General features: G+C 73.4%; 153 protein-coding genes, 1 tRNA gene, 1 rRNA gene and 3 riboswitches (1 of these 158 only partly in view). Of the genes, 87 read left to right on the plus strand and 68 right to left on the minus strand.

From position 1 onward, the window contains the following. From ACIOGZ_RS01660 to ACIOGZ_RS01675, 4 genes are all read right to left on the minus strand, one after another. A protein-coding gene (locus ACIOGZ_RS01660) for an NCS2 family permease (RefSeq protein WP_363579227.1) crosses the window boundary here: on the minus strand, window positions 1–760 show its 5' portion. The gene continues 743 nt to the left of window position 1, outside the view; only the first 760 of its 1,503 coding nucleotides appear in the window; it begins with the start codon at window positions 758–760; its stop codon lies beyond the left edge, outside the window. Between the two features lie 352 nt (window positions 761–1,112). Next, a complete protein-coding gene (gene pucD, locus ACIOGZ_RS01665; RefSeq protein WP_400805030.1) occupies window positions 1,113–3,482 on the minus strand; it encodes a xanthine dehydrogenase subunit D in 2,370 nt (789 codons plus the stop codon). After that, the gene (locus ACIOGZ_RS01670; protein ID WP_350875362.1) at window positions 3,479–3,967 is read right to left on the minus strand and encodes a (2Fe-2S)-binding protein; all 489 of its coding nucleotides are present in this window, start codon (window positions 3,965–3,967) and stop codon (window positions 3,479–3,481) included. The genes pucD and ACIOGZ_RS01670 overlap by 4 nt, the downstream gene beginning before the upstream one ends. Then, window positions 3,964–4,851, minus strand: coding sequence for a xanthine dehydrogenase family protein subunit M (locus ACIOGZ_RS01675; RefSeq protein ID WP_371520765.1), 888 nt, complete (start codon window positions 4,849–4,851; stop codon window positions 3,964–3,966). Before ACIOGZ_RS01675 ends, ACIOGZ_RS01670 begins: the two co-directional genes overlap by 4 nt. Window positions 4,852–5,301: 450 nt before the next feature. On the opposite strand from ACIOGZ_RS01675, the gene ACIOGZ_RS01680 reads away from it, so the two are divergent. Further along, complete coding sequence (locus ACIOGZ_RS01680; RefSeq protein ID WP_363579221.1) at window positions 5,302–6,894, plus strand: PucR family transcriptional regulator; 1,593 nt, start codon at window positions 5,302–5,304, stop codon at window positions 6,892–6,894. A 104-nt stretch (window positions 6,895–6,998) separates the two neighbouring features. Here the strand turns inward: ACIOGZ_RS01680 and ACIOGZ_RS01685 are convergent, their stop codons facing one another. Beyond that, a complete protein-coding gene (locus tag ACIOGZ_RS01685; protein ID WP_363579219.1) occupies window positions 6,999–8,144 on the minus strand; it encodes an alpha/beta hydrolase-fold protein in 1,146 nt (381 codons plus the stop codon). A 312-nt stretch (window positions 8,145–8,456) separates the two neighbouring features. Here ACIOGZ_RS01685 and ACIOGZ_RS01690 point away from each other — a divergent pair, with 312 nt between their 5' ends. The 7 genes from ACIOGZ_RS01690 (at window position 8,457) to ACIOGZ_RS01720 (ending at window position 16,132) form a co-directional block, all read left to right on the plus strand. Beyond that, window positions 8,457–9,476 carry a sugar ABC transporter substrate-binding protein gene (locus ACIOGZ_RS01690; RefSeq protein WP_400805033.1) on the plus strand — a complete coding sequence of 340 codons (1,020 nt, stop codon included), beginning with the start codon at window positions 8,457–8,459 and terminating at the stop codon, window positions 9,474–9,476. Further along, entirely contained in the window at window positions 9,473–10,504 is a 1,032-nt protein-coding gene (locus ACIOGZ_RS01695) for an ABC transporter permease (RefSeq protein ID WP_363579215.1), read from the plus strand. The genes ACIOGZ_RS01690 and ACIOGZ_RS01695 overlap by 4 nt, the downstream gene beginning before the upstream one ends. Continuing rightward, window positions 10,501–11,367, plus strand: coding sequence for an ATP-binding cassette domain-containing protein (locus ACIOGZ_RS01700; RefSeq protein ID WP_400805035.1), 867 nt, complete (start codon window positions 10,501–10,503; stop codon window positions 11,365–11,367). The genes ACIOGZ_RS01695 and ACIOGZ_RS01700 overlap by 4 nt, the downstream gene beginning before the upstream one ends. After that, window positions 11,364–12,470 (plus strand): ROK family glucokinase, encoded by a 1,107-nt coding sequence (locus tag ACIOGZ_RS01705; protein WP_400805037.1) that lies wholly within the window; start codon window positions 11,364–11,366, stop codon window positions 12,468–12,470. Before ACIOGZ_RS01700 ends, ACIOGZ_RS01705 begins: the two co-directional genes overlap by 4 nt. A gap of 114 nt (window positions 12,471–12,584) precedes the next feature. Then, window positions 12,585–14,378, plus strand: a complete 1,794-nt coding sequence (gene ggt, locus ACIOGZ_RS01710) for a gamma-glutamyltransferase (protein WP_400805039.1) — start codon at window positions 12,585–12,587, stop codon at window positions 14,376–14,378. 136 nt (window positions 14,379–14,514) lie between these two features. Next, the gene (locus tag ACIOGZ_RS01715) at window positions 14,515–15,318 is read left to right on the plus strand and encodes an exodeoxyribonuclease III (RefSeq protein ID WP_363579210.1); all 804 of its coding nucleotides are present in this window, start codon (window positions 14,515–14,517) and stop codon (window positions 15,316–15,318) included. A 154-nt stretch (window positions 15,319–15,472) separates the two neighbouring features. Then, a complete protein-coding gene (locus tag ACIOGZ_RS01720; protein WP_400843589.1) occupies window positions 15,473–16,132 on the plus strand; it encodes a hypothetical protein in 660 nt (219 codons plus the stop codon). A gap of 71 nt (window positions 16,133–16,203) precedes the next feature. Here the strand turns inward: ACIOGZ_RS01720 and ACIOGZ_RS01725 are convergent, their stop codons facing one another. Beyond that, window positions 16,204–17,001 (minus strand): lysoplasmalogenase, encoded by a 798-nt coding sequence (locus tag ACIOGZ_RS01725; protein ID WP_400984391.1) that lies wholly within the window; start codon window positions 16,999–17,001, stop codon window positions 16,204–16,206. A gap of 235 nt (window positions 17,002–17,236) precedes the next feature. Here ACIOGZ_RS01725 and ACIOGZ_RS01730 point away from each other — a divergent pair, with 235 nt between their 5' ends. After that, window positions 17,237–19,057, plus strand: a complete 1,821-nt coding sequence (locus ACIOGZ_RS01730; RefSeq protein WP_400805045.1) for a DUF2398 family protein — start codon at window positions 17,237–17,239, stop codon at window positions 19,055–19,057. 164 nt (window positions 19,058–19,221) lie between these two features. Here the strand turns inward: ACIOGZ_RS01730 and ACIOGZ_RS01735 are convergent, their stop codons facing one another. The 4 genes from ACIOGZ_RS01735 to ACIOGZ_RS01750 form a co-directional block, all read right to left on the minus strand. Further along, a complete protein-coding gene (locus ACIOGZ_RS01735; RefSeq protein ID WP_350875387.1) occupies window positions 19,222–19,407 on the minus strand; it encodes a hypothetical protein in 186 nt (61 codons plus the stop codon). Between the two features lie 118 nt (window positions 19,408–19,525). Further along, window positions 19,526–21,169 carry a BCCT family transporter gene (locus ACIOGZ_RS01740; protein WP_363579201.1) on the minus strand — a complete coding sequence of 548 codons (1,644 nt, stop codon included), beginning with the start codon at window positions 21,167–21,169 and terminating at the stop codon, window positions 19,526–19,528. 244 nt (window positions 21,170–21,413) lie between these two features. Beyond that, window positions 21,414–22,073, minus strand: a complete 660-nt coding sequence (locus ACIOGZ_RS01745; RefSeq protein WP_363630658.1) for a TetR/AcrR family transcriptional regulator — start codon at window positions 22,071–22,073, stop codon at window positions 21,414–21,416. A 150-nt stretch (window positions 22,074–22,223) separates the two neighbouring features. After that, complete coding sequence (locus ACIOGZ_RS01750) at window positions 22,224–23,123, minus strand: acyl-CoA thioesterase II (protein ID WP_363616798.1); 900 nt, start codon at window positions 23,121–23,123, stop codon at window positions 22,224–22,226. Between the two features lie 136 nt (window positions 23,124–23,259). Here ACIOGZ_RS01750 and ACIOGZ_RS01755 point away from each other — a divergent pair, with 136 nt between their 5' ends. The 3 genes from ACIOGZ_RS01755 (at window position 23,260) to ACIOGZ_RS01765 (ending at window position 28,520) form a co-directional block, all read left to right on the plus strand. After that, window positions 23,260–24,690, plus strand: a complete 1,431-nt coding sequence (locus tag ACIOGZ_RS01755) for an SWIM zinc finger family protein (RefSeq protein ID WP_400805048.1) — start codon at window positions 23,260–23,262, stop codon at window positions 24,688–24,690. Next, window positions 24,687–27,458: a DUF6493 family protein gene (locus ACIOGZ_RS01760; RefSeq protein WP_400805050.1), complete on the plus strand. Its 2,772-nt coding sequence runs from the start codon at window positions 24,687–24,689 to the stop codon at window positions 27,456–27,458. The genes ACIOGZ_RS01755 and ACIOGZ_RS01760 overlap by 4 nt, the downstream gene beginning before the upstream one ends. 117 nt (window positions 27,459–27,575) lie before the next feature. After that, on the plus strand, window positions 27,576–28,520 hold the full coding sequence (locus tag ACIOGZ_RS01765; protein WP_363579193.1) for a DUF389 domain-containing protein: 945 nt from the start codon (window positions 27,576–27,578) through the stop codon (window positions 28,518–28,520). A gap of 34 nt (window positions 28,521–28,554) precedes the next feature. Here the strand turns inward: ACIOGZ_RS01765 and ACIOGZ_RS01770 are convergent, their stop codons facing one another. The 3 genes from ACIOGZ_RS01770 to ACIOGZ_RS01780 all read right to left on the minus strand — a co-directional run bounded on the left by ACIOGZ_RS01770 (window position 28,555) and on the right by ACIOGZ_RS01780 (window position 31,115). Continuing rightward, a complete protein-coding gene (locus ACIOGZ_RS01770) occupies window positions 28,555–29,739 on the minus strand; it encodes an MBL fold metallo-hydrolase (protein WP_363579651.1) in 1,185 nt (394 codons plus the stop codon). A 347-nt stretch (window positions 29,740–30,086) separates the two neighbouring features. After that, on the minus strand, window positions 30,087–30,539 hold the full coding sequence (locus ACIOGZ_RS01775; protein WP_363579191.1) for a MaoC family dehydratase: 453 nt from the start codon (window positions 30,537–30,539) through the stop codon (window positions 30,087–30,089). A gap of 132 nt (window positions 30,540–30,671) precedes the next feature. After that, on the minus strand, window positions 30,672–31,115 hold the full coding sequence (locus tag ACIOGZ_RS01780) for a pyridoxamine 5'-phosphate oxidase family protein (RefSeq protein WP_063350036.1): 444 nt from the start codon (window positions 31,113–31,115) through the stop codon (window positions 30,672–30,674). A 202-nt stretch (window positions 31,116–31,317) separates the two neighbouring features. Between ACIOGZ_RS01780 and ACIOGZ_RS01785 the strand changes: the two genes are divergently transcribed. The 13 genes from ACIOGZ_RS01785 (at window position 31,318) to ACIOGZ_RS01845 (ending at window position 45,605) form a co-directional block, all read left to right on the plus strand. After that, a complete protein-coding gene (locus ACIOGZ_RS01785; protein WP_363579189.1) occupies window positions 31,318–32,172 on the plus strand; it encodes a hypothetical protein in 855 nt (284 codons plus the stop codon). Window positions 32,173–32,359: 187 nt separating this feature from the next. Beyond that, window positions 32,360–32,932, plus strand: a complete 573-nt coding sequence (locus ACIOGZ_RS01790; protein ID WP_400984393.1) for a hypothetical protein — start codon at window positions 32,360–32,362, stop codon at window positions 32,930–32,932. After that, on the plus strand, window positions 32,926–33,876 hold the full coding sequence (locus ACIOGZ_RS01795; RefSeq protein WP_363579185.1) for a hypothetical protein: 951 nt from the start codon (window positions 32,926–32,928) through the stop codon (window positions 33,874–33,876). The genes ACIOGZ_RS01790 and ACIOGZ_RS01795 overlap by 7 nt, the downstream gene beginning before the upstream one ends. Before the next feature lie 242 nt (window positions 33,877–34,118). Further along, a complete protein-coding gene (locus ACIOGZ_RS01800) occupies window positions 34,119–34,934 on the plus strand; it encodes an SAF domain-containing protein (RefSeq protein WP_363579183.1) in 816 nt (271 codons plus the stop codon). After that, window positions 34,934–36,226 carry a hypothetical protein gene (locus tag ACIOGZ_RS01805; protein ID WP_363579181.1) on the plus strand — a complete coding sequence of 431 codons (1,293 nt, stop codon included), beginning with the start codon at window positions 34,934–34,936 and terminating at the stop codon, window positions 36,224–36,226. The genes ACIOGZ_RS01800 and ACIOGZ_RS01805 overlap by 1 nt, the downstream gene beginning before the upstream one ends. Continuing rightward, the gene (locus tag ACIOGZ_RS01810) at window positions 36,216–37,856 is read left to right on the plus strand and encodes a CpaF/VirB11 family protein (protein WP_363579179.1); all 1,641 of its coding nucleotides are present in this window, start codon (window positions 36,216–36,218) and stop codon (window positions 37,854–37,856) included. The genes ACIOGZ_RS01805 and ACIOGZ_RS01810 overlap by 11 nt, the downstream gene beginning before the upstream one ends. Then, complete coding sequence (locus tag ACIOGZ_RS01815; protein WP_363579177.1) at window positions 37,853–38,815, plus strand: type II secretion system F family protein; 963 nt, start codon at window positions 37,853–37,855, stop codon at window positions 38,813–38,815. Before ACIOGZ_RS01810 ends, ACIOGZ_RS01815 begins: the two co-directional genes overlap by 4 nt. Beyond that, window positions 38,812–39,690, plus strand: coding sequence for a hypothetical protein (locus ACIOGZ_RS01820; protein WP_363579175.1), 879 nt, complete (start codon window positions 38,812–38,814; stop codon window positions 39,688–39,690). Before ACIOGZ_RS01815 ends, ACIOGZ_RS01820 begins: the two co-directional genes overlap by 4 nt. 54 nt (window positions 39,691–39,744) lie before the next feature. After that, on the plus strand, window positions 39,745–40,032 hold the full coding sequence (locus ACIOGZ_RS01825) for a hypothetical protein (RefSeq protein ID WP_363579173.1): 288 nt from the start codon (window positions 39,745–39,747) through the stop codon (window positions 40,030–40,032). A gap of 35 nt (window positions 40,033–40,067) precedes the next feature. Next, window positions 40,068–40,445 (plus strand): TadE/TadG family type IV pilus assembly protein, encoded by a 378-nt coding sequence (locus tag ACIOGZ_RS01830; RefSeq protein ID WP_063350046.1) that lies wholly within the window; start codon window positions 40,068–40,070, stop codon window positions 40,443–40,445. After that, a complete protein-coding gene (locus ACIOGZ_RS01835) occupies window positions 40,442–40,972 on the plus strand; it encodes a TadE/TadG family type IV pilus assembly protein (RefSeq protein WP_363579171.1) in 531 nt (176 codons plus the stop codon). The genes ACIOGZ_RS01830 and ACIOGZ_RS01835 overlap by 4 nt, the downstream gene beginning before the upstream one ends. Window positions 40,973–41,136: 164 nt before the next feature. Next, window positions 41,137–41,583 carry a hypothetical protein gene (locus tag ACIOGZ_RS01840; protein ID WP_363579169.1) on the plus strand — a complete coding sequence of 149 codons (447 nt, stop codon included), beginning with the start codon at window positions 41,137–41,139 and terminating at the stop codon, window positions 41,581–41,583. Then, window positions 41,583–45,605, plus strand: coding sequence for a LysM peptidoglycan-binding domain-containing protein (locus ACIOGZ_RS01845; RefSeq protein WP_400984398.1), 4,023 nt, complete (start codon window positions 41,583–41,585; stop codon window positions 45,603–45,605). Before ACIOGZ_RS01840 ends, ACIOGZ_RS01845 begins: the two co-directional genes overlap by 1 nt. A 78-nt stretch (window positions 45,606–45,683) precedes the next feature. Here the strand turns inward: ACIOGZ_RS01845 and ACIOGZ_RS01850 are convergent, their stop codons facing one another. Together ACIOGZ_RS01850 and ACIOGZ_RS01855 are read right to left on the minus strand one after the other, a co-directional pair. Continuing rightward, window positions 45,684–45,971 (minus strand): hypothetical protein, encoded by a 288-nt coding sequence (locus tag ACIOGZ_RS01850; RefSeq protein ID WP_363579166.1) that lies wholly within the window; start codon window positions 45,969–45,971, stop codon window positions 45,684–45,686. A gap of 11 nt (window positions 45,972–45,982) precedes the next feature. Beyond that, window positions 45,983–46,525 carry an HAD domain-containing protein gene (locus tag ACIOGZ_RS01855; RefSeq protein WP_400984400.1) on the minus strand — a complete coding sequence of 181 codons (543 nt, stop codon included), beginning with the start codon at window positions 46,523–46,525 and terminating at the stop codon, window positions 45,983–45,985. A gap of 158 nt (window positions 46,526–46,683) precedes the next feature. Here ACIOGZ_RS01855 and ACIOGZ_RS01860 point away from each other — a divergent pair, with 158 nt between their 5' ends. Next, window positions 46,684–48,867: a hypothetical protein gene (locus ACIOGZ_RS01860; protein WP_363579162.1), complete on the plus strand. Its 2,184-nt coding sequence runs from the start codon at window positions 46,684–46,686 to the stop codon at window positions 48,865–48,867. Window positions 48,868–49,006: 139 nt separating this feature from the next. Here the strand turns inward: ACIOGZ_RS01860 and ACIOGZ_RS01865 are convergent, their stop codons facing one another. The 4 genes from ACIOGZ_RS01865 to ACIOGZ_RS01880 form a co-directional block, all read right to left on the minus strand. Beyond that, window positions 49,007–50,377 carry a S53 family peptidase gene (locus tag ACIOGZ_RS01865; protein ID WP_363579160.1) on the minus strand — a complete coding sequence of 457 codons (1,371 nt, stop codon included), beginning with the start codon at window positions 50,375–50,377 and terminating at the stop codon, window positions 49,007–49,009. Window positions 50,378–50,630: 253 nt separating this feature from the next. Beyond that, window positions 50,631–51,428 carry a 3-oxoacyl-ACP reductase FabG gene (gene fabG, locus ACIOGZ_RS01870; protein WP_363579158.1) on the minus strand — a complete coding sequence of 266 codons (798 nt, stop codon included), beginning with the start codon at window positions 51,426–51,428 and terminating at the stop codon, window positions 50,631–50,633. 121 nt (window positions 51,429–51,549) lie between these two features. Beyond that, window positions 51,550–52,752 carry an acetyl-CoA C-acyltransferase gene (locus ACIOGZ_RS01875; protein WP_363579157.1) on the minus strand — a complete coding sequence of 401 codons (1,203 nt, stop codon included), beginning with the start codon at window positions 52,750–52,752 and terminating at the stop codon, window positions 51,550–51,552. A 160-nt stretch (window positions 52,753–52,912) separates the two neighbouring features. Next, the gene (locus tag ACIOGZ_RS01880; RefSeq protein ID WP_363579155.1) at window positions 52,913–54,076 is read right to left on the minus strand and encodes an acyl-CoA dehydrogenase family protein; all 1,164 of its coding nucleotides are present in this window, start codon (window positions 54,074–54,076) and stop codon (window positions 52,913–52,915) included. 138 nt (window positions 54,077–54,214) lie between these two features. On the opposite strand from ACIOGZ_RS01880, the gene ACIOGZ_RS01885 reads away from it, so the two are divergent. Then, entirely contained in the window at window positions 54,215–54,892 is a 678-nt protein-coding gene (locus ACIOGZ_RS01885; RefSeq protein WP_363579153.1) for a TetR/AcrR family transcriptional regulator, read from the plus strand. 59 nt (window positions 54,893–54,951) lie between these two features. Here the strand turns inward: ACIOGZ_RS01885 and ACIOGZ_RS01890 are convergent, their stop codons facing one another. The 8 genes from ACIOGZ_RS01890 to ACIOGZ_RS01925 form a co-directional block, all read right to left on the minus strand. Then, complete coding sequence (locus tag ACIOGZ_RS01890; protein ID WP_400984405.1) at window positions 54,952–56,175, minus strand: nitric oxide synthase oxygenase; 1,224 nt, start codon at window positions 56,173–56,175, stop codon at window positions 54,952–54,954. 120 nt (window positions 56,176–56,295) lie between these two features. After that, window positions 56,296–57,723, minus strand: coding sequence for a sugar porter family MFS transporter (locus ACIOGZ_RS01895; RefSeq protein WP_400984494.1), 1,428 nt, complete (start codon window positions 57,721–57,723; stop codon window positions 56,296–56,298). Window positions 57,724–57,863: 140 nt separating this feature from the next. Further along, window positions 57,864–58,835, minus strand: coding sequence for an L-histidine N(alpha)-methyltransferase (gene egtD / locus ACIOGZ_RS01900; RefSeq protein ID WP_363579148.1), 972 nt, complete (start codon window positions 58,833–58,835; stop codon window positions 57,864–57,866). 45 nt (window positions 58,836–58,880) lie between these two features. Next, window positions 58,881–59,630, minus strand: coding sequence for an ergothioneine biosynthesis protein EgtC (gene egtC, locus ACIOGZ_RS01905; RefSeq protein ID WP_363630631.1), 750 nt, complete (start codon window positions 59,628–59,630; stop codon window positions 58,881–58,883). Next, window positions 59,630–60,973: an ergothioneine biosynthesis protein EgtB gene (gene egtB, locus ACIOGZ_RS01910; protein ID WP_400984409.1), complete on the minus strand. Its 1,344-nt coding sequence runs from the start codon at window positions 60,971–60,973 to the stop codon at window positions 59,630–59,632. The genes egtC and egtB overlap by 1 nt, the downstream gene beginning before the upstream one ends. Further along, on the minus strand, window positions 60,970–62,259 hold the full coding sequence (gene egtA, locus ACIOGZ_RS01915; RefSeq protein ID WP_400984412.1) for an ergothioneine biosynthesis glutamate--cysteine ligase EgtA: 1,290 nt from the start codon (window positions 62,257–62,259) through the stop codon (window positions 60,970–60,972). The genes egtB and egtA overlap by 4 nt, the downstream gene beginning before the upstream one ends. A 288-nt stretch (window positions 62,260–62,547) precedes the next feature. Beyond that, complete coding sequence (locus tag ACIOGZ_RS01920) at window positions 62,548–63,693, minus strand: aminotransferase class I/II-fold pyridoxal phosphate-dependent enzyme (RefSeq protein WP_363630630.1); 1,146 nt, start codon at window positions 63,691–63,693, stop codon at window positions 62,548–62,550. Window positions 63,694–63,766: 73 nt separating this feature from the next. Continuing rightward, window positions 63,767–64,231, minus strand: a complete 465-nt coding sequence (locus ACIOGZ_RS01925) for an SRPBCC family protein (protein WP_363579139.1) — start codon at window positions 64,229–64,231, stop codon at window positions 63,767–63,769. A 276-nt stretch (window positions 64,232–64,507) separates the two neighbouring features. Between ACIOGZ_RS01925 and ACIOGZ_RS01930 the strand changes: the two genes are divergently transcribed. The 3 genes from ACIOGZ_RS01930 to ACIOGZ_RS01940 all read left to right on the plus strand — a co-directional run bounded on the left by ACIOGZ_RS01930 (window position 64,508) and on the right by ACIOGZ_RS01940 (window position 71,301). Then, window positions 64,508–65,314 carry an SAM-dependent methyltransferase gene (locus tag ACIOGZ_RS01930; protein WP_363579137.1) on the plus strand — a complete coding sequence of 269 codons (807 nt, stop codon included), beginning with the start codon at window positions 64,508–64,510 and terminating at the stop codon, window positions 65,312–65,314. Between the two features lie 223 nt (window positions 65,315–65,537). Next, the gene (locus tag ACIOGZ_RS01935; protein ID WP_363579135.1) at window positions 65,538–67,652 is read left to right on the plus strand and encodes an EAL domain-containing protein; all 2,115 of its coding nucleotides are present in this window, start codon (window positions 65,538–65,540) and stop codon (window positions 67,650–67,652) included. A 232-nt stretch (window positions 67,653–67,884) separates the two neighbouring features. After that, a complete protein-coding gene (locus ACIOGZ_RS01940; protein ID WP_400984415.1) occupies window positions 67,885–71,301 on the plus strand; it encodes a hypothetical protein in 3,417 nt (1,138 codons plus the stop codon). A gap of 43 nt (window positions 71,302–71,344) precedes the next feature. Here ACIOGZ_RS01940 and ribA read toward each other — a convergent pair whose 3' ends face one another. Next, window positions 71,345–71,974, minus strand: coding sequence for a GTP cyclohydrolase II (ribA, locus tag ACIOGZ_RS01945; protein ID WP_363579131.1), 630 nt, complete (start codon window positions 71,972–71,974; stop codon window positions 71,345–71,347). A 349-nt stretch (window positions 71,975–72,323) separates the two neighbouring features. On the opposite strand from ribA, the gene gdhA reads away from it, so the two are divergent. The 4 genes from gdhA to ACIOGZ_RS01965 all read left to right on the plus strand — a co-directional run bounded on the left by gdhA (window position 72,324) and on the right by ACIOGZ_RS01965 (window position 76,691). Beyond that, window positions 72,324–73,712, plus strand: a complete 1,389-nt coding sequence (gene gdhA / locus ACIOGZ_RS01950; RefSeq protein ID WP_363579129.1) for an NADP-specific glutamate dehydrogenase — start codon at window positions 72,324–72,326, stop codon at window positions 73,710–73,712. 116 nt (window positions 73,713–73,828) lie between these two features. Next, window positions 73,829–74,698 carry an AraC family transcriptional regulator gene (locus ACIOGZ_RS01955; RefSeq protein WP_363616867.1) on the plus strand — a complete coding sequence of 290 codons (870 nt, stop codon included), beginning with the start codon at window positions 73,829–73,831 and terminating at the stop codon, window positions 74,696–74,698. 243 nt (window positions 74,699–74,941) lie between these two features. After that, window positions 74,942–75,850, plus strand: coding sequence for an NADP-dependent oxidoreductase (locus ACIOGZ_RS01960; protein WP_400984417.1), 909 nt, complete (start codon window positions 74,942–74,944; stop codon window positions 75,848–75,850). A gap of 76 nt (window positions 75,851–75,926) precedes the next feature. Continuing rightward, a complete protein-coding gene (locus tag ACIOGZ_RS01965; RefSeq protein ID WP_363630627.1) occupies window positions 75,927–76,691 on the plus strand; it encodes a VOC family protein in 765 nt (254 codons plus the stop codon). An 88-nt stretch (window positions 76,692–76,779) separates the two neighbouring features. On the opposite strand, the gene lnt is transcribed toward ACIOGZ_RS01965, so the two are convergent. Both lnt and cobN read right to left on the minus strand, forming a co-directional pair. Then, window positions 76,780–78,450 carry an apolipoprotein N-acyltransferase gene (gene lnt, locus ACIOGZ_RS01970; RefSeq protein ID WP_400984420.1) on the minus strand — a complete coding sequence of 557 codons (1,671 nt, stop codon included), beginning with the start codon at window positions 78,448–78,450 and terminating at the stop codon, window positions 76,780–76,782. Window positions 78,451–78,539: 89 nt separating this feature from the next. Next, window positions 78,540–82,238 (minus strand): cobaltochelatase subunit CobN, encoded by a 3,699-nt coding sequence (gene cobN, locus ACIOGZ_RS01975; RefSeq protein ID WP_363630624.1) that lies wholly within the window; start codon window positions 82,236–82,238, stop codon window positions 78,540–78,542. A 301-nt stretch (window positions 82,239–82,539) separates the two neighbouring features. After that, window positions 82,540–82,625, minus strand: a riboswitch (cobalamin riboswitch). 167 nt (window positions 82,626–82,792) lie between these two features. Between cobN and ACIOGZ_RS01980 the strand changes: the two genes are divergently transcribed. Genes ACIOGZ_RS01980 through ACIOGZ_RS01990 form a run of 3 tightly spaced genes read left to right on the plus strand, consistent with a single transcriptional unit; the run spans window position 82,793 to window position 86,246 of the window. Then, window positions 82,793–84,106, plus strand: coding sequence for a hypothetical protein (locus tag ACIOGZ_RS01980; protein WP_400843578.1), 1,314 nt, complete (start codon window positions 82,793–82,795; stop codon window positions 84,104–84,106). After that, window positions 84,103–84,729, plus strand: coding sequence for a precorrin-8X methylmutase (locus ACIOGZ_RS01985; RefSeq protein ID WP_063350072.1), 627 nt, complete (start codon window positions 84,103–84,105; stop codon window positions 84,727–84,729). Before ACIOGZ_RS01980 ends, ACIOGZ_RS01985 begins: the two co-directional genes overlap by 4 nt. Continuing rightward, complete coding sequence (locus ACIOGZ_RS01990) at window positions 84,726–86,246, plus strand: precorrin-2 C(20)-methyltransferase (protein WP_400984423.1); 1,521 nt, start codon at window positions 84,726–84,728, stop codon at window positions 86,244–86,246. Before ACIOGZ_RS01985 ends, ACIOGZ_RS01990 begins: the two co-directional genes overlap by 4 nt. Window positions 86,247–86,334: 88 nt before the next feature. Here ACIOGZ_RS01990 and ACIOGZ_RS01995 read toward each other — a convergent pair whose 3' ends face one another. After that, complete coding sequence (locus tag ACIOGZ_RS01995) at window positions 86,335–88,074, minus strand: TIGR03767 family metallophosphoesterase (protein ID WP_363630620.1); 1,740 nt, start codon at window positions 88,072–88,074, stop codon at window positions 86,335–86,337. A gap of 296 nt (window positions 88,075–88,370) precedes the next feature. Here ACIOGZ_RS01995 and ACIOGZ_RS02000 point away from each other — a divergent pair, with 296 nt between their 5' ends. After that, window positions 88,371–89,618, plus strand: coding sequence for a cobalt-precorrin-5B (C(1))-methyltransferase (locus ACIOGZ_RS02000; RefSeq protein ID WP_363630618.1), 1,248 nt, complete (start codon window positions 88,371–88,373; stop codon window positions 89,616–89,618). Between the two features lie 137 nt (window positions 89,619–89,755). After that, a complete protein-coding gene (locus tag ACIOGZ_RS02005) occupies window positions 89,756–91,285 on the plus strand; it encodes a UDP-N-acetylglucosamine 1-carboxyvinyltransferase (protein WP_363579107.1) in 1,530 nt (509 codons plus the stop codon). 71 nt (window positions 91,286–91,356) lie between these two features. Here the strand turns inward: ACIOGZ_RS02005 and ACIOGZ_RS02010 are convergent, their stop codons facing one another. From ACIOGZ_RS02010 to ACIOGZ_RS02035, 6 genes are all read right to left on the minus strand, one after another. Next, window positions 91,357–91,860, minus strand: coding sequence for a DinB family protein (locus tag ACIOGZ_RS02010; protein ID WP_363579105.1), 504 nt, complete (start codon window positions 91,858–91,860; stop codon window positions 91,357–91,359). 138 nt (window positions 91,861–91,998) lie between these two features. Further along, complete coding sequence (locus ACIOGZ_RS02015) at window positions 91,999–92,742, minus strand: cobalt-precorrin-6A reductase (protein ID WP_400984427.1); 744 nt, start codon at window positions 92,740–92,742, stop codon at window positions 91,999–92,001. Between the two features lie 5 nt (window positions 92,743–92,747). Further along, complete coding sequence (cobM, locus tag ACIOGZ_RS02020; RefSeq protein WP_387814506.1) at window positions 92,748–93,509, minus strand: precorrin-4 C(11)-methyltransferase; 762 nt, start codon at window positions 93,507–93,509, stop codon at window positions 92,748–92,750. After that, window positions 93,506–94,744, minus strand: a complete 1,239-nt coding sequence (cbiE, locus tag ACIOGZ_RS02025; RefSeq protein ID WP_400984429.1) for a precorrin-6y C5,15-methyltransferase (decarboxylating) subunit CbiE — start codon at window positions 94,742–94,744, stop codon at window positions 93,506–93,508. The genes cobM and cbiE overlap by 4 nt, the downstream gene beginning before the upstream one ends. A 103-nt stretch (window positions 94,745–94,847) precedes the next feature. Beyond that, a complete protein-coding gene (locus ACIOGZ_RS02030; protein WP_063350078.1) occupies window positions 94,848–95,267 on the minus strand; it encodes a gamma-glutamylcyclotransferase family protein in 420 nt (139 codons plus the stop codon). 121 nt (window positions 95,268–95,388) lie between these two features. Beyond that, window positions 95,389–95,982 carry a dihydrofolate reductase family protein gene (locus ACIOGZ_RS02035; RefSeq protein WP_363585851.1) on the minus strand — a complete coding sequence of 198 codons (594 nt, stop codon included), beginning with the start codon at window positions 95,980–95,982 and terminating at the stop codon, window positions 95,389–95,391. Window positions 95,983–96,131: 149 nt separating this feature from the next. On the opposite strand from ACIOGZ_RS02035, the gene ACIOGZ_RS02040 reads away from it, so the two are divergent. Next, entirely contained in the window at window positions 96,132–96,707 is a 576-nt protein-coding gene (locus ACIOGZ_RS02040) for a TetR family transcriptional regulator (protein ID WP_363585852.1), read from the plus strand. Between the two features lie 83 nt (window positions 96,708–96,790). Here the strand turns inward: ACIOGZ_RS02040 and ACIOGZ_RS02045 are convergent, their stop codons facing one another. Next, complete coding sequence (locus tag ACIOGZ_RS02045; RefSeq protein WP_400984432.1) at window positions 96,791–97,354, minus strand: EF-hand domain-containing protein; 564 nt, start codon at window positions 97,352–97,354, stop codon at window positions 96,791–96,793. Window positions 97,355–97,472: 118 nt separating this feature from the next. Beyond that, complete coding sequence (locus tag ACIOGZ_RS02050; protein ID WP_400805106.1) at window positions 97,473–97,904, minus strand: cytidine deaminase family protein; 432 nt, start codon at window positions 97,902–97,904, stop codon at window positions 97,473–97,475. A gap of 41 nt (window positions 97,905–97,945) precedes the next feature. Between ACIOGZ_RS02050 and ACIOGZ_RS02055 the strand changes: the two genes are divergently transcribed. Next, window positions 97,946–98,212: a hypothetical protein gene (locus ACIOGZ_RS02055; protein WP_363585855.1), complete on the plus strand. Its 267-nt coding sequence runs from the start codon at window positions 97,946–97,948 to the stop codon at window positions 98,210–98,212. Here the strand turns inward: ACIOGZ_RS02055 and ACIOGZ_RS02060 are convergent. From ACIOGZ_RS02060 to ACIOGZ_RS02075, 4 genes are all read right to left on the minus strand, one after another. Continuing rightward, the gene (locus ACIOGZ_RS02060; RefSeq protein WP_400984435.1) at window positions 98,209–99,849 is read right to left on the minus strand and encodes a dipeptide ABC transporter ATP-binding protein; all 1,641 of its coding nucleotides are present in this window, start codon (window positions 99,847–99,849) and stop codon (window positions 98,209–98,211) included. The two genes, ACIOGZ_RS02055 and ACIOGZ_RS02060, sit on opposite strands and share 4 nt — an antisense overlap. 106 nt (window positions 99,850–99,955) lie before the next feature. Next, window positions 99,956–100,948 carry an ABC transporter permease gene (locus tag ACIOGZ_RS02065; protein ID WP_063350084.1) on the minus strand — a complete coding sequence of 331 codons (993 nt, stop codon included), beginning with the start codon at window positions 100,946–100,948 and terminating at the stop codon, window positions 99,956–99,958. A 123-nt stretch (window positions 100,949–101,071) separates the two neighbouring features. Beyond that, complete coding sequence (locus ACIOGZ_RS02070) at window positions 101,072–102,823, minus strand: ABC transporter substrate-binding protein (RefSeq protein ID WP_400984437.1); 1,752 nt, start codon at window positions 102,821–102,823, stop codon at window positions 101,072–101,074. A 75-nt stretch (window positions 102,824–102,898) separates the two neighbouring features. Then, the gene (locus tag ACIOGZ_RS02075; protein WP_363585858.1) at window positions 102,899–103,864 is read right to left on the minus strand and encodes an ABC transporter permease; all 966 of its coding nucleotides are present in this window, start codon (window positions 103,862–103,864) and stop codon (window positions 102,899–102,901) included. A 305-nt stretch (window positions 103,865–104,169) separates the two neighbouring features. Then, a riboswitch (ZMP/ZTP riboswitch) is annotated at window positions 104,170–104,265 on the plus strand. A 29-nt stretch (window positions 104,266–104,294) separates the two neighbouring features. Here ACIOGZ_RS02075 and ACIOGZ_RS02080 point away from each other — a divergent pair. Beyond that, the gene (locus ACIOGZ_RS02080; RefSeq protein ID WP_363585859.1) at window positions 104,295–105,785 is read left to right on the plus strand and encodes a glycine hydroxymethyltransferase; all 1,491 of its coding nucleotides are present in this window, start codon (window positions 104,295–104,297) and stop codon (window positions 105,783–105,785) included. Window positions 105,786–105,891: 106 nt separating this feature from the next. Here ACIOGZ_RS02080 and ACIOGZ_RS02085 read toward each other — a convergent pair whose 3' ends face one another. Next, window positions 105,892–107,322 (minus strand): aldehyde dehydrogenase family protein, encoded by a 1,431-nt coding sequence (locus ACIOGZ_RS02085; protein ID WP_363585860.1) that lies wholly within the window; start codon window positions 107,320–107,322, stop codon window positions 105,892–105,894. A 591-nt stretch (window positions 107,323–107,913) separates the two neighbouring features. Here ACIOGZ_RS02085 and ACIOGZ_RS02090 point away from each other — a divergent pair. Continuing rightward, window positions 107,914–108,903 carry a class I SAM-dependent methyltransferase gene (locus tag ACIOGZ_RS02090; protein WP_363585861.1) on the plus strand — a complete coding sequence of 330 codons (990 nt, stop codon included), beginning with the start codon at window positions 107,914–107,916 and terminating at the stop codon, window positions 108,901–108,903. A gap of 130 nt (window positions 108,904–109,033) precedes the next feature. Here ACIOGZ_RS02090 and ACIOGZ_RS02095 read toward each other — a convergent pair whose 3' ends face one another. Together ACIOGZ_RS02095 and ACIOGZ_RS02100 are read right to left on the minus strand one after the other, a co-directional pair. Next, the gene (locus ACIOGZ_RS02095; RefSeq protein WP_363585862.1) at window positions 109,034–110,707 is read right to left on the minus strand and encodes an APC family permease; all 1,674 of its coding nucleotides are present in this window, start codon (window positions 110,705–110,707) and stop codon (window positions 109,034–109,036) included. 339 nt (window positions 110,708–111,046) lie between these two features. Beyond that, a tRNA-Leu gene (locus tag ACIOGZ_RS02100) sits at window positions 111,047–111,131 on the minus strand. Between the two features lie 384 nt (window positions 111,132–111,515). On the opposite strand from ACIOGZ_RS02100, the gene ACIOGZ_RS02105 reads away from it, so the two are divergent. Next, window positions 111,516–112,079 (plus strand): ATP-binding protein, encoded by a 564-nt coding sequence (locus tag ACIOGZ_RS02105; protein ID WP_400984497.1) that lies wholly within the window; start codon window positions 111,516–111,518, stop codon window positions 112,077–112,079. A gap of 32 nt (window positions 112,080–112,111) precedes the next feature. Here the strand turns inward: ACIOGZ_RS02105 and idi are convergent, their stop codons facing one another. Beyond that, the gene (gene idi / locus ACIOGZ_RS02110) at window positions 112,112–112,768 is read right to left on the minus strand and encodes an isopentenyl-diphosphate Delta-isomerase (RefSeq protein ID WP_350875539.1); all 657 of its coding nucleotides are present in this window, start codon (window positions 112,766–112,768) and stop codon (window positions 112,112–112,114) included. A 493-nt stretch (window positions 112,769–113,261) separates the two neighbouring features. Between idi and ACIOGZ_RS02115 the strand changes: the two genes are divergently transcribed. The 15 genes from ACIOGZ_RS02115 (at window position 113,262) to ACIOGZ_RS02185 (ending at window position 130,943) form a co-directional block, all read left to right on the plus strand. Next, the gene (locus tag ACIOGZ_RS02115) at window positions 113,262–114,017 is read left to right on the plus strand and encodes a phosphocholine cytidylyltransferase family protein (protein ID WP_363367292.1); all 756 of its coding nucleotides are present in this window, start codon (window positions 113,262–113,264) and stop codon (window positions 114,015–114,017) included. After that, window positions 114,005–115,066 (plus strand): iron-containing alcohol dehydrogenase family protein, encoded by a 1,062-nt coding sequence (locus tag ACIOGZ_RS02120; protein ID WP_063350092.1) that lies wholly within the window; start codon window positions 114,005–114,007, stop codon window positions 115,064–115,066. Before ACIOGZ_RS02115 ends, ACIOGZ_RS02120 begins: the two co-directional genes overlap by 13 nt. Window positions 115,067–115,157: 91 nt before the next feature. Then, window positions 115,158–115,895, plus strand: a complete 738-nt coding sequence (locus tag ACIOGZ_RS02125) for a CDP-alcohol phosphatidyltransferase family protein (protein WP_363585903.1) — start codon at window positions 115,158–115,160, stop codon at window positions 115,893–115,895. Further along, complete coding sequence (locus ACIOGZ_RS02130) at window positions 115,892–116,791, plus strand: glycosyltransferase (RefSeq protein WP_363585863.1); 900 nt, start codon at window positions 115,892–115,894, stop codon at window positions 116,789–116,791. The genes ACIOGZ_RS02125 and ACIOGZ_RS02130 overlap by 4 nt, the downstream gene beginning before the upstream one ends. A 136-nt stretch (window positions 116,792–116,927) precedes the next feature. Continuing rightward, complete coding sequence (locus ACIOGZ_RS02135) at window positions 116,928–117,869, plus strand: ABC transporter permease (protein WP_363585864.1); 942 nt, start codon at window positions 116,928–116,930, stop codon at window positions 117,867–117,869. Continuing rightward, complete coding sequence (locus ACIOGZ_RS02140) at window positions 117,862–118,671, plus strand: ABC transporter ATP-binding protein (protein ID WP_350875547.1); 810 nt, start codon at window positions 117,862–117,864, stop codon at window positions 118,669–118,671. The genes ACIOGZ_RS02135 and ACIOGZ_RS02140 overlap by 8 nt, the downstream gene beginning before the upstream one ends. Window positions 118,672–118,929: 258 nt before the next feature. Beyond that, a complete protein-coding gene (gene hpnC, locus ACIOGZ_RS02145; RefSeq protein ID WP_400984499.1) occupies window positions 118,930–119,910 on the plus strand; it encodes a squalene synthase HpnC in 981 nt (326 codons plus the stop codon). Window positions 119,911–119,951: 41 nt separating this feature from the next. Beyond that, entirely contained in the window at window positions 119,952–120,809 is an 858-nt protein-coding gene (gene hpnD, locus ACIOGZ_RS02150; RefSeq protein ID WP_350875695.1) for a presqualene diphosphate synthase HpnD, read from the plus strand. A gap of 142 nt (window positions 120,810–120,951) precedes the next feature. Further along, window positions 120,952–122,388 (plus strand): hydroxysqualene dehydroxylase HpnE, encoded by a 1,437-nt coding sequence (gene hpnE / locus ACIOGZ_RS02155; RefSeq protein ID WP_400805235.1) that lies wholly within the window; start codon window positions 120,952–120,954, stop codon window positions 122,386–122,388. 230 nt (window positions 122,389–122,618) lie between these two features. Beyond that, window positions 122,619–123,707 carry a polyprenyl synthetase family protein gene (locus ACIOGZ_RS02160; RefSeq protein ID WP_400805306.1) on the plus strand — a complete coding sequence of 363 codons (1,089 nt, stop codon included), beginning with the start codon at window positions 122,619–122,621 and terminating at the stop codon, window positions 123,705–123,707. Window positions 123,708–123,714: 7 nt separating this feature from the next. Beyond that, a complete protein-coding gene (gene shc / locus ACIOGZ_RS02165) occupies window positions 123,715–125,799 on the plus strand; it encodes a squalene--hopene cyclase (protein WP_400984439.1) in 2,085 nt (694 codons plus the stop codon). Further along, complete coding sequence (locus ACIOGZ_RS02170; protein ID WP_400984442.1) at window positions 125,796–126,476, plus strand: 1-hydroxy-2-methyl-2-butenyl 4-diphosphate reductase; 681 nt, start codon at window positions 125,796–125,798, stop codon at window positions 126,474–126,476. Before shc ends, ACIOGZ_RS02170 begins: the two co-directional genes overlap by 4 nt. Before the next feature lie 2 nt (window positions 126,477–126,478). Further along, entirely contained in the window at window positions 126,479–127,507 is a 1,029-nt protein-coding gene (gene hpnH / locus ACIOGZ_RS02175) for an adenosyl-hopene transferase HpnH (protein WP_063350100.1), read from the plus strand. A 126-nt stretch (window positions 127,508–127,633) separates the two neighbouring features. Further along, window positions 127,634–129,544 carry a 1-deoxy-D-xylulose-5-phosphate synthase gene (dxs, locus tag ACIOGZ_RS02180; RefSeq protein WP_363585868.1) on the plus strand — a complete coding sequence of 637 codons (1,911 nt, stop codon included), beginning with the start codon at window positions 127,634–127,636 and terminating at the stop codon, window positions 129,542–129,544. Then, window positions 129,534–130,943, plus strand: coding sequence for an aspartate aminotransferase family protein (locus ACIOGZ_RS02185; RefSeq protein WP_363631516.1), 1,410 nt, complete (start codon window positions 129,534–129,536; stop codon window positions 130,941–130,943). Before dxs ends, ACIOGZ_RS02185 begins: the two co-directional genes overlap by 11 nt. A gap of 116 nt (window positions 130,944–131,059) precedes the next feature. Here ACIOGZ_RS02185 and ACIOGZ_RS02190 read toward each other — a convergent pair whose 3' ends face one another. Next, window positions 131,060–131,335 (minus strand): DUF6343 family protein, encoded by a 276-nt coding sequence (locus tag ACIOGZ_RS02190; protein WP_363585870.1) that lies wholly within the window; start codon window positions 131,333–131,335, stop codon window positions 131,060–131,062. 77 nt (window positions 131,336–131,412) lie between these two features. On the opposite strand from ACIOGZ_RS02190, the gene ACIOGZ_RS02195 reads away from it, so the two are divergent. Then, window positions 131,413–131,613 carry an I78 family peptidase inhibitor gene (locus ACIOGZ_RS02195; RefSeq protein WP_063350104.1) on the plus strand — a complete coding sequence of 67 codons (201 nt, stop codon included), beginning with the start codon at window positions 131,413–131,415 and terminating at the stop codon, window positions 131,611–131,613. A 32-nt stretch (window positions 131,614–131,645) separates the two neighbouring features. Here ACIOGZ_RS02195 and ACIOGZ_RS02200 read toward each other — a convergent pair whose 3' ends face one another. Together ACIOGZ_RS02200 and fabG (ACIOGZ_RS02205) are read right to left on the minus strand one after the other, a co-directional pair. Continuing rightward, entirely contained in the window at window positions 131,646–132,413 is a 768-nt protein-coding gene (locus ACIOGZ_RS02200) for a phosphatase PAP2 family protein (RefSeq protein ID WP_363585871.1), read from the minus strand. A gap of 231 nt (window positions 132,414–132,644) precedes the next feature. Beyond that, the gene (gene fabG, locus ACIOGZ_RS02205; RefSeq protein ID WP_350875567.1) at window positions 132,645–133,412 is read right to left on the minus strand and encodes a 3-oxoacyl-ACP reductase FabG; all 768 of its coding nucleotides are present in this window, start codon (window positions 133,410–133,412) and stop codon (window positions 132,645–132,647) included. A 375-nt stretch (window positions 133,413–133,787) separates the two neighbouring features. Between fabG (ACIOGZ_RS02205) and ACIOGZ_RS02210 the strand changes: the two genes are divergently transcribed. Next, a complete protein-coding gene (locus ACIOGZ_RS02210; RefSeq protein WP_363585873.1) occupies window positions 133,788–134,684 on the plus strand; it encodes a MarR family winged helix-turn-helix transcriptional regulator in 897 nt (298 codons plus the stop codon). 242 nt (window positions 134,685–134,926) lie between these two features. On the opposite strand, the gene ACIOGZ_RS02215 is transcribed toward ACIOGZ_RS02210, so the two are convergent. After that, window positions 134,927–135,790, minus strand: coding sequence for an aldo/keto reductase (locus ACIOGZ_RS02215; RefSeq protein ID WP_400984445.1), 864 nt, complete (start codon window positions 135,788–135,790; stop codon window positions 134,927–134,929). Window positions 135,791–136,247: 457 nt separating this feature from the next. On the opposite strand from ACIOGZ_RS02215, the gene ACIOGZ_RS02220 reads away from it, so the two are divergent. The 11 genes from ACIOGZ_RS02220 to ACIOGZ_RS02270 all read left to right on the plus strand — a co-directional run bounded on the left by ACIOGZ_RS02220 (window position 136,248) and on the right by ACIOGZ_RS02270 (window position 147,092). After that, window positions 136,248–138,020 (plus strand): ABC transporter transmembrane domain-containing protein, encoded by a 1,773-nt coding sequence (locus ACIOGZ_RS02220; protein ID WP_400805240.1) that lies wholly within the window; start codon window positions 136,248–136,250, stop codon window positions 138,018–138,020. Window positions 138,021–138,084: 64 nt separating this feature from the next. Beyond that, complete coding sequence (locus tag ACIOGZ_RS02225; RefSeq protein WP_363585875.1) at window positions 138,085–139,857, plus strand: ABC transporter ATP-binding protein; 1,773 nt, start codon at window positions 138,085–138,087, stop codon at window positions 139,855–139,857. A 149-nt stretch (window positions 139,858–140,006) separates the two neighbouring features. Then, a complete protein-coding gene (locus tag ACIOGZ_RS02230) occupies window positions 140,007–140,252 on the plus strand; it encodes a LapA family protein (protein ID WP_363616943.1) in 246 nt (81 codons plus the stop codon). A 47-nt stretch (window positions 140,253–140,299) separates the two neighbouring features. Then, on the plus strand, window positions 140,300–141,028 hold the full coding sequence (locus ACIOGZ_RS02235) for an amino acid ABC transporter ATP-binding protein (protein WP_363585905.1): 729 nt from the start codon (window positions 140,300–140,302) through the stop codon (window positions 141,026–141,028). 10 nt (window positions 141,029–141,038) lie between these two features. Further along, window positions 141,039–141,959: a glutamate ABC transporter substrate-binding protein gene (locus ACIOGZ_RS02240; RefSeq protein ID WP_363585877.1), complete on the plus strand. Its 921-nt coding sequence runs from the start codon at window positions 141,039–141,041 to the stop codon at window positions 141,957–141,959. A 12-nt stretch (window positions 141,960–141,971) separates the two neighbouring features. Beyond that, a complete protein-coding gene (locus ACIOGZ_RS02245; RefSeq protein ID WP_363585878.1) occupies window positions 141,972–142,616 on the plus strand; it encodes an amino acid ABC transporter permease in 645 nt (214 codons plus the stop codon). Continuing rightward, window positions 142,613–143,482: an amino acid ABC transporter permease gene (locus ACIOGZ_RS02250; protein WP_063350111.1), complete on the plus strand. Its 870-nt coding sequence runs from the start codon at window positions 142,613–142,615 to the stop codon at window positions 143,480–143,482. Before ACIOGZ_RS02245 ends, ACIOGZ_RS02250 begins: the two co-directional genes overlap by 4 nt. A gap of 107 nt (window positions 143,483–143,589) precedes the next feature. After that, entirely contained in the window at window positions 143,590–144,504 is a 915-nt protein-coding gene (locus ACIOGZ_RS02255) for a LysR family transcriptional regulator (protein ID WP_363585879.1), read from the plus strand. Between the two features lie 108 nt (window positions 144,505–144,612). Beyond that, window positions 144,613–145,194 carry a cysteine dioxygenase gene (locus tag ACIOGZ_RS02260; RefSeq protein WP_400984448.1) on the plus strand — a complete coding sequence of 194 codons (582 nt, stop codon included), beginning with the start codon at window positions 144,613–144,615 and terminating at the stop codon, window positions 145,192–145,194. 13 nt (window positions 145,195–145,207) lie between these two features. Further along, window positions 145,208–146,299: a putative sulfate exporter family transporter gene (locus ACIOGZ_RS02265; protein ID WP_363585906.1), complete on the plus strand. Its 1,092-nt coding sequence runs from the start codon at window positions 145,208–145,210 to the stop codon at window positions 146,297–146,299. Between the two features lie 85 nt (window positions 146,300–146,384). Beyond that, on the plus strand, window positions 146,385–147,092 hold the full coding sequence (locus ACIOGZ_RS02270; protein WP_363585881.1) for a spermidine synthase: 708 nt from the start codon (window positions 146,385–146,387) through the stop codon (window positions 147,090–147,092). 140 nt (window positions 147,093–147,232) lie between these two features. On the opposite strand, the gene ACIOGZ_RS02275 is transcribed toward ACIOGZ_RS02270, so the two are convergent. The 3 genes from ACIOGZ_RS02275 to ACIOGZ_RS02285 form a co-directional block, all read right to left on the minus strand. Further along, the gene (locus ACIOGZ_RS02275; protein ID WP_400805244.1) at window positions 147,233–148,951 is read right to left on the minus strand and encodes a hypothetical protein; all 1,719 of its coding nucleotides are present in this window, start codon (window positions 148,949–148,951) and stop codon (window positions 147,233–147,235) included. A 129-nt stretch (window positions 148,952–149,080) separates the two neighbouring features. Further along, window positions 149,081–149,986 (minus strand): TetR/AcrR family transcriptional regulator, encoded by a 906-nt coding sequence (locus ACIOGZ_RS02280; protein WP_363585883.1) that lies wholly within the window; start codon window positions 149,984–149,986, stop codon window positions 149,081–149,083. A gap of 33 nt (window positions 149,987–150,019) precedes the next feature. Further along, window positions 150,020–150,529, minus strand: a complete 510-nt coding sequence (locus ACIOGZ_RS02285) for an NUDIX domain-containing protein (RefSeq protein WP_363585884.1) — start codon at window positions 150,527–150,529, stop codon at window positions 150,020–150,022. Between the two features lie 157 nt (window positions 150,530–150,686). On the opposite strand from ACIOGZ_RS02285, the gene ACIOGZ_RS02290 reads away from it, so the two are divergent. Further along, a complete protein-coding gene (locus ACIOGZ_RS02290; RefSeq protein ID WP_363585885.1) occupies window positions 150,687–151,910 on the plus strand; it encodes a serine hydrolase domain-containing protein in 1,224 nt (407 codons plus the stop codon). Window positions 151,911–151,932: 22 nt separating this feature from the next. Here the strand turns inward: ACIOGZ_RS02290 and ACIOGZ_RS02295 are convergent, their stop codons facing one another. The 3 genes from ACIOGZ_RS02295 to ACIOGZ_RS02305 all read right to left on the minus strand — a co-directional run bounded on the left by ACIOGZ_RS02295 (window position 151,933) and on the right by ACIOGZ_RS02305 (window position 155,246). Continuing rightward, window positions 151,933–152,256: a nuclear transport factor 2 family protein gene (locus ACIOGZ_RS02295; protein ID WP_363377241.1), complete on the minus strand. Its 324-nt coding sequence runs from the start codon at window positions 152,254–152,256 to the stop codon at window positions 151,933–151,935. A gap of 248 nt (window positions 152,257–152,504) precedes the next feature. Next, window positions 152,505–154,028 carry an aldehyde dehydrogenase family protein gene (locus ACIOGZ_RS02300; protein ID WP_400984452.1) on the minus strand — a complete coding sequence of 508 codons (1,524 nt, stop codon included), beginning with the start codon at window positions 154,026–154,028 and terminating at the stop codon, window positions 152,505–152,507. A gap of 270 nt (window positions 154,029–154,298) precedes the next feature. Continuing rightward, entirely contained in the window at window positions 154,299–155,246 is a 948-nt protein-coding gene (locus ACIOGZ_RS02305) for a terpene cyclase (protein WP_350875605.1), read from the minus strand. Between the two features lie 323 nt (window positions 155,247–155,569). Here ACIOGZ_RS02305 and ACIOGZ_RS02310 point away from each other — a divergent pair, with 323 nt between their 5' ends. Both ACIOGZ_RS02310 and ACIOGZ_RS02315 read left to right on the plus strand, forming a co-directional pair. Beyond that, entirely contained in the window at window positions 155,570–158,581 is a 3,012-nt protein-coding gene (locus tag ACIOGZ_RS02310) for an AAA family ATPase (protein ID WP_363585887.1), read from the plus strand. A 181-nt stretch (window positions 158,582–158,762) separates the two neighbouring features. Continuing rightward, window positions 158,763–159,827: an aldose epimerase family protein gene (locus tag ACIOGZ_RS02315; RefSeq protein ID WP_363631500.1), complete on the plus strand. Its 1,065-nt coding sequence runs from the start codon at window positions 158,763–158,765 to the stop codon at window positions 159,825–159,827. On the opposite strand, the gene ACIOGZ_RS02320 is transcribed toward ACIOGZ_RS02315, so the two are convergent. Further along, the gene (locus ACIOGZ_RS02320) at window positions 159,820–160,461 is read right to left on the minus strand and encodes a GNAT family N-acetyltransferase (protein WP_363585889.1); all 642 of its coding nucleotides are present in this window, start codon (window positions 160,459–160,461) and stop codon (window positions 159,820–159,822) included. The genes ACIOGZ_RS02315 and ACIOGZ_RS02320 overlap by 8 nt on opposite strands. A gap of 309 nt (window positions 160,462–160,770) precedes the next feature. On the opposite strand from ACIOGZ_RS02320, the gene ACIOGZ_RS02325 reads away from it, so the two are divergent. The 5 genes from ACIOGZ_RS02325 (at window position 160,771) to ACIOGZ_RS02345 (ending at window position 166,906) form a co-directional block, all read left to right on the plus strand. Further along, the gene (locus ACIOGZ_RS02325) at window positions 160,771–162,048 is read left to right on the plus strand and encodes an extracellular solute-binding protein (protein ID WP_063350123.1); all 1,278 of its coding nucleotides are present in this window, start codon (window positions 160,771–160,773) and stop codon (window positions 162,046–162,048) included. Between the two features lie 109 nt (window positions 162,049–162,157). Beyond that, complete coding sequence (locus tag ACIOGZ_RS02330; protein WP_363585890.1) at window positions 162,158–163,159, plus strand: sugar ABC transporter permease; 1,002 nt, start codon at window positions 162,158–162,160, stop codon at window positions 163,157–163,159. Window positions 163,160–163,199: 40 nt separating this feature from the next. After that, window positions 163,200–164,105, plus strand: a complete 906-nt coding sequence (locus tag ACIOGZ_RS02335) for a carbohydrate ABC transporter permease (protein WP_363585891.1) — start codon at window positions 163,200–163,202, stop codon at window positions 164,103–164,105. Window positions 164,106–164,142: 37 nt separating this feature from the next. Further along, window positions 164,143–165,861: a glycoside hydrolase family 13 protein gene (locus tag ACIOGZ_RS02340; RefSeq protein WP_400805257.1), complete on the plus strand. Its 1,719-nt coding sequence runs from the start codon at window positions 164,143–164,145 to the stop codon at window positions 165,859–165,861. Between the two features lie 25 nt (window positions 165,862–165,886). Then, window positions 165,887–166,906 (plus strand): LacI family DNA-binding transcriptional regulator, encoded by a 1,020-nt coding sequence (locus tag ACIOGZ_RS02345; protein WP_400984456.1) that lies wholly within the window; start codon window positions 165,887–165,889, stop codon window positions 166,904–166,906. Window positions 166,907–167,015: 109 nt separating this feature from the next. Here ACIOGZ_RS02345 and ACIOGZ_RS02350 read toward each other — a convergent pair whose 3' ends face one another. Both ACIOGZ_RS02350 and ACIOGZ_RS02355 read right to left on the minus strand, forming a co-directional pair. Beyond that, window positions 167,016–168,422 carry a transglycosylase family protein gene (locus ACIOGZ_RS02350; protein WP_400984459.1) on the minus strand — a complete coding sequence of 469 codons (1,407 nt, stop codon included), beginning with the start codon at window positions 168,420–168,422 and terminating at the stop codon, window positions 167,016–167,018. Next, window positions 168,409–168,569, minus strand: a riboswitch (cyclic di-AMP (ydaO/yuaA leader). (Overlaps the previous gene by 14 nt.) Window positions 168,570–169,003: 434 nt before the next feature. Then, window positions 169,004–169,981 carry a hypothetical protein gene (locus ACIOGZ_RS02355; protein ID WP_400984462.1) on the minus strand — a complete coding sequence of 326 codons (978 nt, stop codon included), beginning with the start codon at window positions 169,979–169,981 and terminating at the stop codon, window positions 169,004–169,006. 559 nt (window positions 169,982–170,540) lie between these two features. Here ACIOGZ_RS02355 and ACIOGZ_RS02360 point away from each other — a divergent pair. Further along, complete coding sequence (locus tag ACIOGZ_RS02360; protein WP_363585895.1) at window positions 170,541–170,804, plus strand: DUF397 domain-containing protein; 264 nt, start codon at window positions 170,541–170,543, stop codon at window positions 170,802–170,804. 394 nt (window positions 170,805–171,198) lie between these two features. Here ACIOGZ_RS02360 and ACIOGZ_RS02365 read toward each other — a convergent pair whose 3' ends face one another. Further along, window positions 171,199–171,720, minus strand: a complete 522-nt coding sequence (locus ACIOGZ_RS02365) for an ATP-binding protein (RefSeq protein ID WP_363585896.1) — start codon at window positions 171,718–171,720, stop codon at window positions 171,199–171,201. Between the two features lie 418 nt (window positions 171,721–172,138). On the opposite strand from ACIOGZ_RS02365, the gene ACIOGZ_RS02370 reads away from it, so the two are divergent. Then, entirely contained in the window at window positions 172,139–173,005 is an 867-nt protein-coding gene (locus ACIOGZ_RS02370; RefSeq protein ID WP_063350131.1) for a helix-turn-helix transcriptional regulator, read from the plus strand. A 77-nt stretch (window positions 173,006–173,082) separates the two neighbouring features. On the opposite strand, the gene ACIOGZ_RS02375 is transcribed toward ACIOGZ_RS02370, so the two are convergent. Both ACIOGZ_RS02375 and ACIOGZ_RS02380 read right to left on the minus strand, forming a co-directional pair. Next, on the minus strand, window positions 173,083–173,661 hold the full coding sequence (locus tag ACIOGZ_RS02375; protein ID WP_244293512.1) for a TetR/AcrR family transcriptional regulator: 579 nt from the start codon (window positions 173,659–173,661) through the stop codon (window positions 173,083–173,085). A 265-nt stretch (window positions 173,662–173,926) separates the two neighbouring features. Beyond that, window positions 173,927–175,441: an MFS transporter gene (locus ACIOGZ_RS02380; RefSeq protein ID WP_363585897.1), complete on the minus strand. Its 1,515-nt coding sequence runs from the start codon at window positions 175,439–175,441 to the stop codon at window positions 173,927–173,929. A gap of 87 nt (window positions 175,442–175,528) precedes the next feature. Here ACIOGZ_RS02380 and ACIOGZ_RS02385 point away from each other — a divergent pair, with 87 nt between their 5' ends. Then, window positions 175,529–175,960 carry a MarR family transcriptional regulator gene (locus ACIOGZ_RS02385; RefSeq protein WP_363585898.1) on the plus strand — a complete coding sequence of 144 codons (432 nt, stop codon included), beginning with the start codon at window positions 175,529–175,531 and terminating at the stop codon, window positions 175,958–175,960. A gap of 62 nt (window positions 175,961–176,022) precedes the next feature. On the opposite strand, the gene ACIOGZ_RS02390 is transcribed toward ACIOGZ_RS02385, so the two are convergent. From ACIOGZ_RS02390 to ACIOGZ_RS02410, 5 genes are all read right to left on the minus strand, one after another. Further along, on the minus strand, window positions 176,023–176,970 hold the full coding sequence (locus ACIOGZ_RS02390; RefSeq protein ID WP_363585899.1) for a M56 family metallopeptidase: 948 nt from the start codon (window positions 176,968–176,970) through the stop codon (window positions 176,023–176,025). 140 nt (window positions 176,971–177,110) lie between these two features. After that, the gene (locus tag ACIOGZ_RS02395; RefSeq protein WP_400984465.1) at window positions 177,111–177,677 is read right to left on the minus strand and encodes a DUF5134 domain-containing protein; all 567 of its coding nucleotides are present in this window, start codon (window positions 177,675–177,677) and stop codon (window positions 177,111–177,113) included. A 207-nt stretch (window positions 177,678–177,884) separates the two neighbouring features. Next, a complete protein-coding gene (locus ACIOGZ_RS02400) occupies window positions 177,885–178,640 on the minus strand; it encodes an amino acid ABC transporter ATP-binding protein (RefSeq protein ID WP_400984467.1) in 756 nt (251 codons plus the stop codon). Then, a complete protein-coding gene (locus ACIOGZ_RS02405; RefSeq protein WP_350875703.1) occupies window positions 178,637–179,458 on the minus strand; it encodes an amino acid ABC transporter permease in 822 nt (273 codons plus the stop codon). The genes ACIOGZ_RS02400 and ACIOGZ_RS02405 overlap by 4 nt, the downstream gene beginning before the upstream one ends. 161 nt (window positions 179,459–179,619) lie before the next feature. Then, complete coding sequence (locus ACIOGZ_RS02410) at window positions 179,620–180,513, minus strand: ABC transporter substrate-binding protein (RefSeq protein WP_363585901.1); 894 nt, start codon at window positions 180,511–180,513, stop codon at window positions 179,620–179,622. A gap of 516 nt (window positions 180,514–181,029) precedes the next feature. On the opposite strand from ACIOGZ_RS02410, the gene ACIOGZ_RS02415 reads away from it, so the two are divergent. The 4 genes from ACIOGZ_RS02415 to ACIOGZ_RS02430 all read left to right on the plus strand — a co-directional run. Further along, window positions 181,030–182,430, plus strand: coding sequence for a DUF6421 family protein (locus tag ACIOGZ_RS02415; RefSeq protein WP_363585902.1), 1,401 nt, complete (start codon window positions 181,030–181,032; stop codon window positions 182,428–182,430). Beyond that, window positions 182,427–183,185 (plus strand): SDR family NAD(P)-dependent oxidoreductase, encoded by a 759-nt coding sequence (locus tag ACIOGZ_RS02420; protein ID WP_350875646.1) that lies wholly within the window; start codon window positions 182,427–182,429, stop codon window positions 183,183–183,185. Before ACIOGZ_RS02415 ends, ACIOGZ_RS02420 begins: the two co-directional genes overlap by 4 nt. Beyond that, entirely contained in the window at window positions 183,182–184,258 is a 1,077-nt protein-coding gene (locus ACIOGZ_RS02425; protein ID WP_363585907.1) for a low specificity L-threonine aldolase, read from the plus strand. Before ACIOGZ_RS02420 ends, ACIOGZ_RS02425 begins: the two co-directional genes overlap by 4 nt. A 442-nt stretch (window positions 184,259–184,700) precedes the next feature. After that, window positions 184,701–184,979 (plus strand): 16S ribosomal RNA (locus ACIOGZ_RS02430); the annotation flags it as partial.

The raw sequence follows: 184,979 nt of genomic DNA on the forward strand, positions 1-184,979 counted from the left end.
CGTTGATGACGAAGGCCACCACGGTGCCGCCGGCGATGCCGATCAGGATCGCGCCGCGGACGTTGCGGGCCAGCAGCACGAAGATCGTCAGCACGGTGAGGCAGAAGACCAGGACGGGCCAGCCGGCCAGCTCGCCGAAGGGGCCGAGCGCGAGCGGCGTGGGGCCGCCGGTGTGCACGAAGCCGGCCTTGACCAGGCCGATCAGCGAGACGAAGAGGCCGATGCCGATGGTGATGGCGTGCTTGAGCGGCAGCGGGATGCCGTTCATGATCTTCTCGCGGAGCCCGGACACGACCAGCAGGACGATCAGCAGGCCGTAGATCACGCACAGGCCCATGGCCTGGGGCCAGGTGGTGTGCGGCACCACCAGCGCGGAGATCACGCCGGAGACGGAGAGCCCGGCGGCGACCGCCAGGGGGACGTTGCCGACCACGCCCATCAGGATCGTGGTGACGGCGGCGGCGAGCGCGGTCGCGGTGGTGAGCTGCGCGTGGTCCAGCTTGAGGCCGTTGACGTCGGCGCCGCTCAGGATGATCGGGTTGAGCAGCACGATGTAGGCCATCGCCATGAAGGTGGTGAGGCCGCCGCGGATCTCATTGCCGAAGGTCGATCCCCGGGCCGTGATCTTGAAGTACGCGTCCAGTGCGTTCTTCGGTGCGGGGGCCGGGGCCGGGGCCGGCGTGGCGGTGTCGTCCTCGGCGGGTCTTTCTTCCGTGGGGCCGGGTTCCGTGGGGCTGTGTTCCGTGGGGATCCGGGTCATGTCCACTCCCAAGTGTCAAAGGGGGTTGGGGTGGGCGAGCCGACCTGACTGCCAGTCAACGAGGTTGGCGCAGGGGGACTGCTCGACTCACTGGGCGCACTGTGGCGGTGCCTGCGGTGCGTGGGTGGTGCGCACCGCTGCAGAACCCCGGCGTGGGAGAGGCAGCGGGATGGTGCGGTCGCGTGCCGTTGGGCGGTGCACGCGAGTGGGGGCGCGGTGGAGCGGCCCCGGGGCGGCGGGGAAGACGGTCGCCGCCCCGGGGAGGTTCTCCTGCTCCCCGTCGCTGGAGCCCGGGGAGGTTCTCCTGCTCCCCGGGGCCTGAAGCCCGGGGAGCTCGCGGGCTCCGGGGGCGTCAGGCCCCGGGGGCCTCCGTGGTGAGGTGCTCGGGCCGGACCGGGATCCGGTTGAGGGCCAGGCCGGTGGCGTTGCGGATGGCGGCCACGATCGACGGCGTCGCCGAGACGGTCGGGGCTTCGCCGACGCCGCGCAGCCCGTACGGGGCGTGCGGGTCGGGCAGTTCGAGGATCTCCACCGGGATCGGCGGGGTGTCGAGGATGGTGGGGATCAGGTAGTCGGTGAAGGAGGCGTTGCGCACCTTCCCGTCCCGCACGATGATCTCCTCCATCACGGCGAGGCCGAGCGCCTGGGTGCAGCCGCCCTGGATCTGGCCGACGACGGAGAGCGGGTTGAGCGCCTTGCCGACGTCCTGGACGGCGGTGAGCTCGACGACCTTGACCAGGCCCAGTTCGACGTCCACGTCGACCACCGCGCGGTTGGCGCAGAAGGTGTACTGGACGTGGCCGAAGCCCTGCCCGGTCTCCTTGTCGAAGGGGACGGTCGGGCGGTGGTGGTGTTCGCGGGTGAGGTCGATGGCCTCGTCACCGAGCAGGTCGACCATGGGGACCAGCACGCCGGCGCTCTCCGAGACGACCTTCCCGGCGATCAGCGTGATGTCGCCGTGGGTCCAGCCGTAGCGGCGGCGGCCCTTCTCGATCAGCGCCCGCCTGACCGCCTCGGCGGCCAGCTTCACGGCGCCGCCGGTCATGTACGTCTGGCGCGAGGCGGAGGTCGAACCGGCCGATCCGACCTCGGTGTTGGCCGGGTGGATGGTGACCAGCTCGACGCCCAGCTCGGTGCGGGCGATCTGGGCGTGCACGGTGACGCCGCCCTGGCCGACCTCCGCCATTGCGGTGTGGACTATGGCGACGGGCTCGCCGCCGATCACCTCCAGGCGCACCCGGGCGGTGGAGTAGTCGTCGAAGCCCTCGGAGAAGCCGACGTTCTTGATGCCGACCGAGTAGCCGACGCCGCGCACGATGCCCTCGCCGTGCGAGGTGTTGGACAGCGCCCCGGGGAGCTGGCGCACGTCCGGGTGTTCGGTGTCCAGCGGCGGCGGCAGCGGCATCTCCTTGGCGCGCCGCAGCAGTTCGGCGACCGGGGCGGGCGAGTCGATCTGCTGGCCGGTGGGCATGCGGTCGCCCTCCGACATGGCGTTGAGCTGCCTCAACTCGACCGGGTCCATGCCGAGTTCGGCGGCCAGCTTGTCCATCTGCGACTCGTAGCCGAACGCGGCCTGGACGGCGCCGAAGCCGCGCATGGCGCCGCAGGAGGGGTTGTTGCTGTAGAGCGCGATGGCGTGCATCCGCACGTTGGGGATCACGTACGGGCCGTGCCCGAGCGAGGCCGCGTTGCCGACCACGGCGGGCGAGGCGGAGGCGTACGCGCCGCCGTCGAGCACGATCCGGCAGTCGGCGAAGACGAGTTTGCCGTCGCGGGTGGCGCCGTGCTCGTAGTGCATCCTGGCGGGGTGGCGGTGCACGTGGCCGAAGAAGGACTCGTCGCGGGCGTAGACGATCTTGACCGGCTTGCCGGTGTGCTGGGCCAGCAGGCAGGCGTGGATCTGCATCGACAGGTCCTCGCGGCCGCCGAAGGCGCCGCCGACGCCGGCCAGGGTGAGCCGGACCTTCTCCTCGGGCAGGTCGAGGACCGGGGCCATCTGCTGGCGGTCGACGTGCAGCCACTGGGTGGCGATGTAGAGGTCGATGCCGCCGTCCTCGGCGGGCACCGCGAGGCCGGACTCGGGGCCGAGGAAGGCCTGGTCCTGCATGCCGACCTCGTAGTCGCCGCTGACGATGACGTCCGCGAGCGCGCGGACCTCGTCGGTGACGCCGAGGCCGGAGACCAGCCGCTGCTCGTGGCAGATGTTGCCGTACCCGTGCGACTTGTACTCGTGCGGCTCGTGCACGTAGCCGTGGGTGGCGGGGTCGAGGCACTGCTCCTCGGTGACGATCGGGGTGAGCACCTCGTACTCGACCTTGATCCTCTTCACCGCGCGGCGGGCGGTCTCCGGGTGGTCGGCCGCGACCAGGGCGATCGCCTCGCCGTGGTAGCGGACCTTGTCGATGGCCAGGGCCGGCTGGTCCTGGATCTCCAGCCCGTAGTACTTCGCGCCGGGGATGTCCTGGTGGGTGAGGACGGCGTAGACGCCGGGCACCTTGAGCGCCTCGGAGATGTCCACCGACAGGATGGTGGCGCGCGGGTGCGGCGAGCGCAGCGCCATGCCCCAGAGCATGTCCTCGTGCCACATGTCGGAGGAGTACGCGAACTCGCCCTTGACCTTGAGGTGGCCGTCCGGGCGCAGCGGCGAGCCGCCGATGCCGTCCTTGCTGGCCTGCCGGATGTCCTGGAGGTTCTTCTGACCCTGGATGGTGCGGGTGGTCATTGCGACACGGCCTTTCCGGCGCACGTGCGGGCGGACGCCAGCCGCACCGCGTCCATGATCTTCTCGTAGCCGGTGCAGCGGCAGAGGTTGCCCGACAGCGCCTCGCGGATGTCGTTGTCGCTCGGCTGGGCGTCCCGCTCCAGCAGCGCGTCGGTCTGCACCAGCAGGCCGGGGGTGCAGAAGCCGCACTGGACGGCGCCGGCATCGATGAACGCCTGCTGGACGAGGCCCAGTTCGCCGTTCTCCCCGGTCAGGCCCTCGACCGTGCGCACCTCGCGGTCCTGCACCTGGCCGGCCGCGACCAGACAGCTGCAGACCGGCACGCCGTCCAGGTAGACCGTGCAGGAGCCGCACTCGCCCTGTTCGCAGGCGTTCTTCGAGCCCGGCAGGCCGACCCGCTCGCGCAGCACGTACAGGAGGCTCTCGCCCTCCCAGACGTCGTCCGCCTCGACCGGCTTGCCGTTGGCGGTGAAAGTCACCCTCATGCCGCGCTCCTGATCTGCTTGCTGTAGTCGTTCCAGGTCCAGGTGAGGGTGCGGCGGGCCATCACGGCCAGCGCGTGCCGGCGGTAGTCGGCGGTGCCCCGGACGTCGTCGATCGGCGAGGCGGCGGCCTTGACCAGCTCGCCGAAGCGCTGGACCACCTCGGCGCCCAGCAGGTCGCCGGACTCCCAGAGGCCGCGCTCGGCGAGCACGCCCGCCAGGTACTCCTCGGCCTCGACGGCGCGGCGCGGCGTGGGGGCGGCCGAGCCGATGCCGGTGCCGACGGTGCCGTTCTTCGGGTGGAGGGCGAAACCGAAGGCGCAGACCGCGATCACCATGGCGTTGCGGGTGCCGATCTTCGAGAACTGCTGCGGGCCGTCCGCCACCGGGATGTGCACGGCCCGGATCAGCTCGTCGGCCTCCAGGCTGTTGCGCTTCACGCCGACGTAGAAGTCGTCGATCGGGATCAGCCGGGTGCCGCGCACGGAGGCGGCCTCGACCAGGACGTCCCGGCCGGCCGCCAGCAGCGCCGGGTGGGAGTCGCCGGCCGGGGAGGCCGCGCCGAGGTTGCCGCCGACGCCGCCGCGGTTGCGGATCTGCGGGGAGCCGACGGTGTGGGCCGCCAGCGCGAGCCCGGGCAGCGGCCCGGACAGCTCGTCGATGATCCGGGAGTAGGGGACGGAGGCGCCGAGCCTGACGACGCCGTCGTCGTTCGACCACTGGGTGAGCTCGGTGATGCGGTTCAGATCGAGAATCGCGGATGGCCGGTGCACGTCGAAGTTCAGCTCGACCATGACGTCCGTACCGCCCGCGATGGGCAGCGCGGTCGGGTACTCGGCCTTCGCCGCGAGTGCCTCGTCCCAGGTAGCGGGCCGAAGGAACTCCATGCGGGTGTCTCCTCAAGTCGTCGCCTGCCGGACGGGTGGGCACAGTGCCCGGAACTCGGTGTTCGGACCTCTCAACCAACCGCTTCGTCGCCTCCGCGTCGGGCCCCGGTCACCGGGCTGCGTCCGGCGGCGTGTCGCCCAGTGAACCGCCGGGACGGGGCCCACTGGCAGTCACCGATGGCATGAAGCCCCGGCTGTGCTCCCGCCCGGCATCCTGTACGTTCCTCTAAGGAGAGGAATGCGCAGCCCAGGTGTTCACCAGGTGCTACCTACGACCGTAATCCGGCCGTGATTCGCAAGCGACGGGCCCGTGATCCGGTCGCCCGCCCGGACGTGACGACAAGTACGGATGTTCGGGCACACTGTGACCCCCGACCGAACGCCCGGGCCTCCCCCGTTCGGCCCACCCCCAGCCCCGTCCCACCCTCAGCCCCCGTTAGGAGTCCGCGGATGCGTGTCCGTGACCTGCTCGCCCCCGGCGCCCCGCGACTGCGCCTGCTCGCGGCCGAGGACGAGCTGGACCGGCAGGTCAGCGGTGTCATGACCACGGACCTGCACGACCCCGGCCGCTACCTGCACGGCGGCGAGCTGGTGCTCACCGGCATGCTGTGGCGCACCGCCCCGGCCGACTCCGAGCGGTTCGTGCGGACCATCGTGGCCGGCGGCGCGGTCGCCCTGGCGGCCGGCGAGGCCGAGGTCGGTCCGGTGCCCGAGGACCTGGTGGAGGCCTGCCGACGGCACCGGATGCCGCTGCTGGCCGTCCCCGACGACATCGCCTTCGGCACCGTCACCGAGTTCATCGGCCGCCAGGTCTCCGCCGACCGCGCCGCCGACCTCGCCGCCCTCGTCGACCGGCACCGCCTGCTGGTCTCGGCGGCCGGCGGCGGCGGCCTGGACGCGGTGCTGGACCTGCTCGGCGGCGACCTCGACCTCGACTGCTGGGTGCTCACCCCCACCGGCGCGGTGATCGCCGGCCCCGCCGACCGCCTCCCGGCCGAGGACCGCGACCAGCTGGTCCGCGCCCACCTCGGCGCCCAGCGCCAGCGCCGCCGCCCCCCGCACCGGGCCCGCCTGGCCGGCGGCTCCTACTCGCTGCTGCCCGCCCCGGCCTCGGCCGACCACCAGGCGCCGCTGGCCGACTGGGTGCTCGCGGTGGCCGGCGACGTCACCGAGTGGACCACCAAGCGCCAGCAGCTCGCCGAGAACCTGGCCCGGCTGGTCGCCGCCGAGCGCCACCGCCGCGACGAGGGCCGCCGGCTGCGCCGTCGCCTCGCCGACGAGGTGCTGGCCCTGCTCCAGCGCGACGCCGATCCGGCCGAGATCAGCCGCACCCTGTACGCCTCCTCGGCGATGGCCGCCCGCTACGAGAGCGTCGAGCCCAAACCCCAGGCCCAGGACGGGTCCTGGCTGGTGCTCAGCGCCGAGGGCACCGGCCTGCCCGAGGGTGTGGTGCGCGCCGTCCTGGAGGAGGCGCTGGGCGGCACCACCGACCGCGCGCTGGTCGCCGGGGCCGGCGCCGGCGCCGTCGTGGTGCTGCCCGCCCTGGACGGCCCGGTGCCCGCCGAGACCCTGCGCGACCTGCTCGCCCCGCTGGAGGCGGGCCTCGGCTCGGAGGGCCGGATCACCCTCGGCGTCTCCGCCCCCGCCTCCGAGGCCGGCGGCCTGCGCGGCGCCCTGGAGGAGGCCCGGCACGCCCGCCGGATCGCCGCCGCCCGGGTCGGCCGGGTCTGCGTGGCGGGCCCCGAGGAGCTGGCCTCGCACGTGCTGCTGCTGGCGGCCGTCCCGGACGAGGTCCGCCGCGCCTTCCGCGGCCGGCTGCTGGACAAGGTGATCGCGTACGACATCGAGCACCAGGCGGACCTGGTCCGCACCCTGGAGGCGTTCCTGCGCTCGGACGGCTCCTGGACGCGCTGCGCCGCGCAGCTGCACGTCCACGTCAACACCCTGCGCTACCGGATCGGCCGGATCGAGGAGCTGACCGGCCGTGACCTCTCCCGGCTGGAGGACCGGGTGGACTTCTACCTGGCGCTCGAACTGGCCTGACGGCCGGGCCTGAGAGCCGTGCCCCACGCAGGAGGGGCCCGCCGCGAGCACTCGCGGCGGGCCCCTCCTGCATGATCGTTACTGCTTGGGACTACTGCGTGGGACTACTGCGGCGGGATGACCGAGGTCATCCACTCGAAGATGCTCGGCACCATGGTCTTCCACAGCTCGGTGGTGTGCGGGCCGTTGCTCTCCTGGACCTGGACCTTGGTCGGCTCCTTGGCTGCCGCCGCGATCGCCTGGCCGTCCTCCAGGCCGTCGCCCTTCTTGCCGCTGATGTAGAGGCTGACCTTCGGCGGCTGCTGGGCGCTCTTGAGGATGTTGACCGGGTTGTTGGCCTCGCGCAGCTTCGGGTCCTTGCCGACCAGGGAGTCGCTCTCGGACGCCGGGTCGTTGTAGCCGGACATCGAGATCGCGGCCCGGTACCGGTTGGGGTGCGCCAGGGACAGCTTGGCCGCGCAGTGGGCGCCGGCCGAGTAGCCGGCGATGCCCCAGCGGTCCGGGGACGGGTCGGCGCGGAAGTTGTCCATGATCATCTGCGGGACGTCCCGGGTGAGCCAGGCGTCGGCGTTGATCTTGCCGGGGATGTCGGTGCAGCCGGCGTCCTGGTGGTTGCCGAGGAGCAGGGTGCGCGGCGAGACCAGGATGAACGGGGAGACCTTGCCCTGCTGCATCAGCGGCTTGAGCTGCTCGGAGACCTTGAGGGTGCCGTACCAGGTGGAGGAGGAGCCCGGGTAGCCCGGGATCAGCTCGACCACCGGGAACTTCTTGTCCTTGAACGCCGGGTCGTTGTACTGCGGCGGCAGCCAGACCAGCACCTCGCCGTCGACCCCGGACACCTGGCCCTTGAGCTCGGTCTTCTGGACGTCGCCGGGCACCGCCGGGTCGCCCACGCCGGCGAACTTCTGGAGCGCCTTCGGCGGCTGCTTGGCCGCGTCGCCGCCGCCCTGGCCGGCGCCCTCCTTGCCCGAAGCGCCCTGGTCGGCCGGCGCCACCTGCGGCACGGCCCGGACGTGGTCACCGGTGCCGAGCAGGTCGTCCCAGTTGCCGTAGATCAGGTTGGCGTTGTTGACCATCACGAAGACCATCAGCACGGCCGTGATCTGGCAGAACATGATCATGACGAGCCTGGACAGGATCCGCACCGGGTTCGGCCCGCGGACCTTGCTCCAGTACAGGAGCGCCACCGCGATGGACACCGGCACCAGGATGACGGTGAGGATGAAGAATGGCGTACCTGTCAGTTGCATCGAGTTCTCGTATCCGGGTTGCTGGCCGCCCGGGCCCCACTCGCCCGAACGCACTCCAATGGCATTGGACGGCGCGGAACCGATGATCGGTTGCCATCCGAATCTGTGCGGAACCTGAGAGGAACATCACGTTTCCTGTGATGTTCCTGTTTCGGGTCGGCGCTAAGTCTGCCACCCGGACGGCCGTCGTCCGGACGAGATGTCCAGCGAACTTCCAGGAAGGTCCCCCGGGGCACCTTACCTCCCGCGTCGCGGGCGCCGCCGGGCGAGGCGGTGTCATCCACGTGCCGCCCGGCCAGAGAGACTATGGGGATGAGCACAACCCGCTTTCGCCCGTCCCGCCGTTTCTGGCCCGTCTGCGCCCTCCTGGCACTCGCGGTCACCGCGGCCGGTTGCAGCAGTACCGGAGGCCGCCGCGCCGAGGAGGCCCGCGCCAAGGCGTCGGCCGCCGGCGGCAGCGCCGTCACCACCCCGCGCTGGAAGGTCGCCATGGTGACCCACGCCGGGGCCGGCGACGCCTTCTGGGACAGCGTGCGCAAGGGTGCCGAGCAGGCCGCCGCCAAGGACAACATCACCTTCCTGTACTCCAACGACGCGCAGACCCAGAACCAGGTCCAGCTCGTCCAGGCCGCCATCGACCAGAAGGTCGACGGCCTGCTGGTCACCCTCGCCAAGGGCGACGCCATGGCCGACGTCCTCGGCAAGGCCAAGGCCGCCGGCATCCCCGTGATCACCGTCAACTCCGGCCAGGAGTACTCCGCCAAGTTCGGCGCGCTCACCCACATCGGCCAGGACGAGTCCACCGCCGGCCAGGCGGCCGGCGCCGAGCTGGCCGGCCGCGGCCGCAAGAACGTGCTCTGCGTCATCCACGAGCAGGGCAACATCGGCCAGGAGCAGCGCTGCTCCGGCGCCCAGTCCAAGGCCGGCGGCGCCTTCCAGGTGCTGTACGTGGACGGCGTCAACATGCCCGACGCCCGCGCCGCGATCTCCGCCAAGCTCCAGGCCGACCCGGCCATCGACACCGTGCTCACCCTCTCCGGCCCGGTGGCCGCCACCGGCCTCCAGGCCGTCCAGGACGTCCACCGCGCCGTCGAGCTCGACACCTTCGACCTGGGGCCGCAGGTGGTGGCCGGACTCAAGTCCGGCTCCGTGGGCTTCGCCGTCGACCAGCAGCCCTACCTCCAGGGCTACGAGGGCGTCGACCTGCTCTGGCTGTACAAGTCCAACCTGGACATGCTCGGCGGCGGCAAGCCCGTCGCGACCGGCCCGCAGATCCTGACCAAGGACGACGCCGACGCGCTCGCCGAGTACGTCGCGAGGGGGACCAGGTGAGCACCACCGACGTCCTCGCCCAGGACCGCCCGGCCGCGCTGCGCCGCCTCCTCGCCCGCCCCGAGCTCGGCTCGCTGATCGCCGCCGTCGCGGTGTTCACCGTCTTCGCGGTGGCCGCCGAACCCTTCCTGCGGGTCTCCTCGCTGGGCACCGTGCTCTACGCGGCGTCCACCATCGGGATCATGGCCGTCCCGGTCTCGCTGCTGATGATCGGCGGCGAGTTCGACCTGTCGGCGGGCGTGCTGGTCACCACCGCCGCGCTGACCTCCTCGATGGTCTCCTACCAGTTCACCGCGGTGACCTGGGTCGGCGTGCTGGTCTCGCTCGCCGTCACCCTGGCCGTCGGCGCCTTCAACGGCTGGATGCTCGGCCGCACCCGGCTGCCCAGCTTCATCGTCACCCTCGGCACCTTCCTGATGCTGACCGGTGCCAACCTCGGCGTCACCAAGCTGGTCTCCGGCACCGTCTCCACCAGGCCGATCTCCGACATGGAGGGCTTCGCCTCCTGCCGCTGGCTGTTCGCCTCCGAGGTCACCGTCGGCGGACTGACGATCAAGGCCACCGTCTGGTGGTGGCTCGGCCTGCTCGCGGTCGGCAGCTGGGTGCTGCTGCGCACCCGCTTCGGCAACTGGATCTTCGCCGTCGGCGGCGACGCGGACGCCGCCCGCGCGGTCGGCGTGCCGGTCGCCCGCACCAAGACCCTGCTCTACCTCGGTGTCGGCTTCGGCGCCTGGGTGCTCGGCCAGCACCTGCTGTTCTCCTTCGACACCGTGCAGTCCGGCGAGGGCGTCGGCAACGAGCTGATCTACATCGTCGCGGCCGTCATCGGCGGCTGCCTGATCACCGGCGGCTACGGCTCGGTGGTCGGCTCCGCGCTCGGCGCGCTGATCTTCGGCATGGCCAGCAAGGGGATCATCTACGCCCAGTGGAACCCGGACTGGTTCAAGTTCTTCCTCGGCGCGATGCTGCTGCTCGCCGCCCTGCTGAACGCGTACGTCAAGCGCCAGGCCGAACGGGGGCCCCGATGAAGACCGAACTGCTCGCCCTGGAGGGCGTCGGCAAGAGCTACGGCACCGTCCGCGCCCTCCAGGACGTCTCGCTCACCCTGCACGCCGGCGAGATCAGCTGCGTGCTCGGCGACAACGGCGCCGGCAAGTCCACCCTGATCAAGATCATCTCCGGGCTGCACCAGCACGACGAGGGCACCTACACCGTCGGCGGCGAGGAGGTCCGGCTCGACTCCCCGCGCCAGGCCCTGGACCGCGGCATCGCCACCGTCTACCAGGACCTCGCCGTCGTCCCGCTGATGCCGGTCTGGCGCAACTTCTTCCTCGGCTCCGAGCAGGGCCACCGCCGCTGGGGCGGCCTGCGCCTGGACGCCGAGGCGATGCGCGCCACCACCCGCGAGGCGCTCGCCCGGATGGGCATCGACCTGCACGACGTGGACCGCCCGATCGGCACCCTCTCCGGCGGCCAGCGCCAGTGCGTGGCGATCGCCCGGGCCGTGCACTTCGGCGCCAAGGTGCTCATCCTGGACGAGCCGACCGCGGCGCTCGGCGTCAAGCAGTCCGGAGTGGTGCTCAAGTACGTCACCGCCGCCCGCGACGCCGGGCTCGGGGTCGTCCTGATCACCCACAACCCGCACCACGCGTACCTGGTCGGCGACCACTTCACCCTGCTCAAGCGGGGCCGGATGGCCGGCAGCCACCCGCGCGCCGAGATCGGCCTCGAACAGCTCACCACCGAGATGGCCGGTGGCTCCGACCTCGCCGAGCTCTCGCACGAGCTGGCCCGGCCCACCGAACCCCAGCCCCGCACCGAACCCCAGCCCCGCACCGACCCCCAGCCCCGTCCTGACCCCGAGCCCCGTGAGGAGCGTCCGCAGCCGTGACCAGCCCCCAAGGCAGCACCCGGCCGGCCGTCCTGCCCACCCTGCTCGGCCTCGGCCCCCGTGCCGAGCGCCGCCGCCGCGCCCTGCCCGCCGGGATACTGCGACTGCCCACCATCGGCGTCGACATCGGCGGCACCAAGGTGGTCGCCGGAGTGGTGGACGGCGAGGGCAAGGTGCTGGAGAAGCTGCGCACCGACACCCCCGACAAGAGCAAGAGCGCCAAGGTCGTCGAGAACGTCATCGTCGACCTGGTGCTGGAGCTCGCCGACCGGCACGACGTCCACGCCGTCGGCATCGGCGCGGCCGGCTGGGTCGACGCCGACCGCTCCACGGTGCTGTTCGCCCCGCACCTGAACTGGCGCGGCGAGCCGCTCCAGCAGGCGCTCAGCGAGCGGCTGCGCTTCCCGGTGATCGTCGAGAACGACGCCAACGCCGCCGCCTGGGCCGAATGGCGCTTCGGCGCCGGGCGCGGCGAGGACCACATGGTGATGCTCACCCTGGGCACCGGCATCGGCGGCGCCGTCGTCCGCGACGGCTACGTCGACCGCGGCAAGTACGGCCTGGCGGGCGAGTTCGGCCACATGCAGGTGCTGCCCGGCGGCCACCGCTGCCCGTGCGGCAACCGCGGCTGCTGGGAGCAGTACTCCTCCGGCAACGCGCTGGTGCGCGACGCCCGCGAACTCGTCGCCGAGGAGTCCCCGGTGGTGCAGACGCTGCTCGCCCGGGCCGGCGGCACCGTCGAGGGCATCACCGGACCGCTGGTCACCGAGGCCGCCCGGGCCGGCGACCCGACCGCCACCGAACTGCTCTACGAGGTCGGCACCTGGCTCGGCGTCGGCATCGCCAACCTGGCCGCCGCGCTCGACCCGGGCCGCTTCGTCATCGGCGGCGGCGTCTCCGAGGCCGGCGACCTGCTGCTCGGCCCGGCCCGGGACACCTTCCGTCGTACCCTCACCGGGCGCGGCTTCCGGCCCGAGGCCAGCATCGTGCACGCCGCACTCGGCAACGAGGCCGGCCTGGTCGGCGCCGCCGACCTCGCCCGGCAGGTCGCCCGCCGGTTCCGCACCATCAAGCGGCGCCGGGTCGAGCGCAGCGGCGTCTGAGCCCTTTCGCCTGATTCGGTTCCGTCAACTACCGGTTGGTAGCGGTGCGGTGTGATTGTCGGGATCATGCCTCCTGTGAGACAACGGAGTTGACGTCGACTCAGGAGGACTCGGATGAGGGCTCTGGCCCGTATCGCACCACCGCTGCTGCTCGCCACCGCCCTGGTCTGGTCCTGCGCCGGGCCGGCCGGGGCGGCGGGGGCGGCCCCGCCGCCGAAGGCCCCCGAGGCGGTGGGCCGGGGCGGAGCGGTGGCCAGCGTCGACGCCGACGCCACCGCGGCCGGCATCGAGGTGCTGCGCAAGGGCGGCAACGCGGTCGACGCGGCGGTCGCGACCGCGGCCGCCCTCGGCGTCACCGAGCCCTACTCCTCCGGCATCGGCGGCGGCGGGTACTTCGTCTACTACGACCACGCCAGCGGCCGGGTGCACACCATCGACGGCCGCGAGGTGGCCGGCCGCACCGCCGACAGCGGGCTGTTCCTGGAGGACGGCAAGCCGCTGGCCTTCGCCGACGCCGTCACCAGCGGCCTGTCCGTCGGCGTCCCCGGCACCGCCGCCACCTGGGACACCGCCCTGCGCCAGTGGGGCACCCGCACGCTCGCCGACGCCCTCGAACCCGCCGAGCGGATCGCCGACAACGGCTTCGTCGTCGACCAGACCTTCCGCGGCCAGACCGCCGACAACTACGACCGGTTCAAGGACTTCCCGGACACCGCCAAGCTCTACCTGCCCGGCGGCAAGCCCCCCGAGGTCGGCACCGTCCTGCGCAACCCCGACCTCGCCGCCACCTACCGGCTGCTCGCCGAGGACGGCGTCAAGGCCTTCTACCAGGGCGACCTCGGCAAGGACGTGGCCAACACCGTCCAGCACCCGCCGGTCGACCCGGCCTCCGGCCGCAAGGCCCGCCCCGGCAAGATCGACACCGCCGACCTCGCCGCCTACCAGGTCCGCCGCCAGGCGCCCACCCACGTCCCGTACCGCGACTACGACGTCTACTCCATCGCCCCCTCCAGCTCCGGCGGCACCACCGTCGGCGAGGCGCTCGGCATCCTGGAGGACGGCGACCTCGGCGCGTACAGCGACACGCAGTACTACCACCACTTCCTGGACGCCTCCCGGATCGCCTTCGCCGACCGCAACCGCTGGGTCGGCGACCCGGCCTTCGGCGACGTCCCCACCAAGGAACTGCTCTCCGCGCGCTACGCCGCCTCCCGGGCCTGCCTGATCAGCCCCGACCGCGCCCTCACCAGCCCGCTCGCCCCAGGCGACCCGCGCCACCCCGCCGACTGCGCCGAGGCCGGCCCCGCCGTCGCCGAGCCCTACGAGGGCCCCAACACCACCCACCTCAGCGTGGCCGACCGCTGGGGCAACGTCGTCTCCTACACCCTCACCATCGAGCAGACCGGCGGCAGCGGCATCACCGTCCCCGGCCGTGGCTTCCTGCTCAACAACGAGCTCACCGACTTCGACTTCTCCCCGCTCACCCCGGGCGTCCCCGACCCCAACCTGCCTGGCCCGGGCAAGCGGCCGCGCTCCTCGATCTCCCCGACCATCGTGCTGCGCGACGGCGAACCGCTGCTCGCCACCGGCAGCCCCGGCGGCGCGACCATCATCACCACCACCCTCCAGGTGCTGCTCGGGCGGCTCGACCGGGGCCTGAGCCTGGAACAGGCCATCGCCGCACCGCGCGCCAGCCAGCGCAACACCGTCGCCACCCAGGCCGAGCCCGGCTTCCTGGCGCTGCCCGAACGGGCCGCCCTGGAGGCGCTCGGGCACAGCTTCACGTCCGTCGCCGAGATCGGCGCCGCCACCGGCGTCGAACGGCTGCCGGACGGGCGGTGGGTGGCCGCGGCCGAACCGGTCCGGCGCGGGGGCGGCTCCGCGGCGGTGGTCCGGCCCACGGGCTGACCGGGCCGCAGGCCGGCCGGGCCGTACTGTCGGTGCCGGGCGGTATGTTCGGGGTGGGCGTCCCCTCGGGGGGTGCCCACCCCTCGTCTCGACCGAAGCACCCGTCCGTACCGAACCACCGGGAAGGCCGCCCGCCGTGACCGTCCGCATCGCCACCTGGAACATCAACTCCGTCACCGCGCGGCTGCCCAAGCTCCTGGAGTGGCTGGAGAGCGCCAAGCCCGACGTGCTCTGCCTCCAGGAGCTCAAGTGCGCGGCCGACGCCTTCCCGTACGAGGCGGTGCGCGCCCTCGGGTACGAGACCGCGGCCCACGGCACCGGCCGGTGGAACGGCGTCGCGATCGTCTCCCGGATCGGCCTGGACGACGTCGTGCGCGACCTGCCCGGCCAGCCCGGCTACCTCGCCGACGGCGCCCTGCTGCCCGACGTCGAGCCGCGCGCCGTCGCCGCCACCTGCGGCCCGGTCCGGGTCTGGTCGGTCTACGTGCCCAACGGCCGCGAGGTCGACCACGCCCACTACCGCTACAAGCTGGAGTGGCTACAGGCGCTGCGCACGGCCGCCACCGAGGACGCCGCCGGGCCCCGCCCGTTCGCCGTCCTCGGGGACTTCAACATCGCTCCCGCCGACGAGGACGTCTACGACGTCGCCGCCTTCGAGGGCCTCACCCACGTCACCCCCGCCGAGCGGGCCGCGCTGGAGGCCCTCGGCGAGGTGGGCCTGCACGACGTGGTGCCGCGCCCGCTCAAGTACGACCGCCCCTACACCTACTGGGACTACCGCCAGCTGGCCTTCCCCAAGAACCGGGGCATGCGGATCGACCTCACCTACGCCAACAAGCCGTTCGTGGACGCCGTCACCGACAGCTACGTGGACCGCGAGGCCCGCAAGGGCAAGGGCACCTCGGACCACGCGCCGGTCGTGGTGGACCTCGACCTGTGAATCACCCTGGGTGAGGGGCGGTAACCCGAACGGTCCCGACCGGTGGCCGGGGCCGGGCGGGCTGCCTACTGTCGGGCATAACCGGGTGCAGTTGTTCGACCACGTGGACATCGGAGTCCCCCCGGCTGCGCCCGAGAATCCCGGAGGTTCCGGCATGCGCCCCATGCGTACGGCCGCCGCCGCCCTGATCGGCGCGACGGTGCTGACCGGCCTGACGGCCCCCCTCGCATCCGCCAGGGACGGCTCGGCCTCGGTCAGCCCGCCCCAGGCCGCACCGGGCCAGACCGTGAAGCTCACGGTCTCCTGTGAGAAGTCGGACAAGCCCGACGCCAAGACCATCACCGCCCACTCCGCCGCGTTCGAGGGCGGTCCGGCCACTCTCACCCTGGGCTCCGACGGCAAGCACAGCGGCTCGGCCCGGCTGGCCGGCCAGCACTCCGGGGACAACAAGATCGACGGCACCTGCCCGGACGGCGGGGCGTTCTCCACCAAGGTCGCGGTCGCCGGCGTCCCGGTCGCCGGCTCCGACAGGGACTCCGACAAGGGCTCCGAGAAAGGGCCTGAGAAAGGCGCCGAGAAGGGTCCCGAGAAGGGTCCCGAGAAAGGCCTCGGCGACTGGGGCAAGGCGGCCGGCGAGTGGGCGGGCTCGCTCGGCCAGTCCGGCGCCGGCGGCCAGCAGGTCGCCCCGCACGGCGCCGTGAACACCGGCCTCGGCGGTTCGGTCGCGGCCGATCCGGCGGAGCTGGCCGGGGGCCTGGCCCTGGTGGCGGGCGGCGTCGGAGGCTTCTGGCTGCTGCGGCGGCGCGGTGCCTGATGGGCACCGCCGCCGTTTTGTTTTCCCCGCGCGCCGTCGGACCCTGACCGGGCCGACGGCGCACAGGCGTGTCAGCCGGCCTGCGGCGCGGGCTTCCGCTGCTGCTGAGGCCCGTGCCCGGTTTCCTGCCCGTGCTTGTTCTCGTGCCCGAGTTCGAGCTCACGGTGCCCGTGCCCGTGCTCGTGCTCGTGCTCGTGCCGGAGGGTGCCGCTGGCCAGCAGGTACTGGGCCAGGACGTACGTCGCCATGATCCAGAACTGGTGCCCCGGCAGCTCCCGCCACTTCGCCAGCTGGGTGGCGATCAGTGTGTCGGACAGCAGGAACAGCGCCCCGCCCAGCCCGATCCGCCAGCCCAGCCCGGCCGAGGTGACGGCCGTGGAGGCGAGCAGCAGGCTGTAGCCGGCCACCGGGATCCGCAGGTCCCCGAGGTCCGGCCAGAGCTGCCCGACCATGGCCACCCAGGCGGTCGCGTACGCGGCCGCCACCACCAGGGCCCGCCGACGGTCGGTCAGCGCCCCGCGCCGGACGAACATCGTCACGTAGCAGACGTGCGCCGCCGCGAACGAGCCCATCCCGGCCAGGAACGCGGTGTCGTTCTTCAGCTGGAGCAGCACGTCCCCGCCCGCGCTCAGCAGCAGTGCCGGGGCCAGCGGCTTCGGCGCCCGCCGCCCGGCGGTGGCGGCCGCGGCGACGCTGTGCGCGGCCAGCAGCGGCATCAGGGCCGGCTTGGTGGCGTTCTGCAGCACGGACGCGCCGGAGGCGATCGCGCCTAGGTGCGTCGCCGAGGCGGCCGCGAAGCCGCCGAGCAGGCCGGCGGCCGAGCGCAGGCGGCCGCCGAGGACGGCACGGGTGGTCGTACGGATGCTCATGCGGCTGCTGACCTCCGGGGTCGGGCGGTGGGGGGAGTGGGACGAACCCTAGGCGACCCGCCGGTGCGGCGGAAGAGCGGGTTACCGGCGCGTAACCCGGGTGGTGCGGGGCGGGTGACGGCGCGGCGGCGGGTGCGGGCCGGCGGGTGGCGTAGCGGAGGGCGGCCGGTCACTTCGGCGCACGGCCGGTTGCTGCCGCCGGGTGACCCGGCCACCGTCTAGTCTGGTCCCCGACATGGAGCAGCAGGAGTACGCGGTCGGCGCCACCCGGGTGGCCACCGGCAGGCCGGACGGGCGCACGGGCGGGACGGGGCGGAGGACCACCGACGCCCTCCTCGCCGTACGCGAACCCGCGGCCGGGCCGGCGCCCGAAGCCGTGTCCGGCCCCCGTGCTGACGCCGCGCCGACCAGGCCCGCGCCGGAGCCGGGCGCCGCCTCCGCGCTCTCGCCCGACCCGGGCCTGCTCCGGCTCGCCCACTGGTTCGCCGCCGCCACCCCCGGCACCGCCGACGACCTGTGCGCCGCCTCCTTCGGCCTCTACCCGGCCCGCCATCTCGGCGCCCCCGCCGAAGCGGCGCCCGACGCCGACGTCAGCTGGTGGCACGGCCCCACCGCGCACGCCACCGCCGCCCTGCGCTCCCGGGGGCCCCGCCCCGTCGGCGGTCTGCGCCGCGCCCGGCGGGACGCCTCCGCGCTGCCCGTCGTCCGGTCAGGTGCCAAGCCGGGCAGGCCCGGCAGGCACCGCAAGCCCGAGCGCACCCGCCCGGTGCCGGGCGCGCAGGATCGTTCCGGCCAGGACCTTCCGATACCGGCCCCGGCCCTGCCCGTCGCGGACGTTTGCGCCCCGGCCCTTCCCGCCGTCGACCTGCCCGCCGCCGAACGCCGGATCGCCGCCCGGCTGCTGCTCGCCCACCCGCTGGTCACCGCCTCCGGCCCGCACGCCGACGGCTTCCCGCTGATTCGCCGTCACCGCGACTGGCTCGTCGAACGCTTCGACGCCCTGCTCGGCTACCGGCTCGTCGTCGGCCCCTGGCACGCCCGGCTCTGCAAGGCCGGCCTCGGCCCCGGCGCCGCCCGCCGCCTCGAACACCCCGCGACCGGCGCCCCGTTCACCCCCGCCGGTTACGCCCAACTCGCTCTCGCCCTGGCCCTGTTGGTCGACGCCCCCGAGCAACTGCCGTACGGGCGGCTGCTCGACGCCATGCGCGCCGCGGCGCCGGGCCTCGCCGCCGGCCCGGCCGACCGCGCGATGGCCCTCGCCGCGCTCGCCGACTGGCAGGTCCTCGGCGACCTGCCGGCCGACCCGGCCGACCCGGCCGACCCGGCCGACCCGGCCGTCCGGGCCGCCGTACTGACCGTCGACCGCGAACTCGCCCGCTCCGTCCCGGCCGGCCCGCCCGCCCTCGCCGACGACGCCGCCGACCTGATCCGCCGCGCCGCCGACGCCGAACCCGCCACCGCCGTGCGCCGTCTGCTCGCCGAGACCCCCGCCGTCCTCGACGCCGACCTCCCCGAGGACCGGAGCGCCTGGCTGCACGAGCACCGGCTGAGCGGCCCGGCCGCGCTAGCCGACTTCCTCGGCCTGGAGACCGAGCTGCGGACCGAGGGCGTCGCCCTGCTCGACCCGGCCGACGAGCTCACCGACCTCGTCTTCCCCGGCGCCGGCCCCCTGCCGCAGGCCGCCCTGCTGCTGCTCGAACGCCTGGTGGAGGAAGTCCGCCCGCTGCCCGGCGAGACCACCACCGGCGGCGACGTCCCGATCCCCGACGCGCTGATAGACGGCCTCCTCGGCGACATCGCCGACGAGTACGGCCTCCCGGCCCGCTGGCGCCGCGACTACCTCGCCGACCGTACCGCGCTGCGCCGCGACGCCCTCGACCTGCTCCACAACCTCGGCCTGATCACCCCCACCCCCCGCGGCAGCCGCTCCCCGGGCTGGCTCCTGCGCCCGCCCGCCGCCCGCTACGCCCCCGCCCCGGACTTCCACCCCGTCCCCGGCACCGGCCGCCACTCCCGCCCCGCGCCGGCCGGGGCCCGGGAGCAGCGGCGCGCCTGAGGCCGGTTCGCCGCCCAGCTCCGCTGTCTCGCCTCGCTGTCGCGCCTCGCCGCTCCGCCGTCGCCGGAAAGGCGGAAGCACCGCGTCCGGGGGCGGACGGCGGTGCTGAAGGGGTGGATCGGACGGTCAGTCGGTCTCTTTCTCTCCGGTTGCTTTCTCGCGGGTCACTTTCTCGCGGTGGCCGTGGTGGCGGCGAGGGTGCCGTGCTGGACGGTCTCGACGGTGGCGCCGACGCCGAAGGTGCCGAGGGCGATGGAGGCGAGGACGGCGGTGGCGGCGAGGAGTCGGCGGTGGCGCCGGGGGAGCGGGAAGCGCGGTTCCTGGTAGGGCGCCTGAGGGCTGGCGTTCATGACAGGGAGGGTTCCAGGGTGGTGTGAACGGTCGGTACGCGCGGGTGAAGTCCGGGCGGGGGTTGGGCGTCGGTTGGCCGCGTACGCCCCACCCGCGCGGGTGAGGCGTACGCGCTGGTCAGCGGCGTGGTGTGCGTTCGGCGAGGGCCTCGCCGACGGCGACCCGGACGGCGTCGCGCAGGCCGTGCACGGGGTGCAGGCGGGACGGGCCGGCGGCCGGGTCCTCGCGGAGCTCCTTCACCAGGGACACGCAGAGCAGCAGCATCACGACCACGAACGGCAGCGCGACCAGGATCGTCGCGTTCTGCAGCGCGGTGAGCCCGCCGGCCAGCAGCAGGGCGGCGGCGACCCCGCCCATCAGCACGCCCCAGACGACCACGAGCCAGGTGCGCGGGTGCAGCGAGCCGCGGCTGGAGAGCGAGCCGAGGACGAGGGAGGCGGAGTCGGCGCTGGTGATGAAGAAGGTCATCACCAGCAGCACGGCGACGACGCTGGTGGCGGAGCCGAGCGGCAGCGAGCGCAGCATCTCGAACAGCGAGGCCTCCGCGCCCTTCGGGATGGTCGCGACCAGGTCGGCCGTGCCTGTGGTGACCAGCCGGATCGCGGTGCCGCCCATCACGCAGAACCAGATCACGGTGGCCCCGCTGGGCACCAGCAGGACGCCGAGCAGGAACTGCCGGATGGTGCGGCCGCGGGAGATGCGGGCGATGAAGGTGCCGACGAAGGGGGCCCAGGAGAGCCACCAGGCCCAGTAGAAGATCGTCCAGGAGCCGAGCCAGCTCTCGTCGGTGAAGGCCCCGGTCTGGGTGGACATGCCGAGCAGGTCGGAGAGGTAGCCGCCGACGGTGGAGGGGATCGCGTCCAGCGTGAACACCGTCGGGCCGAACACGAAGACGAAGAGCATGATCAGCGAGGCCAGGACGACGTTCGCGGTGGAGAGCCACTTGACGCCCTTGTGGACGCCGGAGAAGGCGGAGAGCACGAAGGCGGCGGTCAGCGAGCCGATGATGATCAGCTGGGCGTTCTGGGTGTTGCGCACGGAGGTGATGTAGCCGAGGCCGTCGGCGACCTGGAGCGCGCCGAGGCCGAGGCTGGTGGCGGAGCCGAAGACGGTGGCGAAGACGGCCAGCAGGTCGATCGCGCGCCCGGCCCAGCCGTCGGCGCCGCGCTGGCCGATGAGCGGGACGAAGGCGGCGGAGATGCGGTTGCCGCGGCCCTTGCGGAAGGTGGTGTAGGCGAGGGCGAGGCCGCCGACGGCGTAGATCGCCCACGGGTGCAGCGTCCAGTGGAACAGCGAGAACTCCAGGGCCTGCTGGGCGGCGGCCGCGCTCTGCGGTTCCAGGCCGGAGCCGGGCTGCGGGGTGGCGAACAGCTGGAGCGGCTCGCCGACGCCGTAGAACATCAGGCCGATGCCCATGCCGGCGCTGAACATCATGGCGACCCAGGCGAGGGTGGAGAACTCGGGTTCGTCGTCGTCGCGGCCGAGCCGGATGCGGCCGAAGCGGCTGAAGGCGAGCAGCACGGTGAGGACGAGGAAGACGTCGGCGGCCACCACGAACAGCCAGCCGAAGTTGTGCAGGACCCAGCCGAGCGCGCTGCTGGAGGTCCGGCCGAGCGAGTCCTCGGCGAAGACTCCCCAGGCGACCACGGCCAGCACCAGGGCGGCGCTGATCCCGAACACCGCCCGGTCGGCGGGCAGGGTCGCGGCGGGTTCGTCGGGTTCCTCCGCGCGTTGGTCGGGCTGCGGCGGCTGGCTGCTCATCGGGTGGACTCTCCTGCCTCGGGGCGGACGTGGGCTTCGGCGACATCGGCGGATTAAAGCTGCATGTCGCACTATGTCCAGTTCGTGCCGCGAGGGGCGGGAGGGCGCGCCGGGGAGGCGGAGGGTGGGGACTTACGTCCCGTCAGGCCGGGTGCTCATGGGCCGGGGCGCGCGCGGCGAGCCGGAACCACGGGCGGAAGCCGTCCGGCACCGGGGAGTTGAGCCGGCTGTCGCGTCGGACGGGTCAGGGCCGGTGGGCGCCGGACGGGACCTCGTACGGCGCCGGGTACGGCGTCTCGTACGGGTTCAGCACCAGCCGCACCACGTCCTCCAGCCGCCGCCGGGCGTCGCCGAGGGTGGTGCGCCCGGTCACCCAGGCGGTCAGCTCGCCCTGCCAGGCGTGGGCGACGATGTGCCGCACCAGGTCGCTGGCGGCGGCCGGCACCTCGGTCGTCACCGCCTGGAGGGCGGTGCTGTCGGCCCGGGCCATGCCCTGCAAGGTCTCGCTGGCGAACGGATCGGTGGAGGCGGCGACGGCCACCCGCAGCCGGGCCAGCTCGGGCTGGCGCTGGTAGGCCCGCATCCCGCCGCGGACGAAGCGGACCGCCCGGTCGGTGGCCCCCCGCCCGGCGCGCGGGCCGCGCAGCTCCGCCACCAGGTCGGCCAGCAGCAGGCGGTGCCACTCGGCGATCGCCGCGGCCAGGAGGTGGTCCTTGGAGGAGAAGTAGCGGTACGCCGTCCCCAGGGCGACTCCGGACCGCTCGCAGACCTGTTTCATCTGCAGCCGTTCGACGCCGATCTCGTTCACCAGGGCGAGCGCGGCCGCGATCAGGCTTCCGCGGCGTTCGAGCTGGCGCGGAGACATCGCCTCCACCGGCCGTGGTGACAGGTCAACCTTGGTCACCCGCACCATGATACGGGCCGGGGCCGCTCAGGAGTATGACGCCGACCGGCCCCCTTGCGTTCGCCGTGCGGTCACCGTCGCCGGGGTCCGGGCCGCCGGCCCGTTCCGCCCCGGCCCGTTCCGCCCCGCGCCGTCCCGTCCCGCGCCGGATCAGCGCAGCCGGCGGATCAGCGACTCCTGCACGGCGGAGGCGACCAGCCGCCCGTCCCGGTCGTAGAACTCGCCGAGCGACAGCCCCCGGCCGTCCGAGGAGGACGGGCTGCGCTGGGCGAACAGCAGCCACTCGTCGGCCCGGAACGGGCGGTGGAACCACATCGCGTGGTCGAGCGAGGCGATCAGCAGCCGGGGCGGCTCGGTGCGCTGGAAGAAGTTCGGCTGCTCGTGCAGCCCGGCGGTGGAGGCCAGCGTGAGGTCGGAGAGGTAGGTGAGCGCGCAGACGTGCAGAAGCGGGTCGCCCTCGGGCAGCGGGGAGGCGATGCGCAGCCAGACGAACTGCTGCGGCATCCCCGGCACGGACGCCGGCACGCCCGGCGCGTCCGGCGGGACGAAGCGCAGTTCGAGGTCGCGGAAGCCGCCGGTGCCGGTGATCGCCGCGCGCAGGGCCGGGTCCCAGAGCGAGAAGGCGTCCGGCAGGGTCTCCGGCCCGGGCAGCGGCGGCATCGTGCGGTGGCGGTCGGTCGCGGTCTCGGGGCGTTTGAAGGAGGCGGAGAGGGTGAAGATCGCGTTCTGGTTCTGCACCGCCGTCACCCGGCGGGTGGTGTAGGAGACGCCCTCGCGGACCCGTTCGACCTCGTAGCGGATCGGCTGGGACGGGTCGCCGGGCAGCAGGAAGTAGCCGTGCAGCGAGTGCACCGCACGCGGGCCCTCGCAGGTGCGGCCGGCGGCGGTGAGCGCCTGCGCGGCGACCTGTCCGCCGAAGGCGCGCATCGGCGCCCCGGCGTGGCAGCGGCCCCGGAACGTGTTCTCGTCCAGTCGTTCCAGCTCCAGCAGTCCGGCGAACGAGCCGGCCGGGCGGTCGGCCCGGATTTCCTGTTCTGTCAGGTCGGTCACGGGCCCATAGTGGCAGAATCCCGCCGCGCCGCGGTGTGACCTGGGTAACGCCCCGGGGCTCCGGCGCCTGGTAGAACCTGTTCCAGTGCGGTCGCGGCCCGACGGATTGTCAGTGCCCTCACCTAGCGTGTTCGACATGACGCAATCCGCACACGCGTACGCCTATCTGCGCCCGTCCGCCGTCCTCGACGGCGCCGACGGCCGGCACCTCGACCTGGCCACCTCCGGCGGCGCCACCCCGCTCGGGGAAACGGCCAACCCGCGCTTCTTCGCGGGCTTCCTGGCCGACCCGGCGCCGGCCGCCGCCGCGCTGCTCGCCGTCGCGGACGTCGCCGCCGCGCGGTACTACCAGCCGCAGCTGCGCTCCTCGCTCGACCCGGTGGTCACCGCCAACGGGGACCGGCTGCGCTTCGAGTCGTTCTCCGGCTGCTGCGGCGTCTACGCCCGGCTCGACGTGCTCCAGGCCGGCCTCGACGGCGACGAGATCGGCCACGGCACCACCAACGTGGACGTCAACAACCCGCTGCGGGAGGCCCTGACCAGGATCGGCCCGAGCGACCCGCTGCACCTCGCGGTCGGGCCGGACGCGCTGGAGGTCACCAGCTTCGACGGGCCGCTGGTCGAGAAGAAGGTGCCGCTGCCGCAGCGCTGGCTGCGCGGCTTCGCCGAGACCCAGGTCGTCGCCGCCGGCTTCGACCTGCGCGCCGAACTGCCCGCCGCCGAGGCGGTCCGCTTCCTGCGCTCGCTGCCGCGCGGCGGCCGCTCCAGCACCGCCTGGGTCGTCCCGGCCGGGCGGACGCTGCGGCCCACCACCCGGCCGGTGCCCGGCGCCGTCTGCCTGCCCGGGCCCGACCGGCTGGTGGCGCTCCAGCGGGTGCTGCGGCACGCGCTCGCCCTGCGGGTGTACGGCCCGGTCGCCGCCACCGGCCCGGCCGCCTCGGCGTGGGAAGTGGTCCTGCCCGGCATGCGGCTCACCCTGACCCTCTCGCCCGACGCCTCCCGGGGCTTCTCCGGCGAGGGCGGAATGCTCGGCGCGCTCGCCACCGGCACCGCCGAGCAGGACGCCGACCTCGTCGCGGTACTGCTCGCCTGGGAGCCGCGGATCGAGGTCGCCGACCTCGCCGAGCAGTCCGGGCTCAGCCACGAGCGGGTCCGCGCCGCGCTCACCCGGCTCGGCACCGCCGGGCAGATCGGCTACGACACCGCCGAGGCCGCCTACTTCCACCGCCAGCTCCCGTACGACGCCGGGCGGGCCGAGGCCGCCAACCCGCGGCTGCGTGCCGCCCAGGCCTTGGTCGCGGCGGGCGCGGTGCGGCTGGAGCCGGGCGGCACGACGGCCGTCGTCATGGTGGACGACCACATCCAGCGGGTGCGTACGGACGAGGCGGGGCGCCTCGGCTGCACCTGCCTCTGGTGGGCCAAGTACCGTGGCGGGCGCGGTCCGTGCAAGCACGCGCTGGCGGTCGCGATGGTGCGGGAGGCGGCCCAACGGGCGGCCGGGGAACAGGTTCCGGCGGTCCCGGCGGTCCCGGCGGTTCCGACGACGGATAAGGGGGTCCAGGCATGAGCGCGGCGGCAGGGGGGTCGGAGGCGGTGCGGGGCGCGACGGCGGTGGCGCCGATGCCGGAGGCGGTGCGGGGCGAGGCGGCGGTCGAGGACCTGCTCGCCGCCGTCCGGGGCGGACGGATGCCGCAGATACCGGCGCTGGTCGCCGCGCTGGACCAGGCGCAGCGCCGGGACTGCCTGCTCGCATTGAAGGCGCTGCGCAAGGAACTGCGTGACGAGTGGTCGAAGGAGGCGCTCGCCACCAGGGGCGCCCTGCTGCTGGCCGGCGCCGGCTGCCACCCCGGCCCGGCCGGGGCCGCCACCTGGCTCGGCGCCCGCGACTTCACCTCGCTCGGCTGGGCCCGCCACCCGGCGGTGGGCCAACTCGTCGCGGCGCAGCCGGTGGAGTGGCAGATCGAGGTGGCCACCCGGCTCGCCGCCCGGCCGGCGCCGAGCTGGGGCTGGGCGCTGTACCCGGTGATCGAGGCCGTGGTGCGCCGCACCGGCTGCGCGGTGCCGCAGAGCGAGCCCTTCGTCCGCGAGTGGATGGAACGCCAGCGCCGGGGCAGCGGCGCACGGCCCACCCTGGTCGAGCTGCTGCGGGCCGACGCGTTCACCCCGCTGCTGCTGCCCCGGGTGTTCGAACTCGCCGACATCGGTGGCGCGGTGTCCTTGCGGTTCAGCCCCCGCCCCGGGGACGCCTTTACGGAGGCGATCGCCGAACTCGCCGCCGCCGGCGACCTCGACCGGGCCGACCTGATCGACCGCTGCCTGGCCCGGCTGCTGCGCGGCGGCAAGCCGGCCGACCAGCGCTTCTTCCTCGACGTGCTGAGGGCCCTCGCCCCGACCCCGCAGGAGTACGCCGCCCGGGTACGGGACGTGCTGCCGCTGCTGGACGGGCTGTCGGTGGTCGCCGGGCACGCCCAGGAGGTGCTCGCCGGGCTGGACGAGGCCGGGCTGATCGAACCCGAGGTGCTGGTCGAGTCCTCCGCGGTGGTGCTGTTCCGGGCCGAGAAGAAGCTCGTCCGCGCCCAACTCGGCTGGCTGGAGCGGGCGGCCCGGCGCGAGCCCGGGCGGTCCGGGCCGGTAGTGCTCGCGGCCGCCGAGGCGTTCGGGCACCCGGACCAGGCCGTCCAGGAGCGGGCGCTGAACGTGGTGGCCCGCCACCTGCGCGTGGCCGGGGAGGCCGTCCTGCCCGAACTGCGGCTCGCCGCCGAGGCGCTGAACCCCGCCCACCACCGGCGCGCCGGTGAACTGTTCGGCGCACCGGTCGGTGGCGACGGCGACGACGACCCGGACACCGGGTGGAACGAACTCCTCCCGCCCGCCCCCCAGCCCCTCCCGATCGGCCCGCCGATCGCCTCGGCGGCCGAACTCGCGCAGGAGCTGTCCGCCCTGCTCGCCGCCGACGAGCCGGAGCCGGCGGTCTTCGAGCGCGTGCTGGACGGCCTGGTCCGCCAGGCCTACCAGGACCGGGCGGCGCTCGCCGAGGCGCTGGAGCCGGTCCGGCGGGTCCACCCGTGGAGCGGCGTCGGCCGCTGGCACGACTGCTCGCCCCGGGACGTCCTCTACGTCGCGGCCGCGGTGGCCGGCGAGACGCCGCCGCACCGGGTCTGGGACTTCCTCGGCGGCAAGAAGAAGCGCTCCCCGCTGCGCGGCCAGAACGACACCGCGCAGGGCACCGCCCTCGCCGCCCGGCTGGAGGAGGCCGCCTGGCAGGTGACCGCCGACCGGCCGCCCTACCTGCTGGCCATCCCGACCGACACCACCGGGGCGCTCGACCCCGGCACGCTGGTCGAACGCCTCGCCGGGTACCAGGCGGCGGGCATCACCCCCGGCCGGGCCGACCTGTGCGCGGCCCTGCTGCGGGTCGGCCCCCGCGCCGACGCCGGGGTGTTGCGTGCCGCCGAGGCGCTCACCTCGCCGTCCGGGCGGTGGGTCGCCCAGTGGCTGCGCACCGGCGGCCTGCCCGACCAGCCGTCCGAGCGGGTGCTGTTCGCCCCCGGCCGGGGCTCGAAGCACGGCCACCAGTACGCGGACCGCTGGTGGGAGGACGTCCGGCGGGTGGCCGTCGCCCAGCCCGGCATCGGGGCCGGCCCGAAGGGCCCGGACGGCGAGCGGCTCGCCCCCGAGTTCAGGGCGCTGCTGGAGGGCACCGAGCCGAGCGTGGCCCGGGCCCGCAAGGTGGGCGGCTGGACGTGGCGGCCCACGGCGCACTGGGCCGCGATGCTCCCCTGGCACCGGGAGGAACTGGCGGCCCGGTGGCTCGACCACTTCGCCGCGGGCGCCGACCGGGACGAGCGCGACACGGGCCGGCTGCTGCCCGCTCTCGCCGAGGCCGGCGGCCCGGCCGGGCTCGCCCTGCACCTGGCGCTGGCCTACGGCCTGGGCGCCCGGCACACCGAGGACCGGACGGCGGCCGTCGACGCCCTGCTGGTGCTCGCCGCCCGCGGCGACCTGGACGGCGCGCAGCTCGGCCGCGAACTCGGCGCGCTGGTCGACTGCGGCGCGGTGAAGCTCAACCGGCTCGCGGCGGCGCTCGCCCTGGCCGCCGGGACGGGCGCCTACGGCACGGTCTGGTCGGTGCTCGAGCCCGCGCTGCCGGCCCTGCTGGGCGGCGAGGGCACGCCCGCCCGGGGCCTCGGCGACCTGCTCGCCCTCGCGGCGGACTGCGCCCGGCGCACCCGCACCCGGGGACCGGTGGCCGAGGTGACGGCGACGGCGGAGCAGGGCGGATCGAGCCGCCTGGTCAAGGAGGCCCGCGCCCTGCGGGACGTCCTGGCGGGGTGACACCGCGGCCGCCAGCAGGGCGAGGAGCACCACCGGGTGACGGCGGGTCGCTGGCGGCGTCGGGTCACGGCCTAGGGTGGGCGGGACTTTCGCCCGCCCCGTCCCACCGGAGTGCTCGTGTTGCACCTGCGCCTGATCGTCCCGCCCGACCTGCGGGAGCCCGTGCTCAGCAGCCTGGACGCCGCGGTCGGGGTGACGCACGTCGTGGTGCTGCCGGGTGCGGCCGTACGGCCTGCCGGGGACGTGGTGCTCTGCGACGTCGCCCGCGAGTCGGCGGACGAGATCCTGGGGGTGCTGCGCGGGACCGGCCTGCCCGAGCGCGGGGCGATCGACGTCTCCGGCATCGAGCTGACCCTCTCGGCGGCCGCCGACGAGGCCGAGCGGCTGGCCCCGGGGGAGGGGGCCGACGCGCTGGTCTGGGAGTCGGTCTCCGAGATCACGCACGAGGAGTCCACCCTCACCTGGGTGTTCCTGGCCTTCCTCACCGTGGCGACCATGCTGGCCGCGTGCGGCGCGGTGCTGGACAGCGCGATCCTGGTCGTCGGGGCGATGGCGGTCGGGCCGGAGTTCGGGCCGTTGGCCGGGCTGTGCGTGGCGCTGGTCCAGCGGCGGCTGCGCCCGGCGCTGCGGTCGCTGAACGCGCTGGTCACCGGCTTCGCGGTGGCGATGGCGCTGACCGTCGGGTTCTCTCTGCTGATGGACGGGCTCGGGCTGTTCAGCGAGGCCAAGTTCGCCGCCGCGCGGCCGAACACCTCGTTCATCTGGCAGCCCGACGCGACGTCCTTCGTGGTCGCCTTCCTGGCGGGCATCGCGGGCGTGCTCTCGCTGACCTCCTCGAAGGCCGGGATGCTGGTCGGAGTGGCGATCTCGGTGACCACGGTGCCCGCCGCCGCCAACGCCACCGTCGCGCTCGGGTACGGGGAATTCCGCCAGTTCTCGGGCTCCAGCGTGCAGTTGCTGCTGAACCTGCTGGGGATCGTACTGGCCGGGGTGCTGACCCTGCTGGTGCAGCAGCGGGCCTGGGCGCTGATCCGCCGCCGGCGGCCGGAGGCGGACAAGTGACGGCGGGCAGGTAACAGCGAGCAGATGACGGATTTCAGCGAGCAGATCTTGAGATCTGCTCGCTGAAATCCGTCGCCCGTTCCCGGTCCGGCACCGCGCTGCGGTCCCGGACCAGCGGCTCGATGCCGCGAGGCGTGGCCGCGACCGCGCGCCACCACAGCCGCAGCGCGGGCGGGTCGACCGGTTCGAAGGGCTTGCCGGGCCGGGGCACCGCCAGCCGGGCGCCGAGCGCCTGGGCAGCCGTGACCACCCGTTCGGCGGGCTCCTCCCAGGGGTGCGTCGCCAGGTTGAAGGTGCACCAGTGGATCGGCAGCAGCAGATCGCCGCCGAGGTCCAGGTGCGCCCGGACGCCCTCCTCGGGCGTCATGTGCACCTCGGGCCAGAAGTCGCTGTACGCGCCGACCTGCATCAGCGTCGCGTCGAACGGCCCGAGCCGGCGGCCGATCTCGGCGAAGCCCGGGAAGTAGCCGGTGTCCCCGCTGTGGAAGATCCGGTGCCCGCCGCCGGCCACCACCCAGGACGCCCAGAGGAACAGCGCGCTGGTGCGCGGGCCGCGGCTGCAGTAGTGCCGGGCCGGGGTGGCGGTGAGGGTGAGCCCGGCGACCTCGACCGACTCCCACCAGTCGAGTTCGGCGATCCGCCGGGCCGGTACTCCCCAGTGCTCCAGGTGCGCGCCGACGCCGAGCGGGACGGCGAACACCGCGTCCGTTCCGATCAGCTCGCGGATGGTGGCCATGTCGAGGTGGTCGTAGTGGTCGTGGGAGATCACCACCACGTCCACCGGCCCGAGTTCGGACAGCGGCAGCGGCATCGGGTGCAGCCGTTTGGGCCCCGTCCAGGCGAACGGGGAGCAGCGCTCGCCCCACACCGGGTCGATCAGGACCCGCCGCCCGCCGATCTCGGCGAGCACGGTGGCGTGGCCGAGCCAGGTGAGCCGCAGTCCGGAATCCGGCGGCAGGGCGAGGTCGACCGGGAGCAGCCGGTGCACGGGTACGGCGGCGGTCGGCGCCCGGCGGGTCTTGTCCCCGGTCAGCTGGGCGCGGGTGATCTCCAGCGGGCTGCGCTCGTAGACCAGGCGGCGGGTGGGCAGCGGGTTGCGGAAGGCGCCGTCGGCGAACTGCGGGGAGCGGTGGATCCGGGCCAGCCGTTCGCCCCGGGGCTCGGCCCCGAAGGCCTCGGCCCGGACCCGGTGCCAGGCCGCGCGGGGCAGTCGGGCCAGGTCCGACCCGGTGCGGTTCGCCGTCGGGCCGAGGGCCGGGCTGGTGGTCGGGCTGCTGGTCGGCGGGGTGGTGAACTGCGAGGACAGACCGGCGAGGCGGGAGAACCAGGGGGCGGGGCGGGGCAAGGCTCCTCCAAGGACGGTCACGGCTACCGGGCGTGCCGGGGCGCGTATCCGGGCGGCTGGTGAGGCCGCTGCGATACGACAACCATCTCGTCGGAGATTACTCGTTATGGGCCGTCCGGACCTGGTGAGCGGCCCCGCGCGGGCCAATCGGCGTACCCCGCCCCGGCCGCGCGCCCAGGGCCACCGCCCGGTGCCGCTACGCGGAGAACCGTCCGGTACCGCTACGCGTAGAAGCGGGTGATCGTCTCCGCGACGCAGTGCGGCTTGGCGCTCTCCGCGCTGGTGATCGTGAACCGCACCACCGCCTGGACCCCGCCCGGCACCTCGGTGGCCGAGAGCAGTTCGGCGGTGGCCCGGATCGCGGTGCCCACCGGCACCGGCGCCGGGAAGCGCACCTTCTCCGAGCCGTAGTTCAGCGCCATGCGCACGCCCTCGACGCCGTAGCACTCCTTCGCCAGCACCGGGATCATCGACTGGGTCAGGTAGCCGTGCGCGATGGTCGAGCCGAACTGGCTCTCCTTGGCCCGCTCCGGGTCCACGTGGATCCACTGGTGGTCGCCGGTCGCCTCGGCGAACAGGTCGATCTGCCGCTGTCCGATGGTGTGCCACTCGCTGGTGCCCAGTTCGGTGCCGACGGCGGCGGTCAGATCGGCGAGGGAGGCGAAGCTCGTCACGGTGCGCTCCTGGGGGAGGGGTCAGGACGCCGGAAGCGTATGCGTACCCGCCGGTATCTGTCAGCGGTGCGGAACGCGGGAACCCGGGAACACAGGAACGCGGGAACCCGGGCGCGGCGGCCTGCGGGTGTTTCAGGACCGCAGCGCCCCGCGCCCCAGCGCGTCCTGCCCGGTCGGGAACAGCCGCCGGCCGCTGACCAGTTCCGGCACCAGCGCGACGAACAGCGGCTCCGGGTCCCCCACCCACGGCCGCAGGCCGGACCGCAGCACCCGCCGCACCTGCTCGGGCTCGCGCACCACGTCCGCCCGGCCGTGGACCAGCACGCTCCAGCCCGTCCGGGTGACCGGGTCCAGCAGGTCCGCCTGGAAGGCCACCACCGTGCCGTCAAGCCCGCGCGCGGTGGCACTTCCCCGGCGCACGGCGAGCACCAACCGCCCGTCCAGGACCTCGAAGGAGACCGGTAGCACGGCCGGCAGCGCGTGCTCGGTGTACACCACGCGCCCGACGGGCACGGTGCTGAGCAGTCGCAGGCACTCGGCCTCGCTCAGGGTCTCCACACGGTCCTCACGCTCCATGCGTCCGATCGTCCTCCGGTCGGCGCGCGTGCCGATAGGGCCCATGGTCCCTGAGCGGACGGGCCGGGAGCCCCGTCGGTGGCCGCCCGGAGCGGTAGCCTGCCCGGCGGCGGTACGGTACGCGCCCCTGCTCACCACGGCAGCGGCGGGCGCGGCGGGCGGCCCCGGGTGCGCCGGGGCCGGCATGGGAGGGGGCGTGCGGATGGCGGGCGGGGTCGACCTGGTGGTGATCGGGGCGAACGGCGGGCCCGATCGGGGCTTCGGGGGCTCGGCGCTGGCGCCGGACGGAGCCCGGCTGCTCGCGCGGGTGCTGCCCGGGATGTGCTTCGACGTCGGCGCGGCCGGCTGCCGGGTCACCGAGGTGGCGCCGGACGCGGACGCCAACGCGATGCTCACCGCCGTCCGGGAGGCCGCCCAGCACCCGGGCCGGTGGCTGGTGGTCTGCCTGGTCGGCCAGTTGGCGGTCGATCCGCGCGGGCGCCGGCTCGCCCTGGTGACCGGCGGCAGCACCGCCGACAACGCCTACCGGCGCGGCCTGGCCTGGGACTGGGTGGTCAGTGCGATGGTGCACGGCGACCACGAGGAGGCCCTGCTGCTGGTCGACGCGGTGGCCGACCGGGACACCTGGGCGGCGCTGGAGCGCGGCGGCGGCGAGGACGGTGCGGGGGAACTGCTGGCCTACCCGCGCGTCCCGCTGTGGGGCCGGGTCGGCCGGTACACCCCGGGCAGACGCGGCCGGGACGCCGTACTGCCAGGTGGTGAGGGCTCGTTCAGCCACGCCCTGACCACCGTGCTGCGGCAGGGCGTCCCGGGTGCCCCGGCCGCCGTCGCCCCGCTGGACCTCCAGCCGTCCGTCGCCGCGCTGCTCGACGGGGGCGAAGCGCCGGGTAGTTCGGGTGCGCCGGGCGCGCGCCTGCTCGTTCCGCCGCAGGGCGGGCGCCTGTTGATGCGCAATCGGGCCGCGGTTCGGGGCGCATTGGCCGGATTGTCGCTTTCCGAAGAACTGTTGGCCGTTCTGTGGCGGGAAAGTGCCCCGACGGAACCGCCTTCCGCGTAAGGTCAGGTGGCCTGAGGTGTTGCCGTGATGGGGTGGGTTGGCGAAGAATCGATCCCCAGCGGAAACACCTGCGGGACGACGGAATTCTTCCGGCGGCCACGGATCATGAATCGGTCGGTCGCGACGAGGTGGGGCGATGCGGCAGCGCGGAAATGTGTTGCGCCCTGGGGCGGTTGGGGTCGGTGGGGTGGTTCTGGTGTTGCTCCTCGGTGCCTGTGCGAGCGGCGGTGCCGATGGTTCCGTCGATCGGCTCGGAACGGCTGCGCCCAGTGTCGCGGGAGTGGATCCGGTACCTCCTTCGGGTGGTTCGGTAAACACCTCGATCGCGCCGACGGACGGGCCGGAAGGTGCCATGGGGCGACTCGCCCTGAAGACGTATCAGGACTGGTGGCAGGCCCAGGCCGAGGCATTCGGGCGGTCGGATTCGGACGGATTCGCTCTGGAGACGTACTCTTCCGGGCGGGCCCTTACCGACACCCTGGTCAGTCTCCGCCAACTTCGCGACGCCAAACTGGTGATGACCGGAACGCCGCGCAATTCGGCGGTGGTCAAGGCCATTGACCTGAAAGCCGATCCGCAGACCGCCGTGATCGAGGACTGCGTCGACGTATCGGGATGGCACCGCGTCGACGCCGTCACCCAGGTGGCAAAGGATCCGGGCGACCGACTGAACCGCTACGTCGCGACCGCGTCCCTGCGCTGGTTCCAAGCACGTTGGCTGATCTACGACTTCAAGCGGGAGGTGGACCGGGCATGCTGAACACGCGTAAACCGGCCCGGCGATTCGCGATCCTCGCGCCGTTGTCCGCCGGGTTGCTGTTGGCCTCGGCGGTGTCGGCGGCGGCGGACGAACCGCCGGGCGGAGGTGCCGAACAGTGCTACCCGGACGTGATCTGCTCCGGGGTCAACTCCGGGGGCACGAAACCGAAGCCCGGACCGTCGCAGCCCGGCGGTGGCGGTGGCGGTGGCGGAAGTACGGGCGACGGGCCGCTGCTGTGCAGCTACCACGACCAGCAGTGGCCCTGCCACGACCCGGAGCGCGGCTGGTTCAACAGCGGCGTCGGGTGCTACTTCCGCCCGCTGGACAACCCGCCCCCCGAGGGCGACCCGGAGTGGCAGGGCCACAAGCCGTCCGAGGGCGCGCTCTACTCGAAGGTCTGCCCGCAGACGGGCGGCGGCCAGGACGGCGCCGAGATCGTGTTCGAGGCCACCTCGCCGGCCGGGCCGCCGGCGCTGAACCTGGTGGACGTCGGCTTCGGCTTCGCCCACGAGATGCGCTTCCCGAAGCCGACGGCGGGCGTCGCGCCCAAGGGCACGGCGGTGGTGAAGGCGCCGGTCTGGCTCTGGCTGGACGGCGTGGCGGCGCCCGCGCCCAAGACGCTGTCCGTCCCGGGGGCCTCCGTCACCGTCACACCGGTGCTGAGGGGCGTGACCTGGGTCTTCGACAGCGGCGTCTCCGTGACCTGCGACAAGGCCGGGACGCCGTACGACCCCAAGTACGGCGCCGCCAAGTCGCCGGACTGCGGCTACGAGTTCGCCGTGGGCTCGGGCACCAGGAAGAGCGGCGTCTTCAACGGCACGGTGACGGCGAACTGGGTGGGTGAGGTCGTGGTCACGGGGCCGAACGCGAAGACCTTCGACGTCAAGATGCCGCAGTCCTCGAACTTCACGCTCAAGGTCGCCGAGGTGCAGGTCCTCAACTGACCTGGCGGCGGCGGACGTCCGATGCCCCGCGGCCCGGCTGCGGGGCGCCGGCGGCCCGGCCGCACGCGACCACGGCGCCGAAGTCCATGTGTCGAAGCCCGGCACCGGCGGCCTGAGCAGCGGTGACCCGAGCACCGAGAAACCAGTACTGACGATCCGGAACGAGCACGAGGGAAGGGCGGAACCCGGTGGAGAACCGTACATTCGCGACGCCGGGATCCGGCACACCCGCAGGGGCCGCGGTGTCCGTGGCGGTCCCGGACCAGGGGCAGGGGCCGGGCGAGGCCCCGGGCGGCGGCGCGGGCAAGGGCAAGGGGCGCGCCGCCCCGCACGTCCCCGGCCGGACGCTGCGGGCCCGGCGACGGCGCCCGGCGGTGCTGGCGATGGCCGTCGCGCTGATCGCCGCCGGCGGCCTGGGCGGTGCGGTGCTCTACAACAGCACCGGCCAGCGGGTCGCCGTGCTGGCGCTGGCCCGGGACATCCCGTGGGGGCAGGTGATCACCGACGACGACCTGGTGGTGGCCCGGATCGCCGGGGATCCGGCGCTGCGGCCGCTGTCCGCCACCGAACGGGACAAGGCGGTCGGCATGCGGGCCGCCACCGACCTCAAGCGCGGCGCGATGCTCACCAGGGGCGACGTCGCGCAGACCCTGGCGGTGCAGCCCGGCCAGATCGTGGTCGGCGTCTCGGCCAAGCGCAGCCAGCTGCCCGCCAGCCGGCTCCAGCCGGGGCTGCAGATCGTCGTGGTCTACACCCCGGACAACACCAAGGCCGACTCGATGCCCGCGACGGTCATCACGGTCGGCCGGGTGGACACCGACGGCAGCCAGGTGATCGACGTGGCCGTCGGCGCGGCGGACGGCCCCCGGCTGGCGCAGTGGGTGGCCGGCGGCCGGATCCAGGTCCTGCTGGCCCCGCGCGCCGCCGCGGCCGGCAGCGCGACCGGGACCGCCGGTGCGGGCACCGGCGGCAGTACCGTGCCGACGGCCCCGGCGACCGGGACCACCCCCGGCGCTGCCACGGCCCCCGTGCCCCCGACCGGGGCGGGTGGCGCCTGATGGCGGTGATCGCGGTGGCCGGCGGCCCGGGCGCGCCCGGCGCGACCACGGCGGCCCTGGCCCTGCTGCTGGCCTGGCCGCTGGAGTCCGGACGGCGGGTCCTGCTGGTGGAGGCCGACCCGGACGGCGGCGCGGTGCTCGCGGGCGCCCTGGAGGGCCGGGTCGACGCGGTGTACGGGCTGCGCAACCTGGCCGTCGCGGACCGGCGCGGACTGCTCGCCGAGACCATCTGGGAGCAGCTGATCGACCTCTCGCCCGAGGGCACCGCCGAGCGGCTGCTGCTGCCCGGGCTGACCGACCCCACCCAGGCCCCGGGCCTCGCCTACACCTGGGAGCCGCTCGTCGACCTGCTGCACGGCCTCGAACCGCAGGGCTACGACGTCATCGTGGACCTCGGCCGCTCCGGCGCCACCGGCGTGAGCGCCGTGCTGGCCCGCCGGGCGGACGTGGTCGCGGTGACCGTCCGCACCACGCTGCGCGGCCTGAGCTCGGCCCGGCCCCGACTGGCCGCGCTCGCCGAGGACCTCGCCACGGCCGGCACCGGGGTGGACGCGCTCGGACTGCTGCTGGTCGCCGAGGGGCCGTACTCGGGGCCGGAGGTGGCGCGCGAGTTCGGCCTGCCGGTGCTGGGGCTGCTGCCGCACGCCACCCGCACCGCCCGGGTGCTCTCCGACGGCGGTGACATCACCGACCGGCGGTTCATCCGCTCGGAGCTGATGCGGACGGCGCGTTCGGCGGCGGACGAGGTGCAGCTGCTGGTCCGCCGCCGTCGCCAGCGGCTCGCGCCGACCGCCGCGCCGGTCCCGGCCCAGCTCACCGCCGCGGCCCGGACCGGGACCCCGGCCCAGCCCCCGACCGCGGTTCACGCCCAGCCCCCGGTGCCGACCCCGCAGGCGGCTGCGCCGACGGCGTACCGGCCGGTGGAGGGGGAGCAGCCCTCGTACACCCCGCCGCAGCCGGTCGGGCCGGTGATCACCACCGGCCCGGTGGCGCCGCTGGCCGGGCTGGCCCCCCAGCCGGCCGCTCCGGCCCCGTTCCCGGGGCACGTCCAGCCGCAGCCGCAGCCGCCGTACGGGCCGCAGGCCGGCTACGTCGCGTACGACCAGCAGGGCGGGTCCACCCCGTACGACCAGCAGGTGGGGGCCCCGTACGGCCAGCAGCCCGGGTACGTCCGCCCGGAGCCCGAGGACGACGGCCGCTACCCGCTCCAGCAGCCCGCCGTGACACCTGATCAGGCACACCCGAACGGTCCGCAGCCGTACAACCCCGGGGAGGTGCTCCGTGCGCGGTAGCCCCCTGCACCAGCACCCCGCGGCCGACCCGGCCGCGCTGCCCTGGGCCACCCAGGCCCAGGCCCAGGCCCCGACACAGGCCCAGACGCAGGCGCCGGCGGCCGCCCCGCCCCAGGCCTACCGGCCGGGCCCCGTCGCCCCGCAGCCCGCGCCGCCGCCGTACGTCCAGGCGGGCGGCGCGGCCACGCCCACCGCCGTGCCCTCCCAGCTGCCCTCGCTCGACCTGCGCGGCGCCGCCACCCGGCCGGCCGTCGACCCGCAGGTGGCCCGCGAGCTGAAGCGCCAGGTCGCGGCCGAACTGCACCAGCAGATCACCCGGTTGACCGCCACCTCGGGCGCCGAACCGGACCGCGCCACCCGCCGCCAGCGCGGCCGCGCGCTGATCGAGGAGGCAGTCGCCCGCTGGTCCGACGCCTACGCGCAGACCCACGGCATCCCGCCCACCCGGGAGCAGGACCGCGCGCTCGCCGAGGCCGTCTTCGACCTGCTGTTCCGGGCCGGGCGACTCCAGCCCTATCTGGACGACCCGGAGATCGAGAACATCCTGATCAACGGCTGTGACGACGTCTGGGTCTCCCGGGTGCACCAACCCCTGCGCCAGGTACCGCCGGTGGCCGAGAGCGACGCCGAACTCGTCGAACTGCTCCAGGACCTGGCCCGTCAGCACGGCGGCGGCGAGCGCAGCCTGTCCACCGCCAGCCCGACCCTCGCACTGCGCCTGGAGGGCGGCATGCGCCTCCAGGCGCTCACCGAGGTGACGCCCCGCCCGTACGTGGCGATCCGGCGCCACCGGGTGGCCTCGGCGACCCTGCCGGAGATGGTCGAACTCGGCACCCTGGACAGCACCTTGGCCGCGTTCCTGGCCGCCGCGATCCGGGCCCGGAAGAACGTGATGATCACCGGCACCCAGGGCGTCGGCAAGACCAGCCTGCTGCGCGCGATGGCCGCAGAGATCCCGCCGGACGAGCGGATCGGCACCCTGGAGTCGGAGTTCGAGCTGTGGCTGCACACTCTCGGCCACCTGCGCCAGGTCGTCCCGATGGAGGCCCGCGAGGGCAACGGCGAACGCGTCGAAGGCCGCCTGGCGGGCGAGTTGACGATCGGCGACCTCATCCCGGCGGCGCTGCGGATGACGCTGTCCCGGATCATCGTCGGCGAGGTCCGATCCGGCGAGGTCGTCCCGATGCTGCGGGTCATGACCAACGGAGAGGGCGGCTCGATGTGCACCTTGCACGCCCGCGGCCCGCACATGGTCGTCGACCGCATCGCCGAACTCTGCCTGGAGTACGGCTCGCACATGACCGACTCGCTCGCCTACCGGCTCACCGCCAACGCCCTGGACCTCATCGTGCACGTCACCATGGTCGACGAGACCGCCGTCGGCGGACGCCGGCACCGCTTCGTCTCCCACGTCCTGGAGGTCGCCGGCCTCGGCGAGAGCGGCCGGCCCGCGCTGAACACCGTGTTCGGCCCCCGGGTGGACCTCGGTGAGCCGCGGGCGGTCCCGCACACCCCGCCGCAGTGCCTGGACGACCTGCGCAGGGCCGGCTTCGACGCCGCCCTGCTCGGCTCCCGCTACGGCGGCTGGGCCACCCCGCTGCAACTGCGGATCGGCGGTGGCGCGCGATGATGCTGCTGTTCGCCCTGTGCGGGCTGGCCGTCGCGGGCGGGTTGGTCGCCCTGGTGGCCTGGGCCCGCGGCAGCGACCCGGCGGACGAGGACGAGACCCCGGAGCGGAGCAACCCGCTGGCCGGCCGCGCCCACGTCTTCTGGTACGGCGCCCCCGGCGCCGCCTCGGCCCGGGTCGCCCGGCTGCGCCGGATCCAGCTGCCGCTCGCGCTCGCCGGCGCCCCGCTCGCCTGGCTGTTCACCGGCATCCCGCTGGCCGCCCTGCTGGTGCCGCTGGCCGTGTTCGGCCTGCCCTGGCTGTTCGACACCACCCGCCCGGACACCCGCCGGATCGAACGCCTGGAGGCGCTGTCCGAGTGGACCCAGCGCATCGCCGACGTGCTGCTGCTCGGCGTCGGCCTCAACCAGGCCATCGTCACCAGCCGCCGCACCGCCCCCGCCGCCCTGGAGGAGGAGATCGGTGAGCTGGCCGCCCGGCTCCAGGCCCGCTGGCGGCCCGAGGAGGCGCTCCAGGCCTTCGCCGACAGCGTCGCCGACGCCACCGCCGACAAGGTGCTCGCCGCGCTCGTGCTGCGGTCCGGCGACAGCGGCCCCGGCCTGGCCCGGGCACTGGCCGACATGGCCGACTCGGTGCGCGAGGAGGTCCGCCAGCGCCGCGCCATCGAGGCCGACCGGGCCAAGCACCGCACCACCATCCGCTGGCTGGTCGGCATCATCGTGCTGGTCGTCACGGTCGGCTCCTTCAACACCGAGTACACCCGGCCGTACGGCACGCTGCTCGGCCAGATCGTGCTCGCCGTCGTCGCCGCCCTGTTCGTCGCGATCATCGCCTGGATGCGCGCCCTCGCCTCGCACCCGCCGGTGCCCCGGCTGCTGGCGTCCGACCGGCGCGGCAAGGCCGGGCGCCGCGCCCCGGCGCGCGAGGACGAGGCGCTCCAGCAGCTCGGGGAGGTCCGGTGATCTCCCCCTGGTCCGTGCTGGCCGGGGCCGTCGCCGCCGGCGGCGTCGCCCTGCTGATCGCCGAACTGCGGCCCGCGCCGCCCGACCTGCGCCAGGCCCTGGACCGGCTGCACCGCACCCCCGCCGAACGGGCCGCGGACCCGGACGAGCGGCCGCGCTGGTACGACCGGATCGGCGAGCGCTCGATCGGCCTGCGCGGAGTGTCCCTGCCGCACCGCGAACTCGCCCTGATCGGCCGCGCCCCGGCCCGGTTCATGGTGCACAAGCTGCTGTTCGCCGCGATCGGCCTGCTGCTGCCCGCCTACCTGGGCGCGATGGCCGCGCTGATGGACATCGGCCTGCCCTTCGCCCTGCCGCTGCTGGCCGGGCCGCTGCTGGCCGGCCTGCTCTGGTTCGTCCCCGACGCCATCGTGCGCGGCGAGGCCAAGGAGGCGCGCACCGAGTACCTGCACGGCATCGCCGCCTACCTCGAACTCGTCGCCCTGGAACGGGCCGCCGACTGCGGGCCCGCCGAGGCGCTGCGCCGCGCCGCCGCGGTCGGGCGCGGCACCGTGTTCCGGCGCATCCGCGACGCCCTCGACCGCGCCGCCACCGACCGGCTCCCGCCCTGGGCCGGACTCGACGCGCTGGCCGAGGAGTTGGGGCTCAGCCCGCTGCAGGACGTGGCGGACATCATGCGGCTGTCCGGCACCGACGGCGCCGCCGTGTACGACACCCTGCGGGCGCGCGCCAAGGGCCTGCGCGGCGAACTGCTCGCCGAGGACCTCGCCCGCGCCAACGCCGACAGCGAGCGGATGGTCGCACCCGGAGCCGCCCTCACCCTGCTGATGACCGTCCTGATCGTCTTCCCCGCACTCCACCAGATGCTCAACTGACCATCCTCGCAGGGCATCTGGCACCACACCGCACTCCACCCCCGGGAGACCCGAATGACCGTCCGACTCGTCCACCTGGCAGGCCGGCTGATCCGGCCCGTCCTGCTGCCCGTGCAGTTCGCCCTGCTGCTGTTCACCCTGCGGCTCGGCCGGCTGCGGGCCGCCCGCGCGCGCGGCGACCGCGGCGCGATCAGCATCGAACTCGCCCTCGCCATCATCGCGTTGGTCTTCGTCGCGGGCGCCGTCGCGACCGCGCTGTACCTGCTGAAGGACAAGGTCGTGCAGAAGGTCGAGCAGGACCCGAACATGCCGGGTGCGGGCGCGGGAGGCGCCACCAAGTGACGTACCGACCTCGCCGCCGCGGCGACCGGGGGTCGATGAGCGTGAGCCTCGCCATCGTCTTCCCGGTCGTCCTGGTGCTCCTGATGCTCGTCGTCCAGGCCGCGCTGCTGTGGTACGACCGCCAGCTCGCGCTCACCGCCGCCCGCGAGGGCGTGGACGCCGGCCGGATCCAGGGCAACGCGACGGACGAGGTGAAGAACGAGGCGGCGCGCCGACAGGCCAGGGACTTCCTCGACCGGCAGGGCGTGCACTCGTACACGGTGACGACCGACGGCAGCACGCCCGAAGTGGTCCGGGTCACGGTGGCGGTGCGCCCGCCGCTGCTGATACCCGGGCTGTCGGCGCCCGCCCTCACGCAGTTCGCCGAGGCGCCGCGCGAGCACTTCGTCCCGCCGGTGGCGGTGGCGCCGTGAGACCGCGGACCCGGGCCGGTCGGTGGCCGGCGCTCCGCGCCGAGCGCCGTTCCGAGGGCCGTTCCGAGCCCTGCGCCGCGCGCCGACCCCGGTGGTGGCCGGTCCGGCGCAGCGACGGCGGCGCGGTCGCCATCGAGGCGGCGATCGTCGTGCCCCCGGTGGTCGGACTGGTCCTGGTGGCCATCGCCGCCGGGCGGGTGCAGACCACGGCCGGTACGGTCGAGGCCGCCGCCCGGGCCGGCGCCCGCACCGCCTCCCTGCAGCGCAGCGTCGACGGGATGACGCAGCCGGGCCGGGACTCGGCCCTCGCGACGCTGCGCCAGCAGGGCGTCTCCTGCCGCAACGGGGACGTCCAGGTCGTGCCCGGCCAACTGGACCTGCCCGGCGGCGCCGTCACGACCGTCAAGGTCACCGTGGTGTGCGACGTCGAACTGGCGGACCTGCTCGGCGGACCGTCCGGCGTACCCGTGACGAAGCACCTCGTCGGCGAGTTCACCTCCGTGGTGGACCGCTACCGGGGCACATGACGACCCGGGGCGGCACCCGGCGGGACACGGGCCACGACGGGGGATTGGGGACGGCCCGCGCGGGGGAGACGCAAGCGGAGAGCGCACGGGGGATGACACGACGGGACCGGCCGGCGCCCGGTGGGGGCCGGTGGGGAGGACGAGGGGCGGGAGGGGCAGGGGGGATGGGAGTGCCTGTCAGGGCGCGGCGCCGGCGCCGCTCCGACCGGGGCGCGGTCGCCCTCTTCGTGGCGATCTGCGCGGCCTACGTCGTGCTCGTCATCGCCCTGGTGATCGACGCCGGCGGCCGGTTGCGGGTCGCCGAACGCACCGACGCCTACGCCCAGGAGGCCGCGCGGGTCGGCGGACAGCAGCTCGACCAGGCCGCCGTCCTCCAGGGGAAGGGCTTCAAGGTCCAGCAGGACTACGTTCGGCAGGCCGCCGACGCCTACCTGGCCCTGTACGGCCTTCAGGCGGGCGAGGTCGAGTTCTCCGGCGACGGCAAGGTCGTCACCGTCACCGTGCGGGCCGACTACCGGCCCGTCCTGCTGGGCGCGCTCGGGGAGCGGAAGGTAACGGGCAAGGGCAGTGCGACCCTCGTCCACGGAGTCGAGAAAGCGGAGACCGACTGATGGCCGCGCCACGTGCCAAGGACCAGGCCCGAACCGCCCCGGGCCGGGCTCGAACCGCCAAGGGCCGGAGCCCCGGCGCCAAGGACCAGGCCCGGGGCGCCGACGGCCGGGCCCACACCGGCCACCGGGCCGCGGGCCGCCCCGCCGCCCCGGCGCCCCGCCCACCGCGTGGGCGAGGCCGCGGCGCAGCCCTGATCACCGCGCTCGCCGCGCTGGTCACCCTGCTCGCCCTGCTGCTCGGTGTCCCCGCGCTGCTGCTCTACGGCACCCGTGCGGTCGCCGCGATGGGCGACGTCGCGCCGGAGGGCGTCGGCCAGGCGCTCACCGGCCCGGACGACGGACGGCTGTTCCTCTGGCTGCTGGTCGTGGTCGGCTGGTTCGCCTGGGCCTGCTTCGCGCTCTCCGTCCTGCTGGAGATCCCCGCGCAGCTGCGCGGCCGGATCGCCCGCCGCATCCCCGCCTTCGGCTGGAGCCAGCGGATGGCGGCCGGCCTGGTCGGCTCGGTGTTCGCGCTGATGCCGGTCGCCGGCTCGGCCTTCGCCGCCACCCCGGCCCACACCGCCACCGCCCCCGCGCAGTTGGCGGCCGGCGTGCAGCGCGCCGCCCTGCCCGCCGCCCAGGCCGCGCCCGCCCTGGCGCCCGCCGCCGAGCAGAACCCCACGTACACCGTGCGGGACAGTCGGCCCGCCGACAGCCTGTGGTCCATCGCCGAACGCCAACTGGGCTCCGGTGAACGGTGGGTGGATATCGCCAAGCTCAACGACGGCCGGGTGATGGACGATTCCGGCATCCGCTTCGACGCCGACCGGCCGATCCAGCCGGGGTGGGCGCTGCTGATGCCGGGGGACGCGAAGGCGGACGGGTCGGCGCCCGCGCCCGCTCCTGCGCCCGCTCCTTCGTCCGAGCCTGCCCCTGCCCCCGCTCCCGGTGCCGGGTCGGCCCAGGTGCCGCAGGCCGGGACGGAGCCGGGTGCGGGCGGGCATGCGACGGTGACCGTCCAGGGCGGGGACAGCCTGTCCGCCATCGCCCAAAGGGAGTTGGGGGACGCCGAGGCGTGGCCGAAGCTGTTCGAGGCGAACAAGGGCGCCCAGGCGCCGGACGGGGAACGGCTGACCGATCCGGACGTGCTGGTGCCCGGGATGGTGCTCACGGTGCCGGGGGCGGCCGCTCCCGCTCCCGCGCCTGCGCCTGCTCCTTCGTCCGAGCCCGCTCCCGCTCCGGCGCCGCAGCCGGCGCCGTCGACCGGCCAGCCGCCGGCCGATCAGGCGCCCGCCACCCCCGCCCCCGCGCCGACCCCGGCCGCGTCCCAGCCCGTCACCCCGGCGCCCACCCACGCGCCTGCCCCCGCCGCGCACGCCGAACCGGCCGCCGGCGACGACTACTCCATCGCCCTCACCGCCTCCACCGTCGGTGTCCTGCTCGCCGCCGTCATGGTCGGCACCGTCGCGCACAAGCGCGGCACCCAGCTGCGCGCCCGCCGCCCCCGGCACCGCATCACCATGCCCGACGCCGAGGCCGCCGCCTTCGAGAACGAGCTCAGGGCCCGTCAGGACGACGCGGGCCTCGACCTGCTCGACCGCGCCCTGCGCACCATGGCCCGCAACACCGTGCGCGGCGGCAAGCGCCTGCCCGCCATCGTCGCCGCCCGGATCACCCCCGGCCACACCATCGAACTGCACCTCTCCGGCCCGGCCACCCCGATCGCGCCGTTCCGTGCCGCGCACGCCGCCAACGTCTGGTGGTGCAGCCTCGACTCCGGCGACCTGCTCAGCGCCGCCCAGGCCCGCAAGACCGCCGCGCCCTACCCCGCCCTGGTCACCCTCGGCACCTCGCCCGACGGCTCGGTCGTCCTCGCCGATCTGGAGGCCGTCCGGCTGCTCCACCTCTCCGGCCACCCCGACGACGCCCGCGACATCCTGCGCACCCTCGCCATCGAACTCGCGCACAGCCCGCTCGCCGACCGGCTCCACCTGCACCTGGTCGACCTCGCCGAGGAGGTGCCGATCAGCGGCCCGGCCGCCGAACGCATCCACCGCCACCCCACCCTGGAGGCCGCGCTCGCCGCCCTCGGCCCGCGCACCGCCAAGGCCCGCGCCACGCTGGTCGCCGCCGAGGCCGCCAGCCCGCGCGACGCCCGCAGCCGGGGCCAGGCCGACGAGTCCTGGACCCCCGAGATCGTGCTCTGCGCCCAGCAGCCCGGCGGCGAGGTCCCCGCCGAACTCGGCCGCCTGCTCGATGCCCGGCCGCGCACCTGCGTCGCCGTCATCACCCGTGCCCCCGAACGCGGTACCGGCCCGGTCGCCCGCTGGACCCTCCCGGCCACCGGCCAGGCGGCCATCCCCGGCCTGCACCTCACCGTCGAACTCCAGCGGCTCAGCGACCAGCAGTACGACCAGGTCGCCGAACTGCTCCGCGCCGCCGACGACCTCACCCAGCACCCGGCCCCCGCCTGGACCCTGGACGGTCCCGGCCTCGACCCCGACGCGGACGACGACGCCGACACGGCCGAACTGCCCGCCGCCGTACCCGTACTGGCCGCCGTCGGGGCCCCCGCGGCCGGCGTGCAGGGCGGTACGGACACGGCCGCCGGGCCCCGGCTGCTCGCCCGGGTCATCGGCACCGGCGCCAGCCCGTTCGCGGGCACCGACCCGGCGACGCCGGTGCCGGCCCCTCCGGCCGGGCCGGGGCGGTACGCGGTCAACGGACAGGGGCGGCAGGCCGCCTCCGCCGAGACCGAGACCGAGGTCGAGACCGAGGTCGAGGTCGGGAGCGGAGCCGGTACCGGGAGCGGGATCGGGACCGAGGAAGAGCTCGTGGTCGGTCAGGTCGTTGACGAGGCCGCGGACGAGGCAGCGGACGAGGCCACCCGGGACCTGCGCCGCCCGGACGCGGCGGAGGCACCGCAGCAAGCCCCCGCGGCCGTCCTCGCCGTGCCGTCCGTGCCAGCCGTCCAGTCCGTCCAGCCGGTCGTGCCGCCGCCGCCCGTCGAGCCGGCCCCGGTCCACCAGCCCGCGCCCGCGCCCTCCGGCGTCGACCCGCGCGTCCCGTCCCGGCCGGAGCCCTCGCCCGACCTCGTGCCCGGCACCGAAGCCGGGGCCCCGGCCGAAGCCGGCTCCCAGGCCGATTCCTACGCCGAGCCCGGGCTCGAACCCGGATCCGAGCCCGGCCCCGCCGCCGCCCCGGTCGCCCAGACCACCCCCGGGCGCAGCGACAGCGACGACCTGCTCGCCATCCTGCGCTCCCCGGAGGCGCACGCCGCCCGCAACGCCCCCCGGATCCGCCTGCTCGGCCCGGTCGACGTCGCCGGAGCCCTCGGTGCCGCCGAACCCGGCGCGCTGTCCCGGCTCACCGAACTCGCCGTCTACCTCGCGCTGCGGCCCGGCGCCGACCACCACGCCCTCGACCACGACCTCCACCCCGGCGCCGCCCACCTCGACCCGCACCCCACCGCGGCCGACGCCAAGAGCCCGCTCCCCGGCAAACTCGCCGACCTGGCCGCCTGGTTCGGCACCTCGCCCGAGGGCCGCGCCTTCCTGCCGACCGACACCACCGACGGCTACTCCTTCACCCCGGTCGTCACCTGCGACTGGGACGAGTTCCGCAGCCTCTACCGGCGCGGCATGCGCAGCACCAGCGCCACCGCCGACGCCGCCCTCGCCCACGCCCTGGCCCTGGTGCGCGGCGCCCCGTTCGCCGAGGCCCCGCCCGCCTCCTACGGCTGGGCCGAGGCCGAACGCCAGGACATGATCGCGGCGATCGTCGACACCGCCCACGAACTGGCCGCCCGCCGCCTGCAGTACGGCGACCACCGTAGCGCCGAGGCCGCCGTCTTCCGCGGCCTCGCCGTCGCCCCGGACGTCGAACTCCTGCACCGGGACCTCTTCTACGCCTACGCCTCGGCCGGCGCCCGCGACCAACTCCTGCGCGCCGTCAACCGTCTCGACGCGCTCAGCCGCCGCACCGGCCGTGACCTGGACGCCGACACCGTCGCCCTGCTCCGCGATCTGCTGGCCGGTTCCTGACGTCCCCTGCATGCCGCTGCCCGGCCGCCCCTCGGGGTGACCGGGCAGCGGCATGCAGGGCAGGGCCGGTGGGGTCGGTCAGGTCGGGCAGACGCACCGGCCGTCGACGGTGCGTTCGGTGGCGGTGTGGACGTCCCAGACGGCGGCGACCGGGACGCGGGCCACCGTCACACCCACCCGGGTCGGGTCCGCCGGCGTCCGGGCGACGACGTCGACCTGCCCCTGCTCCGCCACGGTGGCCCGGGCGAGCACGCTGAAGACGTACGCCCCGCCCTCGACGCCGTACCCGTCCGCCCACAGCTCGACCACCGCCCCGCCGTCCAGCGTCAGGTGCCAGGGCAGGGGCGGTCCGGCGGCGTAGTCCACGGTCCGGGAGTCTAGATGGTCGGGGAGTCCAGGGCGCGTCGAGTCGGTAGCGCGCGCAACCAGGCGTCCAGGGTGGCGAAGTCGGCTGCGGTGAGGCCGCGTTGGGGGTCGACGCGGTGGAGGAGTGCGGGGGCGGGCGAGTGGGCCGCGATCCAGCGGCGGTCGGTGGCGGTGATCTCGTCGTCCACCCAGACGAACGGGCGGCCGGCAGCTCGGGCGACCAGCGCGCGGGTCTTCCCGTGCAGGCCGGCCGGTTCGTCGCCTTCCGCCACCGGCCAGTCCACGATGGGTAGTTGCGGCAGTCCGAGCCGGGGGGAGAGGCACTCGTTCGCATCGGACATCCACGTCGTCGCCCACACCAGTTCGCACGGCAGGCTCAGCAGGCACCCGCCGAGTGCCGGATCGACGCGGGCCAGCAGGGGGTTGACGCCCGGACCGGGTGCGGCGGCGGAGTCGCCGCGGAAGACGGGGTAGCCGCCAGGGGGCGGCGCGCCGAAGGGGATGAGTGGTCCGTCGACGTCGAGGAACAGGAGAGGTGTACCGGGGCCTGCCATGACGGCACGATAGCGGGCCGCGTGGCGCGCCGATCGGAGACCCGGCCTGGATCGGGTGTGCCGGGATCTCGTAGGGTGGCGCGACGGGAGTGGTGGTAGGCACCACCCGGCAAGGGCATCAGACGCCGCGAAGCGGCGGGGTGGGCGGTGACCAGAAGATGGCGGAGACGACAGCTGTCCCCGGAGGCCCCGAACCGGCAGCGGACTCGGGCCCCTGGGACGCCGTACCGCCGCCGCGCACCCCGGCTGAGGAGCACCCGCCCGGGCCCGCCGCGCTCTACGAGCCGCCGCCCGTGCCCCCGCTCCCGCCGTCCGCTCCGGCAGCCCCGCCGACGGCTCCGGCCGCGGTGCCGGGCCCGCCGCCGACCGCGCCCACCGGATGGACCGTCACCGGCATGCCCGCCGTGGGCGCGCTGCCGTCCACGGCCACGCCGCTGTCCTTCCCGGCCCCGGGCGTGAGCGCTCCCGGTACGGGCGGACTGGGGGCGGCGCCGCGCGGACGGATCCTGGTCGTCGAGGGCGGGTACGGCAACTCCGGGCGCCGCACCTGGGGTCGGGGCGGTCCCGCCCAGGCGTCGGTGCTGTCCGCGATGCTCGCGGCCGTCTCACCGCAGGTGCTGCTCGCCGCGGACGCGGTGGACGCCGTCCACCTCCCCGGCGCCAGTGACCCGCACACCGTCCTCGCCCACCTGCGCGCCGCGTCCCGCCATCCGGGGCCGCTGCTCGTCCACTTGGGCGGTCACGTGGTCGCCGACAAGCGCGGCGGACAGCTCCAGCTCACCCTGCGCGACTCCAAGCAGGACGGCCTGCCCTGGCAGGCCGTCGCCGCCGAGCTGAGCCACCGCCCGGCCGAGTGGCAGACCCTCGTCGTCGCCGACCTCAGTGCCGACCAGAACGCCTGGCCGTACCTCCAGGGCGCCGCCTCGCCGCTCAGCGAGGGCATCCCGCTCTGGGCGGTCGTCAGCCCGGACCCGGAGCAGATCGGCACCTTCACCCGCGCCCTGATCGAGGCGCTGCACGGCGGCCGCCCCGGCGCGGGCGACGTGCTCGCGCCCGAGCAACTGCGGCAGCAGGTGTACTCGGTGCTGCGGCCGGACGTCGTCATCCTGGCCACGCACGCCCCGGACCGCCCGGTCTTCCGCAACACCGCCCGCCGTGGCGACGGTCCGCCGGCCGACGTGTCGGCGTCGGCCGACGCGGTGCCGCCGGTCGATGCGGTGCCGGTCGATGCCGTGCGCGCCGATGTGGTGTCGTCCGGGCCGCCCGCGCTGTCGGTGCCGCCGGTGCCGGGCCGGGCGGAGTCACAGGACGCCGTCGTCGAACCGCCCGTGGCGCCCACGGCTCCGCCGCCGTCGGCCTCCCCCGCTCCCACGGCCGAGGCCGGTCCGGTGAGCCTGGTCAAGCCCGGCGTGCCGCCCACCCCGCCGAGGCCGGCCCGCCCGGTCAGCCTGCTGAAGGGGCAGCCGGCCGGTCCGGCCGGCGTGACCCTGCACAAGCCCGCTCCGGCGGACGCGACGCCCGAGGTTGTCGAGCCGTCCGCAGGCGTGACGCTGGCCAAGCCCCAGCAGCCGGAGATGGAGCCGGAGTCGGAGTGGGAGCCGGAGCAGGCACCGGCGGACGCCGCCACGCTGACGGCGGAACCGCAGGACGCCGTCCCGGCGCAGGCCCCTCCGGTGGACGAGGCCCCCGCCGACGCGGTGCCGACGGCGGAAGCGCCGGACGGCACGGCCCCGACCGACGACGAGGCCCCCGTGGGCGAGGCCCCCGTGGACGCGGTCCCGGTGGCGGAGGCCCCGGCGGACCCCGTCCCGGCAGACGAGGTACCTGCCGATGCGGTGCCCGTCGACGCTCCGGTGTCCGGTCAGCCGCGTGCCGACTACCGGGAGGCCATCGGCCGGATCGTCCGCAGCGCGGACGCCGGAGAGCACGGCGCCGCCACCGAACTCGCCTTCGCCCTCGAACTGGAGGCGATCGCCGAGCACGGCGCCGTCTCCGAACCGGTCCTCCAGGTGCGCCAGGTCCGGGCGCACGTGTGCCGTCTCGCGGGCCGGTCGGCCGAGGCCGCGGACATCTACCGCGAGGTGGCCCTGGCGCTGCTCCGTTCGCAGGGACCGGACCACCCGGAGACCCAACAGGCGGCCACCAACGCCGAGGCCTGCTGGCGCTCTGTCCCCGATCGTGCGGCGGCCCTTCGGATCGCCCCGGAGATCATCGAGCTCCGCGCCTACCTCCCGGGCCCCGACGGCCGCAAGCTCCGCGCCGCCGAGCGCTACCTCGCCCAACTGGCCGCCGCCCCGGAGCCCGCCGCGACGCCTGCTTCCGCCCCGGCGGACCGCGTCTGACCCTTCGCGCCGCGCGCGGCTGGGCCGGACGACCGGTACCTGGCCGCGAACAGATGACAGAGAACAGCGAACAGATAACAGATTTCGAAATCTGTTATCTGTTCGCTGTTAGTTGTTACCTGCTACTCACTGCGGCCCGTCAGCGACCGGCGATGGCGTGGACGAACTTCGCGCCGTCGATGGTGCCGAGGCCGCTGGAGAGGTCGTAGCCCTCGGTGGCGGTGTAGCCGGTGACGCTGCCCCAGGAGTTGTCGCCCTCCTTCACGTCCGTGATGCCGCTCCACGCGCTCGGGAGCAGGTTGAGCCCGTACAGGCGCCAGTTGAGCTGGCCGAGGCGGTGGCCGGCGAGCTGGTCGGCGAGGGCGACGACGCCGGAGAACAGCGGGGTGGCCTCGCTGGTGCCGCCGGTGAGGTGCCAGCCGACGGAGGTCGGGTCGTAGGACTCGTAGGTCCAGGCACCGCCGTCGACGGCCGCGCTCATGCTGATGTCGGGCGTGCCGCGGTGGTTGCCGGTGACGTTGGCGACGCCGGCCTGGTACCACGGGCGCTCGAAGATGCCGGAGACGCCACCGCCGCCGGCGCCGGACTTGTCGTGCCACACCTTGTCGGGCGCGGTGCGCGCGCCGTTGTCGTCCAGGGTGAGCTGGGTGCCGCCGATGGAGGTGACCAGCGGGTCGGAGGACGGCCAGGAGTTGACCTTGTACGGGTACAGGTCGGTGCCGTTGGCCTGCGAGTCGGTGGCGCCGTTGTCGCCGGAGGCGGCGAGCACGGTGACGTTGTGGTCGGCGGCGGCCTGGAAGGCGTAGCGCAGGTCGGTGAGCGACTTGAAGTCGCCCTTGTCGTAGCCCGGGAAGGTGTTCTCGGTGGCGCCGAAGCTCTGCGAGATGACGTCGCCGCGACCGGCCTTGATGAGGGCCTTCTCGGCGTCCATCATCTCGGGCAGGCCGGTGGTGCCCTCGGTCTCGGCGACACCGGTCTCGACCAGGACGATGTGCGCGTCGGGGGCGATGGCGTGGGCGTACTCGACGTCCAGCGTGGTCTCGCCGGCCCAGCCGGTGTGGTCGGGGTTCTTGGGGTCGAAGGCGGGGACGTTGCCCCACTTGACCACCTCGACGTTGGTGTCCTGGATGCCCCACTGCTTGTCGAAGACCTCCAGGTCGTGCTGGATGGTCGGCGAGCCGAAGGAGTCGACGATGACGATCGTGCGGCCCTTGCCGGTGATGCCCTCCTGGTACAACGGGTTCAGGTTGTAGGCGTTCCGGTACTGCAGCGGCGAGTAGCAGTGGATGCCGATCTGGCTGACGCACTGGGTGGTGGTCAGCGGGGCGGTGCGGCCCTGGGCGTTGTGGTGCCCGAAGGAGGCGGGGCGGACGTGGACGCCCGTGAGGTCGTGCGCGGGGGCGGCGGTCGCGGCGCCGACCGCCGGGACGGCGATGGTGCCGGCCGTGAGGGCGGTGGCCCCGACGGCGAGCAGAGCCAGGGCACGGCGAAGGGGGGCGGGGCTGCCCATGGGACTCCTTGGGGCGCAGGGCCCGACCTGGTCCGGTCGGGTCGGTCCGGCCATCCCATCGACTGCCGCATGATCATGCCATAGTCATTTGGTGGGGTCGCCTGATCAGAGGCATGGTCATGCTCGGCCACGCGAAAAGGTAAAGGCCGTCCCAGGTGAAGGTAACCCCACGCCCGGGACGGTCATGTGACGCTACGTCAGTATTATCGTACTAATGCTGAAGAGTCCTTGAAGGTCCCCGCCCGGGCTAGACCTACCGCGCCCCGCCGTTGACGTACAGCGTCTGCCCGCTGACGTACGAGGCGTCCTCGCTGGCCAGGAAGGCGACCACGGACGCGATCTCCTCCGGCTGTCCCACCCGGCGCAGCGGGGTCCGGGCGGAGACCTCCGCCTGCTGGTCCTCGGCCGTGCTGCCGACCCGCTCGGCGGTGGCCGCGGTCATCGCGGTGGCGACGTACCCGGGGGCGACGGCGTTGACGTTGATGTTGAACGGCCCCAGCTCGATCGCGAGGGTCGCGGTGAGCCCCTGGATGCCGGCCTTGGCGGCCGCGTAGTTGGCCTGTCCCCGGTTGCCGAGGGCGGAGCGCGAGCTGAGCGAGACGATCTTCCCGTACTTCTGCGCCACCATGTACTTCTGCGCGACGTGGCTGCAGTTGTACGCGCTGGTCAGATTGACGGTCAGGACCGCGTCCCAGTCGGCCTTCGGCATCTTGAAGAACAGGTTGTCCCGGGTGATCCCGGCGTTGTTCACCAGGATGTGCACCCCACCGAGGTCCGCCGCGACCTGCGCGAACACCGCCTCGACGGCGTCGTAGTCGGCCACGTCGCAGCCGTACGCCCGTGCGGTGCCGCCCTTGGCGGTGATCGCCGCGACCGTCCCGGCGGCCCGTTCGGCGGTGAGGTCGACGACGGCGACGGCCGCGCCCTCCTCGGCGAGCCGGTGGGCGGTGGCCGCGCCGATGCCCTGCGCGGCGCCGGTCACGACGGCGACCCTCCCCGCGAACCTGCCCGCCAGGCCCGTCACTTCGGCCACTGCGGCTACTTCAGTCATTCCCGGTGCTCCCTTGAACTCGGACGTGAACTCAGACGTGAACTCGAACTCGGACGTGAACTCGAACTCGGACGTGAACGCGAACCCGGACGTGAACGCGAGCGCGAACGCGGGCGCGCACTCAGTCAACGTTCTCGACGAGGACGGCGGTGCCCTGACCGACCCCCACACACATGGTGGCGAGGCCGCGCCGGGCGTCGGTGCGGCGCATCCGGTGCAGCAGGGTGGTGAGGATGCGCGCGCCGGAGCCGCCCAGCGGGTGGCCGAGCGCGATCGCCCCGCCGCTCGGGTTGACCAGTTCGTCGGCCTGTTCGGGGGTGAATCCGATGCCGTCAGCGGAGGCCAGGGCCTGGGCGGCGAAGGCCTCGTTGAGCTCGGCGGTGTCGAGGTCGGCCAGCGACCAGCCGGCCCGGCCGAGCACCTTGCGGGTGGCCGGCACCGGGCCGATGCCCATCACGTCGGGGTGCACCCCGACGGAGGCGCCGGCGACGTACCGGCCGAGCGGGCGCAACCCGAGGTCGCGCAGCGCCTCCTCGCCGACCAGGAGCAGCCCGGCCGCGCCGTCGTTCATCGGCGAGGCGTTGCCGGCCGTGACGGTGCCGCCGGGGCGAAAGGCGGGCTTGAGGCGGGTGAGCTTCTCCAGGCTGGTGTCCTCGCGGATGCCCTCGTCCTGGCTGACCATCACGCCGTCGGGCCGTTCGACCGGGATCAGCTCGGCGTCGAAGTGGCCGTCCTTGCGGGCGGCGGCGGCCCGTTGGTGGCTGCGCAGCGCGAAGGCGTCCTGGCGTTCCCGCCCGATGCCGTACCGGCCGGCCACCTCCTCGGCGGTCTCGCCCATGCTGAGCACGCCGTGCAGTTCGGCCATCCGGGGGTTGGTGAGCCGCCAGCCGAGCCGGGTGTCGTAGGTCTCGATCCGGTGCGGGAGGGCCTCGTCGGGGCGGGGGAGGACGAAGGGGGCGCGGGTCATCGACTCGCAGCCGCCGGCCAGGACGACGTCGGCCTCGCCGGAGCCGATGGCCCGGGCGGCGAGGGTGACGGCCTCCAGCCCGGAGGCGCAGAGCCGGTTGACGGTGGCGCCGGGGACGGTCTCCGGCAGGCCGGCCAGCAGGACGGCCATCCTGGCGGCGTTGCGGTTGTCCTCGCCGGCCTGGTTGGCGGCGCCCCAGTAGACGTCGTCGATGCGGGCGGGGTCGAGGGCGGGGACGTCGGCGAGCAGGGCGCGCAGCACGGTGGCCGAGAGGTCGTCCGGGCGGACCGTGGCGAGCGCTCCGCGCAGCCGGCCAATGGGTGTGCGGCGGGCTGCGGCGAAGTAGACGGGACGCACGTCGTCGGGCTCCTATCCGGTTGAATCCGAGTGATCTCAGTGATCCGAGTGATCTGAGCAGTCGGGGTGATCCGAGCAGTCAGGACGGTCCGGGTGGTCAGGACGGTCCGGGTGGTCCGATTGACCCGTCCTGGCTGATCGGATGGGATGAACGGGCTGGTCAGAAGGCGTTGACCCCAGTGAGGGCGCGGCCGATGAGCAACTGGTGGATCTGGCTGGTGCCCTCGTAGAGGGTCATGACCCGCGCGTCGCGCAGGTACTTGCCGACCGGGTACTCGTCGATGAAGCCGTAGCCGCCGAACACCTGGAGCGCGTTGTTGGCGGCCCGGACGGCGGCCTCGCTCGCGTAGAGCTTGGCGACGGAGGATTCGGTGGCGAACGGCAGGCCGCGTTCGATGTGGTCGGCGACCTTCCAGGTGAGCAGCCGGGCGGCCTCGACGTCGACGGCGATGCCGGCCAGCAGTTCCTGGACGAGCTGGTGCGAGGCGATCGGGCGGCCGAACTGCTCGCGCTCGCCGGCGTAGCGGACGGCGGCCTCCAGGCAGGCACGGGCGATGCCGACGCAGCCCGCCGCGACCGACATCCGGCCCTTGGCGAGCGCGGACATCGCCACCCGGAACCCCTTGTCGACTTCGCCGAGCCGTGCGCTGTCGGGCACCCGGACCCGGTCGAGGGCGAGTTCGGCGGTGGCCTGGCCGCGCAGGCCGAGCTTGCCGTGGATCTCGGTGCGGGTGAAGCCGGGCAGGTCGGTGGGCACCAGGAAAGCGGTGATGCCCTTGTGGCCCTGCCGGTCGGGGTCGTCGCCGCCGGTGCGGGCGAAGACCAGGGCGACGTCGGCCCAGGTGCCGTTGGTGATGAACATCTTGGCGCCGCTGATCAGCCAGTCGTCGCCGTCCCGGACGGCACGGGTGCTGAGGTTGGCCGCGTCGGAGCCGGTGCCGGGTTCGGTGAGCGCGAAGCAGCCGAGCGACTCGCCCGAGGTGAGCCGGGGGAGCCAGTGCCGCTTCTGCTCCTGAGTCCCGTAGCCGTTGACGGACTTGGCGACCAGGCCGAGCGTGACCGAGACGATGCCGCGGACGGCCGAGTCGCCGCGGCCGAGCTCCTCCAGGACCAGGCAGTACGCGAGGTGGTCGCCACCGCTGCCGCCGTACTCCTCGGGGATGGTGAGGCCGAGGAAGCCGAGCCCGGCCAGTTTGCCGATGATCGCGCGGTCGACGGACTCGGCGCGGTCCCACGCGGCGGCGTGCGGAGCGATCTCGCGATCGGTGAAGGAGGCGGCGAGGTCCCGGACGGCGCTCTGCTCCTCGGACAGCTCCAGGTTCACGGCGGCTCCAGATCCATTAAACTAGCGCTGCAAGTTTTATGGAGGGACTGTAGCCCCGGCCGGCCCGCGCTGGGAAGGGGCGCCTGCCAGAATCGGTCCCCGCCCCACCCGACCGGAGGAACCGGAGGCAGCACCCCGATGGCCCGCCCGCGCACCCCGCTGCTCAGCCGCGAGCGCATCGTCGCCGCTGCTCTGCGGCTGATCGACGCCGAGGGCCTGGCGGCCCTCTCCACCCGCCGCCTCGCCACCGAACTGTCGGTCAGCGGTCCCTCGCTCTACAACCACGTCGCGACCAAGGACGAACTGCTGGACGCGGTGGTGGACAGCGTGATCGGCGAGGTCGACTTGTCGATGTTCGGCACTCCCGACGGCGCGCCCGACCGCTCGCCCGGCGGTAGGCCGACGCCCTGGCCGGACGCGCTGCGCGACTGGGCCCGCTCCTACCGCGCCGCCCTCGCCGCCCACCCCAACATCGTGCCGGTGCTCGCCCAGGGCCCGGGCCGCCGGCCGAACGCGCTGCGCCTGGCCGACGCGGTCTTCGGCCACCTGGTCGAGGCCGGCTGGCCGCGCGGCCAGGCCACCCGGATCGGCGCGCTGATGCGCTACTTCGTCACCGGCTCGGCGCTGGCCTCCTTCGCGGCCGGCTTCCCCGCGGACGCCGAGGTGTACGACGCGGCCGACTACCCGCACCTCGGCGAGGCGCACCGGCTGGCCGGGCATCGTGGGACGGTGGACGAGGGCGCCTTCGAGACCGGCCTGGAAGCGCTGCTCGACGGGCTCGTCCTGCGGTTCGACCGCCTCACCGAACGCTCCTAGACTCCGCCGCCGGCCTCCCCCCCCGTTCCGCCGTTTCCGCCGTTTCCTTCCCCGCCGCCTCACCAGGGCTCGCGCGGCAGGAAGGCCGGCCGCAGCGACGGGTCCACCGGGTCGTAGTACCGGTGGTAGACGGGCGTGAGCCCGCCGGAGACCGGGGGCACGATCCAGCTCCAGTCCGCCGGGGTCGGCCGGCCGAGCCGCTTCTCCTGGGCGACGTGCCGGAGGAAGCGTTCGGACTCGGTGTGGTGGTCGGCGATCGTCACTCCGGCCTCCTGGAAGGAGTGCAGCACCGCGATGTTGAGTTCGATCAGCGCGCGGTCGCGCCAGAGCGTGCGCGCGCTGGAGGTGTCCAGGCCCAGGCGCTCGGCGACGGTGCCGAGCAGGTCGTAGCGGTCGGCGTCGGCGAGGTTGCGGGCGCCGATCTCGGTGCCCATGTACCAGCCGTTGAAGGGCGCGGCCGGGTAGCGGACGCCGCCGATCTCCAGCGTCATGTCGCTGATCGCGGGCACCGCGTACCAGCGCAGGCCCAGGCCGGCGAACCACTCGTACGCGGGGTGGGTGAGCGGTACCTCCAGAGTGGTGTCGTCCGGCAGCTCGTACCAGTGCGGGCGCTCGCCGGGGTGTTCCTGGACGAGCAGCGGCAGCACCTCGAAGCGGTCCTCGGCACACTTCCAGCCGAGGTCGCGGGCGCGGGCGGCGAGTTCGGTGCCGGCCGGGTCGCCGACGACGGCGTCGCCGACCCGGTGGCCGGCGTAGCGGACCAGCTGCTGGTTGACGATGCGGGCGGCCGGGCGGCCCGGGCGGTCGGGGGCGAACACCGAGACCACCGGGCGGATCCGTCCGCCGTTGCCGGCCAGCCGCAGGTGCTCGAAGCACTCGGCGGCGATGTCGTCGGCCGAGCCGAGGTGGCGCAGGTCGCGCACCACCAGACTGCGCCAGTACAGCCGGCCGATGCAGCGGGCGGCGTTGCGCCAGGCGAGCTTGGCGCCGTAGGCGAGTTCGGCGGGGGTGTGCTCGTAGCTGCCGGTGCGCTCGATCTCGTCGAGGACGGCCCGTATCCGGGTGTCCGGGGCCCCGGTGGCGGGCTGCTCGTGATGGAAGCGGCGGATGAACTCGGCGGCCTGCTCCGGGTCGGTGAACGGTGGTGGGGACGGCGGCGGGGATGACGGCGTGGGCGACGGCCGGGCCGCGGCCGGGGAGTGGGTGTGGGCGTACGGGCAGCCGGCGGTGGCGGTGACGGCGGCTGGTCTGCGGGCGCGGAGCCGGTTGAAGATCAAGGACACATCCCTCCTGGCGAACAGGAGTACCGGAGGTGTCCGGGCCGCCGCAGGGAGTGAACGATTCGGCCCCCGCACCCGCGATGATCGCGCTAGGGTGCGGGGGCCGATGGTCGGACTGTCGGATCAGCCCATGTCCTCCAGCCGGACGCCCTTGGTCTCCTTCATGAACTTCGCCACGAAGACGATCGACAGCGCCGCGAACGCCGCGTACACCAGGTAGGTCGCCGAAAGGTTCCAGCGCGACATCGACGGGAACGACACGGTGATCGCCCAGTTGGCGATCCACTGCGCGGAGGCGGCGACGGACAGCGCGGCGGCCCGGATGCGGTTCGGGAACATCTCGCCGAGCATCACCCAGACGACCACGCCCCAGGACATCGCGAAGAACAGCACGAAGGCGTTGGCGGCGACCAGCGCGACGGTGCCCTGGAGGTCGGGCAGCGTGACGTTGTCGCCGCTGCCGGTGGCGGAGGAGAACGCCCAGCCGGCCGCGCCGAGTGCGACGGCCATGCCGGCCGAGCCGATCAGGGCGAGCGGCTTGCGGCCGATCCGGTCCACCAGCAGGATCGCGACCACGGTGCCGAGGATGTTGATGACCGAGCCGACGAAGCTGATCAGCAGCGAGTTGCTCTGGTCGATGCCGACCGACTGCCACAGGATCGACGAGTAGTAGAAGATCACGTTGATGCCGACCAGCTGCTGGAAGACCGACAGGCCGATGCCGACCCAGACGATCGGCAGCAGGCCGAAGCGCCCGCTGAGCAGGTCGCCGAAGCGCGGGCGGTGGTCGGAGGCGATCAGCCCCTGGACCTCGGCGATCCGGGCGTCGGTGTCGACGTCCTGGCCCTCGACCTGGGCGAGCACGGCGCGGGCGTCGTCCAGCCGGCCGGCCTGGATCAGGTAGCGCGGGGACTCGGGGATCACCGAGGCGAGGGTGAAGTAGACCGCGGCCGGGACGACGCAGATGCCGAGCATCCACTGCCAGGCCTCCAGGCCGAGCAGCTGGCCGCGGGTGTCGCCGCCGGCCGCGTTCGCCAGCAGCCAGTTGACCAGCTGGGAGATCGCGATGCCGAGCACGATCGCGGCCTGCTGGAAGGAGGCCAGCCTGCCCCGGTACTTGGTGGGCGCGACCTCGGCGATGTAGGTCGGGGCGATCACCGAGGCGATGCCGATGGCCGCGCCGCCGAGCACGCGCCAGAAGGCGAGGTCCCAGGCGGCGAAGGGGAGCATCGAGCCGATCGCGCTGACCGCGAACAGCAGCGCGCCCGCCTTCATGACCTTGATGCGGCCGTAGCGGTCGGCGAACCGGCCGGCCAGTGCGGCGCCGATCGCCGAGCCCAGCAGGGCGGAGGAGACGATCAGACCGGTCACGCCGTCGCCGACGCCGAACTTCTCCTGGATCCCGGAGACGGCGCCGTTGATCACGGAACTGTCGTAGCCGAACAGGAACCCGCCGAGGGCTGCGGCGGCGGTGATGAAGACGACGAAGCCGAGGCGGCCGGGCGCGGAGGCCTCGACCGCCCCGGAGGGCTGCTTGGTGACGCTCACGATCTTGACTCCTGGTACTCAACGCTGAGCTCGGTAGCCGAGATCGTAACCCTTATTCGTTTAAGTCTTGTACACCGGAAACCTCAATTTTTGCTCTGAGGATTCGTAAGGTGAACAAGCAAATTCAGCTGCGCCGACCGTGCCTACGCCGGGGCGGACAGTGACAGCCCGAACCGGCCCTCCTCGTCCGTCCACCAGTGGCTCAGCCGCAGCCCGGCCGCCGCCAGCTCGGCGGACACCCGCTCCCGGCGGAACTTGGCGGACACCTCGGTGCGCAGCTCCTCGCCCCGGTCGAAGTGCACCGGCAGGTTCAGCGCCGGGATCTTCACGGTCTGCGCGCGCAGCGAGCGCAGCCGCATCTCGATCCACTCCCGATCCGGGTCCCACCGCGCGACGTGCGCGAACGCGGTCGGGTCGAAGTCGGCGCCCAGCTCGCGGTTGAGCACGTTGAGCACGTTGAGGTTGAACTCGGCGGTCACCCCGGCCGCGTCGTCGTAGGCGGCGACCAGCACCGACGGGTCCTTGACCAGGTCGGTGCCGAGCAGCAGGAAGTCGCCCGGGTCGAGGGAGGCGCGCAGCCCGCGCAGGAAGGCCGCCCGCTCCTCGGGCAGCAGGTTGCCCAGGGTGCCGCCGAGGAAGGCGACCAGTCGGGGGCCGCCCTCCGGGGGCAGGCCGAGCCGGGCGGTGAAGTCGGCCAGCACGCCGTGCACGGCGAGCCCGGGGTACTCGGCGGCGAGCGCGACGCCGGCGGCGGTCAGCGCGCTCTCGCTGACGTCCACCGGGACGTACGTCTCCAGGGTGCCGAGCGCGCGCAGCGCGTCCAGCAGCAGCCGGGTCTTCTCGGAGGAGCCGGAGCCCAGCTCGACCAGCGTGCGGGCCCCGGTGGCGGCGGCGATCTCGCCGGCCCGGGCGGTCAGGATGGCCCGCTCGGCGCGGGTCGGGTAGTACTCCGGCAGCCGGGTGATCTCCTCGAACAGCTCGCTGCCCCGCGCGTCGTAGAACCACTTCGGCGGCAGCCACTTGGGTTCGGAGGTCAGGCCGTGCTGCACGTCGTGGCGCAGCGCGCTGCTGAAGTGGTCGGCGGGCAGCAGCCGGGTGAGATCAAATGTGTCCATGACAGGGTGGGTCCTCTGTTCAGAAGATGAAGGGGCGGTGGAGGATCAGTAGCGGCCGAGGAGCTGACGGACGGTGACGCCGCGCTCGTCGACCACCACCAGCGAGCCGTCCGGGACGGCCGTCCAGCCGGGAGCGTCGTCGTACGGCTCGGAGGCCACCACCGTGCCGAGCCCGGGCAGGTCGCGGTGGTGCAGGGTGTCGCCCCAGGCGGTCGCGGCGAGTGTGCGGCCGTCGGTGAGCAGCAGGTTGAGCCGGCCGGTGGTGTGCGCGGTGACGTCCGCGACGGTGCCCGCCAGCGCCTCGCCGAGCCCGGCCCCCGCCCGCAGCCGGTGCAGGACCAGGGCCCACAGCAGCGCCGAGTCGGAGCGTGCCTCCAGCTCCAGCAGCTCGGCCGGCGGGAGCAGGGCGGCCAGCGCGTCCAGCTTGCCCGGCCAGCCCGCCACCGCGCCGTTGTGGCTGAACAGCCAGCGCCCGGCCGCGAACGGCGCCGCCGCGCTCTCGCCCGCCGCGCAGCCCTCGGTGGCGGAGCGGACCGCCGCCAGCAGCGCCCGGGTGCGGATCACCCGGGCGAGGTCGGCGAACGCGGCGTCCGCCCAGATCGGCCCGTCCCGGCGGTAGCGGGCCGGCACCTCGTCGCCGTCCGCGTACCAGCCGAGGCCGAAGCCGTCCGCGTTGACCGTGCCGTACTGCTGCGCCCGGGGCGCCCAGGACTGCCGGTACAGGCCGTGCGGCGGGTGCACCAGCAGCTCCCGTGGCGCCACCGGCCCACCCAGGTAGGCGAGGTGGCGGCACATCAGGCCACCTCCAGGTCGCGGGCGGTGCGGAACCCGGCGAAGATCTGCCGCCGGACGGGGTAGTCCCAGTTGCGGAAGGTGCCCCGGCAGGCGACCGGCGCCACCGCGAAGCAGCCGCCGCGCAGCACCTTGTACTCCGGTCCGAAGAAGACCTCCGAGTACTCCTGGTAGGGCCAGGCCCGGAACCCGGGGTAGGGGCGGAGGTCGCTGGCCGTCCACTCCCACACGTCGCCGATCAACTGCCGTACGCCGTACGGGGACTCGCCCGCCGGGTAGCCGCCGGCCGGGGCCGGGCGCAGGTGTCGCTGCCCGAGGTTGGCGTGCTCGGCTCCGGGGGCCTGGTCGCCCCACGGGTAGCGGCGGGAGCGGCCGCTCGCCGGGTCGTGCCGGGCCGCCTTCTCCCACTCCGCCTCGGTCGGCAGCCGCCGTCCGGCCCACCGGGCGTAGGCGTCCGCCTCGTACCAGCTGACGTGCAGGACGGGTTCGTCCGCCGGGACGGGCTCCACCGTGCCGAACCGGCGCCGCAGCCACTGGCCGCCGTCCAGGCGCCAGAACAGCGGGGCGGTCAGGTCGGCCCGCCGCCGGTGCTCCCAGCCCTCGGGCGTCCACCAGCGCGGCTCGTCGTAGCCGCCGTCCGCGATGAACCGCTGGTACGCGGCGTTGGTGACCGGCGTGGTGTCCAGCAGGAAGGCGGGCAGCTCGACCACGTGCGCGGGGCGCTCGTTGTCCAGTGCCCATGGCTCGGTGTCGGTGCCCATCGTGAACGGTCCTGCGGGGACGAGCACTTCGGCGGGCAGCGCGGCCGCGTCCGCCGGGGCGGGCGGCGGCGGGGGAGCGGCCAGCGCAGGCTCCCCCGGGCGGAGCTGGTGGGTGATCAGCATCGTCTCGTCGTGCTGCTGCTCGTGCTGGGCGATCATCCCGAACGCGAACCCGGCGTCCAGCAGCGGCGCCCCCTCCAGCGGACTGGCCGCCAGCAGGTCCAGCACCCGGCCGCGCACCTCGTGCGCGTACGCCCGGGCCTCGGCGGGTGCCAGCAGCGGCAGGCTCGGCCGCTCGGCCCGGGGGTGCTGGAAGGCGTCGTACAGCGGGTCGATCTCCGGGTGCATCGGGTCGCGGCCGCCGACGTTGCGCAGCAGCCAGAGTTCCTCCTGGTTGCCGATGTGCGCCAGGTCCCAGACCAGCGGGGACATCAACGGCGAGTGCTGGGCGGTGAGGTCGCCGTCCTCGACGCAGTCGGTGAGCGCGGCGGTGCGGGCGCGGGCGGCCAGCAGCTCGGCCGCGATGGTCTCGCGCAACTCCTCGGTGCGCGCCGCCGGGGCGGCAGGGGGGCGGACGTCGGTCATGGTGCGGCCTCCTCCGGAGGAGTGCGTCGGGTGCCGGAGCGCAGGGCGTCCAGCTGGTCGTCGGCCGGGCAGCGGCCGCGCGCGGGGTAGCGCTCGGCGAACTCGGCGACGGCGGCGCGCAGCCGACCGGCGCCGGGCAGGCGGCCCAGCGCGGCGTCGGCGGCGGCGAAGCAGGTCAGGGCGGCGCGGCGCAGCTCGGGATCGGCGACGGCCAGCGTCGCGGCCCGGCGCCAGACGTCGCTGCGCGGCGGGCGCGGACCGTCCGGGCGGCCCAGCGGCTCCAGCGCGGCGAGCGCGGCCTCGGCGGCCGGCACGTCGTCCAGCAGCGCGGTCACCAGGGCGGTGGGCACCACCCAGCCGTCCCCGGGCTGGGCGTCGATCATGCGCAGCTCCAGGTGGCCGTGCGGGCGCACCGGCGGGAACAGGGTGGTCCGGTGGTAGTCCAAGTCGCCCAGCGTGGGCGGGCGTTCGCCGCCGCCGCGGACCCAGTCGCGGAAGGTCAGGCCGGGTGGGGCCGTCCACGGCAGCCCCTCGGGGCGGCGCACGCACAGCACCTCGGCGTCCAGCACGTACTGCGCCCAGGCCTCGCGGGGGTCGCCGTGGTCCGGCTCCGGGGCGAGCGTGCGGGTCGGGTCCATCCGGGACCAGACGGTCTGCCGGGTGGAGCGGTGACCGGTCGGCCTGCCGTCCAGCAGTGGGGAGTTGGCGAAGGCGGCGACCAGGACCGGGCCGAGCAGGTGGGTCAGTCGCCAGCGGCGCTCCACCGCGTGCGGGCCGTCCGCGTCGCCGGCGTCCAGGCACACCTGCACCGAGGCCGTGCCGGTCATCATGATCCGGCCCCAGGGGCCGGCGGAGTCGAAGAACCGCTCCATCGCGAGGTAGCGGGGGTGGTCCAGGACCATCAGGCGGGGGCGGGCCAGCGGGTCCGTCCCGGTGCCGGTGAGGCGCAGGCCCTGCGCCGCGAAGGCGGCCCGCAGGGCGGTCAGATCGCGTCGGGTGTCCTCGACGCAGGCCAGGAGGCCGGTGGCGGGCGGGGAGCTGAGCTCGACCTGCCCGCCGGGTTCGAGCGTGAGCCGCGAGCCGGAGGGGAGCGAGGCTCCGTCCGGGCCGCCGAGTGGCAGCGACTCCAGTGCGGCGTGGACCAGTTCCGGTCGGACGGGCTTGCCGGGACATCGGTCGTCGTGGACGAACCACTCGACCTCGACGCCCACCAGCCGGGGCGGTCCGATCTTGAAGCAGACGCCCGACACGTGGCTGAGCGCCCCCGACTCGGTCAGCGGGGTCACCCCCGGCGGGGGCGCTGGGGGGCTCTGCCGGTCGGGCGGAGTGGTGCGGGATGTCGGTATCACCGGACTTACCATCCTCGGGGTCAGGATTGCGGCCCGAACTACCCTGCCCAGTCTGCTACGGAGCATGCGGGGGCGCTTCGCAAATATCGTGTGAACGTTCGTTTCTGCAGGTCAGGGGTGGCGCGATCGGGTGAATCCGGGGATCCGGGCGGCTTTCCGGGCGTGCGCGGGGGCGCCGGGCGGGACGTGCGCGGGGCTGCCGGGCGGGGTGGCCCGGTGGTTCGGTCACCGCCGGTCGAGGCGCTCCAGGACGGCGTCCAGCACCGGGCCCGGCAGGGCGTAGTTCAGCCGCAGCGCGCCCCGGCCGCCGGGGCCGAACTCGGCGCCGTCCGAGGCCTCCAGGCCGTAGCGCTCCAGCAGCGCCCGGCGGGCCCCGTCCGGTGGCAGCCCCAGGGCGGCGGCGTCCAGCCAGAGCAGGTAGGAGGACTGCGGCGCGGAGCGGACGGCGGGCCCCAGCCGGCCGGTGAGCCGGGCGCGGGCGGCGGCGAGGTGGGCGAGCAGCGCGTCCAGCCACGGCCCGCCCTCGGCCAGCGCCGCCCGCTGGACGGTCTGCTCCAGCAGACCGCCCTCCCAGAGGCCGAAGCCGGCCAGCACCTCGGTGAACCGGGCGCGCAGGCCCGGATCGGGGACGAGCGCGAAACTGCTCGGCAGGCCGGAGCAGTTGAAGGTCTTGCCGACCGAGTTCAGCGTGACCACCCGGGGCCGGAGCGCCGCGTCGACGGTGGCCACCGCCACCGGGTGGACGTACCCGGGGTGGGTGAGATCGCCGTGCACCTCGTCCGAGACCAGCAGCGCGCCGGCCTCCGCCGCCCGCTCGGCGAGGGCCCGCAGGTCGGCGGCCGGCCAGACCCGGGCGGAGGGGTTGTGCGGGCTGCTCAGCAGGACGGCTCCGGCCGGGTGGGGGAGCGGACCGTCCGGGAGCCGGTAGCCGTCCGGGCCGGCGGTCAGGGGCAGTTCCCGGTACGGGAGGCCGGCCGCCCGGCACAGCTGGGCGAAGCCGCCCCACTCCGGCGTCGGGAACAGCACCGGCGCCTGCGGGCGCACGGTCTCCAGCAGCAGGCGTAGGGCGGTGCGCGGGCCGCAGGGCAGCAGCAGCACCCAGTCCGGATCCACCTCGACGCCGTGCCGCGAGCGGTACCAGCGGGCCACCAGCGCCCGCCCGGCCGGGTCGCACACCGTGTACCCGTACGCGCGGTGGCGGGCCCGGTGCTCCAGCGCGGCGGCCACGGCCGGCGGTCCGGGCAGGTCCATGTCCGCCAGGCCCATCGCGATCACCCCGGGCGCCCCCGCGCGGGCCCACTTGCTGCTGCCCGTCCCGGTCCGGTCGAAGGGGGCCGCGAAGCCGAACGCGTCCGGTGCGGTGGTGGGCATCACGGCCTCCGGTGGTCGGGGGTGCGCCGCCACGCTAGAGCCGGACGGGTGCCGGCCGCCACCGGCCGCGTGGTCACCCGTTCGCCGGCCCGCTCCCGCTGCCCAGGTGTGCCGCCAGCCCCCGCCGCCCCCGGCGCATCATCACCGCGTGGTTGGCCCGGAAGAGCGGGTGCAGGGGCAGGGCGAGGCGGCGCAGCAGGGGTTTGCCGGGGCGGGTGTCCTCCTCGAAGAGCACGCGGCTGCCCGGCCCGTCCGAGGTGACGGTGAACCGTGACCACCCGGTGAGATCGCCCCGCATGACCGCCTCCAGCACTCCGGCGGCCCGGTCGCGCCGTCGCGCCTCCAGGCGGATCACCAGCCGGTACGGCAGCAGCGCGCGCACCACGAGGTCCCCGGACTCCTCGCCGGTCTGCCGGACTTCGAGGACCTCGGGCCACCACAGCGGGTAACTCCGCACGTCCTCCAGCGCCGCGTACACGTCGGGGGCCGGCGCCGCGAGTCGCCACATGCCCCGGAAGCGGTAGTGGTTGGGGTCCACGCGCCCCACCCTAGAGCGCCCCGGCCCGGGGCCGGCCCGTTTCGGTCGGGTTCCCCCGTCGACAGCCGGGCCCTACGGTGGCCCGGCCGTCGGCGGGACCGGTGCCGGTGAGACGGGAGGGGAACGCTCCGTAAACGTCGCATGCCAGGAGGGAGGTGTTCCGCTTGCAGCCGTTCGGGGTGCAGGGGAGGATCTTGTGTGCTTGTAGTCTCGTCTGTCACAGCAGTTGTCGCGAGGCACTGCATCCCCGGAAAACGGAGTGAAGGAGTCACAGGCATGCGGCGACCGAGCTGGGTACCGGAGGGCACGGACCTGGACAAACCGAACGCCGCGCGGGTCTACGACTACTACCTGGGGGGCTCGCACAACTTCGAGGTCGACCGGGAGATGGCGCGCAAGGCGATGGCCCTGTGGCCGGAGCTGCCGCAGATCATGCGCTCCAACCGGGCCTTCCTGCGGCGGGCCGTGTCCTACCTGGCCGAGCGCGGCGTCACCCGCTTCCTGGACATCGGCTCCGGCATCCCGACCTTCGGCGCGGTGCACGAGATCGCCCGCGCGATCCGCCCCGAGGCGACGGTCCTCTACGTGGACCGGGACCCGGTCGCCGTCGCGCACAGCCGCCTGCTGCTGGAGGACGACCCCGGCAGCGAGGTCGTCCAGGCCGACCTGCGCGACGTCCACGACCTGCTGGCCCGCCCCGAGGTGGCCGCGCTGCTGGCGCAGGGCGAGCCGGTGGCCGTCCTGCTGGTCGCCGTCGCGCACTTCGTCACCGACGACGAGGACCCGTGGAAGCTGATCGGCACGCTCCGTGACGCGCTCCCGCCCGGCAGCGCGCTGGTCCTCTCGCACGCCTCCCTGGAGGGCCGCCCGGACCAGGCGGAGGACCACCAGGAGCTCTACCGCAAGACGCCGACCCCGCTGACCATGCGCACCCACGAGCAGATCAGCGGGATGTTCGCCGGCTTCGAGCTGGTCGAACCGGGCGTGGTCTACCTGCCGCAGTGGCGTCCGGACCAGCCGGAGACGGTCGGCGAGCACCCCGAGCGGATGACCGGGGTGGCGGGCGTGGGGTTCCGCCCTTGAGCGGACGGATCGGGCGAGTGACCGACGGCCGCGGGCTCCGCGAAGCGGCCGCCGGTCCCCCCACCGTGCCCGCCGCGCGGACCACTGCTCACCCCACCGTGCCCGCCGCGCGGACCACTGCTCACCCCGCCGTGCCCGCCGCGCGGACCACTGCGCCCCCCGCCCGGACCGCTGCCCGCGCCGGCCACCCCACAGCGGTGACCGCGCGCACCCGGGTGGACGCATGAGCGCCGCCCCGGTGTCCGGCAGCGCCGAACGGTTCCACGAGGCCTGGGCGCGACTGCTTTCCGCCGACCACGGCACGGCCGTCCACCCCGGGCTGCTCGGCCGCCTCACCGCCCGGACCGCCGCCCTGCTCCACCGCGCGCAGCTGGGCGAGCCGTTCGAGCCCCGGCTGGCCGAGCAGGCCGGCGCGGAACTGGTCGACGCGCACTTCACCGACCCGGTGGTGCTGGCCCGGGCGGTGGAGCTGCTCCAGGCGCAGCCGCTCGGCGACGACCGCGGCCCGGCCCTGACCGGCGCCTTCGCGGCCGGCTGGGCCGCCGCCCTGCGCGAGCGCACGCTGCGGGAGCAGGAGGCGATCCGCACCGCCGCCGACACCGCCCGCAAGGAGGCCGAGCGGGCGCTGCGCGCCTCCGAGGCCCGGTTCCGGGCGCTGTTCGAGAGCGCCGCCATCGGGATCGGCATCGGCGACACCGACGGCAACATCCTGGCGGTCAACAAGGCGCTCCAGGAGCTGTTCGGCGCGAGCCCGGAGGACATGACCGGCCGCCGGGTCGGCGATCTCGTCCACCCCGAGGACACCCCGGGCGTGTGGGAGGCGTACGAGGAGCTGATCAGCGGCAAGCGGGACTACTTCCAGTTCGACAAGCCGTACTACCGCCAGGACGGCGAGGTGGTCTGGACCCATCTGACCGTCTCGCTGATCCGCGACGACGACGGCGTCCCGCAGTACCAGGTCGCGATGCTGGAGGACGTCACCGACCGCTACCGGCTCCAGGAGCGGCTGCGCCACCAGGCCACCCACGACCCGCTGACCGGCCTGCCGAACCGGGCGGCCTTCTTCGAGCGGCTGGAGAAGCTGTTCGAGGATCCGGATCCGGGCGCCAGGTTCGGCCTCTGCTACGTCGACCTCGACGGCTTCAAGGTGGTCAACGACAGCCTCGGCCACGACACCGGGGACCAGCTGCTGTCCGCCGTGGCGGCCCGGCTGAAGGCCGCGCTCAACCCGCTCGGCCACCTGGTGGCCCGGCTCGGCGGCGACGAGTTCGTGGTGCTGCTGGAGAACTGCCGGGGCGAGCAGGAGGCCGTCGCGGCGGCGAAGACGGTGCTCAAGGCGCTGGCCGGGCCGGTGCTGATCGGCGACCACAAGCTGGCCGTGGGCGCGAGCGTCGGCGTGCTGGAGCGGCGGGTGTCCACCACCACCCCGGGCGCGGCCGTCCGGGCCGCCGACCTGACGCTGTACCGGGCCAAGGAGGCCGGCCGCGGCCGCTGGACGCTGTTCGACCCCAAGGAGAACGCCCGCGCGGTCAGCCGCTACGCGGTGTCGGTGCGGATGCCGGCCGCCCTCGACCGGGGCGAGTTCTTCATCGACTACCAGCCGCTGTACGCGCTGGCGGACGGCCGGCTGGCCGCGGTGGAGGCGCTGGTGCGCTGGCGCCACCCGCAGCTCGGCGTCCTCGGCCCGGACGAGTTCGTGACCACCGCCGAGGAGACCGGGCTGATCATGCCGCTCGGTCGCTGGGTGCTGGAGCAGGCCTGTGGCCAGGCCGCGGACTGGGTCAAGCGGTTCGGCGACGCCGCGCCGCAGCTGAACGTCAACCTGGCGGTCCGCCAGGCGCGCAGCACGGCGCTCGTCACCGACCTCGGCCGGATCCTCGACACGACCGGCCTCGAACCGGCCAGGCTGCAACTGGAGATCACCGAGTCGACCGTGGTCGGGCCCGAGGACGAGGCGCTGCGCACCCTGCACGGGCTGGTGGACCTCGGCGTGTCGCTGGCCGTGGACGACTTCGGCACCGGCTGGTCCAACCTCGCGTACCTGCGCGACCTGCCGGTCTCCGGGCTGAAGATCGCCGGTTCCTTCGTCGGAGACCTGCACGATCCGGAGAAGGACGAGTCCACCGGGTGGCGGATCGTCAGCGGCCTGGTGTCGATGGCGCACGCACTCGGGCTGACCGTCACCGCCGAGGGCGTGGAGACCCGCAAGGACGCCGAACGGCTGCGGACCATCGGCTGCGACTGGGCCCAGGGCTGGCACTTCGGCCGCCCGGTGCGGCCGGACGAGATCGCCCGCCGGATCGCCGAGGAGCCCCGGGGACGCCCGGTCGGGGGCTGACGCGTCGGGGGTGTCGGCTCCGCGGCCGAAGGGGACAGGGCCGGGCAGGTGGGGGAGGTCCGCGGCGGCGTTCGGCGGCGTTCGTGCAACCGCTCGGTCGCGTTCCGGAAAATCGGCCAACACCACGGCCCACCATGCGGGATGATGGCGCGTCAAAATCACCACCCGGGGCCGTGCGGCGCGCGGCTACGGCCCCGCGCCGGCCCCGGGAAGCGGGGAGGAGAGCGCCGCCATGGCCACACCGGAGGACGCCGGCCCGGCCGACGACGACCGACGAGGCCCCTGGCCGGAGAGCGGCCCCGGGGTCCGGCCCGAGCCCCCGACCAGGGCGGACCGGCGGCCGTGGGGGCGGCGCCTCGGTGTCGTGCCGGACCGGCCGTCCCGGCTCGGCGCCGTCCCGCGCACCCGGACGGACCCCGACGCCGCGACCGGGCGGGAGCCGGACGGCGGGGCCCGCTTCGACCCGGAGGCGCCGACCAGGGTCCAGCGGGCCGCGCCGGAGCGGGTCGACCCGGAGGCGCCGACCAAGGTCCAGCGGCGCGCGGGCACCGGGCGCGCCGCCGCCCCCGGCTGGGCCGACAACGTCGGCCCCGGGCCCAGCCGGAGGGGCGAGGGCCCCGTGGGCGGGGTGTCAGGGGGTGGGATATCGGCGGGCGGGGCGCCGGAGGGTGCGGGGCCCACCGGCGGACGGTTCGCGGGCGCTTTCCCGGACGCCCTGCGCGGCCGCTTCGACCCGCTCGGCGTGGCCGGCTCCGGCACCGAGGGCACCGTCTGGCACGTCCGGCGCACCGACGGCGGCGGCGAGGCCGCGGTGAAGGTGACGGCCGCCGGCCAGTCCATGGACGCCGACCTGCTCGGCTACCTGCGCAACGACGACTACCGCCGCCACGTCCCGCACATCGTCGACTTCGGGCGGGTCGGCCACCACGGCGCCGAACTCGACTGGGTGGCCATGGAGTACCTGCCGGTCACCCTCGCCGACCACTTCGCCGAACTGCGCGAGCGCGGCCGGCACACCGACCCGCGGGAGGCCGAGCGGATCGTCTACGAGCTCGTCGCCCTGCTCGACTTCTGGCAACGGCGGATCGAGCGCAACCCGCTGGACTTCAAGCCGGCCAACGTGCTGGTCCGCCCCGGCCGCGCGCCCGGGGAGTTCGTGATAGCCGACTTCGGAGGCGTCGCCCGGCTCACCGCCAGCCGCCGCTTCACGCCCGAGACGATCGTCACCATCCCGTACATGGCCCCCGAGCTCCTGGCCGGCCGCAATCACGAGGCCGGGCCCTGGTGGGCGCTCGGCAACGTCCTGTACGAGCTGTTCACCGGCCGCCCCCGCTTCCTCGGCGCGGACGGCCTGCTGATCAGCGACGAGGTGCTGCAACTGGAACTGGTCCTGGGGGACGAGGTCGACCTCTCCGCCCTCGCCGACCCCCGCCAACTGCTGCTCCTCCAAGGGCTGTTCACCAAGAACCCGGAGGACCGCTGGACCGCCCCGCAGGTCCGCAGCTGGCTGGCCGGCGGCAGCCCCGCGGTGGTCCGGCGACAGACCCGGGCCGACACCGGCCGCACCCACCGGCCGATCACCTTCCTCGGCTCCCCCTTCACCGATCCGGCCAAGCTCGCCGAGGTCCTGCTCAGGCGCTCCGGCGACGCGGCCCGCTGGCTCTCCGCCGGGGGAGCGGAGCGGCTGCGCGACTGGCTGCGCGACGACGTCCAGGACAACGTCTTCGACCTGCACCACCTGACCGACGTCGCCCGGGCGCCCGGCTCCCGCCGCGACGCGGCGGGAGCCCTCGCGGTGCTCGCCTTCGGCGCCGCCTTCGCCCCCTCCGCCACCCCCTACTACCTCGACCGCCCGATCGACACCCCCGGGCTGGAACGCATCGCCACCGAACCGGACGGCGCCGTGTTCATCGACGCGCTGGTCCGGGGCGGCGCCCCGGCCGTCGCCGCCCGCTACGACTGCTTCCACCCCGAGTGCTCCGGCGAACACTGCTCCCGACTGCTCGCCCTGGCCCGGCTCCCGGACGTCCTGGCCGAAGTGGACCGTGCCGCCCGCACCGTCGGCGGCGGCCGGCGGGGCGGCGACGGGCTCAGCCCGCAGGAGCGCGAGGAGGCACACCGGCTGGTGGTGTGGCTGAGCGTGCGCCCCGAGGAGCGCGACCGGCTGCTCGGCCGGCTCTCGCCGCTGCCCACCGCCCTGCACCGGCTGCCGCTGCCCGAACGGATGGCGGAGCTCGCCGCCCTCGTCGCGGCGGTGGTGGTGGACGCGGCCCTGGCCGCCGGCTCCGGGATCCGCACGGCCGTACGCGCCGCGGTGCGCCGGCCCGCGCCGGACCCGACCGCCGCGCCGGAGGCGGTCCGGCGCCGCTGGTCGGCGTTGCGGCGGCGGGCGGTGGGCGCCGACCCGGGGGACGACGCCGGGCGCGCGGCCCTGGTCGCCGCCGAGACGCTGCGCCCGCGCGGCCGGGGCCGGGGCGAGTGGCCCGACGACGCGGAGGGCCGGGAGGGCGGGGCCGGGCGGGAGAGCCGGGCCGGCCGGGACCGGTGGCTGGGGCGGCTGTGGCAGGGCGGGCGTGAACGGACGCCGGTGGACTGGGCGGCCCGGCTGCGGGCGTGGTGGCCGCACGCCCGGACCGGCCTGCCGCGCCGGGCGGGCGCCGTGCTGCTGCTGTTCCTCGCGCTCGGGTTGCTGCTGTGGGCGGGGGCGGTGTTCCGCTACCCCGTCGAGGCCGGGGTCCAGCTCAGGATCTCGCCGGACGGCGCCTTCGGCGGGCCGTTGAAGAAGGCCGGCGAGCACGCGGCCCAGCAGGTGGTCGGCCAACTGGGGGCGGCACTGGTCGCCGCCGCCGTCCTGGCCTTCTTCCCCGCCCGGGTCGGCCTCGGCACGGCGGCCCTGACCGGCGTCGGGGCCTTCGCCATCGGCTACCTGCGGCTCGGACCGCCGATGACGGGCCTGGAGATGCCGAGACCGGTGGCCGAGCGGGTGGTCATGTTCGAGGGCGGGATGGGCAGTTGGGCCGGCTTCGCGGCGGTGGCGGCGATCGTGGCGTCGTTCGCGCTGATCGAGCGCGCTGCGGACCGGCTGCTGAAGCCCGCGCACGAGGCCCGGCGGCAGGTGCGGGAGGCCTGGCGGCGGCTCGCCGGGCGGGGCGCGGCGGCACGGTGGGACGGCAAACAGTGGCGGACGGGCCCCGTGGGCGCCCGTGACCGCGCGCTCTTCGCGCTCGGGAGCACCTGTGTGCTGGCCCTGCTGCTGTGGGCGGCGGTCGAGGTGCGGCTGGCGGCCACAGGGCACCACCCGACGCCGGCCTCCTGGGGGACCGGCCGGACCGGCGCGGCCTACCAGTCCGGGTTCGTCGTCCTGCTGGCCGTCGTCTCCCTCGCGAGCACCCTGGGGACGCCGGGCACCGCCCGGGCGCTCCTCGGCTGCTGGATCCCCGCCACCCTGGTGCTCGGCGCCTGGCCCGGACCGCTCGGCCCGGTCGAGGCGCTGCGGATCCCGGTGTTCAAGGGGCAGTTCGCGGCCGTCGCGGAGTTCTGGGGGCACGGCGCGTTCTGGGCCGCGCTGCTGGTCGCGCTCCCGCTCGCGGCGTACGGGGTGCTGCGCACGGTCCGGGCACGGGGGGCGGGTGCGGGGGTGGACGGCTGACGGCTGACGGTCCGGCCGTCATCCGGTCCGGCCGTCATCCGGCTCAGCCGACCAGCCGGGACAGTTCGATCGAGTGCCCGGTCCGCTCCACCTTCGCCCGCAGGTAGCGCACGTTGCTCGCGGACAGGTGCACGCCGGTCGGCACCCGCCGCCGCACGGTGATCCCGAGGTCGGCCAGCTGCTGCGCCTTGTCCGGGTTGTTGCTCAGCAGGTCGATGCCGGTGGCGCCGAGGGTGGTGAGCATCTGGGCGGCGGCGGTGTAGTCCCGGCCGTCCTCGGGCAGGCCGAGCGCCGTGTTGGCGTCGTACGTGTCCAATCCGGAGTCCTGCAAGGAGTAGGCCTCCAGCTTGTTGTAGAGCCCGATGCCCCGGCCCTCCTGCCGCAGGTACAGCAGGTAGCCGCCGGCCTCGGTGATCCGCTCGACCGACTCGCGCAGCTGCGGGCCGCAGTCGCAGCGGTCCGAGCCGAAGACGTCGCCGGTCAGGCACTCCGAGTGCAGGCGCACCAGTGGCGTCCCGCCCTCCGGCACCTCGCCGAACGCGAGCGCCAGGTGTTCGGCGCCGTCGGCGAGGTCGTGGAAGGTGAGGGCCTCCGCCTCGGCGCGGTAGCCGTCGGAGAAGGTCAGCGGGATGCGCACACGCGAGCGCACCGTGGCGGGACCGGGCTGCGGCATGGGTGGGCCTCCGTCGATGAGGAGATGGGTCGGCGAACCGACGAACCGATGGGGTCGAGAGGGGCGGACCGGGTGGCCCGGGGTGGAGCGGATGTCGATGACCGTACTCGGTAGTTCCAATTTGAACAACTAAATACCGCCCGTGCCCGATGCGACTACGGACCGTGGTTCAGCCGGGCTCCGTGCGGACGCGAGGGCGCTGGTGGATCGTACGGTCCGCGAGGCGTGGGGGTTTCAGCATGTGGATGCGTCGGGAGCCGGACTGTGGACACTGCGAGGATTCCCCCGTTTCCTGGGCACGGGAATGCCTCGCGAACGAGCACCGACGACCACGGAAGGTCCTGATCAGATGCCCACAACCCCTCCCGCCGCCACCTCCCCGACCTCCTTCGACGCCGAGCAGCGCGTGATCGAGGCGCTCTACGCGGACGTGGTCCGCCGGAACAGGGGTGAGACGGAGTTCCACCAGGCGGTCCACGAGGTCCTGGAGACCCTCGGGCCGGTGCTCGCCCGCCGCCCCGAGTTCGTCGACGCCCGGATCATCGAGCGGATCTGCGAACCCGAGCGGCAGCTCATGTTCCGGGTGCCGTGGACGGACGACTCCGGCGACATCCACGTGAACCGGGGCTTCCGGGTGGAGTTCAGCAGCGTCCTCGGCCCGTACAAGGGCGGGCTGCGCTTCCACCCCTCGGTGAACCTCGGCATCGTCAAGTTCCTCGGCTTCGAGCAGATCTTCAAGAACGCGCTCACCGGGCTGTCGATCGGCGGCGGCAAGGGCGGCTCCGACTTCGACCCCAAGGGCCGCTCGGACGCCGAGGTCATGCGGTTCTGCCAGTCCTTCATGACCGAGCTGTACCGCCACCTCGGCGAGCACACCGATGTCCCCGCCGGGGACATCGGCGTCGGCGGCCGGGAGATCGGCTACCTGTTCGGCCAGTACAAGCGGATCACCAACCGCTACGAGACCGGCGTGCTCACCGGCAAGGGCCTCGGCTGGGGCGGCGCGCAGGCCAGGACCGAGGCGACCGGCTACGGCTGCGTGCTGTTCACCGCCGAGATGCTGCACAGCCGCGGCGAGAGCCTGGACGGGCGCCGGGTCGTCGTCTCCGGCTCCGGCAACGTCGCCATCTACGCGATCGAGAAGGCGCAGCAGCTCGGCGCGACCGTGCTCACCTGCTCCGACTCCACCGGCTACGTGGTGGACGAGAAGGGCATCGACCTCGCGCTCCTCAAGGAGGTCAAGGAGGTCCGGCGCGGCCGGGTCGCCGACTACGCCGAACTGCGCGGCAGTCACGTCCGGTTCGTCGAGGGCCCGGGCGTGTGGAGCGTGCCCTGCGACGTCGCGCTGCCCTGCGCCACCCAGAACGAGCTGACCGAGACGGACGCGCTGGCCCTGGTGCGGGGCGGGGTGCTGGCGGTCGCCGAGGGGGCCAACATGCCCACCACCCCGGAGGCGGTCCGGGTGTTCCAGGAAGCCGGGGTGGCCTTCGGCCCGGGCAAGGCGGCGAACGCGGGCGGCGTCGCCACCAGCGCCCTGGAGATGCAGCAGAACGCCTCGCGCGACTCCTGGACCTTCGCCCGCACCGAGGAGCGGCTGGCCGGGATCATGAAGCACATCCACGACTCCTGCTTCACCACCGCCGAGCGCTACGGCCACCCGGGCGACTACGTGGTGGGCGCGAACATCGCCGGCTTCGAGCTGGTCGGGGACGCGATGCTGGCCCAGGGCCTGATCTGAGCCCTGCCGCCCGCCACCCGGCGATCGGTACCCGACCGGATCGGGCACCGATTGTCGGGTGCGGCAGGGTGGGTCCTTCCTACGGTGGTGATCAGTAAGGGAAGGACGGGGTCGGAGTGCTGGAACACCTGAACCGGGCGATGGACCACATCGAACGGAACCTGGACCAGGAGGTCGAGGTCGCCGAGCTGGCCCGGATCGCGATGACGTCGGAGTACCACTTCCGACGGCTGTTCTCGATGCTCTCCGGGATGCCGCTGTCGGACTACGTCCGGCGCCGGCGGTTGACCGTCGCCGGGGCCGAAGTCCTCGGCGGGGAGCGGACGTTGCTGGAGGTCGCGATCCGGTACGGCTACACCTCGGGGGAGGCGTTCGCCCGGGCGTTCCGGGCGATGCACGGGGTCGGGCCCGGTGAGGCCCGGCGCGAGGGCGCGGTGCTCAAGTCCCAACCCCGGATGTCCTTCCGACTCGTCGTGGAGGGAAGCAGCAGTATGGAATACCGGATCATCGAGCAGCCGGACTTCCGGATCATCGGTCGGCGGGCTCGGGTCCCGCTGGTGCACGAGGGGGTGAACCCGGCCATCGCCTCGTTCATCAAGGGGCTCGGTCAGGAGACCGTCGACCGGATCTCGGCGCTCTCGGGCCGTGAGCCGGAAGGCATCCTCTCGGTCACCGAGTTCTTCTCGGAGAGCCGCGAAGAGGGTGTCGAACTCGACTACTACCACGCGGTGGTGGCGGACGCGGGCACCGTCGTCCCGGACGGCCTGGACGTTCGGGAGGTGCCGGCGGGGACCTGGGCGGCCTTCTCCAACACCGGGACCTTCCCGAAGGCCCTCCAGGAGATGTGGCGGGACGTCTTCACGCAGTGGTTCCCGTCCAATCCGTACGAGTTCCGGCCGGGGCCGGAGATCCTGCGTACCCGGTTCCTGCCGGACGGCCAGGCGGAAGCCCAGCTGTGGATCCCGGTGGCACGGGCGCTGCGCTGACGGACGGCCGTTGACAGCTGACAACTGACAAAAAACAGATGACAGATAACAGATTTCGAAATCTGTTATCTGTCATCTGTCTTTTGTTCGCCCGCCAATGCCCGCCAACGCCCACTGCCGCCGCCCGCCGCCCCGCCCGCCCCCGTTCGGCCCAGCAGCGCCCGCACCCGTCCTCCCCCGCCCGCATGCTGGGGCGGGGGAGGACGGGGGATCGCAGCCGCTACCCGAGGAGTGGGATCACCGATGGCCAAGGCATTCGGCTTCGTCGACTACGGCGGGCCGGAGACACAGGAGTTCCTGGACCGCCCGGCGCTGGAGCCCGGCCCCGGGCAACTGGCGATCGCGGTCGGTGCGGCCGGGGTGAACCCGGTGGACTGGAAGATCCGTACGGGCCTGCTCGGCCGGGAGGGCGAACTCCCCGCCGTCATGGGCCAGGAGGCCTCGGGCGTGGTCCTGCAAGTCGGCCCAGGGGTCACCGGGTTCACCCCGGGCGATGAGGTGTTCGGCCTCGCGGCCGCCGGTGCCTACGCGGAACAGACGCTGATGCTCGCCGAGTTGAGTGCCTTCAAGCCCGAGGGTGTCGGCTTCGACCAGGCCGCCGTCCTGCCCGTGTCGGCGGCCACCGCGGACGACGCCGTCCGTGACCTCGGCCTCGGCGCCGGCCGGACGCTGCTGATCCTCGGCATCGCCGGCGGTGTCGGCAGCGCGGCCGCCCAGATCGCCCGCAGTCGCGGCCTGACCGTTCTCGGCACCGCGAGCGACGCCAATCACGCGTACGTGGAGTCCCTCGGGGCGGTGCCGGTCCGCTACGGCGACGGCGTCGTCGAACGGATCGCGGCCGCGGCGCCCGACGGCGTCGACGGCATCCTCGACCTGGTCGGCGGCGACGCCCTGCGGGCCGCCGCCCCCGTGCGCACGGACCGTACGGAGCTGGTCAGCACCGCCGACCCGGCCACCGTGGCGGAACTCGGCGGCCGCTACATCACCCGCTCGACGACGTCCGAGACCCTGTCCGCGCTGGCGGCCCTGGTCGCCGCCGGTGAGCTGGACCCGTACATCACCGGCCGCTACCCGCTGGCCCGGGCCGCCGAGGCGCTCGCCTTCGTCGAGTCCGGCCACGCCAGCGGCAAGGTGGTCATCGAAGTCGCTTGACGCGAATCAAGAGTGACGATCAGTCAGTGAAGACCGAGAGATCGAGAACCGAGAGAAGAAGTCGAGAGAAGAAGCCATGAAGCAGAACTCCGTGACCATCGGCGGCCCCTGCTGGGTCGAGCTGGGCACCTCCGACCCGGCCGCCGCCAGCACCTTCTACAGCGAGTTGTTCGGCTGGCGGGCCGAGGCCGATGTGCGCCCCGAGGCCAACGGCTACACCCAGATGTTCCTCGGCGACGCCCCGGCGGCCGCCGTCAGCCCGCGGTTCGCGCCGCAGCAGCCCATCGCCTGGTCGACCTGCTTCGCGGTCACCGACACCGACGCCACGGTCGCGAAGGTCGAGGACGCCGGCGGCAAGGTCCTGAAGGAGCCCACCGACGCGTCCGACCTCGGCCGCTTCGCGGTGGTCGGGGACAGCTCCGGCGCGGTCTTCCTGCTCTGGCAGGCCCGCGCGTTCGCGGGCGCCGGTGTGTTCAACGAGCCGGGCTCGCTCGGCTGGGTGGAACTGCTCACCCGCGACCCGGCCGGTGCGACCGCCTTCTACCCGGCGGTCTTCGGCTGGTCCGTCAGCCTGTCCGAGCAGTACACCCAGTGGGGCCTGGGCGGCGAGGACTTCGGCGGCATGCTGGTGATGGACGACCGCTTTCCGCCGCAGGTGCCGCCGCACTGGCTGCCGTACTTCTCGGTCGCCGACGTCGACAACACCGTCGCCCGGGCGAGCGGCCTCGGCGCGGACGTGCTGATGGCGGCCACCGACGTGCCGGGCGGCCCCCGGATCGCCGTGCTGCGCGACCCGCAGGGCGCGTCGTTCGGCGTCTACCTGGCCGGCACCGAGGGCTGACCCGCCGGAGGCCACGCCCCTGCCCACGCCCCTGCCCACGCCCCTGCCGAGGACCCCGCCGCCCTCACGCCGGGCGCAGCCTCCGCCCTCACGCCGGGCGCCGACTGCGGCTGGAGCGCCACGCCGCCGCCGTCGCGCCCGCCGTGACGAGCAGCGCGCCGATCGGCACCACGTCGCCGATCCGGTCGTACCAGGTCAGCGTCCCGGGCTCGGTGAGCGGCAGTCGGACGGTCAGCGCTCCGGTGCCGTCGGTACCGAGCCGGGCGAGCTCGCGGCCCTGCGCGTCGAAGGCCGCCGACACCCCGGTCAGCGAGGCCTGCACGGCCGGCCGGCCCGTCTCGGCGGCCCGGATCGCCGCCAGCGAGACGTGCTGTTCGGGTGCCCAGGTGTGCTGGAAGGTCGAGGTGGAGGACTGGTAGACCAGCACCCGGGCGCCGTCCCGCGCGGCGGTGCGGGCCAGGTCGGGGAAGGCCGACTCGAAGCAGATCAGCGCGCCGACCGGCAGCGGCCCGCCGGCCCGGTCGGTGGCCGGCAGGACGTGGAAGGCGGTGCCGGGCGCCCGGTTCTCGCCGGCCGCCCGGCTGACGCCGGCGATCCAGCCGAGCACCGGCCGCAGCGGGATGTACTCGCCGAAGGGCACCAGCCGGATCTTGCGGTAGCGGTCCAGCACGCCCGCGGGGGAGACCAGCACCGCGTCCTTGGAGATCCGCCCGTCCGCCTTGCGGGCGTCCTCCCCGGCGATGATCTGCGCCCCGGTGACGGTGGAGAGTTGGCGCAGCCGGTCGAGCGCGGCCGGGTCGCGGTCGAGGTCGGCGGTGGTGCTGCTCTCGCCCCAGACGACCAGGTCCACCGGCTGCCCGCCGAGCGCGGCGGTGGCCTGGGCGCTGGCCTCGAACCGGGCCTGCGGGTCGTCCACGATGCCGGGCTGGACCAGCGCGACGGTGATCGCCCCGGCCGGGGCGGGGGCGTCGCGCAGCGCGAACAGCAGCGGGCCGGCGGCCAGGACCAGGACGGTGGTCAGCGCCGCGAGGGCGCGCGGCCGCCGGTGCACGGCGGTCAGGACGATCAGCACCCCGGTGTTGGCGGCCGCGACGGCCGCGCTGACCAGCCAGATCCCGCCGGTCGAGGCCAGCCCGAGGATCGCCGGGTGCTGCCACTGGGTGGCGCCGAGCAGCGCCCACGGCCCGCCGAGCGCGTCCCAGGAGCGCGCGTACTCGGTGGTCACCCAGACCGCCGGGACGACGAGCAGCGCGAGCAGTGCCCGACGGCCGGTCAGCGGCGGGTGCAGCAGCCGGTGGACGGCGTACCCGAAGCCGCCCTGGAGCGCCCCGAACAGCACGGCGAGCACCGGTAGTCCCGGCCCGATGGACGGGACCAGCCAGTACATCGCGGTCAGGATGAAGCCCGCCCCGAACCACCACCCGCGCACCGCCGCCTCCCGCCCGCCGGGCGCGCGCTGCATCAGCAGCATCCCGGGGACGAGCGCGACCCACGCCAGCCAGGCCTGCCCCGGTGCCGGGAAGGCGAGCACCGGTACGGCCCCGGCCGCCAGGGCACCGAACCGCGCGCGGTAGCGGTGCGGGCGCGCCTGCGGGTGGCCGCCGTTTCCGGGGTGCCCGCCGTGTTCGGAGTGCCCGGGAGGTTCGGGGCGCCGGGGGTGCCCGGGATCCGAGGAGTGCCTGGAGTGCCCGGGGTGATCGGGGTGCGAGGAGTGCGGCGTGCGCCGGGCGGGGCTGGTGAGGGCGAGGCGGCGGGGCATGCCCCGTATTGTCCGCTTGGACGGACTACGCCACCAGTGTTCCTGTCACCCGAATGGGCTACGGGAACACTGGTGGCCACCCCCGTGACTCAGCCTTCGTCGCCCTCCAGGTCCCCCTCGGTCTCCAGGAACGCGGCCTGCAACTGCGCGATCAGCTCCGGGTCGGGCTGCTCCCACAGCCCGCGGCTGGCCGCCTCCAGCAGCCGCTCGCTGATCCCGTGCAGCGCCCACGGGTTGGCGCCGGTCAGGAACTCCCGGTTGACCGGGTCGAGCACGTACTCCTGGGTGAGCTTCTCGTACATCCAGTCCGCGACCACGCCCGTCGTGGCGTCGTAGCCGAACAGGTAGTCCACCGTCGCGGCCATCTCGAACGCGCCCTTGTACCCGTGCCGGCGCATCGCCTCGATCCAGCGCGGGTTGACCACCCGGGCGCGGAAGACGCGGGCGGCCTCCTCGGTCAGCGTCCGGGTGCGGACCGTCTCCGGGCGGGTCGAGTCGCCGATGTAGGCGGTCGGCGCCTTGCCGGTGAGCGCCCGGACGGTGGCCACCATGCCGCCGTGGTACTGGAAGTAGTCGTCCGAGTCGGCGATGTCGTGCTCGCGGGTGTCGGTGTTCTTCGCGGCGACGGTGATGCGCTTGTACGCGGTCTCCATCTCCTCGCGGGCCGGCCGCCCGTCCAGCCCGCGGCCGTAGGCGTAGCCGCCCCAGACCGTGTACACCTCGGCCAGGTCGGCGTCGGTGCGCCAGTCCCGGCTGTCGATCAGCTGGAGCAGGCCCGCGCCGTAGGTGCCCGGGCGGGAGCCGAAGACGCGGACGGTGGCCTTGCGCTCGTCGCCGTGCACCGCGAGGTCGGCCTGGACGTGGGCGCGTACGAAGTTCTGCTCCGCGGGCTCCTCCTGGGCGGCGGCCAGGCGCACCGCGTCGTCCAGCAGGGCGACCACGTGCGGGAAGGCGTCGCGGAAGAAGCCGGAGATGCGCAGCGTCACGTCGATGCGCGGGCGGCCCAGCTCGGCGAGGGTGATCGGCTCCAGGCCGGTGACCCGGCGCGAGGCGTCGTCCCAGACCGGGCGGACGCCGAGCAGGGCGAAGGCCTCGGCGATGTCGTCGCCGGCGGTGCGCATCGCGCTGGTGCCCCACAGCGACAGCCCGACCGAGGGCGGGTAGTCGCCGTCGTTGTCGGCGGTGTACCGCTCGACCAGCGAGGTGGCGAGCGCCTGGCCGGTCTCCCAGGCGAGCTTGCTCGGGACGGCCTTCGGGTCGACGGAGTAGAAGTTGCGGCCGGTCGGCAGCACGTTGACCAGGCCGCGCAGCGGCGAGCCGGACGGCCCGGCCGGGACGAAGCCGCCGCGCAGCGCGTGCAGCACGGCGTCCAGCTCGTCGGTGGTGGCGGCCAGTCGCGGCACCACCTGGGTGGCGGCGAAGGTCAGCACCTCGTGGACGGCCTCCGGCAGCCCGGCGGCGACCTTCTCCACCGCCTCGACCGCCCAGTCCTGCGCCTCCATGGCCTCGACCAGGGCGCGGGCCTGGGCCTCGGCGGCGTCGGTGGCCCCGAGGGTGAGCGCGGCCTCGTCCAGCCCGAGCGCCTCGCGCAGGCCCGGCAGCGCGCTGACACCGCCCCAGATCTGGCGGGCGCGCAGGATGGCGAGCACGATGTTGACCCGGTCGGTGCCGGCCGGCGCCTGGCCGAGGACGTGCAGGCCGTCGCGGATCTGGGCGTCCTTGATCTCGCACAGCCAGCCGTCGACGTGCAGCAGGAAGTCGTCGAAGCCGTCGTCCTCGGGGCGCTCGTCCAGGCCGAGGTCGTGGTCCAGCTTGGCGGCCTGGATGAGGGTCCAGATCTGCGCGCGGATCGCGGGCAGCTTGGCCGGGTCCATCGCGGCGATGTTGGAGTGCTCGTCCAGCAGCTGCTCCAGGCGGGCGATGTCGCCGTAGGAGTCGGCGCGGGCCATCGGCGGGACGAGGTGGTCGACCAGGGTGGCGTGGGCGCGGCGCTTGGCCTGGGTGCCCTCGCCCGGGTCGTTGACCAGGAACGGGTAGATCAGCGGCAGATCGCCCAGGACGGCGTCCGGGCCGCACTCGGCGGACAGCGCGGCGGTCTTGCCGGGCAGCCACTCCAGGTTTCCGTGCTTGCCGAGGTGGATGACGGCGTGCGCGCCGAACCCGCCGTCGGCCTGCGCGGCCTCGATCCAGCGGTAGGCGGCCAGGTAGTGGTGGCTCGGCGGCAGGTCGGGGTCGTGGTAGATGGCGACGGGGTTCTCGCCGAAGCCGCGCGGCGGCTGGATCAGGACGAGCAGGTTCCCGGAGCGGATCGCGGCCAGCACGATGTCGCCGTCCGGGTTCTGCGAGCGGTCGACGTAGAGCTCGCCGGGGGCCGGGCCCCAGTGCTCCTCGACCTGCTCGCGCAGCGCCTGCGGGAGCGTGGCGTACCAGCGGCGGTAGTCGGCGGCGGGGATGCGCACCGGGTTGCGGGCCAGCTGGTCCTCGGTGAGCCAGTCCTGGTCGTAGCCGCCGGCGGCGATCAGGGCGTGGATCAGGGCGTCGCCCTCGTGGGAGGCATCGAGCGAGGAGTCCTGGGACGCGTCGTGGGAGCCCTTGCGGGAGCCGTCGGAGGACGCGTCGTGGGAGCCGTCGTGGCCGTCCCCGTTCGTTCCGTCCACCCCGGGGAGGTCCGAACCCAGGTCCATGCCCTCCGCGCGCAGCCGGTTCAGCAGGCGGATCGCGCTGGCCGGGGTGTCCAGGCCGACGGCGTTGCCGACCCGGGCGTGCTTGGTCGGGTAGGCGGACAGCACGAGCGCGAGGCGGCGCTCGGCGGCCGGGATGTGCCGCAGCCGGGCGTGCTTGACGGCGGTGCCGGCCACCCGGGCGGCGCGCTCCGGGTCGGCGGCGTAGACGGTGAGGCCGTCCTCGTCCAGTTCCTTGAAGGAGAACGGGACGCTGATCAGCCGGCCGTCGAACTCCGGCACCGCGATCTGGGTGGCGGTGTCCAGCGGGGACAGGCCGTCGTCGCTGGCCTCCCACTGGGCGCGCGACCAGGTGAGGCAGAGCGCCTGGAGGATCGGCCGGTCCAGGGCGGCGAGCGCGCCCGCGTCCCAGGCCTCCTCGTCGCCGCCGGCCTGCGCGTCCGCCGGGCGGGTGCCGCCGGCGGCGAGCACGGTGGTGACGAGCGCGTCGGCCTCGCCGAGCGCGGCCAGCAGTTCGGGCTCGGCGCCGCGCAGCGAGGCGCAGTAGTAGGCCCTGGCCTGCGCGCCCTGGTCCTCGATCGCCCGGCAGAGCGTCTCGACGAAGGCGGTGTTGCCGCTCATGTGGTGGGCGCGGTAGTAGAGCACCGCGACCGTCGGGCCGTCCTGCGTACGGGCTTCGCGCTCCAGCGGCCCCCAGGCCGGGGCGGAGGCGGGCGGGGCGAAGCCGTGGCCGGTCAGCAGCACGGTGTCGGAGAGGAAGGCGGCCAGCTCGGCGAGGTTGGCGGCGCCGCCGTGCGCGAGGTAGGCGTGCGCCTCGGCGGCGATGCCGGCCGGGACGGTGGACAGCTCCATCAGCTGGGCGTCGGGGGCCTGTTCACCGGTCAGCACGATCACCGGGCGGGGGCCGGCCAGCAGCGTGTCCAGGCCCTCCTGCCAGGCGCGGCGACCGCCGAGCAGGCGGACCACGACGAGGTCGGTGCCCTCCAGCAGCGCGGGCAGGTCCTCGGGGGTGAGCCGGGCCGGGTTGCCGAGCCGGTAGCGGACCGGGCCCTCGGCGGCGCGGGCACTGAGCAGGTCGGTGTCGGACGTCGACAGCAGCAGGATCATGCGAAGGCCCTCCCGGCCTCGGAGCCGCCCCGAGCCGAAGGGCGCGCCGGCGTGGAAAGTGACGAGTGACGAGCGACGGACGAAAACGCGTGGTGCGCGGCGGACGAAGGCGCGTGGCATCTGGCGGACGAAAGCGAGCGACGGCGCGTGGCCGGCGACCGAAGGAGCGCCGAGGCGTCGGCGAAGCGCCCGGAGTCGGGCGGGCGTGAGGCGCCCGGGGACCCGGGCGCGGGCATGCGGCAGCGCATTGCTCTTCGAGCCTTCCTCGGGGTCCGCGCCCCGGGCCGGTGGAGGACGGCAGGAGTTCCTGGCTCCCGCGGCCCTCCGGTCTCCCGGTGAACCGCGGTCACAGTGGCGGGACCGCACCGGGCTTGCACCGGTTTCCTCCCCTGCGCCGTCGCTGGCGTGCGGACGGCCCGCGGGGACCGTCCGCCAGCATCGTACGGGGTGCGGCTGACCTGGGGGAGGGCGATCCCGGGGAGGCCGCCCGGAGCGCCCGGGGTGTGAGGCGACGGACAAAGGCAACCGATCGGATCATCTGTATGCTCGCGGCCATGCCACCGACACCCGACGCCACCGCGCCGGGCGCCGCGGTGCCCGACCGGGGGCGCGCGGACGCCTGCCCAGGGGCCCTTCGTCTACACCCGGCCGACGACGGCGCCCTGGCCCGGGTCCGCCTGCCCGGCGGCCTGCTGACGGTCCGTCAGGCGCTGGCGCTGGCCGACGCCGCCGAGGCGCTCGGCGACGGCGAACTGGAGACCACCTCCCGCGGCAACGTCCAACTCCGCGGCCTGGCTTCGCACTGCGGGGCCGAACTCGCCGAACGGCTGCGCGCCGTCGGCCTGCTGCCCTCGGACACGCACGAACGGGTCCGCAACATCGTGGCCTCCCCGCTCGCCGGGCTCGACGGACACGGCTTCGCCGACGTGCAGGCCTGGGTGCGGGAGCTGGACGCGCGGCTGTGCGCGAGCGACTGGGCGGCCGGACTCTCCGGCAAGTTCCTGTTCGCGCTGGACGACGGGCGGGGCGACGTCGCCGCGTTCGACGCCGATGTGACATTGATCGCAGGCCCGGACGGGTCGGCGCTGCTGCGCCTCGGACGGGCCGCCCACGGGCGTCCGGTGCCGGCGGGGCAGGAGGTGACGGCCGTGCTCGACGCGGCCCGGACCTTCCTGGACGTGCTGCGGGAGAGCGGGCGCAAGGCCTGGCACCTGCGCGAGGTCCCCGAGCTGCTGCCGGCCGGGCCCGTGCCGGTGCCCGCTTTCGCCGGGGCCGCGCCCGCGGTCGGCGTGGTCCCTACGGCCGGTGTGGTCCGGACGGTCGGCCCGCTCGCCACGGTGGCGGGCGGGGCCGTGGCGGGCGGGCTGTCGGTGGGCATGCGCTTCGGCCGGGCCGGTGCCGCGCAGTGGCGGGAACTCGCGGGCGCCTGCGCCGGGGAGATCCGGCTGACGCCCTGGCGCGGCGCGGTGCTGCCGGGGGCGCCGGCCGACCGGCTGCCCGCGCTGGCGGCGGCCGGGTTCCGGACCGCGCCCGGCTCGCCCTGGGAGCGGGCCACCGCCTGCACCGGGCTGCCGGGGTGCGCCAACTCGCGGGCCGACGTCCGGGCCGACGCGGCGCGGGCGCTCGATGCGGCGGCCGTCGCCGGGAGCCCGCCGGTTATGGGCCTTCCGGCCGCCGGTCTCCCGGTGCACTGGTCGGGGTGTGAACGGCGCTGCGGTCATCCGGCCGGGCGGTGGGTGGACGTGCTCGCCACCGGGCAGGGCTACCGGGTGACGGTGAACGGTCCGGCGTCCGCCGGGGCGGCCGTGGACGTGACGAACGAGGAGATGGCCGAGGCGGTCGCCGAGGCCAGGAGGACCACGAAGTGATCGAGTACGAGAAGGACGGCGCGTCCATCTACCGCCAGTCCTTTGCCACCATCCGTGCGGAGGCCGACCTGGCCGCCCTCCCGGCGGACGTCTCCCAGGTCGCGGTGCGGATGATCCACGCCTGCGGGATGGTCGACCTGGTCGAGGACCTGGTGTACTCGCCGGGCGTGGTCGCCTCCGCACGCGCGGCGCTGCGGGCCGGGGCGCCGATCCTGTGCGACGTGAACATGGTGGCGAGCGGCGTCACCCGCAAGCGGCTGCCCGCCGACAACGAGGTCGTGTGCACCCTCACCGACCCGTCCGTGCCGGAACTCGCCCGGAAGATGGGCAACACCCGTAGCGCCGCCGCCATGGAACTGTGGCTGCCCCGGCTGGAGGGCGCGGTGGTGGCCGTCGGCAACGCGCCGACCTCGCTGTTCCGGCTGCTGGAGATGATCGAGGCCGGTGCGCCGCGCCCGGCCGCGGTGATCGGCGTCCCGGTCGGCTTCATCGGCGCCGCCGAATCCAAGCAGGCCCTGGCCGAGCACCCATCCGGCCTGGAGCACCTGGTGGTGCGCGGCCGGCGCGGTGGCAGCGCGATCGCCGCCGCCGCCGTCAACGCGATTGCGAGCGAAGAAGAGTGACGGATCGTCAAATCCCTGGTGTCGGCCGGCTCTACGGCGTCGGGCTCGGCCCCGGCGACCCGTCGCTGGTGACCGTCCGGGCAGCCGAACTCATCGGCAAGGCCGACGTGGTGGCCTACCACAGTGCCCGGCACGGCCGGTCCATCGCCCGTTCGATCGCCGAGCGCTATCTGACGGGTGGTCAGGTAGAGGAGAAGCTGGTCTACCCGATCACGGTCGAGACCACCGACCACCCGGGCGGCTACCGGGGCGCGCTGGACGACTTCTACGAGGAGGCCGCCGCCCGGCTGGCCGCCCACCTGGACGCCGGCCGCGACGTTGTGGTCCTCGCCGAGGGCGACCCGCTGTTCTACGGCTCGTACCAGCACATGCACAAGCGGCTCGCGCACCGCTACCCGACCGAGGTGGTGCCGGGTGTGACCTCCGTCAGCGCCGCGGCCGCCCGGCTCGGCCAGCCGCTGACCGAGGCCGAGGAGACGCTCACCGTCATCCCGGGCACGCTGCCCGAGGAGGAGCTGACGGCGCGGATCGCCGCCGCCGACTCCGCCGTGATCATGAAGCTGGGGCGCACCTTCCCGGCCGTCCGGCGGGCGCTGGAGCGGGCCGGACGGCTCGACGACGCGCAGTACGTCGAGCGCGCGTTCATGGACGGGGAGCGCATCCTGCCGCTCGCGGAGGTCGAGGGCGAGACCGTCCCGTACTTCTCGGTGGCGGTGCTGCCGAGCAAGGTCGCGCCGCTGGAGCCGGTGGAGCGGCGGACGGACGGTGTCGGCGCGGTGGCCGTCATCGGCACCGGTCCGGCCGGGCCGCTCTGGCTCACCCCCGAGGCGCGCGGCGTCCTGGCCGAGGCGACCGACCTGGTCGGCTACACCACCTACCTGGACCGGGTGCCCGAGCGGCCGGGGCAGCGGCGGCACGCTTCGGACAACAAGGTGGAGTCGGAGCGCGCCGAGTACGCCCTCGAACTGGCCCGCCGCGGACACAAGGTCGCGGTGGTGTCCTCGGGCGACCCGGGCGTCTTCGCGATGGCCACGGCCGTCCTGGAGGTCGCCTGCGAGGAGGCCTACCGGGACGTCCCGGTGCGGATCGTCCCGGGGATGACCGCGGCCCACGCGGCCGCCTCCCGGGCCGGCGCCCCGCTCGGGCACGACTACGCGGTGGTGTCGCTGTCGGACCGGCTCAAGCCCTGGGACGTGGTGGCCCGCAGGCTGCGCGCGGCGGCCGAGGCGGACCTGGTGCTCGCGCTCTACAACCCGGGCTCGAAGTCGCGCACCACGCAGGTCGCCCTCGCCCGGGACCTGCTGCTGGAGTACCGCGCGCCCGAGACGCCGGTGGTGATGGCGCGCGACGTCGGCGGGCCGACCGAGCGCGTGCGGATCGTCCGGTTGGGCGAGCTGGATCCGGCGCTGGTCGACATGCGGACGATCCTGCTGATCGGCTCCTCGCAGACCCAGGCGGTCGAGCGGGGCGGCGGCGTGGAGGTCGTCTGGACGCCGCGGCGGTACCCGGAGGAGTAGCGGGCGACGACTGACAGATGACAGCTAACAGATTTCATCATCTGTTAGCTGTCATCTGTTTTCTGTTACTTGTTCGCCGCCGCCTCCGTCACCGTGTCGGCTTGGTGATCACCAGCTCCGTGTTGTGGTCCTCGCCCGCGCCCAGCAGCGCCGCCGGCCGGCCGTTCGGGTCGTTGTACGACAGTTCGCGGTACAGCGCGGCGAGGTTGGCGTCCGAGGTGCTGCCGAAGTCCGTGCCGTACGGTGCGGAGGACTCGATCAGCGTCGTGAACAGGGAGAGCGTGCCGTCCCCGTTGTCCGCGATCTCGATGATGCGCCCGTGTTGCGGGTAGTCGATGTGCGAGGCGGTGTTGATCTCCCAGAACGCCCGCTCCGGCACGGCGTGGCCGTGCGCCGTGACCTTGTTCATGTGGGTGTGCCCGTTCACCCACGCGATCACGTTCGGGTAGCGCTGGAGCAGCGCCACCAGTTCGTTGCCGTCGTGCCGCTTCTCGAAGATGTTGCGCGGGTCGGGCAGCAGGTTGCCCATGGTGGTGCTCGTGTGGTGGCTGAACAGGAGGATCACCTCGTCCGTGCTGCCGCCCGTCACCTTGCGTCCGTCGGTGTCGTACCAGTGCCCGCTGTGCGCCTTCAACTGCTGCTCCAGCCAGCGCAGTTGCGCGGTGCCCAGTGAACCGTCCGCGAATCCGGCCTGGTTGGTGGTGTCCAGGCTGATGCCGACCACCTTCTCCGAGATGCGGAAGGTGTAGTAGAGCTTGCCGCTGCCCATCATGTCCGAGGTGAAACCGTGCCCGTACGGGCCGGCGCCGGTGTGCGCCGGGTTCAGGTGGGCCTTGGCGAACTCCTTGAGCGTGAACGGCCGTCGGCGCTCGTCCGGGGTGATCCGGCGCACCGCGTCGCCGCTCGCGAGCAGCTTCGCGAGCAGGAGCGCGGCGCCGGCCGGGTCGCGGCGCAGCGAGTCCATCAGCTGGGCCGCGTCCGCGTCGTTGCAGCCCTCCAGCTTGTACTGGCCGGTGTAGAGGTCGTTCAGCAGCCCGAGGTCCGGCAGCGAACCCTCAAGGCTGTCGTCGTGGTTGCCGACCGTCGTGTACCAGGGCGTACGCAGGCCCGGCGCGTCGAACGGCCGGCCGGCGGCGTCGAGGAAGCCCGGTATCTGCGGGAAGCCCTTCGCCTTGTAGCCGTCGCTGTAGGCGAGTTCGGGGTTCCAGTAGGCGGCGTTGCCCGAGTTCTGCACGCCTTCGTAGCGGTTCGGGTCGCCGGTGTTCTGGGCGAGTCGGCCGCCGCCCATGACGGTGAGGTACCAGTCGAGTTCGGCCTGCTCGTGGTTGTCGGTGTTGTCGCCGGTGGCCATCACCATGCTGAACGGCATCCCGGTGTAGGGGCCGCCGTCGAGCGCGTTGACCCGCTCGACGAGGGCCGAGACGCCGCGGGCGTTCAGGGCCTCCTGCGGTCGGTACGCGCTGCCGTTGAACCGGGCCAGGTACTCGAATCGCACCGGGGACTCGGTGTCCACCAGGTGCAGGTCGCTGAACTGGACGAAGCTGGCCAGCCCGGTCCGCCGGTCGTCCCGCCCGGTGCCCGGCGCCGCCAGGTCGCCGCGTACCACCAGCGGCCAGCCCGGCCCGGCCGTCAGTCGCTTGTACCCGCCGGTGCCGACGGGCGTGGCCACCTGGTCGAGCGTGGTGCCCGTCGTCCTGACCGCCCGCGCGGCGGTGGCCGCCAGTGCGCGCTCGCGCTCCGCCGCCGAGGCGAACTGCCCGCCGCCCAGCGACAAGGCCGACCAGGCGGCGGCCACCGACGTACCGGTGAGGAACGTACGCCGACTCATCCCTGCCACAAGAACCCCCACATGCTGATGGCCCGGCCGGACAACCCGGACACCGGACCCCGTGTCATGAACCCGCCTCTGGCGGACCGCCAGATTACTCACTGGTAGGCGCGAGGTGCGAGGCCCGTGCGGAGAACTCTTCGGGAACGCGGGGCAGCGGCCGCTCCCCGACTCGGACACCGGGTCGCGGGGCCCTGCTGACCGCCCCCGGTCGGGGCGCGGTCAGGCGAATGGGGGAAAATCGGTACCGACGGTCGGTGCGGCCGCACCTCAACGGAGTCGGAAGCGAGACGCAGGTGGCCAAAGCGGGAGCCGAAGCGGGAGCCGAGGCCGGAGCCGAAGCCGGAGCCGAAGCCGGGGGCCGGGCCGGCCAGCTGAAGAGCAGCGGCCTGCGGCACGGCTGGACCACGGGCGCCTGCGCCACCGCCGCCACCAAGGCCGCGTACACCGCGCTGCTCACCGGCGAGTTCCCGGACCCGGTGACCATCACCCTCCCCAAGGGCCAGCAGCCGGCCTTCGCCCTCGCCGCCGAGGAGCTCACCGCCGAGGAACTCGCCCCCAGGGCCGGGGGACTGGCCGCCGGGGTCCTCGCGGCCGGAGGTCGAGCCGCCGTCCCGCCCGAGCCGGCGAGCGCGATGGCCGCCGTGGTCAAGGACGCCGGCGACGATCCCGACGTCACCCACGGCGCGCTGATCCGCTCGACGGTGCGGGCCGGCGAGCCCGGCGCCGGAGTGGTGTTCCGGGCCGGACCGGGGGTGGGGACGGTCACCAAGGCGGGCCTGCCGCTGCCCGTCGGCGAGCCCGCGATCAACCCGGTGCCCCGGCAGATGATCCGCGACGCCGTGGCGGAGGTGGCCGCCGCGCACGGCGGCAGCGGGGACGTGGTGGTCGAGATCTCCGTGGACCACGGCGAGGAGATCGCCCGTTCCACCTGGAATCCACGGCTGGGCATCCTCGGGGGCCTGTCCATCCTCGGCACCACCGGCATCGTCGTCCCCTACTCCTGCTCCGCCTGGATCGACTCCATCCGCCGCGGCGTGGACGTGGCCCGGGCGGCGGGCCGCACCCACGTGGCCGGCTGTACCGGCTCGACCTCCGAGAAGGTCGCCGTCGCCGTGCACGGACTGCCCGAGGACGCGCTGCTCGACATGGGCGACTTCGCGGGCGCCGTCCTCAAGTACCTCAAGCGCCACCCGGTGCCCCGGCTGACGATCGCGGGCGGCTTCGCCAAGCTGTCCAAGCTCGCCGCCGGTCACCTCGACCTGCACTCGGCGCGCTCCCAGGTGGACAAGGGGTACCTGGCAGAACTGGCGCGGCGCGGCGGGGCCGACGGGGTGTTGGCCGAGGCGGTGGCCGCCGCCAACACCGGGTTGGAGGCGGTGCAGTTGTGCCGGGCGGCCGGGGTGCCGCTGGGCGATCTGGTCGCCGAGGCGGCGCGGGCGACGGCGCTCGGCGTGCTGGTCGGCTCGCCGGTGGCGGTGGACGTCATCTGCATCGACCGCGCGGGCACCGTCGTCGGCAGGGCGGAGCCGCTCGGGCCGTGACGCTCTCACAGAATCGCGGCAATACCACCTGGTGATGTGAAGATCTGACGTTCATGCGGGGCGAGAAACGGACAAAAGGAGTGTCACACCCACCCCCGGCTCTGTTGTCATCTCAACCATGAGATATGGTCTGGCGAGTGACAGGCGACTACCTCACCCGTATCGGCACCCTCATCCGTACCGCCCGCCAGCACCGCGGCTGGTCCCAGGCGCAGCTCGGCGAGGCCCTCGGCACCAGCCAGAGCGCGGTCAACCGCATCGAGCAGGGCAAGCAGAACGTCAGCCTTGAGATGATCGCGCGCATCGGCGAAGCCCTCGACAGCGAGATCGTCTCCCTCGGCTACTCCGGCCCGATGCACCTGCGGGTCGCCGGCGGCACCCGACTCTCCGGCGCCATCGACGTCCGCAGCAGCAAGAACGCCTGCGTCGCGATCCTCTGCGCCTCACTGCTGACCACCGGACGCACCACGCTGCGCAGCGTCGCCCGGATCGAAGAGGTCTACCGCATCCTCGAGGTGCTCACCAGCATCGGCGTCAAGAGCCGCTGGACCAACGACGGCCGCGACCTCGAACTCACCCCGCCCGCCGAGCTCGACCTCGCGGCGATGGACGTCGAGGCGGCCCGCCGCACCCGCAGCGTGCTGATGTTCCTCGGCCCGCTGATGCACCGCGCCAGCCGCTTCGCCATCCCGTACGCGGGCGGCTGCGACCTCGGCACCCGCACCGTCGAGCCGCACCTGACCGCGCTGCGCCGCTTCGGGCTGGAGGTCGCCACCACCGGCGGCGCCTACCACGCCTCGGTCGAGCCGGGCACCCCGCTGGACCGTCCGATCGTGCTGACCGAGCGCGGGGACACCGTCACCGAGAACGCCCTGCTGGCCGCCGCCCGGCACGACGGCGTCAGCGTCATCCGCAACGCCTCGCCCAACTACATGGTCCAGGACCTGTGCTTCTTCCTGGAGAAGCTGGGCGTGCGGATCGAGGGCATCGGCACCACCACCCTCACCGTCCACGGCGTCCCGGAGATCACCTGCGACGTCGACTACACCCCGGCCGAGGACCCGGTGGAGGCGATGAGCCTGCTCGCCGCCGCCGTCGTCACCTCCTCCGAGCTGACGATCCGCCGGGTGCCGATCGAGTTCCTGGAGATCGAACTCGCGGTGCTGGAGGGGATGGGCCTCGACTACGACCGGACCCCCGAGTACCGGGCCCACAACGGCCACACCCGCCTGGTCGACCTCACCGTGCGCCCGTCCAAGCTGACCGCGCCGATCGACACCATCCACCCGATGCCGTTCCCCGGCATCAACATCGACAACGTGCCGTTCTTCGCGGCCATCGCCGCGGCCGCCCACGGCACCACGATGATCCACGACTGGGTCTACGACAACCGTGCGATCTACCTCACCGAGCTGACCCGCCTCGGCGCCGACGTCAAGCTCCTCGACCCGCACCGCGTCCTGGTCCAGGGCCCCACCCGCTGGCGCGCCGCCGAGATGATGTGCCCGCCGGCGCTCCGCCCCGCGGTCGTCATCCTCCTCGCGATGCTCGCCGCCCAGGGCACCTCCGTCCTGCGCAACGTCTACGTCATCAACCGCGGCTACGAGGACCTCGCCGAGCGCCTCAACTCCATCGGCGCGCAGATCGAGACCTTCCGCGACATCTGATCCGATCCGGATCTGAATGGCAGTCGGATGGCCGACCGGCCCCACGCGTTGGGGCTGGTCGGCCGTTTCGGCTACTCGCCGGTGGTGCCGTCGAGGTGTTCGCGCAGGAGGTCGGCGTGGCCGTTGTGGCGGGCGTACTCCTCGATCATGTGGGTGAGGATCCAGCGCAGCGAGAAGACCTCCTCGCCGTAGTGCCCCAGAACGTCCAACGACTCGGTGGCCGCGACGAGTTGCCGGGCGTGGTCGCACTCGCGGCGCCAGACCGCGAAGGCCTCGTCCGGGTCGGCGGTGTCGGCGTCGAACTCGGCGAAGGAGCCGTCGGGGTTCTTCCAGAAGGCGGGCTTGGCCTCGTCGTTGAGGACGTTGCGGAACCAGCTGCGCTCCACCTCGGCGAGGTGGCGGACCAGCCCGAGCAGGGAGAGACCGGAGGGTTCGAGGGCCCGGGTGCGGAGCTGTTCGGGGGTGAGGTCGGCGCACTTCAACGCGAGCGTGTCGCGCTGGTAGTCCAGGAAGCTGGCCAGGGTGGCCCGTTCGTCGGCCGTGCGCAGGGTCATGGTGCGGTGATCGTCTGCCATCGGCCCATCCTGCCGGTGCGGCGCCGAAACCCGCCCGGTAATTTCTCGCGGCCCGGTCGGCCCGGTCGGCCCGGTCGGCCCGGTCGGCCCGGTCGGTCCGCCCGGGCCCGGTTGGTTCGGCCGACCCGACCCGCCGTTCTAGCGCAGGTGCTGCAACCACCGCACCGCGCCCGGTACGTCCGGGGCCACCGGTACGCCGTCCGGGACCGGCGGACGCCGCACGATGACCACGGGCAGGTGGAGTTCGCGTGCGGCGGTGAGTTTGGGTGCGGTCGCGGCGCCGCCGCTGTCCTTGGTGACCACGACGTCGATGCGGTGCTCGCGCAGGAGTGCCCGTTCGCCGTCGAGCGTGAACGGCCCCCGGTCCAGCAGGACTTCGAAGGACGGTGGCAACGGGGGCTCGGGCGGGTCGACTGACCGGGCGAGGAAGTGGACCCCGTCGAGGTGGGCGAAGGTGGCGATGCCCTGTCGCCCGGTGGTGAGGAAGACCCGTCGCCCGAGGCCGGGCAGGAGTTCGGCCGCGGCGGCGAGCGAGGGGACGGGGAGCCAGCGGTCCCCGGCGACGGGTGTGAAGCCGGGGCGGCGTAGCACCAGCAGCGGTACGCCGGTGGCCGCCGCCGCGAGGGCCGCGTTGCGGGACATCCCGGCGGCGAACGGGTGGGTGGCGTCGACGACCGCGTCGACCCGTTCGCCGCGCAGCCAGTCGGCCAGCCCCTCGGGGCCGCCGAAGCCGCCGATCCTCACCTCTCCGGCGGGCAGCCGGGGTTGGGCGACCCGGCCGGCCAGCGAACTGGTGACCCGCAGGGACGGCGGCTCGGCGAGTGCGGCGGCCAGCGCCCGCCCCTCCGTCGTCCCGCCGAGGATCAGGACGTGCCGGGTCATGGGGTTCACGCCCCGCAGGGCTCGTGCGGGCGTTCGCGCTCCGCCGAGTAGAGGTGGCTGTCGCGGAACTGTTCGGCGGCCAGTGTCCGTCCGACCAGGATGACGGCGGTGCGCACCACGCCCGAGGCCTTGACCTGCCCGGCGATGTCGGCGAGGGTGCCGCGCAGCACCAGCTCGTCCGGCCGGCTGGCCATCGCGACGACGGCGGCCGGGCAGTCGGCGCCGTAGTGCGGGAGCAGTTGCTCGACGACGTCGTCCACGTATCCGGCGGCCAGGTGCAGTACCAGCAGGGCGCCGCTGCGGCCGAGGGTGGCCAGGTCCTCGCCCTCGGGCATCGGGGTGGCGCGCTTGGCGATCCGGGTGAGGATGACGGTCTGGCCGACGGTCGGGACGGTCAGCTCCCGCTTGAGCGCGGCCGCTGCGGCGGCGAAGGCGGGCACGCCGGGGACGATCTCGTACGGCACGCCGGCCGCGTCGAGGCGGCGCATCTGCTCGGCGACGGCGGAGAAGACGGACGGGTCGCCGGAGTGCAGCCGGGCCACGTCCTGTCCGGCCTGGTGCGCGCGGACCAGCTCGGCGATGATCTGGTCCAGGTTGAGCTGCGCGGTGTCGACGAGGCGGGCGCCGGGCGGGCATTCGTCGAGCAGTTCGCGCGGCACCAGGCTGCCGGCGTAGAGGCAGACCTCGGCGCGGGCCAGGAGGCGCTGGCCGCGCAGGGTGATCAGGTCGGCGGCGCCGGGGCCGGCTCCGATGAAGTGGACGGTCACGACGCGTTCTCCTGAGGGGTGTTGGGCTTGACGGCGGACCACTGGGTGACCGGCATGGCCTGCCGCCACCCGGTGAAGCCGCCCACCGGGACGGCGTGCGCGACGGCGAGCTTGACGAGCTCCCCGCCGTTGCGCCGGTACCACTCGGTGAGCAGCGCCTCGGATTCCAGCGTCACGGTGTTGGCGACCAGCCGGCCGCCCGGCCGCAGGGCGGCCCAGCAACTGTCCAGCAGACCGGTCGCGGTGAGGCCGCCGCCGATGAACACCGCGTCGGGGGTGGGGAGTTCGGCGAGCGCGGCGGGGGCCGGACCGGTCACCACGCGCAGTCGTGGCACGCCCAGGGCGGCGGCGTTGCGGGCGATCCGCTCGGCCCGCACCGGGTCGCGTTCGATGCTGACGGCCCGGCAGTCGCGGTGCGCGCGCAGCCACTCGACGGCGATCGAGCCGGAGCCGCCGCCGACGTCCCAGAGCAGTTCGCCGGGGGAGGGGGCGAGGGCGGCGAGGGTGGCGGCGCGCACGTGCCGTTTGGTGAGCTGGCCGTCGCTCTCGTAGGCGGCGTCGGGCAGGCCGGGGACGAGCGAGCTGCGGGGGCCGTCGCCGAGGTCGACCGCGATGATGTTCAGGGGGTCGCCGGGCGGGTGCGGCCAGCCGTCGGCGGTGCCGTCGAGCTGTCGTTCGGTCGGGCCGCCGAGCTGTTCGAGCACGCGCAGGCGGGCGGCGCCGTAGCCGCGCGCGGTGAGCAGCGCGGCGACGGCTGCCGGGGTCGTGGCGTCGGCGCTCAGCACGAGCAGGCGGCGGCCGGGGTTCAGGGCCAGGGCGAGGGTGTCCAGCGGGCGGCCGACCAGGCTGACCACCTCGGTGGACTCCAGCGGCCAGCCGAGTCGGGCGCAGGCGTGGGAGACGGAGGAGGGGTGCGGCAGGACGCGCAGTCGCCCGGCGCCGACCGTCTCGGCGAGGGTGCGGCCGATGCCGTGGAACATCGGGTCGCCGCTGGCCAGGACGGCGACCCGGCGGTCCGCGTGCGCGGCGAACAGTCCGGGGACGGCCGGGCGCAGGGGGGACGGCCACGGGACGCGCTCGGCGGCGACCTCGTCGTGGGGGAGGAGGTTCAGCTGCCGGGGGCCGCCGACGACCACCTCGGCTGCCCGCAGGGCGGCGCGGCCGATGGTGGAGAGGCCGGGCCAGCCGTCGGCCCCGATCCCGACGACGGTGATCGGGGGTGGCAGCTCGGGCACCGGGTGGCTCCTTGTCGTTCGGCGGGCGCCGTGAGTAGAGAGAACAACTGTCGGGGCAGCCTACCTGGCGGTATCCGGCCGGTCGTCTCCCGCCCGCCCCCCGCTACCGGTCCGCCCAGTCCCCCGAGTCGATCACCGCGGGCCGCTCCCGCAGCCGGCTCTCGACGACGGGCCCGGCGAAGTACACCCAGGCCTCCCGCACCTCGCCCGCCGCCGTCCGCACCGGCAGCCGCCGCCGTACGTACAGGCCGGTCCCGTCCGCCCGGCAGTCCTCCAGCCGGTCCAGCGCCGCGAGCGCTCCGGCGTACGCGCCGGGCCGTACGGTGATCAGCTCGCCCACGATCCGGCGCCCGGGCGTCGCGTCCGGCACCGCGTACGGGTACCCGGGGCCGTCGTGCAGCGTGGCGCCGTCCAGCACGGCCGGGCGGATGTCGGCGCAGCGTCCGGCCAGGTGGGCGGCGTGGTTGCGGCCGCCGCTGCGCAGGGTGCCGTAGACGAAGAACGGCAGGGCCTCCTCGGACACGGGTTCGACCTCTCGGCTTGGGGGAGCGCCCACGGTACGTCCTCGTGCCCGCGCCGCGATAGCGCCTCTCGCCCCGTGTGTCCCGTGCCCCGCGCCCCGCGCGTCCGCCCGGTGGTGGGCGTCAGGCGGCGTCCGGGGTGGTCCGCGCGTAGGTGAGGACGACGTTGCCGTGCTCGAAGACGCGGCTGTCGGTGAGCGTGAAGGCGCGGGGCTCGAACTCCGCGCGGAACAGCGGGATGCCCGACCCAGCCACCACCGGGTACTGCTTGATGATCAACTCGTCGATCTCGGGCAGCAGCTGGCCGGCCAGGTCGGCGCCGCCGCAGAGCCAGATGTCGAGCCCGTCCTGCTGCTTCAGCCTGCGGACCAGGGCCACCGGATCCTCCGCGGTGACCTCCACCGCCGGGTCCGGGCCGGCACCGAGGGTGCGGGAGACCACGATCTGCCGCAGGTGGGCGTAGGGGCTCGTGAGGCCCACGGCCAGCCCCGGTGCGTAGGTGCCGCGGCCCATGACGACGGTGTCGAAGCGCTTGTTGGGTGCCTCCGCGATGCCGAACGCCGCGCGGCCGGGGGTGGGGATGGTCTCCGGGTACTCGGCGAAGAGCGCCGAGGTGTAGTCCTCGGTGAGGAACGGCGCGAAGAAGTCGAAGCTGTCGTCCGGGCCGGCGATGAAGCCGTCGATGGTGGTGCCGATGAAGTAGCTGAGCTTGCGCATGCAGGTCCTCTGGAGTCGGGAAGCGGCGCGGACCGCGCGGCCTGTCGCCTAACCACTCCGACTATAGTGCTCCAGCCGTAGTGGTTGCCAGGATGTTTTCAGGCCCGGGCGCCCCGGCCCCCGAAAACCCCGCGAGAGAGAATCGGCCCATGGTCCAGAACCCCGCCCGCCGCACCGCCCTCGCCGACGCCGCCATCGAGGTCCTCGCCCGCGACGGCGCCCGCGGCCTCACCTTCCGCGCGGTCGACGTGCAGGCCGGCGTCCCCAACGGCACGGCCTCCAACTACTTCGCCAACCGCGACCACCTGCTCCACCAGACCGCCCGGCACATCCACCACCGGCTCACCCCGGACCCGGCCGTCATCGCCGACCTGCTGCGGGCCCCGCGTGACCGCGCCCTGGTCACCGCCCTGATGCACGACCTGATCCGCCGCATCTCCGCCGACCGGGCCGGCTACCTCGCGATGCTCGAACTGCGCCTGGAGGCCACCCGCCGCCCCGGCCTGCGGGCCCAGCTCACCGGCACCATCCGCGAGCAGCTGGAGGCCAACGTCGCCTACCACCTCGACGGAGGACTGCCCGGCGACCGCGAGACCGTCCTCGTCCTCTACCTCGCGATGACCGGCCTGATCGTCGAACACCTCACCCTGCCCGAGGTGTTGGGCACCGACACCCTGCCCGCCCTGATCGAGACCATCGTCGAGCGCATCGTCCCCGCCACCTGACCCCCCTGGCGGGTACGGCGAGTTGGGCGGGCCGCCGGCCTCGCGTTCCGGCGGGTGAGGGGGCGGCTCTGCCGGAGGGGGTGTCAGAGGGTGTGCGGGGGCTTGCCCGTCCACCAGTTGCCGGGGGCGTCGGGGTCGCGGCTGGTCCAGAACTCGATGATCGCGCTGGTGAACTCGGCTGCGGAGAGGGTGCCGTCGCCGTCGCGGTCGAGGTGGCGGAAGGCCTCGTCGGCGTCGTCGCGGGAGAGGCCGGCGAAGTGGCCGCGCTGGAAGACGAAGAACTCGCCGGCGTCGACCGTTCCGCTGCGGTCGGTGTCGGCGACGGCGAGGAAGGCGTCGGCGAGTGCGCCGAAGCTGGTCCGCGCGGCCTCGGGGTCATCGGAGAGGGCGCCGGTCGAGCGGACGAACTGTTCGCGGGTGATCGCCTCGGTGCCGGCGGGCAGGTGGGCGAGGTGCAGGTCGTGCCAGACCGTCAGGTACGCGCGGACGATGACGGCCTCGGCCTCCGAGCCCTCCTGGTGGCCGAGCGAGCGGGCGACGGCGATGCCCATGAGGACGTGGTCCCGTTCGGTGAGGAGCCCGTCGCCGTCGGCGTCGAGGTGGTCGAACCCGTGGTTGATCTTTGCTGTGAGCAGGTCGTCCGACAATGTGCCCCCTCGGTTGGCGATCACTACGACACGTCGCCAGCACGCTAGTGCCTGGAGTCGCGCTCGCGCAGCCGAACGACGGGCGAACGGCCACTCGGGCGACTCGAAGGCAGGGCCGCTAGCCGTCCTGGTGCTCGGCCCAGACGTACGCCTCGGGGAGCAGGTCGAGGATGGGCAGGGCGAGCAGCTCCGTTCCCCGCTTGACGATGACCTCGACCGTCGGGAAGTAGTCGAGCAGCACCTGCCGGCAGCGGCCGCACGGCGGCACGACGCCCCGGTCCTGGTCGCCGACCGCGACGACCGTGGTGAGGTCGTACGCGCCCTGGCCGGCGGCCGCGCCGATGAGGACGAGCTCCGCGCACGGGCCGCCGGTGAAGTGGTAGGCGTTCACGGCCGTGACGATCCGCCCGTCGGCGTTGCGCCCGGCGGCCGCGACGGTGTGGTTGTCGCCCCGGCAGTAGCGCCGGGCCACCGCCCGGGCGGCCTCGACGAGCTCGCGGTCGACGGCTGCGCGGTCTCCTGCGGAGTCGGATTGATCGCTGGTGGACATATTCGCTGGGGCTCCTTGATCGCACATGACAGGCTTCGAGCATGGACCGACCGCCCCTGATCGTGCCAACGCTTTACGAGGGCCCCTTCATCCTTCGCCCCTGGCGCCTCACCGACCTCGCCGTGGTCCGGGAGGCGGGCACCGACCCGTACGTCCCGCTGGTCACGACCGTCCCGGCCGCCTCCGCCGGGTACGACGACGAGCGCCGCGACATGCGCCTCTACGCACTCCTCCCCACCGACCCCCGCGAGGCCACGGCCAGTCCCCTCACGGCCGCCGCCCCCCGCGAGGACCGGCGCCAGCGCTAGTGCACTGCGGCCAGCAGTTCCCGGGTGTACTCGGTGTGCGGCGCGCTGAACAGGCGGTCGCGGTCGGTGGACTCGACCAGTCGGCCCCGGTGCATGACGGCCACCCGGTCGCAGAAGTGCCGTACCACGGCGAGGTCGTGCGAGACGAACAGGAAGGCGACGCCGAGGCGTTCGCGCAGCTCCATCAGCAGGTTGAGCACCTGCGCCTGGACCGAGACGTCCAGGGCCGACACCGGTTCGTCCGCGATGATCAGGCGCGGCTGCGGGGCGAGGGCCCGCGCGATGCCGATCCGCTGGCGCTGTCCGCCGGAGAACTCGTGCGGGTAGCGGTCCAGGTGGGCGGCGGGCAGCCCGACCTGGTCCAGCAGTTCGGCCGAGCGCTCCCGCCGCTGCGCCGCGTCGAGTGAGGTGTGCAGGCGCAGCGGGGTGTCGAGGGTCTGGGCGACGGTGCGGCGCGGGTTGAGGGAGGCGTACGGGTCCTGGAAGACCAGCTGGATCTCCCGGCTGAGCCGGCGCCGCAGCTCCCGGCCCGGGCGGGTGACGTCCTGGCCGTCGTACAACACCGTTCCCGAGGTGGGCTGTTGGAGGCCGGCCAGGACGCGGGCGGTGGTGGACTTGCCGGAGCCGGACTCGCCGACCAGTCCGAGCGTCTCGCCGGGGGCGATCCGCAGTCCTACGCCCTCCACTGCCCGGACGGGCTCGGCGCGCAGGCTGGGGAGGCGGCGCCGTCCGGGGAAGTGGACGGCGAGGTCCGCCACCTCGACGAGCCAGCGCTCGGGGCGCCCGACAGCCCGGGGCGCGAATGCGGCGACGGGTGACGGATCGTCAACTGTCGGCAGTGGTGAGCCGGGTACGGAGTCCAGGGTGAGCGCCGCCCCGACCAGTGCGCGGGTGTACGGCTCGCGCGGCGCGGCCAGCAGCTCGGCGGTCGGCGCGGACTCGACCTGGACGCCGCCGCGCAGCACGAGCGTGCGGTCCGTCGTCCCGGCGACCACGCCGAGGTCGTGGCTGACCAGCAGCACCGCCGTGCCGTGCTCGCGCTGCAACTCGCCGAGCAGGTCGAGGACTTGCCGCTGCACTCGGGAGTCCAGGGCGGTGGTGGGCTCGTCGGCGATCAGCACCTGCGGGTCGTTCATCAGCGCCATGGCGATCATCACCCGCTGGCGCATCCCGCCGGAGAACTGGTGCGGGAAGTCACGCACCCGGGCGGCCGGGATGCCGACCCGGTCGAGCATCGCGGCGGCGCGTCGGCGGGCCTCGGCGCGACCGGCGCCGGGGTGGTGCAGCCGGTACATCTCGGCGAGTTGGGCGTCGACGCCGTGGAAGGGGCTGAGCGAGGTGAGCGCGTCCTGGAAGACCAGCGCGGCCCGGCCGCCCCGGACCGGACGCAGCGCGGACTCCGTCGCGCCCACCAGCTCCTGCCCGTCCAGCCGGATCGAGCCGGTGACGGTGGTGGTGCGCGGGTCGTGCAGGCCGAGGACGGCGAGTCCGGTGGCCGACTTGCCGGAGCCCGACTCGCCGACCAGGCCGAGGACTTCACCGGCGGCCAGGTCGAAGGAGAGCCCCCGGACGGCGGTCACGGGAGCGCCGCCGCGCGGGTCGGCGAAGGTGACGGTCAGATCGCGAACGCTCAGCACGGGCTCTGCGGCAGGCGCGGCACCAGGCCCAGGAACGGCCTCCGACACGGCTCCGGGCGCGCCCCCGGGCACGGACTCAACAGTGGACGTCATCGAACGGCTCCAGTCAGCTCAGGCGGATTCGCGGGTCGAGCCAGGCCACCACCAGGTCGGCCAGCGCGACGAACAGCACCACGAAGCAGGCGGCCAGCAGTACCGCGCCGACCACTGCGGGCAGGTCCTGCCCGGACACCGCCTGGGCGGCGAACCGCCCGACCCCGTTCAGCCCGAACACCGTCTCGGTGATGACCGCCCCGCCGAGCAGCACTCCGGCCTCCAGCCCGAGCAGTTGCACCAGCGGCCCGGCGGCGCCGCGCGAGGTGTACTTGAGGTGGGCGCGCAGCCGGCCGAGGCCCTTGCCGCGCGCGGTGCGGACGTACTCCTCGTTCATCGTCTCCAGCAGCTGGGAGCGTGAAAGCCGGGCGAACACGGCGGAGTTGACGAATCCGAGGACGAGCCAGGGGAGCAGCAGCCCGCCCGCCCAGGCCGCGAGGTCCTCGGTCGGCGGGGTGTAGGAGGGCAGTGGCAGCAGGCCGGTGGAGTAGACCAGTGCCCACTGGGCGACGTATCCGAGGAAGTAGATCTGCACGCTGGCGCCGACGAGGGTGAAGCCGGAGAGCAGCCGGTCGGTGCGGCCGCCGTGCCGTAGCGCGGAGACGAACCCGGTGCCGAGGCCGAGCACCAGCAGGACGGCGAGGGCGCCGGCGGTGAGCGAGAACGTGACCGGCAGGTGGTCGGCCAGGGCCTCGGTGACGGGCTGGTGCAGCCGGTAGGAGTAGCCGAGGCAGGGCGCGTCGCAGTGGATGACCGAGCCGTCCACGTCGCTGATGTCGCGCCCGGCGACGACCCCGGTGAGGTAGTCGGTGTACTGGGTGAGCAGCGGCTGGTCCAGGCCCATGCTCTGGCGCACCGCCGCGACTTGGCCGCTGTCGCAGCGCGGGCCGCAGGCGGCGCGGGCCGGGTCGGCGGGCGCGGCGTAGAAGAGGGCGAAGGCGGCGGCGGAGACCGCGACCAGGACGGCGAGGGCCTGAAGGGTCCGCCGCAGGGCGAAGGAGAGCATGGCCGGTCCGGGGTCGACGGGACGGGGAGGCGTACGCGGGGCAGGACTACGTGGAGTGCACGGGGAGTGCGGGAGTTCAGGGGCCCGCCCCCGCACCGACCGGCGCGGGGGCGGGTGCGGCGGTCAGGACTTCAGGTACAGCCACGCCAGGCTGACCGTGCCGTAGATGGGGTGGATGAACGCCCCTCCGACGTTGGAGCCGCGCACCTGGTTGACGTTCGCGTAGACGAACGGCAGCACCGGGACGTCCTGCATCACGGTCTTCTCCAGCGCGTACAGCTCCTTGGCCTTGGCGCGCGGCTCGCCGATCTGGTTGATCCGGTCGATCTCCTTGTCCACCGCCGGGTTGCGGTAGCGCGCGGAGTTGAGGTCGCTGCCGGCGCGGCCGTCGAAGGAGAACGGGATCAGCGTGGACGGGGTCGGCCAGTCGACGGAGGAGGTCTCCTCGAACAGGTCGTACGGGGAGTCGGCGCGGTGCACCTCGTCCAGGAACGCCTTGGGGTCGATCGGCTTGGGCACGATGGTGATGCCCGACTTGGCGAAGCCGTCCACCAGCACCTGCGCGGTGCGCTGCCCGTCCGGGGTGTTCTTGTACCCGTAGGTCAGGCTCGTCGGCGCCTGCTTGGCCTTGGCGAGCGCGGCCTTGGCGGCCTCCGGGTCGCCTTCGGGCTTGACCGGGTGGAGGTCGTACTTCTCCCAGTCGATCAGCGCCGGCGAGCTGAGCGTGGTGGCGAGTTCGCCGATCCGGGAGCCGCCCTGGACCTGGCGGGCCTGCTGGCGGGGGTAGCCGAGGTGCAGGGCCTTGCGGACCTCGACGTCCGGCACCCGCTCGTTGTTGATCACCAGCTGGGTGACGAAGGCGCCCTGGCGCCCGGAGACGACCAGGTCCTTGGCCTTCGGGTCGGTGTCGGCGGTCTGGTACAGCTCGGGGGAGAGCACGTCGGAGGCGGTGGTGGCGCTGGCGCCGCCGTCGCGCCCGGACAGGATCTCCTGGTTGATGTTGAGCGCCTCCTTGCCGAACGTGAAGACGAACTTGTCCGGGTACTGGCTGCGGATCGGGTCGGTCTCGGCCTTCCAGGCGGGGTTGCGCTCCAGCACCATGCGGGTGTTCTGGACGTGCTCGACGATCCGGTAGGGGCCGGTGGCGAACGGCTGCCGGTCGTAGTCCGTCCCGGTGTCCTTGTCCCGGCGCACCGGCGAGGACGAGGACTGCGCGGCCATGTACGGGACGTCGGCCTGCGGCTGCGGGAAGTGGAAGACGATGGTGTGCTCGTCGGGCGTCTCGATCGCGGCCAGGTCGCCGTCCTGCGGGCCGGCGTACTTGGCGCGCGCCGCCTCGTAGCTGGCCTCACCGGTGAGCCACTGCGGCCAGTACGGCGGGCCGACCTCGTAGCCCTTGCCGAAGCTGCGCTCGATGCCGTACTTGACGTCCTGGGCGGTGATCGGCTTGCCGTCCTCCCAGGCCACGCCGTCCTTGAGCTTGTACGTCCAGGTGCGCCCGCCGTCGCCGGAGGTGCCGGTGTCGGTCGCCAGGTCGCCGACCAGCTTGGCCTTGCCGTCGACGACCTGGTACTGCGTCAGCTGGCGGCCCCAGAGCAGCGAGGCGTTGTACGTCGCGCCCGCGTAGACCTTCTGCGGGTCGAGGTGGCGGAACTCGACGCTGTTGTACACGTTCACGATGCCGCCCACGCGGGCGCCGGCAACGGCGGGGGCCGGTCCGGCGCTCTCCTTCTCGCCGCCGAGCGCGGCGGTCAGCGGGGACGTCTCCTTGGCGGCCGCCCCGGCGGGCGCCGGGCCGGTGCCCGCGCCGGCCGAGCAGGCGGTCGCCAGCAGGGCGGTGGCGACGACGGCGAGGGACGGTCTGGTCCAGCGCATGGCGAATCTCTCCTTGCCCCGGGAGCCGGGGCGGGTCGGGGCGGGCGTGGGGTGATGGACGGAGAAGGGCGGGGCTCAGCGGGCGGCGCGCGGGTCCAGCGCGTCCCGGACGGCGTCGCCGAGCAGGTTGAAGGCGAGCACGAAGAGCAGCAGGGCGACACCGGGGAAGACCATGTAGGTCGGATCGGCCTGGAAGACCTCGGAGCCGCGGGAGATCATCCGCCCCCAGTCCGGGATCGGCTCCGTGATGCCGACGCCGAGGAAGGACAGCACCGCTTCGGAGGCGACGAAGGTCGGCACCGCCATGGTGGCGTGCACCAGCAGCTGCGAGCGGACGTTCGGCAGCAGTTCGTGGACGACGACATGGAATCGGCCGGCGCCCTGGGCCCGGGCGGACTGCACGAAATCCCTTTCCCGGAGCGACCGCACGGTGGCCCGCAGGGAAAGCGCGAGCGGAATCCAGCCGAACGCGGAGAAGACCAGGATCAGCACCAGGAACTGCATCCACTCCGGTTCCGCGGTGCCCGGATCGACCAGTCGGGACTGGATGACGGGGCTCAGCGCGAGGAGCAGGAGCAGGGTCGGAAAGGCCAGCAGCACGTTGGCCAGGAAGCCGAACAGCCGGTCGGCGATCCCGCCGAGGTAGCCGACCGCGACCCCGGCCAGCACGCCGAGCGTGGTGGTCACGGCGGCGGAGGCGAAGGCGATCAGCAGCGAGGTGCGGATGCCGTAGAGCAACTGGGTCAGGACGTCCCGGCCGAGCCCCGGCTCCAGGCCGAACCAGAAGTCGCCCGAGATGCCGCCGTTCGGCAGGACGGGCAGGCCGCTGTCGCTCAGCAGGCCGGGGGAGTTCTGGCCGTAGTGCTCGACCGGGTTCTTCCCGTACAGGGCGGCGATCAGCGGGGCGGCGAGGGCGAGCAGCAGGAAGAGCAGGACGACGGCGAGGGCGGCGGCGCCGACCCGGTCGCGCAGGAGCCGGCCGAGCAGCCTCGGCGCGGCGGGTGCGGGGACGGAGCCCGCTGCTGTTTCGACCACGGCCATGAGAGGCGTACTCCCCGAATTCTCCGCCGCCCTGTGGGTGAGGGTGCGCTGGTGTGCATTTCCGAACCGGCCCCCGGGGGTTTCCCGTCGGCCGTTCGAGCGCCATCAGACCGGATGCGCGGGGAGGTCCGCAAATCACCTCCGGCGGTTTTTCCCGGCATTGTTTCGGCGCGTATTGCGGCTTCATTCGGCGTCATTGCGCCGCAATACCGGCGTTGCGGAAGAACGGACATCGAGGGGCGAAACGGGCGTGCCGTCCCGAATCCTGAGATCTCCGCCACATCCCCCCGGGCATTGGTACGATCCCGGGGAGCCGCGACTGGCGCGCACGGATGGAACCGACCATCGGGAAGCGGCTCCGTGCACCCGCACGACAGTTGCCGAGCGCCTGGGCCGTCCGTACTCGTCCGTGCACCACGAGGAGACCGCCTTGGCCACCCCGCACACCCCTCATGCCGTTGAGGCCGCCCAGGCCCCGCACACCGCCGCCGGCGCGGCCGCCGACACCGCCTTCCGCAGCGCCCTCGACGTGGTCGCCGGCGTGGAGCCGCGGATCGCCGCCGCCATCGGCCGGGAGCTGGAGGACCAGCGCGCCTCGCTCAAGCTGATCGCCAGCGAGAACTACGCCTCCCCGGCCGTGCTGCTCGCCATGGGCAACTGGCTCAGCGACAAGTACGCCGAGGGCACCGCGGGCCGGCGCTTCTACGCGGGCTGCCGCAACGTCGACACCGTCGAGACCATCGCCGCCGAGCACGCCCGCGCCCTGTTCGGCGCCGACCACGCCTACGTCCAGCCGCACTCCGGCATCGACGCCAACCTCACGGCCTTCTGGGCCGTCCTCTCCCGGCGGGTGGAGAGCCCGGCGCTGGAGCGGGCCAAGGTCCGGGGCGTCAACGACCTCACCGAGCAGGACTGGGCGCAGCTGCGCCAGTCGCTCGGCAACCAGCGGATGCTCGGCATGTCCCTGGACGCCGGGGGCCACCTCACCCACGGCTTCCGACCCAACATCTCGGGCAAGATGTTCGACCAGCGCAGCTACGGCACCGACCCGGCCACCGGCCTGATCGACTACGACGCGCTGCGCGAGACCGCCCGGGAGTTCCGCCCGCTGATCCTGGTCGCCGGCTACTCCGCCTACCCTCGACTGGTCGACTTCCGGCGGATGCGCGAGATCGCGGACGAGGTCGGCGCGACCCTCATGGTCGACATGGCGCACTTCGCCGGCCTCGTCGCGGGCAAGGTGCTGACCGGCGACCACGACCCCGTCCAGCACGCCCAGATCGTCACCACGACCACCCACAAGTCGCTGCGCGGCCCGCGCGGCGGCATGGTGCTGTGCGACACCGAACTGGCCGAACACGTCGACCGCGGCTGCCCGTTGGTGCTCGGCGGGCCGCTCTCGCACGTCATGGCCGCCAAGGCGGTCGCCTTCGCCGAGGCCCGCCGGCCCGAGTTCCGGACCTACGCCCGCGCCGTCGTGGACAACGCCCGGGCGCTCGCCGAGGGCCTGCTGCGCCGCGGCGGCCGGCTGGTCACCGGCGGCACCGACAACCACCTCGTCCTCGCCGACGTCTCCGGCTACGGCCTGACGGGTCGTCAGGCGGAGGCGGCGCTGCTGGACTCGGGCGTCGTCACCAACCGCAACTCCGTCCCGCAGGACCCGAACGGCGCCTGGTACACCTCGGGCGTGCGCCTCGGCACCCCGGCGCTCACCACCCGCGGCCTCGGCACCGCCGAGATGGACGAGATCGCCGCCCTGATCGACACCGTGCTGCGCGCCACCACCCCGACCACCACCGCGGGCGGCGCCCCCTCCAAGGCCCAGTACCGCCTCGACGACGCCGTGCGCGACGGCGCCGCCAAGCGCGCCGCCGACCTCCTCGCCCCCTTCCCCCTCTACCCGGGCGTCGACCTCACCTGACCGGCCCCGCCCGACCGGCCTCGATGCCCGAACCCCCGGGCCCGCCGCCCCACGTGCGGCGGGCCCGGAGCCGGTGCCGCGGCCGGTACCCCGCTCGGCGCCGCGGTCAGTACTGGAGCGACTTGCACTGGAGGAACTCCTCCAGGCCGTGGCGGCCCAGTTCGCGGCCGAGGCCGGAGCTCTTGTAGCCGCCGAACGGCGCGAGCGGGTTGAAGCGGCCGCCGTTGAGGTCGACCTGGCCGGTGTCGAGGCGGCGGGCGAAGGCGGCGGCGGTGTCGGTGTCCGCGGCCCAGACGCCGCCGGCCAGGCCGTACTCGGTGTCGTTGGCGAGTTCGGCGGCGTGGTCCTCGTCCCGGTAGGGGAGGACCACCAGGACGGGGCCGAACACCTCCTCCCGGGCGATCGCCATGTCCCCCGTGACGTCGGCGAGCACGGTCGGGTGGACGTAGAAGCCGGCGGGCAGGCCGGGGACGGGCTCCGCGCCGCCGACGACCAGCCGGGCGCCCGCGGCGAGCGCGCCCTCGACGTAACCGCGCACCCTGGCCAGCTGCTTGGCGTTGACCAGCGGGCCGATCCGGGTCTGCGGGTCGGTCGGATCGCCCGGGGCGTACTTGGCGGCGGCCTTCGCGGCCGTCGCGACGGCCTCCTCGTACTGGTCCTGGTGCACCAGCAGGCGGGTCCACGCGCTGCACGTCTGGCCCGAGTTGGCGAACACGTTGGCGATGTTGACGTTGACCGCCCGGGCCAGGTCCGCGCCCGGCAGCACCACGTTGGCGGACTTGCCGCCGAGTTCCAGGGCGACGCGCTTCAGGCCCCGGCCCGCCGTCTCGGCGACCTGTCGGCCGACGGCGGTGGATCCGGTGAACGAGACCATGTCCACGCCCGGATGGGCGGCGAGCGCCGCACCCGCCACCACGCCCGTGCCGGTCACCAGGTTGAACGTGCCCGCGGGGAAGCCCGCCTCGTGCACCAGCCGGGCGAACAGCCGGGCCACCAGCGGGGTGTCCTCGGCGGGCTTGAGGACCACCGGGCAGCCGGCCGCCAGGGCCGGGACGGCCTTGGCGACGATCTGGTGCAGCGGGTAGTTCCACGGCGTGATCGCCGCGACCACCCCGGCGGGCTCGGCGAGCACCACCGAGTTGCCGATCCGTTCCTCGAAGGGGTGCTCGGCGAGCAGTGTCAGGTAGGAGGTCGCCACGGTCAGCGGCGCTCCGGCGTGCACGGCGGCGGCGAAGCCGACCGGGGCGCCGAGTTCGGCGACCACGGTGGCGGTGATCTCCTCCTGGGCGGCGGCGATTCCGTCCCGCAACCGGGTCAGCAGGGCGAGCCGGTCCGCGCGGGCGGTCGTCGCCCAGCCGCGGGCCGCCCGGCGGGCCGCGGCGACCGCGGCGTCGATGTCGGCGGGCCCGCCGGCCGGCACGGTGGCGAGCACCTGCTCGGTCGCCGGGTTCAGCACCTCGATCGACCCGGCGTCATCCAGGGAGGGCCGCCAGGCGCCGTCGATGTACTGGTCGCCGTACTCCGCGTGCTGCTGCACCGAGTGTCCTCTCATCCGGTCGGCCGATTGACCAACAGCGCTAGTCAAAGGGCCAGTCAAGGCGGCCCGGTCGGCCGCGCGCAAGAGCCAATCCGGCCCGGTGGGCCGACGGGTCACCCCGGGGCGAACCGCGCGGTGTACTCGTCGGACGGCTCGGCCCCGCGCCCGCGCGCCGCTCGTCCGACCGCTCAAGGGCCTCGCACGGCCACGGCACCGGGCCGCCCCCCACCGCCTCCGCCGTCAGCTCCACCGCCCGCCGTTGGACGTCCAGTTGACGATCAGCGTGCGGCGCGACCGGTCGCGCCGTGGTCCGCCGCCGCGGGACACCGGACGAACCGTCCCGAAGGCTCCGTGTTCACCCTCCGGCAGCGAAACGACGGTCCGCGAAAATCATTGCGCGAAAAGCTCCTCACGCCCGCGGGCACCGCTGTAGATTGCAGCGAACTCAGCGGTGAGGCACTACTGTTGCCAGTGGTTCGTAGTGGTGCACATGGTCCGGGACCAGCGTGTCCCACGGTCGGGCGGGGGCTGCCACCGGGCTGAGATCTGGCTCAAATCCGCAGGTCATCCGTACCGCATAAGGAGCATCCCGTGACCGATGCCGCGTTGAAGGACGAGTCGCAGCGGCCTGCCGAACCAGCCGTGCTGGACGACGTTCCGGGCTGGTTCTGGGAGCATGACCGGCACTCGTTCGACTGGTTCATGGGACGGCAGGAGAAGACCGGGGTCACCGGCGACCTGCTGGAGATGGGTGCGTACCTGGGCCGCAGCGCGATCGTGATCGGCGAGCACCTCCAGCCCGGCGAGTCCTTCACCGTCTGTGACCTCTTCGACTCGGACGCGCCGGACGACGAGAACGCGGCCGAGATGGACATCTCCTACCGGAAGTCGCTGACCCGCTCGGCCTTCGAGGTCAACTACCTCGCCTTCCACGAGGAACTGCCGGAGATAATCCAGGCCCCGACCTCCGTCCTGGCCGGCGGGCGGATCGCGGCGGGCACGTTCCGCTTCATCCACATCGACGCCTCGCACCTGTACGAGCACGTCGTGGGCGACCTCCAGGTGGCCCGGGTCGCGCTCCAGGACCAGGGTGTCGTCGTCCTGGACGACTACCGCTCGCAGCACACCCCGGGCGTGGCCGCCGCGACCTGGGGCGCGGTCTTCAACCACGGGCTCAAGCCGATCATGTTGACCGAGTGCAAGTTCTACGGCACCTGGGGAGATCCGGAGCCGTTCCAGCGCGACCTGCTCGACCGGGTGGACCTCGCCGAGGGCTGCTACCTCAGCTCCGAGACCCTGAACGGGCAGCAGGTGCTCCGGATGACCGGAAGCTCGGACGGGATCGACGCGTTCCGCCCCTCCCGCCACCACCGGCGGCTGACCTCCGAGGCGGCCCGGAACGAGGCCTCGCAGTCCCGCCGGGCAGCCCAGGAGGCCCAGGAGGAGGCCGCCCGCGACCTCGCCGCCCGCCGGGCCCGCGCCGCCGAACTGCGCCGCCCGGCCAATGTCGCCAAGCGCGCCGCCCGCGACCTGCTCCCCCCGGTCGTCACCGCCGTCATCCGCCGCGCCCGCCGCGGCTGACGGCCGCCCCCCGACGGCCGACGGGTCCGACCGGGACCCGGCACCCCGCCCCGTCCTGTCCCATCCGGCCCCCGTCAACGCCGAAGGGCCGGTCGACGACTCGACCGACCCTTCGGCGTTGCACGCTCCCTCAGGCCCGCGAGGCCTCCCGCGGCTCCCGCCCGGAGCCCGCAGGGCCGTCGGCGCCCTCGCCGGCCGCGGCCTCCTCGGCCAGCTCGCGCCGGACGGCGGCCAGGGACGGGTTGGCCCAGGCGCTGGCGACGCCCCAGTGGTAGAAGGCCAGCGCGATGGCCGCGACGACCAGCAGGTCCCAGCCCTCGGGCAGGTAGCCCTGGCCACCGAAGTCGGTGCTGCCGGCCCAGGAGACACCGGCCATCACGAACAGGTACGCGACCATCCAGGCGCCCGCCTTCAGGTGCGGCTTCAGCTCGGCCCACGGCTTGCGCAGCTCGTACCAGGCCCAGATCGGCAGACCGGCGGCCATCAGCAGGATGACCTTGCCGGTGAGCGGCCAGCGGGCCCAGTACAGGACCAGCGAGCCGAACACCATCGCCACGGGGGCGATGACCGGCATGGCCCGCAGCCGGACCGGCCGGGGCAGGTCCGGGGCGAGGCGGCGCAGTGCCATCACGGCGACCGGGCCGGTGACGTACGAGATCACGGTGGCGACCGAGACGATCTCGGCCAGCGAGCCCCAGCCGCGGAAGACCGCGAGGAACAGGAAGGCGACCACCAGGTTGAGCACCAGGGCCGGGCGCGGGATGCCGGTCTTGGCGTCGACCTTGCCGAAGATCTTCGGCAGGTGGCCGTTCTCCTGCACACCGTGGATCATGCGCGAGGTGGTGGCGGCGTAGATCATGCCGGTGCCGCTGGGGGAGACGAAGGCGTCCGCGTACAGCAGCAGGGCGAGCCAGTTGAGGCCCCAGACCATCGCGAGGTCGGCGAGCGGCGAGGTGTAGGCGAGGCTGCTCCAACCGTGCGACAGGTCGGCGGCCGGGATGGCACCGAGGAAGGCGATCTGCAGCGCGACGTAGATCACCAGGGCGATCAGGATCGAGCCGATGACGGCCTTGGGCAGCGACTTGCCGGGGTTGCGGGCCTCGCCGGCCAGGTTGAGCGGGGACTGGAAGCCGTTGAAGGCCCAGACGATGCCGGACACCGCGACGGCGGTGAACACGGCGCTCCAGCCGTTCGGCGCGAAGCCGCCGTGGTCGGTGAAGTGGGCGGTGTCGAAGTGGGCGAACAGCAGCGCGCCGGCGGTCAGGGTCGGGACGATGACCTTGAAGACGGTGATCGCCGTGTTGGTCTTGGCGAACATCGTGATGGCGAACCAGTTGAGGACGAAGTAGCCGACCAGCAGCACGCTGGCCAGTGCCACCCCGCTCAGGGTGAGTTCCTTGCCGTTGTACAGCCCCTGCGCCCAGCCGAAGTGCCAGGAGCTCATGTACTGGACGGAGGCGGTGGCCTCGCCGGGGATGACCGAGACGATGGCGATCCAGTTGGCCCAGGCGGCGAGGTAGCCGGCCAGCGAGCCGTGCGAGTACTGGCCGTACCGGACCATGCCGCCGGCCTTGGGGAACATCGACCCGAGCTCGCTGTAGGTGAGCGCGATGGTCAGTGCCACCGCGGCCCCGATCACCCAGGCCAGGATCGACGCGGGGCCGGCCAGCCGGGCGGCGCGCTCGGCGCCGAACAGCCACCCGGATCCGATGATGGATCCGAGCCCCACGGCGGTCAGGCTGATGGTGCCGAGCGATCGCCGGTAGTTCTGATGTGATGCCGTCGGAGACTCTGGCTCACTCAACGTATCGGTCCTCTCGCTCGGGGTTTCATCGGGTGGTGTCGTGGTTTTTGTGCTGGTTTCCGGACAAACGGAGACAGCCTATGGGGCCAAAAGGGGCGAATACCTCAAGGGAAGCTCAAACTGTCCGATCGTTGCCATCTCGTGTCCGCTTTCCGGGTCACGACAGCCGCAGAAGTCGCCTGGGTCACAGCGGTTGCGGGGGGTCGCGAGCGCCGCGGCGGCCACCCGGTCCGCAGGGAGAATCCGGGAGAACCCGCGAGAACCCGTGGACGGCGGCGGCGCGCCGGGAAAAAGAAATTCCCCGCGGGTTCCTTTCGGATCCCACGGGGAATTCGGTTGTGTCCGAGGGGGGACTTGAACCCCCACGCCCGATAAAGGGCACTAGCACCTCAAGCTAGCGCGTCTGCCATTCCGCCACCCGGACAGGGTGTGTGCTTCGGGGTTTTTCTCGCCCCCTCGGCGACAGAGAGAACATTACCAGGGTTCTGGAGTGCTTCTCACCTGCGTTTCCCCGGGTGGGGGGACGTCCGGGTCGGCAGGGGTGGTCGGGCTGGTTGGGATGGGTCGCCACGGTGCGCGAACCCCGGCCGAAGTGGTGGCGAGCGCGAAGGAAACGGTCGACCCCGGCGGTGGCTGCGGTCCGTTCCGGCCGGAAGCGGTCCGACACGGGCAAGTTGTCGACGGTGCCACGGTCCCGTCGGTGCCTCTCCTAGCCTCTGTGGATCGAGGGCGCCATGAGCGGAACGCCTGATTCCCGGGTCGCGGACACCCCCGGGTCGCGGACGAAGGGCGGCTGGACGTGGAGCAGATCAGCGGGGCGGCGAAGGCCGAGCCGAGACGCGCCGGGCCGGAGCGCGCACGCGCCGAGCCGAGACGCGCCGGGCCGGAGCGCGCACGCGCCGAGCCGAGACGCGCCGGGCCGGAACGCGCACCCGCCGGACCGGTCGAGGGCGTGTGGCGCTTCCCGGTGCCGGCCGAGGAGGCCTCGGTGCCGCTGACCCGGCACGCGGTCCGTGACCGCCTGCTGGCCCAGGGGATGGCCGGGGTGCGCTACCAGGAGCTGGTGGACGACGTGCTGCTGATCGTCTCGGAGCTGGTGAGCAACGCGGTGACGCACGCGGCGAAGCTGTCGCCGGAGGTGACGACCGAGCTGGCGGTCCGCCGGGGCTGGGTCCGGGTGTCGGTCGAGGACGGTGACCCGTACCGGCCGAAGGCGCTGGAGAGCGACACCGGGCGGACCGGCGGCCGCGGCCTGCTGCTGGTGAAGAGCGTGACGTTGCAGGCCGGCGGGGTGTGCGACGTGGAGCGGACGGGGGAGGGCGGCAAGGTCATCTGGGCCTCGCTGCCCGTCCCCCCGGAGACCGACGACTGAGCGCCGCGGGCCCGCCGACCGGTCCCGCCCGCCTACCAGTCCCGCCCGGCGATCTCCCGGATCCCCGGCAGCGCCGCCTCGAAGACCGTCTCGAACCACACCGAGAACGGCCGCTCGGCGCGCAGTTCCCGCAGCTCCTGCGCGGTCACGAAGGCGTAGTCGTCCACCTCGTCGGGGTTGGGCTCGACGGGCGCGGTCACCAGCCCGACGAACAGGTGGTTCCACTCCCGCTCGATCAGCCCGGAGGCCTCGTCCGGCAGGTCGTAACGGACCGTGCCCGCCTCGCAGAGCAGCGCCGGCGCGATGCCGAGTTCCTCGGCGGTGCGGCGGGCGGCGGCGACGAACGGCGGCTCGTCCGGGTACGGGTGGCCACAGCAGGTGTTCGACCAGACGCCGGGGGAGTGGTACTTGCCGAGCGCCCGCCGCTGGAGCAGCAGCCGCCCCTGGCGGTCGAAGAGGAACACCGAGAACGCGCGGTGCAGGCGGCCGGGCTGCTGGTGTGCCCAGAGCTTCTCGGCGGTGCCGGTGGTGACGCCCTCGTCGTCGACCAGTTCCAGCAGGATCTCGGGACCGGCGCCGGCGGTCCCGGTCGAGGCCCCCGGGGCGACCGTCACGTCCGTCTCGACGTCGAGACCGGTGTCGATCTCGGAGTCGAAGTGTGTCGGGTTGGTCGGCAGGCTCTGGGGCATGGGGCCTCTTTCGGGAGGGGGGGAGCAACGGAAGCATCGGGGTACGTCCGGTACACCGGGTGCAGCGGACGCAGCGGGGGCACCGGCGCCGGCGTCGGGCTCCAGTCTGCCGTATGGGTGGCGGTGGGTACGGGTCCCACGCACAACCGGGCGGATCATGACCGTCGGCAGGTCGATTCCGGGCAGAGATGGGCCCGATACGTTCCCGGAAGGGTCATCGGAATAGCAGGACTGTTCGGTATCCGTTCCCCTCGCGTTCGATCGTTGCCTCGCCCGCGCGTTCGATCACTCCTTCGCCACCCTCCCGTCACCTCGCAGCCCCCGGCCGCGTTCGGGCCGGCCGCCCGGGTCGCCTACCATCGCTTACGGCACGGTGCCCGCACTCGCGGCGGCACCGGCGCGCCGATTCGCGGCCCGGCCGGACGGAAAGCCGGTGCCCCGGCACCCCGCGCGCACCGCCCCGCGCACCGCACGACGGATCAGGAGACCCCGCATGATCGGCCTCGTTCTGGCAGCCGGCGCCGGCCGCCGGCTGCGCCCGTACACCGACACCCTGCCCAAGGCGCTGGTGCCGGTCGACGGGGAGCGGACCGTGCTGGACCTCACCCTCGGCAACTTCGCCGAGGTCGGCATCCGCGAGGCGGCGATCGTCGTCGGCTACCGCAAGGAGGCGGTGTACGACCGCAAGGACGCCCTGGAGAGCAAGTACGGCGTCAAGCTCCACCTGGTCGAGAACGACAAGGCCGAGGAGTGGAACAACGCGTACTCGCTCTGGTGCGCCCGCGAGCTCTTCGCCGAGGGCCTGCTGCTGGCCAACGGCGACACCGTGCACCCGGCGTCCGTGCAGCGCACCATGCTGGAGGGCAACCAGCGCCTCGTCGAGGCCGGCACCGCCCCCGGCATCCTGCTGGCCCTCGACACGGTGAAGAAGCTCGCCGACGAGGAGATGAAGGTCGTCGTCGACCCGGCCGCCGGCATGCGCCGCATCACCAAGCTGATGGACCCGACCGAGGCCACCGGCGAGTACATCGGCGTCACCGTGATCAACCCCGCCGCCGCCGTCGACCTGACCGACGCGCTGCGCGCCACCTACGAGCGCGACCCGCAGCTGTACTACGAGGACGGCTACCAGGAGATGGTCAACCGCGGCCTGCGGATCGACGTGCAGCCGATCGGCGAGGTCTCCTGGGTCGAGGTCGACAACCACGACGACCTGGCGAAGGCGCGGGAGATCGCGTGCCAGTACTGACCCGGCTGGTTCCGTCGCCGCTGTTCGTCGAGGTCCGCCCGGGCGCGCTGGACGCGCTCGGCGGCATCCTCGCCGACCAGCGGCTGTCCGCCTCGGGCCGGATCGCGGTGGCGATCAGCAACGGCTCGGGAGCGGCGATGCGCCGGCGCCTGGAGCCGGCCCTGCCCGGCGCCGACTGGTACAACGTGGACGACGGCAGCCTGGACAGCGCGGTGCGCCTGGCCGAGTCGGTGCGCGGCGGGCACTACGACGCGATGGTCGGCCTCGGCGGTGGCAAGATCATCGACGCCGCCAAGTACGCCGCCGCCCGGGTCGGACTGCCGCTGGTCGCGGTCGCCACCAACCTGGCCCACGACGGCATCTGTTCGCCGGTCTCCACGCTCGACAACGACGCCGGCCGCGGCTCCTACGGGGTGCCCAGCCCGATCGGCATCATCGTCGACCTGGATGTGATCCGGCAGGCCCCGCCGCGTTTCGTGGCAGCCGGCATCGGCGACGTGGTCTCCAACATCTCCGCCTGCGCGGACTGGGAGTTGTCGCACGCGGTCACCGGCGAGCCGGTGGACGGCCTGGCCGTGGCGATGGCCCGCTCGGCCGGCGAGAACCTGCTGCGGCACCCAGGTAACACTCAGGATCAGGACCTCCTCACGGCCCTCGCGGAAGCCCTGGTACTGTCCGGCATCGCGATGAACATCGCGGGCAGCACCCGGCCTTCCTCGGGCGCCTGCCACGAGATCTCGCATGCCCTGGACGTGCTGTACCCCAAGCGTTCCGCCCAGCACGGCGAACAGGTCGGCCTCGGCGCCGCGTTCGCCAGCTTCCTGCGGGGCGAGCGCGAGCTGACCGGTCTGATCGTGGAGCGCCTGGCGAGCCACGGGCTGCCGGTGACCGCAGCTCAGATCGGCTTCACCGAGGCGGAGTTCACCGACGCGGTGCACTACGCTCCGAACACCCGCCCGGGGCGCTTCACCATCCTTGAGCACCTCGACCTCTCCCCCTCAGCAATCAGGGACGCGTACGCCGACTATGTCCAAGCCGTCAACAGCTGACCCCTCCACCGCGGGCGCCGAGCGGCCCCCGGTGGACCTGACCCGCCGGCCCTCGATCGAGGAACTGCGCGCGGTGATCCACCCGGAGGGCATGCTCCAGCGCCGCAGCGCCGAGCACTGGGCCGGGCGCCTGTACATGCGGCGGATCTCGCTGCGGATCACCCGCGTGCTCTCCACCGTGACGGCGATCACGCCGAACGGCCTGACGTACCTGATGATGTTCACCGGCGTCCTGGCCGGCGCCGCGCTGGTCGTGCCGGGCATCGCGGGCGCGGTCCTGGGGGCCCTGCTGATCCAGGTCTACCTGCTGCTGGACTGCGTGGACGGCGAGGTGGCCCGCTGGCGCCGGCAGACCTCGCTCACCGGCGTCTACCTGGACCGGGTCGGCCACTACATGTCCGAGGCGGCCCTGCTCACGGGGCTGGGCCTGCGCGCCACCGACCTGCTGCACCGCGAGGGCGGCGGCTCGCACTGGGAGTGGGCGTTCCTGGGCACGCTGGCCGCGCTCGGCGCGATCCTGATCAAGTCCGAGACGGACCTGGTGGACGTGGCCCGGGCCCGCAGCGGCCTGACGGCGGTCGAGGACAGCGCCTCGGTGCCGCGCTCGTCCTCGGTGGCCAAGGCCCGCCGGGCGGCCTCCTTCCTGAAGTTCCACCGACTGGTCGGTGCGGTCGAGGCCTCGCTGCTGATCCTCGCGGCCGGGATCGCCGACGCCGTCCACGGCGGGCTGTTCTTCACCCGGGTCGCGGTGGTGGCGCTGGCGGCGATCGCCATGCTGCAGACCGTGCTGCACCTGCTGAGCATCGTCCTCTCCAGCAGGCTGCGATGAGCGCCCCGACCAGCGCGGAGAGCTTCCGCCTCGGAGCCGTCATCATCACCATGGGCAACCGCCCCGAGGAACTGGCCGCCCTGATCGAATCGGTGCGCGCCCAGGAGGGCGCGGCGGTCGAGCTGGCCGTGGTGGGCCAGGGCGCCCAGCTGCCGCCGCTGCCGGAGGGCGTGCGCAGCGTCGAGCTGCCGGAGAACCTCGGCATCCCGGGCGGGCGCAACGTCGGCATCGAGCTGTTCGGCCGCGACGGCCGGGACGTGGACGCCGTCCTCTTCCTGGACGACGACGGGCACCTGCCGCGCACCGACTCGGCCCGCCTGCTGCGCGAGGCCTTCACCGCCGACCCGGAGCTGGGCATCGTGGCCTTCCGGATCGCCGACCCCGACACCGGCGTGACCCAGCGCCGGCACGTCCCCCGGCTGCGCGCCAGCGACCCGCTGCGCTCGTCCCGGGTGACCACCTTCCTGGGTGGCGCGACCGCCGTGCGCTGCGCGGTGTTCGAGCAGGCCGGGCAGCTGCCCGCAGAGTTCTTCTACGCCCACGAGGAGACCGACCTCGCGTGGCGCGCGGCGGACGCCGGCTGGGCCATCGACTACCGCGCGGACGTGGTGCTGCACCACCCGACGACCTCGCCCGCCCGGCACGCCACCTACTTCCACAACATTGCCCGTAACAGGGTTTGGCTCGCCAGACGGAACCTTCCGGCCCTGTTGGTGCCTCTCTATCTGGGAACCTGGTTCCTGCTGACCCTGGCCCGCCGCCCCTCCTCGGAGGCGCTGAAGGCCTGGTGGGGCGGGTTCCGGGCGGGCTGGCGCGAACCCTGCGGTCCGCGGCGGCCCATGCGATGGCGTACCGTTTGGCGATTGACCAGGCTGGGCCGGCCACCGGTCATCTGATCGAATGATCGATCGCTGCGGCCGGTGACCACACACCGGCCGGACTCTCCCCGTGATCCAGTGGATCCCCATCGGCGCAAGGCCGGCGGACCCCCGTCGACCGGCCGCCCCGACCGATCCCGCGTGAAGGACGAATGTGTCGACAGTGAGTGAACCCGTCAGCCTCTCATCCCCCAGGGGGGTGGACGCGGGCCTGACCCCCAAGCAGCTTGCGGACAAGTACGGCCTGGCCGTGAGCGGCAGGCGGCCTGGCCTGATCTCCTACACCAAGCAGCTCTGGGCCCGGCGCCACTTCATCTGGGCCTTCGCCACCGCCCGCCTGGTGGCCCAGTACACCGACGCCAAGCTCGGCCAGCTGTGGCAGGTCGTGACGCCGCTGCTGAACTGCGCGGTGTTCTACCTGGTCTTCGGTGTGATCCTGAAGAGCAAGGACAACTTCCCGCCGGACACCTACATCGCCTGGCTCTGCATCGGCGTCTTCGTCTTCCAGTTCACCCAGAACGCGGTGCAGTCCGGCACCCGGGCGATCGCCGACAACCTCGGGCTGATCCGGGCGCTGCACTTCCCCCGGGCCTCGCTGCCGATCGCGTTCACCGTGATCCAGCTCCAGCAGCTGCTGATCTCGATGGTGGTGCTGGTCGGCACCGTGCTGGTCAGCGGCATCAAGCCGGGCCGGACCTGGCTGCTGATCATCCCGGCCCTGCTGCTGCAGATGATGTTCAACACGGGCATCGCCCTGGTCATGGCGCGGCTCGGCTCCAAGACCAGCGACATCTCCCAGCTGATCCCCTTCGTGATGCGGGCCTGGATGTTCCTGTCCGGCGTGATGTTCAGCATCGAGGACAAGATCAAGGAATGGCCGGACTACATCCAGACGCTGATGTCCCTCAACCCGGCCTCGGTCTACATGGACCTGCTCCGGCACGCCTTCGCGCCGATCATCTACAACCCGCACCAGCCCCAGCACCAGGTACTTCCGCACCACCAGTGGACCTACGCCATCGGGTGGGCGGTCGTGATGTTCGTGATCGGATACGTCTTCTTCTGGAAGGCCGAGGAGGAGTACGGCCGTGGCTGACGTCGAACTGAGCAAGCTGGACACCATCCGGGACGCGGACGTCGCCCGCGAGCCCACCGTCGTCGTCGACGACGTGCACATCGTCTACCGGGTGCACGGCGCCGGCTCCGGCAAGGGCAGCGCCACCTCGGCGCTGAGCCGCATCATCAGCCGCAAGCGCTCCGCGGGCGTGCGCGAGGTGCACGCCGTGCGCGGCGTCAGCTTCACCGCCTACAAGGGCGAGGCGATCGGCCTGATCGGCTCCAACGGCTCCGGCAAGTCGACCATGCTGGCCGCGATCGCGGGCCTGCTGCCGACCGAGAAGGGCGGCATCTACACCAACGGCCAGCCCTCGCTGCTGGGCGTGAACGCGGCGCTGATGAACGAGCTCACCGGTGAGCGCAACGTCATCCTCGGCTGCCTGGCGATGGGCATGGCGCCGGCCGACGTGCGCAGCCGCTACCAGGACATCGTCGAGTTCTCCGGCATCAACGAGAAGGGCGACTTCATCTCGCTGCCGATGCGCACGTACTCCTCCGGCATGGGCGCCCGCCTGCGCTTCGCCATCGCCGCCGCGAAGACCCACGACGTGCTGCTGATCGACGAGGCGCTGGCCACCGGCGACCAGGCGTTCCAGCAGCGCAGCAAGAAGCGGATCGACGAACTGCGCAAGTCCGCCGGTACGGTATTCCTGGTCAGCCACGACAACAGCTCGATCCGCGAGGTCTGCGAGCGGACGATCTGGATCGAGGCCGGCGAGCTGATCATGGACGGCCCGACCGAAGAGGTCGTCGGCCGCTACGAGCGCGGCGAGCGCCCGTAGCAGCAGGCCGTCCAGGGGGCCGGTTCCGGGGATTCCGGGGCCGGCCCCCTGTTCGTGCGCCCCCACCGGTACCCCGGGTGGCCCGCCGCCGCGGGGGTGAGCGCCCCCGTGCGCCGGGCGGGGCGCTCTTCTCCGGCGCGCCCCGTGGTGTCAGGCTGTATGCGCGGGGGCGGTGTGCCGGAGGTGGCGCCCCCGCTCGGACGCGTGTCCGAGTCGGGCCGGTGATGCCCAGCGGTGTAGAACGGGGGAGTGACAGCAGTGTCGGCTTCGGCCCAGCCCAGAGATACGTCGGTGAACCGCTCCGCGGGGGAGACCCTGGACAAGGCGGGCGCGGAGAACTTCCCGGTCGCCCCGTTCTTCCTGCCCGCGGCCTGGCGCGACGACCTGATGGCCGTCTACGGCTACGCCCGGCTGGTCGACGACGCCGGCGACGGCGACCTGGCCGATCCGGCCGCCACCGCCGCCCTGCTCGGGGTCGAGGCCACGCCTCCCGCCACCCCTTCGGCCCAGTCCGGCCCGCCGACTCCGCAGGAGGTCGCCTTCCGCCTCGCACTGCTGGACGGACTGGAGCGCGATCTCGACCGGGTCTTCGAGGCGGCGTTCCACCCGGGAGCCTCCGAGGGCCCCCGTCACCCGCTGCTGCGCAGCCTCGTGCCGCTGGTCGACCGGCACGGGCTCACCCCGGAGCCGTTCCGCCGCCTGATCGAGGCCAACCGGGTGGACCAGACCACCACCCGCTACGCCGGCTACGACGACCTGATCGGCTACTGCACCCTCTCCGCCGACCCGGTCGGCCGCCTGGTGCTGGCCATCGCCGGCGTCTCCACCCCCGAGCGGATCGAGCTGTCCGACGCGATCTGCAGCGCCCTCCAGGTGGTCGAACACCTTCAGGACGTCGCCGAGGACCTCGCCCACGGGCGGATCTACCTCCCCGCCGAGGACCTCGCCCGGTTCGGCGTCACCGAGGCGGACCTCGCCGCTCCCACCGCCGGCGGCCCGGTGCGCGAGCTGATCGCCTTCGAGGTGCAGCGGGCCCGCACCCTGCTCGACCGCGGCGCGCCATTGGTAGGTACGGTTCGGGGGAGGCTTCGACTGCTCCTGGCGGGATTCACCGCCGGCGGGTACGCGGCCCTGGCGGCCATCGAGGACGCCGGGTACGACGTGCTCGCGCAGCAGGCGAAGCCTGACAAGCGCCGCCTCGCAGCGAAGGCGGCGGCCATCTTCGCGAAGGGAAGGTGAACGCCCGAGTGGCGGCATCACCACTGGCGTCGGCCCAGGTCATGGCGGCGTACCGGTACTGCGAGGCAGTCACCGGACTTCAGGCACGCAACTTCAGCTACGGCATCCGGTTGCTGCCCGAACCCAAGCGGCTGGCCATGTCGGCCCTGTACGCCCTGGCCCGCCGGGTCGACGACATCGGCGACGGGGACCTCCCGTCCGACCGCAAGGCCGAGGCGCTGGTGCGCACCCGGGAACTGGTGGACGAGGTCCGCGCCGGGGCGGTCGCCGAGGACGACACCGACCCGATCAAGGTCGCCCTGGCCGACGCGGCCCGGCGCTTCCCGATCCCGCTCGGCGGCTTCGACGAACTGATCGACGGCGTCGAGATGGACCTCAAGGGCGCCGAGTACCAGACCTACGAGGAACTGAAGGTCTACTGCCGCTGCGTGGCCGGCTCGGTCGGCCGGCTCTCGCTCGGCGTGTACGGCTGCGACGACCCCGAGCGCGGCGCGGGCTACGCGGACACCCTGGGCCTGGCCCTGCAGCTCACCAACATCCTGCGCGACCTGCGCGAGGACGCCCTGAACGGCCGCACCTACCTGCCCGCCGAGGACCTGGCCCGGTTCGGCTGCGAGCAGGGCTTCGCGCTGCCCAGGCCGCCGGTCGGCGCCGACTTCACCGGCCTGGTGGCCTTCGAGGCCGCCCGCGCCCAGGCCGCCTTCGAGGAGGGCCTGCGGCTGCTGCCCATGCTCGACCGCCGCAGCCGGGCCTGCACCGCCGCGATGGCGGGGATCTACCACCGGCTGCTCGGCCGGATCGCCGCCGACCCCGAGTCCGTACTGCGCGGCCGGGTCTCGCTGCCGGGCTGGGAGAAGGCGTACGTCGCGCTTTCCGGGCTCGCCGGGGGGCGTTCTTGATTCTCACCGCAGTTCTGTCACGCTGTGTCAGCGGGGAATCACAAGCGGGCAGAGCAGTGTTGACCACGACCGGGCCGGTCACGAGCGTGCCGGCCGGAGCGACCGCCGCAGGGCGGTCCAGCAATCGCGAGGGGGAGGGCCGATGACCGGGCGAGCCGATGCCGCGCGCCCGGCCGCCGTGGTGGTCGGCGGCGGCCTGGCCGGGATCACCGCCGCGCTGCGGCTGGCCGAGGCCGACCACCGGGTCACGCTGGTCGAGGGGCGGCCCAGGCTCGGCGGGCTGGCGTTCTCCTTCCAGCGCGGCGAGCTGACCGTCGACAACGGCCAGCACGTGTACCTGCGCTGCTGCACCGCCTACCGCGGCCTGCTGGAGCGGCTCGGCGCCGCCCGGCTGGTCCACCTGCAGGACCGGCTGGACGTCCCGGTGCTCTCCGTCTCCGGGCCGGACGCGGCCCCGGTGCGCACCCTCGGGCGGCTGCGCCGGGCCGGCCTGCCCGTCCCGCTGCACCTGGCCGGCAGCCTCGCCCGCTACCCGCACCTCGGGCCGGCCGACCGCGCCCGGGTGGTCCGCGGCGCGCTGGCGCTCCAGGGCCTGGACCTCGCCGACCCGGCACTGGACGAGATCTCCTTCGGCGAGTGGCTGCGCCGCAACGGGCAGAACGCGAACACCCTCGCCGCGCTCTGGGACCTGGTCGGCGTCGCCACCCTGAACGCCCGGGCCGACCAGGTGTCGCTGGCGCTGGCGGCGATGGTCTTCAAGACCGGCCTGCTCTCCGACCCGGGCGCCTCCGACATCGGCACGGCCGCCGTCCCGCTCGGCGTGATCCACCACGACCGGGCGCTCGCCGAGCTGGAACGCGCCGGCGTGAAGGTGCTGCTGCGCGCCCGCGTCGCGGAGCTCAAGCCGGCGGTGCCCCAGCACGCCGTCCATCTGGAAGGCGACGCGGAGCCGCTCGCCGCCGAGACCGTCGTGCTGGCCGGCGCCCAGGACAGCGCGGCCGCCCTGCTGCCCCCGAACGCCCTCCCCGGCCAGGACCGGCTGGCCGACTTCGGCACCGCGCCGATCCTCAACGTGCACGTGGTCTACGACCGCAAGGTGCTGCGGCGGCCGTTCTTCGCCGCCCTCGGCTCCCCGGTGCAGTGGGTCTTCGACCGCACCGCGCACTCCGGCCTGGCCGGCACCGGGCTCGGCCGGGCCCACCCCGGAGCCCAGTACCTGGCGCTCTCGCAGTCCGCCGTCCAGGACGAGATCGACCTGCCGGTCGCGGAGCTGCGCCGCCGGTACCTGCCGGAGCTGGCGCGACTGCTCCCGGCCGCCGCCGGGGCCGAGGTGCTGGACTTCTTCGTCACCCGTGAGCGCACCGCCACCTTCGACCCGGCGCCCGGCAGCGCGCTGCTGCGCCCGTCGGCCCGCACGGACGTCCCCGGCCTCTTGCTGGCCGGCGCGTGGACGGCCACCGGCTGGCCCGCGACCATGGAGGGGGCTGTGCGCAGCGGCCACGCCGCGGCCGACGCGGCGCTCGCCGCGGCCGGCAGCCGGCTCCCGGTGGATCGGGGCGACGGGAGGTGGCCCCGGTGACGGCGGGCGCCGCCGGGGACCCCGCCAGAGCCGGCGGGCCTCCCGTCGACCGCGGCGGGAACGACACCGGCCGCACCGGCGGCACCGGCGGCACTGACAGCGGTGACACCGGCACCAGCCGCACCGACCCGAGCCGCATCGACACCGGCCACATCGACACCAGCCGCACCGACAGCGCAAGCACCCGGCAGCCCCGGGCGGTCCGGCACCACGAGGGAGAGGGAACGCACGTGGAGTCACGCACCGGCAGCGCCGTCGGAGGCACGGCGCACGCCGAACCGGTCTCGGTGCCGGAGCTGCTGGCCCGCAGCCGCACGCTCTGCACCCCGCCGCTACGGTCCGCCGTCGCCCGTTTGGCCGCACCGATGGACACCGTCGCCGCGTACCACTTCGGCTGGATCGACCGGGACGGCACTCCGTCCAAGGGCGACGGCGGCAAGGCCGTGCGCCCCGCCCTGGCCCTGCTCTCCGCCCGGGCCACCGGCGCCGCCGCCGAGGTCGGCGTGCCGGGCGGGGTCGCGGTTGAACTGGTGCACAACTTCTCCCTGCTCCATGATGATCTGATGGACGGTGACGAGACCCGGCGGCACCGGGCCACCGCCTGGACGGTCTTCGGTCCGGCTCAGGCGATCCTGGTCGGCGACGCCCTGGCGACGCTCGGCACGGAGGTGCTGCTCGACGCCGCGGTGCCCGGCGGTACGAGCCCCACCGACGCCGCGCGGGCCGTCCGGCTGCTCACCACGGCGACCCGCCGACTGATCGACGGCCAGGCCATGGACGTCGCCTTCGAACAGCGCGACAGCGTCACCGTCGCCGAGTGCCTGGAGATGGAGGGCGGCAAGACCGCGGCGCTGCTGGCGGCCGCCTCGGCGATCGGCGCCGTCCTGGCCGGGGCCGACGACAAGGTCTCCGAACCGCTCGAGCGCTACGGCCACCACCTGGGCCTGGCCTTCCAGGCGGTGGACGACCTGCTCGGCATCTGGGGCGCCACCGAGGTCACCGGCAAGCCGCACTGGGGCGATCTGCGCCAGCGCAAGAAGTCCCTGCCGGTCGCCGCCGCGTTGGCCGAGGGCGGCGCGGCCTCGCGCCGGCTCGCCGAGCAGCTGGCCGACCCGAAGGGCCGCGGCGAGGAGGGCGAGCCCGAGCTCGCCGCCCGGGCCGCGCTGATCGAAGAGGCCGGCGGCCGCGCCTGGACCCAGGAGGAAGCCCGCCGCCAGCACACGACTGCCCTCGCCGCCCTGGACGAGGTGCCCATGTCCGACGAGGTGCGCGAGCACTTCGTCGCACTCGCCGAATTCGTGGTGGTACGAGAGAGGTGACGTTACGTTGACAGCAACCGCGGACGGCCGGCTCGACCCTGAGTACGATTCCGAGCCGGTCGCGGTGGGCGACCGCCCCCCGACCCTGCTGGGCGCCGGGCGGTGGCAGCCCGAAGACACCGACCAGCTCCGGCCGGCCGGTGAGGCGGACCTCGGAGCGGCCGACGCGCAGGAGGCCCTGGCCCGTGCCACCACCCACCTGCTCTCGCTGCAGAGCTCCGAGGGCTGGTGGAAGGGCGACCTGGAGACCAACGTCACGATGGACGCCGAGGACTTACTGCTGCGGCAGTTCCTCGGGATCCGGACCGAGGACCAGACCAAGGCCACCGCCGAGTGGATCCGGTCCCAGCAACGGGAGGACGGCACCTGGGCCACCTTCCACGGCGGGCCGGCCGAACTGTCCACCACCGTCGAGGCGTACGTCGCCCTCAAACTCGCCGGCGACGACCCCGAGGCCCCGCACATGGTGGCCGCCGCGCGGTACGTCCGCTCCGCCGGGGGCATCGCGGCCGCCCGGGTCTTCACCCGGATCTGGCTCGCGCTCTTCGGCTGGTGGCCGTGGGAACGGCTCCCCGAGATGCCGCCCGAGATCATCTTCCTGCCCAAGTGGCTGCCGCTGAACATCTACGCCTTCGGCTGCTGGGCCCGCCAGACCATCGTCCCGCTGACCGTCGTCTCGGCCCACCGCCCCGTCCGTCCGGCGCCCTTCCCGCTCACCGAGCTGCACACCGACCCGGACCACCCCTACCCCGACCGGCCGCTCGCCCCCGCCACCAGCTGGGACGGCCTCTTCGAGCGCCTCGACAAGGTCCTGCACGCCTACCACCACCGGGCCCTGCGCCCGCTGCGCCGGCTCGCCGTCTCGCAGGCCTGCCGCTGGATCGTCGAACGGCAGGAGGCCGACGGCTGCTGGGGCGGCATCCAGCCGCCGGCCGTGTACTCGCTGATCGCCCTGCACCTGGAGGGCTACGAGCTGGAGCACCCGGTGATGAAGGCCGGACTCTCCTCCTTCGACCGCTTCACCGTGCACACCGAGGACGGCCGCCGCTGGCTGGAGGCCTGCCAGTCCCCGGTCTGGGACACCTGCCTGGCCACCATCGCGCTGGTCGACGCCGGGCTGCCGGCCGACCACCCGGCGCTGGTCTCGGCCGTCGACTGGATGCTCGGCGAGGAGATCCGCAAGGACGGCGACTGGTCCGTCCAGCGGCCCTCGCTGGCCCCCGGCGGCTGGGCCTTCGAGTTCGAGAACGACACCTACCCCGACATCGACGACACCGCCGAGGTGGTGCTCGCGCTGGGCCGGGTCGACCACCCCGACCCGGCCAAGGTCGATGCGGCGATGGACCGCGGCGTGCTCTGGAACCTCGGCATGCAGTCCAAGAACGGGGCCTGGGGCGCCTTCGACGTCGACAACACCAGCACGCTGCCCAACAAGCTGCCGTTCTGCGACTTCGGCGAGGTGGTCGACCCGCCGTCCGCCGACGTCACCGCCCACGTGGTGGAGATGCTCGCCGAGACCGGCCGGGCCCGCGACCGGCGCACCCGGCGCGGCGTCGAGTGGCTGCTGCACAACCAGGAGGCGGACGGCTCCTGGTTCGGCCGCTGGGGCACCAACTACATCTACGGCACCGGCTCGGTGCTGCCCGCCCTGGTCGCGGCCGGCGTCCCGGACGAGCACCCGGCGATCCGGCGGGCCGTCCGCTGGCTGGAGGACCGGCAGAACACCGACGGCGGCTGGGGCGAGGACATGCGCTCCTACGAGGACCCGGCCCGCTGGGCCGGGCGCGGCGACTCCACCGCCTCGCAGACCGCGTGGGCGCTGATGGCGCTGCTCGCGGCCGGGGAGGGCCCGGACGGCCGGGCCAACCCGGCGGTGGAACGCGGCGTGGACTGGCTGGTGTGCACCCAGCTGCCCGAGGGCACCTGGGACGAGCCGCAGTTCACCGGCACCGGCTTCCCGTGGGACTTCTCCATCAACTACCACCTGTACCGGTTGGTCTTCCCGGTCACCGCGCTCGGCCGCTACCTGCACGGCAGCCCCGCCTTCGGCGGCAGGAACGGCGACACCCCGGCGATCGGGGCGGCGCGGTGACCACCGCACCGCTGCTGGTGCTCTGCGCGCTGGGCCCCGAGGTCTGGGCGCTGCGCGGCGGCGACTGGCGCGGCGCGGCCGGCGGGCCGCCGGTGCTGGTGCGCACCGGCATGGGCCGGCGGCGGGCCGCGCTGACCGTCCGCCGGCTGCTCGGCTCCGCCCCCGGCGGCTACGGCGCGGTCGTGGTGGCCGGCTTCGGCGCCGCGGTCGGCCCGGGCGTGCTGCCGGGCGACATCGTGGTCGCCGGCGGCGTGCGCGACGCGGAGGGGCACCTGTACCCCGTCGACTCCGGACCGGAGCTCGCCAGGGCCCTCAAGGAGCTCGGCCTGACCGCGCACGCCGGGGTGCACCACACCGCCGACCACGTCGTCCGCGGCCTCGAACGGCGGGCCCTGCACCTCCAGGGCGCGCTCGCCGTCGACATGGAGGCCGCCGCCGTGCTGGCCGCGCTGCGGGAACGGCGGCCGACGCTGCCCGCCGCCGTCCTGCGGGTGGTCGTGGACACCCCCGAGCGCGAACTGCTGCGGCTCGGAACCCTCCCGGCGGGGGTGCGTGCCTGGCGGACCCTGCGGGCGGCGGTACCCGCCCTGGTCGACTGGTACCGGCAGGAGTCCCGGCCCGGCCCCGCGGACCTGAACCACCCCACATCCTCGACGCTCCCCCAGGAGGCGAGCTAGCCATGGCCATGCCGTTGCGCCAGACCGTGCGGGTCGGCACCTACCTCATGCAGCAGAAGCTGCTCAAGCGCCGGGACAAGTTCCCGCTGATCGTCGAACTGGAGCCGCTGTTCGCCTGCAACCTCGCCTGTGAGGGCTGTGGCAAGATCCAGCACCCGGCGGGTGTGCTGAAGCAGCGGATGCCGGTGGCCCAGGCGGTCGGCGCGGTCCTGGAGTCGGGTGCCCCGATGGTCTCGATCGCCGGCGGCGAGCCACTGATGCACCCGCAGATCGACGAGATCGTCCGCCAGCTCGTCGAGCGCCGCAAGTACGTCTTCCTCTGCACCAACGCGCTGCTGATGCGCAAGAAGATGGACAAGTTCAAGCCCTCGCCGTACTTCACCTTCGCCGTGCACATCGACGGCATGCGCGAGCGGCACGACGAGTCGGTGGCCAAGGAGGGCACCTTCGACGAGGCGGTGGCGGCGATCAAGGAGGCCAAGCGGCGCGGCTTCCGGGTCACCACCAACAGCACCTTCTTCAACACCGACACCCCGCAGACCATCATCGAGGTGCTGGACTTCCTCAACGACGAGCTCAAGGTCGACGAGATGATGATCTCCCCGGCCTACGCCTACGAGAAGGCCCCCGACCAGGAGCACTTCCTCGGCGTCGACCAGACCCGGGAGCTCTTCCGCAAGGCCTTCGCCGGCGGCAACCGGAGCCGCTGGCGGCTCAACCACAGCCCGCTCTTCCTGGACTTCCTGGAGGGCAAGGCCGACTTCGAGTGCACCCCCTGGGGCATCCCCAACTACTCGCTGTTCGGCTGGCAGCGGCCCTGCTACCTGATGGCCGACGGCTACGTGCCCACCTACCGCGAACTCGTCGAGAAGACCGACTGGAGCAAGTACGGCCGCGGCAAGGACCCGCGCTGCGCCAACTGCATGGCGCACTGCGGCTACGAGCCGACCGCCGTACTCGCCACCATGGGCTCGCTCAAGGAGTCGCTGCGCGCCATCACCGAGACCATCGGCGCCAACCGCGGCCACTGAGCCGGTCGTTCGACCGCGCCACCGCTCCCGAGGACACCCCGTCCGGCCCGGGCCCCGCGCCCGGGCCGGCCCCGCTCCCGCCGGGCGGCGGCACCACCGCACCACTCCGAGTCGTGAGGTGTACCCATGTCACTGCTCTCCAGCGTCACGTCCCCGGCCGAACTGCGAAAGCTTCCGGCGGTCGAACTCCCGCTGCTCGCCGACGAGATCCGCGCGTTCCTGATCGACGCCGTCACCCGCACCGGCGGACACCTCGGGCCCAACCTCGGCGTGGTCGAGCTGACCATCGCCCTGCACCGGGTCTTCGACTCCCCGTACGACCGGATCGTCTTCGACACCGGTCACCAGAGCTACGTCCACAAACTGCTCACCGGCCGCCAGGACTTCTCCCGGCTGCGGATGAAGGGCGGGCTCTCCGGCTACCCCTCGCGCGGCGAGTCCGAACACGACCTGGTCGAGAACTCGCACGCCTCCACCGCCCTGTCCTACGCCGACGGCCTCGCCAAGGCCGCCCGACTGCTCGGCCAGCACGACCGGCACACCGTCGCGGTGATCGGCGACGGCGCGCTCACCGGCGGGCTCGCCTGGGAGGCGCTCAACAACATCGCCGAGGCCCGCGACCGGCCGCTGGTCATCGTCGTCAACGACAACGAGCGCTCCTACGCCAGGACCATCGGCGGCCTCGCCAACCACCTGGCCACCCTGCGCACCACCCAGGGGTACGAACGCTTCCTCGCCCTCGGCAAAGGTGCGCTGCAGCGCACCCCGCTCGTCGGCCAGCCGATCTTCGACGCGCTGCACGGGGCCAAGAAGGGCTTCAAGGACGCCTTCGCGCCACAGGGCATGTTCGAGGACCTCGGGCTGAAGTACCTCGGGCCGATCGACGGCCACGACCTCGGCGCCGTCGAACAGGCGCTGCGCCAGGCGCGCAACTTCGGCGGCCCCGTCATCGTGCACTGCCTCACCGTCAAGGGACGCGGCTACCGGCCCGCCGAACAGGACGAGGCCGACCGCTTCCACGCCGTCAACCCGATCGACCCGTACACCTGCCTGCCGATCTCGCCCAGCGGCGGAGTGTCCTGGACCTCGGTGTTCGGCGACGAGCTGGTCGCGCTCGGCGCCGAGCGGCCCGACCTGGTGGCGATCACCGCGGCCATGCTCCAACCGGTGGGCCTGGCCCGCTTCGCCAAGGCCTTCCCGGAACGCACCTTCGACGTCGGCATCGCCGAGCAGCACGCCGTCACCTCCGCCGCCGGCCTCGCCACCGGCGGCCTGCACCCGGTCGTCGCCGTCTACGCGACCTTCCTGAACCGGGCCTTCGACCAGGTCCTGATGGACGTCGCCCTGCACCGGCTCGGTGTCACCTTCGTCCTCGACCGCTCCGGGGTCACCGGCAGCGACGGCGCCTCGCACAACGGCATGTGGGACATGTCGATCCTGCAGGTCGTCCCGGGCCTCAGGCTCGCCGCCCCGCGCGACGCCGACCAGCTGCGGGCCCAGCTGCGCGAGGCCGTCGAGGTCGCGGACGCCCCCACCGTGGTCCGCTTCCCCAAGGCCACCATCGGGCCCGCCGTGCCGGCCGTCGAGCGGATCGGCGGGATGGACGTCCTGCTGCGCACCGGCCGGCCGTCGGAGATCCTCCTGGTCGCGGTCGGCACCACCGCCGCCGCCTGCCTGGACGCCGCCCGGCTGCTGCTCGCCGAGGGCTTCACCGCGACCGTCGTCGACCCCCGCTGGGTCAAACCGGTCGACCCGGCCCTGCCGGAACTGGCCGCCGCCCACCGGCTGGTCGTCACCGTCGAGGACAACGGCCGCACCGGTGGCGTCGGCGCCGCCGTCGCCCAGGCGCTGCGCGACGCCGACGTGGACGTGCCGGTGCGGGTGCTCGGCCTGCCGCAGGAGTTCCTCGGCCACGCCGCCCGCGGGGAGATCCTGGAGGAGACCGGCCTGACCGGCACCGGAGTCGCCGCGCAGACCGCCGTCTTCGCCAAGAACCTGCTACCGAACCGAGGAGCGAACCAGCGCCATGCCGGCTGACCCCGACCGCACCGCCGCCGCCAGCTTCGACCTCGCCGCGCTGATCGCCGAACGCGGCGCCGAGCGGTACGAGCTGCACGGCCGCCACCTCAACCCGCAGCTGCCGCGCATGCTGCACACCATCGGGTTCGACAAGTACTACGAGCGCGCCAAGGGCCCGTACTTCTACGACGCCGAGGGCAACGAGTACCTCGACATGCTGGCCGGCTTCGGCATCTTCGCGCTGGGCCGCCACCACCCGGTCGTGCGGTCGGCGATCCAGCAGGTGATGGACCTCGACCTGCCGGACCTGGTCCGCTTCGACTGCTCGCCGCTGCCCGGGCTGCTCGCCGAGCGGCTGCTCTCGTACGCGCCCGGGCTGGACCGGGTGTTCTTCGGCAACAGCGGCACCGAGGCGGTGGAGACCGCGCTCAAGTTCGCCCGGTACGCCACCGGCCGCAGGCGCGTCCTGTACGCCGACCACGCCTTCCACGGGCTGACCACCGGCTCGCTCTCCGTCAACGGGGAGAGCGGTTTCCGCAAGGGCTTCGACCCGCTATTGCCGGACACCGCCATCCCGCTCGGCGACCTCGGCGCGCTGGCCAAGGAGCTGAGGCGCGGCGATGTTGCGGCCCTGATCGTCGAGCCGATCCAGGGCAAGGGCGTCCTGGCGCCGCCGCCCGGCTGGCTGCGCGCCGCGCAGGCCCTGCTGCACGAGCACAGGGCGCTGCTGATCTGCGACGAGGTGCAGACCGGGATCGGCCGTACCGGCGAGTTCTTCGCCTACCAGCACGAGGAGGGCGTGCTGCCCGACCTGGTCTGCGCGGCCAAGGCGCTCTCCGGCGGCTACGTACCGGTCGGGGCGACGCTCGGCAAGAGCTGGATCTTCGAGAAGGTGTACTCCTCGATGGACCGGGTGCTGGTGCACTCGGCCAGCTTCGGCGCCAACGCCCAGGCGATGGCGGCCGGACTGGCGACCCTGGAGGTGATGCGCGAGGAGAAGGTGGTGGAGAACGCGCGTCAGGTCGGCGACCAGTTGCGCGAGCGGCTGGCCGCGCTGGTCGACCGGTACGAGCTGCTCGCCGAGGTGCGCGGCCGGGGGCTGATGATCGGCATCGAGTTCGGCCGGCCCAAGTCGCTCAAGCTGCGCACCGGCTGGACGGCCCTGCAAGCCGCGCGCAAGGGGCTGTTCGCCCAGATGGTGGTCGTCCCGCTGCTCCAGCGGCATCGGATCCTGACCCAGGTGTCCGGTGACCACCTGGAGGTGATCAAGCTGATCCCGCCGCTGATCATCACGGAGCGCGACGTCGACCGGTTCGTGGACGCCTTCACCGACATCATGGATGACGCTCACCGGGGGAGCGGGCTGATGTGGGACTTCGGGCGGACGCTGGTGAAGCAGGCGGTCGGCAGCCGCTGAGCCGGTTCCGGGCCGGCTCTGGGTGGGTGCTCGGTGGCGGTGCGGAAGTGTTGCGGAAGTGCCCCGGGAGTGGGAAGTCGGCCGGGCCGACTTCCCACTCCGTGGGAGACACCGTGTCAGAGCTCGGTCCGGCGGCGCCGGATGACCACGATGAGATCGACGGTGGCGAACAGGGTGAGCAGACCGCAGGCGACGGCGAAGCCGGTCAGGGTCCCCTGGCTGGGGGCGCCGTTGGCGGGGGAGGCCGCCGCCCAGATCGCGAAGCCCGCCGTCGCGAGCGCGAACAGCGGTGTGAAGGTGAGCGACAGCAGGTAGCGGAGCTTGAGGTCGCTGCGGGCGGTGGCCGGCTCGGTGCCGCTGCGCCACGGCCGTCGCGGGGTGGTGGTGCGCATGGCCGTTCACCTCCGGGCCGCGCGGGTGGGGGCTACGATTCCAGCGTACGTCCGTGGGGGAGAGCGGGGGAGACGCGATGACGGGGTCGGACGCGGCGGCGGACGCCGAGGGCTACGCGGGGCTGCGGATCGAACGGGCCCGGGAGCTGGCCCGGCGGCACGGCTGGGCCTCGGTCCGGGTTCTGGAGCCGGGGGCGATGATGACCATGGACCACCGTGAGGGCCGGCTCAACCTCGCGGTGCGCGACGGCGTGGTCGAGCGCAGCTGGGAGGGGTAGGGCCGTCCTCCCGGTGGTCTTGGCGTGCGGGCTCAGTGGCCCGGCCGCCGGGCCAACCGCTGTTCGGCGGCGACGACCATCGGCTCCAGCAGCGGCAGCGAGAGCAGCACCAGCAGTCCGGCGGCCCAGCCGGCCAGCACGTCGGTGACCCAGTGGGTGCCCAGGTAGAGCGTGGTCAGGCCGATCGAGCAGGCGGTGGCGGCGGCGATCACCGCGCCGGTGCGCCGCCAGCGGACCGCGAGGTAGGCGAGCACGCCCCAGGTGACGACCGCGTTGGCGGTGTGACCGGACGGGAAGATGGTGCCGCCGGAGAACAGTTCGGGCGAGCCGACGTACTGGGCGTAGTGCGGGCCGAGCCGGCCGGTGACGATCTTGACCGCGCCGACCGTGACGTTGAGCAGCAGCAGCGCGACGGCCATCACCAGCAGCGGGCGCAGCCGCCCCAGCCGGTGCGCGCGCCAGCCGAGCCAGACGAAGGCGGCGATGGCGGAGGGGCCGCGTTGCCCGGCGACCACCCAGGTGTCGAGCAGCGGTTCCAGGCTGGGCCAGTGGTCGTAGGGGCGGAACAGCCGGACCGACCAGTCGAGGTCGACCAGGGCGGTGTTGAGCAGGACACCGGCCAGGACCAGCAGGTAGGCGACGCAGGTCACGGCGAGCAGGGCGGCCTGTCGGCGGCTCATCGGCGGCCAGCCGGGCTCGCGGCGGTGGACTCGTTCGGGGCTCGGGCGCTCGCGGTGGGTGGTGGTGAGCTGCTCCGGCCCCTGGTTGGGATAGGGCGCGGGGGTACTCGGGGCTTGCACGGGGGTGACCTTACCCATCCGGCCGGGGCTATTCCGGAGGGATTTGTCATTTTCCCGTGAAATCGACAATTGGCGGGGAGAGGTCCGCCCGGGGAGTGATTTCCGTGATTCTCGGATCGAATGCCAGTGTGGTGTTCGAATGATTCTGCAAAAGCCCCGGTAAAGAAAACGGAGTGGGAGGTCGGTGCGGCCGGCTTCCCACTCCGTGGTAACCCTGTGTAGGTTCCGTGCTCAGTCGAGGGGGCCGCCCGCGACGTAGATCACCTGCCCGGAGACGAAGCCGGCGCCCTCGCTCGCGAGGAAGGAGATGGTGTGGGCGACGTCCTCAGGCAGACCGACCCGCTGGACCGGGATCTGGGAGGCCGCAGCCCGCTTGAAGTCTTCGAAGTCCATGCCGACCCGGGCGGCGGTGGCCGCGGTCATGTCGGTGGCGATGAAGCCGGGCGCCACGGCGTTGGCGGTGATGCCGAACTTGCCCAGCTCAATGGCCAAAGTCTTGGTGAAGCCCTGCAGACCGGCCTTGGCGGCCGAGTAGTTGGCCTGACCGCGGTTGCCCTGGGCGGAGGAGGAGGACAGGTTGACGATGCGGCCGAAACCGGCGTCCACCATGTGCTTCTGCACCGCGCGGGTCATCAGGAAGGCCCCGCGCAGGTGGACGTTCATGACCGTGTCCCAGTCGGACTCGGACATCTTGAAGAGCAGGTTGTCGCGGAGCACGCCCGCATTGTTGACCAGCACGACGGGGGCGCCGAGTTCGGCGGCCACCCGGTCGACGGCGGCCTGCACCTGGTCGGCGTCCGAGACGTCGGCGCCCACGGCCAGGGCCCGCCCGCCGGCCGCGGTGATCCGGTCGACGGTGTCCTTCCCGGCGGTCTCGTCCAGGTCGAGGACGGCCACGGCGTAGCCGTCGGCGGCCAGTTGCACGGCGGTGGCGGCGCCCAGGCCGCGGGCGGCGCCGGTGACGACGGCGACCCGGGGGGCGGTGCTCTGCTCGGTCATGCGCGCTCTCGTCTCTCTCGGGGTGGTCTCCGCGGGGAGCGCCCCGGGGAGGGTGGCCACACCCTACCCGCGAGTAGGGAGGGCGAACAGGGTCGGAGAGCCGCACGTGACGGTCGGTAAGGACCGACCGGTCGGCTTTCTACTGAGAACGGGTTACCGAGAGGGCGTGGCGGCCGCGTAAATATGCCAATGTTGCCGAACCTGCGTCTACTATCCGCCCCTGCCTGCCAGCAAGGGCCCGCCGTTTGTATAGTGTCCGCCAGCAGCCACCGGCTGCACGGCTGGAGCGCCCTCCCTCATAGCTGGACGCCCACTCGCCGTTACTGCCCCACCCGGGTGTCCCACACACACCGGGTGTGACATCGGGACGGATACATGGTGCTGGGGGAGATCCCGACGACCCGCGTGTCCGCGCGACTGCAACAGTCGCCCGGACACCTGATTCGCGTTGCACAGCAGGTTCACACCAGGCTGTGGTCCGAGCATGTCGGAGCCGATCTCACGGCTCCGCAGTTCGCCGTTCTGCTGGTCCTGGCCCTCGAACCGGGTGCCGACCAGCGGACGGTCGGCGAGCGAGCCTCGCTGGACAAGGCGACGATGGCGGAGATGGTCGCGCGGCTGGTCCGCCGCGGCTTGGTGCTGCGAAGGCGTGACCCGGCCGACGGCCGGCGAAAACTGCTCGCGCTCTCGCAGAGCGGTGCCCAGGCGGTGCGTGAGGCCACCGGTGGTGTGGTCCGCGTGCAGCGCACCCTGTTCGAGCCGCTGACGGCGGAGGAGCAGGTGGAGATCGTGCGGGTGATGGCCAAGATAGCCAGGCTGGAGCCCGCCGCGGTCGCCGTGTTCTCCGACGCGCGGCCGACACTGGACGCGCAGCGGGCGATCGGCTACCTGATCAGGGTGGGCCAGCAGGTGCACACCAAACTCTGGTCGGAGCACGTCGGTGCGGAGCTGACGGCTCCGCAGTACGCGGTGCTGGACGCGCTGGAACTGGAGCCGGGCGCCGACCAGCGTACGGTCGGTGAGCTGGCCTCGCTGGACAAGGCGACGATGGCCGAGATGGTCAGCCGGCTGGTGCGCCGCGGTCTGGTGCAGCGCCGGCGCGACCCCTCGGACGGGCGCCGCAACCTGCTGTCGCTCTCGCCGGCGGGCCAGGACCTGCTGCACCGTTCGACGGCCGGCGTGGCCGAGGTCCAGCGGCTGCTGCTCGCCCCGCTGGACGAGGGTGAGCACGGGCCCGCGCTGGCGCTCCTCGGCAAGGCGGCGCGGCTCTAGAGGGATCCTTTGAGCGCCAGCCAAAACGATTCGCCAACGTACGGAAGGCCCGGTGTGTTGAGGGCTTGAGGCGTTGGTGGTTCAAGGAGTTGGCGGCTCAAGGCGTTGGTGGCCTGACCCGCCGGAGGCCGTTGCTCGTTGGCGCCGGCGGATCGTGGCACACCGAAGACCGCCCACCCCTGATCGGGGTGGGCGGTCGTTCGACATGACCGCTCGTCAGAGAAGTCGGACGGCGGGTGCCGTCAGTTCCAGTCGAACTCCTGCGGGTCCGGACCGATCCGCGTGCCGGTGGCGACACCGGCGATCGCGGCGAGGTCCTCGGCGTCCAGCTTGAAGCCGGCGACGTCCAGGTTCTCCCGGATGCGGGCGGGGGTGACCGACTTCGGGATCGCGATCACGCCGCTCTGCAGGTGCCAGCGGAGCACCACCTGGGCGACCGTGCGGCCGTGCTTCTCGGCGATCTTCGCCAGCGCCGGCTCGGCGAGCAGCTCCTTGCCCTGGCCCAGCGGGCTCCAGGCCTCGGTGGCGATGCCGTGCTGGGCGTGGAAGGCGCGCAGCTCGGTCTGCGGGAAGTACGGGTGCAGCTCGACCTGGTTCAGCACCGGGACGACCGAGGTCTCGTCGAGCAGCCGGGTGAGCTGCTCGGGCCCGAAGTTGGAGACGCCGACCGACTTGACCCGGCCGTCCGCCTTCAGCTGCTCGAAGGCCTTCCAGACGTTCAGGTAGCTGCCGTGCTTCGGGCGCGGCCAGTGGATCAGGTAGAGGTCGACGTAGTCGAGGCCGAGCTTGGCCAGCGACGCGTCGAACTCGCGCAGGACGGCGTCGCGGCCCTGCTCGCCCGACCAGTCGCGGGTGCCCGAGTTCCACAGCTTGGTGGTGATGTAGAGGTCCTCGCGGGCCACGCCGCCGGCCAGGGCCTCGGTGATCGCCTGGCCGGTGCCGGCCTCGTTCTCGTAGATGGCCGCGGTGTCGATGGAGCGGTAGCCCGCCTCGATCGCGGTGCGGACGGCGGCCGTGGCCTCGTCGTCCGGGACCTGCCACACGCCGAATCCGAGCTGCGGGATCTGCGCGCCGTCGTTCAGCGTGACGTTGGGGATGTTGCTCACGGGAAGGGGTGCCCTCCTGGTCGTCCGTGTGATTCCAGAAAGGGGCAACTGGCACCCGGGCGGGATTGTTCCCGCCGTTCGGGGGAATCTTGCGGGGCCGGAGGCCCGCTGCGGCGGGGATTCAGGGGCCGGGTAGCGAAAAAACCTGTTGCGCGGATCACATCGGGGTTGGCAGGCTCGCGGCCATGACCTCCTGAGATCCGGGCCCTTCATGCCCTTCCCGCCTACGCCCGGCCGTCCCGTCCGGCGCCGCTCCGGACGCGCCGATGCCGCCGGGGCGAGGTGCCGCGCTGTCGCCCGCCGCCGTCCGGCTTCCGTCGTTCGCGCGAGCCGGGCCCGCCGTGCCGCGAGACCCGCGCCTCCGGCTCGTGACCTTCTCCCGGCGTGTCCGCTCACGCCTGTTCGCACCCTCCAGCACCCTCCAGTGCCGTCCCGCACCCTCCTGTATCGGAGCGTCATGCTGCTGACCCCCCTGCCGTTGGCCGACCCCGGCAGTCCCGACCTCTCCTCACCCCTGGCCTTCCTGCGCTGGCTCCAGCGCGGCCAGCGGCGCGGGCAGGTGCTCGCCACCTGCTGGGCGCTGCTGGAGATGGGCGGCCAGGCGGCGCTGCCGATACCGCTCGGGTGGGGCGTGCAGGCCGCCGTCGACGGCGAGGCCGCCGGGATCTGGCGGGCCGGCGCCCTCGCGGTGGCGCTCGCCGTGCTGTCCGCGCTCGGTGCCGTGCTGCTGCACCGCCAGGCGGTCTGGAACTGGATCCACGCGGCGTGCCACGTGCGGCAGCTGGTGGCCCGGCAGGCCTCGCACCTGGGCGCCGGGCTGTCCTGCCGGATCGCCACCGGCGAGGTCGTCGCGGTCGGCAGCGGGGACGTCGAGCGGATCGGCTGGTACGTCGAACTCGTCGCCCGGGTCCGGGCCGCGGTGATCGTCTGGCTGGCCGTCAGCTCGTCCGTGCTGGTCGTCGAACCGGTGCTCGGGGTCGGGGTGCTGCTCGGCGTCCCGGTGCTGGCAGCCGCCGTCTGGCCGCTGATCGGGCCGTTCGAGCGGCGGTACGAGCAGCAGCGCACGCTCGGCGGCAAGGCCACCGAGCTGGCCGCCGACACCGTGGCGGGGCTGCGGGTGCTGCGCGGCATCGGCGGCGAGGAGCTGTTCCTGGACCGGTACCGGGCCGCCTCCCAGAAGGTCCGGGCCGCGGCCGTCCGATCGGCCCGGCTCTGGTCGCTGATGCAGGCCCAACAGGTCCTGTTGCCGGGCCTGTTCGTGATCGGGGTGACGTGGTACGGCGCCCGGCAGGCGGCCGCGGGCGAACTCGCCGTCGGCACCCTGATCGCCGTGTACGGCGCCACCGCCTTCCTCGCGGCGCCGCTGCGGATCCTGGGCGAGGCCGCACACGCCTGGAGCGTCGCCCGGGTCTCCGCCGGGCGCGCCGTCCGGGTGCTCTCGCTCAGCCGTACCAGCGGCGTGGCCGAGGCCTCGCTGAACAAGCCGGGGAACGCCGACCTGTTCGACCCGGCGACCGGGCTGACCGCGCGGGCCGGGGAGCTGACCGCGGTCGTCTGCGGGGACCCGGACTTCGCCGGGGCGCTCGCCGGGCGGCTCGGCGGGCACGTCCCAGCCGCCGGCGACGAGCCGGAGCAGCCCTCCGTCCGGCTCGGCGGGACGGAGCTGGACGCGGTACCGCTGGCCGAGGCCAGGGCGGCGGTGCTGGTCCACGACAAGGAGCCGGTGCTGCTCTCCGGCACCCTGGCCGGGCTGTTCGACATCCCGTCCTCGGGGCGGGTCTCGGTGGCCGAGGCGCTGGCCGCCGCCCGGTCCGACGACGTGCTGGAGGCTCTGGTGGACGGCTCGCCGGAGTGCGAGGGCGACGCGATGCTCGCCCGGATCACCGAGCGCGGGCGCTCGCTGTCCGGCGGGCAGCGCCAGCGACTCGCCCTGGCCCGTGCGCTGCTGGCCGACCCGCCGGTCCTCGTCCTGGACGAGCCGACCAGCGCGGTGGACGCCCACACCGAGTCCAGGATCGCCACCGGACTGCGGGACACCCGGGCGGGGCGCACCACCGTGCTCTTCGCGACCAGCCCGCTGCTGCTCGACCAGGCGGACCGGGTGGTGCTGCTGCGCGACGGCCGGGCGGCCGTGGCCGGGCGGCACCGCGACCTGATGCGGACCGAGCCGGCCTACCGGGCCGTGGTCACCCGCGAAGAGCAGCCGGAACCGGTGGGGGAGCCGGTATGAGCGGCCGCGTGGGCACCCGCGCCGTCCGTCCCGCCCGACCCGCCGCACACCTGAGGAGCACGTCATGAAGCCCCCCGTCCATGAGGAGCAGGGGCCGGCCACCACCCTGCCGGTCGGCTCACCGGCCGCCGTGCGCGCCTACCTGCGCCTGCTCGCCCGGCGCCACCGCGGCGGGTTCTCCGCGGTGGTGGGGTTGCACTCGGTGGCCACCGTGGCCGGGCTGGTGGGCCCCTGGGTGCTCGGCAGCCTGGTCGAGTCGCTGGCCACCGGCACCGCCGAGGCCACCATCGCGGTCGCGGTCGGCTGGTACCTGCTGGCGCTGGTGGTGCAGTCCGCCTTCACCGGCTGGTCCCGGATGCGCGGTGCCGTCCTCGGCGAGCGGGTGCTGGCCGACCTGCGCGAGGACTTCCTGGTCCGCTCGGTCGCGCTGCCCACCGGCGTGCTGGAGCGGGCCGGCACGGGGGACCTGGTCTCCCGGGGCACCACGGACATCGACCGGCTGGACAAGTCGGTGCGCGAGGCCGTGCCCGAACTCGCCGTCGCCATCGTGTCGTTGCTGCTGGTGATCGGCGCCCTGCTGGTCACCTCGCCGCTGCTCGCGCTCACCTCGCTGGTCGGCCTGCCGCTGCTGCTGGTCAGCTCCCGCTGGTACTTCAAGCGCGCGCCGCAGTCCTACCGCAACGAGTCGGCCGGGTACGCCGCGGTGAACACCGTGCTGGCCGAGACGGTGGACGCCGGGCGGACGGTGGAGACGCTGCGCCTGGGCGACCAGCGGATCGCCCTGACGGACCGTAAGCTGGGAGAGTGGCTCGCCTGGGAGCGCTACACCCTGTGGCTGCGCTCGGTCTGGTTCCCGACCATCGACGCGTTCTACTCCTCGGCGGTGCTGGCCACCCTGCTGCTCGGTGGGCTGTTCACCCTCAAGGGTTGGATCACCGTCGGCGAGTTGACCACAGGAGTGCTGTACGCGCAGATGCTGACCGGTCCGGTCGACCTGATCCTGCGCTGGTACGACGAACTGCAGATCGGCCAGGCCTCGCTGGCCCGGCTGGTCGGCGTCCGCGAGGTGCCGGAGCACGAGGGTGACGAGTCCAGCCACCCGGACGGCCGCCGGGTCGAGGCCCGGGACGTCCGGTTCGGCTACCGGGAGGGCGCCGACGTCCTGCACGGCATCAGCCTGGACGTCGCGCCGGGCACCCGGGTCGCGCTGGTCGGGCCGTCCGGGGCGGGCAAGTCCACGCTGGGGCGGCTGCTGGCCGGGATCTACGCTCCCGGGCGCGGCAGCGTGACGCTCGGCGGGGCGGCACTGGCGCGGATGCCGGCCGAGCGGGTGCGGGCGGAGGTCGCCCTGGTGAACCAGGAGCACCACGTCTTCGTCGGCACCCTGCGGGACAACCTGCGGCTGGCCGCGCCCGGGGCCGAGGACACCGAACTGCGCTCCGCGCTGGACGCGGTGGACGCCGGCGGCTGGGTGGACGCGCTGCCGCACGGCCTCGACACCGAGGTCGGCTCCGGCGGCACCGTGCTGACTCCGCCGCAGGCCCAGCAGCTGGCGCTGGCCCGGCTGGTGCTGGCCGATCCGCACACCCTGGTGCTGGACGAGGCCACCTCGCTGCTGGACCCGCGCGCCGCCCGGCACCTGGAGCGCTCGCTCGCCCGGGTGCTGGAGGGCCGCACGGTCATCGCCATCGCCCACCGGCTGCACACCGCGCACGACGCGGACGTGATCGCGGTGGTCGAGGGCGGCCGGATCAGCGAGTACGGCAGCCACCCGGAGCTGGTCGCGGCCGGCGGCCCGTACGCGGCGCTCTGGCGCTCCTGGCGGGACGAGCGGTAGCGGGCCGGCGCCGTTGAACCCGTACGGCGCCGTTGACGCGTACGGCACTTCAAACCCGCACGGGGCCGGATTGCCCCGTGCGGGTTACTACCTCACCCATCAGGGCGCGTAACCGGGCAAATCGGAGCCCCGGCCCGCAGACTGCTCCGGTGACCAAGATTTCGGACGGCTCGTCCGGCTCCAAACGCAGCGAGATCGCTGGGATCCCCACCCGGTACATCGGGATCGGCGTCATCGTCGTCCTCGCCGTGTGGTTCCTGTTCGCGAACCTCGACAAGGTGAAGATCCAGTTCTGGGTGTTCACCGTTACCGCGCCGCTCTGGATCGCACTGCTCGCCACGCTGCTCGCCGGCGGCGCGCTGGGCTGGCTGCTGAAGGGGCGTCGCGGCCGGTGACCAGCGCTCCCGGGCCGGCCCAGGCGGGGCCCTCGGCCTTCACGCCGCTGATCGAGGTGCGCGGCGTCAACAAGCACTTCGGGGACCTGCACGTCCTCCAGGACATCGAGCTGACCGTGGGCCGCGGCGAGGTCGTCGTGGTCATCGGACCGTCCGGCTCCGGCAAGTCGACGCTCTGCCGGGCGATCAACCGCCTGGAGCCGATCGAGGACGGCACCATCCTGATCGACGGCGAGCCGCTGCCCGAGGAGGGCAAGGGGCTGGCCCGGCTGCGCGCCGAGGTCGGTATGGTGTTCCAGTCCTTCAACCTGTTCGCGCACAAAACCGTGCTGCAGAACGTCTCGCTCGCGCAGATCAAGGTCCGCGGCCGGCCCCGGGCGGAGGCGGACGCCAAGTCCCGCGCCCTGCTGGAGCGGGTCGGGCTGGAGGCGCACGCCGACAAGTACCCGGCCCAGCTCTCCGGCGGCCAGCAGCAGCGGGTGGCGATCGCCCGGGCGCTGGCGATGGACCCGAAGGCACTGCTGTTCGACGAGCCGACCTCGGCGCTCGACCCCGAGATGATCAACGAGGTGCTGGACGTCATGCGCCAGCTCGCGCACGAGGGCATGACGATGGTCGTGGTCACCCACGAGATGGGCTTCGCCCGGGCCTCCGCCAACCGGGTGGTCTTCATGGCCGACGGCCGGATCGTCGAGGACCGCGCCCCGGAGGACTTCTTCAGCGCTCCGGAGAGCGAGCGCGCCCGGGACTTCCTGTCCAAGATCCTGAAGCACTGAGGCGGCGCCCGTGACGAGGAAGACCACGCCCGCCGCCCGGAGCCGGACGGTGCTCGCCGCCGTCCTGCTGCTCGCCGTGCTGGCCGCCGGCTGCGGCAAGCCCGGCACCCCGCCGCCCAAGGGCCCGCAGGCGAGCGCGCTGCCCAGCTACCAGGTGCGCGACGCCGCCTCCATCACCGGCTCGCCGACCCTGGACGCCGCCCGGAGCCGGGGCCACCTGGTGGTCGGCGCCAAGGAGGACCAGCCGTACCTGGGCGAGAAGAACCCGGCCACCGGCGTGTACTCCGGCTTCGACATCGAGATCGCCAAGATGGTCGGCGCCTACCTCGGCTTCCCGCCGGACCGGATCGAGTTCAAGACCATCGCCTCGGCCAACCGCGAGACCGCGCTGCAGAACGGCCAGGTGGACTTCTACGTCGGCACCTACACCATCAACGACAACCGGAAGAAGCTGGTCGGCTTCGCCGGGCCGTACTTCGTCGCGGGGCAGTCGCTGCTGGTGCGCAGGAACGACAACACCATCCACGGCCCGCAGGACCTGGACGGCAAGAAGGTCTGCTCGGCGGCCGGCTCGACCCCGTACCAACGCATCCAGTCGCAGTACCCGAAGGCGAAGCTGATCGGCTACGACACCTACTCGGCCTGCGTGGACAACCTGATCACCGGCCAGGTGGACGCCGTCACCACGGACAACGCGATCCTGCTGGGCTACGCGGCCAAGGTGCCGGACGAGCTCAAGGTGGTCGGCCCGCTGTTCTCCCAGGAGCCGTACGGGATCGGGACTCCGAAGAACGACACCGTGCTGCGCCTGGCCCTGGACGACGCGCTGGCGCAGAACGAACAGAACGGCGACTGGAAGAAGGCCTACGACGCGACCCTGGGCCTGTCCGGGGAGCCGGCGCCGACACCGCCGCCGATCGACCGGTACTGAGAGGGCCGCGCCGTGAAAACGCTGACCGACAACTGGTCGACCTACTGGGACGGCTTCCTCGGCACGCTCTCGCTGTTCGCGGTGAGCGCCGTGCTGTCGCTGGTGCTGGGAGTGATGATCGCGGGTTTCCGGGTCTCGCCGGTCCGGCCGCTGCGAGTGTTCGGGACGGCGTGGGTGACGCTGCTGCGCAACACGCCGCTGACCCTGCTGTTCTTCATCGTGGTGCTGGGCCTGCCGCGCTTCAACATCACGCTGCCGTTCTTCGTCTTCGCGGTGGCCGCGCTCAGCTGCTACACCTCGGCCTTCGTCTGCGAGGCGATGCGTTCGGGCATCAACACCGTGCCGGCGGGGCAGGGGGAGGCGGCGCGCAGCCTGGGCATGAGCTTCGGGCAGACGATGAGCGTGGTGGTGCTGCCGCAGGCGTACCGGTCGGTGGTCGCGCCGATCGGCAGTGTGATGATCGCGCTGGCGAAGAACACGGCGATCGCCGGCTCGTTCAGCGTCACCGAACTGCTCGGCACCTACCGGACGATCAACGAACTGGGCTACAGCATCATCTGGACCTTCGTCTGGATCGCCGTCGGCTACCTGATCATCACCCTGGCCGTCAGCGCCGTCTTCAACCTGCTGGAACGACGAGTGGCGGTGTCGCGATGACCGTTGGATCCTCGGCGCTGTACGACATCCCCGGTCCGAAGGCGCTCGCCCGCCACCGGCTGTACGGCGGGATCGCGCTGCTGCTGATCGCGGCGCTGATCGGCTGGATCGTCTACATGCTGTTCCACACCCACCAGTTCACGTACCAGAAGTGGATGCCCTTCGAGTACCGGGGCGTCCAGGACCTGCTGCTGAGCGGGCTCGGCAACACCCTCAAGGCCTTCGGCTGGACGGTGCTGTTCGCGTTGCCCTTCGGCGCGCTGTTCGCGGCCGGGCGGCTGTCCGACCACAAGGTGGTGCGGGTGCTCTCCACGGTGGTGGTGGAGTTCTTCCGGGCCATGCCGCTGCTGGTGATGATCTTCTTCGTCTTCGTCGCGCTCAAGGTGCAGCCGCTGTGGGCGCTGGTGGCCGGGCTGGTGCTGTACAACGGCTCGGTGCTGGCCGAGGTCTTCCGGGCCGGCGTGCTCGCGGTGCCCAAGGGCCAGCGCGAGGCGGCCTACGCGCTCGGCCTGCGCAAGACCCAGGTGATGACGTACGTGCTGGTGCCGCAGGCCAACCGGGCCATGCTGCCGGCCATCATCAGCCAACTGGTGGTCGCGCTCAAGGACACCTCGCTGGGCTTCCTGATCACCTACGAGGAGTTCCTGCACGCGGGCAAGCTGATCGCCACCAACCTCGACTACGACCTGCCGTTCATCCCGGTGGTGATCGTGATCGCGCCGATCTACATCGGCATGTGCCTGCTGCTCTCCTGGCTCGCCCGCTGGGTCGAGCGCCGCAGTCGGCGCAGCCCGAGCATGCGGGGCGGGGCGCCGGTGGTCAAGGCCGGGGTGGCGATGGGGCTGCCGCCGTCCGCGCAGCAGTGAGAGGCCTGGTTCGATCCTGAACCATAGGTGTGGGTGGGGATAGAGCGGGCATCTCCAATTTCCTCTTATGATTGCGGAGGTTCGACGACGACGACCGGGGGAGGGCCATGGAGCCGGTATTCGACTCGCGGCACATCAGGACGTTCCACGAGGTCGTCAGAGCGGGCTCCTACTCGGCCGCCGCCCGCGAGCTCGGCTACACCCAGCCCGCCATCACCCAGCAGATGAAGGCGCTCGAACGCACCGTCGGCGTGGCGCTGTTCACCCGGGCCGGGCGCGGACTGCGGCTCACCGAGGCGGGCGAGGCGCTCTCCCGGCACGCCGAACTGATCCTCGGCAGCCTCTCCGCCGCCCAGCAGCAGCTCGCCGCGCTCGCCCGGCTGCGGGCCGGGCGGGTGCGGGTCTGCGCCTTCCCCAGCGCCAACGCCACCCTGATACCCGAGGCGATGGCCCGGCTGCTCGCGGAGCATCCCGGTGTGCGGGTCGAGCTGCTGGAGGCCGAACCGCCGGACTCCGTCCAGCGACTGCTGCGCGGGGAGTGCGACATCGCGCTGGCCTTCCGCTACCCCGGCGGCGCGACCGAGGTGCCCGACGGGCTGGACGAGATCCCGCTGATGGAGGACCTGCTCACCGTGCTGCTGCCGGTCGGACACCCACTCGGCCGTCGGCACGCCGTTCGGCTCGCCGACCTCGACGGCGAGCGCTGGATCGCCGGGTGCCCGCGCTGCCGGGCCAACCTGCTGAACGTCTGCGCGGAGGAGGGCTTCGCGCCGGACATCGTGTTCTCCACGGACGACAACCTCGCGGTGCAGAGCCTGGTCGCCGCCGGGGTCGGGATCGCGCTGATGCCCGCGTTGGTGCTCTCCTTCATGTGCCACCGCAAGGTCACCGGGCGGGCCGTCGAACCGCACCTGCGCCGGCAGGTGAGCGCGTACGTGCTGCGCGAGCACCGGCGGATACCGGCCACCGGGCTGGTGCTGGACCACCTGCGGCGGGCGGCGGCGAGCCGGATCGGGTGCTGAGTCGTGGCTCCGGTGGGTGCTCACCGGGGCGATTCATAAGCTGAAGTTGGGGGGAAGCTTAAGAACCATCGTTGGACGTGATAGGTCGGTGCAGCCGAACCTGCTGGCATGACACCCCCAGCCACGGTCGGCAGCGACCGGCTCACCGAGCGGATGACCGCCCTGATCGGCGAGATCCGTGCCGTCGTGGACCGCGGACTGCCCCCGGAACTCACCGCCTACCTGGTCGGCGAACGCCTCGCCCCGCACCTGCGCGCCGACCCCGACGGGCCCGACGCGCTGCTCACCCCCGCCCAGCGCGAGGGCGACCCGACGCGCTACCGCCAGCACGTCCTGCACGCCGAGGAGGACGGCGCCTTCTCCGTCGTCGCCCTGGTCTGGCTGCCCGGCCAGCAGACCCCGATCCACGACCACGTCTCCTGGTGCGTGGCCGGCGTCCACCAGGGCCAGGAGAGCGAGACCCGCTACCGGCTGGTCTCCGACGGCCGCACCGCCCACCTCGTCGAGACCGAGCACGTCGCCGGCCCGGCCGGCACCGTCGCCGCCTTCGCCCCGCCCGGTGACATCCACCTGGTGCGCAACGCCTGCAACAGCACCGCCATCTCCATCCACGTCTACGGCGCGGACGTCTCGCGGCTCGGCACCAGCATCCGGCGCGTCTACCGGCTGCCCGCCGACCAGCAGCAGTGAGGGCGGCGTGGCACTGACCCTCCGGGAGCGCGCCACGCGCACCCGCTCACTGCCCCCGCTCGGCGGGGACGCCCCCGGCCTGCTGCTCGCGGCGGCCGGGGTGGCCGCCGCGATCGCCGTCCACGCGGCCGTGCCCGCCGTGCCCAAGCTGACCGCAGCCGTCGTGCTCGGCATGGCGGCTGCCCACCTGCCCGCGCTGCGCCCGGTGGTGCGCGGGGTGGCCCGGCCAGGGCTGTCCATGGCCGGCAAGCGGCTGATGCGGCTCGGGATCGTCCTGCTCGGGCTCAAACTCAGCCTGGACGACGTGCTCGGCCTCGGCTGGGCCACCGTCGCCATGGTGCTCGCGGTGGTCGCGGCCACCTTCACCGGCACGCTCTGGCTCGGCCGGCGGCTCGGCCTGCCGGGCGACCAGCCGCTGCTGGTCGCCACCGGGTACTCCATCTGCGGAGCCTCGGCGATCGGCGCGGTCAGCCAGGCGGCCGGCAGCGAGGAGGAGGACGTCGCCGCCTCGGTGGCCCTGGTCACCCTGTGCGGGACGCTGGCCATCGCCGTGCTGCCGCTGCTCCAGCAGCCGTTCGGGCTGGGTGACGTGGAGTTCGGGCGGTGGGTCGGCGCCAGCGTGCACGACGTCGGGCAGGTGGTCGCCACCGCGCAGACCGGCGGGGCGGGCGCGTTGCGGGAGGCCGTCCTGGTCAAGCTGATGCGGGTGGTGCTACTGGCGCCGCTGGTCGCCGGGATGGCCGTCGCGGTGCGGCGCCGGGCGCGACGGGCCGGGGAGGCCGTCGTCGGGGCCGGCCAGGAGTCGGGGGAAGGCCCTGCGAAGAACCCGGGCACCATCGGCAGCCGCCCGCCGATCGTCCCGCTGTTCGTGGCGGGGTTCCTCGCGATGATCGTGCTGCGGACCACCGGGGTGCTTCCGGAGCGGGCGCTCACCCTCGCCGGGGACGCCCAGGAACTGCTGCTGGCCGCCGCGCTGTTCGGCCTCGGCAGCGCCGTGCACCTGCCGACCATGGTCCGCACCGGCGGGCGGCTCGCCCTGCTCGGGCTCGGCTCCTGGGTGGTCGTCGCGGGCGTCTCCTACGCCGGGGTGCTGGTCACGACGTGACGGGCGCAGGGGCGGACTCGGCTATTGTCGGGCGGGTACTCGTCCGCCGGGACGCTCCTGCACCCGAGTCCGCTGAGGAAGCCGCATGTCCACCGCACTGCCCGAACGGGACGCTCACGAGGCCGTCGTCACGCTCGACCGGCGGGACGGCCCGTTCGGCGAGGTGGTACTGCGCCGGCGCGGTCGGCACTTCGAGATCATCGCCAACGGCTGCTTCCTGATGGACACCGCCGACGGCCGCTCCGAACGCCTGCTGATCCAGGCGGCGCTGGACGAACTGGACCGCACCGGCGCCCCCGCGGAGCCCTCGGTGCTGATCGGAGGCCTCGGCGTCGGCTTCTCGCTGGCGTACGCGGCGGCCGAGCCGCGCTGGGGGCGGATCGCCATCGTCGAGCGCGAGAGCGCCGTCATCGACTGGCACCGGAGCGGGCCGCTCGGCGCCTTCTCCGGCGGCGCGCTGGAGGACCAGCGGGTCCAGGTCCTCCACACCGACCTGCTGGAGTACCTGGCGGCTGCCGACGGCGAGCGCTACGACGCGCTGTGCCTCGACATCGACAACGGCCCGGACTGGACCGTCACCGACTCCAACGCCGGGCTGTACGGCGCCGACGGGCTCGCGGTGCTCTGGCACCGGCTGCAGCCGGGCGGGGTGCTGGCGGTGTGGAGCGCGCAGCCTTCCGCGGACTTCGAGGAGGCACTGCGGGCGGCGGGCTTCTCCGACGTCGTCACGCACGAGATCCCGGTCAGCCGCGGCGTGCCGGACGTGGTCCACCTGGCCCGGCGCGCCGGCTGACGGCGTAGGGCCTCCCAACCTTCCTGTCGCGTCCGGGCGTTGTCCACAACGGCGGTCAACTGCCGGCTTTCGGCGTCGCGTTGTCGCGGCCTCCTGTCGATCCTGCGGTTGGATCCTGGCGGAGGGGCAGTGGTCGGGGCTCAGCCGAACGGCCTGGTCTCCGGGCCCGAAGCCTCCGCCGCGTCGGTCTCCGTCGCTTCGTCCGGGGTGGACGGGAGGCTTTCCGGGGCGAAGGGGTTGAAGTCCGGCGGAGGCACCATGACCGGCGTGCCCTTCCGCGGGGCGTCCTGCGCGGGAGCAACCTGCGCGGGAACGGCCGGCGGTGCGGAGGGCGGCGGTGGGACGGCCGGGCCCTGCGCCGCGAGCGTGGTGCCGAACGGGTCCGACTGGTCGGCCGTCACCGTGCCGAACGGGTCGGTGGCCGGGGCGGCCGCCGCCGGGGACGTGTCCGGGGTGGACGGGAGGCTTTCCGGGGCGAAGGGGTTGAAGTCCGGCGGGGGCACCATGACCGGCGTGCCCTTCCGCCTGGCCGGCGCCGCCTGTGGCTCGGCGTCGGCCGGGGAGGCCTCCGCGACGGGCGCGAACGGGTTGAAGTCCTCGGGCGGGAGCTGCGCCGGCACCTCTTCCGGCTCCTTCTCGACGGGAGCGGGAGTGGGAGCGGCGGCAGGCGTGGCGGGCACGGGCGCGCGCACGGCGCCGGACACCTCCCCGTCCCAGCCGAACTGAACGCTCTTCAGCAGCTCCGCGAACGCCTGCGTGTACAGGTCCCAGTCCTCCGGCTGCGCCGTGGACAGCTGGACGCAGAGCACGGTGCCGCCGTCCGGCAGCGGGACGAAGGCCTCGACCGCCGAGGTGACCACCCAGCGCCGCTGCCCGTCGGCGGACAGCGGCCCCGGCACCGGGACGGTCCGTCCCTCGACCAGGACGGCGGCCGGCCCGGCCGGCAGCAGGACCGTCCACACCTCGGCGTGCCGCCGGACGGTGGCGAGCTCGGTGGCGAGCGCGGTGATCGGCAGCGGGTGCCGGGCGAGCGAGACGACCAGGGCGGCGTCGGAGGCCCGGCCGTCCACGTCCAGCGCGCAGACGCCGGCGTAGACCGTGCCGGCGTCGTGGACCAGGTCGGCGAGGGTGGCGGAGATGACCGCGAAGTCGCGGCGCTGCTCCGGACCGTCACCGCTGAACAGCTCCTCGGCGACCTCGGCCAGATGCCCGGTCAGTTCCTCGGCGGCCGCGGCGGTGGCCGGGTCGACGCCGTCCGCCCCGCCCGCCGGCGCGGGCACCGTACGGGAGCAGACCCCGGCCGGACCACCGGGGGAGGTCAGCGGGTGGAAGCCGGGCGGGACCACCAGCCGGACCTCGGCGCCCGCGCCGGTGGCCAGTTCGACCGGCTGGCGGGTCTGCTGCCCGGCGGCCAGCGCGGCCAGCGCCGGGGCGAACGGAGGGCGCAGCTTGGGGTCGGCGAATTCGCCGGTGACCGGCAGTTGGAACAGTGCGGCCGAGGTGGTGCCCCGGTCGGCGATCGCGCCGCGCACCGCCCCGCCGCCGTAGCGGGTGTGGAGGGCGGTGGTCACCCGGTCGGCGACCCGGGCGCCGGTACCGGGGCGGGCCGTGCCGGCGGTGAGCACCGTGCCGAGCCGGTCCACGGCCGCGTGCACCGGGCCGTTCGGGGCCAGCGGGAGGCCGAACAGCGCCTCGGAGGCGGGGTGTTCGGCCGGACGCAGGGCGCTGAGCGAGGCCGCCGGATGGCGGGAGGTGCGCTCGTCGAAGAGGGCGTCGGTGAGCGTGCCGAGGGTCGCGCAGACCTGCTCCGCCGCCGCGAAGGGATTGGCCTCCGCGCTGAACTGGACGTCCTGGGTCAACTGTTGAGCCCCCCGCTCTGCTGCGTCTGCGGTCCGCTGGTTCGGGTGGGTCCGCGCGCGCCGTGGCGGCGTGCCGTCGGATCCGTGCTCATTCCTATCAGAGCCCGCTGTCGGGACCGAACCGGCGGATCACCCGATGGGAGCCGCGGCCGTTTCGCCCGTGGCCTGCGGGGACGTTTCGCCGGACGGTGCGGTGGCGAGCGCGGTGACCGCCTCGGCGATCCCGGGGACGGCGAACAGTCCGGCGAGCTCCCGCACCAGGCGCCCGGTCGGGCCGTCAGGACGCTCGTCCGCGAAGAACGAGGCGAGTTCGGCGGCGAGCGCCGGCTCCCGGGCGGCGGTGAGGGTGAGGGAGGCGACGAACTCCTGCACCAGGTGCAGCTGCAGGTCCTCCAGCGGCACCGAGCGTTCGGCCAGCCACTCCAGCGAGGTGATCTCGGCGTTGGCGATCCAGGCCCGGACGGTCAGCCGCAGCCCGGGGCTCGGCGCGGGGATCGCCAGGTGGGAGAGGATCTGGTCGTGGGCGGCCCGCCGCACCTCGTCGATCACCGCCGAGGTGCCCGCGCTGGCCGCCACCGAGCCGCCGCGCAGCAGCGCCGCGAAGCCGGGCCCGTGGCTCTGCACGAAGTCCAGGTAGCGGCCCATCACCCGGTACAGCCGCTCGGACAGCGGCCCGTCGGCGGCCTCCTCGAAGCGCGCCGAGAGCTCCCGCCCGGCCCGCCGCAGCGACTCCTCGTACAGCGCCTGCTTGCCGGGGAAGTAGTGGTACACCAGCGGCCGGGAGGCCCCCGCGGCGGCGGCGATGTCGTCGATCGACACCTCCTCCGGCGGGCGGCGGCTGAACAGCTCCAGCGCGACGGCGATCAGCTGCTCGCGCCGCTCGTCCACGCTGAGCCTGCGGCGCGGCCGCTCACCGGCAGCCGCCCGGGCCGGTGCCCGGTCCGGCGCCTGGCCCGCCGCCCGGGCCGGTGCCTGCTCCGGGGCGGGGGTCCGTGCAGCGCGGGCGGCCGTCGGCGACGGCGTACGGGAGGCCATGCGCGCCACCCTATCCGCCGTCCGGGGCGGGGCCTACGCGGCGTGGAGGTCCAGGTAGCGGCGGTAGGCCTCGCGGCCGTCGGGGACGAAGTGGTCGCGGGCGAGGCGGTCGGCGAGCTCGGCGGGGGTGAGCCAGGCGTGCCAGGCGACCTCGGATTCCTGCGGCTGGACCGGGCCGTCCCACTCGGCCTCGTACATGTCGCTCCACCAGGAGAGCCGGTCCTGCCGGAAGAGGAACTTGAAGAGCGGACGCGGGCTGATCCCGTGCACGCCGAGCTCCTCCTCGGCCTCGCGTACGGCGGCCTCGGCGTACGTCTCGCCGGAGCCGACCACGCCGCCGACGAACATGTCGTACGCGCCGGGGGCGAACAGCTTGGTGTCGGTGCGGCGGTGGACGAAGATCCGCCCGGCCGGGTCGCGGACCAGGATGAAGACGCACCGGTGGGTGAGCCCCTGCCGGTACACCTCCCCGCGCAGCGCCGTCCCGATCACCCGGTCGTGCTCGTCGACGACGTCCAGCAGCTCTTCGGCAGGGTTGGTCATGATGGACAGGTTAGGGTTTCGGGGCCCGCTTCGAACGCTTTTCGAGTGCGATCCGAGCTCGATTCGCATGTGATGCGCACTGTGATGCGCATGCGATTCGTGTGCGATCCGACGCGGGCGGGAACGCAGGAACCGGACAGGCTGAGGGCGGCGCGCGGTGGTGGAGATCTGGGGAGAGACGGCCGAGGGGTTCGAGCCCGTACGGGAGGCCTTCGCGCGGAACTTCCGCGAGTACGGCGAACTGGGCGCGGCCTTCGCGCTGTACGCGCGCGGCCGCAAGGTGGTCGACCTGTGGGGCGGTGACGCCCGGCCCGAGGTCGGCGGGCGGCCCGCGCCGGCGGTGCCCTGGACGGCGGACACCGCCCAGGTGCTGCGCTCGGTCACCAAGGGCCTGACCGCGGCCACCGCGCTGCTGCTGGCCGAGCGCGGCCTGCTCGACCTGGACGCCCCGGTGGCCTCCTACTGGCCCGAGTTCGCGCAGGCCGGCAAGGGCGGGGTGCCGGTGCGCTGGCTGCTGTCGCACCAGGCCGGGGTGCCCGCGCTGGACGTGCCGCTGCGGCTGGAGGACGTGCTGACCTGGGAGCGCGCGGCGGCCGCGGTGGCCGCGCAGGCGCCCGCCTGGGAGCCGGGCACCGCGCACGGCTACCACCCGTACACCTTCGGCTGGCTGGTCGGCGAGGTGGTGCGGCGGGTGAGCGGGCGCACGATCGGCCAGTACTTCGCCGAGGAGATCGCCCGGCCGCTCGGGCTGGACCTGTGGATCGGGCTGCCGGCCGGGGCCGCGCCGAGGGTCGGCCGGCTGGTCGACCTGCCCGCCCCGGAGGCGGCCCGGACCGGGCCGAGTGGGCTGCGACTGCGACCCAAGCAGTCCGTCCGGGACGCCTACCAGGACCCGGCCTCGCTGACCGCGCGGTCCTTCGCTTCGGTGCGCCCCGGGGTGGACCTCAACGACCCGGCGGTGCAGGCCGCCGAGATCCCCGGCGCGGGGGGCATCGGCACCGCCCGCTCGCTGGCCCGGTTCTACGCGGCGCTGATCGGCGCCGCCGACCGCCCGGACGGCTCCGGCGCGCTGCTGCCGCCGCTGCTCGCGCCCGGGGTGCTGACCCGCGCGGCCGGGCCCGAGGTGAGCGGGCCGGACCGGGTGCTGATCGTCAACTCCACTTTCGGCCTGGGCTTCTGGCGGCACGGCCCGACCGCACCGATGGCCTCCCCGGCGAGCTTCGGCCACCCCGGCCGGGGCGGCTCGCTGGGCTTCGCCGACCCGGAGCTCGGGCTGGGCTTCGGCTACGTCACCAACGGCATGCAGCCGGGTGTCACCGGCGACATCCGCTCGCGCAACCTGATCCGCGCGGTGCGGGGGTGCCTGGGGCTGTCCGGGTAGCGGCGGGCCCGGTCCCGAGCCGTCAGGCCTGGCCGGTCTCGAAGCGGGTGATCTTGGGGCCGGTGAGGGTGAAGCGCCAGGCGGTGCGCATCTCGCCCCAGGTGTCGTTGGTGAAGTTGGCGATCAGCGCGTGGCCGCCGTCCGATTCGGTCTGGACGTCCATCCGGCCGCGGACGGTGAAGATCTCCTTGTCGATCCACTGGGGCAGGTCGCGGTCGGAGCCGTCGTCGGACATGGTCGCGTCCGGGGTGAGGGTGGCCAGGAAGGCGTCGCGGTCGCCCGCGTTGACCGCGGCGACGAAGGCGCGCACGGTGGGGTCGGAGAGCTTGGCGGGGGAGATGGTCATCGGGACTCCCGGGGGTGAGGGACGGGGAGTCCTGTTTACGGCGTTCGCCGGGTGTGTTCGGGCATGTCGGCGGCGCGTCGAGAAAATCGCGCATTCATGTGCTTAGATCCCGAAATGGGCGTTTTGCCCTACGGAGGGTTGCGCAGCGTGGACGTCCCAGCGGGCGTTCGCGGTGCGGCCACGGGGAGTGGCGGCGGAGCGGGAGGCCGGGACCGGTCTCCCGCTCCGTGTTTCGTGAAGGCCGTGGCCTAGAAGAGGCCGACCGCGTCCGGGGAGTAGCTGACCAGCAGGTTCTTGGTCTGCTGGTAGTGCTCCAGCAGCGCCTTGTGGTTCTCCCGGCCGATGCCGGAGTTCTTGTAGCCGCCGAAGGCCGCGTGGGCGGGGTAGGCGTGGAAGCAGTTGGTCCACACCCGGCCGGCCTGGATGGCGCGCCCGGCGCGGTGGGCGGTGTTGAGGTCGCGGGTCCAGACGCCCGCGCCGAGCCCGTACTGGGTGTCGTTGGCGAGGCTGATCGCCTCGGCGAAGTCCTCGAAGCGGGTGACCGAGACGACCGGGCCGAAGATCTCCTCCTGGAAGACCCGCATGCTGTTGACGCCCTCGAACACCGTCGGCGCCACGTAGTACCCGCCGGCCAGGGCGCCGCCGAGGTCGGCCCGCTCGCCGCCGGCCAGCAGCTTGGCGCCCTCGGCCTGGCCGATCTCGAAGTAGGAGAGGACCTTCTTCAGCTGTTCGGCGCTGGCCTGCGCGCCGACCTGGGTCTCGGTGTCCAGCGGGTCGCCCTGGCGCATCGCGCGCACCCGCTCCAGACCGTCGGCGAGCAGCCGCTCGTAGACCGAGGACTGGATCAGCGCCCGGCTGGGGCAGGTGCACACCTCGCCCTGGTTGAGGGCGAACATCGCGAAGCCCTCGACCGCCTTGTCGTAGAAGGCGTCCGAGGCGTCGGCGACGTCCGCGAAGAACAGGTTGGGGCTCTTGCCGCCGAGTTCCAGCGAGACCGGGATCAGGTTGTCGCTGGCGTAGCGGGCGATCAGCCGGCCGGTGGTGGTCTCGCCGGTGAAGGCGATCTTGCGGATGCGGTTGCTGGAGGCCAGCGGGGCGCCGGCCTCCTCGCCGAAGCCGGTGACGATGTTGACCACGCCGGGCGGCAGCAGGTCGGCGGTCAGCTCGGCCCACAGCAGCACCGAGGCCGGGGTCTGCTCGGCGGGCTTGAGCACCACCGCGTTGCCGGCCGCGAGCGCCGGGGCGAGCTTCCAGACCGCCATCAGGATCGGGAAGTTCCACGGGATGATCTGGCCGACCACGCCCAGCGGCTCGTGGAAGTGGTACGCCACGGTGTCCTCGTCCAGCTGGGACAGGCCGCCCTCCTGGGCGCGCAGCGCGCCCGCGAAGTAGCGCAGGTGGTCGACCGCGAGCGGGAGGTCGGCGGCCAGCGTCTCGCGCACCGGCTTGCCGTTCTCCCAGCTCTCCGCGACGGCCAGCCGCTCCAGGTTCGCCTCCATCCGGTCGGCGATCCGCAGCAGCACCTGGGCCCGCTCGGCGGGCGGGGTGCGGCCCCAGCCGGGGGCGGCGGCGTGGGCCGCGTCCAGCGCGGCCTCGATGTCCTCGGCGGTGCCGCGGGCGACTTCGGTGAACACCTCGCCGGTGACCGGGGTCGGGTCGCCGAAGTACTCGCCGCGCGCCGGCGGGGTCCAGCCGCCGCCGATCCAGTGCTCGTACCGGGAGCGGTAGGCGACGATGCTGCCGGGCGTGCCGGGGGGCTGGTAGACCGTCATGCTCTGGTGTCTCCTCGCGACGTCGGGCGCCGCCCGGACCGGGTGGCGGGGGCGGCGCGCCGGGCCGCGCCCGGCGCGGGGGCGGCCCGGCGGGAGGGTGCGGACACGCAATTCGGGGCGGAGGCCCGCCGGGGCGTCCGCCGTCGAGCACGATAGCCGCCCGGCGCGGGGCGCGGCTACGGTCCGTGCGCCCGGCCCGTACGGAGGGTGCGCGTTCCGGCCGTCGCGCGGGGGCGCGCACCGTGTCTCCGCGCTCCGGTCGGGACGGTGTCAGACCGCGTGGTAGCGGCCGGTGCGGGACTCCCAGTACAGGTAGCCGGCGAGCCAGGTGACCAGCCCGTCCGCGTACCGCTGGGCGATCGTCCGTTCGACTCGGGAGAGGCCCAACTCCCGGTAGACGTCCGGCAGTCGGCCGTGCAGGTCCCGGCAGCGCTCGACCATCAGCTGCGCCTCCTCCAGCACCACCGCGCAGGCCTCCTCGGCCGAGCAGCGGCGCTCGCGTTGGACGATCATCACCAGGTTGTTGACGTCGCCGCGCGGGGCTTCCAGCGGGAACGACCGGACGTCGTTGCTGAGCGAGGGGATGTCGGCGGCCAGCTGGCGCAGTTGACGCAGCACCGGGTGGTGCAGGACGGCGGCGGGGACCTCGAACTGGCCGAGGCGTTCGACCATGTCGAAGATGGTCTCCATCGCCGCGGTGCCTCGTCTGAGCACCAGGTAGCCGTCGCGGTCGGGTGGCCGGGTGGAGATGCGGCCGGCGGCCTCGGCGGGGTGACTGGCCAGGTACCACTCCCAGTTGTACGCGGCGCGGGCCTGCCAACGGGCGGGCATGCCGCGCACGCTGCGGTCCCAGAGGTCGGCGAAGGCGGTCTCGACCGGCGAGTCCTGGTCGGGGCGGGCGCCGTGCAGGACGGCGATCAGCCGCTCGCAGATGGGGGCGACCTCCGTCGGGCGGCGGCCGAGCGGGCCGTCGAACTGGTCGTCGAAGAGGAAGTAGAAGCCCATCAGGTCGGCGGCGAGGGAGAGTTCGTCCGGGCCGGTGTCGGGGTAGCCGAGGGCGGCGAGGTCGACCACCTCCCAGTGGGCGTACCCGGGGTGGTCGACGTCGGGGAGCAGCGGGTGGCGGACCAGCCAGTCACGGTGCAGTGCGGTGGCCTGCGGGCCGTGCGGGCTGCGGCGGTGCGGGAACGGAATCTGAAGTGAGGTGTCGTCAGACATCGGACTCCCGGTGCGGCGAAGGGTGGGGGCACTAGTGGTTCGAACGCTCGGTGTGGGGGGAGTTGACGCGGCGAGGCTTCCGGGGAGAGGGTGGTAGCGAAAGATCATCTTCGCCTCGCGGGCCGTAGGGTATCTGATGTAATGATCGGACGTTAGGGGTATAGGGCAATTGCCCTTGGCAAGGCGTCCGAACCCTCACCGTCCGCCCCAGCCTGCGCGAATGCCCCACAGTGAGTGCCACGCAGCGCTAACCTCGGCTCCACGGGCAGTGATGCGAGCAGCGACACGGGCTGTGACGCGAGTGGCGAGGCGGAGGCACGACGGTGACCGAGCAGGACAACGAACTTCGGACGGGATCAGGTTCCGGCCGGGACGGCGACAGCACCTCGCCGAGGGTCAGGCTGCGCGACCGCGACGCCGAACTGCGCTCCGTCGAAACGGCCGTCGACAAACTCTGCTGCGAATTCGCGGCCGGCGGCACCGAGATCGGCGAACTGCTCGCCTTCTCCGGCCGCCCCGGCATCGGCAAGACCAGCCTGCTGCACGAGGTCCGACGGGTCGCCAAACTCCGCGACCGCGCCACCGTGTTGTTCGCCCGCGGCGGCGAACGCCAGTTCAACGAGCCCTACCACGTGCTGCGCCAGCTCCTCCAACCCCTCCTCACCAGCCTGGAGCCCGACGAGTTCCGCCAGGTCATGGGCACCTGGGAGGAGGTCGTCGGACCGGCCATGGGCCTCAAGCGGCCCAAGGCCGGCGCCCGCCGCCTCGACCCCCAGGGCGTGCGCGACGGCCTCGACTACGTCCTCACCCAACTCGCGCCGCGCCGGGCCCCGCTGGTCATGATCGTCGACGACCTGCACTGGGGCGACCACGAGTCGCTCTCCTGGCTCACCCAGTTCGCCGTCCGCTCCCGCGAACTGCCCGTCCTGCTCGTCTTCGCCTTCCGCGAGGACGAGAACGACTGGCCGACCGAGATCCAGCAGCACCGCAAGGCCGTCCTCGGCCTCGCCACCAGCAAGCACGAGCTCAACCGGCTCTCGCTGGTCTCCGTCACCGACATGATCCGCGCCGAACTCGGCGACAAGGCCGAGGACGCCTTCTGCTACGAGTTCTGGAACGTCGTCAACGGCAACCCCTTCGAAGCCGTCGCCCTGCTCGACCAGGTCCGCGACCAGGACCTCGAACCGGTCGAGGAGAACTCCCAACAACTGCGCGAACTCGCCGTCGACGCCACCGGAATGACCCTCAAGAGCTGGATCGACCGGCTCGGCTCCGGCACCCTGCGCTTCGCCTGGGCCTGCGCGATGCTCGGCACCGACATCCGGGTCGACCTCGCCACCCGGATCTGCGCCCAGACCACCGAGGGCGCCCGCGACGCCATCAAGCAGCTGCGCAAGCAGCGCGTGCTCACCCAGACCCCCAACGGCAACCTGGAGTTCGTCCACCCGCTGATCGGCAGCTCGATCTACAACACCATGCCGGAGGCCACCCGCACCGGCATGCACGGCGTCGCCGCCGCCGAGATCGAGAACGCCGGACTCGGCCTGCTCGCCGCCTCCCGCCACCTCGTCGAGACCTTCTCCGGCGAGGGCGACGACAAGACCGTCCGCAAACTGCGCCGGGCCGCCGTCGAACACCTGCTGATCGGCGCCCCCGAAGCCGCCCAGCGCTGCCTGCACCGGGCCCTCAACGAACCCCCGGCCGACGACATCCGCGCCGAGGTCCTGTACGAACTGGGCTGCTCCGCGCTGCTCACCGACCCCGTCGCCACCGTCAACCAGCTCAAGCTCGCCCTCGACCCCGACGAGGGGCCGCTGCGCCCCGAACTGCGGGTCGACGCCACCTTCCGGCTCTCCGAGGTGCTCGCACACAGCGGCGAACTGCGCCAGGCCGCGGTGGTCTGCCAGGACGAGGCCGAGCAGACCGCCGACCCGGCCGGCCGACTCCGGCTCCAGGCCGCCTCGTTCATGTGGCACGCCTTCCGCAAGTCCGAGGACGACGGGCCCGGCCGCTCCACCCGGCTCGGCCTCATGTGCGACGGCCTCAGCACCCGCGACGCCGCCGACCGGGCCGTCCTCGCGATGCGCGCCTGGGACCTCACCCTGCGCGGCGCCCCCTCCGCCGAGGCGCTGACCTACGCCGACTCGGTCCTCGACGCAGGCCGACTGCCCAAGGGACTCGGCTGGACCAACAGCACCTGGGGCTTCGAACTGCCCTCCATGCTCGGCCTCACCTACACCTACAACGACCGCATCGCCCAGGCCGAGCGGCTGTTCGCGGACGCCATCATCCAGTTCGAGGTGGCCGGGTGGAGCGGTGCCCACCGGGGCTTCGCGTACTTCCTGATGGGCCTCGCCCGCTTCCGCCGCGGCCTGCTCGCCGAGGCCGAGGACTTCCTGCGCCGCGCGCTGCGACTGTCCGAGCGGATCGGCCCCAAGCTGCCGCTCGCCTGGGACGCCGTCGGCGTCCTGGTGGACACCCTGCTCGCCCGCGGCCGGACCGAGGAGGCCTGGGAACTCGCCGTCAAGTTCGGCTTCCACCCGCCGTACCACGCGACCGCGATGGTGCTGCCCGACGCGCCCTCGCTGTACGGCAAGCTGCTGATCGCCAAGAAGCGCTACGCCGGGGCGGCCGCCGCACTCACCGAGGCCGGCGCCCAACTGGAGGCCCGCGGCTGGCACAACACCGTATGGGCGCCCTGGGCCGGCCACCTCGCCATCGCGATCGCGGCCGACGAGCCCGACCGGGCCCGCGAGTACGCCCACAAGGCCGTCCAGGACGCCCGTACCTTCGGCACCGCCTCGGCGATCGGCACCGCGCTGCGGCTGAACGCCCAGATCGAGGACGGCCAGCAGGCGGTCGAACTGCTGGAGCAGGCCGTGATGTACCTCGGCCAGTCGCCGGCCGGGTACGAGCACGCCGTCGCGCTGGTCGACCTCGGCGCCGCGCTGCGCCGGGTCGGGCGGCTGGAGGACGCGCAGGAGTACCTGTACCAGGGCATCGAACTGGCCCAGCACTGCTCGGCCGAGGGGCTGGTCGACCAGGCGCGGCGGGAGCTGGCCAACTACGGCCTGCGGCCCAACCGGCTGGGGCTGCGCGACTTCCGGGAGACGCTCAGCCAGCCCGAGTGGGAGGTCGCCAACCTCGCGGTGCAGGGCGTGCCGCCGCAGCGCATCGCCGACGAGCTCGGCGTGCACCTCAGCCTGGTCAACCGTCGACTGGCCGCGGTCTACCGCAAGGCGGGCAGCGGGCCGGACGGCCTGGCCTCCGCCCTCGGGCTGCCGACGCAGCCGCGCGGGGCCACCCGGCCGGGGGCGGAGCCCGAGGAGGAGTAGCCGTGGCGGCCCGGGCGCGTGGGCGGCGGGCGCCCGGGCGGCGCGCGGAGGCACGGGAGCGCTCCCGGGGCGGTCGCCGTCGCTAGGCTGACGCAGACGTGGGGGTCGCCGCGGCGACCCCCTGGACGGACCCGGAACCGGGGCGGTCACGGCACCCGCGACCGCCAGTGAGGAGCAGGCCATGGCGAGCGAGGCCACCAGCGTGCGGCACGAACCCCTCGACCCCTCGGGCGCGGGCGCCGCGATCGAGCGCTGGACGCTCTCCGCCGGCCCGTACGAGGCGAGCGTGCTCACCCTCGGCGCCACCCTGCACACCCTCACCGGCCCGGACCGCGCCGGGCGCCCCGCCCAACTGCTGCTCTCCACCGACCAGCTGACGCAGATCCTCGGCCCGGCCCGGCACTACGGCACCGTGGTCGGCCGGTACGCCAACCGGATCGACGGCTCCAGGATCACCATCGACGGCGAGGAGCACCCGCTCGCCCCGACCGGCGGCGGCATCACCATCCACGGCGGGCCGGACGGCTTCGCGCAGCGGATCTGGGAGGCCGACGGGATCGAGGGCGGGGTGCGGCTGCGGCTGCACAGCCCGGACGGCGACCAGGGCTTCCCCGGTGCGCTGGACGTCACCGTCTCCTACACCCTGGACCCGGCCGGCGAGCTGGTGATCGCCTACCGCGCCGCCACCAGCAAGCCGACCGTGGTCAACCTGACCAACCACGCGTACTTCAACCTTGCGGGTGAAGGGAACGGCGACGTCCTCGGCCACCTGCTCACCCTCGACGCCGACGCCTACACCCCGGCCGACGAGCGGCAGATCCCGTACGGGCGGACCGAACCGGTGGCCGGCACGCCGTTCGACTTCACGGTGGCCACGCCGATCGGCAAGTCGGTGCACGACGACCACCCGCAGCTGGCCGGGCCCGGCGGCTACGACCACAACTGGGTGCTCCGGGCCCGGCCGGCCGACGGCGGCCCGGCCCGGGCGGCGCTGCTGGAGGACCCGGTCAGCGGGCGCACCCTGGAGGTGCTGACCACCGAGCCGGGCGTCCAGGTCTACACGGCCAACAAGTTCCAGGGCGCGGTCACCGGCGCGAGCGGCGTCCCGTACGGGCCGTTCGCCGGGATCGCGCTGGAGACCCAGCACTTCCCGGACTCCCCGAACCACCCGGCGTTCCCGAGCACCGTGCTGCGGCCGGGGGAGGAGTTCCGCTCGACGACCGTGCTGCGGCTGGGCGTCAGCTGAGCGCTCCGGGCGCGTCCGGGGTGAGGTCCCGCTGGGGGTCCTGCCGGGGGTCCCGTGCGAGGTCCCGGCGCATGCAGAGCCGGGGCCAGCGGTCGAGACCGTGCTCGGCCTCCTTGCGGCGGATCTCCCGCAGGCCCGGGGTGAGCTCGTGGTCGGCGAGCGGGCGGAAGCCGCAGCGGGCGTAGTAGGGGGCGTTCCAGGGGACGTCGGCGAAAGTGGTGAGGGTGAGCGCGGGGGCGTCGGTGCCGGCCGCGAGGTGTTCGATCAGTGCCCGGCCGATGCCCCGGCGGGCGTGGTCGGGGTGGACCGACACCTGTTCGATGTGCAGGGCGCCGTCCACCGGCTCGGCGAGCAGGTAGCCGGCGATCGGACCGGGACCGGGCTGCTGGGGCAGGTCGGTCCCGTGGGGCAGGTCGGCCGCGTCGGGCAGGTCGGTCCCGTGGGGCAGGTCGGTCGCGTCGGGGACGGCGACCAGGGCGACGCCCGCGTCCAGGTAGTGGGCCAGCTCGTGCGGGGCCGGTGGTTCGTCGTCGGCGATCTCCGGCATGCCGATCGCGGCGAAGGGGGCCCCGGCGGCCCGCTCCAGTTCGCACAGCAGCGGTAGTTCGTCCCTCATGGCGGCTCTGATACGCATGCGTTCAGTCTGCTGCAAGCGGTTTTCGGCCAGGGATGGTGGTGCTCTCGGCCATCCGGTACCGGATCGAAACGGGTGAACCCGGACATTTGGTCGCACTGTCAACTACCGTGCGGCTACGTCCAGGACACGTGGGCGTAACGATCGCCGTTTCTTGCAGAAACTTGCTGCAAGGACTTTCCGTCGCTATTGCACCGCTGTTAACTTCCTTCCGAGCCCGACGGCAGCAACGGTGCAGTCGGCACGAGGCAGCCATTATGCGCCTGTCTCCGAAGATCTCGGGCACCCCCACCCTCCCAAGGAGTTCTCATGCGGCGTGGCATCGCGGCCTCTGCCCTCGTTGTGGCCCTCGCGGTCTCGATGGCTGCCTGTGGCAGCAGCGGCTCCAGCTCAAACGGCAAGGCCGACGGGCCGGTCACCCTCACCTACTGGGACACCTCGAACGCCACCAACGAGGCGCCGAACTACCAGGAGCTGGTCAAGAAGTTCGAGGCCGCCAACCCGAACGTCAAGGTCGACTTCGTCAACGTCCCGTTCGACCAGGCGCAGAACAAGCTCCAGACCGCCATGGGGGCCAAGGGTGCTCCGGACGTGTTCCGCTCCGAGGTCGGCTGGACCGCCGCCTTCGCCAAGGCCGGCTACCTGGAGCCGCTCGACGGCACCCCGGCCGTCGCCGACACCTCCGCCTTCCAGCCCAGCCTGATCCAGCAGGCCAAGTTCGACGGCAAGCTGTACGGCGTGCCGCTGGTCACCGACACCCTGGGCCTGCTCTACAACAAGGAGCTGTTCGCCAAGGCCGGCATCACCGACGCCCCCAAGACCTGGGACGAGCTGAAGACCGACGCCGCCGCGCTCAAGGACAAGGCCGGTGTCGACGGCTTCTGGCTGAAGGCCGCGGACGGCTACTACGCGATGCCGTTCCTGTTCGGCGAGGGCACCGACACCGTCGACGCCGCCGGCAAGAAGATCACCGTCACCTCGCCGGAGGCCGTCAAGGCCATCGAGACCTACAAGACGATGTTCACCGCGCCCGGCATGGCCAAGGCCGACGTCACCACCGACGCCTACGCGCACATGATGGACGCCTTCAACAACGGCAAGGTCGCGGCCATCGTCCAGGGCCCGTGGGAGATCACCAACATCTACAAGGGCGCCGCGTTCGCCGACAAGAACAACCTCGGCATCGCGCCCGTCCCGGCGGGCTCCAGCGGCAAGTCCGGTGCGCCCACCGGCGGGCACAACATCTCCGTCTACGCCGGTGCCGACCAGGCCCACAAGGCCGCCGCCGAGAAGTTCGCCGCCTTCATGACCTCGGCGGAGAGCCAGGCGTTCATCGCGCAGAAGAACTCCACCCTGCCGACCCGCTCCGACGCCTTCACCGCCGACGTCAAGGCCGACCCCGGCATCGCCGGCTTCCAGGCCGTCCTCGGCAGCGCCAAGCCGCGCCCCGAACTGCCCGAGTACAGCTCGCTGTTCTCCTCGCTCGGCACCAACCTGGGCAAGGCCGTCCAGGGCACCGGCACCCAGGACGCGCTGAACACCGTCGCCACCGACTACGCCAAGCTGCTGCCGGGCTTCGCCAAGTAGTCGCCGTCGGCCGTCCGGGCCGCCGCCGCTCTCGCGGCGGCGGCCACCCGGCGGGCCCGGCGGCCGGACCCGCTCTCCCCGAGACTTCCCCCCGAGAAGGTGTCAATCGATGTCAGTCGCCGTGCAGGGCGCCACCGGCAAGGGCAGCCCGGAGCGCGAGCAGCGTCCGGGCCTGCTGGAACGCGTCAAGCGCTCCTACGCCAAGCACTGGTACGCCTACGCGATGATCGCCCCCGTGGTGCTGGTCCTCGGTGCGCTGGTGCTCTACCCGCTGGTCCAGGGCCTCTGGCTCACCCTGACCGACGCCAACAGCCTCAACGTCGCCCGCAAGATCGGCGTCAACGAGATCCCGGCCAGCTACAACTTCGTCGGCTTCCACAACTACGCCGACATCCTGTGGGGCCCCGGCTCGTACGACCGCTTCTGGTCCCACTTCGTCTGGACCATCGCCTGGACGGCCATCTGCGTCCTCCTGCACTACACCCTCGGCCTGGGCCTCGCCCTGCTGCTCAACAAGAAGCTGCGCGGCCGCGCCGTCTACCGGATGCTGCTCATCCTGCCCTGGGCCGTGCCGACCTTCGTCACCGTCTTCTCCTGGCGACTGATGCTGTCCGACGGCGGTGTCGTCAACAGCATGCTCTCCTTCCTCCACCTGCCCGAACCCGGTTGGCTCACCGACCCGTGGGCGCAGAAGTCCGCCGCGATCCTGGTCAACACCTGGGCCGGCGTGCCGTTCATGATGATCTCGCTGCTCGGCGGCCTGCAGTCGATCCCGGCCGAGCTGTACGAGGCCGCCGAGATGGACGGCGCCACGCCGTGGCAGCGCTTCCGGTACGTCACCCTGCCCGGGCTGCGGGCCGTCTCCTCCACCGTCGTCCTGCTCGGCGTGATCTGGACGTTCAACCAGTTCAACGTCATCTTCCTGCTCTTCGGCACCGGTGCGCCCGACGCCCAACTGCTGGTCACCTGGGCCTACCGGCTCGGCTTCGGCCAGATCCCCCGGGACTACGCGCAGTCCGCCGCCTACGGCGTGATCCTGCTGTCCATCCTGATCGTCTTCACCGCCTTCTACCGGCGCTGGCTCGCCCGCAACGAGCAGGCCAACGGCTGAGGCCCCGGACCCAGTTGACCCACGAAGGCAGGTACCCCCGATGAGCACCACCACCGAACTCCCCACCCCCGCGACGACCGTGGCCCCGGCCGCCCGGCCGGCCAAGGTCCGCCGGCGCGGTGAGAGCAGCCTGCTGGCCAGGGCGCTGTCCCACGGCACCCTGATCGTGGCCGGCCTGATCGCGCTGTTCCCGGTGGCGTGGATCCTCTTCGTCTCGCTCGGCCCGGACAAGACCGACTACCTCCACCCCGGCGCGATCCTCGACAAGCTCACGCTGTCGAACTACCACCACGTGCTGTTCGACACGGACTTCTTCACCTGGTTCGGCAACGCCCTGCTGGTCTCCGGCGTCACCACCGTGTTCGGCGTCCTGGTCGCCGCCACCACCGGCTACGCCGTCTCCCGGATGCGCTTCCCCGGCCACCGGCCGCTGATGTGGTCGCTGCTGGTCACCCAGATGTTCCCGATCGCGGTGCTGATCGTGCCGATGTACACGATGCTCTCCGACCTCGGCCTGCTGGACAGCTACCTGGGCCTGATCCTGGTCTACTCGACCACCACCGTGCCGTACTGCGCGTGGCTGCTGAAGGGCTACTTCGACACCATCCCGGTGGAGATCGACGAGGCCGGCCGGGTCGACGGGCTCAGCCCGTTCGGCACCTTCTGGCGGCTGGTGCTGCCGCTCGCCCGCCCGGGCCTGGCGGTGGCCGCCTTCTACTCCTTCCTCACGTACTGGGCCGAGGTGCCGTTCGCCTCCACCTTCATGCTCAGCTCCGACAAGTACACGCTGGCCGTGGGCCTGCAGACCTTCGTCAGCGAGCACGACGCCCAGTGGAACCTGATGGCCGCGACCGCCGTGCTGATCGCGATCCCGTCGGCAGCCTTCTTCTACCTGGTGCAGCGCCACCTGGTCACCGGTCTGACCGCCGGTGCCTCCAAGTCGTAACGCTCCTCGCTCCTCTAGTCCCCAAGGGATACCGTCCATGACCCAGAACCTGGCCGACACCTCCCGGCCTGCCGCCGACGCCGCCGCCCACGAGGCGGTCACCCCGGCTCCTGCGACTGGCGGCGCGTCCAGAGGCTGGTGGCGGGACGCGGTCATCTACCAGGTGTACCCGCGCAGCTTCGCCGACTCCAACGGCGACGGCATGGGTGACCTGCCCGGCATCCGCAGCCGCCTGCCGTACCTGCGCGACCTCGGCGTGGACGCGGTCTGGCTGTCGCCGTTCTACGCCTCGCCGCAGGCGGACGCGGGCTACGACGTCGCCGACTACCGCGCCGTGGACCCGATGTTCGGCAGCCTGCTGGACGCTGACGCGCTCATCCGGGACGCCCACCAGCTGGGGCTGCGGATCATCGTCGACCTCGTCCCGAACCACTCCTCGGACCAGCACGAGTGGTTCCAGCGCGCCCTGCGCGAGGGCCCCGAGTCCCCGCTGCGCGAGCGGTACCACTTCCGCCCCGGCAAGGGCGAGAACGGCGAACTGCCGCCCAACGACTGGGAGTCCATCTTCGGCGGCCCGGCCTGGACCCGCAGCGAGAACCCGGACGGCACCCCCGGCGACTGGTACCTGCACCTGTTCGCCCCCGAGCAGCCCGACTTCAACTGGGAGAACCGGGCCGTCGCCGACGAGTTCCGCTCGATCCTGCGGTTCTGGCTCGACATGGGTGTCGACGGCTTCCGCATCGACGTCGCCCACGGCCTGGTGAAGGCCCCCGGCCTGCCCGACCTCGGCGGCTCCGACCAGCTCAAGCTGCTCGGCAACGACGTCATGCCGTTCTTCGACCAGGACGGCGTGCACGAGATCTACCGCAGCTGGCGCAAGATCCTCGACGAGTACCCGGGCCAGCGGATCGGCGTCGCCGAGGCCTGGACCCCGACCGTCCAGCGCACCGCCAACTACGTGCGCCCCGATGAGCTGCACCAGGCCTTCAACTTCCAGTACCTGGGCACCGGTTGGGACGCCGCCGCGCTGCGCGAGGTGATCGACGTCTCGCTCGACTCGATGCGCCCGGTCGACGCCCCGACCACCTGGGTGCTGTCCAACCACGACGTCACCCGGCACGCCACCCGCTTCGCCAACCCGCCCGGCCTCGGCACCCAGATCCGCACGCCCGGCGACCGCGAGCTCGGCCTGCGCCGCGCCCGCGCCGCCACCCTGCTGATGCTCGCGCTGCCCGGCTCCGCGTACATCTACCAGGGCGAGGAACTCGGTCTGCCGGACGTCACCGACCTGCCGGACGAGGTCCGCCAGGACCCGTCGTTCTTCCGCAAGGCCGGGCAGGACGGCTACCGCGACGGCTGCCGCGTCCCGATCCCGTGGTCCGGCACCGAGGCCCCGTACGGCTTCGGCCCGGTCGCCGGCGGGCCGTCCTGGCTGCCGCAGCCGGCCGAGTGGGCCGAGCTGAGCGTCGAGGCGCAGACCGGCGACCCGGCGTCCACCCTGGAGCTGTACCGCAGCGCGCTCGCCGTCCGCCGCTCCCAGGACGACCTCGGCGCCGGGACGGCCGTGGAGTGGCTGGAGGGCCCCGAGGGGACCCTGACGTTCCGCCGCGGCTCCTTCGTCTGCACCGTCAACGCCACGGACGAGCCGGTCCGGATAGCGGCGCCCGGAAAGCTGCTGCTCTCCTCGGTGGAGCTGGTGGTCGACGGCAGCGAGACGGTGCTCGCGCCGGACAGCACCGGCTGGTGGGCGGTCTGACGTGGTTGCAATAGGCTCTGGGACCGTGACTACGGCGCGACTCTCAGACATCGCGGCGCAGGCGGGGGTCAGCGAAGCCACCGTCTCCCGCGTACTCAACGGCAAGGCGAACGTCTCCGCCGCCACCCGGCAGACCGTGCTGGCGGCGCTCGACGTGCTCGGCTACGAGCGGCCGACCCGACTGCGCCAGCGCAGCGCCGGCCTGATCGGGCTGATCACGCCGGAGCTGAGCAACCCGATCTTCCCCGCACTGGCCCAGGTGATCGAGCAGGTGCTCAGCCGGCACGGGTACACCCCGGTGCTGTGCACCCAGACACCGGGCGGGTCCACCGAGGACGAACTGGTCGAGATGCTGGTCGACCGGGGCGTGGCGGGCATCGTCTTCGTCTCCGGGCTGCACGCCGACTCCACCGCCGACCTCGACCGCTACGCCCGGCTGACCGGGCGAGGGGTGCCGTTCGTGCTGATCAACGGCTACAGCGAGCGGATCGACGCGCCGTTCATCTCGCCGGACGACCGGGCCGCGATGTGGATGGCCGTCCAGCACCTGGCCGAACTCGGGCACGAGCGGATCGGGCTGGCGGTCGGGCAGCGGCGGTACGTGCCGGTGCTGCGCAAGATCGAGGGCTTCACGGCGGCGATGCGCGAGGTGCTGGGACGGAGCCAGGAGGAGGCCGAGGAACTCGTCCACCACACGCTGTTCAGCGTGGAGGGCGGGCACGCGGCGGCCGGCGCGCTGCTGGACAAGGGCTGCACGGCGATCGTCTGCGGCAGCGACATGATGGCGCTCGGGGCGATCCGGGCGGTGCGGCAGCGTGGGCTGTCGGTGCCGCACGACGTCTCGGTGGTCGGCTTCGACGACTCGCCGCTGATCGCCTTCACCGAGCCGCCGCTGACCACGATCCGCCAGCCGGTCGAGGCGATGGCGACCGCGGCGGTGGACGCGCTGCTGGAGGAGGTCGGCGGAAACGCCGTCCAGCGCGGGGAGTTCATGTTCCAGCCGGAGCTGGTCATGCGTGGGTCCACGGGGGCCTGCGCGCGCTGAGGACGGTCAACGGACGGGCCCCGGAGAGCAGTTGCTCTCCGGGGTCCGTTGTGTGCCGCCCGGGTGCCGGGTCAGCCGTCAGTTGTCGGCTGTCACCCGTCGGTCGTGCTCAGACCCGGCCGGCGAAGTCCGGCGCCCAGTTGGCGACGGTCTGCAGGCGCACGCCCGAGCTCGGGTTGGCGGCCTCGACGTACTGGCCGCCGCCGATGTAGATCGCGACGTGGTAGACGCCGGAGTTCTGGCCGTTGTTGGACCAGAACAGCAGGTCGCCCGCCTGCAGGCTGTCCAGCGAGACGCGGGTGCTGGCGGCGGCCTGGTCGGCGGCGACGCGCGGGACGGAGACGCCCGCGGCGCGCAGCGCGGCCTGGGTCAGGCCGGAGCAGTCCCAGCCGCCGTTGCCGGTACCGCCGTAGACGTACGCCTGGCCGACCTTCGACTGGGCGAAGGAGACCGCGGCGGCCATGCTGCCGGTGGCGGCCGGGGTCTGAGCCGGGGTCTGAGCCTGGGCGGCCGGCTTGGAGGCCGGCTTGGAGGCCGGCTTGGTGGCCGGGGCCTGGGGCTGGGCGGCCGGCTTGGCGCTCGCGACAGCGCCGTTGGAGGTCTGGCCGGACTTCTGCGAGCGGTCGAACCAGGTGAAGTCCGAGCCGGACGTGGCCGACGAGCCGGAGCCGGACCGGTCGGCCTGAGCCGACTGCTGGGCCTGGCCGCCGTCCTTGAACGAGAGGCGCTGGCCCGGGTAGATGGAGTCCGGGCCCTCGGTCAGGGTGCCGCGGTTGAGTTCGTACAGCCGCTGCCAGCCGCCCTGGAGGTTGTGCTTGTCGGCGATCGAGGACAGCCAGTCGCCGGAGGCGACGGTGTAGTCGTCGGCCTGGGGCTGGGCGCTGTTCCGGGCCTGGCTCTGGCCCTTCTGGGCCGAGGTGCCGTTGGTGGAGTCGGCGGGGGCCTGCGCCTGGTCCTGGGCCGGTGCGGCCGGCTTGGCGGGCTTCGCGGCCGGGGCCGGGGTCTGGGTCTGCGCGGGCTTGGCGGCCGGGGCGGCCGGCTTCGCGGCGGGCTTGGTGGCGGTCGAACCGGCAGCCGAGCCGGTGGTCGAGCCGGCCGAGGTGTCGACGGCGGCCGGGGTGCCGCCCTTGGTCAGGCCGGCCTGGACCGAGCACACCGGCCAGGCGCCGGGGCCCTGCGAGGCGAGGACCTTCTCGGCGACGGCGATCTGCTGGTCCTTGGTGGCCTGGTTGGCCTGGGGGGCGTAGGCGGTGCCGCCGAAGGCGGCCCAGGTGCTGGAGGTGAACTGCAGGCCGCCGTAGAAGCCGTTGCCGGTGTTGATGCTCCAGTTGCCGGTGCTCTCGCACTGGGCGACCTTGTCCCAGGTGGCGACGGAGGCGGCGGAGGCGGTGCCGGAGGTGAGGCAGGGGATGGTGAGGCCGACGCCCGCGACGCCGACGGCGGCGATCACGCGTCGGGTACGACTGGACAGACGGGTGCCGTTGGTGGGCAGCATGAAGACGCAGTCCTCTCCCACGCCTGCGAGGTGAGCTGTCGGATTCGGGCTGGAGTTGCCCGGCCGCGCTGTGGGCGCGGCTTCACCCCTAGCCCTGGATCGTTCCGGGGAACGGTCCGGGGCGACTTACCTGTGGGTCCCCCGCTCCTGCCGTGGTGCGTTTTCGCGCTGCCAGGACATCCGACGGCAGGACTCGGCGTCGCGGATGAACTGGGTTCGTGTGGCCACGAACGGGGAGCACGTTAAGCAGACTTAAGTTCAAACTGCAAACACCTGTGACGCGCATCACGGTTTGGCGAGAACGGTCGTTCCCCTCACTTGTCATGATCGGAAATGACCGATTTCCGGCAACGCTGCGAAGGGTGCGCGCAACTGTCTGCGTTTCAGGAGGCGGGTGACGGTGGGTCGGGTCGCCCGGGGGCCTGCCCGCCGGGAGAGCGGCGTGTCCGCACTGTGGCCGTCGGGGGGTGCGTCGAGCGATGGTGAACAAATGCGGATAGAACGGACATCACACCTATTCGTCCTTTAACTCCCTTACGGGACAAGCGGGAAGGGCCCGGAACGGCTACGTTCCGGGCCCTTCACACGTGCGGTGACCGCTACTACTGGCCGGCCGACTCCTCGGCGGCGGCGTGAGCGGCGTGAGCGGCGCGACCACCCCGGCCGGAGTGGTCGGCGTGGGTGCCCTCGGCGGCCTCCGCCGCCTCGGCCTCGGCCTGCGCCAGGGCCTCGGGGGAGGGCGCCGGCAGCGCGGCCAGGTAGGTGGAGGCGATCAGCTGGCCGACCGTCGGGTAGGCGCCCAGCGGCGCCGCGGACGGGCAGCCGGTCTCCTCGGCGGCCGTGGCGAGCAGCTCGGAGTCGGCCTCCGGCCCGATCACCAGCGGGGCCAGCGCCGGGCGCTGGGAGCCGGTCTCCTTGAGGTGGTTGACGGCCGCGGCGACCGAGCCCGGCACGTCGAGCGCGGCGGGCACGACCGGGACGGCCAGCCGGGCCGCCAGCAGGACACCGGTGATGCCGGCAGCGGCAGCGGCCTCCTCGCCGCCGACGGTGGTCAGCACGACGCCGTCCGCGGCGGTCGCGATGGCGAACAGCCGGGCCCGGTCGGCACGCGCCAGGCCGGCCTCGGACAGGCGCACGTGCACGGCCTCGGCGAGCAGCGGGTGCGGGCCGAGCACGTCGGTGACGGGGGCTCCGTACTCGGCGGCGAGGGCGTGGAGTTCGGTCAGGAATCCGTGCGGGCCGGGTACCAGCGGCACCAGGACCGGCGCGGGCAGGCCGGCCTCGGCGGCCATGGCCAGCAGTTCGGCGACGGTGCGGTCGTCGCTGTCGGCGCCCTGGGCGGCTTCGCCCGGGAGGTAGCCGACGGCGGTCTGGATGTCGCCCTGCTCGCTGCGGACGATCGACAGCAGCTCCTCGACGACCGAGCGGGACTCGGGCCCGGCGGTCGCGGGCACGGCGAGCACCAGGGCCGGGGATCCGGCCGGGATCTCGGGGCGCTCGGGGCGGCGGTGGCGCCCCCGCGCACGGGAGCCTGGAGTGCGGACGGGCAGTGGCGCGCCCGGGATGGCTGCGGTGCTCATGCCGGAGATCGTAGGACATCGGCCCGTCAGGCCTGCATTCGGCTGCCGTTCGAGTTTCACGTGGTCATGGCGGGTGCGCCGCGCTCCCGTCGTGTCCGTCCGGGCGGTTTGCCCGCAATCCGGACATATCTCACCCAGCCTTCGAGCGATCACCGCTGGTTGCCCTGACGTGTCCGACGGGGCGTCGAGTTGCTTCTGTGGCGCGTGAGATGTCTCACAGCCGGGAGGTCGCCTGACGGAGGGTCACGAAGGCGCGACTCCGGGCGTCTGAAGATCAACATTCAGCGGGGAATCGCTCACGGCCGGTTATCGAGAATCTGGCGATTCACTCGGCTATGTCCGTTTACGTACCGTCAGGAGAAGGGTCCGTGAAGAGTTCAGAACTGCCGGTGAAAGGCCTCGTGCACCTGCAATGTCCCGTGCTGATGCACGTGCACAGCAGCTATCATCGCGTCAAGTGAGGCGTTGTGCCGGGCCGGTACGGGGCCGGTCCGTTCGTTCGGCGGGTGCCGGGAGCGCCGCGCTGGACGACCACTCCGGAGCTCTTCGGGAGATTTCTATGCACGACTCGCAGGACACGTACGGCTCGTACGACACCTACAACGGGATGGCGGCCGCCGACCTCAAGGGGGTTGTCTGGCAGAAGAGCCTGCACAGCAACTCCCAGGGGAACTGCGTCGAGTTCGCGGCCCTGCCGGGGGGCGATGTGGCGATGCGCAACTCGCGCTTCCCGGAAGGTCCGGCGCTCATCTACACCCGGGCCGAGATCGCCGCCCTGCTGCTGGGGGCCAAGGACGGGGAGTTCGACCACCTGGCGGTCTGACCGGCCGCCGTCCTGCCATCGGGGGGCCGTCGTGGGTGCTGACACCGCGACGGCCTTTGTCTTGTCCGGGGCCGGTCCGGGGCCACATGACGGGCGCTCTCGTGGCGGGCGCTCTCGTGGCGGCCGTTCTCGCGGCCGACCGCGCGCAGGTGTGGCGGGTGGTCCCGCGCACGGCTGGGGGCCCGGACGTGGACGGGAGTCGGGCCGCCGGGGTGCCCGGCCGTCGGTCCGGCCGGCTCGTCCGGGAGACAGGCCCGGGAATCGTCGCGGGAATCGCCCTGAGGGCTGGGCCGGAGCCCGTGGCGCACCTGTGCCAGGCCCGTCGATCCGCTCCGCGGAGCCCGGGGTGCGGTCCTCCCGGGGCCTCCCTCGGCCGGCCGCGCGCCGCCTGGCGCTAGGCCGAGCGCCGGTGCCGTCCACCGAGTTCGGAACCGGTGGCCGGCTCCGCCTCGAACAGGGCCCAGACCACCTTGCCGCTGCCCAGCGGGTGCCAACCCCAGGAGCGGCTGAAGGACTCCACCAGGTGCAGTCCGCGGCCGGACTCGGCGACGAAGTCCGCCTCCCGGGCGACCGGGCCGATGCAGCTCGGGTCGCTCACCGCGCAGACCACCTGGGGGGAGCGGTGGACCAGGCTTATTCGGATCGGCAGCCGGCCCTCAGGGGTCGGCTGTATGGGAAAGTCGTACTCGCCCTGGACGCCACCCGCAGGGTCGGGCCGTGCGCCGATCGCATGCCGCAGTGCGTTGGTCACCAGCTCCGAGGCCACCAGCGCGACGTCGTCGAACAGCTCCATCAGGCCCCAGCGCTGAAGAGAGGTTCTGGCGAAGTCGCGCGCGGTTCTGACGGCTTCGAAGCGAGGAGCGAGCGTACAGGTGACCACATGGGGGTCAACCGCCAAAGCCGTACCGGTGCTCATGAAGAGCTCCTCCCATAAGGGGGCGGACACGGCTGGACCCGCCGGGGTCATGCCGGTCACCTCCGACTCGCTCGGCCGCTCGGCCGCCCCCTCGACCAGCGCGCGCGCACACGAACCCCCGGTGGCGCGGGGGAACGCTGCCGGGTCGGTGCACGGAGTCGCGCGTGGGGTCGACGCGGAGCCCGCGGGAATGCCAGGGATGTGCAGGTGCACGTGCACCATGGTGGTGTGCGCTCACTGCAGATGCAAGAGTCGATTCACGTGCAGTCGCACTATTGGCATATGCAAGCGCCGGATGCACGTGCATCCTGGTGTGTGGAGTGTGGAACTGATAGGAACATCCGTCAGTATCGGCACCGTGAGCGCTCAACTGATGGCAGACTGTGCGCTGTTTGCCCTAGGTGGAGGTTTCGACCGCATGACCACAGTTCAGCCGGGCGGCGGCTCGATGGTCCGCCGGATCCTCCTCGGTTCTCAGCTGCGTCGCCTGCGTGAGACGCGCGGCATCACGCGCGAGGACGCCGGCTACGCGATCAGGGCCTCGGAGTCCAAGATCAGCCGCATGGAACTCGGCCGCGTCAGCTTCAAGGAGCGCGACGTCGCCGACCTGCTCAGCCTCTACGGCGTGGACGACGGCCTGGAGCGGGAGGCACTGCTCGGGCTGGTCCGCGAGGCCAACAAGTCCGGCTGGTGGCACAGCTTCAACGACGTGCTGCCGGGCTGGTTCCAGACCTACGTCGGCCTGGAGGAGGCCGCCCAGCTGATCCGCACCTACGAGGTGCAGTTCATCCCCGGACTGCTGCAGTCCGAGGAGTACGCACGGGCGGTTTTCGGCCAGAGTCGGCCGGTCGTCAGCGAGGAGGAGATCGAGCGGCGGGTCAGCCTCCGCCTGCGTCGCCAGAAGCTGCTGACCGAGGGCGCCAGCCCGCGACTGTGGGCCGTGATCGACGAGGCCGCGCTGCGCCGCCCCGTCGGCGGGCCCAAGGTGATGCGCGGCCAGGTGCAGTACCTGATCGACGTCGCCGAGCAGGCCAACGTCGTGATCCAGGTGATGCCGTTCCGATTCGGCGCGCACGCGGGGGAGTCCGGGGCGTTCACGATCCTGCGCTTCCCTGAACAGGACCTCGCGGACGTCGTCTACCTGGAGCAGCTCACCAGCGCGCTGTACCTCGACAAGCGGGACGACGTCGACGCGTACATCCAGGTCATGGAGCGGCTCTGCGTGGACAGCCTCACGCCGGAGCGGACCGTGGACCTGCTGGCGTCGATCCTCAAGGAGCGCTGAGAGGAACTCCCGGCAGAGCGTACGGGTCCGGCTCCCGCGATCGGTCGCCCGGACACCGAGCCGCCGTCCACCCGCCGTCAGCCGCGGGCCGGCGGCCGTTCGCGTTCCGGCGGCAGTGCCTGCGGCGGGGTGCCCAGTTCCCAGGGCAGGTCGTAGCGGCGGAACAGGTCGGCCCGGATCAGTGCCAGCGGGAGTTCGGCGCCCGGCAGCAGCACCCCGATGCAGCCGCCCATCAGCGCGCTGCGCAGCACCGCGTGCTCGGCGGCCGGGTCCGGTGCGCCCCAGTCGAGCAGCAGGCCTTGGAGGATCGCGCCGAGCTGCTGCTGCTCCGGGTCCTGGACGAAGGCGCCGGAGTCCGGGTCCAGGATCAGCGCGAGGTGCGAGCGCATCACCCGCGGATGCTCCAGGGCGAGGGTGAGGACCGCGTCGATCGCGCGGGCCAGCCGGGCCGCCGGCGTGGCGTCCGGGGTCAGCTCGGCGAGCGCGCCGGAGAGCGACTGGTGCATCATCCGGTGCGTCGCCGACTGCATCAGCAGCCGTTTCCCGTCGAAGTAGTAGGAGAGCAGCCCGCGCGCGAGCCCGGCCCGCTCGGCGATGTCGGTCAGTGTGGTGCCCGCGTATCCGTGCCGGTCGACCAGTTCGACGGTGGCTCGCATGATGCGCAGACGGGAGCGTTGCCGCATCTCCTCATTGACCGAATCCCCGCGAGGTGCCATCGTGTCTGCTCCGAACGTTCGTTGGCTCCGGGCCAATATACTGGCGGAGCCGGTAGTCGCACCGTGAAACCGCGCACCGGTGGGCGCCGCTCGGGCGCCCGGTACAGAAGACGGCCGGCTCCACCAAAACGGGGGTTTGGTGGAGCCGGCGCCATTGTCCGACGGCGGGGGCCGGGGGGCCGGCCCCCCGGGCGGCGGTCGACGGTCAGCGGTTGGTCAGGACTTCGGTCCGCGCCGTGCTCGACCCGACCGGGGGGTAATCGTAGTCCCGCACCGGCGCGGGAGCTGACGTCCGCCGCCGGTCGACCAGGGCGCCCACCGCGGCGATCAGCAGGCCGAACAGCGCGACCGCCGTGACGAACACCAGGGCCGGCCGGTAGCCGTCCAGCTGCGCCTGCGGGCTGTCGCCGCCGGCACTGCCGGCGGCGATCATCGCGGTCGCGCCGGCCAGGACCACCGCGGTGCCGACCTGGATCGCGGTGTTGACCAGGCCGGAGGCCAGACCCTGCTCCTCGTCGCCCACGCCGTCGGTGGCGGCGATGTTCACCGAGGGGAAGGCCAGCGCGAAGCCCACGCCGAGCAGCAGCATCGAGGGCAGGACCAGACCCAGGTACGAGCTGTGCTCGTCCAGCCGCAGGAACAGTGCGAACGCGCCGACCAGGGCCAGCAGGCCGATCGGCAGCAGCCTGCCGGTGCCGAAGCGGTCCACGATCGGGCCCATGAACGGTGCCGAGAGCGCGATGAACGCGCCGGCCGGCAGCAGCCCGAGGGCCATCTGCAGCGCCGACCAGCCCAGCAGGTGCTGCAGGTAGAGCGTGACGACGAACTGGAACCCGCCGTACGCGCCGGCCATGGCGAAGGCGATCACGTTGGCCCGGGCGACCGAGCCGTTGCGGAAGATGCCGAGTCGGACCAGCGGGTGGGCGGTGCGGCTCTCCACCAGCAGGAAGGCGGCGGCCAGTGCGGCGACCACGACCAGCGAGCCGACGGTGCGCAGGCTCAGCCAGCCGACGCCCTGCGCCTCGGTGACGGTGAACACCAGCAGCAGCACGGTCGCGGTGCCGGTGATCGCACCCAGCACGTCGTAGCCGCCCTTGGCGCGCTCCTCGGCGGGGCGGGGGAGCAGCCGGACCGCGAAGAGCAGGGCGAGCAGTGCGACCGGAACGGGCATCAGGAACGTCCAGCGCCAGCCGACCGAGGTGAGCAGCCCGCTGAGCACCAGGCCGAGCGAGAAGCCACTGGCGCCGCAGGTGGTGTAGATCGACAGCGCCCGGTTGCGGGCGGGGCCCTGGGCGAAGGTCGTGGTGATGATCGACAGGCCGGCGGGGGCGGTGAAGGCGGCGCTGACGCCCTTGAGGAAGCGGGCGGCGATCAGCAGCCCGCCGTCGTCGACCAGGCCGCCGAGCAGCGAGGCGGCGGCGAAGACGCCCAGGGCGACCAGGAAGACCCGGCGGCGGCCGAGCAGGTCGGCGGCGCGGCCGCCGAGCAGCAGCAGGCCGCCGTAGCCGAGCACGTAGCCGGAGACCACCCATTGCAGGGCGGAGGTGGAGAGGTGCAGCTCGGAGCCGATGGACGGGAGGGCGACGCCGACCATGGAGACGTCCAGGGCGTCCAGGAACATGGCGGCGCAGAGCACGATCAGGGTGCCCCAGAGGCGGGGTGTCCAGCTCAGCCCGCTGGTTGACGGGGCGTCGGGTGACGTGGCGGTCGCGGTGGTCATGGGGAGGACAGTACATGCACGTGCATTCAATGCAAATGAATAAGATGTGAACACATAATTTTACGGCGCACGTGCTAGGGTGGCACCGTGGCTGATCTCGACTCCCCGGCGGAGGCCGGTCTCGTCGCGCAATGGCGCGACCTGCTGGCCCGGCATGCCGCCACGGCCTGCATGCTCGATCGCGAGCTGGGTGACAAGTGCGGACTGGGCGTGAGCGAGTTCGAGGTGCTGGAGCGCCTGGTGGAGGGGTGCCAGGGCGGCGGTCATGCGCTGCGGGCGCAGGAGCTGGCCCACACCGTCCACCTCAGCCAGAGCGCGCTGTCCCGGGTGATCGCCCGCTTGGAGAAGGGCGGGCTGGTCACCCGGGCGATGTGCGAGAGCGACCGGCGGGCCATCGTGATCACCCTGACCGGGACCGGTCGGGAGCGGTACGAGCAGGCCAGGCCGCTCCATCGCGAGGTGCTCGAACTGACCCTCGGCGCTCCGCTCGGGCCGCTGGGCGAGCCGCCGGCAAGCTGACCTGGTGTCAACTCGGTGGGCCGACGCCCGGATCGGACCTTTCCGAAGGGGTGCGGGCCTTCTCAGAGGAGCGAGGTCAGCCCCGGGGCGACGGCCAGCAGGACGGCCGCGGCAGGTGCGGCGAGGGCGACGACGGTGAGCCGCAGCCGGTGCGGGACGGACAGCCGAGGACGGCCCGCGAGCAGCCGGTCCACCCGCCGCGGGGACTGCGCCAGACCAGGCGGGCAGGAGCCGAACACCCCGCGGTCCAGGTTGAGTTCGGCCAGCGCGAGGGCGGTGGTGTGCCGGCCGTGCCGGCGCGCCGCCCGGTCGTCGGCCGCCAGCTCCACCAGTTCCTCCACCTGGGCCCGGAAGGCGCTGAACACGCCGACCCCGGGGAAGCCGGAGGCGAGCGCCTGTGCGCACTGCTGGAGCCAGTGGTGCCGGGCCCGGACGTGCCCGCGCTCGTGGCTCAGGACGGCGGCCAACTCCCGGTCGGTCAGCTGTTGGAGGGCGCCGGTGGTGACCACCAGGCGGGAGTCCGGGCCGGGCAGCGACCACGCCTCCGGGCGGACGTTCTCCAGCACCACCAGCCGCTCCCGGCGACTGCGGGCGGACGCGATGGCCTCGGGCAACTCCGGAGCACGGACCGTGAGTTGAGCATGTCGGTGGTCGCGGATCGCCTTCGCGGAACGGACTTCGCGGGTGAGCGCCAGCACCGTCTGCAGGCCGCCCGCCGCCAGCACCGCGGCGCACAGTCGGCCCCAGCCCTCGGCGTCCTGGAGGCCGTACGCGGCCTCGACGCCGTGCGGGGCGCCCGAGAACACCAGGGCGCGCAGTTCGGGCAGCGCGGCGGAGGCGGCCAGCAGCAGGCCCAGGACGCAGCACAGCAGCACGGCCACCACCAGGCACTGCCACGCCAGCAGCGCCAGCACCGGTTCGCGCTCCGCCCAGCGGGCCCGGGCCAGCAGCCGGGGCGCGACGGTCGAGAGCAGCAGTCCGAGCAGCAGCAGGCCGATCAGGGCAGTCATCGCATGGGCTCCCCGAGTACGCACGGAACGCGACAACGCGCTCCCTGCCAACCTATGCGCTGATGACGTCCGGAGGAACGGCTTTCGACCGGCCAGTGACCAACGCCACGTCAGGGATGGGCTCTTGGATCGATCCGGGCTCACATGGTCAGGAGCATGGCGAACATGCCGATGCCCATCGTGAGCCGGCAGGCCCGGGGCAGGCCGGCGGTGCCGAGTGCCACGGTCCCGGAGGCCGTGTGCAGGAGCCGGGTGCCGGCCCACAGGGAGTAGCCGCCGAAGTAGAGCAGGAGGGAGCCGGTCAGCAGCGGCGTGCCGGCGTCGGCGGCGTGGTGGTGATGGCCGGGGGTGGCGGTCATCGCGAGCGCCATGTACGTCATGGCGAGCGCACCGATCGCGTGGTGCAGCCGGTGTGCCCGGCGGGCCGGGGCGCGTACGGCGGCGAGCAGGAAGGTGGTGGCGGGGAGACCGAACACCCAGGCCCAGACGGTGGCCGGGACGGCGCCGCCGGTCACGGCCATGGCGGCCATGCCGAGCCCCATCAGGGCCTCGGCGGCGTCGGACTCCCGGGCGAGCAGGCGGCGGGCGCCGAAGTGGTGAGTGGTGTCGGCGACGCAGGGGGAGTGGCGCAGTCGGGTGAGGCAGTAGGCGCCGGCGGTGGCGGTGAGGAGCGCGAGCAGCCAGCTGATCAGCGAGGGTCCGTGCAACGGCGGCCTCCCGGGGCGGCGAGGGCGGGCGGCCGGCGGCGGTGCGGTGCGGCCCGCCACACCGTCGCCCGCCGACCGCGGTCTGGACGGTCGTCCAGTCCACGATCACCGCTGTGGCCGGGGCGCGGGCAGGGCGCGCACCGGGGCGCACAGTGGTGCCCCCGGTGTGCGGCCACCGGGCACACGCTCCGCCGCCCCGGCCGGTGCTCAGCCCGCGAGCCGCCCCGAGGCGACGACCCGGCTGAGGAACCGTCGCGTCCGCTCCTCCCGCGGATCGCCGAACACCTGCTCCGGCGGCCCCTGTTCGAGCACCACCCCGTCGTCCAGGAAGCAGACCTGGTCGGCCACCTCGCGCGCGAACCCCATCTCGTGGGTGGACAGGACCATCGTCATGCCCTGCTCCTTGAGGTCGCGCACCACCGAGAGCACCTCCCCGACCAGGACCGGGTCGAGCGCCGCGGTGATCTCGTCGAGCAGCAGCAGCCGGGGCCCGGTGGCCAGCGCCCGCACGATGGCGACGCGCTGCTGCTGTCCTCCGGAGAGCCGGTCCGGGTACTCCTTCGCCTTGGCCGCCAGCCCCAGCCGGTCGAGCAGCCCCAGCGCCTCCGCCTCCGCCTCGGCCCGCCCCCGTCCGTGCACCCGGCGGGGGGCGAGCGTGATGTTCTCCAGCACGGTCAGGTGCGGGAACAGGTTGTAGGACTGGAACACCACGCCGATCCGGAGGCGGACGGCGTCCTGGTCCGCGCGCGGGTCGGTGATCTCCTCCCCGTCCAGGAAGACCGCCCCGTCGTCGATCCCCTCCAGCAGGTTGACGCACCGCATCAGCGTGGACTTGCCGGAGCCGGACGCCCCGATCAGTGCCGTCACCGAGTGTTCGGGCACCGCGAACCCCACGTCGCGCAGCACCACCTGGCCGCCGAAGGTCTTGCGCACGGACTCCAGTCGGAGCACGTCCCCGCTCACACCGCACCTCCCTGGAACTGCCGACGGTTCGTCCGTGCGGTCAGCCAGTCGGCGAACCGCGTCAGCGGAATGGTCAGCACGATGAACACCAGTCCCGCCACCAGGTACGGCGTGAAGTTGAACGACCGGGCCGCGATGATCTTGGCCGCGTACACCGCGTCGATCGCCCCGCCGATCGACACCAGCCCGGTGTCCTTCTGCAGGCTGACCAGGTTGTTCAGCAGCGGCGGCACCACCCGCCGCACGGCCTGCGGGAGCACCACGTACCGCATCGCCTGCGCGTTGGTGAGCCCGAGCGACCGGGCCGCGGCCCGCTGGCTGGGGTGCACCGACTCGATGCCGGAGCGGAACACCTCCGACACGTAGGCGGAGTACGTCAGCACCAGCGCCGCCCCGCCGAGCACCAGCGGATCGGTGGTCACCCCGCCGAGCCGCAGCGCCGGCACCCCGGTGATCATCACCAGCAGGCAGATGATCATCGGCAGCCCGAGGAAGAAGTCCACGTACGCGGTGGCCAGCAGCCGCACCGGCAGGAACACCGGCCCGCGCAGCGTCCGCAGCACCGCGAGCAGCAGGCCGAACACCAGGATCAGGGCGCCGCAGCCGAGCATCAGCTCCAGGTTGAGCCGTAGCCCCTTCAGTACCTCGGGCAGCGCCTGGCGGGCGTAGTCGGCGTTGAAGAAGGTCTTCCGAGTCACCTCCCAGCCGGGGGAGTTGACGACCAGCAGGTAGAGCGCGACCGCCGTCGCCAGGGTCGACCCGGCGGCCATCAGCGCCGACCGGCGGGCCCGGCCGCGCCGGTACGCCTCGTGCGCCAGCCGCCGTTCGGACGGACGGTAGCCGTCGTCGTCCCCCTTGCCCCCGCCGCCGTCGAGGCCCTCCCCGTCGAGGTCACCCCCTTCGAGCCCCTTCCCGTCTCGGCCCTTCCCGTCCCGGCCCTTGGCGACCGACGCCGGACCGGCCGCCACCGCGTCGCCGCTCACTTGAGCACCGGTGCCGAGACGGCGTCGGAGAGCCACTGCTTCTCCAGCCTCGCGAGCGTGCCGTCGGAGCGCAGCGCGTCCACCGCCTGCGACACGCAGCCGGTCAGCTTCGAGCCCTTGTCCAGCACCAGGCCGAACTGTTCGCCCTGCGTGGCCCCCGCGAACTGGCCGACCACCTGCGCCTCCGGCACCTCGGCGCCGGTGATGTAGAAGGCCGTCGGCAGATCCACCACGAGCGCCTCGACCTGGCCGTTCTTCAGCGCGGCCTTCGCGAGGTCGTTGGAGTCGAACACGGCCGGCTGGACGCTCGGCTTGATCGTGTCGGTGATGGTGTCGAGGCTGGTGGTGCCGACCTGCGCGCCCAGCTTGGCGCCCTTCAGGTCGGCGATGCTCTTCGCGCCCGCCGCCTTGGAGTTCTTCAGCGCGATCACGGCCTGGCGCACGTCGTAGTAGCCGGAGGAGAAGTCGACGGCCTGCTTGCGCTCGTCACTGATGGACACCTGGTTGACGTCGAAGTCGAAGTCCTTGGCCCCGGGCGAGGTGGCCTTGCCGAACGGCGCGACCACCCAGCTGACCTTCTCCTTGGGGTAGCCCAGCTTCTCCGCCACCGCGAAGGCCACGGCGGACTCGAACCCCTTGCCGTTCTCCGGCTTGTCCTCGGTGAACCACGGGTCGTACGCGGGCTTGTCGGTGCCGACGGTCAGCGTCCCCGCCGTCCGGGTCGCCAGCGCGCCCGGTGCGCAGCCCGCGGCGGTACCGGCCGCACCCGAGGAGCCCGAGGCGGCGGCCCCGTCGGACTTGGCGTCCTGCGGCGCGCACGCGGTCAGCGCGGCGGCCGCGGCGAGCAGTGCGGCGAGGGGCAGTGCGGCGGACGGCTTGCGGATGGTCATGGCAGGGCTCCAGTGAGGAAGGGCCGGGCGGGACAGGGAGGAGGCAAGGGCCGGGTGGGACAGGGGAGGCGACGGGCGGGCCGGGGCCGGCCGCGGGCCCGGCGGGTCACTTCCCCCCGGTGGCGGCGCCGGAACACACACGGCATGGTCGGCGTACGGGCCCGCGTCCGCGGCGCCCTCCGAGCCGGATCAGCGACAGCGGCGGCAGAGGCCGCGCACGCGACAGCAGGCGTGACAACAAGAGGGCGCCCGGAAAAGGCCGATGTGGCACTCGGTCACCGTGATCACCGCCGGGAGCATGGCGGGAGGTTCGCATTCCGACAGTGCGTCTGTCCAGAACATCCAGATCCCTGTCCACATGGCGGACGCCCGGCCGGCGGGCCCGCGCCCCGGGGCCCCGCCAGGGGCTCGGCGGAGCCACGCCGAAGCTTTGTCGGTCGCGACCCCCTTGAACAGGAGAACCTTTCGTACTTATGGTGTCTCCGTTGAAATAACTCCTGTCGAAGTGAGTCCCCGATGCAGAATCTTTCGCCAAGGCTCGCTGCGGCGGCCGACGCCCCGGTCTCGACCCTCGCCGGCCACCCGGCCTGGCTGCGCCTGAAGGAGGCCGTCGAGACGCTGCGCCCGCTGCAGTCCAAGGACGGCTCGATCGACCTGTCCGCCGTCCAGCGGCACACCGTCGACCCGCTGCTGGCCACTGTCCGCGGCGCCGTCGAGGAGCTCGCCCCGCTGTTCCCGCACGACGCCGCCTACCTGGCCGCCGTCGACGCGGACCTGGCCAAGTGGGCCGACACCGGCTACCGGGAGCCCGACTTCCTGGACTCGCTGCTCGCCTTCCACCCCGCCGACCAGCGCGAGGACGGCCTGGAGCACCTCGTCGTCTTCCCGATGTACACGCAGAACGGCAACCCGGACCGCAACCTGGAAGCCGTCCTGCTGAGCGTCGTGTGGCCCGACTGGCTGGCCGAGCTGGAGCGGACCCGCTTCGACAACCCGATGTTCGTGCCGATCACCTTCACCGACTTCACGGCCGGCTACGACACCAACTCCGCCGTCCTCTTCCCCGAGACGGTGGCCGTGCGCAAGGCGCCGGAACGTTTCACCTGGGGCGGCATCTTCTGCGACCGCGAGGCCGCCCGCTTCCGCGCCGTCACCACCAGCGCCGTCCAGCAGCTCGGCCTGGAGATCCCGGCCGACGCCGAGGGCCTGCTCAAGGACCAGGACCGCGCGCAGGAGACCTTCGTCCTGTGGGACCTCGTCCACGACCGCACCCACAGCCACGGCGACCTGCCGTTCGACCCCTTCATGATCAAGCAGCGCAGCCCGTTCTGGATGTACGGCCTGGAGGAGCTCCGCTGCGACCTCACCACCTTCAAGGAGGCGGTGAAACTGGAGGCCGAGGGCAACACGCACGCCCGCGACGTCCAGTACGCGATCCTCTTCGACCGCCTGTTCCGCTTCCCGGTCAGCGGCGACCGCGTCCGCAACTACGACGGCATGGGCGGCCAGTTGCTCTTCGCCTACCTGCACAAGCACGACGCGCTGCGCTGGCGCGACAACCGCCTCAGCATCGACTGGGACCGGGCCCCGCAGGTCACCAACGCGCTCTGCGCCGAGATCGAGACCCTCTACCGCGACGGCATCGACCGGCCCAAGCCGGCCCACTGGATCGCCGCCTACCAGCTGGTCTCCCGCTACCTCACCCCGCACCCCGCCTCCACCTGGGCGAAGGGCTCCGAGGCGCTGCCGCTCGACATCACCGATGGCAAGGCCCTCAACAAGGCGCTGTGCGACGCGGTGCTCCCGGACGAGTTCCCGCTGAGCATGTTCTACGAGGCCCTGTCCAAGAAGCTCGGCGGCGTCATCGCCGCCACCGCCGGCATCACCGGCACCGGTATCCAGGGAGCCGCCGCGTGACCACGACCACCAAGTCCCCGCTGACCGGCAAGGTCATCGCCGTCGCCGGAGCCAGCGGCCCGGCCGGCCAGGCGGTGCTGCGCCGCCTCACCGCCGACGGCGCCACCGTGATCGGTGCCGACATCGACGCCCAGCGCCTCGAATCCGCGCTGGACGCCACCCGCATCGCCGTGCGCGGGGCCAAGGTCAGCGGACAGGTGATCGACCTGCTCGACCCGCAGGAGGTCCACGACTGGGCCGACCACCTGGAGGCCGAGCACGGCCATGTCGACGGTCTGTTCCACCTGGTCGGCGGCTGGCGCGGCAGCAAGACCTTCTTCGACACCCGCCTGGACGACTGGGACTTCCTGCACGACACCGTCGTGCGCACCCTCCAGCACACCTCGCTGGCCTTCCAGCCCGCCCTGGTCCGCAGCTCCGCCGGCCGCTACGCGATGATCTCCGCCGCCGCCGCGCACAAGCCCACCGCCGGCGGCGCCGCCTACGCGGCCGCCAAGGCTGCCACCGAGGCCTGGACCCTCGCCATGGCGGACTCCTTCAAGAAGGAGACCACCGCCCCCGACGGCGAGCCCACCGCAGCGGCTGCGATCCTGGTCATCAAGGCGCTGGTCAGCCCCGAAATGCGGGCCGAGAAGCCGGAGGCGAAGTTCGCCGGCTTCACCGACACCGCCGACCTCGCCGGACACCTGGCGGGCCTCTGGGACCGCCCCGCAGCAGAACTGAACGGACAGCACCTGTGGCTGACAGCCCGATGACCGACCTCACCCGTACGGACGCGGTACGGCGGCACGACCCCGCCGTCCGCGGCTTCGCCAGCGACAACTACGCCGGCGTGCACCCGGAGATCCTCGCCGCGATAGCCCTCGCCAACGGCGGCCACCAGATCGCCTACGGCGAGGACGACTACACGGCCCACCTCCAGGACGTCTTCCGCCGCCACTTCGGCGACAAGGCCGAGGCCCACCCCGTCTTCAACGGCACCGGCGCCAACGTGGTCGCCCTCCAGGCGCTGCTCCCGCGCTGGGGTGCCGTGGTCGCCGCCGAATCCGCCCACATCAACGTGGACGAGGGCGGCGCCCCGGAGAAGATGGGCGGCATCAAGCTGCTCACCGTCCCCACCCCGGACGGCAAGCTCACCCCCGAGCTGCTCGACCAGCAGGCCTGGGGCTTCGGCGACGAGCACCGCGCGCAGCCGCTCGCGGTCTCCATCACCCAGAGCACCGAGCTCGGCACCCTCTACACCGCCGACGAGATCCGTGCGATCACCGAGCACGCCCACCAGCTCGGCATGCTCGTCCACGTCGACGGCTCCCGCCTGGCCAACGCCGCCGCAGCGCTCGGCCTGCCGCTGCGCGCCTTCACCACGGACGTGGGCGTCGACGTGCTGTCCTTCGGCGGTACGAAGAACGGCCTGCTGTTCGGCGAGGTCGTGGTGGTGCTCAACCCCGAGCGGGTGCGGAACATCAAGTTCCTGCGCAAGACCTCGATGCAGCTCGCCTCGAAGATGCGCTTCCTCTCCGTCCAGTTCGAGGCGCTGCTCTCCGGCGACCTCTATCTGCGCAATGCCGGGCACGCCAATGCGATGGCCAGCCGGCTGGAGGCGGCCGTTCGCGGGATCGACGGCGTCGAGATCGTGCGCCCGGTCCAGGCGAACGCGGTGTTCGCGATCCTCCCGCGCGAGGTGAGCGAGCGGCTTCAGAAGCACTACCGCTTCTACTTCTGGAACGAGCACACCGGCGAGGTGCGCTGGATGTGCTCGTACGACACCACGGAGGCCGACATCGACGGCTTCGTGGCGGCCATCGCCGAGGAGATGGGCCGCGTCTGACGGCGCCTGAACATCGGATCGCCCCTGCCCGGGACCCCGGGCGGGGGCGATTTGCATGTGGCGGTCCTGTCCCCGTACAGTTCCGGAGTCGCCGCGAGAGAGCGGGGGCAAGCGGAAAGCGAATTCCGATGAATGAAACTCCGGAAAACGGAGCGGAAAACATCTGATAAGCTTGAAACACGAAAGAACGAAGCGCCCGGAGGGCCCGCTGGAAGGCGGTCCGAAGGAAGTGTCCGTTCCTTGAGAACTCAACAGCGTGCCAAAAGTCAACGCCAGATATGTTGACATCCTCGGCCTCGATCGTTTGATCGGGGTTGGAGATTCCTTTTGAAGTAAAACACTAGCGAGGACGCAGTGCGCGGGACCGCCCTATTCCGGTGGTTGCCGTGCCGCTCAACGCGGGTGCCGCCCGACGCTTTTAATTAAGCACTGCGGGTAGACATTCACGGAGAGTTTGATCCTGGCTCAGGACGAACGCTGGCGGCGTGCTTAACACATGCAAGTCGAACGGTGAAGCCCTTCGGGGTGGATCAGTGGCGAACGGGTGAGTAACACGTGGGCAATCTGCCCTGCACTCTGGGACAAGCCCTGGAAACGGGGTCTAATACCGGATATGACCTTCCTCTGCATGGGGGTTGGTGTAAAGCTCCGGCGGTGCAGGATGAGCCCGCGGCCTATCAGCTTGTTGGTGGGGTAATGGCCTACCAAGGCGACGACGGGT

It is taken from the genome of Kitasatospora sp. NPDC088160 (assembly GCF_044741445.1).
Lineage (GTDB): Bacteria > Actinomycetota > Actinomycetes > Streptomycetales > Streptomycetaceae > Kitasatospora.

What these genes read in the sequence shown, in the direction of transcription:
- ACIOGZ_RS02075 (WP_363585858.1), bottom strand. Translation starts at nt 103,864, where the DNA reads ATGGCCGTGGTCGAAACAGCAGCGGGCTCCGTCCCCGCACCCGCCGCG.
- ACIOGZ_RS02380 (WP_363585897.1), bottom strand. Translation starts at nt 175,441, where the DNA reads ATGACCACCGCGACCGCCACGTCACCCGACGCCCCGTCAACCAGCGGG.
- gdhA (WP_363579129.1), top strand. Translation starts at nt 72,324, where the DNA reads ATGCCCACAACCCCTCCCGCCGCCACCTCCCCGACCTCCTTCGACGCC.
- ACIOGZ_RS02250 (WP_063350111.1), top strand. Translation starts at nt 142,613, where the DNA reads ATGACCGTTGGATCCTCGGCGCTGTACGACATCCCCGGTCCGAAGGCG.
- ACIOGZ_RS01940 (WP_400984415.1), top strand. Translation starts at nt 67,885, where the DNA reads ATGGCCACACCGGAGGACGCCGGCCCGGCCGACGACGACCGACGAGGC.
- ACIOGZ_RS01735 (WP_350875387.1), bottom strand. Translation starts at nt 19,407, where the DNA reads ATGAACGCCAGCCCTCAGGCGCCCTACCAGGAACCGCGCTTCCCGCTC.
- ACIOGZ_RS02035 (WP_363585851.1), bottom strand. Translation starts at nt 95,982, where the DNA reads ATGCGCAAGCTCAGCTACTTCATCGGCACCACCATCGACGGCTTCATC.
- ACIOGZ_RS02280 (WP_363585883.1), bottom strand. Translation starts at nt 149,986, where the DNA reads ATGGCCTCCCGTACGCCGTCGCCGACGGCCGCCCGCGCTGCACGGACC.
- ACIOGZ_RS02330 (WP_363585890.1), top strand. Translation starts at nt 162,158, where the DNA reads ATGTCAGTCGCCGTGCAGGGCGCCACCGGCAAGGGCAGCCCGGAGCGC.
- ACIOGZ_RS01795 (WP_363579185.1), top strand. Translation starts at nt 32,926, where the DNA reads ATGCTGAACACGCGTAAACCGGCCCGGCGATTCGCGATCCTCGCGCCG.
- ACIOGZ_RS01825 (WP_363579173.1), top strand. Translation starts at nt 39,745, where the DNA reads ATGACCGTCCGACTCGTCCACCTGGCAGGCCGGCTGATCCGGCCCGTC.
- egtB (WP_400984409.1), bottom strand. Translation starts at nt 60,973, where the DNA reads ATGACCGACGTCCGCCCCCCTGCCGCCCCGGCGGCGCGCACCGAGGAG.
- ACIOGZ_RS02260 (WP_400984448.1), top strand. Translation starts at nt 144,613, where the DNA reads ATGACACCCCCAGCCACGGTCGGCAGCGACCGGCTCACCGAGCGGATG.
- ACIOGZ_RS02270 (WP_363585881.1), top strand. Translation starts at nt 146,385, where the DNA reads ATGTCCACCGCACTGCCCGAACGGGACGCTCACGAGGCCGTCGTCACG.
- ACIOGZ_RS02065 (WP_063350084.1), bottom strand. Translation starts at nt 100,948, where the DNA reads ATGCTCTCCTTCGCCCTGCGGCGGACCCTTCAGGCCCTCGCCGTCCTG.
- ACIOGZ_RS01840 (WP_363579169.1), top strand. Translation starts at nt 41,137, where the DNA reads ATGGGAGTGCCTGTCAGGGCGCGGCGCCGGCGCCGCTCCGACCGGGGC.
- ACIOGZ_RS01865 (WP_363579160.1), bottom strand. Translation starts at nt 50,377, where the DNA reads ATGGGCAGCCCCGCCCCCCTTCGCCGTGCCCTGGCTCTGCTCGCCGTC.
- ACIOGZ_RS01725 (WP_400984391.1), bottom strand. Translation starts at nt 17,001, where the DNA reads ATGAGCATCCGTACGACCACCCGTGCCGTCCTCGGCGGCCGCCTGCGC.
- idi (WP_350875539.1), bottom strand. Translation starts at nt 112,768, where the DNA reads ATGCCCCAGAGCCTGCCGACCAACCCGACACACTTCGACTCCGAGATC.
- ACIOGZ_RS02370 (WP_063350131.1), top strand. Translation starts at nt 172,139, where the DNA reads ATGACCACAGTTCAGCCGGGCGGCGGCTCGATGGTCCGCCGGATCCTC.
- ACIOGZ_RS02210 (WP_363585873.1), top strand. Translation starts at nt 133,788, where the DNA reads ATGGTGCTGGGGGAGATCCCGACGACCCGCGTGTCCGCGCGACTGCAA.
- ACIOGZ_RS02340 (WP_400805257.1), top strand. Translation starts at nt 164,143, where the DNA reads ATGACCCAGAACCTGGCCGACACCTCCCGGCCTGCCGCCGACGCCGCC.
- ACIOGZ_RS01855 (WP_400984400.1), bottom strand. Translation starts at nt 46,525, where the DNA reads ATGGCAGGCCCCGGTACACCTCTCCTGTTCCTCGACGTCGACGGACCA.
- hpnD (WP_350875695.1), top strand. Translation starts at nt 119,952, where the DNA reads ATGGCGGCGTACCGGTACTGCGAGGCAGTCACCGGACTTCAGGCACGC.
- ACIOGZ_RS02185 (WP_363631516.1), top strand. Translation starts at nt 129,534, where the DNA reads ATGCCGGCTGACCCCGACCGCACCGCCGCCGCCAGCTTCGACCTCGCC.
- ACIOGZ_RS02325 (WP_063350123.1), top strand. Translation starts at nt 160,771, where the DNA reads ATGCGGCGTGGCATCGCGGCCTCTGCCCTCGTTGTGGCCCTCGCGGTC.
- ACIOGZ_RS02055 (WP_363585855.1), top strand. Translation starts at nt 97,946, where the DNA reads ATGGACCGACCGCCCCTGATCGTGCCAACGCTTTACGAGGGCCCCTTC.
- ACIOGZ_RS01720 (WP_400843589.1), top strand. Translation starts at nt 15,473, where the DNA reads ATGCGCCCCATGCGTACGGCCGCCGCCGCCCTGATCGGCGCGACGGTG.
- ACIOGZ_RS02190 (WP_363585870.1), bottom strand. Translation starts at nt 131,335, where the DNA reads ATGCGCACCACCACCCCGCGACGGCCGTGGCGCAGCGGCACCGAGCCG.
- ACIOGZ_RS02365 (WP_363585896.1), bottom strand. Translation starts at nt 171,720, where the DNA reads ATGAGCACCGGTACGGCTTTGGCGGTTGACCCCCATGTGGTCACCTGT.
- ACIOGZ_RS01755 (WP_400805048.1), top strand. Translation starts at nt 23,260, where the DNA reads ATGACGCAATCCGCACACGCGTACGCCTATCTGCGCCCGTCCGCCGTC.
- ACIOGZ_RS02410 (WP_363585901.1), bottom strand. Translation starts at nt 180,513, where the DNA reads ATGACCATCCGCAAGCCGTCCGCCGCACTGCCCCTCGCCGCACTGCTC.
- dxs (WP_363585868.1), top strand. Translation starts at nt 127,634, where the DNA reads ATGTCACTGCTCTCCAGCGTCACGTCCCCGGCCGAACTGCGAAAGCTT.
- lnt (WP_400984420.1), bottom strand. Translation starts at nt 78,450, where the DNA reads ATGCCCCGCCGCCTCGCCCTCACCAGCCCCGCCCGGCGCACGCCGCAC.
- ACIOGZ_RS01680 (WP_363579221.1), top strand. Translation starts at nt 5,302, where the DNA reads ATGCGTGTCCGTGACCTGCTCGCCCCCGGCGCCCCGCGACTGCGCCTG.
- ACIOGZ_RS01675 (WP_371520765.1), bottom strand. Translation starts at nt 4,851, where the DNA reads ATGGAGTTCCTTCGGCCCGCTACCTGGGACGAGGCACTCGCGGCGAAG.
- ACIOGZ_RS02335 (WP_363585891.1), top strand. Translation starts at nt 163,200, where the DNA reads ATGAGCACCACCACCGAACTCCCCACCCCCGCGACGACCGTGGCCCCG.
- ACIOGZ_RS01815 (WP_363579177.1), top strand. Translation starts at nt 37,853, where the DNA reads ATGATGCTGCTGTTCGCCCTGTGCGGGCTGGCCGTCGCGGGCGGGTTG.
- egtC (WP_363630631.1), bottom strand. Translation starts at nt 59,630, where the DNA reads ATGTGCCGCCACCTCGCCTACCTGGGTGGGCCGGTGGCGCCACGGGAG.
- ACIOGZ_RS02010 (WP_363579105.1), bottom strand. Translation starts at nt 91,860, where the DNA reads ATGGCAGACGATCACCGCACCATGACCCTGCGCACGGCCGACGAACGG.
- ACIOGZ_RS02305 (WP_350875605.1), bottom strand. Translation starts at nt 155,246, where the DNA reads ATGTCTGACGACACCTCACTTCAGATTCCGTTCCCGCACCGCCGCAGC.
- ACIOGZ_RS02220 (WP_400805240.1), top strand. Translation starts at nt 136,248, where the DNA reads ATGCTGCTGACCCCCCTGCCGTTGGCCGACCCCGGCAGTCCCGACCTC.
- ACIOGZ_RS02130 (WP_363585863.1), top strand. Translation starts at nt 115,892, where the DNA reads ATGAGCGCCCCGACCAGCGCGGAGAGCTTCCGCCTCGGAGCCGTCATC.
- ACIOGZ_RS01760 (WP_400805050.1), top strand. Translation starts at nt 24,687, where the DNA reads ATGAGCGCGGCGGCAGGGGGGTCGGAGGCGGTGCGGGGCGCGACGGCG.
- egtD (WP_363579148.1), bottom strand. Translation starts at nt 58,835, where the DNA reads ATGGACACATTTGATCTCACCCGGCTGCTGCCCGCCGACCACTTCAGC.
- ACIOGZ_RS01860 (WP_363579162.1), top strand. Translation starts at nt 46,684, where the DNA reads ATGGCGGAGACGACAGCTGTCCCCGGAGGCCCCGAACCGGCAGCGGAC.
- hpnH (WP_063350100.1), top strand. Translation starts at nt 126,479, where the DNA reads ATGGCCATGCCGTTGCGCCAGACCGTGCGGGTCGGCACCTACCTCATG.
- ACIOGZ_RS01785 (WP_363579189.1), top strand. Translation starts at nt 31,318, where the DNA reads ATGGCGGGCGGGGTCGACCTGGTGGTGATCGGGGCGAACGGCGGGCCC.
- ACIOGZ_RS02225 (WP_363585875.1), top strand. Translation starts at nt 138,085, where the DNA reads ATGAAGCCCCCCGTCCATGAGGAGCAGGGGCCGGCCACCACCCTGCCG.
- cobN (WP_363630624.1), bottom strand. Translation starts at nt 82,238, where the DNA reads ATGATCCTGCTGCTGTCGACGTCCGACACCGACCTGCTCAGTGCCCGC.
- ACIOGZ_RS02425 (WP_363585907.1), top strand. Translation starts at nt 183,182, where the DNA reads ATGACCGACCTCACCCGTACGGACGCGGTACGGCGGCACGACCCCGCC.
- ACIOGZ_RS01980 (WP_400843578.1), top strand. Translation starts at nt 82,793, where the DNA reads ATGCCACCGACACCCGACGCCACCGCGCCGGGCGCCGCGGTGCCCGAC.
- ACIOGZ_RS02390 (WP_363585899.1), bottom strand. Translation starts at nt 176,970, where the DNA reads ATGACTGCCCTGATCGGCCTGCTGCTGCTCGGACTGCTGCTCTCGACC.
- ACIOGZ_RS01935 (WP_363579135.1), top strand. Translation starts at nt 65,538, where the DNA reads ATGAGCGCCGCCCCGGTGTCCGGCAGCGCCGAACGGTTCCACGAGGCC.
- ACIOGZ_RS01730 (WP_400805045.1), top strand. Translation starts at nt 17,237, where the DNA reads ATGGAGCAGCAGGAGTACGCGGTCGGCGCCACCCGGGTGGCCACCGGC.
- ACIOGZ_RS02115 (WP_363367292.1), top strand. Translation starts at nt 113,262, where the DNA reads ATGATCGGCCTCGTTCTGGCAGCCGGCGCCGGCCGCCGGCTGCGCCCG.
- fabG (WP_350875567.1), bottom strand. Translation starts at nt 133,412, where the DNA reads ATGACCGAGCAGAGCACCGCCCCCCGGGTCGCCGTCGTCACCGGCGCC.
- ACIOGZ_RS02355 (WP_400984462.1), bottom strand. Translation starts at nt 169,981, where the DNA reads ATGAGCACCGCAGCCATCCCGGGCGCGCCACTGCCCGTCCGCACTCCA.
- ACIOGZ_RS01885 (WP_363579153.1), top strand. Translation starts at nt 54,215, where the DNA reads ATGGCCCGCCCGCGCACCCCGCTGCTCAGCCGCGAGCGCATCGTCGCC.
- ACIOGZ_RS02300 (WP_400984452.1), bottom strand. Translation starts at nt 154,028, where the DNA reads ATGACGGTCTACCAGCCCCCCGGCACGCCCGGCAGCATCGTCGCCTAC.
- ACIOGZ_RS02315 (WP_363631500.1), top strand. Translation starts at nt 158,763, where the DNA reads ATGGCGAGCGAGGCCACCAGCGTGCGGCACGAACCCCTCGACCCCTCG.
- ACIOGZ_RS02415 (WP_363585902.1), top strand. Translation starts at nt 181,030, where the DNA reads ATGCAGAATCTTTCGCCAAGGCTCGCTGCGGCGGCCGACGCCCCGGTC.
- ggt (WP_400805039.1), top strand. Translation starts at nt 12,585, where the DNA reads ATGAGGGCTCTGGCCCGTATCGCACCACCGCTGCTGCTCGCCACCGCC.
- ribA (WP_363579131.1), bottom strand. Translation starts at nt 71,974, where the DNA reads ATGCCGCAGCCCGGTCCCGCCACGGTGCGCTCGCGTGTGCGCATCCCG.
- ACIOGZ_RS01930 (WP_363579137.1), top strand. Translation starts at nt 64,508, where the DNA reads ATGCGGCGACCGAGCTGGGTACCGGAGGGCACGGACCTGGACAAACCG.
- ACIOGZ_RS01995 (WP_363630620.1), bottom strand. Translation starts at nt 88,074, where the DNA reads ATGAGTCGGCGTACGTTCCTCACCGGTACGTCGGTGGCCGCCGCCTGG.
- ACIOGZ_RS02015 (WP_400984427.1), bottom strand. Translation starts at nt 92,742, where the DNA reads ATGACCCGGCACGTCCTGATCCTCGGCGGGACGACGGAGGGGCGGGCG.
- pucD (WP_400805030.1), bottom strand. Translation starts at nt 3,482, where the DNA reads ATGACCACCCGCACCATCCAGGGTCAGAAGAACCTCCAGGACATCCGG.
- fabG (WP_363579158.1), bottom strand. Translation starts at nt 51,428, where the DNA reads ATGACTGAAGTAGCCGCAGTGGCCGAAGTGACGGGCCTGGCGGGCAGG.
- ACIOGZ_RS01965 (WP_363630627.1), top strand. Translation starts at nt 75,927, where the DNA reads ATGAAGCAGAACTCCGTGACCATCGGCGGCCCCTGCTGGGTCGAGCTG.
- ACIOGZ_RS02320 (WP_363585889.1), bottom strand. Translation starts at nt 160,461, where the DNA reads ATGCGTATCAGAGCCGCCATGAGGGACGAACTACCGCTGCTGTGCGAA.
- ACIOGZ_RS02285 (WP_363585884.1), bottom strand. Translation starts at nt 150,529, where the DNA reads ATGACCAACCCTGCCGAAGAGCTGCTGGACGTCGTCGACGAGCACGAC.
- ACIOGZ_RS02295 (WP_363377241.1), bottom strand. Translation starts at nt 152,256, where the DNA reads ATGACCATCTCCCCCGCCAAGCTCTCCGACCCCACCGTGCGCGCCTTC.
- ACIOGZ_RS01700 (WP_400805035.1), top strand. Translation starts at nt 10,501, where the DNA reads ATGAAGACCGAACTGCTCGCCCTGGAGGGCGTCGGCAAGAGCTACGGC.
- ACIOGZ_RS02125 (WP_363585903.1), top strand. Translation starts at nt 115,158, where the DNA reads ATGCTCCAGCGCCGCAGCGCCGAGCACTGGGCCGGGCGCCTGTACATG.
- ACIOGZ_RS01670 (WP_350875362.1), bottom strand. Translation starts at nt 3,967, where the DNA reads ATGAGGGTGACTTTCACCGCCAACGGCAAGCCGGTCGAGGCGGACGAC.
- ACIOGZ_RS01780 (WP_063350036.1), bottom strand. Translation starts at nt 31,115, where the DNA reads ATGGAGCGTGAGGACCGTGTGGAGACCCTGAGCGAGGCCGAGTGCCTG.
- ACIOGZ_RS01805 (WP_363579181.1), top strand. Translation starts at nt 34,934, where the DNA reads ATGGCGGTGATCGCGGTGGCCGGCGGCCCGGGCGCGCCCGGCGCGACC.
- ACIOGZ_RS02070 (WP_400984437.1), bottom strand. Translation starts at nt 102,823, where the DNA reads ATGCGCTGGACCAGACCGTCCCTCGCCGTCGTCGCCACCGCCCTGCTG.
- ACIOGZ_RS02360 (WP_363585895.1), top strand. Translation starts at nt 170,541, where the DNA reads ATGCACGACTCGCAGGACACGTACGGCTCGTACGACACCTACAACGGG.
- ACIOGZ_RS02050 (WP_400805106.1), bottom strand. Translation starts at nt 97,904, where the DNA reads ATGTCCACCAGCGATCAATCCGACTCCGCAGGAGACCGCGCAGCCGTC.
- ACIOGZ_RS01960 (WP_400984417.1), top strand. Translation starts at nt 74,942, where the DNA reads ATGGCCAAGGCATTCGGCTTCGTCGACTACGGCGGGCCGGAGACACAG.
- ACIOGZ_RS01830 (WP_063350046.1), top strand. Translation starts at nt 40,068, where the DNA reads ATGAGCGTGAGCCTCGCCATCGTCTTCCCGGTCGTCCTGGTGCTCCTG.
- ACIOGZ_RS01690 (WP_400805033.1), top strand. Translation starts at nt 8,457, where the DNA reads ATGAGCACAACCCGCTTTCGCCCGTCCCGCCGTTTCTGGCCCGTCTGC.
- ACIOGZ_RS02375 (WP_244293512.1), bottom strand. Translation starts at nt 173,661, where the DNA reads ATGCGAGCCACCGTCGAACTGGTCGACCGGCACGGATACGCGGGCACC.
- ACIOGZ_RS01740 (WP_363579201.1), bottom strand. Translation starts at nt 21,169, where the DNA reads ATGAGCAGCCAGCCGCCGCAGCCCGACCAACGCGCGGAGGAACCCGAC.
- ACIOGZ_RS02195 (WP_063350104.1), top strand. Translation starts at nt 131,413, where the DNA reads ATGACGGGGTCGGACGCGGCGGCGGACGCCGAGGGCTACGCGGGGCTG.
- hpnE (WP_400805235.1), top strand. Translation starts at nt 120,952, where the DNA reads ATGACCGGGCGAGCCGATGCCGCGCGCCCGGCCGCCGTGGTGGTCGGC.
- ACIOGZ_RS02040 (WP_363585852.1), top strand. Translation starts at nt 96,132, where the DNA reads ATGGTCCAGAACCCCGCCCGCCGCACCGCCCTCGCCGACGCCGCCATC.
- ACIOGZ_RS01845 (WP_400984398.1), top strand. Translation starts at nt 41,583, where the DNA reads ATGGCCGCGCCACGTGCCAAGGACCAGGCCCGAACCGCCCCGGGCCGG.
- ACIOGZ_RS01685 (WP_363579219.1), bottom strand. Translation starts at nt 8,144, where the DNA reads ATGCAACTGACAGGTACGCCATTCTTCATCCTCACCGTCATCCTGGTG.
- ACIOGZ_RS01920 (WP_363630630.1), bottom strand. Translation starts at nt 63,693, where the DNA reads ATGCCCACCACCGCACCGGACGCGTTCGGCTTCGCGGCCCCCTTCGAC.
- ACIOGZ_RS02255 (WP_363585879.1), top strand. Translation starts at nt 143,590, where the DNA reads ATGGAGCCGGTATTCGACTCGCGGCACATCAGGACGTTCCACGAGGTC.